Source organism: Pseudomonas sp. NFPP04, assembly GCF_900113815.1.
In the GTDB taxonomy this organism is placed as follows: domain Bacteria; phylum Pseudomonadota; class Gammaproteobacteria; order Pseudomonadales; family Pseudomonadaceae; genus Aquipseudomonas; species Aquipseudomonas extremorientalis.
In genome coordinates, this window is sequence record NZ_FOQS01000003.1 from 113,661 (window position 1) to 341,947 (window position 228,287).

The following is a 228,287-nucleotide window of genomic DNA, read 5'->3' on the forward strand; positions in this document are numbered from 1 at the left end:
TCTTGTCGATGAACGGGAAGCTGAGCTTCTGCAACTCCTGACTGATCTCCACCATCGGCGCCACATAACGCTTGAGTCGCAACACGTCGCGGCGCAGGCCGTGGATCTTCTGGATATCCCGCTCGCTCAGCGAACTGCACAACACGTTGCGCTCCAGCTCATCGATCTCGGCATGGATCGCTTCGCTCACCGGTTGGTAGTTTTCGGTGACGAAATCCAGCAGCGCATACAGTACGAAGTCTTCCCCATGCTCCAGCAACAGCGGCCGCGCCTCACAACGCTGGCGCACAAAGCCGTAGGACGCCGAGTGCCCATTGCGGGCTGTGATGATGTAGCCGTTGCCGGCAAAGATATGCGTCTCGATAAACTCCAGCTTGCCGTTCTCGCGCACCGGCGAGTAGGTGACGATAAACAGCGCATCGCCAAAGGTTTCCAGCTTGGGGCGGCTGTGTTTTTCCAGGGCGTCTTCGATGGCCAGTTCATGCAGGTTGAACTGGCGTTGCAGGTTGGCCAGCTCCCGGGCGTCGGGTTCTTCCAGGCCTATCCATACAAAGTGATCGGGTTTGGCGGCCCAGGCCGCGCCTTCATCGAGGGTGATATCCGTGACTTTCTTACCGGCGCTGTAGACGGCGGCCGCAACAACTCTACCCATGGTGCTGATCGCTTCTTATTGGGAGGACAAGTGTTGGGCAGCTTAGCCTGAATGGCGTTCCGTCGTTGCGTCGAGCTTTTTGTAGTGAGCGAGCTTGCTCGCGCTGGGGTGCGAAGCGCCTTCAAGCGGTGTTCAGGCTGCCCGCAACTCGCGGTCCATCTCGTCAATACAGGCTTGCATCTGCGCATGACACGCCTGCATCAACGCCGGGATGTCATCCGAAGTCATGCCAACGGTAGGAATTGGCGGCAGCGACCGTATGAGCACATCCCCACTGTTCCAGCGATTGAGCTGCATCTGCGTGACGTAATTGCTGACACACACCTGCACAATCGGCACACCCGCCGCAATCGCCATATGAAACGCACCTTTCTTGAACGGCAGCAATCCTTTGCCCAGGTTGCGCGTGCCTTCCGGGAACACCCAGATCGAGGTGTCTTCATGCTGCAACGTATGGGTGGTGGTGAGCATCGCACGGCGTGCCTTGTGCGCATTGCCCCGGTCAATCAACACATTGCCCGCCAGCCAGAACAACTGGCCGAACAGCGGCACCCACTTCAGGCTTTTCTTGGCGATGCACACCGTGCGGTGGGGCACCACGGTGCCGAACACAAACAGGTCATAGTTGGACTGGTGGTTGGCGATGATCACGCAGGTGCCGGGCTTGTTGCGCAGCGAGTCCACATCGGCCTTCACATTGAGCCGCAGGATCCACATGGCCGGCAGCGCATACAGGCGTGCGCACAGGCGACTGTTGTCCGGGTTGAACGGCCGGCACACACCAACCAGCACGCCGAGCACGCCGGCAAGCATAAAGTGCAGGCTCATCAACAACATACGCAACAGAAAAAGCATCGACACGGCCCACCGGGACAAAAGGTGGCGCAGTGTACGGTTGTGCACTGTATTCGGCAATTACCCCGGTAGAGGTAGGAGATAGCCGATGTTTAAGCGCATGTTTCAACATCTGTCGATACGGGCAAGCTAGAGCGGCTGAAGATGATTCGGACTAGGTTGTAAGAAAAAGCCCGACGCAAGGTCGGGCTTCGGTGTATCAGGCGTAGGGATTAACTCAGGATATGCCCCTGGTCTTGGATGATGGCGTCGTCCAAGGCTTCCAACAGTTCTTTACGGACTTTCAACTTGGTGTGCTTGTGGGCGTTCATGTTGAGCTTCTTCAACTGACGCGCCGCTTCCAGCGCCGCCGCGTGCAGCTCTTCCGGTGCCACCACCTTGTCGAGGAAGCCCGCTTGCAACGCGCCCTGCGGGTCAAACATCTCGGCATTGATCACCGAACGATGGAACGCCGACTTGCGCAGGCGATCCCGCGCCAACTCGATACCGGCGTGGTGCATGGTCATGCCAATCGCTACTTCGTTCAGGCCAATGCTGAACGGGCCTTCCACGCCAATCCGATAATCCGCCGACAGCAGCAGGAAGGCACCCTTGGCCACCGCATGCCCAGGGCACGCCACAATCACCGGGAACGGGTGCGACAACAGGCGACGCGCCAACGTCGAACCGGACGTCACCAGGCTGATCGCCTCTTTAGGGCCGGCGGTCATCACCTTCAAATCATAACCACCCGACAAAATCCCCGGCGTACCGGTGATCACCACCACCGCCCGGTCCTTCTCCGCCTGGTCCAGCGCTTCATTAAAGGCACTGACCACCGCCGGAGAAATGGCATTCACCTTGCCGTTGCTCAAGGTCAGGGTCGCGATACCGTCTTCGAGGTGGTAGGCAATCAACTCACTCATGACGCGGTTCCTTGTAGGACTTGTTATAGAAGAATGCAGCAGACGTTACCCACCACGCCCGCCCCGGTAAAGCGCTGTGACTGACTGGCCAGTCAGGGTTTTCCCCTGCACAGCGCATCGGAATGCCTGGGGCAGGGCACAATCGCCGCCCCAGACACCTACCGCCGATGCCTGAGAATGGCACAATCAACGCCCCTTGCCGGGCGGTGAGCGGCATAAACGGCTAAGCGCATGAATATTCTGAAAAAAACCTTTGCCATCAGAAAGGCTTTCGACTACATTAGCGCGCCTCGACAGACTGAACTGGTTTGACGAGATACGGTGAAGTGTCCGAGTGGCTTAAGGAGCACGCCTGGAAAGTGTGTATACAAGAAATTGTATCGAGAGTTCGAATCTCTCCTTCACCGCCAAATTCTTGAAGAAATCCCGCGAGTTAGACGCTCTGCGGGATTTTTTTGCTCTCGATTTCGCAGCCTACCCCCGTCTGTGCCCCGGTCGAGTGGTGCCTTTTGGGCATTGCCTATTCTCATACCCGAATTTCATCAAAGGTTGCTGAAAAGGGCTTGCTGCCTCACCTGGCATGATGCTGCGAACGAACCGTTGCGCTTTCGATCATGTCTGTGCGAATGGCTGACGGTTGCCCAACACTGTTGCGTGCATAGCTGCATAACGTGACCGGCAGCTCTGCTATTTCCAGGAAAATGCCATCCATGGCCAGGGTGTAGCGTTCATCGTCAATATCGCCACAGGTGGTCCTGCTCGCCGAATGCACGCTGTAGTAGTAATGCTGGCTAAAACCGCTGTGCTGGTTTTCCCAGGCGATGTGATAGCGGTGCTTGATCTGCGGTGCCGGTGCGGGGTTGGTCAGGAAGACCGAATGGGTGAATACATTACGCAGGAGTGCTTCGGTCAGCGGTTGCTCGGCCTTTTGCACGCCGAGTATGCACAGCACATGCGGCCCCAGCACGGGGCCGATGGACTGGTTGATGTACGCCTCGTCAGAGGCGGCGGCGACTTGGTAGCCGTGGTTGCGTGCGCAATCGTTGATGTCATTTACAGCCTTGAATCGGTAGAACGGTTCCTGGATCGAGAATCTCAGGTTCCAGGTTGGACGGGTTATTTGGCCGGCGGCATCACGTTGTAAATGCACATACGGCTTCAGGTTCCATGGTTCGTCCAGCGTGATTTCAACGGCCTTGAGCTGGCAGGTCGGGGTGTCATTACGGAACACACCGTCTACAAAGGCAGTAGTACAAGTGGTTGGCAGGATAGCTGTAGTTGAATTTGGCGGCTTCACACACCGAGTTGTTCTGACAGCTATTGAGAATGTCCTTCTGAATGGCGGACGCGACCTTGCTGATGATACTGGTGATTTCATTGGTATTCCGGTCCAGCATCGGACTGCCGGAGCTGCCTGGGCGCAGACCGTTGCAGCGGTTGCGCAAGGCGTTGGGGAACACTCCGGGTTGTTCGGCAAAACTGTTGATAGTCGACTCCACGCAGGCGCTCATGCGTAGTCCCTTTTTCAGGAACCCGGTCGGCGCACCCACATTGATCACTTCTCGATCCGACGTGTGACGTTGAGATGCCAGCCTGAGTGGCATGATCCCGCTGGCCACCAGCGCGGCCAGTGACGTATCCAGTTCGAGCACGGCTAAATCGGTGCCCGCCATGCTGCTCCAATGTGCTGTTTTGACGGCGTAGGTGACATGCCGCTCAGGTGTGTCATGAAAGTAATTGAAGGTGACATCGGCGGTGAACGCCCGGCGCAGGAGCGCCGTACCGTAGCTGAAGAACACGCAGTGCCCGCTGGTCAGCACATAAGCCGGGCCGGTGGCCTTGCCCCTGCGATCATGAGTGTCAAGCAGAACGGCATTGCAGGTCTGGCCTAAGGCGTTTTTCAGTGAACCGATGCCGGTCCATTGCGGGTAACGGTGGTGTTTATTCTCAAGTGCCATGGAGGGTGACTGTTCGGTAAGTCCTTCGGCCAGGTCTCTGGCGTGGCTGGGCCAGGCGATGCTGAGCAACAGGAGATACAGGAAAACGCAAGCGCTGTGAGTACGTGACATAAGGGGGCCCGACAAGGAAGTCATTGATTGGCTGAAACTACCCAATCAGGCCATGGCAAACGCCATACAGGACTATTGCGTGAGCCCTTGAGAGAAGGTGCTGATCCCAGTGATCATGGCGTCACCACCTTTTGACTGCATCGTCTCAGATATGCAGCCACGCCAGGCTGCCCAGCACCACCGCGACACCCGCCGCTGTATACGACAGGCGCTTCAACCATTCCCGCCTGGTCAGCAAGGTGATCGCCGCCAATGAAATCGCGATCTGAATCGCGGTCATCGCCTGGGCCCAGCGATGGTGCTCGTGCAGCGCCTGTTCCGACTTTTCATCCCATTGCTTTGACGTGGCCTCAAGCTTTTCGGCCTGTTTGCGCACGTCTTCCTTCTGGCTTCTGTAGCGCTCGATCTCTTCCTTGTAATGCACCGCGTCCACGCCGGGAATGTGGGTGGCCAGTTCTGCCAGGTTTTGCCGGCTGGATTTGGCCTGGTAGTAGTTCCACTGGTTGGCGGCTTCGGTCTTGAAGATGGCGGCGTTGTTCTTGTCCATTGCCGCTTCGCTTTCGGTGGAGCCGGCCTGGTAGCTGAGCATGGCGCCGAGGGTGGCCATGAGGGCGGTCATCACGGCGATGCGGCTGGCGAAGGTGTCACCACGGCCGTGGGCATGTTCGGTGGTGTGTTCGATGTGTTTTTCGTGGGGGCTGGGGACTTCGAAGGCTTCGGGCATGGGGGCGTCTGTGAAGGGACTGAGGGAGTCTGATTCTTCACCAGTGAAGCTGTCTCAATCCTGTACGTAACGCTGCAAACCTTCCACCAGGGCATCGAACATCACGCGGCAGCGCGGGCTGTTGCGCAGGTCTTCGTGCATGGTCACCCAGGTGTCCAGCTTGAGTGCAAAGCCTTCTGGCAGGACCCGGCGCAGGCAGGGATCGCGCTTGGCCAGTTGGACCTGGCAGCCGCCGATACCGGCACCGGCGCGGATCAGCGCCAATTGTGCCAGGTCGCTGTCGCTGCTGAGGGCGAAGGCGCTGCGCTCGAAGCCCGTGATGGCCAGGCTGCGGATAAATGCGTTTTCCTGGTCGAAACCGATCACTGAGTGGCCGGCCAGGTCCTGCATCAACAGGGGCGTGCCGTGTTGCTGCAGGTAATCGTCGCGGGCATGCAGGCCCACTTCGATCAAGCCGATGCGTCGCGCCAGCAGTTGCTCCTGGCTGGGGCGGACCATGCGCACGGCGATGTCGGCTTCCAGTTGCAACAGGTCGCTCAGGCGGTTGGTCAGCACCAGTTCGACCTTGAGGTGCGGGTATGCCTGGCGCACTTGCGTGAGGATCGGCGGCAGCACTTCTACGCCGATCACTTCACTGGCGGACACGCGCACCACGCCGCGCACTTCATCACCCTGGGCAGACGCTGCACGCTCAAGTGCCGCCGCTGTGCGCTCCATGGTTTCGGCGTGGGCGCGCAGGGTCCGGGCTACCGCCGTGGGCAACAAGCCGCTCGGTGAACGGGTAAACAGCACCACGCCCAGCGCCGTTTCCAGCGCGGCAATGTGCCGGCCGACCGTGGGCTGTGTAATGCCGAGTTGCCGCGCGGCTCCCGACAACGATCCTTCTCGGAAAACGCCGAGGAACGACCGGTAAAGCTCCCAACCAATATTCGTTGCCATGCATAAATGTATAGCGCCTGGGCGATCTTCGACAATTCCTCTATAGCGCCGGCACGCAGAAAATGTCCCCATCAACCCCTGTGGGAGAGTGTGATGAACAAAGTATTGGTGTTGGGTGCAACCGGTGGCATTGGTGGCGAAGTCGCACGGCAGCTGCTCGCGGCGGGTTGGCAGGTACGTGCGTTGACCCGTGATGTCGACAAGGCCCGTGGCCAGAACGCCGCATTTGACTGGCTTGAGGGTGATGCACTCAACCGCGATGACGTACTTGCTGCAGCCCGAGGCTGTGAAGTGATCGTGCACGCGGTCAACCCGCCGGGCTATCGGCACTGGGCCGAGCGGGTGCTGCCGATGATCGACAACACCATCGCGGCGGCCGTTGCGGAAGGCGCCACCATTGTGTTGCCCGGTACCGTCTACAACTTTGGGCCGGACGCGTTTCCCGTACTGCACGAAGACTCCCCTCAACACCCGCAAACCCGCAAGGGCGCGATCCGTGTGCAACTGGAGCAGCGTTTATACGAAGCTTCAGGCAACGGGGCGAGGGTGCTGATCGTGCGCGCCGGTGACTTTTTCGGCGCGCAGGCGGCCAACAGCTGGTTTTCCCAGGGCTTGGTCAAACCTGGCAACCTTGTGCGCAGCATCAATTATCCGGGGGCGCCAGGTGTTGCCCATCAATGGGCGTACCTGCCCGATGTGGCGCGTACGATGGTTGAACTGCTGGAGCGCCGTGAAACCCTGCAGGCGTTCGTGCGTTTTCATATGGCGGGGCAGGTGGACACGGATGGCACACAACTGAGCCGGGCGATCCAGCGCGTGGTGCTGCGTAGGACGGGGCAACAGCCTGTCGTCAGGATGTTCCCCTGGTGGCTGCTCAAAATAGCTTCGCCCTTTGTCGTCACCTTCCGTGAAATGCTGGAGATGCGTTACCTGTGGCAAACCCCTGTGCTGCTCGATAACACGCGGCTGGTTGCGGTATTGGGCGCTGAACCTTGCACGCCGCTGGATGAAGCGGTGGAGACGACCCTGGCCGGCATGGGTTGCCTGCCTCGAGCGGTGTGAAGTTTGGCTCGAAGTGGCCTGTGGCATCGCCCTCTACGGCACTGGCCCATGCGCGGATCCAGGTGGAAGCCTTGAGCAAGGGCTGCAATGGGTGGGCTGAGGGCGCGGATTTTCCAGAGTTACACTTTATAGCTCCAGTTGACTGGCGTTGATGCCGAAGGCCTTGGCAATTTTTTCCCGTGTTGCACGGCGAGGTTTGTTCACCGACTCTTGTTGGGCAAATGCGGATTGGGAAATGCCCAGGCGTTTGGCAACCTCTTCCTGGGTCAGGTTCAGGTGTTCGCGCCATGCACGGATAGGGGTTGCCCCATCCACCAGGCGGCTTACCACCGCATGGGGAATCAGATTTGGATCGTTCTGCCGGGCCAGATAATGTTCATAGGGAATCACCACAAAGGCTGGCTTGCCCTCCGTATTGTGGATGATCTGTACGGCAGTAGGTTCGCTCGTCACGCTTCTTGACCTCTTCAATGCTGACCACATGGATATCGCGATCCCAATCGAAAAGGACTCGGTAATTACCCACGCGCAAGCGATAACCATGGGGGTAATTGACCAATGCCTTGACGTTGGCTGCCTCGGGCATGCGCTCAAGCGCTGACACCGCATCGCGTACCTGTTGCTGATGATACGTATGCAACCGAAGCAGTTGCTTTACGGATTTTCTAGTCCAGTGGATGGAGTTCATTGGAAGATTAATAAGTCTTTTATAAGGTTATCAAGCGATATTTTCAGACGCCGGCCAGTGGCGGTTCGCGCTGCCCTCACAAACCGTAGACGGTCGCCGCACACACCGACCGGTATAACTGTTGCCAGTTATGAGGCACTGATATGAAGGGCCATCAACTCGGGAATCGAATCGATACAAAGTCATGGCGGTTGCCTGCATGGGACCCGCACCGCTATTGTGCTGAATCCTTTTAGTCTTTCCCTTAGGTTGTCGTGATGAATGCACCGCGTACCGCAGTCGGTCCGATCAAGGCCGTGATTTTCGATATGGACGGGTTGTTGCTGGACACGGAAGGCATCTACACAGAAGTCACGCAAATCATCGCCGAACGCTACGGTCGCATCTACGACTGGGGCATCAAGCAGCACATCATCGGGCGTGGTGCCCAGGACCTGGCGGACTACGTGGTGAAGGCGCTGGACCTGCCGATCACACCGGCTCAATTCCTGGAGATCCGCGAACCGCTGATGAGCGAGCGTTTCCCCAAGGCCTTGGGCATGCCCGGCGCCGAAGCCTTGGTGCGGCACTTGAAGGCGCACAATATCCCGATTGCCGTGGGCACCAGTTCGTCGCGCAATTCGTTTGGCCACAAGACCACCTTGCACCGCGAATGGTTTGGCCTGTTCGACACCATCGTCACCGCTGACGACCCGGAAGTCGGCGCCGCCAAACCCGCGCCAGACATCTTCCTCACCGCCGCCCGCCGCCTGGGCGTTGCGCCCGAGGATTGCCTGGTGTTCGAAGACTCACCCTTCGGCGTCACTGCTGCCAAAGCTGCCCATATGACCGCCATCGCCGTGCCGGATGAAGCCATGGCCGACAGCAAGTACCACCACGCCGACCAGATCATCCGCAAGCTCGCGGACTTTGACCTGGCGGCCTACGGCCTGCCACCTCGAGCCTGATTGATCGCGGTTGAAAATGTGGGAGGGGCGGTGCGACGATTCTACTTGCCCCCTCCCACATTTGATTGGCAGTGTTCAGGAAGCCCTAGGCGCTGAAGCCTCCATCGATGGTCAAGCTTGCACCGGTGATATAGCCCGCTTCCGGTCCTGCGAGGTAAGCCACAAAACTGGCAATCTCCTCCACATGCCCATACCGCCCCACCGCCATCAACCCAATCAGACTCTCGGCAAAGTCACTGTTGGCCGGGTTCATATCGGTATCCACCGGCCCAGGTTGCACGTTGTTGATGGTGATCCCCCGTGGCCCCAGATCCCGCGCCAGGCCCTTGGTCAAGCCCACCAGCGCTGCCTTGCTCATCGCATATGGGCCACCGCCACCAAACGGCATGCGTTCGGCATTGGTGCTGCCGATATTGATCACGCGGCCGCCTTCACCCATATGCCTGGCCGCTTCCTGGGTTGCGATAAACACGCTGCGTACGTTGATTGCCAGGGTCTGGTCAAAGTCTTCCAGCTTGAAATCCTCCAGCGGCGCGATGGCCAGCACGCCGGCGTTGTTCACCAGTATATCCAGACGCCCAAAGGCTTCGACGGTGGCGTTGACCGCATTGCGTATCGCATCGGCATCGGCGCTGTCGGCATGGATCGCCAGGGCTTTGCCGCCTTCGCTGATCACGCTGTTCTGCAGTTCTTCGGCCTTGGCGGCCGAGCTGACGTAGGTAAAGGCAACGGCTGCGCCCTGCGCGGCAAGACGTTTGACGATGGCGGCGCCGATGCCGCGAGAACCGCCTTGAATCAAGGCGACTTTGCCGCTGAGGTTTTGGGTGGTCATGTCGATCTCCAAGCTGTTCAAGGCGGGATGCCTTGTTGTTGGAACCGAGTATCGACCTCGCCAGCCCCTCCCGGTAGACCAGGATTGCTATAGTCTGTGTAAACCAAAAGTTTAGAGTGGTCGATATGGAAAGCTTTGGCAGTATCGAATGTTTCGTGCGCAGCGCCGAAGGTGGCAGCTTTGCCGAAGCGGCGCGGCACCTGAGCCTGACACCGGCGGCGGTGGGCAAAAGTGTCGCCAAGCTCGAAGCGCGTTTGGGCGTACGCCTGTTCCAGCGCAGCACCCGGCGCCTTACCCTCACCGAAGCCGGCAAGCTGTTTCTCGAAGAGGTCAGCGGCAGCCTTACCACCATCCAGAACGCCGTGGCCAACCTGGCCAGCGCTGAAGGGCGGCCGGTGGGCACGTTGAAAGTGAGCATGGGTACGGTGTTTGGCAATCGCTACGTGGTGCCGCTATTGGGCGCGTTCATGCGCCGCTTCCCGGACATCAGCCCGGACTGGCATTTCGATAACCGCCAGGTCGACCTGATCGGCCAGGGCTTCGATGCCGCCATCGGAGGGGGCTTCGAGCTGCCCCAGGGGGTGGTGGCGCGCAAGTTGACCCCGGCCCATCGCGTGCTGGTGGCGTCACCGGACTATCTGGCACAGCGTCCCCCGGTGCGGGTGCCCGAAGACCTGGCGCGTTGCCACGGGATTCTCATCCGTTCACCGCAGACCGGGCGCGTGCGCTCCTGGCAATTGACCAGTACCGAGCGTGAACACCGCCCGCTGGTGCTTAGACCGAGCATGACCATGAGCGATTCCGAAGCCGCCTGCTGCGCCAGCGCCCAAGGCCTGGGCGTCGCCTTGGTGAGCATGCCTATGGCCGTGCCATTCCTGGACAGCCGTGCGGTGGTGCGAGTGCTGCCCGACTGGTACGTCGACGACGGCAACATTTCCATCTACTACGCCGAACACAAACTGCTGCCCGGCAAGACCCGCGCGTTTGTGGATTTCATCATCGAGCAATTCGCCGAGCAGCAGTTGAACCAACGCTTCAGCGCGGCCAACCGATGACTTTTTTCGCCCTTGGCGTTGCGTAAGTCCTGATCTTCGACGTCGACAACCCCAGCCGCACCAGCGACTCGGCAATGGTCACCGCCGCTGTCACCCCATCCACCACCGGCACACCGGTGCGCTGGCGAATCTGCTCATCCAGCCCGGCCATGCCGCCACAGCCCAGGCAGATCACCTCGGCCTTGTCTTCGCTGATGGCCAGTTCCGCCTGGCGCACGATGGCCTCCATCGCTGCCAGCGGGTTTTCTTCCAACTCCAGCACCGCCATGCCACTGGCGCGCACCGAGGCGCAGCGCTGGTACAGGCCGGCCAGTTTCAGGCGGTCTTCGATCAGCGGCACCGTGCGGTCCAGGGTGGTCACTACCGAGTAGGCGTGACCCAGGAACATCGCCGTGCTGGCGGCGGCTTCGGTGATGTCCACCACCGGCACGTTGAGCAATTCCTGCAAGCCTTCACGACCATGCTCGCCGTACCCGGCCTGGATCACTGCATCAAACGGCTGGTCATAGGCCATCACCCGGTCCATCACCGCGATGGCCGCCAGATAGCTTTCAAAGTTGCCCTCCACCGATTCGGCGCCGAAGTACGGCGTGAGCCCGACAATCTCGGTGCCCGGCGCAGCCACGGCGCGCGCCTGCTGGGCGATGGTTTCAGTGATGGATTCGGTGGTGTTGACGTTGACCACGAGGATACGCATGGAAGGTCCTTGATTAATGACTGACGTTATCGACGGCAATGCTTTCGCCGCTGACATCGGCGTAGAACGGCTGGCGCTTGGCGATCAGCAAGTACAACAGCCCTGCAATACCGGCGCCAAACATCCAGGAAAACGGTGACACGTTGGCAAAACCCGGTAACAAGGCCAGGAGAATGGCGATCACCGCCGCAGGAATAAACGCTGCCACCGCACGCAAATTGACTCCACGGCTGTAGTAATAAACGCCGCGCGGGTCTTCGCTGTACAACTGCGGCACGTCCACCTGGCTTTTACGGATCAACCAGTAATCGACCATGATCACCCCATACAGTGGCCCCAGCAGCGCGCCCAGGCCGGACAGGAAGTACACGATCACCAGGGGGCTGTTGTAGAGGTTCCACGGCAGGATCAGCACCGCCACGGTGGCGCTGATCAACCCGGCGCGACGGAAGTTCAGGTACTTGGGCGCCAGGTTGCTCAGCACAAAGGCCGGCGCGACAAAGTTGGCCATGATGTTCACCGCCACGGTGACGATCAGGAACGCCAGACAGCCCAGCACCAGGAAGAAAGTACTCGGGATGGCCGCGATGATCTCGGTCGGGCTTTCGATGACTCGGCCATTTAGCTGGAATTGCCCGCCGCACAGCAGCACGGTGATCGCGGCAAACACCAGGATATTCACTGGCAGGCCCCAGAAGTTACCCACCTGAATGGTCTTGCGGCACGGCGAGGAGCGGGCGAAGTCGCAGAAATTGAGGATCAGCGTGCCGTAGATCGCCAGCCACAGCGCGCCGCCGGCAAAGATATTGCGCCACATCTCGCCGCCGCTCAGCGGCTCGCGGATCGACCAGGCGATAGTCCCGCCGGTCTGGAAATACATCCAACCGGCCAACGACGCCACGGTGAGCAAAATCACCGGTCCGGCGAAGCCTTCGTAGCGGCGTACCATTTCCATGCCGTAGGCCAGGATCACCAATTGCACCAGCCAGATTGCCACGAAACACACCCAGCCGAGGGACGACAGGCCCAGGATCGAATTGTGGTCGTATTCGGCAAAGCCGGGATGAATCGCCGTCAGCAACACGCGGAACACCACCGACGCCAGGTAGGTCTGGATGCCGAACCAGGCAATCGCAATCACCGCGCGGATCAACGCCGGAATCTGCGCGCCATGAATGCCGAAGCTGATACGGCTGATCACTGGAAACGGCACACCGGTTTTCTGGCCCATATAACCCGACAGGTTCATGAAGAAGTACACCAGCGCCGCACCGATGCCGAGAGACAACAGAATCTGCCAGCCGCCCAGGCCCAGCGCATACAAACCAATGGCGAACGAGTAGTTGGCGATGTTGTGCACGTCATTGGTCCACAGCGCAAAGATGCTATAGCGACCCCAGCGCCGGCCTTCAATCTTGGTGGGCGCCAGGTCCTTGTTGTGCAGGCGTGGGCTCAGCACCAGGGGGCCGGGCTCGATGGCTTCGGGCTTCAGGGAGGAGGGCAGATCCAGTGCGATGTTATTCGAGAGGCTTGTACGCATTCCGGCAGGCTCCAGCACATCGGCAGCCAGGCCGCAGATGGCAAAGTGTATGTATGTTTTGTATTTATTGTATACAAAGCGTGTTTCACCTTAAGCCACTTGCGTGCCAGTTTTTGATCTATGAAAACCTGGGGTAATTTCGTTTTTATAGGTTTATTGAATAACTAGCTGAATTCAAAGCGATATAAATTGACCGTTTGAACAGTTATTTATTTTTTGTTGGGAACCGGGCTATTTGTAAAGACAAAAGGCAGGAGGGGAGAGGTGTTACGTAATGGTGCGCAACAAGCTGGATTGCACACATAAATGGCACCGATGGTTACATATGTGTGTACACGTTCAGTGGCTAACATAACTCAAATGTGGGAGGGGGCTTGCCCCCGATTGCGGAGTGTCAGTCACTATTGACCTGGCTGACCCACCGCTATCGGGGGCAAGCCCCCTTCCACATTTTTTACAGCGCAACTTCAGGCCTTGCTGATGATATTCCCCGCATGCAACCCGCATTCCTTCTGCGTGGCTTCCTCCCACCACCAGCGACCTTCACGCTCATGCTGGTTCGGCAACACCGGGCGGGTGCAGGGCTCGCAGCCGATGCTGATAAAGCCGCGCTCATGCAGGCTGTTGTAAGGCAGCTCCAGCATGCGGATGTAACCCCAGACTTCCTCACTGGTCATCTGCGCCAGCGGGTTGAACTTGTACAGGGTGCGTTCCGGGGTAGAGAAGGCCGTGTCGATTTCCAGCGCCGCTACCTGGCTGCGGGTGCCGGGGCTCTGGTCGCGGCGCTGGCCGGTGGCCCAGGCAGTGACGCCGGCGAGTTTACGGCGCAGCGGTTCGATCTTGCGTACGCCGCAGCATTCGCCGTGGCCGTCCTTATAGAAGCTGAACAGGCCTTTCTCTTTGACGAAAGGTTCCAGCTTGCTCTGGTCCGGCGAGATCAGCTCGATATCGATCTTGTAGAACTCGCGCACCTGCTCGATGAACCGATAGGTCTCCGGGTGCAGGCGGCCGGTGTCGAGGCTGAACACCTTGACGTTCTTGTTCAGCTTCCAGGCCATGTCTACCAGCACCACGTCCTCGGCGCCGCTGAAGGAAATCCACAGGTCATCACCGAACTGGCTGAACGCCAGCTTGAGAATGTCCTGGGCGGATTTGTTGGCATAAGTCGCGGCGAGTTCAGCGACGTCGAAGGCTTGGTTCATCAGGACGGTTCCTACAGGTCAGTGGCGCTGAGCGCTCTATAGGGGAGCGATGGTATCAAAATCCGCCCTGCGTTGCGGCGGCGAGCATGAATCGCTAGAGTTCGGCAGTCCTTTTGCTCGCTCAACCAACAACATCTATAAGGGAGTGTCTTGTGGAAATTGCCTGTCTCGACCTGGAAGGGGTACTGGTTCCGGAAATCTGGATCGCCTTCGCCGAAAAAACCGGTATTGAATCCCTGCGCGCCACCACCCGGGACATTCCCGACTACGACGTTCTGATGAAGCAGCGCCTGCGCATCCTCGACGAGCACGGGCTCAAGCTCGCCGACATCCAGGCAGTGATCGCCACCCTCAAACCGCTGGATGGCGCCGTCGAGTTCGTCAACTGGCTGCGCGAGCGCTTCCAGGTGGTGATCCTGTCCGACACCTTCTACGAATTCTCCCAGCCGCTGATGCGTCAGCTGGGTTTCCCGATCCTGCTGTGCCACCGCCTGATTACCGACGAAACTGACCGTGTGGTGAGTTACCAACTGCGCCAGAAAGATCCGAAGCGCCAGTCGGTATTGGCCTTCAAGACCCTCTACTACCGCGTGATCGCCGCCGGCGACTCCTACAACGACACCACCATGCTGGGCGAAGCCGACCGTGGGATTCTGTTCCACGCGCCGGAAAACGTGATTCGCGAATTCCCGCAATTCCCGGCGGTGCATACCTTCGAGGATTTGAAGAAAGAATTCATCAAGGCCTCGAATCGGTCGTTGAGCCTGTAACCATGTGGTTGATCAAACACCTGCCAGCAAACGCTCATAAGGAATACTCAAGCCTTCATGCAGGCGCTTGATCATCGACAGGCTGAGTTTGCGCTTATGGTTCAACACTTCTGACACCCGCCCGCTGGTGCCGATAAAGGGCTCCAGGTCGCGGGCGGTCATGCCCAATTGTTCCATGCGGAATCTGATAGCCTCCACCGGATCTGAAGCAGGCATGGGATAATGCTCGGCCTCGTATTTCTCGATGAGAATGGCGAGGATTTCCAGCTCGTCACCCTCCGGCGAGCCGATCTCTGCTCCCCAGATCTGCTCTACGCGTGCGAGTGCAGCGGCGAGATCCTCATGGGAATGTATAGGTTTGATGTTCATCACACGGTCTCCGCGTTGATCTGATCGTACTGCATGTGAGTTCCCACGAAACGTATGAACCCAAGCTGTCGCTGATAGTCGATAGCCATGATCACTCGATACTTGTTGCCTCCCACGTTGAACACAACCCTGCCACTTTTAAGAATGCTCGCCGTTCTAAGCTCTGCCTTGAGCGCTTGCGGCGTTGGGTAAGTGGCTTTTTCCATATGGCGATACAGCTCGACCAGGGGTGTTTTGGCGTCGGAACAGGCTGGGTGGCTTTCCCAGAATATTCGTAGGGTCGAGAGAGCGATTATGCGCATCGCGTCGACCTCCCAATTTGGGAGAATATAGGCGCGGCGGGATGAGGATGCAACTGGGGAAACAATTTCTGACGGGTAAGCAGTCGGTTCATGTGATCCCTCACAGACGGCCAGTGGATGATCCGAGCCGGACGCTATCGCCCAGCCCGAATACCGTCCATAGACGTTCTGATTCAGGTTTTTTCCTTTCGTACGGCTCCGTCGACGAGAGCCAGGAGAAGCCTGGTTGTTACAGGCTTTCCAACGTGTGTAACAACACCCGCACCTTCGTCAGCGACTCCTGGTACTCCGCCTCCCATTCCGAGTCCGCGACAATCCCGCCGCCGCCCCAGCAACAAACCTGGCCATCCTTCACCAGCAAACTGCGAATGGCGATGGAACTGTCCATCTCGCCGCGCACATCCAGATACACCAGCGAGCCGCAGTACAACCCACGGCGAGTCGGCTCCAGCTCGTCGATGATCTGCATCGCGCGGATCTTCGGCGCGCCGGTGATGGAGCCGCCGGGGAAGCTGCCGGCGATCAGGTCGAGCGCGTCCTTGCCGTCGGCCAGCTCGCCGATGACGCTGCTTACCAGGTGGTGCACGTTGGGGTAGCTTTCCAGGCTGAACAGCTCCGGCACGCTGACCGAGCCGGTGCGGCAGGTGCGCCCCAGGTCGTTGCGCAGCAGGTCGACAATCATCAGGTTTTCGGCGCGGTCCTTGGTGCTGGCCAGCAGTTCGGCGGCGTTGGCGGCGTCTTCCTCAGGCGTCAGGCCGCGTGGGCGGGTGCCTTTGATGGGGCGGGTTTCGACCTGGCGTTTGCTGATGTGCACGAAACGCTCTGGCGACAAGCTCAGCACCGCGCCGTCGTCCGGCAGGCTCTGGAACCCGGAGAACGGCGTCGGGCAAGCTTCGCGCAGGGCGCAGTAAGCGACCCATGGATCGCCGATGCACGGGGCCCGGAAACGCTGGGCAAAGTTCACCTGGTAGCAGTCGCCGGCCTGGATGTAATCCTGGATGCGCACGATAGCCTGGCGGTAGGCCTCGGCGGTGAGGTCCGGCGCCATGGGACCGTTCAACTTGAAGATTGCCGCGCTGTCGGCTACCGGCTGGCCGAACAGAGTGATCAAGCGTTGCTGCTCGCTATCGGCCAGTGTCGGATGAAACACGAGCTGGCTGGTCTGCGACTGATGATCACTGATCAATGCCCAGGCATACAGCCCGAAGCGCGCATCCGGCAGGTGCAGGTCATCCGCGGCAAGGTGCGGCATGTGCTCCAGGTGTCGGCCAAAGTCATAGCTCAGGTAACCGATCAACCCACCGGCAAACGGCAGCTCATAACCAGCAGGCAGATCCGCCTCGCCCAACTGCGTAAGATTTGCACGCAAGCGTTGCAGGAAATCACTGCCGCTTTCGTCGTGCGATACCGTCAATGTCGTGTGTGGCCACGCGCTCAACAGGTCATACCGTCCGCGCTCGGCTGCCGGTCGGCCGCTGTCCAGCAGCACTGCGCCAGGCGCATGGCGAATCGCCGCGAAATACTCGGCGGGGTTGGCCCGGTAGGGCAGCGGGTGTACGGAGCAGGTCAACATGCGGGGTGGATCAGCCATTGGCGCGGGGGAGGGGATTGTAGTCCCCCGTAGGATTTGCTCCTAGGGGGGATGTCGGGGATAGACAGATTGAAGACCTGATCAGCCTTCGACGGGGGGAATATGCCCAAACATTTCCTGCACGAACTTCACCCGTTCTTCCGGGGTTTCCGTCACGCCAGCGGCGTTCAGCGCTTCCAACCGTGCTTCCACCGCATGGGTGCGCAGGGTCAGGCCGCAGTCATTGGCAATCTGGATATTCAGCCCAGGCCGCGCATTCAGTTCCAGGATCAACGGGCCTTTTTCCTGGTCCAGCACCATGTCCACGCCGATATAGCCCAGCCCGCACAGCTCATAGCAGCCGGCGGCGAGCTTCATGAAACCGTCCCAGTTGGGCAACTGCACGCCATCCACCGCATTGGTGGTGTCGGGGTGTTTGGTAATGATGTTGTTCAGCCAGGTGCCGCGCAGGGTCAGGCCGGTGGCGAGGTCCACGCCGACGCCAATTGCACCCTGGTGCAGGTTGGCCTTGCCGCCCGACTGGCGGGTCGGCAAGCGCAGCATCGCCATCACCGGGTAGCCCATCAGCACGATGATGCGAATGTCCGGCACGCCTTCATAGCTGATGCTCTTGAAGATCTGGTCGGGCACCACACGGTATTCGATCAACGCACGATCACGGTGGCCGCCCAGGGAATACAGGCCAGTGAGGATGCTGGAAATCTGATGCTCGATCTCTTCATGGCTGATGATCTTGCCCGACACCGTGCGATAGCGCCCTTCAAAGCGGTCGGCGACCACCAGGATGCCGTCCCCGCCGGCGCCCTGGGCCGGCTTGATCACGAAGTCGCTGCGCCCGCCGATGATCTCGTCGAGCTTGTCGATTTCTTTCTCGGTGCTGATCACCCCGTACATTTCCGGTACATGGATGCCGGCCGCCAGCGCGCGCTCCTTGGTGATGATCTTGTCATCCACGATCGGGTACAGGCTGCGCTTGTTGTACTTGAGCACGTAGTCGGCGTTACGCCGGTTGATGCCCATGATCCCGCGCGCTTCCAGGGCTTTCCAGGTCTTCCAGAAACCGAACATTACCGGTCAGCCTTCAAGAACGCCTTGAAACGCACCAGCTCGGTCAGGCGGTAACCGCGATAACGCCCCATGGCCAGCATGAACCCCACCAGGATCAGCAGGACCGCCGGGAAGGTGAACACGAAGTAGATCAGCTCCGGCACGCTCATGATCAGGTGCGCCAGGGACGCCGCGAACAGCGTACCAATCGCCACTTTCAGCGCATGGTTGGCGCCGCGTTCCTCCCAGGTGATGGACAGGCGTTCGATGGTCATGGTCAGGATCACCATCGGGAACAGCGCCACCGACAACCCGCGCTCCAGCCCCAGCTTATGGCTGAACAGGCTGATGGCCGCAATCAGCACCACGACGAAGGTCAGCACCACCGACAACCTTGGCAGCATCTGCAATTTCAGGTGTTCCAGGTACGACCTGAGGGACAGCCCCAGCGCCGTGATAATCGTAAACAGCACAATCCCGAAGCCCAGCTGCGTCTCGCGGAACGCCAGGGCGATCAGCACCGGGGTGAACGTGCCGAGTGTCTGCAGGCCGATCAGGTTGCGCAGGATAAGGATCACCAGCACGCCAATCGGGATCATCACCATGATCATGAAGGTCTGCTGGGTTTGCAGCGGCAGGCCGTACAGCGAGTATTCGAGGAAGTTGGCGTCGGTGTTCTCGTCGGTCAGCTTGGCCAGGCGAATCGCGTTCATCTCGCTGTTGTTCAGGCTGAAGGTCACCATGGCCTTCTTGCCGCCCTCGACGGTGATCAGGTTTTCATCACCGGTCCACCACAGCAGGCGGTCGGCGGGCAGGCCCTGTTCGCCGGTTTCCGGGTTGAAGTACAACCAGTCATTGCCGTTGAAGCTGCGCAACCACAGTTCCGGGGTTTGTGGCTGGTCGGCGACCAGGCGGATGGTGTGGACCTTTTCCACCGGCACGTGGGCGATGGACAGCAGCAGCTCGACGATCTTGGCCTTGTGTGGCGTCGAAGGGTCGCCCGCCAGCAGCAGTTTCACATTGTCGTCGTTGAGGTTATTGGTGCGCTTGATCGCTTCGGTGATAAACGTCTCGACGTCGGCCGAGTGCTGGCGGATCGGCGCCAGCAGGGCTTCGGCGGCAATCTTTTCCGGGCCTTCCACGGCGATGCTGTCGCGGAATGTGGGGCCTTTGACCTTGACCTTCTCGCCGCTGTAGCGCTTGGTGAGCACCAGGCGGTAGTACAGGGTCTGGTTACCCTTGGCGCGGCGCGCCGACCAGGTGACCTTGCGGTTGCCGTCGATGCGGTTGACGCTCACCCCGTAGTTATTCGAGATGAAGCTTTCGTTGAGGCTGACGAAGTCGCGGCTCAGGGGCGGCACGAACATCTGGATCTTCACCGGGTCTTTCGGGTTGGCGACGAACTCGACCTTGGCGTCGATGTTCCACAAGTCGTCGGTGGCGTCCTCGGTGACGGGGATCCCCAGCACGAAGATCTGATAAGCGGTGACCGAAATACCCAAAACCACCAGGATGGTGATCAGGATCTTCAGGTGCAGGGTCAGAGAGCGCATTCGGTTTACTCGGCGGTATGAGCGTCGGCGGCGCAGGCGGGTTTGCCTGCTGCGTATTTAAGACTGGGGTCGACCAGCGCATCAAAGCGTTTCAGCGCTTCGGAGCCGATCAGCAGCGGGTATTGGAATGCGCTGCGGTCAGTCAAGTTCACTTCGATGCTGCGTAAAGCAGTGCCCATGCAGATATCCAGGGCAATCACCGGACGGGCGGTGTAGTTCTTGTCCTCATCGGGGTCGTAGTCACCGGCGCGGCGCTTGATCTTGCTGACGCGGGCCAGGGGACGCTCGATGGGATGGGAATGGGCGGTGTCGATGGCCAGGTAGAAGCGCACCCAGGATTCGCCGTTGCGCTTGAAGCGCTTGATATCACGGGCACTGAGCGAGGCGGTCTTGGCACCGGTATCCAGTTTGGCGGCGACTTCCAGGTCGATACCGGCCAACTGGGCGTATTCGTTGAGGCCATACACGGTCTTCTCGGTGGCAGCGCCGAGGCTGGGTGCGGTCAACAGGCAAATCAATAGAAGGAAGGGTTTGAGTCTCATAGATCCCGAGGCGGCAGTGCGATGTTCAATTCAAGGCGACTGGCATTGCTGCGCAAACTCCCTCGTACGCCGTTTCATCCAATGATGTCAGGCAAAAGTGCCGGGCATTCTAACATGATGCTTTTTTGGCGCCAGCGCTGGCAGGCGGCCATGCCCTGATAGGGTGCAACCCTGGTTATTAGACGATTGTCGACAATGTGTATTTATTCTTTGACTATCCTGGGCTGATTGGCTAGTTTTTGCGGCATTGCTTTCAAAGGTGTCGACAATATGCTGGATCAGCTGGAATCCCCAGTGGTGGCGCAAGACGATTCCCAGACCATGTCCGAGAACGTCTTCCGGCGTATCCAGGCCGCCATCGTCAAGGGCGAGATCGCCCCGGGCAGCAAGATCTCCGAGCCGGAGCTGGCGCGCACCTACGGCATCAGCCGTGGCCCGCTGCGTGAGGCGATCCACCGCCTGGAAGGCCAGCGCCTGCTGGTGCGCGTGCCTCACGTTGGCGCGCGGGTGGTGTCGTTGAGCCACGACGAACTGATCGAGCTCTATGAAATCCGCGAATCCCTCGAAGGCATGGCTTGTCGCCTGGCCGCCGAGCGCATGACCGACGCGGAAATCGAAGAATTGCGCCAAGTGCTGCATACCCACGAGCGCGACGAAGCCTTCCAGGCCGGCCTGGGCTATTACCAGCAGGAGGGCGACTTCGACTTCCATTACCGGATCATCCAGGGCGCCGGCAACCGCACCCTGACCCAGATGCTCTGCGGCGAGCTGTACCAATTGGTGCGCATGTACCGCATCCAGTTTTCCGCCACCCCCAATCGTCCGCGCCAGGCCTTTGCCGAGCACCACCGCATTCTCGACGCGATTGCCGATCGCGACGGTGAACTGGCCGAACTGTTGATGCGCCGGCATATCGGCGCATCCAAACGCAATATTGCCCGTCACTTCCCGGACGGCACTCCCCCATCACGAGGTGAATGATGAGTTCCAATAACAAGACGACTCCCGGCCAGCGTTTCCGTGACGCGGTCGCCAGTGAACACCCGCTGCAGGTGGTAGGTGCGATCAACGCCAACCACGCACTGCTGGCCAAGCGCGCCGGGTTCAAGGCTATCTACCTGTCGGGTGGCGGGGTGGCGGCTGGCTCCCTCGGTGTGCCGGATCTGGGCATCACCGGCCTGGACGATGTGCTGACCGACGTACGCCGCATCACCGACGTGTGCGACCTGCCGCTGCTGGTGGACGTGGACACCGGCTTCGGCTCCTCGGCATTCAATGTGGCGCGCACCGTCAAGTCGATGATCAAGTTCGGCGCGGCCGCCATCCATATCGAAGATCAGGTGGGCGCCAAGCGTTGCGGTCATCGCCCGAACAAGGAAATCGTGTCCCAGCAGGAAATGGTCGACCGTATCAAGGCCGCCGTGGATGCGCGCACCGATGACAGCTTCGTGATCATGGCGCGTACCGATGCGCTGGCCGTCGAAGGCCTGGAATCCGCGCTGGAACGTGCCGCCGCCTGCATCGAGGCCGGCGCCGACATGGTGTTCCCGGAAGCCATCACCGAGCTGGAGATGTACAAACTGTTCGCCTCCCGCGTGAAAGCGCCGATCCTGGCCAACATCACCGAGTTCGGCGCCACGCCGCTGTACACCACCGAACAGTTGAAATCTGCCGATGTTTCCATCGTGCTGTACCCGCTTTCGGCCTTCCGCGCCATGAACAAGGCCGCCGAGAATGTCTATACCGCGATCCGTCGCGACGGTACCCAACAGAACGTGATCGACACCATGCAGACCCGCATGGAGCTTTACGATCGCATCGACTACCACACCTTCGAGCAGAAGCTCGATGCGCTGTTTGCCGCGAAAAAATAACCCGGCGCACTCCCAAATAAATTCAAGATTGGAGAACAGACATGGCTGAAGCAAAAGTATTGAGTGGTGCCGGCCTGCGTGGCCAGGTGGCTGGGCAGACCGCACTGTCCACCGTGGGCCAGGCGGGTGCCGGCCTGACCTATCGCGGCTACGACGTGCGCGAACTGGCCGCCGATGCGCAATTTGAAGAAGTCGCCTACCTGCTGCTGTACGGCGAGTTGCCGACCAAGACCGAGCTGGCCGCCTACAGCGCCAGGCTGGGCAAGCTGCGCGACCTGCCGCAAGCGCTGAAGGAAGTGCTGGAGCGTATCCCCGCCGACGCCCACCCGATGGACGTAATGCGCACCGGTTGCTCGTTCCTGGGCAATATCGAGCCGGAAAAAGACTTCAGCGTGCAGCGCGACGTCACCGACCGCCTGCTCGCTGCCTTCCCAGCGATCATGTGCTACTGGTACCGCTTCAGCCACGACGGCAAGCGCATCGACTGCGTGACCGACGAGCCGAGCATCGGCGGCCACTTCCTGCACCTGCTGCACGGCAAGAAGCCCAGCGAGTTGCACGTCAAGGTGATGAACGTGTCGCTGATCCTCTACGCGGAACACGAATTCAACGCCTCGACGTTCACCGCCCGGGTGTGTGCCTCGACCCTGTCCGACCTGTATTCCTGCGTCACCGCCGCCATCGGCTCGCTGCGCGGCCCGCTGCACGGCGGCGCCAACGAAGCGGCGATGGAAATGATCGAGCGTTTCTCGTCCGCTGAAGAGGCGGTCGAAGGCACCCTCGGCATGCTGGCGCGCAAGGACAAGATCATGGGCTTTGGCCACGCGATCTACAAAGACAGCGACCCGCGTAATGAAGTGATCAAGGGCTGGTCGAAAAAACTTGCGGACGAGGTGGGCGACAAGGTGCTGTTCCCGGTCTCCGAAGCCATCGACAAGACCATGTGGGAACAGAAGAAGCTGTTCCCCAACGCTGACTTCTACCATGCCTCGGCGTACCACTTCATGGGCATCCCGACCAAGCTGTTCACCCCGATCTTCGTGTGCTCGCGCCTGACGGGCTGGGCGGCGCACGTGTTCGAACAGCGCGCCAACAACCGCATCATCCGTCCAAGCGCCGAATACACCGGCGTCGAGCAGCGCAAGTTCGTGCCAATCGAACGTCGCTGAATGGGAATGCCGACGATCCCGAATTGTTAACCGGATCAAATGTGGGAGGGGGCTTGCCCCCGATTGCTGTCTGTCAGTTGATGCAGCGGGCACTGACCCACCGCTATCGGGGGCAAGCCCCCTCCCACATTGTGACCGCATTTCAATTCTGGATCGGTGCAGGTCCTCCCTTTGTTATCACCGTGACCGAGTCCTGACGATGAACACTGAATTCCGCAAACCGCTTCCCGGCAGCCGCCTGGATTTCTTCGACGCCCGTGCGGCCGTCGAGGCAATCACCCCTGGCGCCTACGCCACCTTGCCTTACACCTCCCGCGTCCTTGCGGAAAACCTGGTGCGCCGCTGCGACCCAGCCACCCTCAATGCTTCCTTGAGCCAACTGATCGAACGCAAGCGCGACCTCGACTTCCCATGGTTCCCGGCGCGTGTGGTGTGCCACGACATCCTCGGCCAGACCGCTCTGGTCGACCTCGCCGGCCTGCGTGACGCCATCGCCCTGCAAGGCGGTGACCCGGCCCAGGTCAACCCGGTAGTGCCGACGCAACTGATCGTCGACCACTCCCTGGCCGTCGAAGCCGGTGGTTTTGACCCGGACGCGTTCGAAAAAAACCGCGCCATCGAAGACCGTCGCAACGAAGACCGTTTCCATTTCATCGAGTGGACCAAGAAGGCCTTCAAGAACGTCGATGTAATCCCGCCCGGCAACGGCATCATGCACCAGATCAACCTGGAGAAAATGTCCCCGGTGATCCAGGTGCGCGACGGCGTGGCCTTCCCCGATACCTGCGTCGGCACCGACAGCCACACCCCGCACGTGGATGCCCTGGGCGTGATCGCCATCGGTGTCGGCGGCCTGGAAGCCGAGAGCGTGATGCTCGGTCGCGCCTCGTGGATGCGCCTGCCGGAAAGCGTCGGCGTCGAATTGACCGGCAAGCTGCAACCGGGCATCACCGCCACCGACATGGTGCTGGCGCTGACCGAGTTCCTGCGTAAACAGAAAGTGGTTGGCGCCTGGCTGGAGTTCTTCGGCGAAGGTGCTTCGGCACTCACGCTCGGCGACCGTGCAACCATCTCCAACATGGCCCCGGAATACGGCGCGACTGCGGCGATGTTCTACATCGATCAACAGACCACCGCCTACCTGAAGCTCACCGGCCGCGAAGACGAACAAGTCACGCTGGTGGAGCAGTACGCTCGCCACACCGGCCTGTGGGCCGATGACCTCAAGGGCGCGCAGTACGAGCGAGGGCTGACCTTCGATCTGTCCAGCGTCGTGCGCAACATGGCCGGCCCGAGCAACCCCCATGCTCGCGTTGCCACCAGCGATCTGGCGTCCAAGGGTATTTCCGGCCAGTGGGACGAAGTGCCAGGCCAAATGCCTGACGGCGCAGTGATCATCGCCGCCATCACCAGTTGCACCAACACCAGCAACCCGCGCAACGTGATCGCCGCCGGCCTGCTGGCGCGCAACGCCAACAAGCTTGGGCTGACCCGCAAGCCGTGGGTCAAATCGTCCCTGGCACCCGGCTCGAAAACCGTGGCGATGTACCTGGAAGAAGCCGGCCTGGGCCATGAGCTGGAAAAACTCGGCTTCGGTGTGGTGGCGTTTGCCTGCACCACCTGCAACGGCATGTCCGGCGCACTCGATCCGGTGATCCAGCAGGAAATCATCGACCGCGACCTGTACGCCACCGCCGTGCTCTCGGGCAACCGTAACTTCGACGGGCGTATTCACCCCTACGCCAAGCAAGCGTTTCTCGCGTCGCCGCCGCTGGTGGTCGCGTATGCGATTGCCGGCACCATCCGCTTCGACATCGAGAAAGACGTGCTTGGCCTCGACGCGAATGGCAAGGAAATCCGCCTGCAGGACATCTGGCCGAGCGACGAAGAGATCGACGCAGTGGTCAAGGCCTCGGTCAAGCCGGAGCAGTTCCGCCAGGTCTACATCCCGATGTTCGCCATCCACGAAGACACTGGCCCGAAAGTCGCGCCGCTGTACGAATGGCGTCCGCAAAGCACCTATATCCGCCGCCCACCTTACTGGGAAGGTGCGCTGGCCGGTGCCCGTCCGCTCAAGGGCATGCGCCCGCTGGCGGTGCTGCCGGACAACATCACCACCGACCACTTGTCGCCCTCCAACGCGATCATGCTCGACAGCGCCGCCGGCGAATACCTGGCGAAAATGGGCCTGCCGGAAGTCGACTTCAACTCCTACGCGACGCATCGGGGCGATCACTTGACTGCGCAGCGCGCCACCTTCGCCAACCCGAAACTGTTCAACGAAATGGTGGTGGAAAACGGCAAGGTCAAGCAGGGTTCCCTGGCGCGCATCGAGCCGGAAGGCCAGGTCACGCGGATGTGGGAGGCCATCGAAACGTACATGGAGCGCAAGCAACCGCTGATCATCATTGCCGGCGCGGACTACGGCCAGGGCTCGTCTCGCGACTGGGCGGCCAAGGGCGTGCGGCTGGCCGGTGTGGAGGCGATTGCCGCCGAAGGTTTCGAGCGCATCCACCGCACCAACCTGGTGGGCATGGGCGTGTTGCCGCTGGAGTTCCTGCCGGGCACCGACCGCCACACCCTGAAGATCGATGGCAGCGAGACCTATGATGTGGTCGGCGCGCGTACTCCGCGGGCGCAGTTGACCCTGGTGATCAACCGCAAGAATGGCGAACGTGTCGAGGTGCCGGTGACCTGCCGCCTCGACACCGCCGAAGAAGTGTCGATCTACGAGGCGGGCGGGGTGTTGCAACGCTTTGCCCAGGACTTCCTGGAATCGGCGGCGACGGCCTGAGGGGACACCATGGCACACGTAGCGCAAATCAAGATCCCCGCCACCTACATGCGTGGCGGCACCAGTAAGGGCGTGTTTTTCAGCCTCACAGACCTGCCCGAATCAGCGCAGGTACCGGGCGCCGCACGCGATGCCTTGCTATTGCGGGTGATCGGCAGCCCCGACCCCTACGACAAGCAAATCGACGGCATGGGCGGCGCCACCTCGAGCACCAGCAAGACGGTGATCCTGGCCAAGAGCACCCGCGCCGATCACGACGTGGATTACCTGTTCGGCCAGGTCTCCATCGACAAACCCTTTGTCGACTGGAGCGGCAACTGCGGCAACCTGTCGGCGGCGGTCGGTTCCTTTGCCATCAGCGCCGGCCTGGTCGATCCGACACACCTGCCCCACAACGGCGTGGCTGTGGTGCGTATCTGGCAAGCCAACATCGGCAAGACCATCATTGCCCACGTGCCGATTACTGGCGGCGCGGTGCAGGAAACCGGCGACTTCGAACTGGATGGCGTGACCTTTCCGGCCGCCGAAGTGCAGTTGGAATTCATGGACCCGGCGGCGGAAGAAGAGGGCGGCGGTGGTTCGATGTTCCCCACCGGCAACCTGGTGGACGACCTGGAAGTGCCTGGCGTCGGCACCTTCAAGGCGACGCTGATCAACGCCGGTATCCCGACCATCTTCATCAACGCCGAAGACCTCGGCTACACCGGCACTGAGCTGCAAGGCGCGATCAACAGCGACCCGAAAGCCCTGGCAATGTTCGAGACCGTGCGGGCTTATGGCGCGTTGCGCATGGGCCTGATCCAGCACCTGGACGAAGCCGCCCAACGCCAACACACGCCGAAGGTGGCGTTTGTGGCCAAGCCGGCCGACTACGTGGCGTCCAGTGGCAAGGCGATCAAGGCGGGTGATGTGGACCTGCTGGTGCGTGCGCTGTCCATGGGCAAATTGCACCACGCGATGATGGGCACGGCGGCGGTGGCGATCGGCACGGCGGCGGCGATTTCCGGCACCCTGGTCAACCTCGCGGCCGGTGGTGTGGAGCGCAATGCCGTGCGCTTCGGGCACCCGTCCGGCACCTTGCGCGTCGGCGCAGAGGCCACCCAGGTGAACGGCGAGTGGGTGGTGAAGAAAGCCATCATGAGCCGCAGCGCCCGGGTGCTGATGGAGGGCTTCGTACGCGTCCCCGGCGACGCTTTCTAACAACCCACACTGCCCCCAGTGTGGGAGGGGGCTTGCCCCCTCCCACATTGGATCTTCATACCCCCAAGCAGGCGGCCAGACCTGCGATGGAGCGATCAACCGTGATCCTGAGGACTAACCCAACCTTTTAGGAGTACTGCCATGAGCGCCAACGTCGACCAGAACAACCGTCCCGACTACGACCAGGTCCTGCAGGACATCGCCGATTATGTCCTCACTTACCGGATCGACTCTCAGGATGCATTGGACACCGCCCGCAACTGCCTGATGGACACCTTGGGTTGCGGCCTGCTGGCCCTGCGTTTCCCGGAGTGCACCAAGCACCTGGGGCCGATGGTCGAGGGCACGGTGGTGCCGTTTGGCGCTCGTGTACCAGGCACTTCGTTCCGGCTGGATCCGGTCAAGGCGGCGTGGGACATCGGCTGCATCGTACGTTGGCTCGACTACAACGACACCTGGCTCGCCGCCGAGTGGGGGCACCCCTCGGATAACCTCGGCGGCATCCTCGCTGTGGCCGACCACTTGTCGCAAAAGCGCATCGCCAACGGCGAGGCACCGCTGACCCTGCGCGCGGTGCTGGAAGCAATGATCATGGCCCACGAAATCCAGGGCGTGATTGCCCTGGAAAACTCGTTCAACCGCGTCGGTCTCGACCATGTGCTGTTGGTGAAAGTCGCTTCAACGGCGGTGACGGCCAAACTGATGGGGGCCAACCGTGAACAGCTGCTGGCGGCCCTGTCCCACGCGTTTGTCGATGGGCAGGCATTGCGCACGTATCGGCATGCACCGAATGCCGGTTCGCGCAAATCCTGGGCGGCGGGAGATGCCTCCAGCCGGGGCGTGCGTCTGGCGGATATCGCGATGCGCGGCGAGATGGGCATCCCTGGCGTGTTGAGCGCGCCGCAGTGGGGGTTCTATGACGTACTGTTCAGCCATACCAACAAGGACCTGGCGCTCAAGCCGCAGGACAAGCGTAGGTTCAGCCTGTCCCAGCCCTACGGCACCTATGTGATGGAGAACGTGCTGTTCAAGATCAGCTTTCCCGCCGAGTTCCATTCGCAAACGGCCTGCGAAGCGGCGGTGGCCTTGCATCCGTTGGTCAAGGATCGCTTGCATGAAATCGAGCGTATCGTGATCACCACCCATGAATCGGCGATTCGCATCATCTCCAAGGTCGGACAACTGGCCAACGCCGCTGACCGTGACCACTGCCTGCAATACATGACCGCCGTGCCACTGGCGTTCGGCAATCTGGTGGCCGAGCAGTACGAAGACGAATTCCACGCCGCCCATCCGATCATCGATGAACTGCGGGATAAAATGGTCATCGTCGAGGATCCGCGCTATAGCCGCGAATACCTGGAGGCCGACAAGCGCTCCATTGCCAACGCGGTGCAGGTGTTCTTCAAGGACGGTACGCATACCGAACAGGTGGCGGTGGAGTACCCGATCGGCCATCGCCGCCGCCGGGTGGAGGGCATTCCGTTATTGGAAGACAAGTTCAAGGCCAACCTGGCCACACGGTTTACCGCGCAGCGCAGTGCCGAGATTTTTGCGCTGTGCAAGGATCAGGCGCGGCTAGAGGCGACACCGGTAAACCGGTTTGTGGATCTGTTCGTGATCTAGCAGACACCACGTATTCACCTGTGCAAATCCAATGAATGTGGGAGGGGGCCTCCCACAGTTGACCGTGTTCATTCGAATCGCAGTATGACTCTGCGGTTGTGTTTGCTCTTCTTCTCGATCTTCTCGCAGAACACCCGGCCGATTTCTTCGGTGTTGAGCACATGGGTGCCGCCGCATGGTTGGATATCGATACCGGCGATTTCAATCACCCGCACCGCTCCCTGGACCACCGGTGGCGCCACCGCCTGGGTGCGGGTGATCTGCAGCAGGGTGGCGTACTCGGTGGCCGGCATCGACAGGGTTTTCACCGGGTGGGCCTGCTCGATCAGCGCGTTGAGGTCGCGGGTGATGCTGTCTTTGTCGAGGGTCATTTCCGGCAGGTCGAAGTCCAGGCGGCCTTTGTCTGCACTGATGCTGCATCCGGTGACCGGCGCGTCAATGATCGAGCACAACAGGTGCAGGCAGGTGTGCATCTTCATGTGCTGGTAGCGCCGGTCCCAGTCGAGGCCGGCGTCCACCTGCACCCCGGCGGTCAATTGTTCGGGGCAGTGTTCCACCTGGTGCCAGATGATCGAGCGCTGCACTGGGTCGCGCACTGTGCCGGTCACTTCGACCCGCGTACCGTCCGCCAGGGTGAGGTGCCCCGTGTCGCCTGGCTGCCCGCCCCCGGTGGGGTAGAACAACGTGTGTTCCAAGGCGACGCCGTGTTCGCTGATGGCAATCACTCGGGCGCTGAAGGCGTTCTGGTAGGGTGCGCTGTCGAACAGCGCCAGGGTTTCCATGGTGTGCACGGACATGTTCAACCTCCGACGATCAATGGGCTGGCTTGCAACAGGGAGCGCACCATCGCACTCAAGCCAGGCGGGGAAAGCAGGGTGATTTCAAATTCCGGGCCGCAGACCTTCAGGTTCAGCGGCAGGCGTGGCAGGTGGTTGCCCGATTCGATGCGATGCAGGCGAAATTGCAGGTGGTGACGTTCCTTCACCGTAGGCTCCAGCATCAGCCCGGGCAAGGGATGGAAGTCGGCGTCCAGCACCGTGACTTTGTGGCTGGTATTGATCTCGCCGACCACGTGCAGACGCTCATCCAGGGCGAAGGCGCCCAGGTATTTACTGTGGTCCGACTCGTCGTTTTTTTGCAGTTGGATCTGGTTTACCACCTTCACCTTGGTGCCGGCGGGCACGTCCTGGGTGATCACGCAGGACGGGCTGATAAACACGTTGTCGCCGATCAACACATAGCCGAGCACGCGGGCGCCGGAACCGACCTCGACGTTATTACCCAGACGTGGATGGCGCTTGCCGTCGGGGTTGTTGGCGATGCCGCGGGCGCCCAGGGTCACGCCGCAGAGGATGTAGCAGTCGTTGCCGATCTCACACGTTTCGCCGATCACGGTGCCGTAGCCGTGGTCCAGTACGAAGCGCCGACCGATACGCGCCGCCGGGTGGATCTCGGCGCCGGAAAGCACCTTGCCCTGGTTGCTCAGCTTGAGGGCGATACGGGAGAAGACGCCGTTGGTCTGGTCGGGGAAATGCCACACCAGGTGCGCCAGCCGGTAATACAGCACCGCCTTGAACGACGCGTAGGACTCCAGGATCAGCTCACCGCGCCCGCGTGATGCCGGGTCGCGGTAGGCGTAGGCGATCAAATCCTCGGCCACCGCCTGGGCGGCATTCTGTACCAGCGGCGCCAGATGCGGCTCCAGCTGTTTCATCTGTGCCGGCGTGAGGGTCTTGATGAGGTGAGTCAGCAACTCATCGTGCAACTGTTGCATGTCGATAAAGCCACCCATTGAGGCACCCCCTTAGTCTGATTGGTTGGAAGAGCGCTTATTCGAAACTGGGCAGGTAGCTGTCGGCATTGTCGTAGACCATGGTCAGCACCACCGTTTCGGGCGGCAGTTCCGGGGCGAGTTGGGCGACAGCCACCATGTTGGCGGCCGAGGACAAGCCCAGGCTGATGGCGTCGGTGCGCATGATGCGTTTCATCATGTCGATGCAGTCCTGGCGCGAGACCTTGAGCATGCCGTCGATCACGTCCAGGTTGAGGATGCTCGGGATCAGGCCGATCGACAGGCCCTGGATATGGTGCGGCGCATGCTGGTTTTTCAGCAGGTCGCATTCTTCCGGTTCCACCCCCATGACACGCAGCCCCGGCCAGGCGGCTTTGAGGGTTTCGCCGATGCCAGTGATATGCCCGCCCGTGCCGATCCCGCTGACAAAGTAGTCAGCACGACGCTCGCCGAACGCACGCAGGATTTCCGGCGCGGTGGTGTCGCGATGGGTCTGCGGGTTGGCGCCGTTGCGTTGCTGGTTGAGCATCACGTAGCTGGGGTTTTCCAGCTGCAGCTCCATGCACTTTTCGCCATGGGAGTTGTTGCCCAGGCGGCTGTCCGACAGCACCACCTTGGCCCCGTACAGGCGCAGCAGCTTCTGTTTTTCGGGGCTGTAGTTGTCGGGGATCACCAGCACGACCTTGTAGCCCAGCACATTGCCGGCCATGACCAGGCCGATACCGGTATTGCCGCCGCTGGGCTCGATGATGGTTTGCCCGGAGTCACGGATCAGCACGCCCCGGCGTTCGGCGTCGAGGATCATGCCCAGGGCGATGCGCGCCTTGTGGCTGCCGCCCGGGTTGAGGGATTCGAGCTTGGCATAGACCTCGATGCCGAGGTCTTCGGAGAACTGCGCCAGGCGCACGATCGGCGTTTGGCCGATGACCTCGAGAATGGAGTTGTGCAACATCATTCAGTCCTCGGCTCAATACAAGGGCATGTCAGGTTCGACGTCGCGAACCCAATGCTTCATGCCGCCCTGCAGGACTTTGGTATTGGCGAAACCCGCCGCCAGCAAGGTGCTGGCGGCTTGCTCGGCGCGGGTGCCGGCGTAGCAGATCAGGTAATGGGTGTTGTCCCGGCTGAGGCGGTCGAGCTGATTGTCCAGTTCGGCCAGGGGGATATGCACCACACCTGGCAATTTGCACACCTCCAGTTCGCTGGCATCGCGCACGTCCAGCAACACATCGACGCTGCGCGGGTGTTCGAGCAATTGCTTGAGTACACGGGGCTTTATGTAGCGCTCTTCGGCCAGGGACGGCTGGCTGGGCACAGCGTCCGCACAGACAGCCGGCGCCACGCTTTCGCTGTGGCGCAGTTCGGAGCAGCACGGGCAGTCGGCACGCCGCTTGAAGCGGATCTCGCTGAACTTCATTGCCAGCGCATCGAAGCGCATCAAGCGGCCGGACAGCGGTTCACCGATGCCGATCAACAGCTTGATGGCCTCGGTGGCCTGGATCATCCCGACTACACCGGGCAACACGCCGATCACGCCACCGGCGCTGCAATTGGGCGCCAGTTCGGCGGGCGGCGCGCTGGGGAACAGGCAGCGGTAGCAGGGGCCACCTTTATAGTTGAGTACGCTGATCTGCCCGTCGAAACGGTAGATGGCGCCGTATACCAAAGGCTTGCCCAATTGCACGCAGGCGTCGTTGACTAGGTAGCGGGTGTCGAAGTTGTCGGTGCCGTCGATCACCAGGTCATAGGCGCCCACCAGTTCCAGGGCGTTATCGGCGTTCAGGGCGGTGTCGTGGGCGTTGATCTGGATATGGCGGTTGAGGTCTTGCAGACGTTGCTTGGCGGACTCGACCTTGGGCATGCCGAGGGTGCTGTTGCCATGCACGATCTGGCGTTGCAGGTTGCTGCTTTCCACCACATCGAAGTCCACCAGCCCCAGGGTGCCGACGCCGGCTGCTGCCAGGTACAGGCTGATCGGTGAGCCAAGGCCACCGGTGCCGATGATCAGCACCTTGGCTTTCTTGAGGTTCAACTGGCCTTCGCGGCCGACGCCGGGCAGGGTGATATGGCGCACGTAGCGTTGCACTTCTTCATTGCTAAGGGCATCGACATCCATACCGCCCGACGTGGCGAGCAGTACTTCGATCCGGGCTTTTTCCGGAAGCGGATCGTCGGCGCCGACCAGTTCTTCTTCGGCGGTAAACAGAAAGTGCTCCTTGAGCTGGTTGTTCTTCTCGTGGAACAGGTGCGCACGCAACTGCGGGTGGCTGCTGCAGAGGTTTTCAATGACTTCGCGCAATGTCGTTCCGGCGCCCTCGAGGGTCGATTCCGGCAGCTTGGCCACGCGAACCAGAATGTCGGGGAAAGAGACAGCGTTCATGGACAACTCCGTGTGCAGGTCGTTGAAAGGTTGAAGGGCGAAATGCTTGCCATCCCAGGCAAACAGCTTGGAACCCAGGGACTGGCCCTGGCGAACGTCCACCACCAGGTAGCTGACGGGGTAGATCGGTTCGCCCATGAACAGCGCCTTGTCCTCGTCTTCGTCGCTGAAATAGGCGCCGACATCCGGGTGGGAGTGGTAGATCACCACCACTGGGTTGTTGCTGCGAAACGCTTTGCTCAGCAGCAGGGTGTCGGCCACCGAGAATGTGTAGCCGTTGGCGGCGTTGCGCGGGTACATCTCGGGGTTCTTGCTGTGCAACTCGTTCTGGATATTGCTGCCCAGGTACACGCTGCCGTCGGCGAAGACAAAACCACAGCACTCCTCGGGGTAGCTGCGGCTGGCGTGGGCGTAGATCTGTTCCAGGGCTTCGGGGCGGAGGACGTCCATGTTTCTCTCGCATGGTGGTAGGAGGGTCAATTTTTCTTGGCCAGGAGTTTTTCAACCGGCAGCTTGGTGATCGCAAAGCCGGCCAGCAGGATGGCCGAGTACAGCATCAGGTCGCGGGAAATCGACACGCCTTCGTACCAGGCGCCGATGATCACCGCGAACACCGGGAAGATGATGAACACGAACGACAGGATGATCGGGCTCAAGCGCTTGAGCAGCATGAAGTACACGATGAACCCACCCACCGAGGCCACCAGTCCCAGGTAGAACAGCGCACCCCATGACCGCAGGGTGATGGCTTCGAAGGTCGGCGCTTCAAACCACAGCCCGGCGACGAACAGCATCAGCCCGGCAATACCGATGGGCAGCGTGTTGTAGGTGATTACGCTGATGGCGCTGCCTTTCTGCTTGGTGATGACGTAGCACAAGGCATGCATGATCGCGGCGGTCAGAATCGCCAGCACCCCGAAGAACTCGGCGTGGTCCAGGTGCAGGCCCTGGCTCTTGATGATCATGTAGAGGCTGCCGAAGCCGATACCGATGCCGACCACCTGGGAAAAGTAGATGCGTTCGCGCAGGAACAGCGCGGAGAAAATCAGGATGAACACCGGCATGCAACTGAACAGCAGCGCGGTAAGGCCGGACGAAACATGCATCTCGCCGTAGTTGAGCAGGTAGTAGGGCACGCTGAAGTAGGACAGGGTCACGAACACGAAAAACCAGCGGCTCTCGCGGGGAAACAGGACCGGCTCGCGGCGGACCATGGCAAAGCACAGGAACAGCGGGAAGGCGATGAGGAAGCGCAGGCCGGCGGAGGTGAGCGGCGGCACGCTCTCCACGGCAATCTTGATGCCCAGCCAGGTGGTGCCCCAGCTCAGGCATACGATCAGGAACATCACACTGGTGATCAGCCCGGCCAGCCACTGTTTTTGGGTTTTGGTCTTGGCGGTGTTTTCGAGAACGGCGGACATTGGCATCGTTTATTGCTTCCCTGAGCCGGAATTGAACTCTATATTGAGCTTGTAATGAGTTGTAAAATTCGGCGATTGAACCCGTAAAAGCACACTATTAGGGCGAAAGATGGCTGTCAAAACAAATATTGACATGGTGTCAATTATGCGTGAGGGGTTGTCCAACGGTCAGGGCGTGAAGTACAAGCGCCTGTCCGATGTCATGGAACGGGGCATCCTTGAAGGCTTGATTGAGCCAGGAAGAAAACTGCCGCCCCACCGGGTGCTTTCCGACAATCTTGGCGTCACGATCGGCACCATCAGCCGCGCCTATGGCGAACTGGAACGCCTGGGACTGGTGGTGGCGCGGGTCGGTGACGGCACGTTCGTGCGCAAGCGTGGGATGGAGCGCCAGCGCGATGAAGGCTTTCGTAACTTCAGTGAAGAACCGCGCCAATACTTCGACATGAGCCGGAATATGCACATCCCGGGGCAGGAGACAGTGTTCCTGGCCCAGAGCTTTCAAACCCTGTCGACCAACGCCAAGTTCCTTCAGGACATCAGTGCCTACACACCGGATGCCGGCTTGCCGCGCTACCGTGAAGCGGGGGCACAATGGCTGGTGCAGCGCGATTTTCATCCGATCCCCGAGCAGGTCATCTGCGTCAACGGCGGCCAGCATGGCTTGCTCTGCTCGATGATGGCGCTGTTACGGGCCGGAGATACCGTTGTGACTGAGCAACTCACATACCCCGGCCTGATCACCGCCGCCCGCATGCTCGGTATTCGCTTGATCGGGCTGGAGATGGACGAAGAGGGTGTACTGCCGAGCGCGCTGGACGAAGTCTGTCGTAATCACCGGATTTCAGCGCTGTACTGCACGCCGACCATCCAGAACCCCACCACCGCCGTGCTCTCGGTGGCGCGTCGCGAAGCGTTGGTCAAAGTCTGTCGCGAACACAATCTGCTGATTCTTGAGGACGAAGCCCACGGCGTACTGGTGGAGGATCGGCCGCCGCCCCTCAGCCATTTCGCCCCTGAGCGTACGATTCTGATCAGCAGCCTGAGCAAGGCGGTGTCCGCCGGGCTGCGTGTGGGCTATGTGCATGCGCCGCCCGCGCTGGTCAGCCGTATTTCGGCGGCCCTGCGTTCCACCTGCTGGATGGCCACCCCCGTCACCCTCGAGCTGGCGACCCAGTGGATCGAGAACGGCACGGCGGAATACCTGCTGCGCCAGCAGATCAACGAGATCAGCCGCCGCAAGGCCCTGGTCCGCGACCTGCTGACGGGCCTGGAGTACCGAACTCACCTCAACAGCCCGCACTTCTGGATCGAAGTGCCGGAGCCGTGGCGGGCGTCGGAGATCGAGGCCGAGCTCAAGCAGAACAATTACCTGATCGCCACCGCCGAGGCGTTTGCCGTGGGGCAGACGGCGGTGCCGCAGTTTATCCGGGCGAGTATCTGCAATACGTCGGGGGATGATCAGTTATTGCGGGCGGGGTTTGATGCGCTGGCCACGGCGCTGGGGCAGGGCGGGGGACGCTTCCAGTTGTAGCAGGGTTTGTTGTGGCGAGCCCGCTCGCCACGGTGCAACAGCGTCTCAAGGCGTTATTTGAAGCGCCGCTCCACGCCTTTCTCCACCAGAATCTTCGCCGAAATCTCTTCCACCGAGAAATGCGTGGAATTGATGTGCGCAATATTCTCGCGACGGAACAGATTTTCTACCTCGCGCACTTCGAACTCACACTGGGCATAGCTCGAATAGCGACTGTTGGGCTTGCGCTCATTGCGGATCGCCGTCAGCCGGTCCGGGTCGATGGTCAGCCCGAACAGCTTGTGCGAATGCGCGCGCAGGGCCGCCGGTAGCGTCAGGTGCTCCATGTCGTCTTCAGTCAGCGGGTAGTTGGCCGCACGGATGCCGAATTGCATGGCCATGTACAGACAGGTGGGCGTTTTGCCGCAGCGCGACACGCCCACCAGGATCAGGTCAGCCTTGTCGTAGTAATGGGTACGGGCGCCGTCGTCGTTGTCGAGGGCGAAGTTCACCGCCTCGATACGCTCCATGTAGTTGGAGTTATGCCCAATGGAATGGGACTTTCCGACCGAATACGAGGAGTGTTCGCTCAACTCCTGCTCCAATGGCGCCAGGAAGGTCGAGAAAATATCGATCATGAAACCATTCGACGTTGCGAGAATCTCACGGATGTCTTGATTGACGATGGTGTCGAAAATGATCGGTCGAAAACCGTCTTTTTCAGCCGCCAGATTGATTTGTTGTACCATGGCCCGCGCTTTATCCACGCTGTCGATGTACGGCCGCGTGAATTTGGCGAAGGTAATGTTTTCGAACTGCGCGAGCAGGCTCTGGCCCAGTGTTTCGGCTGTGATGCCGGTACCGTCGGAGATAAAGAAAGCAGATCGTTTCATTTGAGCCCTGGGCCTTAAGCTGATGGCGAATCTTGGATATGATAGGCGCGATTTTGCCGTCCCGCGGTGGGCCGCATTCTCACTTATTTTCCAGGTCCAGGCCACAAGCGCTGGCGACAGCTCCTATTGAGCAGCCGGCGTCCTGAGCTTTTCCAACACAGAAAGTGGAGAGATCACCTTGGTAGAGTACGTAGTTTCCCTCGATAAGCTCGGCGTCCATGATGTAGAGCACGTAGGGGGCAAGAACGCATCCCTCGGCGAGATGATCAGTAATCTTGCAGGCGCTGGCGTGTCGGTGCCCGGTGGTTTCGCCACCACGGCCCAGGCTTACCGCGATTTCCTCGAACTGAGTGGCCTCAACGCTCAGATCCACGCCGCGCTGGACGCCCTGGATGTCGATGACGTCAACGCCCTGGCCAAGACCGGTGCCCAGATCCGCCAATGGATCATGGAAGCCGAGTTCCCCGAGAAGCTCAACGAAGAGATCCGTACCGCCTTCGCCACCCTGTCGGCCGGCAACCCGGACATGGCTGTCGCCGTGCGTTCCTCGGCTACCGCCGAAGACTTGCCGGACGCCTCCTTCGCCGGCCAGCAAGAGACCTTCCTGAACATCCGCGGCGTGGAAAACGTCATCCGCGCCGCCAAGGAAGTGTTCGCCTCGCTGTTCAACGATCGCGCCATTTCCTACCGTGTTCACCAGGGTTTCGACCACAAGCTGGTGGCCCTGTCTGCCGGTGTACAGCGCATGGTGCGTTCGGAAACCGGCACCGCCGGCGTGATGTTCACCCTCGATACCGAATCGGGCTTCCGTGACGTGGTGTTCATCACCGGCGCCTACGGCCTGGGTGAAACCGTCGTACAGGGCGCGGTCAACCCCGACGAATTCTACGTACACAAGGGCACCCTCGAAGCGGGTCGCCCGGCCATCCTGCGCCGTAACCTGGGCAGCAAGGCCATCAAGATGATCTACGGCGACGAGGCCAAGGCCGGTCGTTCCGTGAAAACCGTTGAAGTCGACAAGGCCGAACGTGCGCGTTTCTGCCTGACCGACGCTGAAGTCAGCGAGCTGGCCAAACAAGCGATGATCATCGAAAAGCACTACAAGTGCCCGATGGACATCGAGTGGGCCAAGGACGGTGACGACGGCAAGCTGTACATCGTGCAGGCCCGTCCGGAAACCGTGAAAAGCCGCACCTCGGCCAATGTCATGGAACGCTACCTGCTCAAAGAAACCGGCACCGTGCTGGTGGAAGGCCGTGCCATCGGCCAGCGCATCGGCGCCGGCAAGGTGCGGATCATCAAGGACGTGTCCGAAATGGACAAGGTCCAGCCGGGCGACGTACTGGTCTCCGACATGACCGACCCGGACTGGGAACCGGTAATGAAGCGCGCCAGCGCCATCGTCACCAACCGTGGCGGGCGCACCTGCCACGCAGCGATCATCGCCCGTGAGCTGGGGATTCCTGCGGTAGTCGGTTGCGGCAACGCCACCCAGCTGCTCAAAGACGGCCAGGGCGTGACCGTGTCCTGCGCCGAAGGCGATACCGGCTTCATCTTCGAAGGTGAACTGGGCTTCGACATCAAGCAGAACTCCATCGACGCCATGCCGGACCTGCCGTTCAAGATCATGATGAACGTCGGCAACCCGGACCGTGCCTTCGACTTCGCACAGTTGCCGAACGCCGGTGTGGGCCTGGCCCGCCTGGAGTTCATCATCAACCGTATGATCGGCGTGCACCCCAAGGCCCTGTTGAACTACGACGGCCTGCCGCTGGACATCAAGGAAAGCGTCGACAAGCGCATCGCCGGCTACAACGACCCGGTGGGCTTCTACGTCGAGAAGCTGGTGGAAGGCATCAGCACCCTGGCGGCGGCGTTCTACCCGAAAAAGGTCATCGTGCGCCTGTCGGACTTCAAGTCCAACGAATACGCCAACCTGATCGGCGGCAAGCTCTACGAACCGGAAGAAGAAAACCCGATGCTGGGCTTCCGTGGCGCCTCGCGTTATATCAGCGAAGCGTTCCGTGACTGCTTCGAGCTCGAATGCCGCGCCCTCAAGCGCGTGCGCAACGAAATGGGCCTGACCAACGTCGAGATCATGGTGCCGTTCGTGCGCACCTTGGGCGAAGCGAGCCAAGTGGTCGACCTGCTGGCAGAAAACGGCCTGTCCCGTGGCGAAAACGGCCTGCGCGTGATCATGATGTGCGAATTGCCGTCCAACGCCATCCTGGCCGAAGAGTTCCTCGAGTTCTTCGACGGTTTCTCCATCGGTTCCAACGACCTGACCCAGCTGACCCTGGGCCTGGACCGCGACTCCGGAATCATCGCCCATCTGTTCGACGAGCGAAATCCTGCGGTCAAGAAGCTGCTGGCCAACGCCATCCAGGCCTGTAACAAGGCCGGCAAGTACATCGGCATCTGCGGCCAAGGTCCTTCCGACCACCCTGACCTGGCCAAATGGCTGATGGAGCAGGGCATCGAAAGCGTCTCGTTGAACCCCGATTCCGTGTTGGAAACCTGGTTCTTCCTGGCGGAAGGCCAGGCGTCCGCCTAAGATCGTCATGTCAAAAGTGCCGGTCACCCGATGAGGGTGACCGGCATTCTTATCTGTGCAGGGCGGAACTCCTTCCGGACGCCGCCCTTTTTTGTGCAAGAGCATTATGCAAAGCAGCAGCAACCTGTTTCCCGTCGCCCTGATCAGCGCTGAGCGTCGTGGCGACCTGAGTGAAGACGTGTACCGCCTCAAGCCCGGTAACAGCCCCGACGGCACCGTCGAGCTGGCAGTTACCCGTTTGGGCCTGGCCGATGTCCCGGAAAACCGGGGCATTGCGGTTATTTTATTGCATGGCAGTTTTTCCAATCGCCGCTTCTGGTATTCGCCCAAAGGCATCGGCCTGGGCGCTTACCTGGCACGCCAGGGATTTGATGTGTGGATCCCGGAAATGCGTGGTCATGGTTTGTCCAAGCGCAATCATGACTACGCACGCAACCGCGTCGCTGACTATGCGCGCTACGACTTGCCGGCCATTGGCGCGTTCGTGCGCGAGCAAAGCGGGCAGGTTCCTCACTGGATCGGTCATTCCCTGGGTGGCACCAGTCTGGCGGCGGCGCTTGGCGGGCGGCACCTTGGCGCGCCAGCCGTGGCTTCGGTGGCGTTGTTTGGCTGCCAGGTCAGCCGCACCCACTGGCCGTTGAAGCTGCCACCGGTGGAATGGACGGGGCGCTTGCTCTTGAAACGCTTCGGCGAAGTCTCCGGCTCGCGCCTCAAGCGTGGCCCGGAGGACGAGCCGGCAGGCGTGATGATCGAAGCCATGCGCTGGAATGGCCTGTTTGGCCGCTTTGGCGAAGGCAAGAACGACTGGTGGAAAGGCCTGGCGGAGGTCGATGTGCCGTTGCTGTCGGTCAGTGCTGCCGGCGATCGTCAGGACCCCGACTGGGCCTGTCGCAAGCTGTTCGAGCAGGTCGGTTCCGAGCACCGTCAATACTTGTGCCTCGGCCGTCAGCAAGGGTTTACCGAGGATTTCGGGCACGTTGAAATGCTCGTCAGCAAAGCCGCACAGGCTGAAGTGTGGCCACTGGTGGCGCAATGGCTGAAGGACCCGCTCGCCCCATTGTTCGGCGTGCAGCCCGAGGTGTTGGCCACTGTTTGAGGGCAGGGCTCTGCCAAGGGCGTTTCACTCGTGTGTGGTTGCGGCTAAGATATGACGCGTTAAACGCTTCTGGTCATATTCAGTCGCGCAGTGGCTATTGCGTTGCGACGAAGTGGATGGGATGTTTCGCACCTGCTTGGGCTGGCGCTTCTTTCGAAAGACACCTCTTTGACGGAAAGGAATTGTTCAATGAACCATTATGTGACCCCCGACCTGTGCGACGCCTACCCGGAGCTGGTGCAGGTGCTCGAGCCGATGTTCAGCAACTTCGGCGGCCGAGACTCCTTCGGCGGTGAGATTGTCACCATCAAATGCTTCGAAGATAACTCCCTGGTCAAGGAACAAGCCGACCAGCCTGGTGCTGGCAAGGTGCTGGTGGTCGACGGTGGAGGATCCCTGCGCCGTGCGCTGCTGGGCGACATGATCGCCGAAAAAGCTGCGAAAAACGGCTGGGAAGGGCTGGTGATCTACGGCTGCATTCGTGATGTGGATGTCATCGCCCAGACCGACCTTGGCGTGCAGGCCCTGGCCAGTCACCCGATGAAGACCGACAAGCGTGGTATTGGCGATCTGAACGTGGTGGTCACCTTTGCAGGCGTGACGTTCCGCCCGGGTGAGTACATCTACGCCGACAATAACGGCGTGATTGTGTCGCCCAGCCCACTGAAAATGCCTGAATAAACTGCTGTAAGCGACGGGGTGAGGATGTTCGAGGAAGAAAACGCGCAATGGGGGCTTGTACATGCCCTGGTGCTGGACGGTAAAGGCGGTGCGCGTTCGATTGCCCGGACAGAGCTCGACAACTTGCAACTGCAGTCCCAGGAAAGCCTGTGGCTGCATTGGGATCGCAGTCATCCGCAGACCCAGACCTGGCTGCGCAAATCCAGTGGCTTGAGCGAGTTCGCCTGTGACCTCTTGCTGGAGGAGAACACCCGCCCGCGCCTGTTGCCGTTGCCGGACTCGCAATTGCTGCTGTTCTTGCGTGGGGTCAACCTCAACCCCGGTGCCGAACCGGAGGACATGGTTTCGGTGCGGGTTTTCGCCGCGGCCAACCGTGTGATTTCCCTGCGGTTGCGTCCGTTGCGCGCCACGGATGAGTTGCTGGTGCAGCTGGCGGATGGCAAGGGACCGAAGACGGCCTCTGAACTCATCCTTTATATGGCTCAGTACCTGACTAATAAAGTGCAGGATCTGGTCAGTGACCTGTCTGAAATCGTCGACGTAGAGGAAGAAAAACTCGATACCGACGAACGGTATACCCCGGAACATGGCAGCGTCCTGCAGATCCGTCGACGGGCAGCCGGGCTGAAGCGATTCCTCGCGCCGCAGCGGGATATTTTTGCCCAGCTCACGCGGATCAAACTGCCGTGGTTCTGTGACGACGATGCCGACTATTGGAACGAATTGAACAACAGCCTCACCCGTTATCTGGAAGAGCTTGAATTGACCCGAGAGCGCGTGGGGCTTGTGCTGGAGGCCGAAGACCGGCGTTTGAGCGTGCGCATGAACCGCACCATGTACCGCTTCGGGATCATCACCGGAATCTTCCTGCCGATGAGTTTTCTCACCGGCCTGCTGGGTATCAATGTGGGTGGGATTCCGTTCTCTGCCAGCCCCTATGGATTCATGATTGCGTGCCTGTTGATGGTCTCGGTGGCGCTTGGGCAATGGTGGCTTTTTCGACGATTGCGCTGGGTTTGACCTGAATATGACCTGAACGTAGGAAGGGTCCTATGTGACCCCAAGAAATTTACCCTCGTCTTTTAAATCACTTGCGAGAGGTCCTTATGCACGATCCGTTCGAACAGTCTTTGCGTGACATGCTCAATGCCTCGCCGTCCAACCGCGACGACGATGCCTGCCTGGGCCGCGTGCTGAAAACCGCCAACCGTCAGGTGGGCGCGGGTGATCTGTTCGGTCTGCTCGGGCGCTGGGTGCCGGCGTTGATGATGGCCCTGAACAACGGTTCGGCCCATGTCTCACCGGTTTCCCGTGATAAACCTCTTGCTCGCACTGCTGATAAGGCTGATTGAATATGGAACTTGATCTCTGGACCCAGAGCCTGGTCACCGCGATGACCGCATTGTGGACCAAGGTGGCGAATTTCATTCCCAACCTGTTTGGTGCCCTGGTGCTGGTGTTGCTGGGCTTTGTCGTGGCCAAGCTGCTCGACACCCTGCTGTCCAAACTGCTCGCGAAACTGGGCCTCGACCGCCTGATGGCAGGCACCGGTCTGACCAAACTGTTGGGGCGTGCCGGGCTGCAGGTACCGATCTCGACGTTGATCGGCAAGATCGTTTATTGGTTTGTTTTGCTGATTTTCCTGGTTTCTGCGGCTCAGTCCCTTGGACTTGAGCGAGTTTCAGCTACGCTCGACATGCTGGCGCTGTACTTGCCGAAGGTTTTCGGCGGCGCGCTGGTGCTGCTGGTAGGTGTTTTGCTGGCGCAACTGGCCAATGGGCTGGTGCGCGGCGCCGCCGAAGGCGTGGGTTTGGACTATGCTGCGGGCCTGGGGCGGATTGCCCAGGGCCTGGTGATTATCATCAGTATTTCGGTCGCGATCAGCCAGTTGGAGGTCAAGACTGACCTGCTCAACCACGTGATTGTGATCGTTTTGATTACCGTTGGTCTGGCCGTTGCGCTGGCCATGGGCTTGGGAAGCCGGGAAATTGCCGGTCAGATTCTTGCGGGAATCTATGTGCGTGAGTTGTACCAGGTGGGCCAACAGGTGCGTGTGGGCGAGGTTGAAGGGCAAATCGAGGAGATCGGCACGGTCAAGACGACGGTGCTGACCGATGACGGCGACCTGGTGTCGCTGTCCAACCGGATTCTCCTGGAGCAGCAGGTCAATAGCCGCTAACCCGGCAAACCCTGCTAATGTACGCCGCCGCGAGCCTGGGTGATCGGGCTGTGGCGGACATTGACCTGACTGTCGGCACGACTTGTTTTGAATAAAGCCCAAACGCTGTCCACGCGCTATGACCCCCGTGAGCTCTCTGATGAGGAGCTGGTCGCGCGTTCGCACACGGAGCTGTTTCACGTCACTCGCGCGTACGAAGAATTGATGCGCAGATATCAACGCACTTTGTTCAACGTTTGTTCAAGGTATTTGGGGAACGATAGAGATGCGGATGATGTCTGTCAGGAAGTGATGCTCAAGGTGTTGTACGGCCTGAAGAACTTCGAAGGCAAATCGAAGTTCAAGACATGGCTGTACAGCATCACGTACAACGAGTGCATCACGCAGTATCGGAAGGAACGGCGAAAGCGTCGCTTGATGGACGCCTTGAGTCTTGACCCCCTTGAGGAGGCGTCTGAAGAGAAGGCGCCGGCACCCGAGGAGAAGGGCGGACTTGATCGCTGGTTGGTGTATGTGAACCCGATTGACCGGGAAATTCTGGTGCTACGATTTGTCGCAGAGCTGGAGTTTCAGGAAATCGCTGACATCATGCACATGGGTTTGAGTGCTACAAAAATGCGTTACAAGCGTGCTCTTGATAAATTACGTGAGAAATTTGCGGGCGAGACTGAAACTTAGTGCGTGGCAAATATCTCTTACGTGTAGGCAAGTTCTGTTAGACTTGTCGCCGAGTTGTCCCCCGGTTTGTGGGACTGCTTTACAATCACCAGATGGGGATTTAACGGATGAAACTGAAAAACACCTTGGGCTTGGCCATTGGTTCTCTTATTGCCGCTACTTCTTTCGGCGTTCTGGCACAAGGCCAAGGCGCAGTTGAAGGCGAGCTGTTCTACAAGAAGCAGTACAACGATAGCGTCAAGCACATCGAAGACGGCTTCAATCCTGGCGCTCGCATCGGTTACTTCCTGACCGACGACCTGTCCTTGAACCTGTCCTACGACAAGACCAACCACACCCGTTCGAACGACGGTACTGGTAACCAGAAGATCAAAGGCGATACCGGCAGCCTGGTTGCCCAGTATCACTTCGGTCAAGCTGGCGTAGACAGCCTGCGTCCATACGTAGAAGGCGGTTTCGGTCACCAGAGCCGTACCAACGTTCAGGCTGACGGCCACAGCGGTCGCGACCAGACTACTTTCGCTACCGTTGGTACTGGCGTGAAGTACTACTTCACCAACAACCTGTACGCACGTGCCGGTGTTGAAGCTGACTACGGTCTGGACAACGGCAAGTGGGACTACTCCGCACTGGTCGGCCTGGGCGTAAACTTCGGCGGTAACGCTGGCGCAGTTGCTCCAGCTCCTACCCCAGCACCAGCTCCAGAGCCAACTCCAGAGCCAGAAGCTCCAGTTGCTCAGGTTGTTCGTGTTGAGCTGGACGTCAAGTTCGACTTCGACAAGTCGGTTGTTAAGCCTAACAGCTACGGCGACGTGAAAAACCTGGCCGACTTCATGGCTCAGTACCCAGCTACCAACGTAGAAGTTGCTGGTCACACTGACTCCGTAGGTCCAGACGCTTACAACCAGAAGCTGTCCCAGCGTCGTGCTGACGCTGTTAAGCAAGTCCTGGTTAAAGACGGCGTTGCTCCTAGCCGTATCACCGCAGTAGGTTACGGTGAGTCCCGCCCAGTTGCTGACAACGCAACTGAAGCTGGTCGTGCCATCAACCGTCGTGTAGAAGCGTCGGTAGAAGCTACAGCTCAGTAATTACTGAGTGGTAGAAAAAAGCCCGGCTCAGGCCGGGCTTTTTTTCGCCTGGAATTTGCTTCAGGCGCTGGCGGCTTGTGTAAGGCAAGCGACTTGCCCAGGGGCTGCCACATGGCCAATCACCAGGATGGCCGGGCTCTTCAAGGCAAATGCCTGCGCATCTGCATACATCCGTGACAACTCGCTGCGGCATTCCCGTTGTTGTGGTAGTGATGCGTTTTCGATCATCGCCACCGGCATATCCGCTGCCATCCCGCCGTCCAGCAATTGCTGGCGAATCTCCTCAAGCTTCGCCACGCCCATGTACACCACCAAGGTCGTGCCACCCTCTGCCAGGGCTCGCCAGTTCAAGCTGCTGTCGTCCTGGGTGTGTGCCGTCACCAGGGTCACGCCACGGCTCACCCCGCGCAGCGTCAGCGGAACCGCGCAATTTGTCGCGCCCGCCAGGCCCGCCGTGATCCCGTTGACCAACTCCACCTCGACGCCCCGTTCACGCAGCCACATGGCTTCCTCACCGCCACGCCCGAAAATGCACGGGTCGCCGCCCTTGAGCCGCACCACGCATTTGCCCTGGCGCGCATAGCGCAGCATCAGGCGATGGATAAAGTCCTGCGGTGTCGAGCGACAGCCACCGCGTTTACCCACGGTGATCACCCGTGCTTCAACGCAGTGTTCCAGTACCGCCGGGTTGACCAGGTCATCGATCAGCACCACATGCGCCTCACGCAGGGCGCGTACGGCCTTGAGGGTCAACAGTTCCGGGTCACCGGGACCCGCGCCCACCAACCAGACTCTTGCGTTCATGGATTTTTCCTCGTCCAGGGATGACGTCAGCGGTGAAAGAGTGAATACAACAGCACTAGATTGATCAACATCGACAGCAGTCCCAGAGTGCGCCAGACCTTCAAGGGTTCACGCTCCAGCAAGGGCTTGGGGCGAATGCTCAGTTCCTGCCGGTCCGCCTGTTCCAGCACACGCAACCATTCTTCGGCGGTTTCGTAACGATGCGCAGGTTGAGCCGCCACTGCCCGGTCCAGGCTGAGGGGTAGCCAATCCGGCAGATCGGGGCGGTAGCGGCTGGCGCTGAAGGGCTGGTTGAACCGGGGCCGTTGGAAGGCTTCGATTTCACCGTAGGGGTAGTGCCCGGTCAGCAGGTAATACAGGCTGACACCGGCACTGTATAAATCCTGTTGGGCCGTAGGCCGGTCGCCATTGAACGCCTCGGGCGCGATAAAGCTTGGTGTGCCGGGCAATGCATGGACGCGGTCTTCCGACAGGCCCGGGCAGTACGCCAGGCCGAAATCCAACACACGCAGTTCGCCGTCATCCCCCAGTAGCAGGTTTTCCGGCTTGATATCGCGGTGCAGGATCTGCCGCCGGTGCAACATGCCCACTGCCCGCAGCAAGCGCTCGGCGATCGACTGCCATTGCGCCAGGGGCAATGGGCCGTGCTGCTGGAACAGTTCGGCCAGGGTCTGGCCGGGGTATTCCCGCATCACGTAGTACAGATGCTGGCGTCCGCTGGCGGCATGGACTTCAGGAAACGCCCGGCCGGCGACGCGTCGTAGAAACCATTCTTCCGCGAGCAAGGCCTGGCCGGCATCGCTGTCATCATCGCGGCTCAGCGGCAGGGTTTTCAGCAGCCAGGGTTGCTGCTGGGCATCCCGCACCCGGTACAGTAACGACTGTCGGCTTTGCGCCAATACGCCTTGCACCTGCCAGCCTTCAAAGTGTTGCCCGGCTTTCAACGGCGGTGGCAGCGGCCATTGCTGCAATTGCACCAGGGCGTCGCCGAGGGTCGCCGCGCCGAGGGTGTCGATACGCACGAGCAGGGCGCTGGCATTGTCCTGGCTACCCGCCAGGTGCGCGGCGTTCACCAGGGTGTTGACCGCCAGATCCAGGTCGGTTTGCTCGCGCAGAATCGAACGGATGCTGTGATCACCCAGGGTTGCCCACACGCCATCACTGAGCAGCAGGAAACATTCGCCTTCGCGCAACTGGCCGTCGAGAAAATCCACTACCAGGTGTTGATCCAGGCCGAGGGCACGCTTGAGCACATGCTGCATGCCCGGCTGCTCCCATACGTGATCCTCACTGAGGCGCTGCAATTCGCCATCCAGCCAGCGATACGCCCGGCAATCGCCGACATGCGCGAGGGTGAAGCGCTGGCCGCGAAACACCAGGGCGCTCAGGGTGGTCAGCAACGGCTGGCCACCGCCATTGGCCTGCAGCCAGCGATTCTGGGCCGACAGCAAGCGTTCCAGGGCCTGGGCCACGCTCCAGGTCTGCGGCGTGGCGTAGTAATCCAGGGCCAGCGCCTGCAAGGTCGAGCGCGCGGCCAGGCCGCCGTCGGCGCACTGACTCACTCCATCGGCGATGGCGCACAAGTAGCCTTTGCTCGCCGCCAGTTCGGCCACGGGTGTCACCACCCGCAGTGCGTCCTGGTTTTGCGCCCGAGGGCCGATGGCACTGGCCTGAGCGATGCTCAGTTGCAGGCTCATCAGACCCGTGCAGCCGTCACGGCGGCCGAGCCCCAGGTGGTTCTCCAGCGACGTTTAACGCCATGCAGGCCGAACCAGGCCAATACGCCCAGGCTCGCGAACAGCCACAGCGCCATCTGATAGCTGCCGGTGCTTTGCTTGATCGCGCCCATGCCAGCTGCCAGGGCGAAACCGCCAATGCCGCCGGCCATGCCGATCAGGCCGGTCATCACGCCGATCTCACGGCGGAAACGCTGCGGCACCAGTTGGAACACCGCACCGTTACCGGCGCCCAGGCCAAGCATGGTGCAGACGAACAGGGCCAGCGCCGCATAAGAGCTTGGCAGGTTGAAACCCACCGCCGCGATGCAGATTGCTGCCACGCTGTACATGCCCAGCAACGTACGAATCCCGCCGAAGCGGTCCGCCAGCGCACCGCCCAGTGGGCGCATCAGGCTGCCGCCGAACACGCAGGCGGCGGTGTAGTACCCCGCGGTCACCGGGCTCAGGCCGTACTGGTCGTTGAAGTAACCGGGCAGGGCGCTCGCCAGGCCGATAAAGCCGCCGAAGGTCACGCTGTAGAAAAACATGAACCACCAGCTGTCACGGTCGCCCAGGGCCTTTAAGTAGTCGGCCATGGATTTGGCTTTTGGCCTTTCAGGGGCATTGCGCGCCAGCCAGGCAAACACGATCAGCGTCAGCACCAGCGGAATCAGAGCGAAGCCGAACACGTTGCTCCAGCCAAACGCGGCCGCCAACACAGGCGCCAGCAACGCGGCGAACACCGTGCCTGAGTTGCCCGCACCGGCGATGCCCATGGCCTTGCCCTGGTGTTCGGCCGGGTACCATTGGGAGGCCAGCGGCAACGCGACAGCAAAGGATGCACCGGCCATACCGAGGAACAGTCCCAGCAGCAGCGCTTGTTCGTAGCTATGGATGCCCAGTTTCCAGGCGCCGAACAGGGCACAGATCACAATCACCTGGCCGATCAGCCCGGCGGTCTTGGGCGACAGCTTGTCCGCCAGCATGCCCATCAGGAAGCGCAGCACCGCGCCCGCCAGGATCGGTGTCGCCACCACCAGGCCGCGTTGTTGGGTGGTCAGGTGCAGGTCGGCGGCAATCTGTACCGCCAGTGGGCCTAGCAGGTACCAGACCATGAAGCTCAGGTCGAAATACAGGAACGCGGCAAACAGGGTCGGGGTGTGCCCGGATTTCCAGAAGCTTGATTTCATCACGCACCTCAACGGTTGGGAGTCTTGTAAGAAGGCCAAAACGAAAAAACGCCGCCACCGGGTTCGCGAGGGCAAACCGGGTGTGCGACGTCTTTGTCGTGGAGGGGCAACCGCCGTTGGCTACCTGTGCGGAATACTTAGCAAGAGCTGAGCCAAATCAGCCGAGCAGCTCGCTCATGGCGATAATCTGCTCCGCCACCTGGATCAGTTTCTGCTGGCGGCTCATGGCCTGGCGACGCATCAGGGTGTAGGCCTCTTCCTCGTTGCAGGCCTTCATTTTCATCAGCATGCCCTTGGCCAGCTCGATGCGCTTGCGCTCGGCCAATTGCTGGTCGCGCGCCTGGAGCTGGGCGCGCAAGGCCTGGTCGCTTTCGAAGCGCGCCATGGCCACATCGAGGATCGGCTGCAGGCGCTGGGCCTGGATGCCTTCGACGATGTAGGCGCTGACGCCGGACTTGATCGCCTGGCGCATTACGTTCGGGTCATGTTCGTCGGTAAACATCACGATGGGCCGGGGTTGGTCTCGGCTGACCAATACCACCTGCTCCATCACATCACGGCCCGGTGACTCGGTATCGATCAGGATCACGTCCGGGCGCACCGTTTCGACGCGTGCGGGCAGGTCGATGGTCAGGCCGGACTCATCGATGACATCAAAACCGGCCTCGATCAGCGCCGACCTGAGGCGGCCGACCTTGCGCGGGGTGTCATTGATCAACAGGATTCGCAGCATGGAGATTCTCCTGTCAGCGCCAGGCCTGGCGGTTGGAATCATTGGCCAGGGCATGCAGGCGGAAGCTGCGGGCGTATTCGGTTGGGTTGGAACCGTCCCAGATCTTGCCGTCGATCAGCTGGCTGCTGCGCATGTCCTGGGCCTTTACCGGGATCCCCAGCGCACCTGCCGCCTGACGATACAGCGCCAGTTGCTGCACCTGGCGGGCAACGCCGAGGTAGTCGGGGTCCTCGCGCAACAGGCCCCAACGCCGGAACTGGGTCATGAACCACATGCCATCGGAGAGGTAAGGCAGGTTCACCTCGCCACCGGCGAAAAAACGCAGGGCGTGGGGATCCTGCCACTGGTTGCCCAGGCCATCGTCATAGGCGCCCAGCAGGCGCGGTTCGATGCAGTCGAGCGGGGCGTCGAGGTACTCGCGACCACTGAGCAATTGCGCGGTGGAACGGCGGTTTTCGGTGCTTTCTTCGATAAACCGGCTGGCCTCCAGGATCGCCATCACCAGCACGCGCGCAGTATTGGGGTACTGGTCGACGAACGTCCGGGTGCATCCGAGGACCTTTTCCGGGTGATCCGGCCAGATCGCCTGGCTTGTCGCCAAGGTAAACCCCTGGTTTTGCTTGACTGCGCTGGCGCACCAGGGCTCGCCGACGCAAAACCCGTCAATGCGTCCGGCTTGCAGGTGCGCAACCATTTGCGGTGGCGGGACCACCACACTGTCCACATCCTGCAAGGGGTGAATACCTTGGCTCGCCAGCCAGTAATACAGCCACATGGCGTGAGTACCTGTGGGAAAGGTCTGCGCGAAGGTCAGTTTTGTTCGGCTTTGGTGCACGTGGCGGTCGAGCGCCTCAGGAGTGATCACCCCTTGTCGCTGCAAGCCGTGGGACAGGTTGATGCTCTGGCCGTTCTGGTTGAGCCCCATCAGCACGGCCATGTCGGTGGGCGCGACTCCGCCGATGCCCAGGTGCACGGCATAGATCAGCCCGTACAGGCTGTGGGCGGCGTCCAGTTCGCCGCTGACCAGTTTGTCGCGCAGGTTGGCCCAGGACGATTGGCGCTTGAGGTTCAGGGTCAGGCCGTAGGGTTGAGCGAAGCCCTGGGTGGCCGCTACGACCACCGAGGCGCAGTCGCTCAGGGCCATGAAACCCAGGTCAAGGCTGCTCTTTTCAGGGGCATCACTGCCGTTGACCCAGGCCCGCGGGTCGTTCATCGGGCTGTTGCCGACCGAATCGTTCATCAACACCTACCTTTTCTTTCAAAAAAAAGCGTCGTTCCCTCAGATGGCGATGTAAGCCAATGCGGGTAACGACGCCTTTGTCCGTAGCGCGCTCCGCCGTTGGCGCGTGCTCTCATGCAGAGTTCGTAGCAAGGCACATGCCACGGGTGGTGAGGCCCGGCTGGCCGTCAGCTTTCCATCAAGATTGAAACCGGGCGGGCTTTCAGTATGGCCGCTCTCTTACTGCCAGACTGCCCAGGAACCCTCACGGTGCACGCCGAATCCCTTGTAACGATGCTCCGTCTCCGGTTTCACCGTTGGTTGTGGTTTGCCGGCCTGTGGTTGGGAAGTGCGCTGGCTTGGGCCGAGCTTCACCAGGTTCGGGATGAAAGCCTGTATACCGTGTTCACTGCGCTGTCGGAGCCGCTGGGGGTGCCCATCGTTGTCAGCCAGGCGGTGGCGCGCAAACGTCTGAGCACCGCACTGGATTTCGATGCGCCGCAACAGGCGTTGGAGGCGCTTGCGCAAGAGCAGGGGTTGATCTGGTACAGCGACGGGCAAGCGCTGCATATCTACGATGCTGACGAGGCAAAGAGCTCTGCGGTGACCTTGCGGCATATTACGGTCGACAAGTTGCGTGGCCTCATGCGCCGCTCGGGTATCGATGAGTCACGCCATCCCCTGCGTGAAAGTGGGGCACGCACATTTTATGTGTCCGGCCCACCTAACTACGTCGATCAGGTGATGCGCCTGGCCCAATTGATGGACCGGCAAAGAGCCGATTTGCGTGTGGGCGCGCAGGCCTTTGGTGTGGTTCAGGTGCTTAACACCGATGTGGCGGACCGTCAGTACGGCGCGCGCGACAACCCGGTTACCGTGCCGGGGATGGCGTCGATGATCGAGACCCTCCTGGCCAGCGAGCACAAGGGGTTGCTGTCCGACAAGAGTCTCGGTGTGATCGCCTACCCGGACAGCAACAGCCTGCTGATCAAGGGCAAGCCGGCCCAGGTGACCTTCATCCAGAAACTGGTGGCTGAACTCGACATACCCAAGCGATCGATCGAAGTGTCGTTATGGCTGGTGGATGTTGAGCGTGATGAGCTGGAAAAACTGGGCCTGGGCAGGGATGAAGACGCCCGGATGTCGACCACGCGAATCCTTGCGCCTCAGGATGACAACCGCGTGATGGCCAAGATCGGTGCATTGGAGCGTCGTCGACGGGCGAAGGTGGTGGCACTGCCCGTGATTCTCACTCAGGAGAACGTCCCGGCGGTGTTTCAGGATAGCCATACCTTTTATCTACCGCCCCCCGGAAACAACCGAACTGACTGGAAACCTGTGCGCTATGGCACTCAGGTCAGCGTACTGCCGCGTTTTTCAGAAGCTAACCAGATCGAAATGCGCCTTGAGATTGAGGAGGGGCGCCAGATAAGTGAGAAGGGGCGGCGTGAAAAAAATACCGCGGTGGGGCAGGTGGGGGTCAACAGTGTGGTGCGTGTGCCACAGGGCAGGCGTCTGTGGCTGGGCGCGTTTCAACGAGAGGCAGAACGGCGGGCGACTATTCGCCCGGATCAAGTGCGCCTGTTTGTGATTCAGGCCAGGGCCGTGGGCAGTGAGACGCTGGGGCCGGGTGGGGGGGCAGGGCCACCGCCTTTGACGGCAGCGCAATACGAGCGTGTTCAACGTGCGTTTGTACGGCCTGAGCGCGATGTCTCACCGTGAACAAGGTGTTAGCCCGATGCATCTGGAAATTCTTCTTCAGGAACAACTGATCAGCCGCCGGCGCCTGGCAAAGTTTGCGCCCGGGAAGGTGTTGCCTTTGATGCCAGAGATAATCCATTGCGTGGAGGTTCGGGTTAACGGGCAATTACTGGCCTTGGGTGAGTTGGTGCAGTTGGAAGACCGGTTGGGGGTTGAGTTGCACGAGGTTTACCACGCCTGGCTACCTGAAGTTGATGGGTAGCGAAACGTCTTACAGCGTGGTTCCAAAAAAACGCGCGATGTCTGCGCTTTTTCCTAACGTGAGCCTTGAGGCAGGTTTTTATAGTCGTGGCAGGGGCACTTGAACCCGTAATGCAAATGAGGACTTCAATGTCAGTAGTCGGATGCCGAGGTAATCATGGCTGTCATGGATGATGGAGGGACGACGACTTCCCTGGTTTTTGCGCGTTGGACCCTGCACGACGATGGTCGCCTGACCGGTGAGGACGCAGATGTTCAGTTGCCGCCCAAGGAAGGGCTGGTGTTGCGGTTGTTGCTGATGTCCGGTGGCGTGTTGATGACCAAGGATCGCTTGCTGGAGCTGGCCTGGCCGCAGGGGGAAGTTGCCGAAGAGTCGCTGACACGCTGCATTTATTCACTGCGCAAGTACCTTGGCACCGACAAGGGGTTTATCAAGACGATTTACGGTCGGGGGTACCGTTTCATTTGCCCGGTGACGATCGAGGGCCCCTCGTCTGGCCGTATGGACCATGTGTGCTCGGCATGCGGCCATACCCGCAATGGAGTGGCAGGCCGTGGCTAGGTTCTGGAGCAAGGGCTTGGTGTTGGGTGTGATGATGACCGGCAATCAGGCGCTGGCCTATTGCTGGGAGGAGGCGGCCAGCCGCTACAACATCGAGCCCGAATTGCTGCAGGCGATCGCTGCGGTGGAGTCGGGCTTTCGTGCGCACGCGATAAACGATACGAACCGTAATGGCACTCGGGACATCGGCCTGATGCAGATCAACAGCAGCCATTTGCCGCGCCTGCTCGAGCGAGGTATTACCGAGGAGCGGTTGCTCAATGAGCCTTGCCTGTCGGTGGAGGTAGGGGCTTCGATTCTCGCCGAGTTCATCCAGCGCTTTGGCTACAACTGGACGGCGGTAGGCTCCTACAACGCAGGCCCGGGTTCCGGGCCCGCGCGTGAGGCGTTGCGCATGCAATATGCCCAGAAAATCTGGGCGTATTACGAGCAGTTGGTAGCGCACCGCTACTGACGATTGAGGTTCGCGCCTCGCGCGCAACCCGTGACCCCGGCTATAATCGCCGCCACCTTTCGCCGCCATCCGAGTCTAGCCCGCCCATGTATACCCTGGCCCGCCAGCTGTTGTTCAAACTCTCCCCGGAAACCTCCCACGATCTGTCCCTGGACCTGATCGGTGCCGGTGGCCGCCTGGGGCTCAATGGCCTGGTATGCAAGGCACCGGCAAAAATGCCGGTCTCGGTGATGGGGCTCGACTTCCCCAACCCGGTCGGCCTGGCGGCTGGCCTGGATAAGAACGGTGCGGCCATCGATGGTTTTGCACAGCTGGGTTTCGGTTTCGTTGAAATCGGCACCGTGACGCCACGCCCACAGCCGGGTAACCCCAAGCCACGTATCTTCCGCCTGCCGGAAGCCGAGGCGATCATCAATCGCATGGGTTTCAACAACCTGGGCGTTGATCACCTGCTGTCGCGGGTTCAGGCGGCGAAGTACAAGGGCATCCTGGGCATCAATATCGGCAAGAACTTCGATACGCCGGTCGAGCGTGCGGTGGATGATTACCTGATCTGCCTGGACAAGGTCTACGCCCACGCCAGCTATGTCACGGTCAACGTCAGCTCGCCCAATACCCCGGGCCTGCGCAGCCTGCAGTTCGGCGACTCCCTCAAGCAACTGCTCGAAGCCTTGCGCCAGCGCCAGGAAGACCTGGCCGTGCGTCATGGCAAGCGCGTGCCGCTGGCGATCAAGATCGCGCCGGACATGAGCGACGAAGAAACCGTGCTGGTGGCCCAGGCCCTGGTGGACTCGGGGATGGACGCAGTCATCGCGACCAACACCACCCTCAGCCGCGTAGGCGTCGAAGGCCTGGCCCATGGCGACGAAGCGGGCGGCCTGTCGGGGGCGCCGGTGCGTGACAAGAGCACCCATATCGTCAAGGTGCTGGCTGCGGAGCTGGCCGGGCGCTTGCCGATCATCGCCGTCGGCGGTATTACCGAAGGCAAGCATGCGGCCGAGAAGATTGCCGCGGGTGCAAGCCTGGTGCAGTTGTATTCCGGCTTCATCTACAAAGGCCCGGCGCTGATTCGCCAGTCGGTAGATGCCATCGCGGCATTGCCAAAAGCCTGAAAACCATCCATTAAAAAGGGCTCCTGAAAAGGAGCCCCCTGGGCCGAAGCCCGCCGCCCGGATGGGGCGTGCATGGTAAGTCGTTATAAATCCAGAGGTGGTGTCGGAATTAATTGCCCTTGATTAGCCGACGGCGTGAAGTTCGTTGAGTCTGTGGATTCCCGCAGTGCCAGTCATACCGTCCCAGTTGTCGCCGCGTCCTTCTCGCCAGCCGTTGATCCAGGCTTGGCGTACCGACGGTAGAGTAAATGGGCAAAGCTCACGGGATTTGCCATGAACGCCGTATTGATATCCGCGTAAAAATGCTCTTTCCAACGGATCACGCTTAAGTCTTCTCATAGGGTGTTTCCCTCACTTGTTGACTGTCTTGATATCCTTCGGCCTCGTCCGAGACCGGGCAGAGTTTTTCTGCCGTTGGTGGGCTCGCTGCCGGCGTGGCGAGCCGATGTGTCGGCGTCGTTACGGCGCCAACCTGTGTTGAGTTCTAACCAATAGGTCACATGGATTCAATGATCGTTTTGTCATAAGCACGTAACGATAACGATGCTATAGCGATAAGCTGGGATGGTTTTTCGCCCCTTTTATTGGGCAAAGCCAGCTATGATGCACCCTGCATAGAGGATGGGTTTAATCCTTTAGTGAGAATGTCCGCCCGTTGCAGTCAGTTATTATTCGACGAAGGGTCGGAATATTTCTTTTTGTTACAGCCAATTGTTTCTCTGCCCCGTCATTACAGGCCCAAAGGCCCGGCAGCCGGGGTGGGACGGCACATTCGTGCCACGCGAGCACTCTTCAAGAAAAGTGCTTGATTGAAAACCGAACCGGCGATGCGTCGCCCGTTCATTTATTGCTGAAAAGCCTGGAATGCCCCATGTCGGACCGTTTTGAACTCTTCCTCACCTGCCCCAAGGGCCTCGAAGGCCTGCTGATCGAGGAAGCCGTCGGGCTTGGCCTTGAGGACGCCCGCGAGCACACCTCGGCCGTGCGCGGCATGGCCGACATGGAAACCGCCTACCGCCTGTGCCTCTGGTCGCGCCTGGCTAACCGCGTGCTGCTGGTGCTCAAGCGCTTCCCGATGAAGGACGCCGAAGACCTCTACCACGGCGTGCTGGACATCGAGTGGGCCGACCACATGGTGCCGGATGGCAGCCTGGCGGTTGAATTCAGCGGCCACGGTTCGGGCATCGACAACACCCACTTCGGTGCGCTGAAGGTCAAGGATGCGATTGTCGACAAGCTGCGCACCCCGACTGGCGAGCGCCCGTCCATCGACAAGATCAATCCGGACCTGCGCATCCACCTGCGCCTGGACCGTGGCGAAGCGATCCTGTCCCTCGACCTGTCCGGCCACAGCCTGCACCAGCGCGGTTATCGCTTGCAGCAGGGGGCGGCACCGTTGAAGGAAAACCTGGCGGCCGCGATCCTGATTCGTGCCGGCTGGCCGCGCATCGCCGCTGAAGGCGGCGCGCTGAGTGACCCGATGTGCGGCGTGGGCACCTTCCTGGTGGAAGGCGCCATGATCGCTGCCGACATGGCCCCCAACCTGAACCGCGAGCTGTGGGGTTTCACCACCTGGCTCGGTCATGTCCCGGCGCTGTGGAAGAAGCTGCACGCCGAAGCCGCTGAACGCGCCGCCATCGGCATGAACAAGCCGCCGCTGTGGATCCGTGGCTACGAAGCCGATCCGCGCTTGATCCAGCCTGCGCGCAACAATATCGAGCGGGCCGGCCTGAGCCACTGGATCAAGGTGTACCAGGGCGAAGTCGGCACCTTCGAACCGCGCCCGGACCAGAACCAGAAAGGCCTGGTCATCTGCAACCCGCCGTACGGCGAGCGCCTGGGTGACGAAGCCAGCCTGTTGTACCTCTACCAGAACCTCGGCGAGCGTCTGCGCCAGGCGTGCATGGGCTGGGAAGCCGCAGTGTTCACCGGCGCGCCGGACCTGGGCAAGCGCATGGGCATCCGTAGCCACAAGCAGTATTCGTTCTGGAACGGCGCGTTGCCGTGCAAGTTGCTGCTGATCAAGGTCAACCCGGACCAGTTCGTCACCGGCGAGCGTCGTACCCCGGAACAGCGCCAGGCCGAGCGTGAGCAAGCTGCCTACGATCAGGCCCCGGCCGAGCCGCAAGAGCGCCAGTACAACAAGAACGGCAACCCGATCAAACCTGCTCCGGCCCCGGTGGTCGAGCAGGCGCGCCTGAGCGAAGGCGGGCAGATGTTTGCCAACCGCCTGCAAAAGAACCTCAAGCTGCTGGGCAAGTGGGCCAAACGCGAAGGTGTGGATTGCTACCGCGTGTACGATGCCGACATGCCGGAATACTCCATGGCCATCGACCTGTATCACGATTGGGTGCATGTACAGGAATACGCGGCGCCCAAGTCCATTGACCCGGAAAAAGCCTCCGCGCGTATGTTCGATGCGCTGGCGGCCATTCCCCAGGCGCTGAACATCGACAAGAGCCGCGTGGTGGTCAAGCGCCGTGAGCGTCAGAGCGGTACCAAGCAGTACGAGCGCCAGAGCGCCCAGGGCAAGTTCACCGAAGTCAGCGAAGGCGGCGTAAAGCTGCTGGTCAACCTCACCGACTACCTGGACACCGGCCTGTTCCTCGACCACCGCCCGATGCGCCTGCGCATCCAGAAAGAGGCGGCCGGCAAGCGTTTCCTCAATCTGTATTGCTACACCGCCACCGCCAGTGTGCATGCGGCCAAGGGCGGCGCGCGCAGCACCACCAGCGTCGACCTGTCCAAGACTTACCTGGACTGGGCACGCCGCAACTTGTCCCTCAACGGCTTCTCCGACAAGAACCGTCTGGAGCAGGGTGACGTGATGGCCTGGCTGGAGGCCAGCCGCGATGAGTTCGACCTGATCTTCATTGACCCGCCGACCTTCTCCAACTCCAAGCGCATGGAAGGTATCTTCGATGTGCAGCGCGACCACGTGCAGTTGCTCGACCTGGCCATGGCGCGCCTGGCGCCGGGCGGCGTGCTGTACTTCTCGAACAACTTCCGCAAGTTCGCACTGGAGGACAACCTGAGCGAACGCTACGCGGTCGAGGAAATCAGCGACAAGACCATCGACCCGGATTTCGCACGCAATGCGAAGATCCACCGGGCGTGGAAAATCACCGCGCGCTGAACACTGCTGTCAATCAGGCCGCAAGCCTGGATTATTCCGGGTTTGCGGCTTTTTTACGCTGGTCAAATTCAAGGCCGGTGGCTATAACTTAAGGCCAAGCCAAAGTGACACCCCCCGCACGCTGGCGCTGTGAGTGTTGCCTATGCCGTTGCAAGCCGTACGCCCGAAAATCCTAGGCTTTATCAGTGAGCAGGCGTCGGCTTGGCTGGTGGCATTGGTGGTGTTGCTGGCAGGGTTTGCCTTGACGGCTGTTGTGGCCTGGGCGGCCGCCGACCTCTATCAGCAGCAGGTGCGCCAACGCTTTCAGTTGTTGGTCAACGAACGCTACACCCGCCTGCAGGAACGCTTCGACGACCAGGAACAACGCCTGAACAGCCTGCGGCGTTTCTTCGTCAACTCCGATGACGTGTCCCGCGAAGAGTTTGACGGTTTTGCCCAGCCCTTGTTGCTGCGCGCGCGCGCTTACTCCTGGGCGCCCCGGGTGTATCGCGAACAGCGCGGTCAGTTTGAGCAAGCCGTGTCCGCGCAGCGCGGCACACCTTTCATGATCTGTGAGTTGAATTCCACGGGTGAGTTGGCCCCTGCGCCGGAGCGCGATGAATACGTACCGGTACTGTACAGCCAGACCCAAAGCCTGTTGGGCGCACCCCTCGGCTTTGACCTGCTGGCCCAGCCCCTGCGGCGTTCGGTGCTTGAGCGTGCGCAAAACACCGGCAAGCTGGCGGTGTCCCAGCCCATGCAACTGGTGGGTGTGGAACCGGACTATGCCACCGGGGTTTTATTGGTCGCGCCGGTCAGTCATTTGCCCAGCTCCGACCAATCCCAGAATGAGCCCTACGGCTATGTCATGGCGGTGATCAGCATGCGCCAACTGGTGGCCGACGGTTTGCCCAAGCCGGACCGCGACAACCTGGTGATGCAGATCGTCGACACCTCCGACGTGCAAAAGCGCGTGCTTTTCGAGTCCGGCAATGCCGTGGCCAGCGGTGATCTGGTCGGGGCGCGCCGCCTCACGCTGGGTGACCATGTGTATGCCCTCACACTGCGTCCGAGCCAGGTGTTCGACCAGGCCAACCATTCCTCGTTGAGCACGATCCTGACCATGGGCGGCCTGCTCAGCCTGTTGCTCAGCGCGTTGCTCTATGTGCTGGTCAGCCAACGCCAGCGCGCGTTGAAACTGGTGGAGCAGCGCACGGCGCAGTTGCGCCTGCGCGAGCAGGAATTACGCGGCGCCCACGGCCAATTGCGCAGTGTGCTGAATGCCGCGACGCAGGTCGCGATCATTGCCACCGACCTGCGCGGTGTCATCAATACCTTCAATGCCGGTGCCGAGCAGATGCTGGGGTTCAAGGCCGAGCAGGTGGTGGGCACGCACACCCTGGAAAGCCTGCACCTGGCGTCGGAACTGGAAGCGCGTTCCGCCAGCCTCAGTGTAGCCTTGGGCAAACGCATCCCGGCAAGCCAGGCGATGCTGGTGGAAAGCCCCGACAACCTGCACCAAGCCCGCGAGTGGACCCTGGTTCGTGAGGATCGCAGCCAACTGACGGTAAACATGCTGGCCACCGTGTTGCTGGACGACCACGGTTTGTGGATCGGTCACCTGGCGATTTACCTGGACATTACCGAACAAAAGCGCGCCTACGAGGCATTGGCGGCCAGGGATCGGCTGCTCAAGAAACTCAGCGCCCATGTGCCCGGCGGCATCTTCCAGTTCACCCTGGAGCCTCAAGACAACTGGAAATTCATCTACGCCAGCGACGGCATGCGCGATATCTATGAAATCGAGCCCGGCGTGCTGCAGCAGGATGCGAAGAAGGTCTTCGAGCGCATCCACCCGCTGGATGCGGAGCGGGTACGCGCATCGATCCGCTTGTCGGCGTTGCAGTTGAGCCATTGGCGGGAGGAGTACCGGGTGCTCTTGCCGCAACGCGGACTGCGCTGGATTCGCGGCGAAGCGACGCCGGAAGAGTTACCCGGAGGAGGGACGCTGTGGCATGGCTACGTGTCGGATATTTCCGATCTGAAGCGGGTGGAGGAAGAGCTGCGTGCACTCTCCATCACCGACTCCCTGACCGGGATCCACAACCGCCGCTATTTCCAGGACCGCCTCAAGGCCGAGATGGTCAGGCTCAACCGCACCTCGGGGGCCTTGTCGGTGATCATGCTCGATATCGATCACTTCAAGCGCATCAACGACCAGCATGGGCATGCCGTCGGCGATGGGGTATTGCAGGAGTTGTGCAAACGCATCAGCCAGCGCCTGCGCCGCACCGATGTGTTCTGCCGCCTGGGTGGCGAGGAGTTCATGGTGCTGTGCCCGCACACCGATGGTGCTCAGGCCTACAGCCTGGCGATGGAATTGTGGGCGTCGTTGCGCAGCGTGCCGATGGAGCCGGTCGGTATTGTCACCGCGAGCTTCGGCGTGGCCAGTTGGCGGGTGGACGAAGGTATCGATGGGCTGCTGCTGCGCGCTGACTCGGCCGTGTACGTGGCCAAGCAGGCGGGCAGGGATCGGGTGGAAGCGCAGTCGGTTTGCTGACTGGCCCCGTCGTGGTGAGCGGGCTTCTGGGGTGAGCGGACAAGCCCGTTCACCCCAGTATGTTTCAGAGGGCCGGTGCTGCCGCAGCCACCTTCGGCTGGCGGTACAGGTCGAGCAACACCTGATCCAACACCGATGAAGCACCCCATGGCTTCGGGTCGTTGAGGATAGCCACCACGGCCCAGGTATTGCCGTTGTTGTCGCGGCTGAACCCGGCGATGGCGCGCACGGTGTTCAGGGTGCCGGTCTTGATATGGGCTTCGCCGCGCATGGCGGTGGTCTTCAGGCGTTTGCGCATGGTGCCGTCGGTGCCGGCAATCGGCATCGAACTGATGTACTCGGCAGCGTAGGGGCTTTTCCACGCGGCTTGCAGCATGGCCGCCATCTCGCGGGCGCTGACCCGTTCGGCGCGGGACAGGCCTGAGCCGTTCTCCATCACCAGGTGCGGCGCGGTGATGCCTTTCTTCGCCAGCCACTGGCGCACCACGCGTTGCGCAGCCTTGGCATCGTCGCCATCGGCGTCGTTGCGGAACTGCGCGCCCAGGCTCAGGAACAACTGCTGGGCCATGGTGTTGTTACTGTATTTGTTGATGTCGCGGATAATTTCCGCCAGGTCCGGCGAAAAGGCCCGGGCCAATACCTTGGCATCCTTGGGCACCGGTGCCTGGATGTCACGGCCCTGGATGGTGCCGCCCAGTTCCTTCCAGATCGCCCGGACGGCGCCGGCGGTGTAGGTGGCGTGGTCCAGCAGCGACAGGTAGGTCTGCGAACTGCAGCCATCGGCCAATTGGCCGCTGACCGTTACCGTCACGCTGCCGTCGGCGGCGGTGACCGGGTTATAGCGTACGTCGCCGGTGCACTGCTTGGCGTTGGACACCTTGACCTGGTTGTCGATACGGATGCTGGCAATCGGCGGCTCGACCGATACCAGCACCCGGCCCGAATCATTGCGGGTCACGAAGCGCAGGGCCTTGAGGTTGACCAGCAGCGCGTCCGGCTTGACCAGGAAGGGCTTGTTCTCGTCGTTGCCGTCGTCGTTGAATTCCGGCAACAGCGGCTGGTTGAAGAAGCTGCGGTCCAGCACTAGGTCACCAGTGACTTGCTGCACGCCGTTGGCGCGCAGGTCGCGCATCAGCAGCCAGAGTTTTTCCATGTTCAGCTTGGGGTCGCCGCCACCCTTGAGGTACAGGTTGCCGTGCAACACGCCACCGCTGAGGGTGCCGTCGGTGTAGAACTCGGTTTTCCATTGGTGGTTGGGGCCGAGCATTTCCAGCGCCGCATAGGTGGTGACCAGCTTCATGGTCGAGGCCGGGTTCACTGAGACATCGGCGTTGAAAACGGTCGGTGTACCGGGCCCGTTCAGGGGAATCATCACCAGGGACAGCGCGGTGTTTTGCAGCTTGGCTTTGGCGAGTGCCTGCTGAACATTCGGTGGCAGGGTATTGTTGACGGGGGCTGCGGAGGTGGAAAAGGCCAGCGGAAGGAGAAGACCGGCGAGCAAGACGGAACGCAAAGATTTGATCATAAGAAGTAAAACCCTACTGCTGAGGAGGGTGAAAAAGGCGAGGGGTAAATAAGAAAAATCCCTCAATAGTCATGAAAGTGTCGGCATTATGCCCCAAGGTTGATCCACTTGTAGCTGAACGATAGCTGGTATTGCGCGTTTTTTTTAGCGCCATTGTGCCGCCTGTCCCAGAGAGTCGGGCAATCGCCGCCTTAAACTGCTAAAGTGCCGCCCGTTATTACTTATGAGGATTGTTCCAATGGCGACTAACCGTTCCCAGCGTCTGCGCAAAAAACTGTGCGTTGATGAATTTCAAGAGCTGGGTTTCGAACTGAACCTGGACTTCAAAGAAGGCCTGAGTGAAGAAGCTATCGACGCTTTCCTCGAAGCATTCATCAAAGAAGCCATGGAAGCCAATGGTCTGGGCTACGTCGGCGGCGATGACTACGGTCTGGTTTGCCTGCAGAAGCGTGGCTCGGTCTCCGAAGAGCAACGTGCTGCCGTTGAAGCCTGGCTGAAAACCCGTTCCGAGCTGACCAAGGCTGAAGTCAGCCCGCTGCTGGACGTGTGGTATCCGGAAAAGCCGATCAACGCGGCTAAGTGATACTGAAAAAACGGCGACCCCAGGGTCGCCGTTTTTTTATGCCTTGCGCCAATTCAGAATCAGCAGCGTCAACACCCCCGCCACAATCCCCCAGAACGCCGACCCGATGGAAAACAGCGTCAGGCCAGACGCCGTGACCATGAAGGTGATCAGCGCCGCTTCACGTTCCTTCGGCTCATTCATGGCGATGCTCAGGCCATTGATGATCGAGCCAAACAGCGCCAGCGCCGCGATCGACAGCACCAGTTCCTTGGGCAAGGCTGCGAACAGCGCCGCCAAGGTCGCGCCGAATACCCCGGCAATCCCGTAGAACACCCCGCACCACACGGCTGCGGTATAGCGCTTGTTGCGGTCTTCATGGGCATGGGGCCCGGTGCAGATCGCTGCGCTGATGGCGGCCAGGTTGATGCCGTGGGAGCCGAACGGCGACAACACCAGCGATGCCAGCCCGGTGGCGGTGATCAGCGGCGAGGCCGGCACGTTGTAGCCGTCGGCCCGCAGCACGGCGATGCCGGGCATGTTCTGCGAGGTCATCGCCACCACGAACAACGGGATGCCGATGCTGATGGTCGCCGCCAGCGAAAAGTGCGGCGTGGTCCATACCGGCGTCGCCACTTCCAGGTGGAAACCGCTGAAGTCCAGCAGCCCCATCAACCCCGACAGCGCGGTGCCGATCAGCAGCGCGGCCAGCACCGCATAACGCGGCGACAGGCGCTTGATCACCAGGTAGGTGAAGAACATTCCCAGCACCAGCCCGGTGCGATGCTGCGCGGCGACGAAGATCTCGCTGCCGATCTTGAACAGGATGCCCGCCAGCAGGGCCGCCGCCAATGACGCCGGGATACGCTTGACCAGTTTTTCAAAGCTGCCGGTCAAGCCGCAGATCGTCACCAACACTGCGCAGGTGATGTACGCGCCGATGGCTTCACCGTAGCTCACACCGCCCAGGCTGGTGATCAGCAGCGCGGCACCTGGCGTCGACCAGGCAATGGTGATGGGGGTGCGATAGCGCAGGGACAGGCCGATGCTGCACACCGCCATGCCGATGGAGATCGCCCAGATCCATGAGGAAATCTGCGCCGTGGTCAAACCGGCGGCTTGCCCGGCCTGGAACATCAGGACCAGGGAGCTGGTGTAGCCGGTCATCATGGCGATGAAGCCGGCGACGACGGCCGAGGGTGAAGTGTCGGCCAGCGGGCGCAGAGGCGCTTGGGCGGCATCGGTCATGAACAGGTGTTCCTTTTACCAGGGAAGTTGCGGATTCAAGCCTAAACTCAAACGCAGCGACCCATTGCAATACAGCCGACGCCGCAAACAGCCGTACAGTGTGTTGGCGCATTGGGTTGTGTACAATGTGCCCTGTTTTTAGGTGATACTTGCCAGCGACACGCTGTTGCCGTATTACCGTTAATTCGCCGCCGTTCTCCAAACCCGAGTGCCCATGAACGAACAGTTGCAACCTCTCAAGAAACAACCGCGTGCCGGCAAGGCCGGTCGCAGCGGAACCCAGGACGATATCGTCTACGCGCATATCTTCGAGGCGATCCTCGAACAACGCCTGGCACCCGGTACCAAGTTGAGCGAAGAGGCACTGGGCGAAATCTTCGGCGTCAGCCGCACCATCATTCGCCGCGCGTTGTCGCGCCTGGCCCATGAAGGCGTGGTGCTGCTGCGGCCCAATCGCGGTGCGGTAGTGGCCAGCCCAAGCGTCGAGGAGGCACGCCAGGTGTTCCTCGCGCGGCGCCTGGTGGAGCGGGCGATCACTGAATTGGCGGTGCAACACGCGACAGCCGAGCAACTGGCCGAACTGCGCCAGATGGTCAATGACGAACGCGACAGCTTCTCCCGTGGCGATCGCGGTGCCGGTATCCGCCTCTCCGGCGAGTTCCACCTCAAGCTGGCCGAAGCGGCGAAGAACGCGCCGCTGATCAGCTTCCAGCGCAGCCTGGTGTCCCAGACTTCATTGATCATCGCCCAGTACGAAAGCGGCAACCGCTCGCACTGTTCCTACGATGAACACACCCAGCTGATCGACGCAATCGAGGCACGGGATGCGGCGTTGGCAGTGAACTTGATGATGCATCACATGGATCACATCGACAGCAAGCTCAACCTCGATGAAGAGAGCGCGTCGGATGATCTGCATGCGGTATTTTCGCATTTGTTGCAGACCAAGAAACCGGGGCGTTCGTCCATAAAGTTGTAAATACGACCAACAATGTGGGAGGGGGCTTGCCCCCGATAGCGGTGCATCAGTCAATTAATCCAGAGACTGACACTCTGCTATCGGGGGCAAGCCCCCTCCCACATTTGTTTTGGGGCGTTTATGGGATTAGCGCTGGTGCACCAATTGCCCCGCCGCATAAGTCTGCAACACCGTCCGATCATCCCCCAGTGTCATCAATACAAACAACGTCTCGGCAATGTTCTTCGCCTGCTTCAGGCGATAGCTCAGCAGTGGCGTGGCGTTGTAGTCCAGCACCAGGAAGTCCGCATCGGTGCCCGGTTGCAGCGTGCCGATCTTGTCTTCCAGCCGCAGCGCCCGCGCACCGCCCAGGGTCGCCAGGTACAGCGACTTGAACGGGCTCAAGCGCGCGCCCTGCAACTGCATGACTTTGTAGGCTTCGTTCAGGGTTTGCAGCAGCGAGAAACTGGTGCCGCCCCCCACATCGGTGCCCAGGCCCACATTCAGCTTGTGCTTCTCGGCCATCGGCAGGTTGAACAAACCGCTGCCGAGGAAGAAGTTCGAGGTCGGGCAAAATGCGACCGCTGAACCGGCCTCTGCCAGACGCGCGCACTCGTCATCACACAGGTGCACGCCATGGGCAAACACCGAGCGCTCGCCCAGCAACTTGTAGTGGTCGTAGACATCCAGATAGCCACTGCGCTCCGGGAACAGCTCCTTCACCCACTCGACTTCCTGCTTGTTCTCGCTGATGTGGGTCTGCATGTACAGGTCCGGGTATTCCCCCAGCAGTTGCCCGGCCAGTGCCAGTTGCTCCGGCGTACTGGTCGGGGCAAAGCGTGGCGTCACCGCATAGTGCAGGCGGCCCTTGCCGTGCCAGCGCTCGATCAGCGCCTTGCTTTCCTGGTAGCCGGATTCGGCGGTGTCGGTCAGGTATTCCGGCGCGTTGCGGTCCATCATCACCTTGCCGGCGATCATGCGCAGGTCGAGTTTTTCTGCCGCTTCAAAGAATGCATTCACCGATTGCGGATGCACACTGCCGAACACCAGCGCGGTGGTGGTGCCGTTGCGCAGCAGTTCCTTGATGAAGATATCCGCGACTTCCTCGGCGTGAGCCTTATCGGCGAACTGGCTTTCGCACGGGAAGGTGTAGGTGTTGAGCCAGTCGAGCAACTGCTCGCCATAGGCGCCGACCATGCCGGTCTGCGGCAGGTGGATGTGGGTGTCGATCAGGCCCGGGGTGATCAACGCGTCCTGGTAATGGGTGATGTCGATGTCGGCGGGCAAGGTCGGCAGTAAATCGCTGGCATGGCCGATGGCGCTGATTTGACCGTTTTCGATCACCAGCAGGCCGTCTTCGAAGTACGCGTAGGAGGCTTCGATGCCCACTTCAGCGGGGTCGGCGAGGCTGTGCAGCAGGGCGGCACGGTAGGCTTTGCGAGTCAAAGGCATGGTGATCTCATTTCAAATGGCTTGGCTGCGACGCGAGGCCGGCAGCAGTTTGGCAATGGGTTCGGCGCTGGCGGTGTGCTGGCCGAAATTGGCGTTATAGGTGGCGATGATTTCGCCGGCGATGGAGATGGCGATCTCCACCGGCAACTTGCCCTTCACCTCGGTGAGGCCCATGGGGCAGCGCATGCGTTGCAGTTGCGCGGCGTCGAAGCCGCGATCCCGCAGGCGATGTTCGAACTTGACGCGCTTGGTCTTCGAGCCGATCAGGCCGAAGTAGGCAAAGTCATTGCGCTTGAGCAGGGCGGCGGTGAGTTCCAGGTCCAGCGCGTGGTTGTGGGTCATGACGATGCAATAACTGCCCACCGGCAGATCGGCAATTTCGTCGACCGGCTCTTCGCTGACGATTTTACGCACGCCCTGGGGGATATGTGCCGGAAACTCCTGCTCACGGGAATCGATCCAGCGCACCCGACACGGCAGGCTGGCCAGCAACGGCACCAGCGCCCGGCCGACATGGCCGGCGCCAAACACCGCAATCTGCGCCTGCACCTGGCCCATGGGCTCGAACAGCAATACGGTCACGCCACCGCAGCACTGGCCCAGGCTCGCGCCGAGGCTGAAGCGTTCCAGATGGGTGTTCTGCTGGCCGCGCACGAGCATGTCCCGGGCGATCTGCATCGCCTTGAATTCCAGGTGCCCGCCACCGATGGTGTCGAAAGTCTGGGCGGCGCTGATGACCATCTTCGAACCGGCATTGCGCGGCGTGGAGCCGAGCTCTTCGATGATGGTCACCAGCACGCAGGGTTCACCTTGGTTTTGCAGGTCGGCGAGGGCGCTGATCCAGTTGTTCATGGTCACCTCTTGTGGTGTCTGTCAGGCCGCTATCGGGGGCAAGCCCCCTCCCACATTTGAAGGTATTCACAGATCAAAGTGTGGGGGGGCTTGCCCCCGATGGCAGCGCCTCGGTCTAAAGCGAAGCCATCTCGGTATCCGCCTCAACCACCTTCGCCGCAGTCAACTGCCGCATCTGCTCACACCCCCACAACACTCGCTCTGGCGTGGCCGGTGCATCGACCCTGGGCTGATGGCGATAGTCACCCAGGCTCGCCACGGCATCCTTGATCGCACACCACGAAGCAATCCCGAGCATAAAGGGCGGTTCGCCCACGGCCTTGGAATGGAACACCGTGTCTTCGGGGTTCTTGCGGTTTTCCACCAGCTTCACCCGCAGGTCCAGCGGCATGTCGGCCACGGCCGGGATCTTGTAGCTGGCCGGGCCATTGGTCATCAGCTTGCCCTTGTCGTTCCACACCAGCTCTTCCATGGTCAGCCAGCCCATGCCCTGGATGAAGCCGCCTTCGACCTGGCCGATGTCGATGGCCGGGTTCAGCGAGGCGCCCACGTCATGGAGGATGTCGGTGCGCAGCATCTTGTATTCGCCGGTCAGGGTGTCGACGATCACTTCGCAGCACGCGGCGCCGAACGCGTAGTAGTAGAACGGCCGACCCCGTGACTGGCTGCGGTCGTAGAAGATTTTCGGGGTCTTGTAGAAGCCTGTGCTCGACAGCGACACCTGGGCGAAATACGCCTGCTGGATCAACGCCTCAAACGTCAGGATCTGCTCGCGCACGCGCACATGGCCGTTGTGGAACTCCACGTCCGCTTCGCTCACGTCGTACTTGCGTGCGGCGAATTCCACCAGGCGCTGCTTGATGGTTTCGGCGGCGTTCTGTGCGGCCTTGCCATTCAGGTCGGCACCACTGGAGGCGGCGGTCGGTGAGGTGTTGGGCACCTTGTCGGTGTTGGTGGCGGTGATCTGTACGCGGTCGACGTCCACCTGGAACACCTCGGCCACCACCTGCGCGACCTTGGTGTTCAAGCCCTGGCCCATTTCGGTGCCGCCGTGGTTCAGGTGGATGCTGCCGTCGGTGTAGATATGGATCAGCGCACCGGCCTGGTTGAGGAAACTCGCGGTAAACGAGATACCGAATTTCACCGGGGTCAGCGCCAGGCCTTTTTTCAGGATCGGGCTGTGGGCGTTGTACAGGCGAATCGCTTCGCGGCGCTCGGCGTATTGGCTGCTGGCTTCCAGTTCGGCGGTCATCTCGTCGAGCATGTTGTGCTCGACGGTCTGGTAGTAGTGGGTGACGTTGCGCTCGGTCTTGCCGTAGTAATTGGCTTTGCGCACCGTCAGCGGGTCCAGCGCCAGGTGGCGGGCGATGGCGTCCATCACTTCCTCGATGGCCACCATGCCTTGCGGGCCGCCGAAGCCGCGATACGCGGTGTTGGACGCGGTATTGGTCTTGCAGCGGTGCCCGTTGACGGTGGCGTCGCCCAGGTAATACGCGTTGTCGGCGTGGAACATGGCGCGGTCGACAATCGAGTTGGACAGGTCCGGCGAACAGCCGCAGTTGCCCGCCAGTTCCAGGTTGATCCCGTGCAGGCGACCGCTGTCGTCGAAGCCGACGTCGTATTCGATATAGAAGGGGTGGCGCTTGCCGGTCATCAGCATGTCTTCGACGCGCGGCAGGCGCATCTTGGTCGGCTGGCCGGTCAGGCGTGCGACCACCGCGCACAGGCACGCCGGGCTTGCCGCCTGGGTTTCCTTGCCGCCGAAACCACCGCCCATGCGGCGCATGTCCACCACGATCTTGTTCATCGACACGTCCAGCACTTCGGCCACCAGTTTCTGCACTTCGGTGGGGTTCTGCGTGGAGCAGTAGACGATCATGCCGCCGTCTTCGGTGGGCATCACCGAAGAGATCTGGGTTTCCAGGTAAAAGTGTTCCTGGCCGCCAATGTGCAGGGTGCCCTGGATGCGGTTTTTCGCAGTGGCCAGTGCGCCGGTCGAATCGCCGCGCTGGTGGGTGTGACTGTCGAGTACGAAATGTTTTTTACGGAACGCCTCGACCACATCCAGCACCGGTTCAAGGTCTTCGTACTCGATTACCGCCGCCATGGCGGCCTTGCGTGCGGTTTCCAGGTCACGGGCAGCAACGGCCAGCACCACTTGGCCGACGAACTGCACCGTATCAATCGCCAGCAAGGGGTCGCCGGGCATCAATGGGCCGATGTCTTTAAGGCCCGGCACGTCCTCATGGGTGATGACAATGCGCACGCCGTCAATGGCGTAGCAGGGCGCCGTGTCAATGCTGATGATGCGGGCGTGGGCGCGGTCGGACATGCGCGCATACAGGTGCAACTGGTTGGGGAATTCCAGGCGGTCATCGATGTACTGCGCTTCGCCGGATACGTGCTTGGCGGCGCTGTCATGCTTGACGCTGCGGCCGACCCCGGAAGTAAGGTCCTGGGCAAACAGTTCGGCGAGTTCGGCCTGGGTTTTAACGACGGCGTGATGGTTAGACATAAGCGGTCACCCGAGTCTCGATGTGCGGTGTTTGCAGCTCAATGAAGTACTTGCGCAACAGGTTCTGTGCGCTGAGCAGGCGGTATTCCTTGCTGGCGCGGAAGTCCGACAGCGGGGTGAAGTCCTGGGCCAGGGCGGCGCAGGCTTTCTCCACGGTGGCGCTGTTCCAGGTGGCGCCGACCAATACGGCCTCGCAGCTTTTGGCGCGCTTGGGCGTGGCGGCCATGCCGCCGAACGCCACGCGAGCCTCGCGGATCACGCCGTTGTCGAGCTTGAGGTTGAACGCGGCGCAGACGGCGGAAATATCGTCGTCCAGGCGCTTGGAGACCTTGTAGGCGCGGAACAGCGTGTGGCCCTTGGGAACGATGATCTTCTCGATGAACTCGCTGTCCTGGCGGGCAGTGACGCGGTAATCGATGAAGTAGTCTTCGAGTGCCAGGGTGCGGCGTGTGTCGCCCTTGCACAGCACAATCTGCGCGCCGAGGGCGATCAGCAGCGGCGGCGAATCACCGATCGGCGACGCATTGCCGATATTGCCGCCGAGGGTGCCCTGGTTGCGGATCTGCAGGGAGGCGAAGCGGTGCAGCAGGTCGCCGAAGTCCGGGTATTCGTGGTGCAGCGCGGTGTAGCAGTCGGAGAGGGCGGTGGCAGCGCCGATTTCCAGACGGTCGTCGAAGTCGTCGATGCGCTTCATTTCTTCAATGTTGCCGACGTAGATCATCACCGGCAAGGTGCGATGAAACTGGGTCACTTCCAGCGCCAGGTCGGTGCCACCGGCCAGCAGGCGGGCCTGCGGGTAGGCGTCGTAGAGGTCGGCCAGGTCGGCGACGGTGAGCGGCACCAGGCAGCGTTTGTCGCCGCTGTTGAGTTCACCGGTCTGGGTCGGCGCAATGGCTTTGAGGCGGGCGATGGTCTGCGCCTCACGGCTGTCGAACTGATCCTGGGGCTTGTTGCAGCAGGCCTGTTCGGCTGCGGCGAGGATCGGGCGGTAGCCGGTGCAGCGGCACAGGTTGCCGGCCAGGGCTTCATGGGCTTTCTGGCTGTCGGGGGCATCACTGTTCTTTTGCAGGGCGAACAGCGACATCACGAAACCGGGGGTGCAAAAGCCGCATTGCGAACCGTGGCACTCGACCATCGCCTGTTGCACGCTGTGCAGTTGGCCCTGGTGCTTGAGGTCTTCGACGCTGATCAGTTGCTTGCCGTGCAGCGACGAGACAAAGGTCAGGCAGGAGTTGAGGCTGCGATAACGGATCCGCTCGGCGCCTTGATCGTCGGTGTGCAACTCGCCGACCACCACCGTGCACGCGCCGCAATCGCCGCTGGCGCAGCCTTCCTTGGTACCGGATTTGCCCAAATGCTCGCGTAAATAGTTGAGCACGGTCAGGTTGGGGTCCAGGGCGTGCTCGCTACGGAGTTCCTGGTTAAGTAAAAACTGGATCACGGAAGGCCTCGCAGACTCATTATTGTTGTTAACCGCTTTGCGCCGAATCTAGTCATCTCTGACTTTTCGGTCAACGATTTTCTGACCAGAAGGTCAAGAAATTGCGATCGCAACACTTTCAATTATGGTTCAGTCTTCTGGAACCGGCGTTTTTGGGGGCTTGTGGCTATTCATCGTTGCTTATTCCGTGCCAAATTCGCCACGGTGGGCGTAGCGCCATCAGCCAGCCAATGCGCTACACTGCCGCGCTTGTACCGATAGAAGATTTTGAAGGGAAAACATGACGTTCAAGGCGCCGGACAGTCTCGCCGAGCAAATTGCTCACCACCTCGCCGAACGCATCATTCGCGGCGATCTCAAGCCTGGGGAGCGGATCCAGGAACAGAAGGTCACGCTGGCGCTCAATGTCAGCCGTGGTTCCGTGCGCGAAGCCTTGCTGATCCTCGAACGCCGCCACCTGATCGCGATCCTGCCGCGCCGTGGCGCCCATGTCACCGAGTTGACGGCGCACAAGGTGCAGAGCCTGTGCACCTTGATGGGCGAGTTGTACATCCTGCTCGGCAATGCGGTCGCCCAGGGCTGGCAGGTGCAGGCCGACATGGCGCCGTTCCTGCAGATCCAGCAGCGCCTGGTGACCAGTTACGAGCGCGAGGACATCCGCGCTTTCGTTGAAGAAAGCTTCAACGTGATGCGCGCCGCGTACCCCTTCGCCAATAACCCGTACTTGCAGGAAACCGTCGAGAACCTGCAGCCGGCGATGAATCGCGCCTATTACCTGGCCCTGGATCAGCGCAAGGCCTCCATGAGCGAATACCTGGCGTTGTTCGAGCAACTGCTCGCCGCCGTACTCGCCCGTGACTTGCCGCAGATCCGCCAAGTGCTCTCGGCCTACGGCGAGCGCAGTTGCTCGCTGGTCATTGCTGCGTTGGCGGACGCCTAAACGTGCGGCTCAAGTGCATCAAACTGGCGGGGTTCAAATCCTTCGTCGACCCGACCACGGTGAACTTCCCCAGTAACATGGCGGCGGTGGTCGGGCCCAATGGTTGCGGCAAGTCGAACATTATCGACGCCGTCCGCTGGGTGATGGGCGAGAGCTCGGCCAAGAACCTGCGCGGCGAGTCGATGACCGACGTCATCTTCAACGGCTCCACCAGCCGCAAGCCGGTGAGCCAGGCCAGCATCGAACTGGTGTTCGACAACTCCGACGGCACCCTGATCGGCGAGTACGCAGCCTACGCGGAGATCTCCATTCGCCGCAAAGTGACCCGCGACAGCCAGAACAGCTACTTCCTCAACGGTACCAAGTGTCGCCGTCGCGACATCACCGATATTTTCCTCGGCACCGGCCTGGGCCCACGCAGCTACTCGATCATCGAGCAGGGCATGATCTCCAAGCTGATCGAAGCCAAGCCCGAAGACCTGCGTAACTTCATCGAAGAAGCGGCTGGCATCTCCAAGTACAAGGAGCGCCGCCGCGAGACCGAAAACCGTATCCGCCGCACCCACGAGAACCTCGCCCGCCTGACCGACCTGCGCGAAGAGCTGGAGCGCCAGTTGGAGCGCCTGCACCGCCAGGCCCAGGCCGCCGAGAAGTATCAGGAATACAAGGGCGAGGAGCGCCAGCTCAAGGCACAACTGTCGGCCCTGCGCTGGCAGGCGCTGAACGACCAGGTGGGCCAGCGCGAAGCGATCATCGGCACCCAGGAAATCAGCTTTGAAGCCCTGGTGGCCGAGCAGCGCAATGCCGACGCCAGTATCGAACGCCTGCGTGACGGTCACCATGACCTGTCCGAGCGCTTCAATCTGGTGCAGGGCCGCTTCTATTCGGTGGGTGGCGATATCGCCCGCGTCGAGCAGAGCATCCAGCACGGCCAGCAGCGCCTGCGCCAGTTGCAGGATGACCTCAAGGAAGCCGAGCGCGCGCGCCTGGAGACCGAATCCCACCTGGGCCACGACCGCACCTTGCTGCTGACCCTGGGCGAAGAGCTGGACATGCTCACCCCCGAGCAGGAAGTCACCAGCGCCGCCGCCGAAGAAGCCGCCGCCGCCCTGGAAGAAGCCGAAGCCACCATGCACGGCTGGCAGGAGCAGTGGGACACCTTCAACCTGAAGTCTGCCGAACCCCGGCGTCAGGCCGAAGTGCAGCAGTCACGCATCCAGCAACTGGAAACCAGCATGGAGCGCCTGGCCGAGCGCCAACGCCGCATGCAGGAAGAGCGCGCGTTGCTGTCCGCCGACCCGGAAGACGCGGCGATCATGGAACTGAGCGAGCAACTGGCCGAAAGCGAAATGACGCTGGAAGAGCTGGAAGCCAGCGAAGAACAACAAGTGGAGCGCCTGGAGCAATTGCGTCAGCAGTTGCAGCAGGCGACCCAGGCACAGCAACAGGCCCAGGGTGATTTGCAGCGACTCAATGGCCGGCTCGCCTCCCTTGAAGCGTTGCAGCAGGCTGCATTGGACCCGGGCACCGGCACCGCCGAGTGGCTGCGTGATCAACATCTGGCCGAACGCCCGCGCTTGGCCGAAGGTTTGAAGGTAGAAGCCGGTTGGGAACTGGCGGTGGAAACCGTCCTGGGTGCCGACCTGCAAGCGGTGTTGGTGGATGACTTTGGCGACTTCGACCTGGCCGGTTTTGCCCAGGGCGACCTGCGTTTGCTCAGCCCTGCCGCCGATGGCACGCGGGTGCCGGGCAGTTTGCTGGATAAAGTTGAAGCGGCGATTGATCTGTCGCCGTGGCTGGGCCAGGTCAAGCCGGTGGATTCCCTGGAGCAGGCCCTGGCCCAGCGCGGTCAGTTGGGCGCCGGCGAAAGCCTGATCAGCCGTGACGGCTATTGGGTCGGCCGCCACTTCCTGCGCGTGCGCCGCGCCAGTGAAGCGGAAAGCGGCGTGTTGGCCCGTGGCCAGGAAATCGTCAACCTGATCGCCGAGCGCGAAGAGCGCGAAGCCACCCTGGAAAGCCTGGAAACCGAACTGCAAACCCTGCGTGCCACCCAGCGCCAGCAGGAGACCGGCCGCGAGCACCTGCGCCGCCTGTTGCAGGACGAAGCGCGCCAGCAAGGCGAACTCAAGGCCCAGCTCTCCGCGAGCAAAGCCAAGGTCGAGCAACTGACCCTGCGCCGCACCCGTCTCGACGAAGAAGTCGCGGAAATGGGCGAGCAGCGCGCCCTGGAACACGAACAGATCGGCGAAGCGCGCCTGCAGTTGCAGGAAGCCCTCGACAGCATGGCCCTCGACACCGAGCAGCGCGAACTGTTGCTGGCCCAGCGCGACAGCCTGCGCGAACGCCTCGACCGTGTGCGCCAGGAGGCGCGCCAGCACAAGGACCACGCCCACCAGTTGGCCGTGCGCCTGGGGTCGCTCAAGGCCCAGCACGCGTCCACCGCCCAGGCCCTTGAGCGCCTGGAGATGCAGTCCGAACGCCTGACGGAAAAGCGCGAGCAACTGAGCCTTAACCTGGAGGAGGGCGAAGCCCCACTGGAAGAGCTGCGCCTGAAGCTCGAAGAGTTGCTTGACAAGCGCATGACCGTCGACGAAGAGCTCAAGACCGCGCAGATCGCCCTCGAAGACGCCGACCGCGAACTGCGCGACGCCGAAAAACGCCGGACCCAGGCCGAGCAGCAATCCCAACTGATCCGTGGCCAGCTCGAACAGCAGCGCATGGAGTGGCAAGCCCTGACCGTGCGCCGCAAGACCCTGCAAGACCAATTGCTGGAGGACGGCTACGACCTGCACGGCGTACTCAACACCCTGACCGCCCAGGCCAACGAGAAAGAAGCCGAAGAAGAGCTGGAGCGCATTGCCGCACGTATCCAGCGCCTGGGCGCGATCAACCTGGCGGCCATCGACGAGTACCAGCAGCAATCCGAACGTAAACGTTATCTGGATGCCCAGGACGCCGATCTGGTGGAAGCCCTGGACACCCTGGAAAACGTGATTCGCAAGATCGACAAGGAAACCCGTAACCGTTTCAAGGATACCTTTGATCAGATTAATGGCGGTTTACAGGCGTTATTCCCAAAAGTTTTCGGCGGTGGCAGCGCTTACTTGGAACTGACGGGCGAAGATCTACTCGATACTGGGGTGACGATCATGGCGCGGCCTCCGGGCAAGAAGAACAGCACCATCCATTTGTTGTCCGGCGGCGAGAAAGCCCTGACCGCATTGGCCCTGGTATTTGCCATCTTCAAGTTGAACCCGGCGCCGTTCTGCATGCTCGACGAAGTTGACGCGCCGCTCGATGACGCTAACGTTGGACGCTACGCGCGGTTGGTGAAAGAGATGTCCCAGACCGTGCAGTTCATCTATATCACCCACAACAAGATCGCCATGGAAATGGCGGATCAGTTGATGGGGGTCACGATGCACGAACCGGGCTGTTCGCGTTTGGTGGCGGTGGATGTCGAAGAAGCGATGGCAATGGTGGAGTCTTGACCCATGCCGGCAAAGAATTTTTGTAGCGTGCGGTAAGAGGCTTTACCGGCCTGGCGAAAGTGGCAAATGGACATATTTGTTCAAGGCATTTTGACAGACGGTGTAAAGTTATCTTTGGTCGTGCTAGTTTAATGTCAAATTTTCGTATGCGTGGGCAAAACGTCAGTCAGAACATAGAGTTGGCGCCACGTTTTAAAGCGGTTTGCACGTTGCTAAACCCCTTATTTTTCAGCATTTTTTATTAGAGGCACGGGATTACATGGAAATCGGTCTGCGCGAGTGGCTGATCGTCATCGGCATTATTGTCATTGCCGGTATTCTTTTTGATGGCTGGCGCCGGATGCGCGGTGGCAAGGGCAAGCTCAAATTCCGTCTGGACCGCAACCTGTCCAACTTGCCTGACGACGACGGCAGCGCCGAGCTGCTGGGGCCGCCACGTGTGCTGGACACCCATAAAGAACCGCAATTGGACGAGCACGACTTGCCGTCGATGAGCGCGCCGGTGCGTGAAGCCCGCGAGCCGTCGCCCAAGCGTGGCAAGCGCACCGCCCCGGTGGTCGCGGAACCGCGCCAGGCCGACCTGGACCTGGACGTCAATGACGGCCCGAGCTTCAGCAGCCGCGATGATGATTTCCCGGACGAGAACGCCGGCAAGAACGCTCCGCGCCAATCCGTGAACGACCAGCCGGCCGCCGAAGAAGTGCTGGTGATCAGCGTGATCTGCCGCGACGCTGCTGGCTTCAAAGGCCCGGCCCTGTTGCAGAACATCCTCGAAAGCGGCCTGCGGTTTGGCGAGATGGATATCTTCCACCGTCACGAAAGCATGGCCGGCAACGGCGAAGTGCTGTTCTCCATGGCCAATGCGGTCAAGCCGGGCACCTTCGACCTGGACGATATCGACCTGTTCAGCACCCCGGCCGTGAGCTTCTTCCTCGGCCTGCCAGGCCCGCGTCACCCGAAACAGGCGTTCGACGTGATGGTGGCCGCGGCCCGCAAGCTGTCCCAGGAACTCAATGGCGAACTCAAGGACGACCAGCGCAGCGTGCTGACCGCCCAGACCATCGAGCACTACCGTCAGCGCATCGTCGAGTTCGAGCGTCGCGCCCTGACACAGAAGCGCTGAGGTCCGATCTTAAGCGTTGCCTGTAGAATCCGTGCACTAACATATTGAGCAGCTTCGGCTGCTCTTTTGCTTTATGAGAGAACACCCATGACCGCCGCCCACACCCGCATCCTCGAACTGCGCGCTGAACTGGATCAGCACAACTACCGCTACCATGTCCTCGACGAGCCGAGCATTCCGGACGCCGAGTACGACCGCTTGTTCCACGAGCTCAAGGCCCTGGAGGCCGAGCACCCGGAACTGGTCACGCGGGATTCACCGACGCAGCGAGTCGGCAGTGCGGCGCTGTCGGCGTTCACCCAGGTCAAGCATGAGATCCCGATGCTCAGCCTGGGCAACGCGTTCGATGAAACCACCATGCTCGAGTTTGATCGCCGGGTCACCGAAGGCCTCGACCTGCCGGTGGGCGACCTGTTCGGCGGTGGCGCAGCGGTGGAATACAGCTGCGAACCGAAGCTGGACGGCCTGGCGGTCAGCCTGCTGTACCAGGATGGCGAGCTGGTTCGCGGCGCCACCCGGGGCGACGGCACCACCGGCGAGGACATCAGCGTCAACGTGCGCACCGTGCGCAATATCCCGCTGAAACTGCACGGCAGCGGCTGGCCGGCAACCCTGGAAGTGCGCGGCGAAGTGTTCATGTCCAAGGCCGGTTTCGAGCGACTCAACGCCGCGCAACTGGAAGTCGGCGGCAAGACCTTCGCCAACCCGCGCAACGCCGCCGCCGGCAGCCTGCGTCAGTTGGACTCGAAGATCACCGCCAGCCGCCCGCTGGAGTTCTGCTGCTACGGCGTGACCACCGACATCAGTGATACCCACATCGGCAACCTGCAACAGTTGAAGAAGTGGGGCATGCCCATCAGTCATGAGCTGAAGCTGGCCAAAGGCATTCAGGATTGCCTGGAGTACTACCGCGACATCGGTGAGCGGCGTAACAGCCTGCCCTATGAAATCGACGGCGTGGTGTTCAAGGTCAATAGCATCGCCTCCCAGCGTGAACTGGGCTTCCGCGCCCGCGAACCGCGCTGGGCCATCGCGCATAAATTCCCGGCCATGGAAGAGTTGACCGAACTGCTCGACGTGGAATTCCAGGTTGGCCGCACCGGCGCCGTGACGCCTGTGGCGCGCTTGAAGCCGGTCAAGGTTGCGGGCGTGACCGTGTCCAACGCCACCCTGCACAACATGGATGAAGTCGCGCGCCTGGGCCTGATGATCGGCGATACCGTGATCATTCGCCGCGCCGGGGATGTGATCCCGCAAGTGGTTTCGGTGGTCACCGAGCGTCGCCCGGAAAATGCCCGCGCCGTGCAGATTCCCGAAAGCTGCCCGGTGTGCGGCTCCCATGTGGAGCGCACGCAACTGGTCAAGCGCAGCAAGGGCAAGGAAACCGTCAGCGAAGGCGCGGTGTACCGCTGCGTCGGGCGCCTGGCCTGTGGCGCGCAGCTCAAGCAGGCGATCATTCATTTCGTCTCGCGCCGCGCCATGGACATCGATGGCCTGGGTGACAAGACCATCGAGCAACTGGTGGATGAAAAACTGATTGGCTCACCGGCCGACCTCTACAAGCTCAAGTACGAGCAGATCATCGACCTGGAAGGCTTTGCCGATATTTCCAGCAAGAAGCTGATCACTGCTATCGAAAACAGCAAGACCCCGACCCTGGCGCGGTTTATCTATGCCCTGGGCATTCCCGACGTGGGCGAGGAGACCGCCAAGGTGTTGGCGCGTTCGCTGGCATCCCTGGAGCGCGTACAGAAGGCCTTGCCGGCAGTGCTGACGTACCTGCCGGACGTGGGCCTGGAAGTGGCGCACGAGATCCACAGCTTCTTTGAAGACAGCCATAACCAGGACGTGATCGGTGCGCTGCTGTCGCCAGACGAATGCGGCCTGCAATTGCAGGACCAGGGCGACCTGAGTGCCGAATTCGCCGCCAGTACCACGCTGGGCGGCTTGCTCGACAAGTTGCATGTGCCAAGCGTCGGCCCCGGCGCCGCGCAGAAACTTGCGGACAAATTCGGCACCTTGGAAGGCGTGATCAAGGCCGACTGGCTGGATATGCGCCAGGCGCTGCCCGAAAAGCAGGCCAAGGCTGTGCGTGAGTTCTTCGATAACGCGGACAACGCCAACCATGCCCTGGCCATCGAGCAGCAGCTCAAGGACTTCGGCATGCACTGGCTGAGCGAGAAGAAGGTCGTCGAAGGCTTGCCCGAAGCGGGGCACACCTGGGTGCTCACCGGTTCCCTGGAGCTGATGAGCCGCGACGTGGCCAAGGAAAAACTCGAAAGCCTCGGCGCCAAGGTAGCGGGTTCCGTCTCGGCGAAAACCCACTGCGTGGTGGCGGGGCCGGGCGCCGGCTCCAAGCTGGCGAAGGCGAGCGAGTTGGGCCTGAAGGTACTGGATGAAGAAGCCTTCGTCGCCTTCCTGGCCAAGCACAACATCACGGTCTGATCCGGGCTTTGTGGCGAGCGGGTTCGCTGTGGCGAGCGGGCTTGCCCCGCGTCGGGCTGCGCAGCAGCCCCCTCCCAACCATCACCAAAGTGGAACGATCCTGAACAGAAAGTGATCTAGTCTCGGTCACCCAGGGAGAGATCGCCATGTTCCGCTACTTCGAGCAACTCAGTTCTCGCATCGCTGCCCCCTTCGTAGCCGGCACATCCCGCGACAGCAAGGTGTGGCAGTGCCGCTGCGGCCAATCTCTGTTCTTTCGCAACAGCCAGTGCCTGGCCTGCCAGGCGCTGCTGGGCTACCAACCCCAGCAAGCCCGGCTGGACTCCCTGCAGCCCGGCCCGGTCGAAGGCACCTGGCTGCAGGACGGCAACCTCGACGCCGGCGCCTTCCGTCGCTGCGCCAACCTCGACACCCCGGCCGCCTGCAACTGGCTGATCCCGGCCCACAGCACCGCGCCGCTGTGTGTGGCCTGTAGCCTGAACCGCACCATTCCTGACCTGTCGATCCCGGAAAACCATGAACGCTGGCGAAAAGTCGAAACCGCCAAGCGCCGGTTGGTCGCGCAATTGATCAGCCTGGGGTTGCAAGTGGTGCCCAAAAGCGTCGACGAAGACACCGGCCTGGCCTTCGATTTTGTCGGTATCGACCTGGAAGGCAACGCGCCCATGACCGGCCACGCGAACGGCCTGATCACCCTCGACATCAAGGAGGCCGACGACGCCCACCGTGAAAAGGTCCGCGTCCAGATGCGCGAACCCTACCGCACGCTGCTCGGTCACTTTCGCCATGAGGTCGGCCATTACTACTGGGATCGCCTGATCGCCAATACCCACTGGCTAGAACCGTTTCGCAACCTGTTCGGCGACGAACGTGCCAGTTATGCCGAAGCCCTCGACCAGCACTACCAGCACGGCCCACGTGCCGACTGGCAGCAAACCTGCGTCAGCGCCTACGCCACCATGCACCCCTGGGAAGACTGGGCAGAAACCTGGGCGCACTACCTGCATATGATGGACGCCGTCGACACCGCCCTCGGCTTTGGCATGAGCGCCCGCGAGATGGACCTGGACTACCAGCCATTTCCCCTCAGCACGCTCTATGATCCCGAACACCCTGGCGGCGCGGCATTCCTGTCATTCGTCAACGCCTGGATCGAACTGGCCGGCATGCTCAACGAACTGTCGCGCAGCATGGGCCAGCCGGATTTCTACCCCTTCGTGCTGCCACCGGCGGTGATCGCCAAGCTGCATTTCATTCACCTGGTGATCCAGGAAGAGGGCGGCCGAGCGGATGAGGTGGTACTGGCACAATGATGAGCACTGTGGGAGGGGACTTGCCCCCGATGGCGCTGGGTCAGTCACCTGTTTATTGGCTGATGTACCGTCATCGGGGGCAAGCCCCCTCCCACAGATGCTGTTGGCGGTGACAAGTACTTGAACCCCTTCATATTTTTAATCCGTCCCCAACGGTTGTAACTTCCGATGAGATCGGTACAATGGCCCCGCTTGCCGAGAGGCAGGCGTCGTTATGGTGACCCCATCGGTCCCCCCGCAACGATTACCCGTGAACCTGGTCAGAGCCGGAAGGCAGCAGCCACAGCGGGAACATTGTGTGCCGGGGTGTGGCTGGTGGGGTTGCCTCCATAACGCTCCTCCTTGCAGTACCTGTTCAAATTCAAATCAAAAATGCTTTCACGCCATCTGCCATCGGGCAGTCCATGGCGGCATACTCCAGTGCCTGGCATCCGGAGACAGCACACGTGGAAAAAGTCGACGACCTCACTCGCGAAAAACTGCGGGAATGGCAGATGCGCCGCCTGGAGATCAAGGACCGCATTCAATCCCACCCTGAGCAGACCCTGGAATTGTCGAGGGTGCTGGACCTCATGGACGACGAACATGCGGAAATTCTCAGCCAGGCGGAAATGATCCGCTCTGCGCAAGTGGCTGATGAGCCCGCGCAGCCACCGCTGGCGGGCGCTTGCACGCTGCAATTGAACGTGGCCGCGCAGAGTGCCGAAGACTTGCGTCGCTTGCTCGATATGGCTGTGTTCGAACTCCAGCAACAGATCAATGCGATGGCGGCTGTGGCTGACGCAGGCCCTCATTGCGGCGGTATGTCGGGCTCGCTGGGCGAGTATCGGTTTGAACTGGGCGGTCAGGGCAATGCCTGACTCCCTGGCGGCGAGGCACTATGCAACCTGAACACTTCGATTTATCCAGCCCGGTCTTCCTGCCTGTCACGGAGCAAACCTGCACGACCCTGCTCGGCTCGGACGGCGCCCAGGCCCTGGTCGGCCTGACGAATCCGGAGCTGGCCGCCGTACTGGTCATCCAGAACCTGGCCCAGGCCGCGGAAAAAGACCTGACCTGCGCAGGCGCCGAGCGCATTCTGACCAAGTTGCTCGACTGGTCGGTGGACACGCAGGCAGGGGGCGCCGCGACGCTGCTGTCCGAAGCCCAGCGACTGTTCGACCCGCGCAAGCTCTACTTCGGTTTCAACGCGCTGAAAAGTGTCAACCTGCGCCTGTTGTCGGCTGAAGAGGTCGCCGCGCGGGATTACCTGCTGCCTACGGGAAAATGGGATATCGGCTACAAGGTCCGCCACCTGCGCAGCAATGACCCCTTCAGCCAGCAGATGATCACACCCCGCCAGCGTGAGCGCTGGCTCAGCCCGGCCCAAGACAAACTGGTGCGTACCTTCCGCGCCAACCTCAACGAAGACCTGCACGTCCAAGGCTACGCCGGCATCGGCAAGAGCCACCTGCTCGGCGCCTTGATGGAGTGCCTGCGCCCCGCTCAGACCCTGGTGCTGGCCCGCACGGGGGCAAAACTGGCGACCCTGCGTGAGCGCATGGGGCTGGGGAAGGACAGCAAGGCGGGTTCGACCTTCGCTGCGTTCGCCAAGGCGCTGCTGCAGGGGCCACGCCCTACCGTGCAGGGCACGCCGGCCAGGTTGCCCGGCAAACATGAAGTGTCTGAGGCCCTGAATATCCACGGCTGGCGAGGGCACGAGGGCGTGGCGACGCTGGATATCTGTCTGAAGGTGCTCGAAAGCTATTGCCACTCCAGCCATCACAGCCTGTCGGCCAGGCACCTGCCGCATTTCAAGCACCCGTTGTCCAGCGTGGATACCCAGGCGTTGCTGGAGTATTCCATCCGGTTGTGGACGTACCTGGAGGCCAACCCACAGTGGGCCGGCCAGACTGCTTTCGCGGCGCTATGGCTGATCAAGCGTGCGAGTCTCGAAGGCTGTGTGGTGCCGCCTCGCTATACCCATGTGTTGATCGATGAAAGCCAGGACATCCCGCCTTCGTTGCTGCAGATCATCGAGCGTGGCCGCCAAGTCTTGATCACCCTCGGCGATGAATACCAATTGGCCAGCGGTGTGATGGTGCGAAGAAAGCGCGAAGTCCGACACACCGACATCAATTATTCGGTGCGCTCGGGTCGCAACGTCGAGCGCCTGGTCAACCCGTTGATCAGTGTGCACTCACAAAAGTGCAAGACCCCCTTCGAAGGCGCACGGGACGCGGACGTCGGCATCGAACATTACCCCCAGGGCTTCGTACCGCCGGAAGGCTGCGTGGTGTTGACCGCCTCCCATTGGGACACCATGAAATGGGCCATCCAGTTGCAGCAGGCCAACTGCCCGTTCGGGTTCTTCGACACTGCGGCGCAGCAGGATCTGCAGCGTTTCATGATCAGCGTCATTGCCTTGTTCAAGCCGGAGTTCTACAGCAACGAGCACAACGACAACGGCCCTCACGCCTATTTCAGTGACATGCATGACTGGCAGCAGGTGCGCGACGCCAGCCAGTTCGACGAGGCGTTTCTGTGGGTCGAGAGCGAGCTGGAAAAAGGCTTCAATGTCGCCGACATCACGCGCTTGAACCGGCTGGGCGGCGTGCCCGGCAAACGTTGCCTGCTGATGCTGGCGGCAGAGGCGGGCGGCATGGAGTTTGACCGGGTGCTGCTGACGCCCGAGTTGCTGACCAACGTGAAGTTCAAGGACGCCTACGCGTTCGACCAACGGCTGTGCGAGGTGTATATCGCCATTTCCCGCGCGCGGATGCAGCTTTACCTGCCTTACGACGTGGTCGAGTGGATTGATTTCCACACGTATCAGAAAACCCGGGAGTTCCACGGTTACTGATTGATTTAATTCGGCTGTTTCACAACTTTTGCAGGTCGCTCTGGACAACCCAAAACCACCTTGCTAGTTTCCGCCAGCTACTTGTTTCAGAGTGTGACAAGTACGCGAGGTTGATATTGAAGTGCCATCACTTCTTTAACTAACAAGGATGTCTGTGATGAAAAGCCTGCAAGGGTTGCCCCGTCTTATCAGTGCTTCGGTAGGCGCGCCCGGCAAAGCCCGCAACTTGCCCGCCGATGTGCAGTGCGTCCAGTATTTATTCAATCTGATCATTCCGAAAATGGGTTTCCCGCTGGCCGAAAACGGCAAGTGCGATGGCCAATTGGTGCAATGCATCAGCCAGTATCAATTCCGTCATCTCAAATATGCCCACCCTGATGGCGTGATCGACCCGACTGGTAAAACCTTCAACAGCCTGATCGAAGAAGCGGTGAAAGTGCCGGTGAAGGCGTTCCCGAGCATGCGTATCCCGAGCTTTCTGAATGTGTTCGGCAACAATCAGGGCGACGCAGTGCAGGCCACGGTCAATGTGTACCTGGACCGCATGCGCGCGATGATCGAGGCCGAGAAGCGCAACCGCCAATTGATGCTGCAGGCCACGTGCGACGGGGGCATGACCCTCAGCGAGACGGATTTCCAGAATGCCGCTACGCAGTTGGGTGGCGGTATTTCGGTGAACATCATCAAGGCCTTCGCCACGGTGGAATCCGGCGGCCGTTCGGGTTTCGGCCCGGCCAAGTTGCCGGTAATCGCGTTCGAAGGGCACCTGTTTCGCAAGTACACCAAGCACATCTACGACCAGGCGCATCCGCTGCTGTCCTACCCCTACAAGAAAAAAGCCGGGCCGCAGTGGCAGACCAATAACAAGGACCAGACCAAGGCCTGGGAAACCATGGCCACCGCGTTTGCGCTGGATCAGGAAGCCGCGTTGATGTCGGCGTCCTGGGGCATGTTTCAGATCATGGGCTTCAACTACGCGTCCTGCGGCTACAAGACGGTGTTTGAATTCTCTGCGGCATTGAAAGTGAATGCCGGTAACCAACTAAAGGCCTTCCTCGGTTTTTGCAGCAAGAGCCCGGCGTTGATGAAAGCCATGAAAGCCAAGGATTTTACCGGCATGGCGCGTAACTATAATGGCGAGGACTATGGCAACTATGACGTCCTTATGCAGAAAGCGTACGAGAAACTTGAAGGGAAAAAATAAGATGATCCGTTTTCTAGCGATGGGCCTGTTGTCGTTGTGTGCTGTAGCCCCTGCGTTTGCCGGTTCGCCCGCGTTGCATTCGGGCAAGTACGAAGGGCTGATGCTGGCGGTGACGCCTGAGCATCAGGTGGAAGGTTACTACTCGGAGGAGATGGGCGAAGGCGTGACCCGCAGTTGCGCGTTCTACCTGCAGGGCAAACCCGCGGCGTTGACCACCTGGGCCGACGCCACCTACCCCGGCAGCGTGGCACCCTCGTCCGATGGCGTGACCCTGACCGTGGCAGAAGGCCGCCAGCATCCGGGTTGCCTCAATGTGCTGATGCCGGAGATCGCCACCGGCCTGGACCTGAGCCAGACCGCCAACACGAAATGGATCGGCCTGGTGAAGGTGTCCGCCGACAAGGCTTACCTGCTGAAAAACCCAAGCGCCAAGGCCGCCAAGCGTCCGTACATCGTCAAGAATGACGTAGTGGGGGTCCTGGCCTTCAAGGATGGCTGGGCCCAGGTCGAGTTCATCAATGCCGATGATCGTTCGTTTACCGGGTGGATCAGCCAGGATCAGTACAGCCGTCTGGCGGCACCCAAAAGCTGATCAGCCGAAGGTTTCGCGCAACAACCCGGCAAACGCATCCCGTGCCAGGTGCCGCTGGGTGTCCTTGTGCCAGAACAGCAGGTTGTCCACCGCCTGCAGTTCCTCGAACCGGTACGACGCCAATTGGTTGGCCTGTTCATAGCGGGCCAGGATGCCCTCCGGCGCCAGTGCCACGCCAATTCCCGCACTGACACAACCGATGATCGTGCCCCAGCTGGCATAGCTGGCAATGGCCGGCTTGAACGCGTGGGGCTTGACCCAGTTCTCCAACGCCGCTCGATAAGGGCAGCCGGGCGGCCATACCAGCAGCGTGCGGCCGGCCAGGTCTTCGGCGCTGTGGATCGGTGCGCTGGAGGCGCTGGCGATCAACACCAGGCGTTCACTGTAGACCACGCTGTGTTCGAGCTTTGCGCGTTTGTTGCCCGCGGCCACCAGCGCCACGTCCAGGCGGTGGTGTTGCAGGTCATCGAGCAGTTCGCCCCAGGCGCCGGTCACCAGCTCCAGGCTGACATCCGGGTAGCGCCGATGGTATTCGGCCAGCAACGGCGGCAGGCGTCCGCTGGCGCTGGACTCCACAGCACCGATACGCAGGGTGCCACGGGGGATGGCATTGGCATCGACGGCGCGTTTGGATTCGTCCACCAGGGCCAGGATCCGTTCGCAATATTCCAGGAAGATCTCACCGGCCGCACTGATCGCCAGCCCGCGTCCGGCACGGATAAACAGCGGTGTGCCCAACTCGCTTTCCAGCTGCTTGATGCGCGTGGTGATGTTGGACGGCACACAATGCAATTGCACGGCGGCCTGGGCCACGCTGCCGGTTTGTGCCACGGCGCGCACCATTTTCAGTTGGGCCAGTTCCATTGCTCAGTTCCAGTGATTTCAGAAGTCAGAAACGGTTAATTGTCCTGCGCGTTGCTCGGGCGAAGACTGACGGCATTCCTTCCCCGTTTTCGGATACCGTCGATGAACACCCCGTCACCCCTGAAGCTTACGCTAGTCATCGCCAGCGTCATCCTCTGTTGGGCCTATTCGCCGATTGGCGTGCACACGGGCCTGCACAGCTACAGCCCTGGCCAGCTTGCGCTGCTGCGGTTTCTGATCGCCTCGCTGTTCATGGCCGGCGTGGCGCTGGTGCTCGGCATCGGTCGGCCACGCCTGCGGGATCTGCCGTGGCTGTTGGTGTTGAGTTTTTTCGGCGTGTTCCTGCACCACACCAGCCTCAATTATGGGCAGCAATTCGTGACGGCGGCGGCGTCCAGTGTGCTGGCACAATCGGCGCCGCTGTTCAGCGTGTTGATCGCGTTCTTCTGCTTGAAGGAGCGGGTCAGCCTCTGGCGCTGGAGCTGCGTGCTGCTGGGGTTGCTCGGCGTGCTGGTGGTGATCTGGGGCGATCACGGCGTGGGTGATATTGACCCGCGCGGCTTGCTGATTCTGCTGGCGGCAGTCTCATGGAGCCTGTACTTCGCCATCCAGAAACACTACGCCCATCGCTACAGCCCGCTGGCGATGGCGTGCTACATGGTCTGGGCCGGCACCTTGATGCTCTGCGTGAACCTGCCGGGCCTGCCGGCTGCGGTGGTACAGGCGCCGTTGCCCGAGAACCTCGCGGTGCTGGTGCTCGGGGTTTTCCCCAGCGCTCTGGCGTACCTGGCCTGGGGCTATGTGTTGAAACATGTCGAGGTCAGCCGCGCCTCGGTAGCGATGTACCTGATCCCCCCGGTGGCGATGACGATGGCGGCCACGCTGCTCGGTGAGCACATCGCCCTGCAAGTGGTGCTGGGCGGCGTGATCGTGCTGGCCAGCGTGGCCGCCATCAGCCTGGAGGAGCGCTGGCGGTCAGCCGCTCAGGCAAAACGCGCGCAGCCGGTGGCCATCGAGGTCCTGGGCGACGAAGGTGTAGCCGAAATCCAGGGTGGTCGGTGACTGGATGATGGTTGCGCCGCGCTCTACCCATTGATCATGCAGCGCGTCCACCGCGGCCTGGTCAGCCAGGGACAGGCCCACTTCGCCGCCACCCCCGGTGAGCCGGGCCGCCGGTTCCACGGTATGACGCGACCACAGCCCCAGCTTTACGCCATTGTCGAGAATGAACAGCGCGAAGGTCGGGTTGAGTTCCACGGGCGGCTTGTCCAGCAGGCGGCTATAGAAGTTGGCGCTGGTGGCCGGGCTGTCGACGTACAACAGGAAGTAATGGGCGAGGGTGTTCATGCAGGCTCCTTGGGAATGCGTGTTCGATTCGATGGAGCCAAGTCTATAAGGCGGCATTGTCAGTTTCTGTCAGGAGTCTCACCGGTGTAGAGCCGGATGATCTGCTCGATCTCGCCCGACTGCTGCATGCGCAGCAAGGTACGCAGGATCAGCTGCACCGGCACTTTCGGGTCGTTGCGCACGATGCAGCCCAGGCGCTGCTCATCAATCACCGCAACCTTGTGCAGCCGCTTGCCGACCGGCATGCGTTGGTTGAACCGCTCGAGTATCCATTCGTTGCTCACCGCAAACTTGAAGCGCCCGGCCACCAGTTTGTGCAGCACCTGCTCTTCGCTGCGCGCGTCGTCGCGGCTGAGCTGGCCTCTGGCGAACAGAGGGTCGAGGGACGCGTAGCGGTAGTTGAGCACAGTGCCGATGGCCTGCGGTGCGAGTGTGTCCAGCTGTATCGGCTTCGGGGGGATGTGGGTGCTCACCAACAGGTTGCGCTGCACCATCAGCGGCACGCTCCAGACGTAATCGCCGGACGCTTCGTCGACCCAGGCCTGGGTGACATAACAGCGCACATCGATATCGCCATGCTCCATGGCGCTTGAGATACGCGCCCGTGCCAACACATGGAATTCGGCCGGCCGTCCGACCTGGGTAGCCAGGCTCAACATCAGGTCATACAAAATGCCCTGGGTGGGCCGGTCGTTGTCCAGTTGCACCATGGGCATCGCCCAGCTGTCGGAAACCGAGAAACGCAACGGTGCGGGCGCTGCCAGGCAAGCCGTGGTGATCATCCATAAAGCGCCCAGGACTACGCGCATACACACTCCGGGTTCATGCCTTTTTGGGGCCAACCAGGCAAGCTTAGTCAGATTAGGCGAGCGTGCCGGATGCAATTTCCCCCTTGCTCCGCTAGCATTACCGGCTTCCGCTTCCCAGTTGCGACGGTTTTCGATGAGTTATCAGGTTCTTGCACGTAAATGGCGTCCGCGCTCGTTCCGCGAAATGGTCGGCCAGACCCATGTGCTCAAGGCTCTGATCAATGCCTTGGACAGCCAACGGCTGCACCACGCCTACCTGTTCACCGGTACCCGTGGGGTGGGCAAGACCACCATTGCGCGCATCATTGCCAAGTGCCTGAACTGTGAAACCGGTATCACTTCGACGCCCTGCGGCACCTGCTCGGTGTGCAAGGAAATCGACGAAGGGCGTTTCGTCGACCTGATCGAGATCGACGCCGCGAGCCGCACCAAGGTCGAAGACACCCGCGAGTTGCTCGACAACGTGCAGTACGCGCCCAGCCGTGGCCGCTTCAAGGTCTACCTGATCGACGAAGTGCACATGCTGTCCAGCCATTCCTTCAACGCCCTGTTGAAAACCCTGGAAGAGCCGCCGCCCTACGTCAAATTCATCCTGGCCACCACCGATCCGCAGAAACTTCCTGCAACCATTCTGTCGCGGTGCCTGCAGTTCTCCCTGAAAAACATGACCCCCGAGCGCGTGGTCGAGCATTTGACTCATGTGCTGGGCGTCGAGAACGTACCGTTCGAAGACGACGCGCTGTGGTTGCTCGGTCGCGCCGCCGATGGTTCGATGCGCGATGCCATGAGCCTCACCGACCAGGCCATCGCCTTTGGTGAAGGCAAGGTCATGGCCGCCGACGTGCGCGCCATGCTCGGCACCCTCGATCACGGCCAGGTCTTCGACGTGCTGCACGCGCTGATCGAAGGCGACGCCAAAGCGCTGCTCGAAGCCGTGCGCCACCTGTCGGAGCAAGGCCCGGACTGGAACGGCGTGCTCTCGGAAATTCTCAATGTGCTGCACCGTGTCGCCATCGCCCAGGCGCTGCCCGAAGGCGTCGACAACGGCCATGGCGACCGCGACCGCGTGCTGGCCCTGGCCCAGGCGCTGCCGGCTGAAGATGTGCAGTTCTACTACCAGATGGGCCTGATCGGTCGCCGCGACTTGCCCCTGGCGCCCGACCCGCGCGGCGGCTTTGAAATGGTGTTGCTGCGAATGCTGGCGTTCCGGCCCGCTGATTCGGCAGACGCGCCGAGACAGCCGCTAAAGCCAGTGGGGATCAGCCAGGCCACAGTTGATTCCGCCAAACCAGTGGCTGGCGCGGCGCAGGTCGCACCAGTGGTTGCTGCACCTGCACCGGTGCCTGAACCTGTGGCAGCTGCGCCAGTGGTCGAGCCGGCACCCATTGTCGAGCCCGAGCCGGTCGTCGACCTGCCCTGGAATGATCCGGTCGAAGCAGACGCCGAGGCCGAGCAAGCGCCCGCCGTGGAGCCCGTGCTGGAAACCAGCGGCGAGCAGCCCGAACTGACACCGATGCCCACGCCGACTCCGGATAGCGTGGTGCCGGATGCCCCCGAATGGGTGTCTGCCCCCGTCCCCGAGCCGACCGTGGCCCAGGTGGAAGCCGCCACGCCGGGTATCGACCTCGACGACGAACCGCCGCTGGACGAAGACTACATCGAGCCGGACATGGATTCGGCCTACAGCTACCTGGACGACCTGGCCAGCGAGCACACCGCCGAACCGGCCCCCGAGCCCGAAGCGGAACCCGCTGCGGCCCCCGCCACCGGCCTGGCCCTGCAATGGCTGGAGCTGTTCCCGAAACTGCCGATCTCCGGCATGACCGGCAGCATCGCCGCCAACTGCACATTGATCTCCATCGAAGGCGACCACTGGCTGTTGCATCTGGACCCGGCCCACAGCGCCCTGTTCAACGCGACCCAGCAGCGCCGTCTCAACGATGCGCTGAACCAGTACCATGGGCGCACGCTGACCATCGCCATAGAGCTGATCAAGCCCGAGCAGGAAACCCCGGCCCAGGCCGCGACTCGTCGGCGCATCAACCGCCAGCGTGAGGCCGAGGATTCGATCCATGCCGATCCGCTCATCCAGCAAATGATGCAACAGTTCGGTGCGGTCGTGCGTCACGATACTATTGAACCTGTCGAAGCCCCGGTGCCCCAAGCGTCATAAAACCGGGCTACTTATTGATCCACGTACTTTTGAGGTGATTCCCATGATGAAAGGTGGCATGGCCGGCCTGATGAAGCAGGCGCAGCAGATGCAGGAAAAGATGGCCAAGATGCAGGAAGAACTGGCCAACGCCGAAGTCACCGGTAAAGCCGGTGGCGATATGGTCAGCGTGGTGATGACTGGTCGTCACGACATCAAGCGCGTGAGCATCGACCCGAGCCTGCTCGAAGGCGTCAGCGATGATGACCGCGAAGTGCTGGAAGACTTGTTCGCCGCGGCCGTCAACGACGCTGTGCGCAAGATCGAAGCCAACAGCCAGGACAAAATGTCCGGCGTGACCGCGGGCATGCAACTGCCTCCGGGCATGAAGCTGCCGTTCTGATCGGCGTGCTTTAGCTAGACTCCAATGCCAGGCCTTGTGCCTGGCATTTTTGTTTGTGCCAATTGGATCGAACCCGGGCACGCCACGCATGGTCTGCACCCTATACCGATGGATTCGATAAAGGAGCCCCTTCATGCCTCAAGAACCGACCCTGAACCAGCGCATCGTCCTGGTCTCGCGCCCCCAGGGCGCACCCACCCCGGAAAATTTCCGCCTGGAACGGGTGAATCTGCCGGAGCTGGCAGACGGCCAGGTCCTGCTGAAAACCCTGTACCTGTCCCTCGACCCCTACATGCGCGGCCGCATGAGCGATGCACCGTCCTACGCGGCGCCGGTAGAAATCGACGAAGTGATGACCGGTGGCGCTGTCAGTCGTATCGAGCAGTCGCGTAATCCGAAATTCGAAGTGGGCGACCTGGTGGTGGGTGCTACCGGTTGGCAGAGTCACAGCATTTCCGATGGTCGCAACCTGATGCCGGTGCCCAAGGGCCTGGCCAGCCCGTCGATGGCACTGGGCGTGCTGGGTATGCCGGGCATGACGGCCTACATGGGCCTGATGGACATCGGTCAGCCCAAGGCCGGGGAAACCCTGGTGGTGGCGGCCGCGTCCGGCGCGGTGGGCTCGGTGGTCGGGCAGGTAGCCAAGCTCAAGGGCTTGCGTGTGGTCGGGATCGCGGGGGGCGCAGAAAAGTGCCGCTATGTAGTGGACGAGCTGGGCTTTGATGCCTGCGTCGATCACAAGAGCGCGACCTTTGCCGATGACCTGGCGCAGACGTGCTTCAAGGGCGTCGACATCTATTTTGAAAACGTCGGCGGCAAGGTGTTCGATGCGGTGGTGCCGTTGTTGAATCCGAAGGCTCGCATCCCGCTGTGCGGGCTGATCGCCGGCTACAACGCCCATGAAGCCCCCAGCGGGCCTGATCGTTTGCCGGCACTGCAACGTACCTTGTTGACCAAGCGTGTGCGCATCCAGGGCTTTATCGTGTTCGATGACTACGGTGACCGCCAGCCTGAATTCCTCAGCGCCATGGCGCCGTGGGTGCGCGACGGCAAGATCAAGTTCCGCGAGGATGTGGTCGACGGTCTGGAGCAGGCGCCCGAAGCCTTTATCGGTTTGCTGGAAGGGCGCAATTTCGGCAAGTTGGTGGTACGCGTCGCGCAGGATTGAGTATTTGACGCTAATCCGGGGCGCGGGTATAAACCGCGTCTCGTTGTTTTGTCGGACCCATGCCCATGAGCTTCAGCCCCCTGATTCGCCAACTGATCGACGCCTTGCGCACATTGCCGGGTGTCGGCCAGAAAACCGCCCAGCGTATGGCGCTGCAACTGCTGGAGCGTGATCGCAGCGGCGGCACCCGATTGGCCCAGGCCTTGAGCCAGGCCATGACCGGCGTGGGTCACTGTCGCCAGTGTCGCACCCTCACCGAAGAAGAACTCTGCCCGCAATGCGCCGACCCGCGCCGCGACGACACGCTGCTGTGCGTGGTGGAAGGGCCGATGGATGTATACGCGGTGGAGCAGACCGGCTATCGCGGGCGCTACTTCGTGCTCAAGGGCCACCTGTCGCCCCTGGACGGCCTTGGCCCGGAAGCCATCGGCATTCCGCAACTGGTGGCGCGCATCGAAGAGCAGGGCACCTTTACCGAAGTGATCCTGGCCACCAACCCGACGGTGGAAGGCGAGGCAACCGCGCATTACATTGCCCAACTGCTCACCAACAAAGGTCTGATCACCTCGCGCATTGCCCATGGCGTGCCGCTGGGTGGCGAGTTGGAATTGGTCGATGGCGGCACGCTGGCGCATTCATTCGCCGGCCGCAAACCTATCGCGCTCTGACTCCATGACTTGATAACCAAGCAAGCGCTTGGTAATTTCGCTCCACCTCACCGTGGAGCTTGCCGATGTCTGCCTATCAGGACTACTTCGACCCCAGCCACCAATTGGTCCGCGACAGCGTGCGTCGCTTTGTCGAGCGCGAGATGCTGCCGGGTATCGAGCAATGGGAGGAGGCCGAAAGCTTTCCCCGGGAGTTGTACCTCAAGGCCGGAGCGGCGGGCATCCTCGGTATCGGTTATCCCGAAGCTTTCGGCGGCAGCCACGACGGTGATCTGTTTGCCAAGGTCGCGGCCAGCGAGGAACTGATGCGCTGTGGCTCCGGTGGCGTGGTGGCAGGCTTGGGGTCGCTCGATATCGGTTTGCCGCCGGTGGTCAAATGGGCCAGGCCCGAGGTCCGCGAACGGGTGGTGCCCCAGGTGCTGGCCGGCGAAAAGATCATCGCCCTGGCAGTCACCGAACCGGGTGGCGGTTCTGATGTGGCCAGCCTGCAAACCCGGGCCATTCGTGACGGCGACCATTACCGCGTCAGCGGCAGCAAGACTTTCATTACCAGCGGCATCCGCGCCGATTTCTACACCGTCGCCGTCCGCACTGGCGGGCCGGGCTTTGCCGGGATCAGCCTGCTGCTGATCGAAAAAGACACTCCCGGTTTTACCGTCGGCCAGCCCCTGAAGAAAATGGGCTGGTGGGCGTCGGACACGGCTGAATTGTTCTTCGACGATTGTCGGGTGCCCGTAGGCAACCTGATCGGCGCCGAAAACATGGGCTTTGCCTGCATCATGGGCAACTTCCAGAGCGAGCGCCTGGCCCTGGCGCTCATGGCCAACATGACCGCGCAACTGGCCCTGGAGGAAAGCCTCAAATGGGCCGCCGAGCGCGAAGCCTTCGGCAAACCCATCGGCAAATTCCAGGTGATCAAGCATCGCCTGGCGGAAATGGCCACCGCCGTGGAGGTCTCTCGGGAGTTCACTTATCGGCAGGCAGCAAAGATGGCCGCCGGTATCAGCGTGATCAAGGAGATATCCATGGCCAAGAACCTTGCCACCGACACCGCCGACCGCGTCACCTACGACGCGGTGCAGATCCTCGGGGGCCAGGGTTATATGCGTGGCAGCCTGGTGGAGCGGTTGTATCGCGACAACCGTATCCTCTCCATCGGTGGCGGCACCCGTGAGGTAATGAATGAAATCATCAGCAAGCAGATGGGCTTCTGATCTTTAGTGCCTTTCAGTGCCTCATCGGGGGCAAGCCCCCTCCCACACTTGACCGGTTCACAGATCAAAATGTGGGAGGGGGCTTGCCCCCGATGGCGTCAGCCCAGGCAAGCGTTATTGTTCAGTCAGCGCAAACTGCGTCAGGCAGAATGTCGCAATCCCCATGTCCTCCAAACGTTGCGACCCCCCCAGCTCCGGCAAATCAATGATCGCCGCGGCCTCGAAGATCTTCGCGCCCATGCGGCGTACCAGGTTCGCCGCCGCGATCAGGGTGCCGCCGGTGGCGATCAGGTCATCGAACATCAACACCGAGTCGCCTTCGCACAGGCTGTCGGCGTGCACTTCGAGGAAGGCCTCGCCGTACTCGGTCTGGTAACCCTCGGCCAGCACGTCAGCGGGCAGCTTGCCCTGCTTGCGGAACAGGATCAGCGGCTTGTTCAGTTGGTAGGCGATGATCGAACCGATCAGGAAACCCCGCGCATCCATGGCGCCGATATGGGTGAAATCGGTCTCGACGTAGCGGTGGGCAAAGGTGTCGGCCACCAGGCGCAGGGCTCGGGGCGATTGGAACAGCGGCGTGATGTCACGAAAGATCACCCCGGGCTTGGGGAAGTCGATGACGGGACGGATCAGGGATTTGATGTCGAACGAATCGAAGGTCATCGTCGAAGAGTCCTGGGGCTGGAAACGGACTCGAAGTATACCTGCGGCCTCGCCGGTTGGCGCGGCCGCAAGTGTCTGCGTCAACCGTCTAACGAACCACCGGCCAGCGCGCACAACTGGATAGGGTCGAGGATATGCACTTCCTTGCCTTCGGCGGCGATCAGCTCGTTCTGCTGGAAACGGGTAAATACGCGGGACACGGTTTCCACCGCCAGGCCCAGGTAGTTGCCGATTTCGTTGCGCGACATGCTCAGGCGGAACTGGTTGGCCGAGAAACCCCGGGCACGGAACCGCGCCGACAGGTTGACCAGGAAAGTCGCGATGCGCTCGTCGGCGGTTTTCTTCGACAACAGCAGCATCATTTGCTGGTCGTCACGAATCTCGCGGCTCATTACGCGCATCAACTGGCGGCGCAGTTGCGGCAATTGCAGGGCCAGCTCGTCAAGGCGCTCGAAGGGGATTTCGCACACCGAGGTTGTCTCCAGCGCCTGGGCCGACACCGGGTGGATCTCGGTGTCCATGCCCGACAAGCCCACCAGTTCGCTGGGCAGGTGGAAACCGGTGAGCTGTTCTTCGCCGCTGTCGCTCAGGCTGAATGTCTTCAACGCACCCGAGCGTACTGCATAAACGGAATCGAACTTATCGCCCTGGCGAAACAGGAACTCGCCTTTTTTCAGCGGGCGACCACGTTTAACGATCTCGTCCAGCGCATCCATGTCTTCCAGATTCAACGAAAGTGGCAAGCAGAGGGGGGCCAGGCTGCAATCCTTGCAATGAGCCTGGCTGTGAGCGCGCAGTTTAACTGGCTCGGACATTTCTTAAATCCTTGTGGGAAAACACACATAAGACGTAAGGGTAACGCACTGTGGGCTGGTGAGGCCAGCGTGTACAAAAAACCAGCAACGGTATAAAGAGTTTTGTGTCGCCGCCGATACAAAGTCACGAACCCTTGAGCTTGGAGGCTCGATATCATGATTTCCATCGGTGCAACGAACGCTGCACGCACTCAGGTGCAGTCCTTTGCGGAGCCGAAAGACTTGGTGGCAGAGGCCAGGCTCGCCAAGGCTGCCAAAGCGCTCAAGGACGCTACTGAGGCGCCGCTACGGGAAAAAAAGGACGAGGAGGGGGTGAAGGTGACCTTTTCCGGAGCTGCCTTGAAAGCCCTGACGGAGGCCAAGAAACCCAGCAACGACATCGAAGACAGCGGTCTGCCGGATAACGTCCAGCAGGTTCTCAAGATGATTCGCAAGCTCAAGGAGCAGATCGCCGAGAAGCAGGCCGAACTGCAAGCCGTGATGGCGGACAAGAGCCTCAGCCCCGACGAGGCACGGATCAAGGTCAGCAATCTGCAAGGGGCGCTTGCCCAGTTGCAAGCGAGCCTGATGACCGCACAAACCTCCCTGGCCAAGGCCATGAAAGGCCTCAGCGGGGAAGACGCGTTGAAGGCCGGCTCCCTCGCTATGGCGTAGGGTGTTTCAGATCACCCGCGAAAACCGCTGCCTGTTCTGGTGCTCCAGGTAGGCATCGAACACCATGCACACCGAACGCACCAGCAGGCGCCCGGCTGGCAAAACGCGAATGCCTTGGGCGTCGAGTTCGATCAGGCCATCCTCGGCCATCGCCGTCAGTTGCGGCCAGATGTCGTCGAAATACCCGCGAAAATCCATGTTGAAGGCTTGCTCGATCGTCTCGAATGCCAGGCTGAAATTGCAGATCAACTGCTGAATCACCTCCCGCCGCAAGCGATCGTCCGTGGTACAGACCAGGCCGCGACTGGTGGCCAGTTGCGCGCCGGCCAGGGTGTTCTGGTAGGCGTTGAGGTCACTGCTGTTCTGGCAGTACAGGTCGCCGATCTGGCTGATCGCTGACACCCCGAGCCCGATCAAGTCGCAATGACCGTGGGTGGTATAGCCCTGGAAATTGCGCTGCAGGGTGCCTTCTTCCTGGGCGATGGCCAACTCGTCGTCGGGCAGGGCGAAGTGGTCCATGCCGATGTAACGGTAGCCGGCCTGGGTCAGTTGCTCGATGGTGGTTTGCAGCATCAGCAGCTTTGACGCCGGGGACGGCAGTTCATCGATGTTGATGCGCCGCTGGGGCATGAAACGTTCGGGCAGGTGAGCGTAGTTGAACACCGACAAGCGGTCGGGTTGCAGCCTGATCACCTCCTCCACGGTGCGCGCAAAATTGATCGGCGTTTGCTTGGGCAGGCCGTAGATCAGGTCGACATTGATCGAGCGAAATTGCAGGGTGCGTGCGGCATCGATCACCGCGCGGGTTTCTTCCAGGCTTTGCAGGCGGTTGACTGCCCGTTGTACCTCGGGGTCGAGGTCTTGCAGGCCGATGCTCACGCGGTTGAAACCCAGTTCGCGCAGCAGGCCCATGGTGGCCCAATCCGCTTCGCGTGGGTCGATCTCGATGCCGTAGTCGCCCGAATCGTCATCCAGCAAATTGAAGTGCTGGCGCAGGCAGCTCATCACCTGGCGCAATTCGTCGTGGCTGAGAAAGGTCGGGGTGCCGCCGCCGAAGTGCAGCTGTTCCACCGGCTGTCTGGGGTCGAGGTGGCACGCCACCAGCTGGATTTCCTGCTCCAGGCGTTGCAGGTAGGCCTGGGCGCGGCCACGGTCCTTGGTGATGACCTTGTTGCAGGCGCAGTAGTAGCAGATGTTCGCGCAGAACGGCACATGCACATACAACGACAGCGGCCGCACCGCCTTGCGGCTGTCGCGCAGGGCGTGGAGCAGGTCGAAGGTGCCGACCTGGCTGTCGAATTGTACGGCGGTAGGGTAGGACGTGTAGCGCGGTCCCGCCAGGTCGTAGCGGTGAATCAGATCGGTATCCCAACGAATGGCGTCGAGCATGCGGGCGTTCCCCCGGATAGGCTAGTGGGCCGAGTCTAGGGGCTGGCCGGGGAGGCCACCTTGATTTGCATCAACAGGGAGCGGCGCTATGCCACATGGCCTTTCAATGGCCCATTAGCCAGTGCTGATGCGGACCGGGCAACGTCCAAATGCCGAATAGAATTACCAGCAAGCCACCGGCCATCCTCACGCTGCGCTTGCGCAACAGTGCCGTCACCCGTTCCGCCGCCAGTCCAGTGGCCAACAGCACCGGCCAAGTCCCCAAGCCGAATGCCAGCATCAGTAACCCGCTGTCCAGCGCATTGCCCTGGCTCGCTGCCCATAGCAGCGTGCTGTAGACCAATCCGCACGGCAACCATCCCCACAACGCGCCCAGCAGCAATGCACGCGGTACGTTGGACACGGGCAGCAAACGGTTGGCGACCGGCTGTATATAGCGCCATAGGCCGCGTCCGAGGCTTTCGATACGGGTGAGACCGCTCCACCAGCCGGCCAGGTACAGGCCCATGCTGATCAACAGCAGGCCGGCGAGCACGCGCATGAACATCGCCGCCGGGCTGTTCGCCACCGCCCAGCCGGCGAGGCCGATCAACACGCCGGCCGCGGCATAGCTGAGGATGCGTCCCAGGTTGTAGGCCAGCAGCAGTTGAAACCGGCGGCCGCGTTGCTCCTTGGGGATCGCCAGGGTCAGCGCGCCCATCAACCCGCCGCACATGCCCAGGCAATGGCCTCCACCGAGCAGGCCGAGGATCAGTGCAGAGACCAGCAGCGGCGCCAGCTCAAGCATGAGGCGGGTCTTTTGGTGGTTGTTCGGAGTGGTTGGCCTCTTCGACGCCGGCCAGGTGGTTCGGGTCCTGGTCGTCGAACAGCACGCTATGGGCCGGGCCGTCGAGGTCGTCGTACTGGCCGCTGTCCACCGCCCAGAAGAAGATGTAGATGGCCACGCCCACTAACAGCAGCGCCGCCGGGATCATTACGTATAAAGCTGGCATCTGCACTCCATGTCCGCACGGCTCACACTGGCAGCGGGCGGGTTACTGAGGGGGCTCGGGCGGCCGGCGCGCTCGGCAGGCGAGTCAGGCGCAGGGCATTGAGCACCACGGTCAACGAACTGAGGGACATGCCGATCGCGGCCCAGATGGGAGTGATCCAGCCCAGGGCGGCAAACGGCAGCATAAGGCCATTGTACAACCCGGCCCACAGCAGGTTTTCAATGATTACCCGGCGAGTGCGCCGCGCCAGAGTAAAGGCTTGCACCAGGGCGTCCAGGCGGTTTGACAGCAACACCGCATCGGCGCTGGTCTTGGCCAGGTCGGTGGCCGTGCCCATCGCCACACTGATGTCCGCGGCGGCGAGTACCGGCACATCGTTGACACCGTCGCCAAGCATCAGCACTTTGCAGCCTTGCTTGTGCAGTTGCTGAAGGACCTGCAGTTTGTCATCCGGACGCAGGCCGCCGTGGGCCTCGTCGATACCCAGCTCGGCGGCGACGCTGGCGACCATCGGCGAACTGTCCCCGGACAGCAATAGCGTGCGCCAACCCCGCGCCTTGCACGCGGCCAGCAATGCAGGCGCATCACTGCGCAGGCGGTCGTCGAGCACGAACCAGGCCAGGGCGCCGTCGCGGTCGCCGAGCAATAGCCATTGGCCGCAAACCTCCGGCGCTGCCGGGATCGGGCAACCACTGAGTTCGCAGACAAAGCCCGGCTGGCCAATGCGCAATACGCGCTCGCCGACGCGACCTTCAAGGCCCAGTCCTGGCGAACTGACGACCTCATCGGCGGCCACTGGCGCACGCCCAAAGGCGCGGGCAATCGGGTGTTCGGAGCGGTTTTCCAGGGCGGCGGCGAGGCTCAGGCACAGGTCGGTACTCAAGGTGCCCAGCGGGCGTATGGCTCTCAACGCCAGGCGCCCTTCGGTGAGGGTGCCGGTCTTGTCGAAGATCACCGTGTCGATCTGGTTGAGCCCTTCCAGCACATGGCCGCGCGTCAACAGCAGCCCGAGTTTGTGCAAGGTGCCGGTGGCGGCGGTGAGGGCGGTAGGTGTCGCAAGGGACAACGCGCAGGGGCAGGTCGCCACCAGCATCGCCAGCACAATCCAGAACGCCCGCGACGCATCCAGCTCCCACCACAGCAAGCCGATCAGCGCGGCGGCGATCAGCGAGCACAACAGGAACCACTGTGCGGCGCGGTCGGCGATCTGCGCCAGGCGTGGTTTATCGGCCTGGGCGCGCTCCAGCAGGCGCACGATGGCGGACAGGCGCGTGTCATGGCCCAGGGCACGTACTTCGACGGTCAATGCCCCCTCGACATTCAGCGTGCCCGCCGTGACCGCATCGCCGCTTTGGCGCGGTTGCGGCAGGTACTCACCGGTGAGCAGGGATTCATCGATGCTCGATTGCCCGTCGAGGATCACGCCATCCGCCGGCAGCACGGCGCCGGGGTGCACCAGCACGCGGTCGCCCAGGGTCAGTTCGGGGAGCAGGATGCGCTCGCTCTGGCCGTCGGCCTTGAGTCGCAGGCACGAGGCGGGCAGCAGGTTCACCAGTTGCGCCGTCGCGGCGGCCGTGCGCTCCCTGGCGCGGCGCTCCAGGTAACGGCCGGCCAGCAGGAACAACGCAAACATGCCCACCGCATCGAAGTACAACTCGCCCACGCCGGTGATTGCCGTCCAGATGCCCGCCAGGTAAGCCCCGCCGATGGCCAGGGACACCGAGACATCCATGGTCAGGTGGCGCGTGCGCAAGTCGCGCAAGGCGCCCTTGAAAAACGGTGCGCAGCTGTAGAACACGATGGGTGTTGTAAGAAACATCGCCACCCAGCGCAGGATCACGTGCAGCTCCGGGCTCAGGTCGATATTGAATTCCGGCCAGGTAGCCATGGTTGCCATCATTGCCTGGAACCACAGCAAGCCGGCCACGCCCAATTGGCGCAGGGCCAGGCGATTTTCGCCGGCCAGCTGCTCGGCAGCGCGATCGGCCTGATAGGGGTGAGCGGCGTAGCCGATATGGCGCAGTTCACTGAGCAGTTGGCTCAATGGCAGTTGCCCATCAACCCAACGAACGTGCAGGCGGTGGTTGGACAGGTTCAACCGCGCCTCGGCCACGGCGGGCAGGCTGCGCAGGTGTTTCTCGATCAGCCAGCCGCAGGCGGCGCAGCTGATGCCCTCCATCAGCAGGGTGGTTTCGGCCAGCTCGCCCTCGTGGCGCACGAAGGGTTTCTGCACGTCGGCGCGGTCATACAGCGCCAATTCGTCCACTAGTTGCACCGGCAACGCCTCAGGGTTGGCCGAGGCTTCGCTGCGGTGCTGGTAATAACTTTCCAGGCCACCGGCCACGATGGCTTCGGCCACGGCCTGGCAGCCGGGGCAGCAGAGTTCGCGGCGCTCACCGAGGATGACCGTGGTGAAACGGCTACCGGAGGGGACGGGGAGGGCGCAGTGGTAGCAGGGGGTGGTCATGGCTTGGGAATCTATGGTGGCTGGTAGGGCCTCATCGGGGGCAAGCCCCCTCCCACGTTTGACTGATTTCACCAATAGATATGTGTAAACCCAATCCAGTGTGGGAGGGGGCTTGCCCCCGATGCGCGAAGCGCAGGCTTTTTACTTTTTCAGGTCTTCGGCACCCTGCAACGGTTCATCACCCAGCAGCAAGTCCTTGTCGTGGCTGACTTGTTCTTCCTCGAACATGCGCCAGGTCCGGTCGCCTTCCACGCCGAGCAACTCGACGAACCGCCGGCCTTCGACCTTGTCGGTGACCTGGCCGATGTAGCGGCCGGGCTCGCTGTCGCTGCGGGCCAGGTTGATCTTGCGGTCTTTCTCCGGCTGGGTCGGGGAAATCAGGTTCAATTCCAGGGTTTTCGGGTTGCTGTAGCCGGTGAGGTTGACCTCGACTTCACCGGTCAGCTCATCCAGGTGCACCTTGGCGCGCAGTTGCAAGGTCTGGGCCAGCAGCTCACGGTCCAGGGAGCGGTTGATGCCTTTGCCGGCCTCGTAGTAGTTGTCGTTGACCAGGTTGTCCGGGTTGTTGACCGCGATGGTCACCATGGACAGGGTCAAGGTCACCGAACAGGCCAGGATGCCGATGATGATCCACGGCCAGAGGTGCTTGTACCAAGGGCTTGCGGCGGTTGCTACGGACATTGTTCGGTTCCCTGTTAGCGGACTTGAGGGCCGATGAATCGGCTCTTGGCTTCAATATGGACGCTGGCGTCATCGGCATCGGTGAGGATGAATTTCACCTCGTTGGTGCTCGACGGCAATTGTTCCGGCGCACTCGACAGCTCCACCGGCATGCTGACGATATCGCCGGCCGCCACCTTGATCTCCCGGCGGCCTTGCAGCTTGAGGTCGGGCAGGCCGGCGGCATCGAGCACGTAGGTGTGGTCGCGTTGGTCCTTGTTCATGATCTTCAGGCTGTAGACGTTTTCGATGCGGCCTTCAGCGTTCTCGCGGTACAGCACGCGGTCCTTGCTCACGTCGAAACCCACCAGAGAGCGCATGAAGAACGCCGCCACCAGCAGGCTGATCATCGCCAGCAACACCAGGGCGTAGCCGATCAGGCGCGGGCGCAGCTTGTGGGTTTTCTGCCCGGACAGGTTGTGCTCGGTGGTGTAGCTGATCAGGCCGCGCGGGTACTCCATCTTGTCCATGATGTTGTCGCAGGCATCGATACAGGCGGCGCAGCCGATGCACTCTATCTGCAGGCCGTCGCGGATGTCGATACCGGTGGGGCACACCTGCACGCACATCGTGCAATCGATGCAATCGCCCAGGCCCTGGGCCTTGTAGTCGGTGCCTTTTTTACGCGGGCCGCGCAGTTCGCCGCGGCGTGGGTCGTAGGAAACGATCAGGGTGTCCTTGTCGAACATCACGCTCTGGAAGCGCGCGTACGGGCACATGTAGATGCACACCTGTTCGCGCAGCCAGCCGGCGTTGCCGTAGGTGGCAAGGGTGAAGAAACCCACCCAGAAATACGACCAGCCATCGGCCTGGCCGGTGAAAAAGTCGAACACCAGTTCGCGGATCGGCGAGAAGTAGCCGACAAAGGTCATGCCGGTGACAAAGCCGATCAACAGCCACAGGGTGTGCTTGCTGAATTTGCGCAGGAATTTGTTGGCGCCCATCGGTGCCTTGTCGAGCTTGATGCGCTGGTTGCGGTCGCCTTCGGTGACCTTCTCACACCACATGAAGATCCACGTCCACACGCTCTGCGGACAGGTGTAGCCGCACCACACGCGACCGGCGTACACCGTGATGAAGAACAGGCCAAACGCGGCAACGATGAGAATGCCCGAGAGCAGGATGAAGTCCTGGGGCCAGAAAGTTGCCCCGAAAATGAAGAACTTGCGCTCGGGCAGGTTCCACCACACGGCCTGGTGGCCACCCCAGTTCAGCCACACCGTGCCGAAGTACAGCAGGAACAGACCGGCCCCGCCGAGCATGCGCAAGTTGCGGAACAGGCCGGTGAAGGCGCGCGTGTAGATTTTCTCTCGCGAGGCGTAGAGGTCGACGGTTTTGGCGGGCGGGGTAACGTCATGTACCGGTATCTGGTTACTCATCATTGCATCCCACGGCGGTGGAGATTTGCCTTGGCCAGTACGTGCCAGCCGGGGTCAAATTAGGGGTGTTGCAGTGGTGTAATGATACGCCCCCGGTGGTGCTGAAAGGGGGCGACCTAAGTGATCTGGATCAATTGATCTGGCAAGTATGGCCGGTTTTGGCTGGCCCGGTTCTCTGAAACACTGCGGATCCAATGTAGGGGGGGCTTGCCCCCGATTGCAGTGTGTCAATCAGTGCATCTGTCACTGATCCACCGCTATCGGGGGCAAGCTCCCTCCCACATTGGTATTGCAGCGGCTTTTATTGCTCTTCAGCCTTCTTATCCCCATGGGACAAGCTGTACACATACGCCGCCAGCAAGTGCACCTTGTCATTGCCTTGCAGCTGTTCCTGCGCCGGCATCTGGCCCTGGCGGCCCCAACGGATGGTCTGTTGCAGTTGGGCGAAGCTCGAGCCGTAGATGAAGGCGCCCGGGTGGGTCAGGTCGGGCGCGCCCATGGCAGGAGTGCCTTTACCGGCCGGGCCATGGCAGGCCACGCAGTTGGCGGCGAAGAGTTTCTCGCCGTTGGCCACATCGGCTTTCACGCCTTCGGGCAGTTTGCGCCCGTCGAGGTTGGTGAGCACGAACGCAGCCACATCGCTGACGCCTTGCTCCTTGAGGATATCCAACCAGGCCGGCATCACCGCATGACGGCCCTTCATGATGGTTTCCTTGATGGTGGCAGGCTCGCCGCCCCAGCGCCAGTCGGCATCGGTCAGGTTGGGGAAGCCATAGGCGCCCTTGGCATCGGAACCGTGGCACACCGAGCAGTTGGAGGCGAACAGGCGACCCCCCATCTTTAACGCTTGCGGGTCCTTGGCCACTTCTTCAATCGGCATCGACGCGAATTTGGCGAAGATCGGCCCGAACTTGGCGTCCGACCTGGCCATTTCCTTTTCCCATTCGTGCACGCCGGTCCAGCCGGTCTGGCCATTGGCGAAGGGGGTTTGCTTGTCGGTGTCGAGGTAGTTGTAGCCCGGCAGCAGGCCCTTCCAGTTGCCCAGGCCGGGGTACAGCGCCAGGTAGCCGAGGGCGAAGACGATGGTGCCGACGAACAGCATGAACCACCACTTGGGCAGCGGGTTGTCGTATTCCTCGATGCCGTCGAACGAATGGCCGACGGTCTCGTCGGTTTGCTCGGCGCGCTGGCCCTTGCGGGTCGACAGCAGCAGCCAGGTCAGGGCGAAGATGGTACCCAGACTGAGGACTGTGACGTACAGACTCCAGAACGTAGTCATTCTTTGTTACTCCTAGAAGCTTGCTCGACGTGCTTGATGGCTTCGGGATCATCCGCAAAGGGCAGCAAGGTCGCGTCTTCAAACTCCGACTTGCGCTTGGGGCTGAACACCCACAACGCCAGGCCGATAAAGGCCACCATCACCACAACGGTGCCCAGGCCACGAATCATCCCGATATCCATAGATCACCGTTTGCTTTTGATGATGGTGCCCAGGCCCTGCAGGTAGGCCACCAGTGCGTCCATTTCGGTCTTGCCCTTCACGGCGGCCGCTGCACCGGCGATGTCTTCGTCGGTGTAGGGCACGCCCAGGGTGCGCAAGACCTCCATCTTCTTCGCGGTGTCCTTGCCGTCGAGCTTGTTTTCCACGAGGAACGGGTACGCCGGCATTTTCGACTCAGGCACCACATTGCGCGGGTTGTACAGGTGCGCACGCTGCCAGTCATCGGAGTAACGCCCGCCGACACGGGCCAGGTCCGGGCCGGTACGCTTGGAACCCCACAGGAACGGGTGGTCCCACACGCTTTCACCGGCGACCGAGTAGTGGCCGTAGCGTTCGGTTTCGGCACGGAACGGGCGGATCATCTGCGAGTGGCAGCCGACACAGCCGTTGGCGATGTAGACGTCGCGGCCTTCCAGTTCAAGGGCGGTGCGCGGCTTCATGCCTTCCACCGGCTTGTTGGTCACGTCCTGGAAAAACAGCGGAACGATCTGGGTCAGGCCGCCGATACTCACGGCGATGACCATGAAGAAGGCCAGCAGGCCGATATTCTTCTCGACTACTTCATGCTTCATCAGTGAGCTCCCACAACGGCGATCTTGGCGGCGGCTTCGGCTTCTGCCGGGTCGGCGGCACGCACGGTGCGCCAGACGTTGTAGGCCATCAGGAACATGCCGGAGGCAAAGAATGCACCGCCCAGGGCGCGCACGATGTAACCCGGATGGCTGGCTTGCAGCGCTTCGACGAAGGAGTAGGTGAGGGTGCCGTCATCGTTGATGGCTCGCCACATCAGGCCCTGGGTGATGCCGTTGACCCACATCGAGGCGATGTAGAGCACGGTGCCGATGGTGGCCAGCCAGAAGTGCGCGTTGATCAGGCCAACGCTGTGCATCTGCGGACGGCCGAACAGTTTGGGGATCATGTGGTACAGCGCGCCGATGGAGATCATCGCCACCCAACCGAGGGCGCCGGCGTGTACGTGGCCGATGGTCCAGTCGGTGTAGTGGGACAGCGAGTTGACGGTCTTGATCGCCATCATCGGCCCTTCGAAGGTCGACATGCCGTAGAACGCCAGCGACACCACCAGGAAGCGCAGGATCGGATCGGTGCGCAATTTATGCCAGGCGCCGGACAGGGTCATCATGCCGTTGATCATGCCGCCCCAGCTCGGGGCCAGCAGGATGATCGACATCGCCATGCCCAGGGACTGTGCCCAGTCCGGCAACGCGGTGTAGTGCAAGTGGTGCGGGCCGGCCCAGATGTACAGGGTGATCAGCGCCCAGAAATGCACGATGGACAGGCGGTACGAGTAAATGGGACGTTCGGCCTGTTTCGGCACGAAATAGTACATCATCCCCAGGAAACCGGTGGTGAGGAAGAAACCCACGGCGTTGTGGCCGTACCACCACTGGATCATCGCGTCCGTGGCCCCGGCGTAGGCCGAGTAGGACTTGAACAGGCTCACCGGCAACGAGGCGTGGTTGACGATGTGCAGCATCGCCGTCACCAGGATGAACGCGCCGTAGAACCAGTTGCCCACGTAGATGTGCTTGGTCTTGCGCTTGACGATGGTGCCGAAGAACACCACGGCGTAGGTCACCCACACGATGGCGAGCAAAATGGCGATGGGCCATTCCAGCTCGGCGTATTCCTTGGTGGTGGTGTAGCCCAGTGGCAGGGTGACGATGGCGCCAACGATGACTGCTTGCCAACCCCAGAAGGTGAAGGCCGCAAGGCTGTCGGAGATCAGTCGCGTCTGGCAGGTTCGCTGCACGACATAGTAGGAGGTGGCAAACAATGCACATCCGCCGAAGGCGAAGATCACCAGATTGGTGTGCAGCGGGCGCAGGCGGCCAAAGGTCGTCCATGGCAAACCGAAATTCAATTCCGGCCAGACCAGTTGCGAGGCGATGAACACCCCGAGCCCCATGCCAAGGATCCCCCAGACCACCGTCATGATGGCGAACTGGCGGACTACCTTATAGTTATAAGCAGTCGGACTGATTGCTGTGCTCATTCTAAGGTTCCACGGTTTAGGTTTTTTTATAGGTAAAATCGGCCGCAAGTATGTAGAAAGCGAGGGGTCATTGCAACGCAATGACTGACCTGTATCAATGCGTTCCACGCCAGATTCTGCGCCCTTTCCATGTTTGGTGTAAGGACAAAATCGGAAATCGAAAGCTGATCGAGTGGACAGGAAAATTCGAGGGTCGCAACGAATGTCGTTGCGTACGCCAGGATCGGTCCGCTGTGGGAACAAGCGTAGACCCGAAAGTGAGGAGGGGAAAGTTGTGCTTTGGAGGGGTGTGACACTTGGTCGCGTACAGCGCCAGGGTTGCCGCCCCAAAATGGGGCGGCGATCAGAGGTTATTGCGCCTGGCTTTCTGGCGTTGCGCCATCAGCGTTGTGGGACAGGCTGTAAACGTAGGCGGCCAGCAGGTGCACCTTGTCATTGCCTTGCAGCACTTCCTGCGCCGGCATCTGGCCCTGGCGGCCGTGGCGGATGGTCTGCTGCAACTGCGCGAGGCTGGTGCCGTAGATGTAGCCGGCCGGTTTGGTCAGGTCGGGCGCGCCCATGGCTTCCATGCCGTGGCCTTCCGGCCCGTGGCAGGCGACACAGGTGGTGTTGAAGGCTGCCTGGCCGGCAGCCACATCGGCGCTGCTGTCGGCGGGCAGGGGCAACTTGGCCAGGTCGTGGCGAACAAAGGCCGCAACGTTTTTCACACCCTCGTCGCCGAGCATGTCACCCCAGGCCGGCATCGCCGCGTGGCGACCGTTGAGGATGGTGGTCTTGATCGCCTCGGCCGAACCGCCCCAGCGCCAGATGTTGTCCGCCAGGTTCGGGAAGCCAAACGCGCCCTTGGCGTCCGAGCCGTGGCACACCGCGCAGTTGGAGGCGAACAGGCGACCGCCCATTTTCAGCGCTTGCGGGTCTTTGGCCACTTCTTCCACGGGCATGGCCGAGAATTTGGCGAAGATCGGCCCGAACTTGGCGTCGGCCTTGGCCATTTCCTTGTCCCATTCCTTGGCCTGGGTCCAGCCGTCTTCATAGCCCGGCAACACGCCTTTCCAGTTGCCCAGGCCCGGGTAGAGGATCAGGTAGCCGACCGCGAACACCAGGGTGCCGGCGAACAGCATGAACCACCACTGGGGCAGCGGGTTGTCGTATTCCTCGATACCGTCGAAGGCGTGGCCCATGGTCTGGTCGACGCTGCCCTTGGTCTCGCCCTTGCGGGTGCCGACCAGCAGCCAGGTCAAGCCGATCAGGCTGCCGAGGGTCAGTACGCAGATCCATGTACTCCAGAATAGGGTCATGGCCGGGTGCTCCTTATTGCAGGCTCTTCTTGAGCGTCGGATGGAGAGGGTTCATCGGCGAAGGGCAGCAGGCGCGCCTGCTCGAATTCCGCATTGCGCCGGTTGTTGAACACCCACAGCGACAGGCCGATAAAGGCGATGGCAACCACCAGCGTGCCGAGGCCGCGGATGGTGCCTGCATCGAATTCAAATCCCATGGCTCACCTCTTGCTCTTGATGGCGGTGCCGAGCACTTGCAGGTACGAGACCAGCGCGTCCATCTCGGTCTTGCCCTTGAGGCTGGCCACGGCGCCACTGATGTCGTCGTCGGTGTACGGCACGCCGAGGGTGCGCATCACTTTCAACTTGGTCTCGGTGTGGCTGCTGTCGACGGCGGCGGTGACCAGCCATGGATAGGCCGGCATTTTCGACTCGGGCACCACGTTGCGCGGGTTATACAGGTGCGCGCGGTGCCAGTCGTCCGAGTAGCGTGCGCCGACGCGCGCCAGGTCTGGACCGGTGCGCTTGGAGCCCCACAGGAACGGGTGGTCCCACACACTTTCACCGGCGACCGAGTAATGGCCGTAGCGTTCGGTTTCGGCGCGGAACGGGCGGATCATCTGCGAGTGGCACTGTACGCAGCCTTCGCGGATGTAGATGTCGCGGCCTTCCAGTTGCAGCGCGGTGTAGGGTTTCATGCCCTCCACCGGCTTGTTGGTCACGTCCTGGAAGAACAGCGGGACGATCTGGGTCAGGCCACCGATGCTCACGGCAAGCACCATGAGCAGCATCAGCAGGCCGACGTTCTTTTCAATCGTTTCGTGTTTCATCACAGACTCCTCAGGCCAACTGCGCAGTGGTGGCGGCTTCGACAGGCTGCGCCGAACGCACGGTGCGCCAGGTGTTGTAAGCCATCAGGAACATGCCGCTGAGGAAGATCGCACCGCCCACCAGCCGCACGATGAAGCCAGGGTGGCTGGCCACCAGGGTTTCGACGAAGGAGTAGGTCAAGGTGCCGTCTTCGTTGACCGCCCGCCACATCAAGCCCTGGGCGATACCATTGACCCACATCGAGGCGATGTAGAGCACGGTGCCGATGGTGGCCAGCCAGAAGTGCGCGTTGATCAGGCCGAGGCTGTACATCTGCTCGCGGCCGAAGACTTTCGGGATCATGTGGTACAACGCGCCGATGGAGATCATCGCCACCCAACCGAGGGCGCCGGCGTGTACGTGGCCGATGGTCCAGTCGGTGTAGTGGGAGAGGGCGTTGACGGTCTTGATTGCCATCATCGGGCCTTCGAACGTCGACATGCCGTAGAACGCCAGGGACACCACGAGGAAGCGCAGGATCGGGTCGCTGCGCAACTTATGCCAGGCGCCCGACAGGGTCATCATGCCGTTGATCATGCCGCCCCAGCTCGGTGCCAGCAGCACCAGGGACATCACCATGCCCAGGGACTGTGCCCAGTCCGGCAGCGCGGTGTAGTGCAAGTGGTGCGGGCCGGCCCAGATGTACAGGGTGATCAGCGCCCAGAAGTGCACGATGGACAAGCGATAGGAATACACCGGACGCTCGGCCTGCTTGGGCACGAAGTAATACATCATGCCGAGGAAACCGGCAGTGAGGAAAAAGCCTACCGCGTTATGCCCATACCACCACTGCACCATGGCATCCGTCGCACCGCCATAGAGGGAGTAGGACTTGGTCAGGCTGACCGGGATTTCCAGGTTGTTGACGATATGCAGGATGGCCACGGTGATGATGAACGCACCGAAGAACCAGTTGCCGACGTAGATGTGCTTGGTGTTGCGCTTGGCCACGGTGCCAAAGAACACGATGGCATAGGCCACCCAGACAATGGTGATCAGGATGTCGATCGGCCATTCCAGCTCGGCGTATTCCTTGGAGCTGGTGTAGCCCAGCGGCAGGGAGATCGCTGCCAGCAGGATGACCAACTGCCAGCCCCAGAAGCAGAACGCGGCGATTTTCGGCGCGAACAGCTGCGTCTGGCAGGTACGCTGCACCGAGTAGAAGGAGCTGGCGAACAACGCGCAGCCACCGAAGGCGAAGATCACCGCGTTGGTGTGCAGCGGGCGCAGGCGGCCGAAGCTGGTCCAGGGCAAGTCGAAGTTGAGTGCAGGCCACACCAATTGGGCCGCGAGAAAAACCCCGAGCCCCATGCCGACGATGCCCCACACCACCGTCATAATGGCGAATTGGCGGACCACCTTGTAGTTATAGGCGGTACTTAAAGTAGTGTTCATGGTTCCCCATCCACGGTTCAACCCAAGCAGATGCGGCACTTGGGCTGGAGTTATAGGCAGACTAAAAAGCGAGGCAAGCATGGGCAAAGAGCACAAGGCCAGTATTGACGGGGATCAATGGGCGCAGTGTGTGCGGGAACATGGGTGGTTGTGGGATGTCGCGGCGGGGGCGGCTGAGGCTGCACCCGTGACGCTGATCCTGGCCCACGGCGCCGGTGCACCGATGGACTCATCCTTTATGAACGATATGGCTGCACGCCTTGCCGGGCATGGCGTCAACGTGTTGCGCTTCGAGTTTCCCTACATGGCCCAGCGCCGGGTTGACGGCGGTAAACGCCCGCCCAACCCGGCCCCGAAGCTACTCGAATGCTGGCGTGAGGTGTATGCCGAGGTGCGACGTCATGTCGCTGGGAAACTGGCCATTGGCGGCAAGTCCATGGGCGGGCGCATGGCCAGTTTGCTGGCTGATGAATTGGGTGCCAATGGGCTGGTGTGCCTGGGCTATCCGTTCTATGCGGTGGGCAAGCCGGAAAAGCCACGCGTCGAACATCTGGTCGGGCTGAAGACGCCAACCTTGATCGTGCAGGGCGAGCGCGATGCACTGGGCAATCGGGCGGCGGTGGAAGGGTATGAGCTGTCGCCGAGCATCGAGGTGATGTGGCTGGTGGCGGGGGATCATGACTTGAAGCCGTTGAAGGCGTCGGGATTCAGTCATGAGCAGCATCTGGAAGCCGCGGCAGTGGGGGTGGCTGGGTTTTTGGCTGGCCTATAGGGCCTCATCGGGGCGGCGCGACGCTTCGACAAGCCCCTCCCACACTTGACCGTGTTCTCACATTCCAATTGTGAACACAGTCAAAGGTGGAGGGGGCTTGCCCCCGATAGCGACCTACCGGTTGAACCGCTCCACCAGCGAGTACTGAGTATTGGCGGTATGCGTCAGCTCTTCACTCAACTGCGCCGAGTTCAGCGCCTGCTCCGAGGTCTGGTCCGCCAACAGCGCAATGGTGCTGATGTTGCGGCTGATCTCTTCGGCCACCGAGCTTTGCTCTTCGGTGGCAGCCGCGATCTGGGTAGTCATATCGGTGATATGCGCCACCGCTTCACTGATGCCCACCAACGCCTGGTCCGCTTCCATCACCCGCGCTACACCTTCTTCGGCCTGGCGATGCCCGGCGTCCATGGTTTGCACGGCGGCAGCGGCGGTCTGCTGCAGCTTGGCGATCAATGCATGGATCTGCCCGGTTGACTCGGCGGTACGCTGGGCCAGTTGGCGGACTTCATCGGCCACCACCGCAAAACCACGGCCCATCTCCCCGGCACGCGCCGCTTCGATGGCGGCGTTGAGCGCCAGCAGGTTGGTCTGGTCGGCAATGCCCTTGATCACGTCGACCACACCGCCGATTTCATCGCTGTCCTTGGCCAACTGGGTCACAGTCACACCGGTCTCACCCACAGCCACGGACAGACGCTGGATCGCCTCGCGGGTTTCCCCGGCGATATCGCGGCCGCGACCGGTCAGGCGGTTGGCCTCTTGGGTCGCATCTGCCGTGCGCTGCACATGGCTGGCGACTTCCTGGGTAGTCGCCGCCATCTGGTTGACCGCCGTGGCCACCTGCTCGGTCTCGACGCGCTGGCGTTCCAGGCCGCTGGAGCTGTTATGGGCCAGGGTGTTGGACTGCGCGGCCTGGTCGTTGAGGTGCTCGGCAGTGTCCTGCAAACGCGTAAGGCAGGTCTTCAGACGCGCCTCCTGGCTGAGGATCGACATTTCCAGGCGCGCCTGGGCGCCACGGCTGTCGGTGTACATCTGCGCGATCAGCGGGTCGGAGGTAGTCTGCTCGGCCAGGCGCAGCAAACGCTTGAGGCCGCGCTGTTGCCAGCTCAGGCCGAGCAGGCCCAGCGGCACCGACAGCCCCGCCGCCAGGGCAAAGCCCCAGTGGGAGTTGAGCGAAGCGCCAATCATGAAACTCAACTGACTCACCAGGATAAACGGCAGCCAGTCCTGCAACACCGGCAACCACTTGTCCCGTTGAGGGATCGCCGACTTGCCCTGGTTGATGCGTTGGTAGAGCGCTTCGGCCCGGCGGATCTGCTCGGCGGTGGGCTTGATGCGCACCGATTCGTAGCCGACCACCTGGTTGCCTTCGAAAACCGGCGTCACATAGGCGTTAACCCAGTAGTGGTCACCGGTCTTGCAGCGATTCTTGACAATGCCCATCCATGGCAAGCCTTGTTTGAGCGTTGACCACATATGCGCGAACACCGCCGCCGGAACGTCCGGGTGACGCACCAGGTTGTGCGGGGCACGCACCAGTTCGTCGCGGGAGAACCCACTGATTTCGACGAAGGCGTCGTTGCAGTAGGTGATCACGCCTTTGGCATCTGTGGTGGAGATCAACCGTTGCTGAGCGGGGAAGGTACGTTCGCGCTGGGTAACGGGTTGGTTATTACGCATGATTGTTCAATCCGCAAGGCTTTCAGGGGGTATCGGCAAGAACGGCGGTTTATTTAACTTATTTTTGCAACAATCGACGGGATGCACGTTCCCCTGCAGGAGATCAACCGGCCAGCATCGGGTAGGTAAACAACCCGAAGTGAAGCAGATTCAAGCCAAAGTGCGTGGCCACCGCTGCGCCCAGGCCGCCAAACCGATAGGCCAGGCCGTAACCCACCCCGGCGATGCTCGCCAGCAATACCCAATGCCAGCCTGCGCCGATGTGCACCAGGCCGAACAGCAGCGAGGCCAGAAGCAGCGCCAGGTTCTCGCCGTAAGGGAGGTGTTTGAAACGTCGGCTCAAACCGCCCTGTACGTAACCCCGGAACAGGGCTTCCTCCACCAGCGTCACCAGCAGCAGGTTATTAAGTACCCAGAGCCAGGCCTGTTCCGGCCATTTCGGTGCCCAACTGATCACGCCCAGCAACGCCGCTCCACCGAGGGCGGCGATGGCGGTGAGGGTCAACGCCAGGGCGGCCACGCAGATCGACAAACGCAACGAACGCCGCGCCACAATCCACGGGCAGGCCAGCAACAGCCAGAAGCCGATCAGCGGTTTGTCCTGGTTCAAGTACATCGAGAAGGGCACGGCATCCTCGGTGAAACGCTGCGAGGCAATGCCGCGCCCGTTGTAGAAACCCGGCAACCAGTGCATCGCCAGGCTCAGGGCCAGCACCACAAACAGCCCGTGGCCCAGGTAGCGTGCCCACGGCGTGCGTTGCTGGCGTACGGCGTAGCCGGCAATCAGCAGCAGGGCGACGGACACGCCCGCCAGCGCGCCCAATTGCCCGTAGATCAAGGCCAGTAGATAGCCAATGGAAAGAAGCGCCAGGTACAGCCAGGGCAATGCGATCATGGGAAATCCTTGGGAAAAACTGGGCGGCATTATAGCGATCTGTCCTACGGGCCCCACATGAAACTCCTCCATTCAGAGTGATTGCAAAACCTATCACCGGCTGGTTATAGTCCGAGCCTCTTCATCCCTTCACACAAGATCAGTCCATGCCTGCTTCCCAGCGCACAGCGGTAGTCGATTCAGCGGTCAACGCTGCGGTCGTGCCGTGCGGGGACAAGCAGCCTGCGCAGATCAGTCACTACCCTCCACCTGTCAGCAGCACGTCGGTGTACGCAGTCGTATCACCGCCGGGTGTTGGTATTGCGGGCTGATCAGCTGATCGCTGTTCCCGTCTGCCCGCCTGAAAAAAACCTAATGCATTTCAGCGTCTGCTGAATCGGCTTTTTTTGCCTGATGACAGGTGGTAACCATGTCTGTTTTTTCGAAACAATCCGTGGCCGCGGCGGCCTCGACGAGCCTGTTTGTCCTGCTGTGGAGCAGTGGGGCGATCTTCTCCAAATGGGGCCTGGCCCACGCGTCACCCTTTGCGTTTCTGCTGATCCGTTTTGCCATTGCCCTCGGGGGCCTGGTGGTGCTGATACCGATCCTCAAGTTGAAACTGCCGCGCCCCGGCAAGCCACTGTTATACGCAGCGGCGACGGGGTTGGTGTTGTTGGGCGCCTACCAGATTTTCTATCTGTTGGCCCTGGACCTCAACGTCACCCCCGGCGTGATGGCAACCATCATGGGCGTACAGCCGATCCTCACCGTGGTGCTGATAGAGCGCCAGCGTTCTTTCAGCCGTGTGCTCGGCCTGGGCCTCGGTTTGGCGGGGCTGATCATGGTGGTGTATCAAGGCATCGGCCTCTCTGGCATGTCCTTGGCGGGCATGCTGTTCGGGTTGCTGGCCCTGGCCAGCATGACCTTCGGCTCGATCATGCAGAAACGCATCACCGACGAGCCCTTGGGCACGCTGCCAGTGCAGTACCTGGCGGGGTTGCTGCTGTGTTCGGTGTTTGTGCCGTTCCAGCCGTTCCATTTTGAACACAGCAGCAGCTTTTACCTGCCGGTGCTGTGGATGGGCTTGGTGGTGTCGTTGCTGGCCACGCTGTTGCTGTACCGCCTGATCGCCCGGGGCAACCTGGTGAATGTCACCAGTCTGTTCTATCTGGTGCCAGCGGTGACGGCGGTGATGGACTACCTGATCTTTGGCAATAGGCTTGGGATGTTGAGCCTGTTGGGGATGGGGTTGATCATCATCGGTTTGGTGTTTGTCTTCCGTAAGCGTTGACACTGTATTGTAGGAGCCCGGCAAGCCGGGCTCCTACAATTTTCGCGGCCGCAACACCAACCACAACGCCCCCGCAATCAACACCCCGCCATACAGATGCGCCATGGACAATGGTTCATCCAGCAACAACGCGCCCCACAACACCCCAAACGGCGGAATCATGAAGGTAACGGTCATCGACTTAACCGGCCCGATGGAGGTCAGCAACCGGAAGTAAAGAATGTAGGCAAACGCCGTACACACCAGCCCCAACCCCAGCAACGATCCCCACACCTGCCATCCACCCCAACTCGCCGGCGGTTGGCTGATGGCGCTGTAGGCAAAGAACGGCAACAGGAACAACGTCGCGCCGAGCATGCTGCCCAGGGCCGACAGGCGGCTGTCCAAGCCACCGCGCTGATCCAGCCAGCGCCTTGCCAGGAACCCGGCAAAGCCATAACAGGTGGTCGCCAGCAAACAGGCCAGCGCGCCCATCAATAATTCCAGGTCAAACGCCACCGGCCCGGCGCGGGTCAGCACTCCCACGCCAAACAGGCCCAGGCACACCCCGGCGACTTTTGACGGGGTCAGGCGTTCGCTGAAGAACAACCCGCCAATCAGCACACCCATCAACGGCGTGGTGGCGTTGAAGATCGCCGAGTAACCCGCCGGAAGCACCTGGGCGGCGACTGAATACATGGTCGCGGGAATGCCGGAGTTGATCACACCGAGCAGCAATACAGTCTTGAACTTACCCTGGAAATCCCAGCTCACCCGCATCATCGCCAAAATCACCAGCAACCCGGCGGCGGCGATCGACACGCGGAAAAACGCCGTCGGCAGCGTGCCGATCTCCGGCGCGATAATGCGCATGAACAGGAAGCTCGCGCCCCAGATGGCGGCGAGCCCCAGCAGGTACAAGGTGTCGACAGGTCTCACGGAACACTCCTACCTCAATAAGGCCGCGAGTGTTGCATGACATGTCTAATGATTACAGGACAAACCGCGTCACCAGCCCATTCAGGTCCACCGCCAGGCGTGACAGTTCCTGGCTGGCGGCCGAGGTCTGGGTGGCCCCGGCGGCGGTCTGGGTGGACAGGTCGCGGATGTTCACCAGGCTGCGGTCCACGTCACGTGCCACCAGCGCCTGCTGCTCGGCGGCGCTGGCGATCACCAGGTTGCGCTGGCTGATCTGCGAGATGGCCGCGGTGATTTTCTCCAGGGCGCTACCGGCGCTGTTGGCCCGTTGCAGCGTCTGGCCGGCGTGCTCGGCGCTGCTGTTCAGCGCTTCGACCGTATCCTGGGTGCCGCGCTGGATGCCGGTGATCATCTGCTCGATTTCTTCGGTGGAGTCCTGGGTGCGTTGCGCCAGGGAGCGCACTTCATCGGCTACCACTGCAAAACCACGCCCGGCCTCGCCTGCGCGGGCTGCTTCGATGGCGGCGTTGAGCGCCAGCAGGTTGGTTTGCCCGGCGATGCCGCGGATCACTTCCAGCACCTTGCTGATGTCCTGGGCTTGCACGGCCAGGCCTTCGGCCTTGTTCGAGGCGCCGAGCACCTCGTCGACCAGGTTCTGGATCGAGCTGATGGTTTCGCTGATCTGGTAGTGGCCGTGCTTGCTGTCCTCGTCGGAGGCCTGGGACGCCTCGGCGCTGGACACCGCATTGCCTGCCACTTCGTCCACGGCCGCGCTCATTTCGGTGACGGCGGTGGCCGCCTGTTCGATCTCATCGTTCTGCGCCTGCAGGCCACGGGTGCTTTGTTCCATCACCGAGCTCATCTCCTCGGCGGCGGAGGCCAGCTGTTGCGCCGATTCGCTGATGCCCCGGATGGTGCCTCGCAATTGCGCCTGCATGGTCGCCAGGGCGTTGAGCAATTGGGCCGGTTCGTCCTTGCCGCTGACGGCGATGGGCTGGCTCAGGTCGCCGTCGGCAATGGTGCGGGCCACGCTCAGCGCCTGGCCGAGCGGGGCGGTGATGCTGCGGGTCAGCAGCCAGGCGAGCAACAAGGTGGCGATCAAGGCGAATACGATGATCAGGCCGACGATCCACTGTGCACTGGAATAGGTCTGCGCGGCGGAATCCACGGCGGTTTCCACGCCGTTCTGGTTGAAGACGATCAGGTCCTCCAGGCTCTTGCTGAGGATCACGCCCTGGGGAGCGAGGCGGGTGTTGAGCAGGTCAATGGCGTCTTGCTGCTGATCCTTGTCCACCAGGGTGACGATCTGTTCGACGAGGGCCAGGTAAGCGTTCACGTTACCTTCGAGCTGTTTGAGCATCTGGCGTTCTTCGTCGCTGCTGAGCAGGCTTTTGTGATGCTCGAGCAGGGTTTGCAGTGCGCTGCGCTGGCGGGTGATCAGGGCTTTGCTGTTGTCACGGATCCGCGATTCGTCGGTGGTCGCCACACGCAAGGCTTCCAGGCGGATGCTGGCGACAAAGGCTGCGCTGTCGTGGATGTTCTCGATGCTCGGCATCCACGATTGCTCGATGACCAGCGCGCTTTGGCGCAGCTTGGCCATCTGGCCCAGGCCGAACATGCCCACGATCACCAGCAAGCTGGCCAAAACCCCAAAACTCAGACTGGCACGCAGACCGATCCTCATGTTCCTCAATGACATCTCAATGCTCCTTGGGCGATTAGAACCTGTTCCCGGATCGGTCTTCGGACCTTGTTAGGGTGGGAGAGGGCGCGCTATATATCAAAGTGCCATCAAGGTGGTAATCAGGGTTTCCCTTAGTTGGATTCAACGGTGTATTTGGAGCAGAGCCCCGGGGGGAGTACGCGGGATTCCGGCGCTAAGCGGCAAGGCCGCGTCGTTGTGGGCGTATGGGGGAAAACAATGTGCGACTTTTCAGTGCGTTTATTGACCAATTGGTCGAATTAAATAAATTGAAAATAAATGTACGAAATGAACGGAGTTGTACAAGGCTGCACAAAAAATGACTCTTCTCCTGTGTTCGTACACTGGCTAAGCTCAGGGCTTCCCGATGCCCGCTCGAGGTTTCCCGCATGTCGCAATCCGCCCTCGCCATTGCCCAGATGATCCTCGATGGCTTCGACGATTACCGCGAACACTTCCGCCAGATCACCGATGGCGCCCGCGAGCGTTTCGAAAAGGCCCAGTGGCAGCAGGGCCAGGCGGCGTCGGCGGCGCGCATCAACCTCTATGAGGAAAAGGTCTCCGAGGTGACCCAGCGGTTGCGTGAGCACTTCAATGACGCCGCGCTGCTCGACATCGATGTGTGGCCCGTGGTCAAAAGTGCCTACATCGGCCTGATCGACCTGCGCTTCGACGATGAACTCTCCGAGACCTGGTACAACTCGATCTTCTGCGGCCTGTTCAGCCACGACCTGATCAGCGACGGCTGCATGTTCATCCACACCACCCGGCCCAGCCTGCGCCGGGCACGGGCCGCGCAGACGCGCACCTACACGCCCGCCGGGCAAATCCCGCAAATGCTCGCGCAGATCTTTGCCGACTACCGCTTCAGCGAACCCTACGCCGACCTCGCAGCCGACCTTCATCGCCTCGAAACCCAACTGCGGGAAAACCTGCCGGACTGGGTGTGCAAGGACCCGGACCTCAAGGTCGAGCTGTTTTCCTCGGTGCTCTACCGTAATAAAGGCGCCTACCTCGTCGGGCGCATCTACACCCGCGACGAACAATGGCCGCTGGTGATCCCGCTGCTGCACCGTGAAGGGCAGGGCATCCAGATCGATGCGCTGATCACCGATGAAGCCGATGTGTCGATCATCTTCTCGTTCACCCGCTCCTACTTCATGGTCGATGTACCGGTGCCGGCGGAATTCATCGGCTTTCTCAAGCGCATCCTGCCGGGCAAGCACATCGCCGAGTTGTACACCTCCATCGGCTTCTACAAGCACGGCAAGTCGGAGTTCTACCGCGCCCTGATCAACCACCTGGCGACCACCGACGATCAGTTCATCATGGCCCCCGGCGTGCGCGGCATGGTCATGAGCGTGTTCACCCTGCCGGGCTTCAACACCGTGTTCAAGATCATCAAGGACCGTTTTTCACCGTCGAAAAACGTCAACCGCGCCACGGTGATCGAGAAGTACCGCCTGGTCAAAAGCGTCGATCGGGTCGGACGCATGGCTGACACCCAGGAGTTCGCCGATTTCCGTTTTCCCCTGAGCAAATTCGAACCCGAATGCCTCGTCGAATTGCTGGAAGTCGCCGCTGGTACCGTCGAAGTCGAAGGCGATACGGTGCTGATCCGTCACTGCTGGACCGAACGGCGCATGACCCCGCTCAACCTCTACCTCGACAACGCCAACCCCGCCCAGGTGCGCGAAGCTTTGGAAGACTACGGCCTGGCGATCAAACAGCTGGCGGCCGCCAATATCTTCCCTGGCGATATGCTGCTGAAGAACTTCGGCGTTACCCGCCACGGTCGCGTGGTGTTCTACGACTACGACGAAATCTGTTTTCTCACCGAAGCCAACTTCCGTCACATCCCCGCACCGCGCACCCCGGAAGATGAGATGGCCTCAGAACCCTGGTACTCCATCGGCCCGCTGGATGTGTTCCCCGAGGAGTTCCCGCCGTTCCTGTTTGCGGATGCTGGTCAGCGCAAGTTGTTCGATGAGCTGCATGGTGAGCTGTACAACGCCGATTATTGGAAAGGCCTGCAGGAGGCGATTCGCGCCGGTAAGGTGATTGATGTGTTTCCTTACCGGCGCAAGGAACGCGATCAATTTTCCTGAACTTGAATTACTGAGCGATCGTTATTCAGAAAATACCCAATTGGTTTTTGGTCGACCTGACGCCCATATTTTCCAAGTGATCCTGTGCGGGTCTCATATGCTCCTTTGTGGGTAGATAGTGGCCCGAGGTGCTGGATAAGTGAGTTTTCCCTGTGATGGTTTGCTTTAAGTAGCCGGCACTGACGATATTGTTCGACTGACCGGGACCGACGCCGATTTCGGCGATGGCGGGGTGGGAAACCATCTTTGGCGCAACATTTTTACTGATGTTGGCGATCGCCATTTGTCCGTCTCCCGTCACAACAAACTTGGTAACCGTATTCGGTGTCTTCGCCACGTTCAGATCTTCTGACTTTTTTACGTTTGTCACTGTGGCCGTGGCGTTTCGGGGGTTTGTAGCCGCTCCCGCCAGATGCAGCTCAGCGTTCAGGTCTCTTGCCTTAGTATTGGGTAGCTTCGGATAGTTCTTGGAGGTGTAGGAAGACCCAGAGGGGGCTGAGGTCCAGGAACTGTTTGCCGAGTAGGATGTAGGTGCAATGTCCTGGTATTTGTTGGCGTAACTATGAAGGTTTTGGGCGGATGCGTTGTAGTAACGGCTGGAGTCAATGGGCATATGAAATCCTCAGATGTTAAAGGTGAAATCAATCCGGTTTTTGCGGTGGCGTCACAGGCTGCTCATGAAACGCATTCCTCGTACTGCCTGACTGGTCGTGTGAAAGCTCGAGATTCGATTTGCCCTCAAATTAGTGGGCGGTGTCGAGTAGGTCCGGGAGGACGCGTTGTGCGATGGCTTCTCGGTGTACGCGGGCGGGAACTCATAGGGGGGGGGTGGTCCCTGCGGTGCCGAGCGCGGTTGGGCTCGCATGGCTTGATCGTAGCTGGGTAGATGAGATTGGCTGTTTGTCGATTCGATAGGCATAAAAGCTCCGGTTTCATAAGCGATGCAGTGACCTGCCAGAGATTTCTGGCGGGTTGATTTGATCCTGCGTACTTCACTTAAACCATCGGATTTTTACTGTGAAAGGGTCGGATGAGCGACTTGCTCGTGTATGAAATATGTTCATTTGGAGGCGCTACGCGGCCAGTCACTGACTGAGCGTCTCCAGAAATGCCGAAATCTGCGACAATCGCCCCTCGTTTTTCCGTCCGTAGCTATGCAGGCGTGCCCTGCCTCACTCAGAAGACCTTTGCCGCCCTGATGACCGACCAAGCGCCCACCATCGACCAACTGCTCAAAACCCTTGATCACGCCATGCTCGCCGACCGCCACCGTTTGCGTCGGCAGTTGCTTGAGTTGCGCAAAAAGCCCGACGAGGACAAGTTGGTGCAGTGGGTCGCGCGCATGCAGGCGTCCTGCGCACAGGTCACGGCGCGGCGCGCCAGCCTGCCGGTGATTCGTTATGACGACAGCCTGCCGATTGCGGCCAAGCGCGATGAAATCAAAGAAGCGCTGAACAAGCACCAGGTGCTGATCATTGCCGGCGAAACCGGCTCGGGCAAGACCACCCAGTTGCCGAAGATCTGCCTGGAAATCGGTCGCGGCCAGTTCGGTCTCATTGGTCATACCCAGCCCCGCCGGATCGCCGCACGCAGCGTGGCCAGCCGGGTCGCCGAAGAGTTGGCCACGCCATTGGGCGCGCTGGTCGGCTATCAGGTGCGCTTTGAAGACCAGAGCGATTCCAACACCCTGATCAAGCTGATGACCGACGGCATCCTGCTGGCAGAAACCCAGAACGACCGCTACCTGGAACGCTACGACACCATCATCGTCGACGAAGCCCACGAACGCAGCCTGAACATCGACTTCCTGCTGGGCTACCTGAAAACCCTGTTGCCACGTCGCCCGGACCTGAAAGTCATCATCACCTCGGCGACCATCGACCTGGAGCGTTTCTCCAAGCATTTCGACGATGCGCCGATTGTCGAGGTGTCGGGCCGCACCTTCCCGGTGGACACCTGGTATCGCCCGTTGACCCTGGAGCAGGACGAGGAGGGCAACCGCGTCGAGGACGACCTCACCGTCGACCAGGCGATCCTCGCCACCCTGGATGAAATAGCCGCCTATGAGCGCAGCGAGCGGCGCAGCCCGGGCGACGTGCTGGTGTTCCTGCCGGGCGAGCGCGAGATTCGTGACGCTGCCGACATGCTGCGCAAGGCCCAGCTCAAGCACACCGAGATCCTGCCGTTGTACGCGCGCCTGTCGCCAGCCGAGCAGCAGCGCATCTTCCAGTCCCATCCGGGCCGACGTGTGGTGTTGGCGACCAACGTCGCGGAAACCTCGCTGACTGTGCCGGGCATTCGTTATGTGATCGACAGTGGCACCGCGCGTATCAGCCGCTACAGCTACCGCGCCAAGGTGCAGCGCCTGCCGATCGAGGCGATTTCCCAGGCCAGCGCCAACCAGCGTAAAGGCCGTTGCGGCCGGGTCGAGCCGGGCATCTGCATTCGTTTGTACAGCGAAGAAGATTTTATCGGCCGCCCGGAATTTACCGACCCGGAAATTCTGCGCACCAACCTCGCCGCCGTGATCCTGCAGATGCTGCATTTGCGTCTCGGCGAAATCACCGACTTCCCGTTTATCGAACCGCCGGACGGCAAGGCGATCAGCGACGGTTTCAACCTGCTGCAAGAGCTGTCGGCGGTCGACCGCAACAGTCAGCTCACTCCGCTGGGCCGCCAGTTGGCGCGCCTGCCGGTGGACCCGCGCATGGGCCGCATGTTGCTGGAAGCCGCCAAGCTTGGCAGCTTGCAGGAAGTGCTGATCGTCGCCAGCGCCATGTCGATCCAGGACCCGCGTGAGCGCCCGCCGGAGCGTCAGCAGGCCGCCGACCAGGCCCACGCACAGTGGAAGGACCCGGATTCGGACTTCGCCGGCCTGGTCAATTTGTGGCGCGGTTTTGAAGAGCAGCGCCAGGAGCTCACTGCCAGCCCGCTGCGTAACTGGTGCCGCAAGAACTTCCTCAATTACCTGCGCCTGCGCGAGTGGCGTGATTCCCATCGCCAGTTGAGCCTGATCTGCCGCGACATGCAGTTGAGCGTCAATAAAGAGCCGGCGGATTTCCCGAAACTGCACAAGGCGGTGCTGTCCGGTTTGCTCAGCCAGATCGGCCAGAAAACCGAGGACGGCGATTACCTGGGCGCGCGTCAGCGGCGTTTCTGGATTCACCCCTCGTCGGGCATCGGCAAGAAGCGCCCGCAATGGCTGATGACCGCCGAACTGGTGGAAACCACCAAGCTGTATGCGCGCATGGTCGCCAAGATTGACGCCGACTGGATCGAACCGCTGGCCGGGCACCTGATCAAGAAAAACCACTTCGAGCCGCACTGGGAGAAAAAACGCGGCCAGGTCGTGGCCTTCGAGCAGATCACCCTGTTCGGGCTGATTGTGGTCGGGCGCCGTCCGGTGCATTACGGGCCGGTCGACCCGGTGGTGTCTCGCGAACTGTTTATCCGTGAAGGCCTGGTGCGTGGCGAGATCCAGTCGCGGGCCAAGTGCCTGGCGGCCAACCAGCAATTGCTGGAGCAGCTCGACGAGCTGGAGGCCAAGGCGCGCCGGCGCGACATTCTGGCCGACGAGGAAACGCTGTTCGCCTTCTACGATGCGCGCCTGCCGGCAGAGATCCACCAGACCGCGACCTTCGACAGTTGGTACAAGGTCAACAGCCAGAAAGACCCGCAACTGCTGATCATGCGCGAAGAAGACGTACTGGCCCGCGAGGCCAGCGAAGTCACCGCTGCGCATTACCCGGACACCCTGCATTTGGGTGACCTGGAACTGGCCTTGAGTTACCACTTCGAACCCAGCCACCCGCGTGACGGTGTGACCTTGCGCGTGCCGGCGCCGCTTTTGCCCGCCTTGCCGGCGGAGCGCCTGGAGTGGTTGGTGCCGGGGGTGATCGAAGCCAAGTGCATCGCCCTGGTGCGCAACTTGCCCAAGGCGCTGCGCAAGAACTTCGTGCCGGTGCCGGACTTCGTCAAGGCGGCCCTGCAACGCATCGAATTCGGCCAGGGCTCGTTGCCCCAGGCCCTTGGCCGCGAATTGTTGCGCATGACCGGGGTGCGGGTCAGCGATGAAGCCTGGGCCGAAGCCGCGCAGCAGGTGGAAAGCCACCTGAAGATGAACCTGGAAGTGGTCGACGGCCAGGGCAAGTTCCTCGGTGAAGGCCGGGATCTCGCCGAACTGACGGCGCGCTTTGCCGAGGCCAGCCAGGCCGCGCTGGCCGTACCGCAAACTGCAAAAAGCCAGCAGCCGGTGGAGGCCAAGGTGTTCACGGCGGTAGCCGAGAAGACGCAACAGAAGATCGCCGGGTTGTCGATGACGGTGTATCCGGCGCTGGTGGAGGAAAACGGCACGGTCAAGGAAGGGCGTTTCTCCACGGCGGCCGAGGCTGAGTTCCAGCATCGCCGTGCCTTGCAACGCCTGCTGATGCAACAACTGGCGGAACCGGCGAAATTCCTGCGCGGCAAACTGCCGGGCCTGACCGAACTGGGCCTGATGTACCGCGAATTGGGCCGGATCGATGCGCTGGTGGAAGACATCCTGCTGGCCAGCCTCGACACCTGCGTGCTCGAAGGCGAAGCCAGCCTGCCGCGGGATGGCGCAGGTTTGGCGGCCCTGGCCGAGCGCAAGCGCGGCAGTTGGACCGAACACGCCGAGCGCCTGGCGCGCCTGACCCTGGAGGTGCTGAAACTCTGGCATGGCCTGCAAAAACGCTTCAAAGGCAAGATCGACCTGACCCAGGCCGTGGCCTTGAACGACATCAAGCAGCAACTGAGCCACCTGGTGTACCCCGGTTTTGTACGGGAAACCCCGGCGCAGTGGTTCAAGGAATTGCCGCGTTACCTCAAGGCCATCGAGTTGCGCCTGGAAAAACTACCGAGCCAGGTGCAGAAGGATCGGGTGTGGAGCGGCGAGCTGGGCGGCCTGTGGACGCAGTACGAAAACCGCCTGAAAAAACATGCCCAGGAAGGCAAGCGCGATCCCCAGCTGGAGCTGTATCGCTGGTGGCTGGAGGAATATCGGGTGTCGTTGTTTGCCCAGCAACTGGGTACCAAAGTGCCGATTTCCGACAAGCGCCTGAGCAAGCAGTGGAGCCTGGTAGAAGCCTGATATTTGCACGGTTTCCAGGGCAATACAGGTCCAGTGTGGGAGGGGGCTTGCCCCCGATTGCGGTCTGTCATTAAAGGATGTGTTGACTGGCCCACCGCTATCGGGGCAAGCCCCCTCCCACAGATAGCGCCAAATTCCGAGGGTTGTGGCAAACTTCGCGGTTATAAATGCCGGGATCGTCGCGAAAGGCTGCGGCGCGATGGAATAAAGCGATGCCAGTTTGGTGTCCGCGGAGCGGAATCGGACTACTTACAGTTTGGTACGACGGTACCAATATCTTCTGCCTGACAGATTTAGAGGAACGACCGTGCATAACGTCGTCATCAGCGGCACTGGCCTGTATACCCCGGCCAACAGCATCTCCAACGAAGAGCTGGTGCAGTCTTTCAATGCTTACGTGCAACAGTTCAACAGCGACAACGCCGCCGCCATCGAGCGCGGTGACGTGCAGCCGCTGACCGAATCCAGCGCCGCCTTCATCGAAAAGGCCTCCGGCATCAAGAGCCGCTTCGTGATGGACAAGGACGGCATTCTCGATCCGCAGCGCATGGCCCCGCGCCTGCCCGAGCGCAGCAACGACGAATGGTCGGTGCTCTGCCAGATGGCCGTCGGCGCCGCTGAACAAGCTCTACAGCGCGCGGGCAAAACCGCTGCCGACATCGACGGCGTGATCGTCGCCTGTTCCAACCTGCAGCGTGCCTACCCGGCCATCGCCATCGAAGTCCAGGAAGCCTTGGGCATCGAAGGGTTTGGTTTTGACATGAACGTGGCCTGTTCCTCGGCCACCTTCGGCATCCAGAACGCCGCCAACAGCATCCAGCTGGGCCAGGCGCGGGCGATCCTGATGGTCAACCCGGAGGTCTGCACCGGCCACCTGAACTTCCGCGACCGCGACAGCCACTTCATCTTTGGCGATGCGGCCACCGCCGTGGTCCTGGAGCGCGCCGACCTGGCAACCTCCGAACACCAGTTCGACGTGGTGAGCACCAAGCTGCTGACCAAGTTCTCCAATAACATCCGCAACAACTTCGGCTTCCTCAACCGCACCGCGGAAGAGGGCATCGGCGCGCCGGACAAACTGTTCGTACAGGAAGGCCGCAAGGTGTTCCGCGACGTATGTCCGATGGTCGCCGAGCTGATCGGCGTGCACCTGGAAGAGAACCAGTTGAACGTGACCGACGTGAAGCGCTTCTGGTTGCACCAGGCCAACCTGAGCATGAACCACCTGATCGTCAAGAAACTGCTGGGCCGCGAAGCCACGGTGGAAGAAGCGCCGGTGATCCTCGATACCTACGCCAATACCAGTTCGGCGGGTTCGGTGATTGCGTTCCACAAGAATCAGGATGACCTGCCCAAGGGCTCCGTGGCGGTGCTCAGCTCGTTTGGCGCGGGCTATTCGATCGGCAGCGTGATCCTGCGCAAACGCTAAGACAGGCGAGGTCTTGAATGGCAGCAGCGGACGACGCGCACCTGCTTGAACGCCTGCTCAAGGGTGAGCAGCGGGCCTACAAGGAATTGGTCACCACCTACCAGAGCGCCATGCGGGCGGTGGCCTATGCCATCGTCGGCCAGCGTCACGCCGACGAAGTCGTGCAGGACGCCTGGCTGTCAGTGGTGCGCAACCTGGCCAGGTTCGAAGGCCGTTCCAGCCTCAAGACCTGGCTGCTGACCATTACCGCCAACGCTGCCAAGGGGCGCTACAAGCAGAACCGTCGCGAAGTGTTGCTCGACGATCTGCCTTCGCCCCATGGCACTATCGGTGACGATCGCTTCACCCCCGACGATGGTCACTGGGCCGTCGCCCCGTATGCCTGGCACCAGGACACCCCGGAAGCCTTGCTCACCGAGGATGAATTGCGCAAATGCCTGGAGCATACGATCCTGAGCCTTTCGGAGTTGCAGAGCAGTGTGCTGGTACTGCGTGAGCGCCAGGGCCTGGAGTTGGAAGAGATCTGTAATCTTCTGACGTTGTCGCTCTCCAATGTCCGTGTGCTGTTGCATCGGGCACGGCTTAAAGTCTTCGCCACGGTGGAGCATTTTGAGGAAACGGGCGAATGTTGACCTGTAAAGAACAAGTGGCACGTTCCAGTGACTATCTCGATGGGCAGTTGACCTTTCGCGAACGTCTGCTGGTGCGTCATCACTTGATGTTCTGCCCGAACTGCCGCCGGTTTATCCGCCAGATGCGCCTGATGCAGGCGACGCTGAGGATAATGCCGGACGAACCGGTAGACGGTGTGGAGGCCTTGGCGCAGCGTCTGGCTGACGAGCGGCTCAAGGATCATAAAGGCGGGGAATAAACAGGCTCGCGTGGGTGGAGCGAACGGATGATGGGGACCGATCCACCTACGCAAGACTGGTACAGCCACCTCGGGCCGTCCTGGCCCAAGGCTTTCAACACTTACTGTTAGAACTTGGCTTCTGCATCCAGCTGCAGGGTGTTGGTGTTGGCATCACGCTGGGTGCGGCTGGCATAGTCGGCCTTGGTCAGGAAGTACGTGGCACCGAGGGCGAAGTTCTTGTCGATGTCGTAGCTGACCTTCATCTTGTGACCGCGCGAACCGGTGGTGCCGTTGGCGAAGTCCGAGTCGGTGAAGGCACCCACCACGGCATTACGCTGAATGTCGCGGTAGTTGTAGTCCAGGTTGAAGCCGAACACTTTCGACTTGGCGCCGATCAGCCAGGCGGTGTCCTGGTCGGTCACGGCGTCGTTGTTTTTCACGTACTGGCCGTAGAACGCCAGCGGTACAGCCAGGCCGCCAATGTCGGCTTGGGCAAAGCCTTCATACAGGCGGAACTGGTTGTCGGCCGAGTTACCGTTGACCGCCAGTGCGCAAGGCGTGGTGGTGGTTGTGCAACGGCTGTCCTTGTCATTCTGGTAGGCGTAGACGCTGCCGCCCAGGGTCATTTTCAGGTTGTCGGTGACCGAGAAGCGTGTGCCCAATTGGCCAGAGGTCAGGCGCAGGTCGTGACGGAACTGCACGCCGTCGCCGTCGACGTTGTCCTTGAGGTTGTAGTTGCCGAGGCTGCCGAACAGTTCGGCGCTGCTGCCCAGTGGGTATTTGTAGGTCAGGGCCAGGCCTTCAGGGTTGATGTCGCTATCCCAGATGACGTCGCCCATGTTCACCCACGGTTGCAGCATCTTGCCGCCGATCACGTGCAGGTTCTTGATCTGGTCCGGGTGGTAGTCGATGTAGCCGAGGTCCAGCCAGATCGACTTCTTGTCGAAGTAGTTGTCCTGGTCCTGGTTGGTCGAGCGCGCATCGTCGCTGCTGCCGGTGGCAATACGGATACCGGTGTCGACCTGCGAGTTGATCTCGGTGTAGGCGCCCAGGCGGGCACGGATGCGCTGACGGTCCTTGTCACGGCCGCCGTTGTTGGATTCGCCCTGGATTTTCACGGTTTCCTGACGGAAACGTACGTCACCCTTGAACTGAGTCTTGGCGGCCCAGGCCAGCTTCTGGTCAAAGCTGCTCAGCTCATTGGTTTTCTTCGCGGTGGCCGCGATCTGTTCGTTGGTCTCTTGTTGAGCTTGCCGTGCGATCTGCTGTTCTTTCTGGTCTTTGGCCAATTCGCTTTGCAGTTCGGTGTACTGCGCTGCGGTGATCTGGCCGTTGGCCTTGAGCATGTCGAGCAATTTAGCGTCGACTGCAGCGCTGGCCGGAACGCTCAGGGCCAGTAACAGGCCGCCGCACAGGACCGCCGCAGTTTTAGTGGAAGCAAGACGCATATCAATCTCCGAAAGTGAGGAGGGATGGCAAACCATCCAGGACACAACCGACCGATGACGGACGGAAAATAGCCGCCGGGTAGAACCAGGCGCTCTAAAAACAGGCGTCAGTATCGCGACCGTTTATGACGGCGCAGTGGCGAAGTGATGTCATCTAGATGACAAATTATTTATGTTCGGAACTATTGGTTTAGAGCCTTGTCGTGCGAATCGGGGATGTGCCAGGGCTGGCAATCGGCGATACTCGCCAGGCTTTCACGCCCCGAACCAGTGAGGATGCCGATGCCGCTGCAACGCCTGGACAGCCTGTCCGAAATTGCCCCGCAAGCCTGGGATGCGCTGGTGCCGCAGGGGCAGCCGTTCGTGCGGCATGCGTTCCTGAGTGCCTTGGAAGACAGCGCCAGCCTGGGCCCGCAATCGGGCTGGCAGCCGGAGCATTTGCTGCACTGGGAGGGTGAGCGGCTGGTGGCGGCGTTGCCCAGCTATCGCAAATGGCATTCCTATGGCGAGTACGTGTTCGATCACGGCTGGGCTGATGCCTGCGAGCGCGCCGGTATCGACTATTACCCCAAGTTGCTCACGGCGGTACCCTTCAGCCCGGTCAGCGGTCCGCGCTTATTGGCCGCGAGTGCCGATGACGGTTTTGAGCTGCTCAAGAGCCTGCCGGGTTACCTCGAGATCGAGGAGCTTTCCAGCGCCCATATCAACTTCACGGATGACCTGGCCGATGCTGCACTGGCCCGGCAAGCGGGCTGGTTGCAACGCCTGGGCTGTCAGTATCACTGGCAGAACCGGGGCTACCGCGACTTCCAGGACTTCCTCGACGCCTTGAGCTCGCGCAAGCGCAAACAGATGCGCAAGGAGCGCGAGCAAGTGGCGGGGCAGGGGATCGATTTCGAGTGGCTGCAAGGCCATGAACTGAGCGAGGCGCAGTGGGATTTTGTCTACGCCTGCTACGCCAACACCTATGCCGTGCGCCGCCAATCTCCCTACCTGACCCGCGCTTTCTTCAGCCTGCTGGCCGAGCGCATGCCCGAAGCGATCCGCGTGGTACTGGCCAAGCAAGGCTCGCGCCCGGTAGCCATGGCCTTCAGCCTGCTCGGCGGCGACAGTTTCTACGGCCGCTACTGGGGTTGCCTGGCAGAGTTTGATCGCCTGCACTTCGAAACCTGCTTCTACCAAGGCATGGACTACGCCATCGCCCACGGCCTGCAACGCTTCGATGCGGGGGCGCAGGGCGAGCACAAGTTGATCCGTGGGTTCGAGCCGGTGATCACGCGGTCGTGGCACTACCTGCGCCATCCGGGACTGAAGAATGCCGTGGAGGATTTTCTCGAGCGTGAACGGGTGGGGATCGTGGCGTATGCACAGGAGGCAAGGGCAGCCCTGCCTTATCGGCAGGGCTGAACCCGTTTGCCTCAGCCCGGCGCCTCCTTGCCCAGCCATCGATAAGTGAACCCACCGATCACCGCACCCAGGATCGGCGCGAGCCAGAACATCCACAATTGCTGGATCGCCCACCCGCCGACGATCAGTGCCGGGCCGGTACTGCGGGCCGGGTTGACCGAGGTATTGGTCACGGGAATGGAGATCAAGTGGATCAGGGTCAGGGCCAGGCCGATGGCGCAGGGTGCCACGCCCTTGGGGACGCGGCGGTCGGTGGCGCCCAGAATGATCACCACAAACATGGCCGTCATCACCAGCTCACACACAAACCCCGCCGCCAGTGAATACCCGCCTGGCGAATGTTCGCCATAGCCGTTGGACGCCAGGCCCGATGCCAGTTCGAACCCCGGCTTGCCGCTGGCAATGAAGTACAGCAACGCAGCGGCGACCGTGCCACCGACCACCTGCGCGACGATGTACGCCGGTAACTCCCTGGCCGGAAACCTTGCGCCCACTACCAGCCCCACCGATACTGCCGGGTTGAGGTGACAACCGCTGATATGCCCGATGGCTACCGCCATGGTCAGCACCGTGAGCCCGAAGGCCAGGGACACGCCCAACAACCCGATCCCGACTGCGGGAAACGCCGCGGCCAGCACCGCACTCCCGCACCCGCCCAACACCAGCCAAAACGTACCCAACCCCTCTGTGACTGAACGCTTGAACAAAGACATGCAACCCGTCCTTGATAGATCGCTCTACCCAATCAGTAAATCAGTGATGCTCCCTGCAGATTTACTTCAGCGCCCGTCTGGGCACTGCACTGAGTACAGCACGGCTATGGCACAAATCCAGGGCTCTAATGTGGGAGGGGGCAAGCCCCCTCCCACAGGTTGGATTGGAAAGGGGTTGTAAGGGTCAGTCGATGCCGACGAAGCCGCCGGTCTGGTGCTGCCACAACCGTGCATACAACCCACCATGGGCCAGCAGTTCGGCATGGCTGCCGCTTTCGGCAATCTGGCCTTTCTCCAGCACCACCAGGCGGTCCATCCGCGCAATGGTCGACAAGCGGTGGGCAATCGCGATCACGGTCTTGCCCTGCATCAGGGTTTCCAGGCTTTCCTGGATCGCGGCTTCCACTTCCGAGTCCAGCGCTGAGGTGGCTTCGTCCATGATCAGGATCGGTGCGTCCTTGAGCAGTACGCGGGCGATGGCGATACGTTGACGCTGCCCGCCGGAGAGTTTCACGCCGCGCTCACCGACATGCGCATCCAGCCCGGTGCGGCCTTCGGAGTCCGACAGCAATGGGATGAACTCATCCGCGCGCGCCTTGTGCACGGCGGCCCAGAGTTCTTCGTCGGTGGCATCGGGCTTGCCGTACAGCAGGTTGTCGCGGATCGAGCGGTGCAGCAGCGACGTGTCCTGGGTGATCATGCCGATCTGTTCGCGCAAGCTTTCCTGCGCGACGTCGGCGATGTTCTGGCCGTCGATCAGGATACGCCCGCCTTGCAGGTCGTACAGGCGCAGCAGCAGGTTGACCAGGGTCGACTTGCCCGCACCGGACGGGCCGATCAGGCCGATCTTTTCACCGGCCTTGATCTCAAGGTCGAGGCCGCCAATGATCCCGCTCTTCTTGCCATAGTGGAAATCCACCTGCTCGAAACGCACTTCGCCATGAGGCACGCTCAGGCGCGGGGCATTGTCGCGGTCGATCACCGCCAGCGGCTGGGCGATGGTCTTCAGGCCATCCTGCACCTGGCCGATGTTTTCGAAAATGCCGTTGACCACCCACATGATCCAGCCGGACATGTTGACGATTCGGATCACCAGGCCGGTGGCCAGGGCGATCGCGCCAACCGAAATCAGCGACTGCGTCCACAGCCACAGCGCCAGGCCAGTGGTGGTCACGATCAGCAGGCCGTTCATGGTGGTGATCACGATGTCCATGCTGGTGACCACGCGGCTGGCCAGCTGGGTTTTTTCGGTCTGCTCGATGATCGCTTCCTTGGCATACTCCTGCTCATAGCGGGTATGGGCGAACAGCTTCAAGGTGGTAATGTTGGTGTAGCCATCGACGATGCGGCCCATCAATTTGGAGCGCGCCTCGGAGGAAATCACCGAGCGCTCCTTCACCCTTGGCACAAAGTAGCGCAGCGCCAGGCTGTAGCAGAGGATCCAGGTCACCAGCGGGATCATCAGGCGCCAGTCGGCCTCGGCAAACAGCACCAGGGAGCTGATGGCGTAGATCGCCACGTGCCAGATCGCATCCACCGCCGCCACGGCGGAGTCGCGCAGGGAGTTGCCGGTTTGCATGATGCGCTGGGCAATACGCCCGGCGAAGTCGTTCTGGAAGAAATTCAGGCTCTGCTTGAGCACGTAGCTGTGGTTCTGCCAGCGGATCAGGCTGGTCATGCCGGGGCTGATGGTCTGGTGCACCAGCAGGTCATGCAGGGCGCCGAAGATCGGGCGCAGCAACAGGGCGACCACGGCCATCCAGATCAGCTCGGTGCTGTGCACCTGAAAGAAGTCGGCGGGCGGCGTGCCCTGGGCGAGGTCGATGATGCGGCTCAGGTAGCTGAACAGCGCCACTTCGATCAGCGCGCCGATCAGGCCCACCACCAGCAAGGCGGCGAAATGCGGCCACACCTGGCGCAGGTAGTAGAGGTAGAAGGGCAGGACTTTATCAGGCGGGGCGGCGCTGGGGGCGTCGCGGAAGATGTCGATCAGTTGTTCAAAGCGACGATAGAGCATTAGGTATGACGCCCGCCGTGCGGGCTCTCCTTTCAAATGCGCACGCAGCCTTGTGGGCTGCGCGCGGAACTGCCTGCCAGGCTCAGTCGAGGCGCTTGGCCGACTTGATCACGACAGGATCGATTGGCACGTTCTGCATGCCTTGCTTAGTGGTGGTCTGGGAGTTGACGATGATGTCGACCACGTCCATGCCCTTGACCACTTTGGCGAACACGGCGTAACCGGCATCGCGGCCTGGGTCGAGGAACGCATTGTCGGCGACGTTGATGAAGAATTGGCTGGTGGCCGAGTTCGGGTCATTGGTGCGCGCCATCGACAAGGTGCCACGTACGTTATGCAGGCCGTTGCTGGCTTCGTTCTTGATTGGCGCGTCGGTCGGCTTCTGCGCCATCTGCGCGGTGAACCCGCCGCCCTGGACCATGAAACCCGGGATCACACGGTGGAAAATCGTGTTGGTGTAGAAGCCCTTGTCGACATAGGCCAGGAAGTTCTTGGTGCTGATTGGCGCCTTGACCGGGTCCAGTTCGATCTCGATATCGCCGTTGGTGGTGGTGATCAATACGTGGGGCGCCTTGGCGGGCTCGGCGGCCATCAGGTTGGCGGCGAACAGAACAGAACCGGCAAAGAAGGCGATTTTTTTCAGCATGGGTCAGTGATCCTGGGTAGTGGTTTCGACTGTCTTTAGAAATTCGAGCAAGGTTGCGTTAAAGACTTCGGGTTGATCCAAGGGCGTGGCATGGCGGGAATCTTCTATCACCACCAGTCGCGCATCGGGCAGCAGTTTTACATAGTTTTGTTTCTGCGCCACAGGGGTGTAGTCGTGGTCGGCGCTGATGACCAGCGTAGGACAGGTAATGCGCGAAAGATGTTCCTGCACCCCCCATCCCACAATCGCATCGAAGCTGGCGAGATAAGCACGTTTGTCGTTCTTTGCCCAGCGTTCGGCCATTTTGCGGCGCAGGTCGGCCTGGTGCGGTTTTGGGAAGAGCCGTTCGCCCAACGCCTTGCCGATTGTGGAGAGGCTCAGCAAGCGTGCCAGGCTCCAGCGCTTGGCCCACTGCCAGTAATCATCGGCACTGCGCACCTTGACCTCGGGGGCGCTGTTGACGATGCAGAGGCTCTTGATCCACGCCGGTTCGTCCACGGCCAGTTGGAAAGCGATCATGCCACCCATGGACAAGCCCACCACGTGGGCCGGTGGCAGGTCCAGGTGTTCGAACAAGGCGATCAGGTCGTAGGTGAAACCCGGGATGCTGTAGCGTTCGCGCGGTTTGTCCGAGCGGCCGTGGCCGCGCACGTCCACCACGATCAGGCGGTAATGCCGGGCCAGCACTGGAATCTGCAGTTCCCAGTCCTGGCTGCTGGAGCCCAGGCCGTGGATCAGCACCAGCGGCGTGCCGTGGCCATATTCCTCGTAGTGCAGGCTGCATCCTTCATGGTCGAACCAGGCCATGGGCGAACTCCGTTTCAGGCTTGCCGGGGGGCGGCGAAGGGCGCGTCCAGCGGTGCAGTGTCAAAGGTGCGCAGCAGTTCCACGAGGATCTGCGTGGCAGGCCCCAGGGGTTTGTCCTTGTTTGAATACAGGTAGAACGTGGGGTGGCGGCTACCGCCCTGTTCCAGCGGCAGTTGCTTGAGAACGCCTTCGGCGAGTTCGCGCTCGATCATGTGCCGGGGCAACCAGGCGAAGCCCAGGCCGCTGCCGACAAAGGCGGCGGCGGTGGCCAGGCTGCCGACGGTCCAGCGCTGTTCGGCGCCGAGCCAACCCACATCGCGCGGTTGCTGGCGGCCGGAGTCGCGGATCACCACCTGCATCTGGCTTTCCAGGTCCTGGAAGCTCAGTTCGCGGTTCATGCGGTGCAGCGTGTGCTCGGGATGGGCCACTGCGACAAACTCCACGTCGCTCATTTCCGTGCCCAGGTAGCCGGGGATACTGAACCCGCAGATCGCCAGGTCGGCGACGCCTTCCATCAGCAACTCTTCAACGCCAGACAACACCTCTTCCCGCAGGCGCACGCGGCAGCCACGGCTCTGGGGCATGAAGGCGGAAAGAGCGCGCACCAGGCGCGCATTCGGATAGGCCGCGTCCACCACCAGGCGCACTTCGGCTTCCCAGCCCTGCTCCATATGGTGGGCAAGGTCCTCCAGCTGGCTGGCGTTTTTCACCAGTTGCCGGGAGCGGCGCAACAGCACTTCACCAGCGTCGGTGAGTACCGCCTTGCGCCCGTCAATGCGCAACAGCGGTACGCCAAGCTGGTCCTGCATGCGGGCCACGGTGTAGCTCACCGAGGACTGCGAACGGTGCAGCGCTTCGGCCGCCTGGGCGAAGCCGCCATGGTCGACCACGGCTTGCAGCGTGCGCCATTGATCGAGGGTAACGCGGGGCGCTTTCAAGATGGGCTCCTCTTGTCCTAAGCTGGCTGTCCTTATTGGAGACTGCCGAATGAGAAAATTCTGTTGTGTGTTGCTGGCGCTGCTGCCGATGAGTGCGTTTGCCTACCCCATCGACGTGACCAAGAAGATCGACGGCGTGAGCATCGATTACACCGCCTCTGACGTGGACGGCGACATCAGTTCGATCCAACTCAATAACTACGGCACCCACGATGCCGTGTGCTCGGTAACCTTCACCAACGGCCCGGAATCGCCGCGTCGCCGCACGGTCACGGTGCCGGCGGGCAAAAGTACCAACACCACGGTCAAGTTCAACCGCGCCATTATCAAGATGCGTATCGCCCTGGCCTGCACGCCGAAATAAGCCGAGGGCGGAGCATGCTCCGCCTTTGAACAAATTTATAGATGGGTTATAGCAGTTTTTTGCGCTTTTTAATCGAATTGGCTCTGTTTAATCTTCACTCCATCGACTTACAGCAATTACAGATGGAGCCTACAACGCCATGTCCAACGTTCTGATCATCGAAAGCAGCGCTCGCCAGCAGGATTCGATTTCCCGCCAACTGACCCAGCAATTCATCAGCCAATGGCAGGCCGCTCACCCGACAGATCAGATCACCGTCCGTGACGTGGCGCTCAACCCGGTTCCACACCTGGATGCCAACCTGCTCGGCGGCTGGATGAAGCCGGCCGATCAGCGCAACGCCGACGAACAGGCGTCCCTGGATCGTTCCAACGCATTGACCGACGAATTGCTCGCCGCCGACGTCCTGGTGATGGCTGCGCCGATGTACAACTTCGCGATCCCCAGCACCCTCAAAGCCTGGCTGGACCACGTGTTGCGTGCGGGTGTGACCTTCAAGTACACCGCCACCGGCCCTCAGGGTCTGCTGACTGGCAAGCGCGCCATCGTGCTCACCGCTCGCGGCGGCATCCACACCGGCGCCAGCTCCGATCACCAGGAACCGTACCTGCGTCAGGTCATGGCCTTCATCGGGATTCATGACGTCACCTTCATTCATGCCGAAGGGGTGAACCTGAGCGGTGACTTCCAGGAAAAGGGCATCAACCACGCCAAGGCGCTGCTGGCCCAGGTGGCTTGATCCTTTAATCGTCACATAATCGCGCAGTGTTTATATCGCTCCACGCCAACCCTTCAAGTACGCGTAACGAACCTCCCTTTGCACTTTTGCTCCTGAGTGCTACCGCCCGACTGACGCTTTAGCGAGGTCGGGTTTTTTTTGCCCCGAGTTTCTTCAACCGTCGAAAACCGTTAATGTCCCGCCCATTCGAAACGAGGCGCGCATGGGCTACTTACTGGTTGTTACCCTGATTCAGGCATTTTCCTTCAGCTTGATCGGCGAATACCTCGCCGGTCACGTCGACAGCTACTTCGCCGTGCTGGTGCGTGTGCTGCTGGCCGGGCTGGTGTTCATCCCGCTGACCCGCTGGCGCTCGGTGGAACCGGCCTTCATGCGCGGCATGCTGGTGATCGGCGCGCTGCAGTTCGGCGTGACCTATGTGTGCCTGTACTTGAGCTTTCGTGTGCTCACCGTGCCGGAAGTGCTGCTGTTCACCATTCTCACGCCGTTGCACGTGACCCTCATCGAGGATGCCCTCAACCGTCGCTTCAACCCTTGGGCGCTGGTCGCTGCACTGGTGGCGGTAGCGGGCGCAGCGGTGATTCGCTTCGACCAGATCACCCCGCATTTCCTTGGCGGTTTCCTGCTGCTGCAATTGGCCAACTTCACCTACGCCGCCGGCCAGGTGATGTACAAGCACCTGGTGGCGCGCTACCCCAGTGACCTGCCGCACTACCGGCGCTTTGGTTACTTCTATGTGGGCGCGTTGTTGGTGGTGTTGCCGGCATTCCTGCTGTTCGGCAAGGCTGACTTCCTGCCGGAGGCGCCGCTGCAATGGGGCGTGCTGGTGTTCCTTGGCCTGGTCAGTACGGCGCTGGGCATGTACTGGTGGAACAAGGGCGCCTGCCTGGTGCAGGGTGGCACCCTGGCGGTGATGAATAACCTGCATGTGCCGGTGGGGTTGCTGCTGAATTTGCTGATCTGGAACCAGCATGAACCGCTGGGGCGGTTGGCGTTGGGTGGGGTGGTGATTCTGGGGGCGGTGTGGATCAGTCGGTTGGGCGCGAAGGCGCCCAACCGCTCCCTGGTTTAGCCAGCGCGACTTTCAGGGGCCGGCAAATGACTGGCCCCCAACACCGCCGGCAACACCCCGGCGCGCAAGTCATTTCCACTCGGCTGCTGATACAGACTCAAGCCAAATTCCGGCAACACCGCCAGCAGGTAATCAAAGATATCCCCCTGGATCCGCTCGTAATCGGCCCATGCCGTGGTGCGGGTGAAGCAGTAGATCTCCAGCGGCACGCCCTGGGCGGTGGTCTGCATCTGGCGCACCATGCAGGTCATGTTCGGCTGGATGTCCGGATGGCTTTTCAGGTAGGCCAGGGCATAGGCGCGGAAGGTGCCGAGGTTAGTCATGCGGCGGCGGTTGGCCGACAGTTGCGCGCTGTGGCCCTGGGCTTCGTTCCAGGCCTTGAGTTCGGCCTGTTTTCGCCCGATGTAGTCGGTGAGCAGGTGCACCTGGGTCATGCGCAGTTCTTCGTCGTCGCGCAGGAAGCGCACGCCGCTGGCGTCGATGAACAGGCTGCGCTTGATGCGGCGCCCGCCGGAGGCCTGCATGCCGCGCCAGTTCTTGAACGACTCGGACATCAGGCGCCAGGTGGGGATGGAGACGATGGTCTTGTCGAAGTTCTGCACCTTGACCGTGTGCAACGTGATGTCCACCACATCACCATCAGCGCCGACCTGGGGCATTTCGATCCAGTCGCCGACCCGCAGCATGTCGTTGCTGGTCAACTGCACGCTGGCGACGAACGACAGCAACGTGTCCTTGTACACCAACAGGATCACCGCCGACATCGCACCCAGCCCCGACAGCAACAACAGCGGCGAGCGGTCGATCAGGGTGGCGACGATGATGATCGCGCCAAACACGAACAGCACCATCTTCGCCAACTGCACATAGCCCTTGATCGAGCGGGTGCGCGCGTGTTCGGTGCGGGCGTAGATGTCCAGCAGGGCGTTGAGCAGGGCGCTGATGGCCAGCACCAGGAACAGGATGGTCAGCGCCAGGGCCACGTTGCCGATGAACAGGATGGCGGTCTTGCTCAGGTCCGGCACCAGGTACAGGCCGAACTGGATCACCAGTGACGGCGTCATCTGCGCCAGGCGATGGAAGACCTTGTTGTGCCGCAGGTCGTTGAGCCAGTGCAGGGACGGTTGCCGGCCAAGCAGTTTGACGGCGTGGAGGATGAGGTAGCGCGCCACTCGTCCGAGCACCAGGGCCACCACCAGCAACACCAGCAAGCCGAGGCTGGCGTGCAGCAGCGGGTGTTCATCGAGGGCGCCCCAGAGGTCCTGGGCGTTGAGCCAGAGCTGTTTGATATCCATGGGTGAAACCGATTCTTCTGTGGGACAAGACGGGGCGATTAGAGCATTTAAGTGCAACAAAGTTGACGCCATGGACAAATGTCCTGACAAAAAAGCGGCCGATTCACACCGTTCACGTAAAGAAACTCGGTTTGGGCGCCCGAAACCGGTAACCTATGCAGCTGATTTTTTGTATTTCTTCGAGGTAGCACCCGTGTTTTCCCAATTCGCCCTGCACGAACGCCTGCTCAAAGCCGTGGCCGAGCTTAAATTTGTCGAGCCTACGCCTGTGCAGGCAGCGGCCATCCCGCTCGCGCTCGAAGGGCGTGACCTGCGGGTGACAGCTCAAACCGGGAGTGGCAAGACTGCCGCTTTTGTCCTGCCTGTGCTGAACCGCCTGATCGGTCCGGCCAAAGTGCGCGTCAGCATCAAGACCCTGATCCTGCTGCCGACGCGCGAGCTGGCCCAGCAGACCTTGAAGGAAGTCGAGCGCTTCTCCCAGTTCACCTTCATCAAGTCCGGCATCATCACCGGCGGTGAAGACTTCAAGGTCCAGGCCGCCATGCTGCGCAAGGTGCCGGACATCCTGATCGGCACCCCGGGGCGCATGATCGAGCAGCTCAACGCCGGCAACCTCGACCTCAAGGAAGTCGAAGTGCTGGTGCTGGACGAAGCCGACCGCATGCTCGACATGGGCTTTGCCGACGATGTACAGCGCCTGGTGGGCGAGTGCGTCAACCGCCAGCAGACCATGCTGTTCTCCGCCACCACCGGCGGTTCCACCCTGCGCGAGATGGTCGCCAAGGTGCTGAACAATCCTGAGCACCTGCAGGTCAACAACGTCAGCGACCTGAACGCGACCACGCGCCAGCAGATCGTCACCGCCGATCACAACGTACATAAAGAGCAGATCCTCAATTGGCTGCTGGCCAACGAGACCTATCAGAAAGCCATTGTGTTCACCAACACCCGCGCCGCCGCCGACCGCATCTACGGCCGCCTGGTGGCCCAGGAATACAAGGCGTTCGTGCTGCACGGCGAGAAAGACCAGAAGGACCGCAAGCTGGCCATCGACCGCCTCAAGGCCGGCGGCGTGAAGATCCTGGTGGCCACCGACGTTGCCGCACGCGGCCTGGACGTGGACGGCCTGGACCTGGTGATCAACTTCGACATGCCCCGCAGCGGCGACGAATACGTGCACCGTATCGGCCGTACCGGGCGTGCCGGCAACGATGGCCTGGCCATCTCGCTGATCTGCCATGGCGACTGGAACCTGATGTCGAGCATCGAACGCTACCTCAAGCAGTCGTTCGAGCGCCGTACCATCAAGGAGGTCAAAGGCACCTACACAGGGCCGAAGAAGGTCAAGGCCTCGGGCAAGGCCGTTGGCGTGAAGAAGAAAAAGACCGACGCCAAGGGCGATAAGAAGAAAACCGGCGCCAAGTCGCCCACCAAGCGCAAGATCGCCAACCGGCCGAAGACCGACAACCTGTCGCTCGTCAGCAAGGACGGCATGGCACCGCTCAAGCGCCGCAAGCCGCAAGCCCCGGCTGCCGAATAAGGCGCGGGTGATGTGAAAAAACCGGACGATTGTCCGGTTTTTTTATGCCCTCAGTCTTTGGCTTTGGCGGCGGCTTCCTTGAGTTCCTTGAGCCGGGCGTCGATCAACTGGCATTTGTCGGGGAACTCCGCGCTTTGCGTATCCAGGTCCATCTTCTGCAGTTCGTCGTTGATCTCCTTGGCCTTGGTCGGATTCTGTTCGGTCAGCCTGGTCACTTCCTGAGCCAATTGCTCGCGCTTGCTCGTGGCTTCGTCGGGCGTACAGGCCCAGGCGGGCAGGGCGCTAAACAGCGCGGCCGCGACGGCCAGGTTCATCAGGGTTTTCATGGGTACACCTCCTTGGCGGATATGAGCTGTTGAGGCCGCGAACGTCTGGAAAGTTCAGAGAAATAACGTCCGTCTATTCGGCTGAACGGTGACCGACAGGGCGTGTCACACCTCTAGACAGGCTATTTTCCACCCGCCTGCAGGAGGAATCAGGATGACGACTTACAACTGGGATCTGATCGAACGTCTGCTGCATGAAGTGCAGAACGGCGAGGGCAGCTTCGCCCCACGCAAATACGCCGAGCAGGAAGCGGCCGAGAAGGCCACGGCGGGCGAGTCCACCGGTAACCTGGACGCGCTCAAGAAGACCGCGGCAGATTATGAAGCGCTGTTGTTCAAGCGCGGCTTCATCGAGTCGCGCCCTGAAGAGGAGGGCGGCAATGGTGAGAATTTCATCCTGACTCCGCTCGGCGCGCAGCTGTTGGCGCTGATCGACAGTTCGATCCCGGGCAATGATCACCCGCGCCAGGTGCTGGACGAACAGGCGGATGCGCTGGACCCAACGACCTTTGCCGAAGTGGCCTCCAAGGCGCAGATCGCCTGACCCGCTACGCTCCGGCACCGAGTACGGTGCCGGGCGAACCTGTCAGATCGGTAATCTGCCGCTAAGCTGGCTGACAGCCGGCCCTGCCTAATCTGCTGCCATTCAACCCATGGAATTGAATCGGCATGCACTCCACCACTACCCGACGAACTTTCGTCAAAGGCCTGGCCGCCGGCGGCTTGCTCAGCGGGCTAGGGCTCTGGCGCAGCCCGGTCTGGGCGCTCACCAGTCCCGGCCAGCCCACCGTGCTGGCGGGTACCGAATTCGATTTGTTCATCGACCAGATGCCAGTCAACCTCACCGGTCGCAACCGTACCGCGCTGACTATCAACGGCAGCCTGCCTGGCCCCTTGCTGCGCTGGCGCGAAGGCGAGACGGTCACCGTGCGCGTGAAGAACCGCCTGGCCGAGCCGACGTCGATCCACTGGCACGGCATTCTCCTGCCGTCGTCCATGGACGGTGTGCCGGGCTTGAGCTTCAAGGGCATCGAGCCGGGTGGGGTATTTGTCTACCAGTTCACGCTCAAGCAGCACGGCACCTACTGGTACCACAGCCACTCGGGGTTTCAGGAGCAGCAGGGTGTGTATGGCCCGTTGGTGATCGATCCCAGGGAGCCCGAGCCCTTCACTTACCAACGTGACTACGTGGTGATGCTGTCGGACTGGACCGATGAAGACCCGGTTGCGCTGATGAAAACCCTCAAGAAACAGTCCGACTACTACAACCTGCACAAACCCACCGTGAGCGATTTCGTGCGGGATGTGGGCAAGCAGGGCTGGTCGGCCACCGCCGCCGATCGCCTGATGTGGGCGCAGATGAAGATGAACCCCACCGACCTCGCCGACGTCAGCGGTGAGACCTACACCTACCTGCTCAATGGCCAGCCACCGGAACGCAATTGGACTGGCCTGTTCCGGGCGGGCGAGACCCTGCGCCTGCGCTTCATCAACGGCTCGGCGATGAGCTATTTCGATGTGCGCATCCCGGGGCTGAAAATGACGGTGATCGCCGCCGATGGCCAGCCGGTGCAGCCAGTGAGTGTCGATGAGTTCCGCATTGCTGTGGCGGAGACCTTTGATGTGCTGGTCGAACCTACCGCGGCCGCCTACACCCTGTTTGCGCAGTCGATGGACCGCAGTGGTTACGCCCGCGGCACGCTGGCCCTTCAAGCGGGAGCAATCGCGTCGGTGCCGGCGCTGGACCCGCGCCCCTGGATCACCATGGACGACATGGGCATGAGCGGCATGGACCACGGCGCCATGGCGGATATGCCGGACATGGCGAGCATGGATCACAGCGCCATGTCGATGCAGGCCCATCCGGCCAGCGAGCAAGGCAACCCGCTGGTGGACATGCAGGCCATGAACCCGGTGCCCAAGCTCGACGACCCCGGCATCGGCCTGCGCAACAACGGCCGGCGTGTCCTGACTTACGCCGATTTGCGCAGCACCTTTGAAGACCCTGACGGCCGCGACCCCAGCCGCACCCTTGAGCTGCACCTCACCGGGCACATGGAGAAGTTCGTCTGGTCGTTCAATGGCGTGAAGTTTTCCGACGCCGAACCCTTGCAACTGACCTATGGCGAGCGGGTCCGGCTGGTGCTGGTCAACGACACCATGATGAGCCATCCCATTCATCTGCATGGCTTGTGGAGTGATCTGGAGGATGAAAACGGCCAGTTCCAGGTGCGCAAGCACACCATCGACATGCCGCCGAGCTCGCGGCGCAGCTACCGGGTAACCGCCGATGCGCTGGGGCGCTGGGCCTATCACTGCCACCTGCTGTACCACATGGAAATGGGCATGTTCCGAGAGGTGCGCGTGCATGAATAAGGACGCAAGCATGAGCCATCGTGTTTTATTCGCCGTTATCGGGCTGGCGTTCGCCCCGTTGGTGCAGGCCGACGAGTTCCAGGGCATGAGCCCGGCGACACCGGCGCTCACCGAGAGCCGCACACCGATCCCGGCGCTGACCGATGCTGATCGTGCGGCGGTGTACAACGCCCCCGATGGGCACAGGGTTCATGACAGTGGCGTCAATTCGCTGCTGCTGATCAACCAGTTGGAATGGCAGGGCGGTGACGGTGCAGGCGCGCTGAACTGGGATATCAAAGGCTGGGTTGGCGGCGATATCGACCGTCTGTGGCTGCGCAGTGAAGGCGAGCGCAGTGCCGGCCGCACTGAAAGTGCCGAGGTCCAGGCTCTGTGGGGGCACGCCATCAGCCCGTGGTGGGACCTGGTGGGCGGCGTGCGCCATGACTTCAAACCGGGCGACGGCCAGACCTGGGCGGCGTTCGGCGCCCAGGGCATGGCGCTGTACAACTTCGAAGCCGAAGCCACGTTGTTTGTCGGTGAGGCGGGTCGTACCGCTGCTCGCCTGGAAGGCGACTACGACATCCTGCTGACCAACCGGCTGATCCTGCAGCCCACCGCTGAACTCAACTTCTATGGACGCAACGACCCGCCGCGCGGCGTCGGTTCGGGCCTGTCGGACAGTGAGCTGGGTTTGAGGTTGCGTTACGAAGTACGCCGTGAGTTCGCGCCCTACGTGGGCGTCAGCTGGAACCGCAGCTACGGCCAGACCGCGCAATACGCACGGGATGAAGGCGAAGACATCAGCCAATGGCGCTGGGTGGTCGGTGTGCGTCTGTGGTTCTGACGGTTTTACCCATCCTATAACTCACTCGCCGCCATGAGCGGCCTGGAGCCTTGCATGTCATTGTTGAAAACTACTGTGCTGTGCGCCGGACTGATCACCAGCCTGGCGGTATCAGCTCATCCAAAGCTGCTGTCGTCCACACCATCGGATGGGGCCAAGGGGGCGCCACCCGCCGTGATTGAACTGCGTTTCTCGGAAAACCTGCTGACGCAGTTTTCTGGCGCCAAACTGACCATGACCGATATGCCCGGCATGTCTCACTCGCCGATGCCGGTGAAAGCCAGCGTCGCCGCCAGTACCGATCCCAAGGTGATGCTGATCAAGCCGGCGTCCGCGCTGACGGCGGGTACTTATCGGGTGGATTGGCGCGCGGTGTCGTCCGATACGCATCCGATCCTGGGGAATGTGATGTTCAGCGTCCAGCCATGAGTGAGGCGGTCTCGATATTCCTGCGTTTTGCGCTTTATCTGGATTTGATGCTGGTGTTCGGCCTGGGGTTGTTTGGCCTCTATGGCGACCGCCGCCTATTGAATCTGCAGCCGCTGTTGCGGCTGGCGGCGTGCCTGGGCGTACTGCTGTCGGTGGCGTCGCTGCTGGTCATGACCCAGGCCATGAGCGGCGCTGAAGATTGGCAAACGCTGTGGCCGCACCTGCAGATGATGCTCTGGCAGACCGAGCTGGGCTGGACCTGGAGCTTGCGAATGGTGGCGCTGGTGCTGGTTGCGCTCAATACCCGACTGGCGCCGCTGTTCGGCGCGATTGCGCTGGTGACGCTGGCGTGGGCTGGACACGGCGTGATGCATGAGGGTACGCAGGGGTTGTGGCACGTCCTCAGCGACAGTGCGCACCTGCTGGCGGCGGCGGGTTGGGTCGGCGCGCTGGCTGCATTCGGGTTGGCGCTGAGGAGTACCTCGTTACCGGCGCTCCACAGGCTGGCCCACGCGCTGGCGGCGTTCGAGCGGATGGGCATGCTGTTCGTAGCGGTGCTGATCGGCACGGGCGTGGCGAATTATCTGTTTGTGGTCGGGCCGAACCTCGATGGCATCACCGGGGGCACCTACGCGCTCCTGTTGTGCGTCAAGTTGGGCGTGTTCGGTGTGATGCTGGGGCTGGCGGCGCTCAATCGCTCGCAATTCACGCCGTTGCTGCAACGCGCCCTGGCGGCGGGCGACACTACCGTGGCAGTCAAAGCACTGCGTCGCAGCATTGCGCTGGAGTCTGCCGCAGTGGTGTTGATCCTGGCGCTGGTGGCCTGGCTGGGGACGTTGGTGCCCGGTTAGGACTGCGCGCTCTTCAAGCATTTAAGTGCCTGGAAATCACTGCGGACCTTGTCGATTTTCTGCGTGAGTTTCTGCCGTTGTGGCAGCGTACTTTCGGCCATCACATCGACAATCAGGCTGCGCGCCGCCGCTTCCGTCCGGGCATAGGCCGCTCTGTACTCCGGGGTCCACAGGCTTTCGCGGTCAACCAGCAACTGCTGGATCTTCTGCGGGAAATCGGCACTGCGGCGTTGTTGCACGGCGTCGATAAATTGCGCCTGCCAGCGGGCGCGATTGCCGATCCATTCCCGGTTCTGCTCGCCCAGGGCGATGGACCACGCGGTTACGCGGTTCTGCTGGCTGGCGCTGAGCGGGCCGATCCAGGCGTCCAGGCGTTTATTCATGCGTTCGGCGCGCTCCTTGATCTGCTGTGCCAGGGGCGGCTTGAGGTATTCGTCCTGGCGTTTGCGCAGGTCCTTGGCCAGCGCGTCGTTCATGTCCTTGACCTGCTGATCATCCAGGCCCTGTAGCAGTTGGATGGCGGAGGGGGTGATCTCGTGGGCGATTTCGTTGATGGCCTGCTTGGCCTCGACGGTACGGGCCTGCAAGGCAGCGTCGGTGACCTGATTGTCATCGGCCATCCGCTGCAGGCGGTCCAGCCAATCCAGGTAACCCGGCAATTGCGTGGTGCAGTGCCAGGCCAGGTGCTGCTTGAGGGTGTCGTTGAACCAGCTCTTCTGCCCGGCGTTCATGTCCAGGTAGTCGTTGAGGGTCCAGGGGATGATCACGTCCAGGTTGCGGTAGGCCAGGCCCACGCGATTGCAGCCGGCGAGCACCAGGCTCAGGCTCAGTAATAGCATCAGTAGTTTGAGCCGACGCAGCATGGGCGGGTCCTTCGCAGAGTGGGTTATCACATGTGAACCCGCAGCGGTTGCAACAGTTCAGCCCATCAATAAAACGACCGCGCAGCCTTCAGCGTCAACAGGCCATCGCATTGCGAATTGTGTCCGGAGTAGGCCGAGCAATCCCCGCCGCTGAGGCTGGAGTCGCTGTAGATCAGATTCAAATCAACGCCCATCCACTCCCGGGAGAATTGCACCGACCAGTCGCTGAAGCTGCGAATGGAGCCGCCGTCCACCGAAACCGGAGTGCCCAACTGATGGGTGGTGTATTTCATACTGACGCCGATGCCAAATGGCTGCGTGCCACCGAGGTCGGCGAACAGGGTGCTGTCCTGGCGGTCCGGGTCGTTGCTGAAGGACGCCCCGAAGCGGTTGCCCAACAGGTTCAGGCCGCCGTAGAACTCCTGGCTGTCGAGGGGGCTGAGCTTGGGGTAGCTGTAGTGGATCAGGCCTACTTCGTAACCCAGGGTCTGGTCGAAGGGGTGTTTGAAACCCATGTAGGAATCGATTTCGAGGTTGCTGGACGAAGACAAGCCCATGTTGGGTGAAAACTGACCGAAGTACAGGCCACTGTCGTGGCTCAGGTCCAGCCCGCCATGGAACGAGTCGCTGCCGGGGGAGGTGGGCTTGACCAGGCCCTGGGCCATGCTTCGGCTGGGTGTGGTGCCCAATTTCAGGTCGAAATCGCCCAATTCACGCTGGAAGACCTGCGCTTCGGCGAGGGGGCTGGCAACCAGGGCAAAGACCAGGAAGATGCAGGATTTGAACATGCTTCACTCCATGAAAAGCGAGGAGCAGTGACGGATGAAATCGGGCAGATGCCCGTGCTAGACGTGTGCAAGCATACCGGCGAATGGCAGGCGGTGAGGCCCGTTCGTCGATTAGAGGTATAGCGGGGGGACTTGGGGCTCTAGTCCTAGCGCCTTGAAAGTCAAGACGCTTAGGGACCAGGGGGATTGCGCGGTATTACTTTTTACCCAGGCTGATCTGCTTGGACGGGCCGAAAGTCTGGCCGCTTACGCCTTTGGCAATTTGCTGGATTTCGCCGCCGGACTTGAGGAACGCCGCAATCTGGCTGTTGATCGACTCGCTGGTTTCAACGGCGGGAGCTGGCTTTGCTTTGCTGTTGGATGCTTTTACGCGCATGGCGGCCACTAACCTGTAGAAAATTAACTTGGCCAGGCATCGTACAGGAATGACTTGACAATTGCTTGGTAAATATCCCCCGGGAATAAGTGTCGGGTGTGGAAATAGCCAAAGTTTATCTTTGAGATAAGCCTCTAACTTACTGTTTTAACTCGAAACCACGGGGATGGAGGGCGTTCGGCAGCGCGGGAAAATTCAGTCCAGTGATCGGACGAGCGGGGCTGTGCCATTGGAAGGCCACGCCAGCCCGCGATTTTTCAGGCGCGCGCGCGTGGCGAGTGCAACTCGGGTAGAATGCCGCCCACGTAATGAGGGGTTTGGACATGGCTTTAGTCGGGCGCTACAACAGCTTGCAAGTGGTTAAACATACTAACTTCGGTTTGTACCTGGACGGTGCGCAAGATGGTGAAATCCTCTTGCCCAATCGGTATATCCCCAAAGATATTCCCAGTGAAGATGAAGACTGGCTCAACGTTTTCATTTATCTGGACAGCGATGACAAACTTATCGCCACGACTGAAAAACCCAAAGTTCAAGTCGGTGAATTCGCCAGTTTGAAAGTGGTGGAAGTCAACAGTATTGGCGTGTTCCTCGACTGGGGGTTGCCCAAGGATCTACTGCTGCCGTATTCGGAAGAAAAGCGCCAGTTGACGGCCGGTGAATACTGCGTGGTGCATGTCTATCTCGATAAGCACACCAAGCGCATCACCGCCACTGCACGCCTGGATCGCTACCTGGACAAGACACCGGCCAACTACCAGGTGGGCCAGGAAGTCGATCTGCTGGTGGCCGAAGCCACGGACATGGGTTTCAAGGCGATCATCAACAACAAGCACTGGGGCCTGATCCACAAGAACGAAGTGTTCAAGTTCCTGCGCCCGGGCAAGGAAGAAAAAGGCTTTATCAAAGAGATCCGTGCCGACGGTAACATCAGCCTGAGCCTGCAACCGGTTGGCCAGGAAGCGGCCTCCAGCCTGAACTCGAAGATCCTCGCCAAGTTGCGTGAAAACAACGGCACGTTGCCGGTCAGCGACAAGAGCGACCCGGCGGTGATCAGCAACTTGTTCGGCGTGAGCAAGGGCAACTTCAAGAAGGCCATCGGTGCGCTGTATAAGCAGGGCCAGATTGTGATTCATGCCGATCGCATTGAACTAAGCTGAGTGCGTTCTGCTCTTCTGTAGGCGCCCATTGGCGTCTACAGAGGCCGCCTCAATGAATAAGAAAACGCTGTTCGCCTACCTCGGCACGTTGCTCGCCTTCCTGATACTGGACGGCCTCTGGCTCGGCGTCATCATGGGCCCCACCTATAAGTCCCTGTTGGGTCCACTGATGCTGGATCAACCTCGGCTGTTGCCCGCAACGCTGTTCTATCTCCTTTATGTGCTCGGTTGCGTCGTGTTCGTGGTCTTGCCCAGCGCAAGCTGGCAACGCGCCGCCCGCCTGGGCGCCTTGCTCGGCCTGGTCGCCTACGGCACCTATGACCTGAGCAACTGGGCCACGCTGCAAGGTTGGTCCGCTCGATTGGCGATCATGGACATGGCCTGGGGGACGTTCCTGACCGCCGCATGCTGTACGGTGGGCTACCTGTGTGCACAACGAGTGCAACGCTGATTGTGTACAGGATATCTGTGCACCGTTGCTGAGCGTGGCGCCGCCCTATAGCCCGTTATCAGTCCCTTTGGAGCGCCGTGCCAAAGGGATTGCGTTCAATTGGCACGCATTCTGCTGACTATCTCGTATACAAACCATGCCGCCTCCCGTATGCACCCCGTGACGGAAGCGCAGGCCGGTATTTCGAGGAGCCCAGCGATGACCGAACAATTGCCCAAAGGCTACAGCCCACGCCTGTACAACCAGGACTTGGGCCCGCTGCCGCAAAAGTGGAACTGGTACAACATCTTCGCCTTCTGGATGAGCGACGTGCACAGCGTCGGCGGCTACGTGTTCGCCGCCAGCTTGTTCGCCCTGGGGCTGGCCAGTTGGCAGGTGTTGATCGCCTTGCTCGTGGGGATCTGCATTGTGCAGTTGATCGCCAACCTGGTGGCTAAGCCAAGCCAGCAGGCTGCGGTGCCTTATCCGGTGATCTGCCGGCTGGCGTTTGGTGTGTTTGGCGCGAATATTCCGGCGGTGATTCGCGGCCTGATCGCCGTGGCCTGGTACGGGATTCAGACGTACCTGGCCTCGAGTGCCTTGATCATCGTGGTGCTGCGCTTCTTCCCACAGATGGCGGTGTATGCAGAGCCGCATTTTGCAGGCCTGTCCTACCTTGGATGGTTTGGTTTCCTCAGCCTGTGGGTGTTGCAAGCAGCGGTGTTCTGGGCGGGCATGGAGTCGATCCGCCGTTTTATCGATTGGGCCGGGCCGGTGGTGTACGCGGTGATGTTTGCCCTGGCCGGCTGGATCGTGTGGAAGGCCGGTTGGTCGAACATCAGTTTTACCCTGGCGGAAAAATCCCTGTCGGGCTGGCAGGCGTTTGGCCAGGTCGTTGTGGCGACGGCGCTGGTGGTGTCGTATTTCTCCGGGCCAACATTGAACTTCGGTGACTTCAGCCGTTACTGCCGCAGCATGCAGGACGTACGACGCGGCAACTTCTGGGGGCTGCCGGTGAATTTCCTGGCGTTTTCCCTGGTGACCGTGGTGATTGTCTCGGGCACCTTGCCGGTGTTTGGTGAAATGCTGCATGACCCGATCGCCACCGTGTCGCGCATCGACAACAGCATGGCCGTATTGCTCGGGGCCTTTGCCTTCGTCACCGCGACCATCGGCATCAATATCGTCGCCAACTTCGTGTCCCCGGCGTTTGACTTCGCCAACGTCGCACCGAGCAAGATCAGCTGGCGCGCCGGCGGGATGATCGCTGCCGTGGCGTCGATCTTCATCACCCCGTGGAACCTGTTCAATAACCCGCTGATGATCCACTACACCCTGGACATCCTCGCGGCGTTTATCGGGCCGCTGTTCGGGATCCTGCTGGTGGATTTCTATTTGATCAAAAAACAGCAGATCGACGTGGATGCACTGTTCGATGACAGCCCCAGCGGGCGCTACTACTTCGACGGTGGCGTGAACTGGACGGCGATCAAGGCATTGGTGCCCGCGACGCTGGTGGGCGTCGCGATCACCTTCACCCCGGCCTTGCAGGGCATGGCCAACTTTGCCTGGTTTACCGGGTGCTTCCTGGGTGGGCTGTTTTTCCTGGTACTGGCGCGACGTGAACAGGTGCGTGTGCCTGCGCCGCTGGTTGTCGGCTGATCAACACCGAGCCCGCCACCAACAAGCCTGCCCCGGCGACCACCAGCGCCGGTTGCAGGCCACCGCTCAGGTGGCTGCTGACTGACGCCAGCAACGGCCCGCTCAATTGGCCGATGGCAAAGCTGGCGGTCAACAGCCCGGTGCTGCGCTGGTAGCCATGGGGCGCGACGTCCCGCAGCCGGGCCATCACCAACTGCATGCAGGCCAGGAACGGCCCGCCACACAGCAAGACCCCCAGTGCCAGGCCCCAGCCATTGCCCAGCAAGCAGGCAAACACCCCGGCCGCTTGCAGCCATAGCGTGGTCATCAGCCAGCGGCGCGTGGTGTTCGGGTCCTTGCGGCGCAGGGTCGCCACCACCACACCGATCGCGGCGGCCAGGCCGAAGCACGGCCAGAACAGGTCGGCCTGCCAGGCCCCCTTGAACTGCGCGTTGGCCATCTGCGACAGGAACGTCGCCGGGATGATGTAGCCCAGGCCGAACAGTACGTAGATCCAGCACAAATGCGCGATGCTGCCATTAGTGCCCGCGTCGGAGTGGCCGCTAAGGGGGGCGGCGGCAGACGGCTTGGGCAGGAAAGGCAGAATCGCCAGCAACATCACCAGCGCCACTGCGCCATACACCAGCCACAACGTTGCGGAGCTTTGCCCCAGCAGATTGGAGCCCACCGCCAGCAAGCCCGTCAGCAAAATCCCCAGTCCCGGACCGGCAAACACCAAGGCACCCAGGCGCGGACGTCCGGCGGCAATCGCCAGCGGCTGGCTCAGGCTGGTGATCATCACCAATGCCCAGGCACTGGCGACGCCGGTGCCAAAGCGCAGCAACAGGTGTGGCCAAAAGCCATGAGCCCAGTACGACGCCAGGGTCAGCAGCACGCACAGCCACAACCCGCCAAACAACCGGCCACGGACGTGGTGATGGCTGCGCGCGAAGATCGAATCCACCGCGCCGACGAAGTAGCCCAGGTAATTGGCGGCGGCGATCAGGCCCGCACCGGTCAAGTCGATCTGCCCCTCGCTGAGCAGGTGCGGCATTTGCGGGGTGAGGGCGAAGCGGCCAATCCCCATCGCCATCATCAAGGCGACAAAGCTGGCAGTTAAGCGAATCAAGGGAGACATGGTCAGATTTCCTGCGGCTAAGCGAATACCTTCAGGCTAAGGTGGATTGACTTTCTGTAAAATTGAATAATAGTGAGCAACTTGTTCAGTTTTGGAGAAACTCATGGAGTTCAGTCAATTGCGCATTTTCCAGGCCGTGGCGGAAGAGGGCTCCATTACCCGTGCGGCTGACCGCTTGCACCGGGTGCCGTCGAACCTGTCGACGCGCCTCAAGCAAATGGAGGAGCAGCTCGGTGTAGAGCTGTTCGTGCGTGAACGCCAGCGCTTGCAGCTTTCTCCTGCGGGCAAGGTTCTGCTGGACTACAGCACCCGTCTACTGGCCCTGCATGATGAAGCCCATGGCGCCGTGCAAGGTGGGCAACCGGCTGGCGATTTCGTATTGGGCAGCATGTACAGCACGGCCGCGGTGCATTTGCCGAAGCTGTTGGCGGGCTATCACAAGGCTTATCCGATGGTGAACCTTCAGGTGCAATCGGCGCCCAGCGGGGAGTTGCTCGAAGGGTTGATCACCGGTCGCCTGGATGCGGCCTTTGTGGACGGCCCCATCACCATCGCCTCTCTGGACGGCATCGCCCTGTGCGAAGAACGTCTGGTGCTGATTTGCGAAGCCGATCATCCCCCCGTGCGTGGGCCTCAGGATGTAGCGGGGCGCTCGGTGTTCACCTTCCGTCGCAGTTGCGCCTACCGCACCCGCCTGGAGACCTGGTTCTCCCATGAGCACGTGGCCATGGGCCGGGCGATTGAGATCGAGTCCTACCAAGGCATGCTCGCCTGTGTGATCGCCGGGTCGGGCGTGGCGCTAATGTCCGAATCGATGCTCGACAGCCTGCCTGGCAAGGACAGCGTGTCCGTTCATCCGCTGACAGGGCCTTTTGCCACTGCGACCACCTGGCTGATGTGGCGAAAGGGTATGCTCGGCGCTAACCTCAACGCATGGATCGACCTGCAGCAAGCCGGCAACGCTGCGGTGGTGCAAGACACCCGCGCCATCGCTTGAGCGATCCGTCAGGATTTTGATGAATTCAGTAATAGTTCGTTGTGTTTTCGTTCAAGCAATACGTAGGACTTAGGGCTACTATCACTGTAGGAAAGGGCGACAGAACTTGCGCCTACCCGCATTACCCTCAAAGGGGGCAACCATGAAAGAGAAAATTCAAAACTGGCTCCATGACCTGGGTGTTGCACTGGGCTTGATCGAGCCTCCGCTGCAGCCGGTGCCGATTCGCACAGATGACGAGCAGCGTCGTCCACGTCGGCGATAAAACGCGACCTGTAAATCGCCTCAGAATCCATGTGGGAGCGGGCTTGCTCGCGAAGGCGGTGTGTCAGTCAACATTTTATGTACTGACACACCGCCTTCGCGAGCAAGCCCGCTCCCACAGTCGTTTTGCACCAGGCCAAAGAAATGTGCGACAGCTAACGTCGCCCCGTTTTAGGGTGAGCATCCGCCTCTCTTCAAGCGTTTTGACTAATGGTCAGAATCGGACTACCTGTCAGTCGGAATCAGCTGGCTTATCTAATTCTAGAAATACCCATAGCTTGAAACTCAAGCGCCTATTCATAGCGCCCCAACGTTTTATTGAGTGCCTCTTTTCGAGGTGTCAGTCAGAGTTGTTGGAGACAAAGCTATGTTGCTCTCTTCGGTTCCTCCGGTCGCCGCGTCACTCATCACCACAACCGACTGTGTTTTACAGGCTGCGCCTGTGTCGAAAGGCTGGAGGGCCGACGCGCCCAGAAACGTCGTGTTTCTTTCGCCGGCATTGACCAGGCAGGCGCTGCTGATACAGATCGCGCTCCTGCGTCCAACAACCATCATTGTTGGAGACCAACCCATCGATGCAGATGTCCTGGAGCAATGGCGTACCTCCCACCCCTTTGGAAACCTCTGTTTGATCCGCAGAGGCACGAGTTTGGACAAGATACGACTGGACCTGTGTGAATCCCACGCCATTCAAGTACTCAACACCCCAGGGGTGAATGCGCCGCATGTGGCCGCCTATATCCTGCGTTGGCTGAGACTGGCGGATGGTTCCATCCCCCGTGACGTGCGTGTACTGGGATACGGCAATGTGGGGAAAGAACTGGTCAACCTGTTGCTTGATCGAGATCCCAATGTTCGGATCAGAGTGCTGGTCCGGCCAGGTCGAGCGTCGGATACTCTCGGCAATCCCGCCTCCGACAGTCGAGTGTCATTTGTCGTGGACTGGTTCGAGGCCTTGGAGGGCGCCGCCGCTGTCGCAGTATGCGTATCCCTCAATGACGAGTCCGTTCATCGCCTCGATCGGGCCCTCATTCAGTGCCTGCACCGCCAAGCCCGCCTGATCTGTGTCGCCAAGCCGGACGTCTTCAGCGACGGTGCGTTGTACGCCCTGGCCGAGGCTGAACATATCCAGCTGGTATTGGACTATGGGCCTGCGACACTGGATGAGTTCCGACAACGCACACAGAGACTCGGCTGTGAGGTCTCCACTTGGTACCGGCCTGCGACGCTCACTACCCAGGCGTCAACCACCGAGGCCTGCCACCGCGACCTTGACTATGCCGTTTCAATACAGCTGAGTTTGATGGCCTTGCGCGGTCTGGTGAGGCGTAAACTTGCACAGTCATTGACGCTCCCTTCTCTGCCCGCAGCGGCCAGTGCGCCGCGTGTTTCAATCATCGGCAGAGGCATTAATGGCCTGTTCCAGGCCGTGATGCTCCGGTTGGCGAATTATCAGGTCACGGTGTATGGGGGAAATCAGAAGAGCGATGGCGCCAGTCATAAGCCTGTAAACATGCGCCATATGTCGGCAACGGAGACGACTGCAAAGCCACTGCATAACGACTATCTACTTCCCGCCAATCAATATTTGGCTGTTGAGTGCAACCGTGCAGGTATCGAGCTGTTTGAAAAGTTTCTGGCTGACAACCCAACGCTGGCACCATTCGCGCGGGCTCGGGTAGTACGCGCTTATATGGACGACGCCAGCGGGGTAGAGACTGCGATACGCGAGCAACGCAATATAGAAAACAGACCTTGGCCGAGTGGCAAGCCAGGAGGTGAGCTCACAGAAATCAGTCAGCAGACGTTCTTGGAGACTTTTGGCGTTCCCGGGGTCGGTCGCGCTATTGAGGTGTCGGGCTACGATTTGGATTTTATCGATTTAAAGCATGAAATAGAGGTGCTGTTGCTGAACTCTGGAGTTCAGTTCATGCCCGGGCACCTGACTCCGATACAAATTGGTGAGCTAAGCAGAGAACACTTCGTTGTTACTGCTATGGGGGTCGAGGAGTCAGAGATAATCGCCATCACTGGTTGGTTTTTCAAGCTGCGCGCAGTGGGTCATGAAGGCGCCGGGATACGCGGGCTCAAACTGCAATACGATTTACCAATCGGGGTTATGAATTGCCGATTGGACGGAGACTGCATTCTTGTTTCCGGCGGGCAGGTTCCTCCTGATTCGGCGCCAGAACGCAAAGAGCAGATATTGGGGGCATGCTTGGCGGCTGTTTCTCGGCACTTTCCACAGTCCTACCGAAGGGCAATCGAACGTGGTGATTTACAAGTTATCGAATGTGCCAGGCCCGGCACCTCGGATGGGCTTTCGATAGTGCATTGGTCGGCCCACCACCACATCGCAGCCGGAGGAACCTACGCCGCCGGCACAACGCAAGGACTGTTATGGGCCTCCCTGGTCCAGGAGATCATCCAGGCAAACCAGAACCTGGCGGTTGAATGAAAAAAACGGGCGCGACATCCGACGTCGCGCCCGCTGAAGAAACCCCTCTAAAACCCGCTGTCTCTCAAACCGCGCTGGCCGCCACGCCCTCTGGCCGACGCGACAACACACTCACCACCACAAAGCTCACCAGCCCCACCGCCAGGCTGTAATAGATCGGCGTGTTCGCATCCAGCCCATCCTTGATCATGAATACCAGCGCGGTCACAAAGCCCAGCGTCATGGAAGTAATTGCCCCGGAGGTGGTGGCGCGCTTCCAGAAGATCGCGCCGATCAGCGGGATCAACATGCCGCCCACCAGCAGGTTATAGGCCAGGGTCAGGGCGCTGATCACATCGCTGACTACCAGTGCGATGCCCAGCACGGCAACACCTGTCAGCATCGTGAACAGGCGGTTGACGGCCAGGCTCGACTGTTTGCCGCCACGCAGGCGCGGCAGCAGGTCTTCGGTCAGTACGGTGGAGGCAGCGAGCAGGCCGGCGCTGGCGGTGGACATCATCGCCGCCAGTGCTGCGGCGATCACCAGGCCACGGATGCCATCTGGCAGCGAGGCTTTCACGATAGCGGCAAACGCATTGTTGACGTTGTCCAGGTCCGGGATCAGCACATGCGCGGCCATACCGATCAGCGCACAGGCCAGGCCGTAGAGGATGCAGTAGAAACCGGCGAAGGTGCCGGCGTACTGGGCGACCTTTTCATCACGGGCGGTGAACACCCGCTGCCAGATGTCCTGGCCGATCAGGATGCCGAAGAAGTAGATCATGAAGTAGGTGATGATCGTGTCCCAGCCGATGGCGGTGAAGCTGAAGCTCGACGCCGGCAGCTTCGCGACCAACTCATCCCAGCCGCCGACGCGGTACAGGCAGATCGGCAGCAGGATAAACATCAGGCCGACGGTCTTGATCACGAACTGCACGATGTCGGTCAGGGTCAGCGACCACATGCCGCCGATGGTCGAGTACACCACCACCACGCCACCGCCGAGCAGCACCGAGATCCAGAACGGCAAGCCGAACAACACCTGCAACACAGTGCCGATGGCCAGGATCGACGTCACGCCGATCATCAGTGCATAAGCCAGCATAATCACAGCGCTGGCCTGGCGGGCCATGGGGTTGTAGCGTTTTTCCAGGACCTGGGTCACGGTGAAGATCTTCAGCTTCAACAGCGGCTTGGCCAGGAACAGGTTCAGCGCAATGATGCCCATGCCCAGCGCGGCACACAGCCAGAAGCCGGAAATGCCATGCACATAACCCAGGCGCACGGTGCCGACGGTGGACGCACCGCCCAATACCGTGGCGGCCATGGTGCCCATGTACAGCGACGGGCCCAGGTTGCGCCCGGCCACCAGGTAGTCTTCGTGGGTCTTGGCGCGGCGCATGCCGTAGTAGCCGAGCACGAGCATGCCGGCGGCGTAGATGAGTACGACGAATAAATCCAAAGCCATGACGGCGGTTCTCCGATTATCTTTTTTATGGGCGATCAGGCGGCGGGTTGCAGCGCCGGTTTAACGCGCGCATCCGTGCGCTTGCTGCGAGGGTCGGCGGGCCCGTAGACGGCCGCCGGTTCCGGGAACACACGAAGCAAGGTCAGGTACACCACCGAGGCCAGTCCCAGCGTCACCGGCAGGCTGATATCGATGCCGTCGGCCAGGTTGCCCAGCGGCCCGACAAACTGCCCCGGCAGGTTGACGAAGCACAGACCCACCAGCGCACTCGGAATCCACGCCCCCAGCCCGCGCCAGTTCCAGCCATGGCTGAACCAGTAGCGACCGCCGGTTTCTCCACGGGTGAACACCTGCAAGTCATCCGGGCAGTAAAAGCCGCGACGCACGATCAGGCCGATGATCATCATCACCATCCACGGCGTGGTGCAGGTAATGATCAGCACGGCGAAGGTCGACACGCTCTGCACCAGGTTGGCGGCGAAACGTCCGATAAAGATGAAGGCAATCGACATCACCCCAATCAGCAAGGTGGCCTTGACCCGTGACAGCAGGCGCGGGAACACACTGGACATGTCCAACCCGGTGCCATACAGCGAGGTGGTGCCGGTGGACATGCCGCCGATCACCGCAATCAGGCACACCGGCAGGAAGAACCAGGTCGGTGCCACTGCAAGCAAACCGCCGACGTAGTTATTCGCCGCGATGTAGTCCGGTGCCTTGATCGCCACGATGGTCGCGGTGGCCAGGCCGAACAGGAACGGGATCAACGTCGCGATTTGTGCCAGGACCACCGCCAGCATGATGTGCATTTTCGGCGTTTCACGCGGGATGTAGCGCGACCAGTCGCCGAGGAACGCGCCGAAGGAAATCGGGTTGCTCATGGCGACCAGCGCGGCGCCGATGAAGGCGGCCCAGAAGCCGGTCTGCCCCAGCGCGACGGAGCCTGCGAAGTGGCTGTCGAAAGCCGGCGCGAAGGCGAAGATACCCAGCAGGAACAATAGGCTCGCCGCCCACACCGCAATGCGGTTGACCCACAGCATGAAGCGAAAGCCGTAGATGCACACCGTCAGCACCAGAATGGCGAACACCCCGTAGGCCAGCCCCAGGGTCAGGTCGGTTTCCGGTAGGCCGATCAGACGTTTCGCACCGCCCACCAGCGCATCACCCGAACTCCACACCGACAGTGAGAAGAAGGCAATCGCCGTCAGCAGCGACAGAAACGAGCCGACGATCCGCCCGTGCACACCAAAATGCGCACCGGAAGACACGGCGTTGTTGGTGCCATTGATCGGCCCGAACAGGCCCATGGGCGCCAGGATCAGCGCACCCACCAGCACGCCCAGCACAATCGCCCAGACGCCGGCCTGGAATGACAGGCCAAACAGCACGGGGAAGGAGCCCAGCACGGCGGTGGCAAAGGTATTGGCACCGCCGAAGATCAGTCGGAACAGATCCTTGGGGCCGGCGGTACGTTCGTGGTCCGGGATCTGCTCGACCCCGTTGGTTTCTATTTTTCGAATACTTTTATCGTTGTTTTTATTATTCATGATCAGCTCCGATCACATTGGCTAAGGGGGCGGCAGCCCTTCCGGCATAGCGGACAAATGTTCGTGACAGGCCAGCCACAGGCCTTGTTTTTGTTGTGCGCCAGATCCTTGCCGTGTGAAGACAATGGTCTCGCGTTCCTGGCTTTTGAATTGCTCCCCGTTCATGCGCAGCTCGGTGGCCACGTCATGGATAAATATCGCCACGTCGCCCTGCAGGCTGACCACGGCGTTGCTCGACGTGCACGACAGCACTTCGAACCCCTCGTCCCGACGCCAGCTGTCCCACAACGCCTGGTAGGCATCGCGGCTGAGCAGCGGCTGGGGGAGGGTGTAGAACACAAAGCTGGCATCGGCCGTGAACGCGCCGAAGTAGGCGGCGCGATCATTGCGGGCGAAGGCCGCCACCAGCTCGGCGGCGGCTTGCAGCACCTCGTGCGTGCTCATCAGCGGTGCGCCACGCCCGGCAATACGCAGAGCATTTCGTACAGCAGGTTGGCACCCAGCAACGAGGTGTTGCCGGTGGTGTCGTAGGGCGGCGAAACTTCTACCAGATCACAACCAATCAGGTCGAGACCTTGGCAGCCACGGATGATCTCGATGGCCTGGATGGTGGTCAGCCCGCCGATTTCCGGGGTGCCGGTGCCCGGAGCCCAGGCCGGGTCGATGCCGTCGATGTCGAAGCTCAGGTACACCGGGCCGCCGCCGACCTTTTCACGCACTTCGGCCATCAGCGGTGCGAGGGAGTGGTGCCAGCACTCTTCGGCCTGGACCACGCGGAAACCCTGTTTGCGGCTCCAGTTGAAGTCTTCGGCGGTGTAGCCCTGGGCGCGCAGGCCGATCTGCACCACACGGTCGCAGTCCAGCAAGCCTTCTTCCACGGCGCGGCGGAAGGTGGTGCCGTGGGCGATTTTCTCGCCGAACATATGGTCGTTCACATCGGCGTGGGCATCGATATGCACCAGCCCGACCTTGCCGTGTTTCTTGTGGATCGCCCGCAGGATCGGCAGGGTGATGGTGTGGTCGCCACCCAGGGTCATCGGGATCACGTCGTGTTCGAGGATCTCGTCGTAGGCTTCTTCGATGATGCGCACGGCGTCGAGCAGGTTGAAGGTGTTGATCGCCACGTCGCCGATGTCCGCCACCGACAGCGAGTCGAACGGTGCGGCGCCGGTGGCCATGTTGTACGGGCGGATCATCACCGATTCGGCACGGATTTCACGCGGCCCGAAGCGGGTGCCGGCGCGCAGCGAGGTGCCGATGTCCAGGGGCACGCCGATGAAGGCAGCGTCCAGGCCCTTGGCGGTTTGCAGGTGGGGAAGTCGCATCATGGTGGCGATGCCGGCAAAGCGCGGCATTTCGTTGCCGCCCAGTGGTTGGTGGAAAATCTTGTCCACGGGAGTGCCTCATCGTTGTTTTGTTTATTAGGGGTCGATTCTGCGAAATACAGGGAAACGAAAGAATCGGCAGGGGCAAATACTTAGTTCAGATTTTTCTAAACTAATGCCTGGGGTAAACTGCGTTTCAATGTGGGAGGGGGCAAGCCCCCTCCCACAGGATTTTGTGTGCCTCTGGAGCCGCCCATGGCCAACGCCTTGCCCGACCTGAAACTCCTGCGCATCTTCGTCAGCGTCGTGCGTCACCAGGGGTTCGCCAATGCCCAGCACGAACTCAACCTGTCCACCTCGGCCATCAGCACCTACATGAGCCAGCTGGAATCGGCATTGGGCCTGGTGCTGTGCCATCGCGGCCGCGGCGGGTTCAGCCTCACCAGCAAGGGCGAGCTGTTCCATCAGGAAACCCTGCGCCTGCTCGGTGAGCTGGAAGGCTTCGAGCAATATGCTGCCGCGTTGAAGGGCGAGTTGCGCGGCACCCTCAAGCTCGGCGTGCTCGATTCCACCGTCAGCGACAAGGCGCTGCCGTTCGCCGAGGTGATAGGCGCCTACAGCCTGGAGCACCCGGCGGTGCATTTGCACTTATCGGTGATGAGCCCCTACGAGCTGCAACTGGGCGTGCAGGACAACCGCCTGGACCTGGCCATCGGTGCCTTCTCCAACCGCATGAGCGGGCTGATCTACATGCCGCTGTACCGCGAACAGCACTGGCTGTATTGCAGCACCCGGCATCCTTTATTCAATGAACGACGTATCCCGGAACAAGTGATTACCCAGCAACGCATGGTCGGACGCGGCTACTGGAGCCAGGCCGAACTGGCGCGCCATGGCTTCAAGCACAGCGCGGCGACAGTGGAAAGTATGGAGGCGCAACTGATCCTGGTGTTGTCCGGTGCCTATATCGGGTACTTGCCCGAACACTATGCCCAGGCCTGGGCCGACAAGGGTGATTTACGTGTGTTGCTGCCGGCGACCTTCGGCTACCAGGCGCCGTTTTCGATGATCATGCGCCGTGGTCGCAGCCGTGAACCGCTGATCCAGACCTTTCGCGACCTCCTCAAAGCCCAGCTCAACCAGGCCTGAAAATCATGTCCAGATCCCAATGCTCCCGTTGTCTCAGGCCTGCCACCCACTGCCTGTGCCCGTTGATCCCCAGCCTGGAAAGCCGCACCCGCGTGTTGCTGTTGCAGCACCCGAGTGAGGTCAACCACGCGCTGAATACCGCAAGGCTGGCCGCGCTGGGCTTGAACAATGCGCAATTGGTGGTGGGGGAGGTGTTCGACGATCTGGCGACATTGTTGAACCCACCCGGTTATCAGGCGCGGCTGTTGTTTCCGTCGGACGATGCGCAACCCTTGCAACGCTATGCGCCGGACGAACAGCCGATGTTGCTGGTGGTTCCCGACGGCACCTGGCGCAAGGCGCGCAAATTGCTGTACCTCAACCCTTTGCTGGCGGCGTTGCCGCGAGTGACCTTGATGGGCGATGCCGTATCACGCTATCGATTGCGCAAGGCGCCCGGGCCCGGTGCATTGTCCACCGTCGAAGCGATTGCGCAGGCCCTGCAAGTATTGGAAGCCCCCGCCTCCTTCGAGCCATTGCTGCGCCCGTTCGACGCACTGATCGAGCGGCAGATTGCAGCGATGGGCGCAGCGGTCTTCGAGAAGAACCATGGCTGAATCAACGCGCTACATAGCTACCGGAGCCGTCGACAAGTAGTGGATAGGCTGATCATTTCAAGGAGTGTGAAATGATTGAGCCGTTAGCGACACAACAGCAGGAAGACCCGTTGGCCACGTTCATGACGCAGCAGCGAGCGAGGCTGCCCCTGGTCTCAGGCGACGAGTGGGCGACCCTGCAAACCGTGGACGCCTTGCAGGAGAAATTCGCCGCGTTCATGGCCGGGCTGGATGACGATGGCCAGCAAGAATATGTACGCCTGCAACGGGCCTTGATCGAGGCCCAGGCGCAGGTCGAACGAAACATTCGTCAATTCGTCACAAACTTTGAACACCAGAGTCTGGAGCGTTTGCGAACGGGCCTCAAAGACCTCACCGGCCATGTCGTTGATCCCAAGGCCCAGCACATCACCACCACCTATTCCTACGACCGCTTCAATGAGCCCAAGGTCGTCCGGCTTTCGCTGTGGGACGCCGCCTGCATGAACTATGACGGCCTGACGGGTTGGGATTACCCCGGCCATGACGGCGTGGCAACGTCCAGCGGGCTCAGTATCGACCTCAGCCCCGAGAGTTTCATCGCATTGGTGCGCGAACTCAATCTCGGTGGCCAACTCAGAACCCTGCTCGACGACAGCCTGGACAAGGCCGAGCCGTTGGGCCAGGCGATTGTGAGCCTGGGGCGGCTGGAGTTTGAGTTCGCCCTGATTGAAGCCCTGAGAGACTCGAACACCACCCGAATCGACCGGGAAAAATACCGGCATATCAAACAAGCACTGGATCAGGACGAGGAGTGGGGGCGCTGCGAGGAAATGCAGCTGTTCATCCCCGATGGCAAGGACAACATCGGTTGGGTGCCTCAATTCATCGGTAACACCGGGCAAATACTCAGCAGGCCGCCGGGGGACAGCCTGAACATCCCCCACCTGGTGTTTTCCGTTAACGGTTGCAAAGGCGCCTTCAGTTACTTTCCCCGTCGGCCGGGCGGGGGCGATCTGCGCCATTTCGACAACCACCGGGAAGCCTGCCAGGAGTTTTATGTGGCCTTCAGTGCTTTCTACCGGCAGGGCAGGGTGGCGTGGTTGTACGGGGTCATGTCACAGCCCGACAGCGAGCGCTTGACCAGACTCAGACGAGGCGCCACGCGCGAAACCGGACTCAGTCCTTTTGCCGAGGCATTACAGGATTTGTTTCTTAAGGTGTTCGAGTCTCGTCTGGAGGACCGGACCGGCTATACCCGCAAGGTCGTGACCAAAGCACCGCCGGTCAGTTTGGGTGATCTCCATCTGGCGCGCATTGGCGCCAACCTGAAGGGCCTGGCCAACGAAAAACCGGGATTTCTGACGACCCTTGCCGGTATCGCTCGCACCGTTATCAGTGAGGTGCTGGAGCTATTGCTGATGCCGGTACCCGGGCCGCTCAAGGGTTTGGCGCGTGTGCGGGCAGTCGCGTTGTTCGCGGCGCTCGGTGAGGGGGTGCTCAACGGTATTTCCAGCGTGCTCGAGGGGCATGCTGGCGAACTGGTCCTGGCTTTTTCCGACTTGGCCGACCTGTTGATCAGCGGGCGGCTGCATAGCCGCCTGGCGTTCAGTGTAAGGCGGCGCCATCAAGCCTTGTATCAACGCCTCTCGCAAATACCCGCCGCCAGCATCAAGGACAGTACGGGGCTGAGTAGCCCCCAGTTGCTTGAGCGCATGCTGCTGCCCTCCCAGGCGCCTGCGCATGAGCTGCAGGCCGTGCTGGAAACCAGCGGCACATCACGAGAGCAACTGGAGCGTGTCTGGGCAGGCGAGCGCCCATCAGCCTCTCTGGTGGAAGCGGCGCATCGGTTCAACGCCGATCGGATGATTGACTGGGTGGCCGGCTTGGTCGATTCCAACCGGCCAGTGCCCATGGGGGCGTTCGAAGTCCTGGGCCCTTTGCTGACCCAGCTGCCGGCGTGGCCGCTGGATACAGCGTTGAGAATCGTGAATGCGCAAGGCCAGGAGTTGCGACTCTACAGCAGGGATACGGCCCGGCCCACGACGGTCGTGATCACGGTCACCGCCCTGGAGAACCACCGGTTTGGCTATTCGACACCGCAGCGCATCACCGCGCACCTGTCCCACGCGGTGGTACAGCTTTTACCGTCGAGTTTTTCCGCCGGCGAACAGGCCGTTCGTCGGCAACTGGCAGCCCAGGCCCAGGCGTCGCGGTTCGATCTGTTCGAAGCCCTGACCCGGTTTGCCGATATCCATCGTTCGGCCGCTACACGCGCGTCGGTGTCCGTGCGCAAGTGGTTGCCCGACAGCGTTGGGCATGACTACCCGGTGCCCGAGGTGATCGAGGTGCTGCGCGCTTTGCATCCCGACGTCAGCCTGCCGAGATTGCTGGAGGTGCTGGATCAGCATCCGCTGTCGCCCGATCAGCAAGCCCGTCTGCTTGAGGTCCGACAACAACCCGAGGGACTGTACGATGGGCTCAAGGCCGCCGCGCAGATGGCGCGCGCCGAGGCACTCATTGACCGGATCTACCACCGCCGCCGGTTTGACCCGCAAACTCAGGCGTGGGTCCAGGCGTTCGCCCGCAGTGCCTTGGGCACTCTTGGCAAACGCCTGATTGTCGGCCCTCCAACCTATGTGCCCCTGGACCGTGACAGATATGCCGTGTTGGTCCTCGACCATGGCGAGGGAGAATTTTCGCCCTACGATCCGTGTAGACAGAGTGCCGGTGTGCAGCAGGGCGGCGCGGATGCGTTTTTCCGGGTAATGCTGAGCCAACTCTCCGATCATGATCGTGCCAGGTTCGGCGCCGATATGCCGGCAGCCATCACCGGGTTTCGTCATCAAGTGGCCCAGGCCATGCTGCGCAATCGTGCACCGCAAGGCACGTTTTACCCGGTGCTGCGCGAGATCACACAGTACGCGAGCGACGTCGACGCCACGCGTATGGCCTCCGAGCCTGATGCGATGGGTTTGTACCGTTTGGCGTCGGACCGCTATTTGTTCATCGACAGTCAATATTTCAAAGTGACCCAAGCGGATCAGACCCAACCCTGGCGTATCCGCCATCCTGCCCTGGACGACGCGTATGCGCCGGTATTGAGCCATAACGGCGCGGGCGCCTGGCGCCATGAATGGGAGAACCCGCTGACCTGGGACGGGCAACAACCTTTTTACCGCCTGGGGCCCAGGTTTCGCGCATTGGCCCCGGATGCCATCGACAAGGTTCAGCAGATCAGCGGCGTGACCCCGGACATACTGCGCAAGGTGCATGTGCGCAGCGAACCGCCGCCGGTGCTGCTGGTGGAGGCATTCGAGCGCTTGAATATCTTTGAACGGGTCAAGGACGGGCTGGAACAAGGTGCGGAGTTTATCGTCCAGGTGCTTGACGAAATAACCCCTGACGCGGCTGATGCGCTGGTCGGTCGGGCGGGTGTTGCGCGTGAAGATCAGGTCACGACCCTGGAGAGCAAGGTGCACATGGACAAACTGCAGATGCATGCGCAGTTTTTCGATGTGCTGCGCCGCAAGAACCAGCGGTCCGATGACCCTTCGGTACAGGTGATAGTGCGTCAGTTCCCTGGATTGACCGTGGGGATTGCGCAGGACTGGGTGCAACATGCTTCTGCGTCTGAGTTGGAGCGCCTCCGGGAGGGGCGCGTACCGCACACCTTGGCGCAAGAGGCGCGGTGGTGGTCCCGTTGGTTGCGGGTCTGTGGCGCCCTGGAAGGCGTGCACCTGTCGCCGTTGGCGAATGACGACAGTTCTCGGTTGATCCTCCATGAGCTGGCTGGTCTGAAGGGGTGGCCAGCATCGCTGCGGGTTGAACTCTGGGACGCCCGCCGCGTGATCGACAGCGTCGGTCCCGATGATGCTGACCTTCGGCGGGTCTTGAAACCGAGCGTCGGGCAGTACCTGGCCTACGTCCAACGGGCGGATGGCAGCTTGCAGGCAATGGGCGCGCGCGCGCCCTTCCTGGAGGCCTTGCTCAACGCACTGCCTCTGGCCGAGCGGCAGGCGTTGGGCTACACCCACCCCGGCGCGCTGGAGGAGTTGCGCGCAGAGATGGGCGCCCGCCTGGGGCAGGATTGGTCGGGAATCCAAGCGACACTCAACATGCGGCCAATGCCATCGAGGCTCGCGCCACCCCGCCTGATCAATGGTCGCAAAGGCTATCCACTCAGTGGTGGAACCGAATTCGGGCCGACAGAGCGTGAACAGATCTCACGTATGCGTGAGTTGTACCCTTCTAAAACGGACGCCGAGGTGTGGGCGATGCTAGCGGAGGCGGGTGACACGGTCGCTATGCGTGAAGAGATGATCACCAAGCAAGTCAAAGAGCGAGATCAGCTGTACAGGGATTTGCAAGCGTGGCGGGATCAGGCGTCGACAGCCCAGCCGGACAGCGCATCGGCCCGATCACGGGCGTTGGCGGTTGAGCGAATTCAGCGTTGCTGGGCCAAGGAAGCTGTCACGCCGGGAGTGGCCGAGAAGCTCAACCTGGACGATCTGGATTTGGCAAGCTTGCCGACCCTGCGCGCGCACTTTGGTCATGTGACTATGCTGAGTGTGAGAAACAACCGATTGACGGAGTTGCCGGAGCGCTTTCTTTTCAACTTTCCGGCGCTGCGTGTTCTTTATCTCAATGGTAACCAACTCACGCATCTTCCCAATCTGGACCTCCACGCACGCCTGGAAGTGCTCAATCTGTCGAACAACCACCTGCGGTTCAACTATGTGGACGAGGAACGACTGGCTGAGCTGACGGAACTCAGAAGCCTTGATTTGTCGGGAAACCCACTTGGGCAAGGACGACGCTTGAACGTGTATAGGTTGACGAACCTGCGGGAGCTGAACCTGCGCAATTGCGCGTTGAACCAATTGCCGCGCGGTGCCGTGAGTCTCTCCACGTTGGGCAGCTTTGACCTGCGTGACAATCAAATACAGGACCTGGCCGAGACGGACCTGTTCATTTATCCCGAAGTCCATCAGGGAATGAACTTGAGAGGTAATCCGCTTTCCGCCGAGGCGCGACAGTTGTTACGCCGAGTGGGCGAGCGTCGGGGACCTCCCGGTGTTGATTTCGGACTATGGGAGCCGACGGTTCCTTTTGATCGGCGTCCCGACCGCTGGTTGGCGCTGCTCCCTCCTGGAGAAGTACAAGCGCGCCAACTCGATTGGGCGTACTTGCAAAACCAGCCAATGGCGGATTATTTCTTTGAGTTGCTGGCAAGCATTGCCGAATACCCGCAGTTCCTTGACCCTCACCACCGTGTGATGAGGGAGATCATTTCTCACCGAGTCTGGGGGGTGATTGACGATGCGATGTCCCATGAGGGCATGGAGCGAATTGCTTACTTACCGTGTTATCGCACCCTTCGCGGAGGGATTGATGGTTGCCTGTTGTGCTTGCATCAACTTGAGTTGCAAATAGCTCCCTTACGGATACTCGATGCCGGCGTCCAAACGGCCGGGCCAAATCTGTTGCATTACTACCGTGCACTGCGTCGCCTTGAATACATAGATCAGTACCTTTCCAGGCACTTTGAGCCCCAGGGCATGGCATTCGCTTGCACGCGGGTCCTGAGTTATCGCATCGCCCTGGCATCGAGCCTGAATTTGCCGCAAGTACTCCCCCAGCGTTTTGAGGCGGCTGTGCCGGATGCCCGTTCAGTCAATACCGTGCGCACGGCGGTACTGAATAATGAGACGGGAACGAACTGGCCTGAGTTGTTACAGAAAGAGCCTTTCTGGGTGCATTTTATTCAACATAAATATGCCGCAGATCTCGAATTCAAGCTCCGCCGTTTCCAGAAACTATTGGAGGTTGCTGATCAACAACTGGCGAGCGGCTTGATCAGTGAAGGGCAGTACGTGAATCGTCTCAATGGCGTGCGGGACGCGAGGGCATCAGCCGAAAACAAGCGGATTCGGGACTTTACCCACCAGGAATGGACAGCGTTCGTGATCGGATGATTCTTCATGCTTATACCCTAACGCAATAAGCACCGCACTTTGCGTGATATGGCCCGCCAGGCTTTCCCGGTATGATGTGCGCCCCGCAGTCTGGATTGCGAATACGCCATGACCTTGCAGTACCCTACAATCGCCGATTGCGTCGGCAACACGCCCCTGGTCCGCTTGCAACGCATGGCGGGTGAAACCAACAATACCCTGCTGCTCAAGCTCGAAGGGAACAACCCGGCCGGTTCCGTGAAGGACCGGCCGGCGCTGTCGATGATCACCCGCGCCGAGTTGCGCGGGCAGATCAAGCCTGGCGACACCCTGATCGAAGCGACGTCGGGTAACACCGGGATTGCCCTGGCCATGGCCGCTGCGATCAAGGGCTACAAGATGATCCTGATCATGCCCGACAACGGCAGTGCCGAGCGCAAGGCGGCGATGACTGCCTATGGCGCGCAGTTGGTGCTGGTCACCCAGGAAGAAGGCATGGAGGGCGCGCGCGACCTCGCCGAGCGCATGGCCGCCGAAGGCCGTGGCCTGGTGCTTGACCAGTTCGCCAATGGCGACAACCCCGAGGCGCACTACACCAGCACCGGCCCGGAAATCTGGCGCCAGACCCAGGGCACCATCACCCATTTCGTCAGCTCCATGGGCACCACCGGCACCATCATGGGCAACTCGCGCTACCTCAAGGAGCAGAACCCGGCGATCCAGATCGTTGGCCTGCAACCGATGGAAGGCGCGGCCATCCCGGGTATCCGCCGCTGGCCCGAAGAGTATCTGCCGAAGATCTACAACGCCACGCGCGTGGACCGCATCATCGACATGGCCCAGCGCGAGGCCGAAGACACCACCCGCCGCCTGGCCCGTGAAGAAGGCATCTTCTGCGGCGTATCCTCCGGCGGCGCCGTGGCCGGTATGTTGCGCCTGTCCAAGGAGGTGGAAAACGCGGTGATCGTCGCGATCATCTGTGACCGAGGCGACCGCTACCTGTCGACCGGCATCTTCGACGAACCCAACTGATGGCCAGGCACGAGAGAGGCCTGCGCTTCCAACCGACGGGCGGCAGCCGGGCCCCGCAGATTCCGGTGGGCAAGAAACAACGCCTGACCATCGAGCGCCTGGCCAATGACGGCCGTGGCATCGTGTTCTTCGAAGGGCGCACCTGGTTTGTGAACGGCGCGCTGGCCGGCGAAGAAGTCGAAGCGCGGGTGCTGGGTGCCCACGGCAAAATCGTCGAGGCGCGCACCGAGCGCGTCTTCAAGGCCAGCGAGCTGCGCCGCCCGGCGCCGTGCGCGCACGTTGGCCGTTGCGGCGGTTGCAGCGTGCAGCATTTGCCCCATGCCGAACAGCTTGCCCTGAAACAGCGCATGCTCGCCGAGCAACTGTCCCGCGTGGCGGGCGTGGAACCGCAAGAGTGGGCCGCACCGTTGAGCGGGCCGGAATTCGGCTACCGTCGCCGCGCCCGCGTGGCCGTGCGTTGGGATGCCAAGGCGAAACACCTGGACGTCGGTTTTCGCGCCGTGGCCAGCCAGGACATCGTCGCCATCGATGACTGCCCGGTACTGGTACAGGCCTTGCAACCGATCATGCAGCGCCTGCCGAACATGCTGCGCCGCCTGAGCAAACCGCAGGCCCTGGGGCATGTGGAATTGTTCAGCGGTACGTCCATTGCGGTGTTGCTGCGGCATATGGCGCCGCTGTCCGAAGCGGACCTGCAGGTATTGAACGAATTCTGCGCTTTCCATGAGGCGCAGTTGTGGCTGCAGGGCGAGGGCCAGCCGGCGCCGGTTGACACCGATGCTGTGTTGGGCTTTCCACTGGAACAGTGGAATCTGGAACTGGCTTACCGGCCAGGCGACTTTGTGCAGGTCAACGCCGGCGTCAATGCCGCGATGGTTGCCCAGGCCCTGGAATGGCTGGCGCCACAACCCGACGAACGGGTGTTGGACCTGTTTTGTGGCCTGGGCAATTTTGCCTTGCCACTGGCGCGCCAGGTACGCGAAGTGGTGGCGGTGGAAGGTGTGCAGACCATGGTGGACCGGGCGGCCGTGAATGCCGTCAGCAACGATTTGCACAATGCGCAGTTTTTTCAAGCCGATTTGTCCCAGCCTTTGATTGACGCAGAATGGGCCAAACAGGGCTTTTCTGCGGTACTCTTGGACCCACCCCGTGACGGTGCCCTGGAGGTTGTGCGCAAGCTTGCGACCTTGGGCGCCAAGCGTCTGGTGTATGTGTCCTGCAACCCGGCCACGCTGGCGCGGGACACGGTTGAGTTGGTCAGGCAAGGCTACCGGCTAAAACGTGCCGGGATCCTCGACATGTTTCCGCAAACCGCGCATGTCGAGGCCATGGCGTTATTTGAAGCGGGCTAGGATGCCTGTTTAATCCGACTGGCCTGCGTTCTCCAGGGCCTTTGATCTGCCAGGGAGTCCGCAGTAAACGTCGGCGATGATTTTGGCGCATCGAAGGTGCGTCGTAGGGAAGGTAAGCAAGATGGTACAGGTGAGAGCACACCAGCCGATCAACACCGACGGCAGTATCAATCTCGAGGCATGGCTGGACCATGCCATCAGTGTCGATCCGGCACTGGACCGTGAAGCCTTGAAAGCAGCCTGCGAGTTCGCTCGTGAGTCTGAGCAGCAAGACAATGCGGCCAAGAACCTATGGGCCGAAGGCACTTCCAGCTTTCGCACCGGGTTGGAAATCGCTGAGATCCTCGCCGATCTCAAGCTGGACCAGGATTCGTTGATCGCCGCCGTGCTCTATCGCGGCGTGCGTGAAGGGCATATCCCGTTGCCCACCGTCAGCCAGCGTTTCGGCACCGTGGTGGCCAAGCTGATCGACGGCGTGCTGCGCATGGCGGCGATCAGTGCCAGCCTGAGCCCGCGCCAGTCCATGGTGCTGGGCACCCAGGGCCAGGTCGAGAACCTGCGCAAGATGCTGGTGGCGATGGTCGATGACGTGCGCGTCGCCCTGATCAAGCTGGCCGAGCGTACCTGCGCGATCCGTGCGGTGAAGACCGCCGACGACGAAAAACGCAACCGTGTTGCCCGCGAAGTCTTCGACATCTATGCGCCGTTGGCGCATCGCCTGGGCATCGGCCATATCAAGTGGGAGCTGGAGGACTTGTCCTTCCGCTACCTCGAACCCGATCAATACAAACAGATTGCCACGTTGCTGCATGAGCGGCGGCTGGACCGTGAGCGCTTCATTACCGATGTGATGAACCAGCTGCGCTCCGAGTTGCAGGCCACTGGCGTCGAAGCCGACATCAGCGGCCGCGCCAAACACATCTATTCCATCTGGCGCAAAATGCAGCGCAAGGGCCTGGCCTTCAGCCAGATCTACGACGTGCGTGCGGTGCGCGTGCTGGTGCCGGAAATGCGCGACTGCTATACCGCGCTGGGGATCGTCCACACCCTGTGGCGGCACATTCCCAAGGAGTTCGACGACTACATCGCCAACCCCAAGGAAAACGGCTATCGCTCGTTGCACACGGCGGTGATCGGCCCCGAGGGCAAGGTGCTGGAAGTGCAGATCCGCACCCACGCCATGCACGAAGAGGCGGAACTTGGGGTATGCGCGCACTGGCGCTACAAGGGCACCGACGTCAAGGCCGGGTCCAACCAGTACGAAGAGAAAATCTCCTGGCTGCGCCAGGTGTTGGAATGGCACGAAGAACTCGGCGACATCGGCGGCCTGGCCGAACAGCTGCGCGTGGATATCGAGCCGGACCGGGTCTACATCTTCACCCCCGACGGCCACGCCATCGACCTGCCCAAGGGTGCCACGCCGCTGGACTTCGCCTACCGCGTGCACACCGAGATCGGCCACAACTGCCGGGGCGCCAAGATCAACGGGCGCATTGTGCCGCTCAACTACAGCCTGCAGACCGGTGAACAGGTCGAGATCATCACCAGCAAGCACGGTACGCCGAGCCGCGACTGGCTGAACCCGAACCTGGGCTACATCACCACGTCGCGGGCGCGGGCGAAGATCGTCCACTGGTTCAAACTGCAGGCGCGCGACCAGAACGTCGCTGCCGGTAAAACCTTGCTCGAGCGCGAACTGGCACGGCTGGGCCTGCCTCAGGTGGACTTCGACAAGCTGGCCGAAAAGGCCAACATGAAGATCGCCGAAGACATGTTCGCCGCCCTCGGTGCCGGCGATCTGCGCCTGGCCCAACTGGTCAACCTGGCCCAGCAACTGGTCGAGCCGGAACGCGGCAGCGAACAGCTGGAACTGATCCCGCGCAAGGCCACCGGCTACAAGCCCGGCAAGCGTGGCGATATCCAGATCCAGGGCGTGGGCAACCTGATGACTCAAATCGCCGGCTGCTGCCAGCCGCTGCCGGGGGATGCCATCGTCGGCTATATCACCCAGGGCCGCGGTGTAAGTATTCACCGCCAGGATTGCGCCTCGGTGCTGCAACTGGGCGGGCGTGAGCCTGAGCGGATCATCCAGGTCAGCTGGGGGCCGGTGCCGGTGCTCACTTACCCGGTGGACATCGTCATCCGTGCCTACGACCGTTCCGGGTTGCTGCGTGACGTGTCGCAGGTGTTGCTCAATGAGCGGATCAACGTACTGGCGGTCAACACCCGCTCGAACAAAGAGGACAACACCGCGCAGATGTCCCTGACCATCGAGATTCCGGGACTGGACGCACTGGGACGGTTGCTGGGGAGGATTTCCCAGTTGCCGAATATCATCGAGACGCGGCGTAACCGTACCCCATGATGTATACGCTCGAAGACCTGCTGCACCTGATGAATCGCCTGCGGGACCCGCAGTACGGGTGCCCGTGGGACATCAGGCAAACCTACGCCACCATCGTCCCGCACACGTTGGAGGAGGCCTACGAAGTCGCCGACGCCATCGAGCGCGGCGACTTCGATCATCTGCAAGGTGAGTTGGGCGACCTGTTGTTCCAGGTGGTGTACTACAGCCAGTTGGCGCGGGAAGAAGGGCGCTTCGAATTTGCCGGGGTGATCGACAGCATCACGCGCAAGCTGATCCGTCGCCATCCCCATGTGTTCCCCACCGGCGACCTGTATGCGCCGCTGGATATCCCGCAGTTGAGCGAAGAACAGGTCAAGGAACGCTGGGAGCAGATCAAGGCCGAGGAGCGCGCGCAGAAGTCCGACGCGCCGGAGCAGCTTTCCCTGCTGGACGATGTACCCACCGCGTTGCCGTCCCTTTCCCGTGCCGCCAAATTGCAAAAGCGCGCCAGCCAGGTCGGGTTCGACTGGCCCTGCGCCTTGCCGGTGGTGGATAACGTGCGCGAAGAGCTGGATGAAGTGCTCGAAGCCATGGCCGATAACGACCCGGCGGCGATTGCCGATGAGGTCGGCGACCTGCTGTTTGCGGCGGTCAACCTGGCCCGTCACCTCAAGGTCGACCCGGAAACCGCGCTACGGGGCGCCAATGCCAAGTTCGAACGACGCTTCCGATTTATCGAACAGGCATTGCGCGATACCCGCCGTCCCATAGAAGATTGCACCCTCGAAGAGTTGGACGCCCTGTGGGGCGAAGCCAAACGTCAGGAAAAGAATGTGTCCAGCTGCGGTTGAGCAGTTGCCTAAGTGAGTAAGCACCATGAGCCTTTCCCTTCGCGACCAGTTGCTCAAAGCAGGTCTGGTCAATCAAAAGCAGGCCAAGCAGGTCGGCAAAGAGAAACAGAAACAGCAGCGCCTGGTCCATAAAGGCCAGATCGAGGCCGACGACACCCAGGCCCGTCTGGCGGCCGAGGCGCACGCCGAGAAGGTCAAGCGCGACCAGGAACTGAACCGCCAGCAGCAGGAAAAAGCCGAGGCCAAGGCCCGCACGGCCCAGGTCAAGCAACTGATCGAGACCTCGCGCCTGCCCAAGCTGACCACCGAGGACTACTACAACTTCGTGGACGACAAGAAGGTCAAGCGCCTGTCGGTCAACACGCTGATGCGCAACAAGCTGAGCAACGGCTCCCTGGCGATCGTGCACCACGGTGGCGGTTATGAGGTGATCCCGCGTGAAGCGGCGCTGAAGATCCAGGAGCGCGCACCGGAGCGTATCGTGCAGCTCAATATCCTTACCGAAAGCCAGGTGCCGGATGAAGATGATCCCTACGCCGCTTACCAGATCCCGGATGATCTGATGTGGTAAGTCTGTAAGCCTTGAGCGGGCTTGCCTGTGGTGAGCGGGCTTGCCCCGCGTTGGGCCGCGAAGCGGCCCCAAAACACAAACCCCGCTCAAAAGGCGGGGTTTGTGCTTTCAGCGCCGCGTGTTACCAGTCCACGGCATAACTCACGCTGAAGGTCCGACCTTCGGCATTCGGGTACGGTGCTCGCGCGTTGGCCTGGGCAAACATGTTCTGGTAATTGCGGTTGCTGAGGTTGTAGATCGCCCCCTCCAGGCGACCCACAGGCAAGCGTACCGAACCCAGCAGGTCGACCAGGGTGTAGCCCTGGATATCGCGGCCATTGTTATCCTTGAGCGCGGCGTCATAGTCGGCCAGGCGCATGGCTTGCAGGCGCAGGCTGAAGTCGTCGTGGTCATAGCCGACAAAGGCGGTGGTCTTGGCGGGGGAGATGCGCGTGGCCGGCAAGTCGATCCATTTGCCGTTTTGGCGGGTCTCGCCTTTGGCATACGCGTAAGTACCGCCGACCGACCACTGGTCAGTGACGTTGTACGTCAGGCTGGTTTCAATGCCGCGCACGCGTTCTTTCTGGTTGACCAGGCGCAGCACGCGATCATTGGCGTCATAGAACTGGGTGACATCCGAAGTGTTTTCATACGCCGTGACGTTGGCCAGCCATTTGTCCCAGTTGCCACGCCAGCCCAGCTCATAGCTGTCGACCTTGAGGGCTTGGGCATTGAGCTTCTGAATGTCGTACTGGCTGTTGACGTCCCGCAGGAAACGTTGGATGTCCGGCAGGGAAAAACCCTGGCTGTAGTTGACGAATACATCCTGGTTTTCGCTCAGGTGATACACCGCCCCGAGGTTATAGAGGGTGTCGTCATATTTGAGGGTGCCGCCCGGCAGGGTAGCGCGGTTACCGGTCTGAACGATTTCGCCATAGGCAATGCTGTCGTCGATCCGGCTCTCGATCCACTCGCGGCGCACACCGCCACGCAAGGTCCAGTCGTCGATGTCGTAGGACAGTTGGCCAAAAATCGCCTTGGTGGTAGTGGTGATGTCCGGCCCCATCTCGAACGTGGTGCCGGTCTTGGTGTAGGTCAGGCCATTGACTCGGTACTGGTCGCCGCGCTGGCGTGAGGTTTCGTGATCATAGTCAGCGCCCCAGACCAGATTGCCGGTCGCCGGGCCGATATCCGGCATTTGCGTGTCGATGGCTGCGCGCACGCCATAGACGTCCTGCACGCTGTTGTTGTCGGAAACCCCTGCGCGACCGCGGGACAGGTCGGGGAAAAACAGCGCGTCGGCCCGGCGCCAGTAGCTTTCGACCTGCAAGCCCTGTCCGAAGAACGCTTTGTCGGAGTAGTTGAGGTTGACCGCCTGGTTGTGTGTGAACGGTTGATCGTCCAGGTCCAGGCCTTTGACCGCAACGGCGGTGTTGGTGATGCGTGGGTTCTTGGTGTAACGGGTGTCCTGTTCGTCTTTGTAATCTTGCAGGGACAGGCTGATCTTCTTGTCGTCATCCAGCGTGTAGCCGAAGCGACCTTGCAGGTCGTAGGTCTGGGTATCCATGTTGCTGCCCTGGGACGTGTCCTGGGGAATGCGCTTGCCGTTGCCGTCGAACTGGTCGTTGCGCTGCACGCCGTTCGCCGATACGTACCAGTCCAGCGGGCCCTTGCGCCCAGTAGCGCTTTGGAACGCCTCGTAGGCAAAGCCCTTGTGACTGAAGTTATTGCCGCTGGTCATGCCGATCTTGCTGCTAAAGGCGAGGTCTTCACCTTGGTTACGCTTGGTGATGATATTGATGATGCCGCCTGAGGCGCCCGCGCCATAAACGCTGCTCGCTCCGGAGATCACTTCGATGCGCTCGATGCTTTCCGGCGCAACGCTGTTGAGCTGGCGGAAGTTGTCGCGTGTTGCGTTCTGGGACACGCCGTCGATCAGGATCAGCGTATTGCGTCCGCGCAGGGTCTGGCCGAAGTTGCTCATGCCACCGCTGGAAGGGGCAATGCCTGGCACCAATTGCCCGAGAATATCCGCAACCCGGCGCCCCGCGGCTGTTTGCTGGCGGATCTGGGTTTCGTCGATGACCTGTACGGAGCCTGGAATCGCGGCAATGCTGGTTTCACTGCGCGTGGCCGAGACGACGGTGGCCTGCAATTGCAGGTTGGTGGGCTCGGCCTCGGACTGATCGGCCCAGGCCGGTGCGCTTATCGATCCCATCAGTGGCAGCAGCGCTGCCCATTGCGACTTTCTCATGATCTTGCCTTTCAATTATTAGACGTATTGACAGAAAAAACAGGCATAGCGGGTGTTCGGGTGAACGAGCGGATGATGCGGATACCCAGGGCGGCCAAGGCGTACGTGAGTGCAACCAGCCAGAAGCTGTGTGCCAGGCCTACCATCCCCATGCCGATACCACCCAGCAAGGCACCGCCTAGCGCTCCCGCCTTGGCGGCGCTGTTGCCGATGCCCAGGGCAAACCCCTGTTGGGCGGGCGCAACGGTATTGGCAATCAACGTATAGGCGACCGGCAGCAAGGCGCCTTGCCACATGCCCCACAACAGCCGGCTGGCGATGAAGCCCAGCCATTCGCTGGCCAGCGCCGTGCACGCCAGGGTCAAGGCGCAGGCCCAGGTGACCCATTCGATGATGCGCAGCGTGTGTGCGGGTGGGTGTCGGTCAAACAGGCGACCCCAGAGTGGTGCGGACAGGGCCAGGGTCAGTGCGCTGGCGGCATAGCTGGCACCGATCAACCAGCCTGGCGCATGCAGGACGTCCGCGACGTATAGGGCGTAAAACGGCTGAGGCATCATTTTGGCAGCCTGGATCAGTACGATGATCCCCAACATTGCGCCGAGCCAGCCTTTGGGCAGGGCGGTGGGCGTGGTGGCATGAGTCTTTCGCAGGCGCTGGGTGTCGCTGGGCAAGAACAGGCTGACCAGCGCGCATACCAGGCAGACGGCGGTAGCGCTGTAGCACAGCAGGGCGAATCCGGAGATATCCATCAGCCAGCCACCCAACACCGGACCGGCCAGCGAACCCACGGCGGTGGCGGATTGCAGGCGAGCCATTATGTGTCCGCGCCCACTGTCGCCGCAGCACGCCAGCGCATAGGCTTGGGCGGCCGCGATAAAACCCGCCAGTGCACCTTGTGCCACGCGGATCGCGACCAGCAGCCAGGGATCGAAGGTCAGGGCGGCCAGCGCCTGACAGGCCGCCAGCGCCAGCAGCGCCCGAATGATCATCGGCTTGTGCCCGGTTCGGTCGCCCAGACGACCCCACAGGGGCGTCAGGATCATTGCTGCCATCATCGGTCCGGCGTATACCAGCGACGACAGCAGGCCGGTGTAATGGGCGCCGGCATCGCCAAGCAGCCTCTGGATCTGCAAAGGCCAGAAGGGGCCGCTCATTTCCATGGCACCCATCGACACCAGCTGGATGACCACCAACAACCGCAGTGCAGTGCTGTTAGCCGGCATGTGCGGCGCCGCTCAGCGGGTTCGGCAGGCGCCCGACGATATCGGCGTGACTGTCCAGCAGCCGCATCCGCATGAACGACTTGGCTGGCCACGGCTGCTCCAGCAGCGCTGCACGTTCGGTTTCCCAGCGTTGGGGAGCGACTTCGTTGCGCATGCGATCAAAGCACTGGCTGACTTGGGCCGCGAGTTCGTTCCACAGTTGTGCCTGGGGAATATCGAAGTAGCGGGCACTGAGCAGCACCAGCTCGCCCAGGTGGCACATGAATACCGTGTGCAGCAGCTTGTCACGGACAAAACCGGCATCGTCGTAAAGGGTCATCCCGGGATCATGCAGTTCGATGTCCAGGCCGTGGGCATGCAAGGTCTGGCGGTCGATGCGAATATCGCCAAAATCACGCAACAGCAGACGGCTCAACTGCCCGTCTGCGGCCATGACCATGAAGGCGTTCTGCTGATGGGCCTCGAACGCCACACCGTAACGCAGGTACATCCCCAGCAGGGCCGGCACAGTGATCGCTGCATAGTCTCGAAAGAACGCGAGCATGGCCGGTGCATTGTCCTGGCCTTTACTCAAACGTACCCATTGTCTCAGCAAAGGCTGCCCGTGTTGGTCGATGGCAAACAGGCTACCTACCGGAACGGCCATTTCCCCCGGTTGTAGCAGGCTCTGGGGGTTGTCGCGGTAGAGCACGGCCAGGTGGCGGGCGTGTTCGTCATTCACCGGTTGGGGGTTGAAATGCACGCCGATCCGCTCGGGGACGATGTTCAGGAGTTTCTGGATCGCGGGTTCGCGCGCCAGGATCGTTTGCAGCAAGTGACTGATCCGCGGCCCCATGCGCGCCGAGCGTGGCGATACCGTGCGCTGTACGCTGGTCAGGCGCAGTGAGACCGGGAGCTTGACCATGGGCGCGCCGCCCTGGCCATCAGGCAATACGGTCCGGAAGGACATGGTGGGGTGGGCGGTAAACGCGACGATGTCGGTCAGCACCAGCAGTCGGTCGCCGATTTCGTTGGCGAACAACCGGGGCAGTTCCTGTTGGGCTTGCCAAGGGTGCGCAGGCAGCGGCAAATACTCGCTGGCTTCCAGGCCCTGGGCCGTCAGCGCTGCGGTCAATTGCTGCGCAGCACGTGGAAAGTGGGCTTGCCACCATTGCCAGTAATCAGCGGTATCGGCCAGCGTTTCCACGTGGGCGTACTGGTGGTGTAGCGCGCACAGCAACACCGGGAAGCGCGCTTCGAACTCCGGTGAGAAGTCGATGACCTGGTGGGTGTCCAAACCCAGTTTGGTTTTGTAGTTGGGGTGCCAGGGGTGGCCCAGCGTGCCCCACTGCTCAAGCACGGAAGTCGGGTTGGTAACGCTTGGCTCATCCTTGAGATGACTCAGCAGGTTGTCCTGATGGGACGGGCCCATCGAGGCGTGCAGCCTCAGGCTCCATTGCTCGTGGAAGGCCAGGCAGAGCGTATCGTTGACAAAACTGTCGTCGATCTCGCTGTTCAGGCGGCTCAAGACCTGCGGGGCGGCAGGTGTTTCGAGGGTGTCGTTGAGCAGCGTCAGCAATTGCGATGGGAATTGGATCTTCCGTGCGGCCTGTCCAGTTTGCACAAGCGTCACCGCGCCACGCAGGTCCCAGCTGGCCATGCGCCCGGCACGCAGGTGGTCGAAACGCAGGCAGGCGTGATCGGACAGCGGCAGGTGGTGGCGGCCTTGCTCGTCCTGGGTGAGTGTATCGGGGGCCAGCAGGCCTTCACGGAACAGGGCCTGGATCAGGCGTTGAAAGCTGCGTTCGGCGGCGGGTGCGAGGGTGTCGATAAGGGCGTCGAGGGTGACGTTGTGAGTCTGGAACTGGGGCGTAACCAGTGCTTCACCCCAGCGTTTGAGCAATTGTTGGTCCGGCGTATTGCTGCATCCGTTCGTCATGATGAATTCCGTTTTCATGGGCGTGCTGAAAGGTGGTGGATATTATCGAGAATCATTTCCAATTGTCTATTTGCTGATACAATTTTACTGAATCGTTTATGCCCGCCGTGCAGTTTGCCAAAACGAAAAACCCCGCTCGATGGCGGGGTCGTCGGGGGTAGGCCCTACAGCTGCGTGGGGCTGGGGCCTACGAGATTTCAGGTGTTCAGGAGCTTTGTGTCTGGCGTCTCATCTCAAGGGCTTCGAGCTCGTTTTTATAATTATGAGCGTCGCTCTCGTTGTGAAACATGCCGACCAACAGGTCTTGCTGGTGTACATCCCAGATGTGAATCCCATGGCCCAGTGCTTCGTGGGACATATGTTCGTCGTCGCGTTCAGTTACTTTTACAGTCATCTGCTTGCTCCAATCTCTGGTGGATCTGCGGCAAGTCGTCGCAGGCCTTTGTTATATGTTTTGTTAGCTTGCTAAGTAAACCGACTTTTCGCGCAACAAATCATTGCAGCAAACGCAACAGTGCTGCAGGCCGCGTAAACAGCGACATTGCGTCGCAGGGTGCTGAGTTTTATGACGAAAGTTTCATGTTCAAGTCAGGCATTGAACCCTTTGTTGGCCCGGCTATCGCCATCGGGGGCAAGCCCCCTCCCACATTTTGATCGGTGAACACAACCGAGTGTGGGAGGGGGCTTGCCCCCGATAGCGGTAGAGGTTTGAACACCAAATCCATAGGCGAAAAAAAGCCCCGCATTCGCGAGGCTCGTTGTTCCAGCTACCGATCAGCTACCTTTGACAGCCTTGCCGTCAACAGTGCCGTCCTGCAGCATGATGTTGTATTCCTTGCCATCGGTTTCTACCTGGCGCAGGGCAACCAGAATGCCGCCCTGGTCCTTGGCAAACCACATCTGGGTAATGCGCTTGCTTTGCGTCGGGTCACGCACGCGCTCGACCTTGATCGCGTCGATGGAGCCGACCTTGGTCTGGACTTTTTCCGGGCCGATCACGCGGAAGTCGTAGGTGTCGACGTCGGTGCCTTCGACCACGTTGTAGCTCATGCTTTTCTTGCCGGCGGCCACATCGCGTTGCAAGGCCAACTGGTAGGTCGACTTGTCGAGCATGCCGCTTTGCAGGGGCACGTTGACCGGGTCTTTGTTTTCAAAGCCGGTGACTTTCTTGGCGGTCTGGTCGAAATCCAGATTGATTTTCTTCGCCTTGCCCAGGCCGCCGCGTTCGAAGGTGTAGCTCTTCGGTTGCAGGGTGTCCTTGTCAAACAGGATCACGCTGGTTTCGGTGAGGCTGGCGATCATCATGGAAGCCTTGAAATTCAAGGTCCAGGAGCCGTCGCCGTTCTTGGCCAGGCTGCGTTCGGCCGAACCACTCATGGGCAACTGTTTCCAGTCGGCGGTGTAGCTGACGGAGAAGGGGTGAAGGTCTGCTGCTTGCACGGCTGGCAAGGCGAACAGCGCAAAAGCGAAGAGCAAGGCGCGACGCATAAAATCTCCTAGGTTCGAATCAAGTGGCCGCTGGCCGCGAGTAACTGACCGTCCAATAATGCACCCTGGTCACCAAGAATCAACCGCCCCTCGGCAAACCAGCGAACGGCCAGCGGGTAAATCCTGTGTTCCTGGGCGTGAACCCGTTGCGCAAGCGTCTGCGCCGAGTCGTCAGACTCTACCGGAACCACTGCCTGTACGACCAGAGGCCCGCCATCGAGTTCCTCGGTGACAAAGTGCACGCTGCAGCCATGCTCGCTGTCGCCGGCCTCGAGCGCACGCTGGTGCGTGTGCATGCCTTTGTACTTGGGCAGCAGGGAAGGGTGGATATTCAACAGGCGCCCGGCGTAATGCCGCACGAAGTCAGCGCTGAGGATGCGCATGAAGCCGGCGAGTACTACGAGCTTGGGGTTGAAGGCGTCGATCAGTTCGATCAAGGCGCGGTCGAAGGCCTCGCGACCGTCGAACGCCTTGTGATCCAGCGAGCGGGTGTCGATACCCGCGTCCCTGGCGCGTTGCAGGCCGTAGGCGTCGCTGCGGTTGGAGATCACCGCAGCAATGCGCACCGGGTTGTCGCCGGCGCGCGTGCTGTCGATCAGGGCCTGCAAGTTACTGCCGGTGCCGGAGAGCAGCACCACGACATCACAGGTCTGAGACATTAATGAGCCTTGAGGTTCTTCAGCTCAACCTGAGCCGCGCCTTCGGCAGCGGTGGCGATCTGGCCGATGACCCAAGGCTGTTCGCCGGCTTCGCGCAGTACGTTCAGCGCGGTTTCAACGTGCTCCTGAGCCACGCAGATGACCATGCCGACGCCGCAGTTCAGCACGCGGTGCATCTCGGTTTCGTCGACGTTGCCTTTCTCTTGCAGCCAGTCGAATACTGCCGGACGCTGCCAGCTGGCCACGTCAACGATGGCCTGGGCGCCTTTTGGCAGCACGCGCGGGATGTTGTCCAGCAGGCCCCCGCCGGTGATGTGGGCCATGGCCTTGACGGCGCCGGTGTCCTTGATCAGCTTGAGCAACGGCTTGACGTAGATGCGGGTCGGGGCCATCAGCAGGTCCGTCAGCGGCTTGCCGTCGAGCTGGGTGTTCTCGATCTCGGCGCCGGACACTTCGATGATCTTGCGGATCAGCGAGTAACCGTTGGAGTGCGGGCCGGAGGATGGCAGGGCGAGCAGGGCGTCGCCGGCCGCAACCTTGGAGCCGTCGATGATCTCGGCTTTTTCCACGACGCCGACGCAGAAGCCGGCCAGGTCGTAGTCTTCACCTTCGTACATGCCTGGCATTTCAGCGGTTTCGCCGCCGACCAGGGAGCAACCCGACAGTTCGCAGCCGGCGCCGATGCCGGTGACCACTTGGGCCGCGGTGTCCACGTTCAGCTTGCCGGTGGCGTAGTAGTCGAGGAAGAACAACGGCTCGGCGCCGCACACTACCAGGTCATTGACGCACATGGCGACCAGGTCGATGCCGATGGTGTCGTGCTTGTTCAGGTTCAGCGCCAGGCGCAGCTTGGTGCCCACGCCGTCGGTGCCGGACACCAGTACAGGCTGCTTGTAGCCGGCCGGGATCTCGCAGAGGGCGCCAAAACCGCCCAGGCCGCCCATGACTTCAGGGCGCGCAGTGCGCTTGGCGACGCTCTTGATGCGTTCGACCAATGCTTCACCGGCGTCGATGTCTACACCGGCGTCCTTGTAGCTCAGGGAGGGTTGCTTGCTCATGATCCAGGCCTTTAGGGGGGATTTCTGGGTAACGACCGAGCGAGCGGGGGCTTTTATAAAGGCCACGCCGTTGACGGTCTGCGAAGGCGCGCGATTTTATCAGGCTTGAGGGGCAGCGGCCATCCTCGGGCCGACGGGCAGGGGCATATGGCGTTAAAAAAATGCTAATCGGGTCTGCTTTGGCGCGTATTAAGGTATAGCCTTTACTGCGCTAGCGTTGTGACAGTACGAAAACTTACCAAGACCCTGTGAATGTTTTATCGGTCGCCGTGGTCACAGCCTTGGCAAACCGAGTTCACGCGGTCTGTTCCAGCCGCTAAATTTGTCGTTCGGGAATCTTCCATGCGTCTGTGTAAATTCTTCTTTGTAGGCTGCTTGTCGTTGGTCAGCCTGGCGAGTCATGCCGAAACCCTCAATGGCCTTTACCAAGTACTCGAACCCGTCAGCAGTCAGTCGCCGCAAGAGCGTGACCAGGCGACCCAGCGCGCCGTGCAGACCCTGGTGATCCGCCTGACCGGCGACGCCAAGGCCGCCGAGGGGCCGGGTCTGGCGGCCGTTCGCAAGGATCCGCAACAAATCATCAGCCAGTACGGCTACGACGCCGGCCCGCCGGAAAGCCTGCAAGTGGATTTCGACCCGGTGAGCACCGATCGCGTGCTGCGCGAAGCGGGCCTGTCGATCTGGGGCAGCAATCGGCCGTCGATCCTTGGCTGGTGGCTGAACGACTCCACCGAAGGCAGCAGCCTGGTGGGTGATGGCCAGACCGTCGCCCAGGCGCTGCGCCGTGCCGCGCAACACCGTGGCCTGCCGTTGCGCCTGCCGCTGGGCGACCTGGATGAGCAGGTGGTCGCCACCGCACCGAACCTGGAAAGTGCTGACGCCACACCGTTGCGCGCCGCTTCCGAACGTTACGGCGCCGACGCTTTGCTGGCCGTGCATGCGCGCCAGGAAGGCAACCAATGGCAAGCCAAATGGCGCCTGTGGCTGGGCGACAAGAGCGAGCAGGGCACCGCGCAAGGGGCCGACATCGGCGCTGTAGCCGACGCGGTGATGCTGGCGATCAGCCAAAAGCTCGCGCCACGCTTTGCGGTCAAACCCGGCGTGAGCACCGAACAATTGCTGGAAGTGCAGGGCATGACCCTGGAGCGTTATGCCGCGCTGGGTCACCTGCTGGAGCCTTTCGGTGGTCAGCCGCAGTTAGTGGATGGCAATCGCATCGTGTACCGCGTCAATGGCAGTGCCGATCAGTTGCGTACCCAGTTGAGCCTGGCCAAGTTGCAGGAGATTCCTGCGGGTGAAGCACCGGTCCCCCAACCGGCGGCGGAGGGTGCGCAGCCGGCTGCTGCACCAGAACCTCAGGCGCAACTGCGTTTTCGCTGGTAGCAGTTTTCTTCTTTATATAGATGGAGTGGTTTATGGCGGATACGCGTCGTTGGGTGTGGCTTGGCGGGTTTGTCCTGCTGTGCGTTTTTGTGTTCCTGCTGCATTCGATCCTGACGCCATTCCTGGTCGCGTTGCTGCTGGCTTACCTGTTCGATCCGGTGGTGGATCGCCTGGAAAAAGCCGGGTTGTCGCGGACCTGGGGCGTGGTGGCGGTGTTCGCCCTGTTTACCTTGATCATCACGGCGTTGGTGCTGGTGCTGGTGCCGATGCTGGCCAAGCAGTTGTTCCGCTTGTATGAGCTGGCGCCGCAGATGCTCGATTGGCTGCAGCACACGGCGATGCCGTGGGCCCAGGCCAAGTTGGGGTTGGCGGATGGTTTCTGGAAGTTCGACAAGGTCAAGGCGGCCATCAGCGAACATATGGGCCAGACCACCGATATTGTCGGGGTCATCCTCAGCCAGGCGACGGCGTCCAGCCTGGCGTTGATCGGCTGGCTGACCAACCTGGTGCTGATCCCGGTGGTGGCGTTCTACCTGCTGCGCGACTGGGACATCATGATGGCCAAGATCCGCAGCCTGCTGCCGCGCAACCGTGAGGAGCGCATTGTTTCGCTGGCTGAGGAATGCCATGAGGTGCTCGGCGCCTTCGTGCGCGGGCAGTTGCTGGTGATGCTGGCCCTGGGGATCATCTACGCGGCCGGCTTGATGGCTATCGGCCTGGAGCTGGGTCTGTTGATCGGCCTGATCGCCGGCCTGGCCGCGATCGTGCCTTATATGGGGTTTGTGATTGGGATCGGCGCGGCGCTGGTCGCGGGCTTGTTCCAGTTTGGCGGGGACTTGTACCCGATGCTGGGGATCGTGGCCGTATTCATGGTCGGCCAGGCGTTGGAAGGCATGGTGCTCACGCCGTTGTTGGTCGGGGATCGGATTGGTCTGCATCCGGTGGCGGTGATCTTTGCGATCCTGGCGGGTGGTGAGCTGTTTGGCTTCACGGGCATCCTGCTGGCGTTGCCGGTGGCGGCGGTGATCATGGTGCTGGTGCGCCATGTGCACGATCTGTACAAGGATTCGGATGCTTATACGGGGGTTGAAGATCCCGACCTGTAACTCTATCTTCACAAACCCGGCCAAGGCCGGGTTTGTCTTTTCTGGGGGCGGTCCGTCAAACAATCTGCATAAATCCAACGAGTTAACGCAAACCTTTGATTTTGCTTGGGGTCTGTTGCATTGTGCGCCCGGCGTCACGGGTATAAACTTTGCAAACTTTACACAGAGGCCACTAACGGTTCGTTCGGAGCCGTTCAGTCAGCATGAAACCGATTCAGCTGCCCTTGGGTGTGCGTCTGCGTGACGACGCCACCTTCATCAACTACTACCCAGGCGCCAATGCCGCTGCACTCGGCTATGTCGAGCGGCTCTGCGAAGCCGACGCCGGGTGGACTGAAAGCCTGATCTATCTGTGGGGCAAGCACGGCGTAGGGCGTACCCACCTGTTGCAGGCTGCGTGCCTGCGGTTCGAGCAGATGGGCGAACCGGCGGTGTACCTGCCGCTGGCCGAGTTGATGGATCGCGGTATCGGCATCTTCGATCACCTTGAGCAATACGAACTGGTGTGTCTGGATGACTTGCAGGCGATCGCCGGCAAGGCGGATTGGGAAGAAGCGCTGTTTCACCTGTTCAATCGCTTGCGTGACAGCGGTCGGCGCCTGCTGATTGCCGCGTCGACTTCGCCACGCGAGTTGCCGATCAAGCTGGCCGACCTCAAGTCGCGCATGACCCTGGCGCTGATCTTCCAGATGCGCCCGCTGTCCGACGAAGACAAATTGCGTGCCCTGCAACTGCGGGCCTCCCGTCGCGGCCTGCACCTCACCGACGAAGTCGGGCACTTTATCCTTACTCGAGGCACCCGCAGCATGAGTGCGCTGTTCGATTTGCTCGAGCAGCTCGATCAGGCGTCCTTGCAGGCTCAAAGAAAATTGACGATCCCTTTTCTCAAGGAAACGTTGGGCTGGTAACTCATTGAATTTACGCGGTTCGCCATTTTACGGGCGCCAGAAAACCTGCGTTTCTGCCGGCTGGGCTTCGCATTCGAACCGATAAATGGAATTACGGCTTAGATGTCATAGTCCAATCGCGAAGTCACATAGAGCACGATTGAATTTGCAAATCGATGTGATAGAAGGCATAGTCTCGACTTCTTTACATATCAGCCACGGTCGTGCCCATGCTAAATCGCTTCGCACCCCTCGTGCCCCTCGCACTCGTTACCCTGTTGTTTGGTTGCGCCTCCCACCCTCAGCAGGTGGTCGATCAGCAGAAACCACAGGTTCAAAATCAGGCAAAATTCGTTGCTGCACAATCTGCCTCTGTTTATGAGGAAGAAGTCGCAACGGAAAAGGAACTGGCCGATTTCGCCGGCAACAAGCCTTATCAGCTTCCAGTCCTGGCCGACAGCATTCTCGAACGCGGCATGTCCCTGATCGGTACCCGTTACCGTTTCGGTGGTACCTCTGAAGCCGGTTTCGACTGCAGTGGTTTCATCGGCTATCTGTTTCGTGAAGAGGCCGGCATGAATCTGCCGCGCTCCACCCGCGAAATGATCAACGTGAATGCACCGTTGGTCGCACGCAACAACCTCAAGCCTGGCGATCTGCTTTTCTTCAGTACGGCAGGCCGTGGTCGTGTGAGCCACGCCGGTATCTACCTGGGCGATAACCAGTTTATCCACTCCAGCAGCCGTCGCAGTGGCGGTGTCCGGGTCGATAACCTGGGTGACAGCTACTGGAGCAAAACCTTCATCGAAGCCAAGCGCGCACTCGCCATGGCCCCGACGACGGTTACCGCTAGCAAGTAAACTTAAAGTGATACTTGAAGTTTGACGTGTAAGCGCTAGAATCCCTGGACATTGTTGTAATCCGTTCGCGCGAGCTTTGCTTGCGCGTTCTGGTTTTCAGCGTTCGGCAGCGAAAGCCGCATCCAGACCAGGATTGTTCTGCACATGTCGACCTCGGCCCGCCTGATTCTCATTGTTTGCGCCGCGCTCCTCAGCGCCTGCGCAAGCCGCACACCGCCGCCCGCTCCTGTAGCGGTGAAGCCCAAGCCGGTGTTCAACTATTCCACCCAGAATTTCTCGCCCGCAGCCGAAGACGTACTCTTCCGCGCGCTGGGCCTGGTCGGCACGCCTTACCGTTGGGGCGGCAACACGCCGGACTCCGGGTTTGATTGCAGCGGCCTGATCGGGTTTGTCTTCCGCGATGCCGCCGGGATTTCCCTGCCGCGTACCACCCGCGAGCTGATCGTAATGCGCGCGCAGGACGTCAGCGAGCAGAACCTGCAGACCGGCGACCTGCTGTTCTTCGCCACCGGTGGCGGTTCCCAGGTCAGCCACGCCGGGATCTACGTGGGTGAAGGGCGCTTTGTGCATGCGCCACAAACCGGCGGTACGGTGAAGCTGGACACATTGTCCAAAGCCTATTGGCAGAATGCCTATTTGAGCGCCAAGCGCGTGTTGCCGGGCAACCTGGCACGCAATCCTTAGCGCCAGACTCGAATCGAAATGTGGGAGGGGGCTTGCCCCCGATAGCGGTGTGTCAGCTAAAGATAACTGGGCTGATCCACCGCCATCGGGGCAAGCCCCCTCCCACAGTTGTTTTGTGTCGACTTCAAGTTGCTTTAATTGACGCTCCACCCCCAACCTACTACCCTTCGCCGCTTGTTCCAGGTGCTCTGTGACCCACGGGTCGACAGAGTGAAACAGGGAAGCCGGTGAGTGAGCGCACTTCTACACAGTGCCGCCGCGATTCCGGCGCTGCCCCCGCAACGGTAAATGAGTCAAGACGCTGCCTTTTGCCACTGTATCGCCTGCGATATGGGAAGGCGCAGCGTTGGCCTGCCTTCAGCCAGCACGCCACTCATGAGCCCGGAGACCGGCCTGCAACATCCAACAGCATCACGGTGGGCGATGCTTGGCTGTCTGCTTTTCTTTTTTCCTGCCCGCCGTTTTTGTCCAGCCCCAACGGAGAGCTGCCATGACCGATTCCCCCGACCGCGACGAACGCCACCTGGCGCGCATGCTGCGCAAAAAAGCCGTGATCGACGAGCGCATCGCCAACTCCCCCAACGAATGCGGTCTGCTGCTGGTGCTGACCGGTAACGGCAAAGGTAAAAGCAGCTCCGCGTTCGGCATGTTGGCCCGTGCCATGGGCCACGGCATGCAGTGCGGCGTGGTGCAGTTCATCAAGGGGCGCAACAGCACTGGAGAAGAATTGTTCTTCCGTCGCTTCCCCGAGCAAGTGCGCTTCCATGTAATGGGCGAAGGCTTCACCTGGGAAACCCAGGACCGCCAGCGCGACATCGCCGCCGCCGAGGCCGCCTGGGCAGTCTCCCGCGAATTGCTGCAGGACCCCTCCATCGGCCTGGTGGTGCTGGACGAACTGAACATCGCGCTCAAGCACGGCTACCTCGACCTGGACCAGGTCCTCAGCGACCTGCAAGCCCGTCCACCGATGCAACACGTGGTGGTCACCGGCCGCGGCGCCAAGCCCGAGTTGATCGAAATGGGCGACACCGTCACCGAAATGGGCATGCTCAAGCACGCGTTCCAGGCCGGTATCAAGGCACAGAAGGGCGTCGAACTTTGAATCAGCCCCGTCATTGCCCTGCCGTTTTGATCGCCGCTCCGGCGTCCGGCCAGGGCAAAACCACCGTCACCGCCGCGCTCGCCCGTTTGCACCGCAACCTGGGGCGCAAGGTGCGCGTGTTCAAATGCGGCCCGGACTTTCTCGACCCGATGATCCACGAACGCGCCAGCGGTGCGCCGGTGTATCAGTTGGATATGTGGATGGTGGGCGAGCAGGAAAGTCGTCGTTTGCTGTGGGAAGCGGCGGGGGAGGCAGACCTGATCCTGATCGAAGGCGTGATGGGCCTGTTCGACGGCACACCCTCCAGCGCCGACCTGGCGCGACACTTCGGCGTGCCGGTGCTGGGGGTGATCGACGGCACGGCCATGGCGCAGACCTTCGGCGCGTTGGCATTGGGCCTGGCGCGCTATCAGCCGGATCTGCCATTCGCCGGTGTATTGGCCAACCGTGTCGGCACCCTGCGTCATGCGCAACTGCTCGAAGGCAGCCTCACCGAGGGCCTGCGCTGGTATGGCGCATTGTCACGCGAGACCGGTATCGAACTGCCCAGTCGCCACCTCGGCCTGGTGCAAGCGAGCGAACTGAATGACCTCGATGTACGCCTGGACGCCGCCGCCCAAGCGTTGGGCAGCAGTTGCGAAGTCGCTTTGCCGCCGCCGGTGACGTTCGCTGCACCCCAAGTGATCGAGGCTGAGCCGTTGCTCAAGGGCGTGCGCATTGCCGTGGCCCGCGATGAGGCCTTCGCCTTTACCTACGGCGCGAGTCTCGACCTGCTGCGCGCAATGGGCGCTGAGCTGACGTTTTTCTCGCCGATTCACGATCGCCAATTGCCCGATGCCGACAGCCTCTACCTGCCCGGTGGTTACCCGGAATTGCACCACCAGGCGCTGTCGGAAAATATCCCGATGCTCGACGCCATTCGCGCTCACCACGCGGCCGGCAAACCCTTGCTTGCCGAATGCGGCGGCATGCTCTACCTGCTGGACTCGCTGACCGATGTCGACGGCATCCGCGCTGAACTGCTCGGCCTGTTGCAGGGCGACGCGGTGATGCAAAAGAAACTGGCGGCCCTGGCCCTGCAAAGCGTCGAATTGCCGGAAGGCACCGTGCGTGGCCATACCTATCACCATTCCCTGACCACCACTGAATGGCAACCGATTGCCCGTGGCCTGAGCCCCAATGGCGGGCGCGGTGCCGAGGCGGTGTATCGGCAGGGGCGGATGACGGCGTCCTACGTACACTTCTATTTCCCATCCAATCCCCAGGCGGTGGCCGCATTGTTCGCGCCCGATCCAGCACTATGAGCGACAACGCTTTTCCCCAGGCCGACCGCGACGCCGTCTACCGCGCCATCGCCGAACGCCGCGACATGCGCCACTTCAGCGGCGGCACTGTCGCCCCCGAGCTGCTCCACCGCTTGCTCCAGGCCGCACACCAGGCGCCCAGCGTCGGCCTGATGCAGCCCTGGCGCTTTATTCGCATCAGCGATCGCCAGTTGCGTGGGCAGATTCAACAGGTGGTGGAAGAAGAACGCGTACGCACCGCCGAAGCCCTGGGCGAGCGTTCCGATGAGTTCATGAAGCTCAAGGTCGAAGGCATTCACGACTGTGCCGAAGTGCTGGTAGCGGCGTTGATGGATGATCGCGAGCGGCACATCTTCGGGCGTCGCACCCTGCCGGAAATGGACATGGCGTCGTTGTCCTGTGCTATCCAGAATTTGTGGCTGGCGGCGCGGGTCGAAGGCCTGGGCATGGGCTGGGTCTCGTTGTTCGAACCCCAGGCGCTGGCCGATCTGCTGGGTTTGCCGCCCGGTGCCAAACCCCTGGCCGTGTTGTGCCTGGGGCCGGTGGCCGAGTTCTACCCGGCACCGATGTTGCAGCTCGAAGGCTGGAGCGAGCCTCGACCGTTGAGTGACATGTTGTATGAAAATGCGTGGGGAGTGAGTCAATGAGTGTGGCCTTGCTGTGTGTCGCTGCAGTCGCGCTGGATGCGCTGCTGGGCGAACCCAGGCGCTGGCATCCGCTGGTGGCGTTCGGCAATTTTGCCGGGCGCATCGAGCAACGTTTCAATACCGGTGGCCGTGGCTGGCGCAGCCATGGCGTGACCGCGTGGTTTATCGCCGTGGTGCCGCTGACGCTGCTGGCCACGGCCTTGTCGTGGGCGCCTTACATTGGCTGGGTACTGGAGATCCTGGCGTTGTACTGCGCCCTTGGCATGCGCAGCCTTGGCGAGCATGTGATCCCGGTGGCCCAGGCCCTGCGCAGTGATGACTTGGAGGCGGCGCGCAAACGCGTGAGCTACCTGGTCAGCCGTCAGACCAGCGAGCTGGACCGCACCGAAGTCGCCCGTGCCGCCACCGAATCGGTGCTGGAGAACGGCAGCGATGCGGTGTTCGCTGCGATTTTCTGGTTTGTGGTGGCCGGTGTGCCGGGCGTGGTGCTTTACCGCCTGAGCAACACCCTCGACGCCATGTGGGGTTATCGCAACGAGCGTTTCGAGCGCTTTGGTTGGGCGGCGGCAAAAATCGACGATGTGCTGAACTACATTCCCGCACGCCTGGTGGCGTTGACCTACGCGTTGCTGGGCAAGACCCGGCTGGCGCTCAAATGCTGGCGCACCCAGGGCCCGACCTGGGACAGCCCCAACGCCGGCCCGGTCATGGCCGCTGGTGCGGGCGCCCTGGGCGTGGAGCTGGGCGGTGCCGCGATCTATCACGGCGAAGTGCACCATCGTCCACAACTGGGCGAAGGCCCGGCGGCGGATGCCGATTCCATCGATCGGGGCTGGCAACTGGTGCAGCGCGGCGTATGGTTGTGGCTGCTGATCCTATGCGCGGGGGCGCAATTCTATGCTTGAGCATGGTGGCCGGCTGCGCAAGGCAGCGATTCAGTACGGGATAGCTGAAGCCGACTGGCTCGACCTGTCCAGCGGGCTCGCGCCCTGGCCCTGGCCGATCCCCGAGATTCCCCTGCGCGCTTGGGCTCGCCTGCCGGAAACCGACGACGGCCTGGAGCAGGCCGCCAGCGAATACTACGGCGCTGCGCATCTATTGCCGGTGCCGGGTTCCCAGGCGGCGATCCAGTTGTTGCCGCGACTGCGTCGTGCCGGCAAGGTCGGCGTGCTGTCGCCGTGCTATGCCGAACACGCCGAAGCCTGGCGCCGTGCCGGTTACGTGGTGCGCGAAGTGCAGGAACAGGAAGTCGACTTCTTTCTTGATGGCCTCGACGTGCTCGTGGTGGTCAACCCCAATAACCCCACCGGCCTGAGCCTGAGCCCGCAACGCCTGCTGGATTGGCACTCGCGGCTGGCCCAGCGCGGCGGCTGGCTGGTGGTGGATGAGGCCTTCATGGACGTCACCCCGCAAGTGAGCCTGGCCGGCCAGGCGCATCAGGTCGGTTTGATCGTGCTGCGTTCGTTCGGCAAGTTCTTCGGCCTGGCCGGCGTGCGGCTGGGCTTTGTGTTGGCCGAGCGCAAGTTGCTCAAGTTGCTCGCCGAGCAGGTCGGCCCCTGGGCGGTCAGCGGGCCGACGCGGGTGCTGGGCCAGGTGTGCCTGCGCGACACCGCCGGGCATGCGCGGCAACGCACGCGTTGCATCGAGGCGGGCCAGCGCTTGTTCGCGTTGCTGGAGCGCCACGGCTTTCCACCCCAGGGCGGCTGTGCCTTGTTCCAATGGCTAATCACGCCCCATGCCGAGCGTGTGCACGAATTCATGGCCCAGCGCGGCATTCTGCTGCGCCTGTTCGTCCACGACAGCAGCCTGCGTTTCGGCCTGCCCGACACTGAGGCCGACTGGCAGCGCCTCGACGACGCCCTGGCCGCCTATAAGGACGCAACATGAGTACGCTGATGGTGCAGGGCACCACCTCCGATGCCGGCAAAAGTACGTTAGTGACCGCGTTGTGCCGCTGGCTGGTGCGCCAGGGTGTGGCCGTGGCGCCGTTCAAGCCGCAGAACATGGCGCTCAACAGCGCCGTGACCGCCGAAGGTGGTGAAATCGGCCGCGCCCAGGCGGTGCAGGCCCAGGCCGCCAACCTGGCGCCTCATACCGACATGAACCCGGTGCTGCTCAAACCCAACAGCGACACCGGCTCCCAAGTGATCATCCACGGCCGTGCCGTGACCACCATGAACGCCGTGGCCTATCACGACTACAAAGCCATTGCGATGCAGGCGGTGCTGGCCTCCCACGCCCGGTTGAGCCAGGCCTATCCCGTGGTCATGGTGGAAGGCGCTGGCTCCCCGGCGGAAATCAACCTGCGCGCCAACGACATCGCCAACATGGGCTTCGCCGAGGCGGTGGATTGCCCGGTGTTGCTGATTGCCGATATCAATCGCGGCGGGGTATTCGCCCACCTGGTCGGCACCCTGGAGCTGCTGTCACCCACGGAACAGGCGCGGGTCAAAGGCTTCATCATCAACCGTTTTCGCGGTGACATCGCGCTGTTGCAACCCGGCCTGGACTGGCTGGAAACACGCACCGGCAAACCGGTGGTGGGCGTTCTGCCTTACGTGATGGACCTGCACCTGGAAGCCGAGGACGGCATCGACCAACGCCAGATCGACAAGGCGGCCCAGGTGCTCAAGGTGGTGGTCCCGGTGTTGCCGCGCATCAGCAACCATACGGATTTCGACCCGCTGCGCCTGCACCCCCAGGTGGATTTGCAATTCATCGGGCCAGGCCAGCCGATCCCGGCCGCCGACCTGATCATCCTGCCCGGCTCGAAAAGTGTGCGCAGCGACCTGGCCTATCTGCGTGCCAACGGTTGGGACGCCGCCGTGGCGCGTCACTTGCGTTATGGCGGCAAGGTGCTCGGCATTTGCGGCGGCTTGCAGATGCTCGGCGAGCAAGTGCACGACCCGTTGGGCCTGGAAGGGCCTGCCGGTTCCAGCGATGGCCTGGGGCTGCTGGCGTTCGGTACCACGCTGGAAGAAGAGAAGCAGTTGCGCAACGTGCGTGGGCGTTTGTTGTTGGAGAATGCCGAGGTCAGCGGTTATGAGATCCATGCGGGCGTGACCTGCGGTGATGCTTTGTCGAATGCCGCCGTGCTGCTGGAGGATGGCCGCAGCGATGGCGCACAAAGTGCCGATGGGCAGATCCTTGGCACCTACTTGCATGGCTTGTTCGAAAGCCCGGCCGCGTGCAGCGCCTTGTTGCGCTGGGCCGGTTTGCAGGACGTGCGGGAAGTGGATTACCACGCCCTGCGCGAGCGCGATATCGAGCGCCTGGCTGATCTGGTGGAAAACCATTTGGATACTGAGTTGTTACGCAAACTATGTGGGATTTGACAGTGAGCGAGTGTGCTGAGTATTCAACTGCTGCACTGCAACCCAAAGGTGGGAGGGGGCTTGCCCCCGATGGCGGTGCGTCAGTAGCCAATGGGCTGACTGGCGCCACGCCATCGGGAGCAAGCTCCCTCCCACAGGGAGCCGTGCCAGCTTCGAGGGCCCCACTGGCGAAACGAGGTGTTATGTCATGCTCCAGCTGATCCTCGGTGGTGCCCGGTCCGGCAAAAGCCGCCTCGCCGAAAAGCTTGCCAGCGACAGTGGCTTGCCCGTCACGTACATCGCCACCAGCCAACCGCTGGATGGCGAGATGAGCGCGCGTGTCGCGATGCATCGCCAGCGTCGCCCCGACCATTGGAGGCTGATCGAAGAACCCGTTGAACTGGCGCGGGTACTGCGCGACAACGCGGCAACCGAGCGCTGCCTGCTGGTGGATTGCCTGACCCTGTGGCTCACCAATCTGCTGATGCTTGAGGATTCGCATCGTCTGGCCGCCGAGCGCGATCAACTGTTGGAAACCCTGGTCGCGCTGCCGGGTGAAATCATTTTTGTCAGCAACGAGACCGGTCTGGGTGTCGTGCCGCTGGGCGAATTGACTCGCCGCTATGTGGATGAAGCCGGTTGGCTGCATCAAGCCTTGGCCGAGCGATGTCAGCGTGTTGTCCTGACCGTCGCCGGCCTGCCCCTGACTTTGAAAGGTACTGCGTTATGACTGACACCTGGTGGCTCAACCCGTGTAAGGCGATTGACACTCAAGCCTACGAACACGCCCTGGCACGCCAACAGCAACTGACCAAACCGGCCGGCTCCCTCGGCCAGTTGGAAGCGCTGGCGGTGCAATTGGCTGGCTTGCAGGGCCAGGTCAAACCGTCAGTGGACGCGCTGTGGATCGCCATCTTCGCCGGTGACCATGGCGTGGTCGCGGAAGGTGTGTCGGCGTTTCCCCAGGAGGTCACCGGGCAGATGCTGCACAACTTCGTCAGCGGTGGTGCGGCTATCAGCGTCTTGGCGCGGCAGCTGGAAGCACAGTTGGAGGTGGTCGACCTGGGCACGGTGACCCCGTCCCTGGACCTGCCCGGTGTGCGTCACCTGAACATCGGCGCGGGCACCGCCAATTTTGTCAACGGCCCGGCCATGACCGAGGCCCAGGGGCAACGTGCCCTGCAAGCCGGTCGCGACAGTGCGCGGCGTGCGTTGGCTAGCGGTGCACAGCTGTTTATCGGCGGCGAGATGGGCATCGGCAACACCACCGCCGCCAGTGCCCTGGCGTGTGCCTTGCTCGACTGCCAGGCCAGTGACCTGACGGGGCCGGGCACCGGCTTGAATGCCCAGGGCGTGAGCCACAAGGTGGCCGTGATCGAGCGCGCACTGGCGGTGCATGCCGCCCAACGCGGCGATGTCTTGCAGACCCTGTTCAATCTCGGCGGCTTCGAGATCGCCGCGCTGGTCGGTGCATACCTGGCGTGTGCCCAGGAAGGCATCGTGGTGTTGGTGGATGGGTTCATCTGCACCGTCGCGGCACTGGTCGCCACGCGCCTGAACCCGGCATGCCGCGAGTGGCTGGTGTTCGGCCATCGCGGCGCCGAGCCTGGCCATCGTCATGTGCTGCAACACCTCGACGCGCAGCCGTTGCTGGAACTGGGCCTGCGCCTGGGCGAAGGCAGTGGTGCGGCGCTGGCAGTGCCGTTGTTGCGCCTTGCCTGTGCATTGCACGGGCAGATGGCGACCTTCGCCGAAGCCGCCGTGGCGGACCGCCCGGCATGATCTTGCACCTCGACCTGCTGCGCCACGGCGAAACCGAGCTGGGTGGCGGCCTGCGCGGCAGCCTGGACGATGCACTCACCGCCAATGGCTGGGTGCAGATGCGCGAGGCCGTGGTGGCGCGGGGGCCGTGGGACCGCCTGATCAGTTCGCCGTTGCAACGCTGTGCGCGATTTGCCGAAGAATTGGGCGCCCGGCTCAAGCTGCCGGTGACGCTGGAGAAGGACCTGCAAGAGCTGCACTTCGGTGCGTGGGAAGGGCAGAGTGCGGCGACCTTGATGGAGACCGACGCCGGAGGGCTGGGGCTGTTCTGGGCCGACCCTTATAGCTTTACACCGCCGGACGGGGAGCCGGTCAGCGCCTTTTCCGAACGGGTTCTGGGTGCTGTCTCACGTTTGCATCAGGCATATGCCGGTGAACGGGTGTTGTTGATCAGTCACGGCGGTGTGATGCGCCTGTTACTGGCGCAGGCGCGTGGCTTGCCCCGGGAGCAGTTGTTGAACGTCGAGGTCGGTCATGGTGGGCTGTTCAGCCTGCAGGTTGCGGCTGACGGAACTCTGAAGGAAGGGGAGTAGACGTGCTGCCATTCTGGATCGCCCTGCAATTTCTCAGCAGCCTGCCGATTCGCCTGCCGGGCATGCCACAGCCTCAGGAACTGGGGCGTTCGCTGCTGTTTTATCCGGTGGTAGGCCTGTTGTTCGGCGTGCTGTTGTGGGCGCTGAACAGCGTATTGATGGGCGCGCCATTGCTGCTGCATGCCGCACTGTTACTGACTGCCTGGGTATTGCTCAGTGGCGGCTTGCACCTGGATGGCCTGGCGGACAGCGCCGATGCCTGGCTGGGCGGCTTCGGTGACCGCGAGCGCACGCTCACGATCATGAAGGACCCGCGCAGCGGGCCGATTGCCGTGGTGACGCTGGGGTTGGTGCTGTTGCTCAAATTCACCGCGTTGGTGGCCTTGATCGAGCAGCAGAACGGCGTGGCACTGATGCTGGCGCCGCTGATCGGCCGCGCCTCGATGCTGGCGCTGTTTCTCACCACGCGCTATGTGCGTGCAGGGGGACTGGGCCAGGCACTGTCGGATCATTTACCGAGGATTGTCGGTCAACAGGTACTGATCCTCAGTGGTCTTGCCTGCATCCTGATTGGCGGCTTCAGCGGCGGGGTTGCGGTATTGCTCGCGGCGGTCTGCTTTCTGGGGCTGCGCCAACTGATGGTCAATCGCCTGGGCGGCACCACCGGTGACACCGCTGGGGCCTTGCTGGAGCTGCTGGAAGTCGTGGTGTTGGTCGGCCTGGCGCTGTAACACTTTCTTGCATTTCCTTAATCGCGGGTATATACACGTTCCATGCTTGCCTCCCAATGTTTATGTACCAACCTGCGACGTGCCGCCCGTGGCGTCAGCAGGCATTACGACGGCGCTCTCGACGGCTTCGGGATCAACGTCGCCCAGTATTCTTTGCTGTGCAACCTGCAACGACTCGACCAGCCGAGCATTTCCAGCCTGGCGGAAGCCATGGGCCTGGATCGCAGCACCTTGGGCCGCAACCTGCGGGTGCTGGAAGGCGAGGGCCTGGTGCAACTGGTGGAAGGCGACGACCTGCGCAATCGCCTGGTGATGTTGACCCGGGAGGGTGAGGCGCGACTCGCTGCCGCATTACCCGCCTGGGAGGCGGCGCAGCAGAAATTGATCGATCAACTCGGCGCGGAAAAACGCGAAACCTTGTTGGCCTTGCTGGACGAACTCGCCTGAAAGGGAGTTTGTTCGAATACAAGCGGGTATATACCCGCGAGCGGAGAATAAGAAATGACCTCGATGTGGCGCACCAGTGGCTGGATTCTAGTGGGGAGTGCGCTGATCCTGGCGTTGTCGTTGGGCGTGCGCCACGGTTTCGGCCTGTTCCTGGCGCCGATGAGCAGCGAGTTTGGCTGGGGCCGCGAGACCTTCGCCTTCGCCATCGCCCTGCAGAACCTGATCTGGGGTCTGGCGCAGCCGTTCACCGGCGCCCTGGCCGACCGTTTTGGTGCCACCAAAGCGGTGTTTGTCGGCGGTGTTCTGTACGCCGTTGGCCTGGTGTTGATGGGCATGTCCGATTCGGCGTGGTCGTTGTCCCTCAGTGCGGGCTTGTTGATTGGTATCGGCCTGTCCGGCACCTCGTTCTCAGTGATTCTGGGTGTGGTCGGCCGCGCGGTGGCGCCGGAAAAACGCAGCATGGCGATGGGGATCGCCAGTGCTGCCGGTTCGTTCGGCCAGTTTGCGATGGTACCGGGCACGCTGGGTTTGATCAGTTGGCTGGGCTGGTCGGCGGCATTGCTCGCACTGGGCTTGATGGTGGCGCTGATCCTGCCGCTGGTCGCCATGCTCAAGGACCGGCCGCTACCGGCGCTGGCCGGCCAGCAGACCCTGCGTGAAGCCTTGAAGGAAGCCTGTTCCCATTCCGGCTTCTGGCTGCTGGCGTTCGGCTTTTTTGTCTGCGGTTTTCAGGTCGTGTTTATCGGCGTGCACCTGCCGGCTTACCTCGTAGACCAGCACTTGCCGGCCACGGTTGGCACCACGGTGCTGGCCCTGATTGGCCTGTTCAATATCTTCGGGACCTACACCGCCGGCTGGCTCGGCGGGCGCATGTCCAAACCGCGCTTGCTGACGGGCTTGTACCTGCTGCGTGCGGTGGTGATCGTGCTGTTTCTGTGGGCGCCGGTCACCGAGATTACGGCCTACCTGTTTGGCATGGCGATGGGCTTCCTGTGGCTATCCACGGTACCGTTGACCAACGGCACCGTGGCGACGCTGTTTGGTGTGCGAAACCTCTCCATGCTGGGTGGGATCGTGTTCCTGTTCCACCAGTTGGGTTCGTTCCTGGGTGGCTGGTTGGGCGGGGTGGTCTATGATCGAACCGGCAACTACGATTTGATCTGGCAGGTGGCGATTCTGTTGAGCCTGCTCGCCGCCGCCCTGAACTGGCCGGTGCGTGAGCGGCCGGTGGCGCGCTTGCAGGCGCAGATGGAGGCGGCATGAGTGTAGCGTTACGCGGTCTGATCCTCGTCGCGGGGCTGATCCTGGTGCTGCTGGCCTGGTGGGGCTGGCAGCATGGCGGGCTGGCGTTGATGCAACTGGGTATGGCGATCTGTTAAGTTCGTGGTCTGAATACTTTTAAGGACACACGACATGCAGATGCGTTGGCTCGCTGTACCCGTCCTGATGGCCATTGGCAGTGCCGCCCTGGCCGCCAGTTGCCCGCCGCTGCTGGAGGGCCAGTTGCCCAAGCTGCGCGCCAAGGAATCCATCGACCTGTGCCAGCGTTTTGCCGGCAAGCCGCTGGTTATCGTCAACACTGCCAGCTTCTGCGGGTTCGCCCCGCAGTTCAAAGGCCTTGAGGCGTTGTACCAACGCTACAAGGGCCAAGGGCTGGAAGTGATCGGCGTGCCGTCCGATGACTTCAAGCAGGAAGCCAAGACTGGCGAAGAGACTGCCAAGGTCTGCTACGTGAATTACGGCGTGACCTTCACCATGACCGAGCCACAGAAGGTCAAGGGACCGGATGCGGTGCATCTATTCAAGGTGTTGGCGCAGCAGACCGACGCGCCGCCGAAGTGGAATTTCTACAAGTACGTGGTGGATCGGCAGGGCAAGGTGATTGCCAATTTTTCCAGTTTGACCAAGCCGGACAATCCGGATCTGATCAAGGCGGTGGAACAGGCGATCGCCTCCAAACCTTGAGGGCCAGCCATTAAAAAGCCCCGCTTCCTTTGCAGGAGAGCGGGGCTTTTTCATGCGGTGTCAGATCAGAACTTGTACGTTACGCCCAGGCCAAAACCGTTGGCGCTGTTCTCGTACTTAGCATTGTAGGACTGGCCCAATGCGTTGGCGCGAGCGACCTTGACTGGTTCTTCCTTGAGGTAGGAGTAAGCCAGATCAACGGTCATATTCGGCATTACATCGTAACCAAGGCCGAGACTGAAGATAGTCCGGTCACCGGTTGGGATGCGCGGCGAACGGTCTTTGTTGTTGGTCGGCGACTGGTCGAAGGTCAGGCCGGTACGCAGCACCACTTGCTTGGTGACGCGATACGAGGTACCCAAGGCATATGCCCAAGTGTCGTGCCAGTTCTGGTCTTCTTTGATGGTACCGACAATTTGCGGAGCCAAAGCACCGCTACCGGCTGCGGCCGATACACCTTCGTTGTTGACGGTAATGTCTTTCAGTCGGCTCCAACGGGTCCAGGTAGCGCCTGCGTAGAGTTTCCACGCGTCGCTCATATCTTGAGTAACCGAGAAGTCCCAGGATTCAGGCGTGTCGATCTTCAGTGACGCGTCGTAGCGGCCATTGTTCAGCGCGAAAGCCGGAACGTTGGTGCCTTTGGTCACTTCAGTATGGCCTTCGAGCTTGTACTTCACTTTCGAGTGGTAGGTCAGGCCCACGCGAGTTGTATCAGTGGCTTGAACCAGCAGGCCGGCATTGAAGCCGACGGCGGTGTCATCTCCCTTGATCTTGATGTTGTTGGAGCCGGTACCATTGATTGGCAGGTTGATATCGGACTCGAGCGTACCAGCGATACGGTTGATGGTCGGCCCAAAACCAATGGAAACCCGATCGTTGAAGGCGTAGCTCACCGTAGGCTGGAAGGTGATGACCGTCACTTCGCTTTTGCTGCCAAAAGCTTTGCCTTGGAAGCCATTTTCGTAGTCTGTCACGAGGCCAAACGGAGCATAGACGCCGAAACCGACAGCCCATTGTTCATTGAGTTTATTGGTGTAGAAACCGAAAGGAACGGCAGTGAAAGGCACCATATCGCCTTTGTTCGTGCCTGAAGAGCGGCCGCTGACATCCTTGATGTTGCTTGAGGCATCAATCGCTGCAACACCGCCAGTGACTTGCTGGCCTTCAAGGCGAGCCATACCGGCAGGGTTACCATAAACGGTACTTGCATTTTCGGCAGAAGAAGAGCGGCCTGCGAAACCCGTTCCCATTCCCGCGACGTCTTGTTCGTTAAGGGCGAAGCCACTTGCGAACACGTGGGAAGAGGCCATTGCAACGGCGAGGCTAAGTGTGGTCTTGAGCATTACTTTTTTCATTATTAGAACTCCGTGGTGATCACCGCTGCGGAAAGTAACAATAAATTTAACATCGCGCTATAGGCTGTAATGCAGGAGATAGAGCGGTTTTGTAGGACAATCCGACCAAAATTCTGATTTTTTGGCGAATCTTGCAAATTGCCCGGTCAGCAAACCACCTGATTCATGGGTGAAACACAGGTTTGCCAGGCTTGAGTGAAATCGCGCAGCCTTCCTTGTGGATGAAAAATTTCTTTCCAGATACGTGCCATGCCCAGCACATCACCGGGCGGGGGCAGTGCAGGGGTGTGTTGTTCCACCAAAAGCCAGGCGATGGCCGTGGCATAACGCAGGTTGACCGTCAGCTCAAGTTGCGGTGCGCTGAGGAACGCGTGCTGGCTGGCGAGGCCGCGTACCAGGCTGGCGCGCTCGGGGTCCAGCGCCAGGTAGTCGTCCCACAACGCGCGGTGGCGCGGTTCGGTGATGCTGTACAGGCCGTGTCCACGCCGGTCGTGCAAGGCGGAACCGAGTTCCGACTGGCTGGCGGCAATGCCCAGCAGCAGTGACTCGGCCGTCGGGTTATGTCGGCCAAGGTACATCAACGTCGGCCTGATCACATAACGACACAATTCGCTGGCAGCGATACCCATACAAGCCTCAATCCGTGAAAGTGGTCGACGAGGCCTGAGAAGGTGGGGGCTTGGCAGCAGTGGATCGGATCTCAGGCTCGCCGGAAGCGGATCATGCCGCTTGAGTTGAAGTGTAGTGTCATATTTGCGATGTAAAGGACTGTTTTTAAAACATCTTCTTCATTTAGTTATAACGTTTATATCTATTTGAACTTAGTGCAAGAGCTCGGTGGGCAAATTCCGGGCAATAAAAAACCCTGCTTTTTAAACAGGGTTTTTGTGTTTCAGCGACTCGGGTCGATCAGGCAGTCAGTGCCTGACGGGTACGCTCGATCACGGCCTGCAGCGGTTCTGCGCTGGAGTATTGATCGGGGTACAGGCGTTCGCTGTGACGAGCGATGCCGTGTTCGTTGACCAGGGTGAAGCTGAAGCAGCCTTTGCGAGCGGCCATGATCAGGCAGTTCATTGGAGCAAAAGCGTTGGTGAGGGTGCGAATGGCATCCTGAGTGTGGATTTGAGCGTTCATAATTATTGGTGTTCCTACAAATGACACAGATAAGAACCGTGCCGTATTAAAACGTTCCAGTGACGTTGATCACCATTGATCGAACGAAGAACCCGACTGGAACAAAGCAGCCAGTTTGAAGCGCTATTAAGTTAGGCGCGCTTGGGCTGGCAGGTAGGTACTTAGGAGGGCAGGCGACACAACAGGGGCAAAGGTTCTGGGCCCAGGGTGAAGATCCTGATCAATTTGCAGGTTGGTTCGGTCAGAGTATGGAAACTTCGCGGCACCCTTTGCTTGTTCAAAGGCAGTGTCGTCGCAAGTGATACCTGGAAACCATCGAGGTGGTCGATCCCGTGTTGTACAAGGGAGTTGTTCGACCAGAATTGACTTTCAGCTTGGTACTAACGCCGCGGATAGTAACGGATTGAAACGGGTAAGGGAAGTGTGTTAGCCAAAAAACTTCAATCAGCCGCCCAGCAGGCCCCGATAAGCCAGTACCGTGGCTGCCGCTGCCAGCGAACAACCCAGCCCGTAAGCGGCAAGGGTCAAGCGCAGGGATTGGCCGGTCTCGACCACTTTCATCACGTCACCCATATCGTTGATCCTGCCTTCGCCGAGCTCAATGCACAAGCTCACGGCCGTGAACGCCGCCGACAGCAGAATGGCGATGGCGAACAGTGCCCCGTCCGGAGAGGGCAGCGCCGCATTGATTCCCAAGGAAATGGCACAGATGGCCAGGAGCAGCACCGCGAACAACAGAATTCCCTTCATCGACCCCTCCACCGTTGCGCTGTAGGTCGGGGAGTGTGGCGAGCCCGGCAAGATTTGAAAAGTCCCTGGTTGGCCTTGGCGGTAACATCTTTGCAGCAAGTTGCTTCAAAAAACGCCGGTGATATAACCGTCGGATGGGTAGTTGTGCACATTAGTTGCGGGGTGTGTAACCACGCTGTCAACTGCTCTGAGGGGCTGCCATTTGCCTGCAATGGAAATTTAAGTCAATGAAAAATATGGCTTTTTTTTATTGGTGAAAAAATCGTCAGTTTGACTGCGGCCCCCATTCCATGGGGCTTTGCGCGAGTTAAAGGGGGGTTGTCCACTGAGTTATCCACAGCTTCTGTGGATTGTCCCAAGCGCTTGCTCTAGAACGGGCGTGCAGAGTTTTTTCAGCTTTACCTGTACGAAAAAAAGAGTAGAGTGGCGCGCCTTCTGATCTGTCCCACAGTGCTTTATGAAGTTTCGCTCAGTATCACCTTCTGTTACCGATACCCCTCAAACTGTTACCGCCCCCAAGCGCTTCTCCTTGAAAGTTGCCTTGTGGCTGCTCGACAGCCCGCGCCTGGGTCATAACACCAACGTCAAACACTTCGCCGGGCGCTTGCTCAAGCAGCCCGCCCGTGAAGGCGTGGTCGCTGCCCAAAGTCGCCTGGGCCAACTGATGTGCCGTGAATGTGGGAATGCCCGCGACCGCCGCATCGGCCACGACCTGTTGCGCCTGGCGGCCCGTGCCGGCGACCGTCGCGCCCAGCGTGAACTGGGCCAGGTCGAAGACTGAGCTGTCCTCAGGCCCTGGGCTCCGCTAACCTTGCTTTTTTTCGGTGATGGCAGACATGTCTATGGTTTTTGACTGGACCAGTATCGCCCTGGGCCTCGCAGGCGCTGCCGTGCCTTTATTGGCGGTGTGCTGGCAGCTTCAGCGGCGTCTGACCGCACGCATGACCGGCTGGGAACTGCTCGAAGAGCGCCTGGCCACCGCACAACTGGCCCAGGAGGGCCTCGCCGCGCAGTTGGATGCCAGCCGCGACGAGATCAGCGATCTGAGCCAGGCCAACGCCGCCAAGCAGGCCGACCTGGCTGCCTTACGCCGCGAAGTCGAGCTGCTGCAGATCGACCGCGACAATGCCCGCGACGCCGCCCACGCCTGGAACCTCGACCGCAGCGCCAAGGAGACTGAGCTGCGCCGCCTCGACGCTCTTTCAGCTGCCTTGCGCGCCGAACTGCGCGAACAACAGGACAGCCATCAACAACGCCTAACCGACCTGCAAGGCTCGCGGGATGAGCTGCGCGCGCAGTTCGCCGAGCTGGCCGGCAAGATCTTCGATGAGCGCGAACAGCGCTTTGCCGAAACCAGCCAGGAGCGCCTGGGCCAATTGCTCGACCCGCTGAAGGAGCGCATTCAGTCTTTCGAAAAGCGCGTGGAAGAAAGCTATCAGAACGAGGCGCGCGAGCGTTTTTCCCTGGCTAAAGAGCTGGAGCGCCTACAGCAACTGAACCTGCGTCTGTCGGATGAAGCCACCAACCTGACTCGTGCGTTGAAGGGCCAGAAAACCCAAGGCAACTGGGGGGAGCTGATCCTCGAACGGGTATTGGAGCACGCGGGCCTGGAAAAAGGCCGTGAGTACCAGACCCAGGTCAGCCTCAAGGGCCCGGATGGCGAGCGCTTCCAGCCGGACGTGCTGATCATGTTGCCTGGTGACAAGCAGGTGGTGGTGGATTCCAAGGTCAGCCTCACCGCGTATCAACAATACGTGGCGGCGGATGATGAGGTCATCGGCCAGGCGGCCCTGAAACAGCACGTACTGTCGCTGCGTAATCACGTCAAGGGGCTGGCGAGCAAGGATTACAAGCGCCTGGAGGGCCTGCACAGCCTGGATTTCGTGTTGCTGTTCGTACCTATTGAAGCAGCGTTTTCCGCTGCGTTGCAGGCCGAGCCGAACCTGTTCCAGGAAGCCTTCGACCGCCATATCGTGATCGTCAGCCCGACCACGTTGCTGGCCACCCTGCGCGTGATCGACAGCCTGTGGAAGCAGGAACGCCAGAGCCAGAATGCCCGGGAGATCGCCGAGCGCGCCGGTTGGCTGTACGACAAGTTCGTGTTGTTTATCCAGGACCTGGATGAAGTGGGTAACCGTTTGCAGCAGTTGGATAAGGCTTACAGCGCCGCGCGTAACAAGCTGACAGATGGGCGCGGAAATCTGGTCAGCCGGACTGAGCAATTGAGATTGCTCGGTGCGCGGGCCAGCAAGAGTCTTCCTGCTGATTTGCTGGAACGGGCGATGACCGACTCAGATGGCGTGGCCCATCTGCCCGAGTAACGGTAGGCGTCGGCCTGCCGTCTCCTACAAAGGCAGATGCCGACTCAACAATGCCCGCAACGCTGCCGGTTTCACCGGCTTGGCCAGGTAATCCAACCCCGCCGCATGCACCTCGGCCACCATCTCCGGGCGGCCGTCGGCGCTGATCACCACGCCGGGAATCGGCTCCGCCAATTGCGCGCGCAGCCAACCCATCAGTTCAGTCCCGGTTTCGCCATGGTCCAGATGGTAGTCCACCAGCGCCAGTTGCGGACGCACGCCATCGGCCAGCAATGCCGCGCATTGCGCCTGGTCGGTGGCGGTCCAGACTTCACAGCCCCAGCGCGTCAGCAGGCTGCGCATGCCGATCAGGATGCTTTCTTCGTTATCCACGCACAGCACCTGCGCACCGCTCAGCGGCAGGCCGGTTTCCTGCGGCGTCCTGACCTGCGGGCTGGTCTGGTTGCGGGCCAGCGGCACGCGCACGCTGAATACGCTGCCCTTGCCGGGCCATGAACGCACACTCAGGCGGTGGCCCAGCACGCGGCACAGGCCGTCGGCGATCGCCAGGCCCAACCCGAGGCCTTTCTCGGCGCGGGTCTGGTGGCTGTCCAGGCGCTTGAATTCCTCGAAGATCACCTTTTGTTTATCCGGTGGGATTCCCGGGCCACGGTCCCACACTTCCAGGCACAGCGCGTCTTTACGTCGGCGTACGCCGAGTAGCACCGGGCCGTCGGCATAACGGAATGCGTTGGTAAGAAAGTTCTGCAGAATCCGGCGGAGCAACTTGATGTCGCTGTCCACGCGCAAACGACTGCCGCGCAGGCGGAAGCGCAGACCTTGCTCCTGGGCCAGCGCCTTGAACTCGGCGCCCAAGGTGTCGAACAGTTCGTTAAGCACAAAAGGCTGGCGCTGCGGATTGATCTTGCCGTTTTCCAGGCGCGAAATATCCAGCAGGTCGCTGATCAGGTCTTCGGCGGAACGCAGTGAGCTGTCCAGATGCTGCACCAATTGCCGGGCTTCGCTGGAGAGGCCGTCCTGCTGGTGGGAGAGGGCGGCGGAGAACAGGCGCGCGGCATTCAGGGGTTGCATCAGATCATGGCTGACCGCCGCCAGGAAACGCGTCTTCGACTGGCTGGCGGACTCGGCCACGCCCTTGGCGTCGGTGAGCGCCACGTTCAACTGCGACAGTTCGTGGGTGCGCTCGGTGACCCGTTGTTCCAGGCCTTCGTTGGCCTCTGTAAGGGCTTGCTCGGCTTCACGGAACGCAGTGATGTCGGTGAAACTCATCACGAAGCCACCGCCGGGCATCGGGTTGCCGATTAGCTCGATCACGCGACCATTGGGAAACAAGCGTTCAGACGTGTGCGCACGGCCCTGGCGCATCCAGTGCAGGCGGCGCGCCACATGCACTTCGGCCTCACCTGGCCCGCACAAGCCACGTTCGGCGTTGTAGCGGATGATGTCGGCAATCGGCCGGCCGACGCTGATCAGTCCGTCCGGGTAGTTGAACAGCTCCAGATAACGCCGGTTCCAGGCCACCAACTTGAGGGACTGGTCGACCACGCTGATACCCTGGGTGATGTTCTCGATAGCGCCTTGCAGCAAGGCGCGGTTGAACTGCAGCACTTCCGAGGCTTCGTCGGCGATGCGTACTACGTCCTCCAACTGCATTTCCCGCCCTTCAATGGCGGCTTTCACCACGGCACGGGTCGAGGAGGCACCGAGTACACCGGCCAGCAACCGCTCTGTGTGCGCGATCCAGTCGTTGTCGGCATTCTGGTTGGGGTTGAAGCCTTTGCCCTGACGATAGGCGAAGCGGATAAAACTCTGCTGGGCGCGTTCTTCACCCACAAAGCGCGCGGCCAGGCTGAGCAAATCACTGATCTGCACCGACAGCATCGAGCGGGCGCTGGCGCGTTGGCTGATTTCCTGGCCAATAAAACGCCCGGCTTGCCAGTGTTCGGAAACCCGCGTGCGCGACAGCATCGACACCCACACGAACAGCGTGAAGTTGCCCGCCAGCGAGAACACGGTGCCCAGGGTCAACGACGTCACGGACAGACCCAGTGGGTGGGAATGCATCCACGTCAGTCCTGGGAAAAGGCTGAGGGACCAGCCCAGGCTTTTCGCCGTTACCGGTAGGACCAAGGTGTAGAACCATAGGAAAGTGCCCGCTGCCAGCCCGGCAAACACGCCGCGTCGGTTGGCCTGTTTCCAATACAGCGCACCGAGCATCGCCGGTGCCAGTTGAGTCACGGCGGCAAAGGCGATCTGGCCGATGGTCGCCAGGCTCGCGGTGGACCCCAGCAGGCGGTAGCTGACGTAGGCCAGCAACAGGATGATGACGATGCTGACTCGGCGTACCGACAGCATCCAGTGGCGGAACACTTCGAACGGGCGCTCGGCACTGGAGCGGCGCAGCAGCCACGGCAGTAGCATGTCGTTGGAGACCATGGTCGACAGGGCGATGCTCGCCACAATCACCATGCCGGTGGCCGCCGAGGCGCCGCCGATAAAGGCCAGCACCGCCAGCGCCGGGTGGGCTTCGGCCATGGGCAGGCTGATCACGTAGGAGTCCGGCAGCACCGAGCCCGGCAGCATCATCTTGCCGCCCAGGGCGATCGGTACTACAAACAGAGCGGCCAGGATCAGGTAGGCGGGGAACACCCATTTGGCCAGACGCAGGTCCTGAGGGTCGATATTTTCCACCACCGTGACATGAAACTGCCGCGGCAGGCAGATGATCGCCATCATTGCCACGCCGGTCTGCACCACCATCGACGGCCAGTTGACGGTCTCTTTCCAGTATTCCTCCAGCCTTGGCGCCAACATGGCCTGGCTGAACAGGTCGCCGAAACCGTCGTACAGGCCGTAGGTCACAAACGCGCCGACCGCCAGAAAGGCGAACAGCTTGACCAGGGATTCAAACGCGATCGCCAGCACCATGCCCCGGTGGTGCTCCGTCGCGTCGAGGTTGCGCGTACCAAACACGATGGTGAACAGCGCCAGCACCAGCGACACAATCAACGCGGTGTCCTGGGCGCGGGTGCCGGTGGTGTCCGCGCCCGCGCCGATCAACAGGTTCACGCCCAGCACGATGCCTTTGAGTTGCAGGGCGATGTAAGGCAATACGCCGACCAGGCAGATGAGTGCGACCACCACCGCCAGCGATTGGGATTTGCCGTAGCGCGCGGCAATAAAGTCGGCAATGGAGGTGATGTTTTCCTGCTTGCTGATCAGAATCATCTTCTGCAGCACCCAGGGTGCCAGCACCAGCAGCAGCACCGGCCCCAGGTAAATCGGTAAAAACGCCCACAGCTGTTCGGCGGCCTGGCCTACGGCGCCAAAGAAGGTCCAACTGGTGCAATAAACTGCCAGCGACAGGCTGTACACCCAGGCACGCATGCGCGGCGGCAGTGGCGCACGGCGACGATCACCGTAGAAGGCGATGGCAAACATAATGGCCATATAGGCCAGGGCAACGGCGGCGATCAGCCCGCTGGACAGCGTCATGGTAACTCCGAGCATAGGAACGCCCGGGCATTCCAGGCCCGGTTGGACAGTCTCGCATGATGCCTGGGGTTAGTCAGTGTCGACCAAGGTCGTGTGGGATCGAATGTCGCAGGTCATTCAGCGCGGTGGCAGGGTTTTCTGGCGCAGGATGTAGATTGTCACCAGCACGGCGCTGGTCAGCATGAAGCCGCGCGCCCACGGTAGGGGCACTAAATAGCAGGACACGCCGATGCTCAGCCACATCAAGCCGATGGCGTAGACCTTGCCCTTGAGCGGGATGCCGTTGCCGTCCAGGTAATCACGGATCCACGGGCCAAGGCGCGGGTGTTGCACCAGCCAGTGGTAGAAACGCGGGGAGCTTCGGGCGAAGCAGGCAGCGGCGAGCAGCAGGAAGGGCGTGGTCGGCAATACCGGTAGGAAAATGCCGATGACCCCCAGCGCTACGCTCAGCCAACCAATGGCCAGCAGCAGGTAGCGCAGGAGCAGCGGACGGTTGCCCATGGGTGTCACGGGCAAACGACTCAGTGGTGGCGTGGCTTGAGGATCGCCGGTTTTTCGTCAGGGGCGTTGCACAGCAGGTACAGCGCGGTGAGGGCTTCCGGGATCTGCACGATCATGTCGTCCATCAGGTTGGCGTCGGCGGCGATGTCGGAGAACTCCGGCTGGTCGTCGAACAGACCCGAACCGACCATGATCGGCAGCAGCATTTCGCTGACTTCTTCCTCGGCGGTTTCGAACCAGGCGGCTTCGCGCAGGAACACGCCTTCCATGAAGCCGATACACCAGCCGCGCAGGTCGGAGTCATCCGGCTCTTCGCCCAGGTCCAGTTCGCACGGCAGCTCGAACTCTTCGTCCGAGGCCAGCTGGCGACCGATGTGGGCCTTGAGGGCCAGCAGGGTGGCTTCGATTTCTTCGCGTTGGGCGGCGTCGGTGTAGTGCGGCTCTTCGGCGAACAGCGCGTCGATCCATTCACGGTCAGGCACGACCTCGGAGCAGATCGACAAGGCGGTCAGGTAGCCGTGGGCGGCCACGTAGTCCAGCGCCTCGTCATGCAGCTCATCGGCGTCGAGGAAGGCTTGCAGGCGGGTTAGTTGCTCAGCGAAGGACATTGAAGAGTTACCTTGGGAATAAACGATGCTGAATTCTAGGCTTTCTTGAGCGCCCAGGCCAGCCGCACGGCATTTTAGATCGTGGCGGCTATTCGTCAGTGATGCCCTTTGCCGCAGATCGCTCGGGTATACTGCCGCGTTTTGTGATGCCCTTGCAGGCCAAGCGCCAGCCCGCGAAAACTTCGCTTACGGATTATTTCCCGTGAAAGCGTGTTTTTTCGGCCAGCCTGTACAGAGGGATTTCGGCACCATTTTGGAGTTTTACATGCTCGAGCAGGCTCAACGCGTCCTCAAGGACATCTTCGGCTACGACAGTTTTCGTGGCCGCCAGGGTGCGATCATTGAGCGCGTGGCTAGTGGCGGTGACGCACTGGTCCTGATGCCTACCGGTGGCGGCAAGTCTTTGTGCTTCCAGGTGCCGGCGCTGTTGCGCAATGGCTTGGCGGTGGTGGTATCGCCTTTGATTGCATTGATGGACGACCAGGTGGCAACCCTGGAAGAGCTGGGTGTCGCCGCCGCATCGTTGAATTCCACCCTCAGTGCCGAACAGCAGCGTGACCTGGCCGCTCGCATCAAGCGCGGTGAAGTGAAGATGCTCTATCTGGCGCCCGAGCGTCTGGTGCAGCCGCGCATGCTGGCGTTTTTGCAGAGCCTGGAAATCGCCCTGTTCGCCATCGATGAAGCCCACTGCGTATCGCAATGGGGTCATGACTTCCGCCGCGAGTATTTGCAGCTCGGCCAATTGGCGGAGCTGTTTCCCGATGTGCCGCGCATTGCGCTGACCGCGACCGCCGACAAGCGCACCCGGGAAGAAATCGTCGAGCGCCTGCATCTGCAGAACGCCGAACGCTTCCTCTCAAGCTTCGACCGACCGAATATTTTCTATCGCATCGTGCCCAAGGAGCAGCCGCGCAAGCAGTTGCTGGCGTTCCTCTCCGAGCGGCGCAGCGATGCGGGCATCGTCTATTGCCTGTCGCGCAAGAAGGTCGATGAAGTGGCTGCGTTTCTCTGCGAGCAGGGCTACCCGGCGCTGCCGTACCACGCCGGCCTGCCCAACGAAACGCGTTCGGCGCACCAGAAGCGCTTCCTCAACGAGGAAGGCCTGATCATGGTGGCTACCATCGCGTTCGGCATGGGCATCGACAAATCCAACGTGCGCTTCGTGGCGCACATGGATTTGCCCAAATCCCTCGAGGCGTACTACCAGGAAACCGGGCGTGCCGGCCGTGACGGTTTGCCGGCGGATGCGTGGATGGTCTACGGCCTGCAAGACGTGGTGATGCTCAAGCAGATGTTGCAGAACTCCGAAGGCGACGAGCGACACAAGCGCCTGGAGCAGCACAAGCTCGACGCGATGCTCTCGCTGTGTGAGGAAACCCGCTGCCGGCGCCAGACCCTGCTGGCATATTTCGATGAAGACATGCCTGAACCCTGCGGCCACTGCGATAACTGCGTCGATGGCGTGCAGACCTGGGATGCCACCGAGCCGGCACGCCAGGGTTTGTCCGCTATCTACCGCACCGGCCAGCGTTATGGCGTGGGCCACTTGGTGGATGTCTTGCTGGGCAAGGACAACGAGAAAGTCCGCAGCTTTGGTCACGAAAAGCTCTCGGTCTACGGTGTCGGCAAGGCCCGCGCCGAAGGCGAATGGCGTTCTCTGTTCCGGCAGATGGTCGCGCGTGGATTGGTAGACATCGACATCGAAGGATTCGGCGGCTTGCGTCTGAATGACAGTTGCCGGCCCTTGCTGAAAGGCGAGGTCAGCCTGGAATTACGCCGCGACCTCAAGCCGCAGACCACCGCGAGGACCAGCACCAGTCAGGCCAGCCAACTGGTGCGTGGCGAGGAGCGCGAGCAGTGGGAAGCCTTGCGCACCCTTCGGCGCAAACTGGCACAGGAACACAGCGTGCCGCCGTACGTCATTTTCCCCGACTCGACGCTGTTGGAAATGTTGCGCGAACAGCCCACCACCATGGCCGAGATGGCGCGCGTCAGCGGCGTGGGGGCGCGAAAGCTGGAGCGTTACGGCCAGGCGTTCCTCGAAGTGCTCGGCGGCCAGGCCGAAGCGCCGAAGGAGGTCGCCGATATCCGCCACGAACTGATCAGCCTGGCACGCGCCGGCATGACCCCGATCCAGATCGCCGGTCAGTTGCAATGTTCGGAAAAAAACGTCTACACCTTGCTTGCCGAATCCATCGGCAAGCAGCAGTTGTCGTTGGAGCAGGCCCTTGACTTGCCAGAGGATCTGCTCGGTGAGATCCAGGATGCGTTCCTCGACGGCGAGGGCGAATTGCCACCTGTTGCGGAGATTGCGCCGCTGTTTACCGGGCGTGTTCCAGAGGGGGTTTTGTACTGCGTGCGCGCGGCTTTGCAGTCTGAGTTCGAAATTTAGTGTGGCAATTACGACAATGTAACGAATCAGTACATAGCAACTCTTGCCTATGGGCAAAGCTCATGCTTAGCTGACTAATAATTAGCCACACTTTATTTTCAGTCTAAACAATGAGTTTTTTATGTCTTTAACCGATCAACATCGTTTTGGCATGCAGCTGGCGCAAATGTCCCGTGGGTGGCGCGCCGAGCTGGACCGCCGTCTGGCGGGGCTTGGTTTATCCCAGGCGCGCTGGCTGGTTCTGCTGCACTTGGCTCGTTTTGAAGAAGCACCCACACAGCGTGAGCTGGCGCAAAGCGTCGGCGTCGAAGGGCCTACACTGGCTCGCCTGCTGGACAGCCTTGAAGGCCAAGGCCTGGTGCAACGCCAGGCGGTGGTGGAAGACCGTCGTGCGAAGCGCATCGTGCTGTGTGATACGGCACGCCCCCTGATCGAACAAATCGAAACCATTGCCACCGCCCTGCGCCACGAGCTGTTTGTGGGGGTGGACGAAGCCGACCTGAGCGTGTGCATGCGCGTGCATGGGCACATCCTGGCGAATCTGGAAAAGTCCTGAAGAAACCACCGGGCGGGCTTGCTGTGGCCAGCGGTGCTGTGGTGGTGAGCAGATTTGTTGTGGTGAGCGGGCTTGTCCCGCGTTGGGCTGCGAAGCAGCCCCCCTAAAGTCACCGCGTTTTTTCAGCTAGAAATCAGTCGTCTGTTTTTGGGGCCGCTTCGCAGCCCAACGCGGGACAAGCCCGCTCGCCACAATAGCGCCGGTCTCCACACGGGTTCTGAGCAAGACGCTAAAACGTCTGCCCCAGGTTCAGATACACCGCCTTCTGGTTGTCATCGTTGAACCCATAGCTGAAATTCAGCGGCCCCAACGGCGTATCGAACCCCAGGAAAATACTCGCCGCGTTGATATAGCCGCTGTCGAATTCGTTGTCGTTGTTCCACGCCCGGCCGCGTTCAAGTGAAGCGCCCAGGTACAACGGGAAATCCAGTGGCAGGTACGAACGGGGCGTAAGCCTGCGGTAGTACACCGCCCGCATCAGGCTGACGTTCTGCCCCGAGATCGCATCCTGGCGGAAGCCCGATAGCTGTCGCGCCCCGCCCAGCAGGAAGCTGGAAATCACCACATCCGAATCATCCAGGGTGCGCCCGTAGCGTCCACCCAGCACCAGGGTGTCCGGACCGTGGCTCATGGCTTTGTCGAGCTTGAACTCCCACTGGCGGTAGCGCTGGTCCGAGCCCAGGCCGGGTTCGAACTCGCGGTAGGCCAGGCCGATGTCTTCGCCGGTGTGGGGGAAGTACACGTTGTCCAGGGAATCGAAGGAGTACTTCAGTTCATAGAAGCCTTCGCTGAAACTCACGCTGGGCAGGTCGCGGTCGCCGATGCGCACGTCCGCCTTGCCCCAGGCTTCGCCGACGCCGAAGCGGATCTCGCCGCTGTTGCCGATCTGGCGGCCGACGTTCAAGCCAAAACCGTAGCGTTCCAAGCGGTATTCGGAGATGGGGTCGTTGTCCAGGATCAGCTCGACGTTCTGCGCCTGGGCCCTGATGTACGGTGCGACAAAGTAGCGCGAGCCGGTGTCCATCGGCTGGTAGAACTCGCTGTACAGCTCCTGGCGATCCCCGATCTGCACCCGCGTGAGCCATTCCGCACCGAGCCGGTTGATGCCATTCATGCGGTAGCTGGCGCCGAGGTTGAAGGCGCTGTCGCCGCGCATGTCATCCGACAGGTTCAGGCCCAGGCGCAGGTAGTCGGTGCCGCTGCGCTTGCCCCGCGCGCTGATCACCAGCGTGTTGTCCTGGCCCTTCTTGACCACGCGGTATTGCACTTGCTCGAAATAATCCAGGCCGTACAGGGTGCCCATGTCCGTTTGCAGGCGTCCCAGGTTGAGCGGCTCGCCCAGGGGTTGGCGAATGTAGTAGCGGATCACGTCGTCGCTGACTTTCGAATCGTTCTCCACGCTGATCGCGGTGATCACCGGGGTGCGTTCGCCCGGCGTGCGCGCGGCCACCAATTGCGGGTCGACCGGCTCGGCGGGGCGCAGGTGGGCCAGGCGCATGTCAAGGGCACGGGTGGCGCGGTAGCCGGCGTCGATCATGTCCTTGGCGCGGCCGAAGTCGGTCACGCCATAGGCGGCGAGCGGCGGCTGGATCAGCACGTCCTTGGGGTGCAGGTCCTTGAGTTGTTCCTCGGAATTGCGCCGGGTCATCAAGGTGATGGACTGGTTGAGCACGTCCACCACCGTGGCCAGTTGCTTGCGTGAACGCAGCGGGGTGCCGATGTCCACGACTATGGCGATGTCTACGCCCATCTCTCGCGCCACATCCAGCGGGATATTGTCGGTCATGCCGCCATCCACCAGTAGCCGACCGTCCAGTTCCACCGGTGCGAACACCGCCGGGATCGACATGCTGGCGCGGATCACCTGGGGCAGGTGGCCCTTGCGGAACACCACCTTCTCGCCGGTGGTGATGTCGGTCGCCACCGCCCGGAAGGGGATGGGCAACTTGTCGAAGTTACGCGTGTTGCTGGTGTGGGCGAACATGCTTTCCAGCAGCAGCGCCAGGTTCTGGCCCTGGATCACACCCAGTGGCAGGCCCAGGCTGCCGTCGTCGCGAAAGCTGAGTTTCTGCTTGACCAGGAAGTCCCGGTCATCCTGTTTGCGCCGGAACGGCACGTCTTCCCGCGGCGGTGCGTCGGACAGGGCCTGTTGCCAGTCGATACTCAGCGCCAGCTTTTCCAGTTCATCGATCTTGTAGCCAGAGGCATACAGCCCACCGATCACCGCGCCCATGCTGGTGCCGGCAATCGCGTCGATCTGGATGCCTTGTTCTTCCAGCGCCTTGAGCACGCCGATATGGGCCAGGCCTCGGGCGGCGCCGCCGGACAGCACCAGGCCGATTTTCGGACGGGGCGGTTCAACGGCGTCGGCAAGCAGAGGGAGCAGGCACAGCAACAGGCAGGACAGCAGGCGGCGCATCAGGAATCTCGGGGCTGGGCGATAAAGGCCGGTATTATAGCCACTCGATCCGTCGAGCCCGTCATGCCAGGAGCCTTTCAAATTATGTCCACAAGCAAACCCGAGATCGTCATCACCTATTGCACCCAGTGCCAGTGGCTGCTGCGTGCCGCGTGGCTGGCTCAGGAACTGTTGAGTACGTTTGCCGATGACCTGGGCAAGGTCTCACTGGAGCCGGCCACCGGCGGCGCGTTTCGCATCACCTGTGATGGCGTACAGATCTGGGAGCGCAAGGCGGACGGGGGCTTTCCCGAAGCCAAGGTGCTCAAGCAGCGCGTACGCGACCGGATCGACCCGCAGCGTGACCTGGGGCACAACGACCGTACGCAGTGAACGTCACCGCCCTATCAAGGGCGGTGACCCTCTGGTGCGGCCCTATTTGGCGGCCATCTTTTGTTTGATGAAGCCAATCAGCCACGTCAGTATGAGGCCGCCTATACCACCCCCCACAATGTTGCTGCCAACTGCCGCCACATCCAGCGCTTCACCGCCCGAGGTGCCCGTGAATGCCGCGACGACCTGGCCCAACGCCAGTCCGCCGACACCCCCGATCAGTGTATTGAGCCCGGTCCCGAGGCTCTGTTTGGTCATGCCGGCGACGTTGCCGCCGACTGCCCCGCTGATGATCTGTACCAATAAGCTGATGAGCATTTCCATGGTAAAGCTCCCGCATCGCGTTGAGGTTGTGACCACTCGCTTGCAGCAACTTCAGAACACACCCAGGCTGTCATCGAGCTGTCGGATATCCGTTGAACGACTGCTGACTGTTGCGGATGTTTAAAGTATAGATCAGGCCGTTGCAGTGGGCTGTTTGGCCTGGCTGGCGCTGCCCATCAACCCCGACAGCACAATGGCGACGATGATCAGTGCGCCGCCCAGGAGCATGCGCAGCGTCGGCGTTTCGGCAAACAGCAACCAGGCGGCGGTGATGCCGTAGACCGGCTCCATGGCAAATACCACCGAAGCCGTGCGCGCCTTGATCACCGCCAGGCTGGCGACAAACAGGCTGTGGGCCAGGCCCGTGCAGAACACGCCGAGCAAACCGATCCATAGCCAGTCGATTGCCCGTACCTCGGTCAACCCCGGTGCCGCCACCGGCAACAGGCAAACCGCGACCACCACGTTCTGGCACAACGCCGCCTGCACTGCGGGGATGCGGCCGGAGCTGGCGCGGTTGTTCAGCGATAACAGTGAAAACAACAGCCCCGAGGCGATCCCCCAGAGCAAGCCGCCCGTGGCTTCGCTGGCGAGGTTGAAGTCTGGGGTGACCAGCACCAGCCCGACGCTGACCAGCGCCACCAGTACAATTTCGTTGGTGCGGATCCGCTCGCGGAAAATCAGCCCTTCGAGGATTACGGTAAACGCCGGGAACGCGGTGAAGCCCAAGGTTGCGACGGCCACACCGGCTACCTTGACGGCAATAAAGAAGGTCACCCAGTGCGCCGCCAGCAACACACCGCTCACCAGCAGCCGGCGCCAGTCGCGCAGCTCCAGTATCTTCCACGCCGTGTTGCTGGCGAACCGCGCAAACACCGCCAGGGCCACCACGGCAAACGCCGCGCGACCAAACACGATGATGGCTGGCGAAGCGGCCGCGAGTTTGCCGAATACGCCGGTAAGGCCAAACATCAATGCGCCGATATGCAGGGCGCCGAGGGCTGAGCGGGGAGTCATTGCGATCCTTGAGACAAGCGGGTGGCAAGTGCGCAGTCTAGTGGGTCGCCGGTGCGGATGTCTGTCGTGCGGCTCGCGTTTTTTATCGCAGGACTCTTCCTACGCGTTGCGTCGCAAAGCCCCCGGCGACGCGCCAAACTCACGCAGCATCGCGGCAGCAAAGGCGCTTTGCGAGGTGTAGCCGACGCGATCGGCGATGTCGCCGATGGGCAACGGCGTTTGGCGCAGCAGGTCCAAGGCCATGTGCAGGCGCCGACTGCGGATGTAGTCCATCGGCGTTTGTCCGCATTCGGCGATGAAGCGGGCATGCAAGCGTGCCACCGACAGGTCGGCGATGCGCGCCAGGTCCGCCACCTGCAGCGGGTGCGCAAGGTGGCGCTCGATGTGCGCATTGAACGCCGCGTACGGCAGACGCCGTGCCGAAAGGGGTTGGGCCTGGGGATGATTGAGACTGGCCAATAACAGCACGGCGCCTTGCTGGACGATCAGCGGGTCATCCACCGGGCTGTGCGCCAGCCATTGCACCAACTGGTTCTGCCGCGTATCCAGGGCCAGCCGCGCCGGTTGGTCGAGCAAGCGGCGGCTGGCGTCGGCATGTTCGCCCAGCGATTGCAGCAACCAATGCTCGGTGGGCACATCCAGCACCAGGCAGCGGCTGCCATCACGGCTGCCGCACGCATGGTGGGCGGAGAAGGGCAGCACCATCACGCTGCTTTCGCGGACCTGGCTGCCACGCCCATCGACTTCCAGGTCCAGGTGACCGGACAGGCCGAACACCAACTGCGCATGATCATGGCTGTGGGCGAGGGGCGCTTCGAGGTAATGGCGCAGGGTGAGGGCGGGTCCCATAGTGGTCTCCATGCTGGCAAGCCGGCAGTCTACAACGCTTTGCGGCCGGCAGGCGCTGTCATCAGACTGACGCACAGTTGTCATGGGCTATTAATCGCCAGGGCGCAAGCTCGCGAAAACACCGTCGAGGGATGCCCATGACCAGTGCCGAGTTCACCAAGCCCAGCCGCAAGCAACGGGTGCGTACCCTGTGGATTTCCGATGTGCACCTGGGCACGCGGGATTGCCAGGCTGAGCATCTGTCGCAGTTCCTCAAGGGCTATCACGCCGACAAGGTCTACCTGGTGGGCGATATCATCGACGGTTGGAAACTGCGTGGCGGCATGTATTGGCCCCAGGCTCACACCAACGTGATCCGTCGCCTGCTGACCATGGCCAAGCGCGGCACCGAGGTGATCTACGTCACCGGTAACCACGATGAATTCCTGCGCCGTTATTCCAAGCTGATCCTGGGCAATATCCAACTGGTAGACGAAGCCATTCATGTGACTGCCGACGGCCGCCATCTGTTGGTGATCCACGGCGACCAGTTCGACGTGATCACCCGCTATCACCGCTGGCTGGCATTCCTCGGCGATTCGGCCTACGAATTCACCCTCACGCTCAACCGCTGGCTGAACCATTGGCGGGCGCGCTATGGCTATGGCTATTGGTCGCTGTCGGCGTACCTCAAGCACAAGGTCAAGACGGCGGTGAATTTCATCAGTGATTTCGAAGAAGCCATCGCCCACGAAGTGACCAAGCGCGAGCTGCACGGGGTGGTCTGCGGGCATATTCATCATGCGGAGATCCGCAAGGTGGGCGAGGTGGACTACCTCAACTGCGGGGATTGGGTGGAGTCGTGCACGGCATTGATCGAGCACTGGGATGGGAGTATCGAGTTGTATCGGTTGGCGGATGCGCAGGCCAGGGAAGCGCAGCTCAAGGCCGAAATGGTCGCGGGCTGAAGTTGCACACAAGTCAGATGTGGGAGGGGCAAGCCCTCTCCCACATTCATTCCGGGTTTCGTCAGCGGGAAACGTCGGCGATGGCTTCGGCCAGCAGCGTCAACCGCGTCGCATCAATCCCGGCCACATTCGCCCGGCCAGAACTCACCATATACACGCTGTGTTTCTCCCGCAGTTGTGTAACCTGCCCGGCACTCAGGCCGGTATAGGAAAACATCCCACGCTGTGCGCCAATGTGCGCAAACCGCTCCGACAGACCATGGGGTGCCAACGCCTCCACCAGCCCGGAACGCAGGTGCGCGATCCGCGAGCGCATGGCCTCGACCTCGTCGCTCCACTGCTTTTTCAGCTCGGCATCACCCAGGATCGTCGCCACCACCGCCGCACCATGGTCTGGCGGCGTCGACCACAGGTTGCGCGCCGTGTTCGCCAGTTGGCTGCGCACATCCGTCAGCTTCTCGGCATCCGCTGCGCACACGATCAGCGCGCCGACACGGTCGCTGTACAAGCCGAAGTTTTTCGAGCAGGAGCTGGTGACCAGCACTTCCGGCAACTCGGCCGCGAACAGTCGCACCGCCCAGGCATCCTGCTCCAGGCCATCGCCAAAGCCCTGGTAGGCGAAGTCGATCAGCGGCAGCAGTTGGCGCTCGCGCACGATCTTCAGCACCTGGCGCCAGTCATCCTGGGACAGGTCAAAACCGGTCGGGTTGTGGCAGCAGGCGTGCAGCAGCACGACATCGCCCCGGGGCATGCTGGACAAAGTGGCGAGCATCGCCGTCACGTCCAGGCGATTGTCGGCACCCACGTAGGGGTAATGACTGACCTGGAGGCCGGCCTTGGCGAAGATGGTTTCGTGGATCGGCCAGGTCGGGTTGCTCAGCCACACGCCACGGCCCGGTAGGTTTTGCGCAATAAAGTCGGCGCTCAAACGCAGGGCACCGGTGCCGCCTGGGGTCTGGGTGGCGCCGGCACGACGGTCGCGCAGCAGCGGGGAGTCGGCGCCGAGCACCAGTTCGCTGATCAGCTTGCCAAATGCGGCATTGCCGTGGCCGCCGATGTAGGTCTTGGTGGTTTGCGTATCAACCAGGCGCTGTTCGGCCAGTTTCACCGAGTGCGGAATCGGCGTCAGGCCCTGGTCGTCCTTGTAGACGCCCACGCCCAGGTCGAACTTGTTCGGGTTGGCGTCCTGGGCGTACAGGTCCATCAGCCCGAGGATCGGGTCGCCGGGTACGCGGCCAATGGCATCGAAGTGCATTACTTGCGGCCCTCGGCGTCCTTGGCCACTTCGTCGGTGCGGGCGGCCATGATGAAGTCGTTGCGATGCAGGCCCTTGATGGAGTGGCTCCACCAGGTCACGGTGACTTTGCCCCACTCGGTGAGCAGGCCAGGGTGATGGCCTTCGGCTTCGGAGATTTCACCCATGGCGTTGGTGAAGGCCAGGGCGAACTTGAAGTTCTTGAACAGGAAAACCTTTTCCAGTTGCATCACGCCGTCGCGGACTTCGATGTTCCAGTCAGGGATCTGCTTGAGCAGTACCGGCAGTTCTTCATCGCTGACTTGCGGGGCATCGGCGCGGCAGGCTTCGCAATGGGCTTGGTTCAAGGTGGTCATGATGGTGTCCTGAATTCGAGTGTTTGAAGATCAGTAGCGTCACCCTAAAGCAACGCGCGGCCAGGGAACAGACTCACCTGGCCTGAAGATGTAAGGTTCAAGCCGCTTTGGGTTTCGGTGGAAACTTCGGCGCGTGCAGACCCAACTGCATACCGCGTTCGACCATGCCCATGATGTCTTCCTGCGCCACTTCGAACAGGCGCTTCAGATTGGGCAACACGAAATACAACGGTTGCAGGATGTCGATGCGGTACGGCGTGCGCATGGCTTCCAGCGGGTCGAACACCTGGTGTTCGGGCTCGGACGACAGGCTGTACACGGTCTCCTTGGGCGATGACAGAATGCCGCCGCCGTAGATGCGCCGACCTGCGGGCGTGTCCACCAGGCCGAATTCGATGGTCATCCAGTACAGGCGCGCCAGATACACCCGTTGCTCCTTGGTGGCCGCCAGGCCGAGCTTGCCGTAGGTGTGGGTGAATTCGGCGAACCAGGGGTTGGTCAGCAGCGGGCAGTGGCCGAAAATCTCGTGGAAAATATCCGGCTCTTGCAGGTAGTCCAGTTCTTCGCGGGTACGAATAAAGGTCGCCACTGGAAACTGTTTGCTGGCGAGCAATTCGAAGAAGGTCTGGAAGGGTATCAGCGCCGGCACACGGGCGACCTGCCAGCCGGTAGTCTCGGCCAGCACCTTGTTGATTTCACCCAGTTGCGGGATGCGATCGTGTGGCAGGCCGAGCTTGTCAATGCCGTCCAGGTATTCCTGGCAGGCGCGACCCTCGATCACCTTCAACTGGCGAGTGATCAGGGTGTTCCACACCGCGTGTTCTTCCGGCGGGTAGTGGATAAAACCTTGCGCGTCGGGCTCGCGGGCCACGTACTGCGTCTGCTTCATACGGCTCTCCTGCTAGGCATTCGTTCTTGTTATGTCCTGCGATGAGCCTATTGATAACCCGGACGAGGCCGGATTCCATCTGTTTAAAACGCCTTGGCGTAGGAAAACTTACCATTTTCCGTAAAGTATTCGTTACGCTTGTGGGGCTGGCCGTTGCATTGGGCTGGGAAAGTCACTCCGCCTGTCACATAATCTTGACGACTATCTGCGCCCAGCGACAAAAAGACGCGGCGCTTCCCCACTTTTCGGGCCTCTTCATGCGTATCAAAGTGCACTGCCAGAACCGCATTGGCATCCTGCGGGACATCCTCAATCTGCTGGTGGAATACGGCGTCAACGTCGCCAAGGGCGAGGTCGGTGGGGAGCATGGCAACGCCATTTACCTGTACTGCCCGAACCTGGTGAACATGCAGTTTCAGGCCCTGCGCCCGCAATTCGAGGCGATTGCCGGGGTGTTTGGCGTCAAAAGAGTCGGGCTGATGCCCAGCGAGCGCCGGCATATGGAACTCAATGCACTGCTGGGCGCCCTGGAGTTTCCGGTGTTGTCCATCGACATGGGCGGCTCCATCGTCGCCGCCAACCGCGCGGCGGCGCAGTTGCTCGGGGTGCGGGTGGATGAAGTGCCGGGCATTCCGTTGTCGCGCTATGCCGAGGACTTCGACTTGCCGGAGCTGGTGCGCGCGAGCAAGTCGCGGATCAACGGCCTGCGGGTCAAGGTCAAGGGCGACGTGTTCCTGGCGGACATCGCGCCGCTGCAATCCTCCGAGCATGACGACAGCGAGGCCATGGCCGGTGCTGTATTGACCCTGCACCGCGCCGACCGCGTCGGTGAGCGCATCTACAACGTGCGCAAGCAGGAACTGCGCGGCTTCGACAGCATCTTCCAGAGTTCCAAAGTCATGGCCGCGGTGGTGCGCGAAGCCCGGCGCATGGCGCCACTGGACGCGCCGCTATTAATAGAAGGCGAAACCGGCACCGGCAAGGAACTGCTGGCGCGGGCCTGTCACCTGGCCAGCCCGCGTGGGCAATCGCCGTTGATGGCGCTCAACTGCGCCGGCCTGCCTGAGTCGATGGCCGAAACCGAGTTGTTCGGCTACGGTCCTGGCGCGTTTGAGGGCGCGCGGGCCGAAGGCAAGCTCGGCCTGCTGGAGCTGACGGCGGGCGGTACGTTGTTTCTCGACGGTGTAGGGGAAATGAGCGCGCGCTTGCAGGTGAAACTGCTGCGCTTTTTGCAGGACGGTTGCTTCCGTCGCGTCGGCAGCGATGAAGAGGTGTACCTAGATGTGCGGGTGATCTGCGCCACCCAAGTGGATTTGTCCGAGCTGTGCGCCCGTGGCGAATTTCGCCAGGACCTTTATCACCGCCTCAATGTGCTGTCCCTGCATATCCCGCCGTTGCGCGAATGCCTGGACGGCCTGGCGCCGCTGGTCGAGCACTTTCTCGACCAGGCCAGCCGACAGATCGGTTGCCCGCTGCCCAGGTTGGCGCCCGCCGCAATGGAGCGCCTCAGTCATTACCACTGGCCAGGCAATGTGCGGCAGTTGGAAAACGTGCTGTTCCAGGCGGTGTCGTTGTGCGACGGCGGGACGGTCAAGGTCGAGCACATCCGGTTGCCGGACTATGGCGTGCGTCAGCCACTTGGCGATTTTTCGCTGGAGGGTGGCCTGGAAGAAATTGTCGGGCGGTTCGAGAAGGCGGTGCTGGAAGCCTTGTACGCCGAGCATCCCAGCAGTCGGCAGATGGGCAAGCGCCTGGGGGTGTCGCACACCACCATCGCCAATAAGCTGCGCGACTACGAAATCCTCAAGACCGATAAATAACCCAATGTGGGAGGCGGCAAGCCCCCTCCCACATTTGATCTTTGTCGTTTTCAAGGACGGGGCTTGCCGCAGGCGGCAGTAGTCCGCCGTTTTTTCGACTCGCGCTCAATGCGGAATTCACCCCACCTCACGGCAAACCCCCGCCCCGCCTGCACTTCTCGCTATTTTCAAAAGTTGGTTCGCAAATTGCTTAAGCCTCATCAGTACAGCGGTGGGCGGCAAGCGTCCGTCAGAAAGAGGAAGAAGCGTGGACAAGTACCTTTATGTGGCAATGACCGGCGCCAGCCAGAATGCTCTGGCGCAGAAGGCCCATGCCAACAACCTGGCGAACATTTCCACCAATGGTTTCCAACGTGACCTGGAGCAGGCGCGTTCGATGCCGGTGTTCGGTGACAGCTTTCCGGCGCGGGCGTTTGCCATGACCGAGCGTCCGGCCACCGACTTCACCCCTGGCGCCATGATCGAGACCGGCCGTGACCTGGACGTGGCCGTCAACGGTGACGGCTGGATGGCCGTGCAGACGCCTGATGGCAGCGAAGCCTACGTGCGCAGCGCCAGCATGAACGTCGATGCGTTGGGCGTGCTGCGCGCCGGCAACGGCATGCCGATCATGGGCAACGGTGGCCCGATTGCCGTGCCGCCCCAGCAGAAAATCGAAGTGGGTGCCGACGGCACCATCAGCATCCGCGCCATGGGCGAAGGCCCGCGGGTGATGGCCGAAGTGGACCGCATCAAGCTGGTCCAGCCGGACCTGAAGAACATGAATAAAGGCCTCGACGGCACCATCCACACCAAGGATGGCCAGCCGGCCCAGGCCGACGCGAACGTCAAGCTGACCTCGGGCTTCCTGCAGGCGAGCAACGTCAATGCCGTGGAAGAGATGACTGCGGTGCTGGCGCTTTCCAAGCAGTTCGAGCTGCACATCAAGATGATGAACAGCGCTAAAGAAGACGATCAGGCCATGACACGCGTCATGCAGATGAGCTGATCCAACACACTAATTTTGCGGCGCAGCGCCAACAAACAGGCGCACGAAGGAGAACAGCATGCTTCCGGCTCTATGGGTTGCCAAAACAGGTCTGTCCGCCCAGGACACCAACCTGACCACCATTTCCAACAACCTGGCCAACGTGTCGACCACGGGTTTCAAACGTGACCGTGCCGAGTTCCAGGACTTGCTCTATCAGATCAAGAAGCAGCCAGGCGCCCAGTCGACCCAGGACAGCGAACTGCCGTCCGGCCTGCAATTGGGTACCGGTGTGCAGATCGTCGGCACCCAGAAGAACTTCAGCGCCGGTAACCTGCAGCAGACCGGCCAGCCGCTGGACATGGCCATCAACGGCCGTGGTTTCTTCCAGATCCTGCAACCGGACGGCACTACTTCCTACACCCGTGACGGTACTTTCCATCTGGACTCCAACGGCCAGATCGTGACCGCCAACGGTTTCGCCCTGGAGCCGGCCGTGATCGTTCCAGCCGACGCCAAGACCTTCACCGTCGGTAACGACGGTACCGTGTCGATCACCGTGGCCGGCAACCCCGCGTCGCAAGTGATCGGCAACCTGCAGACCGCCGACTTCATCAACCCGGCGGGCCTGCAGGCAATGGGCAACAACCTGTTCCTGGAAACCGCCTCCAGCGGCGCGCCGCAAATCGGCACCCCTGGCTTGAACGGCTTCGGCACCACGCTGCAAAGCACCCTGGAAACCTCCAACGTGAGCACCGTTGAGGAGATGGTCAACATGATCACCACCCAACGCGCCTACGAGATGAACTCCAAGGTGATCTCCACCGCCGACCAGATGCTTTCGTTCGTAACGCAGAATCTGTAATCAAGTCTATGGGGCGCTCTTGACGGCGCCTGCAACACCGTGAGGTAAGGGTCATGAATCGCTATGTTTCTGTTCTGGCATTGAGTGGGATTGCCGTGCTTGCGGGCTGTGTCGCCCCGACGCCAAAACCCAATGACCCGTACTACGCGCCGGTGTTGCCACGCACGCCGTTGCCGGCGGCGGCCAACAATGGCTCGATCTACCAGGCCGGTTTCGAACAGAACCTGTACAGCGACCGCAAAGCGTTCCGGGTCGGTGACATCATCACCATTACCCTGAACGAGAAGACCCAGGCCAGCAAGAACGCCAACTCCCAGGTGGGCAAGACCAGCAAGACCGGTATCGGCCTGACCTCGTTGTTCGGTGCCGTGCCCAACACCAACAACCCGCTGGGCGATGGCGACCTGAGCCTGAGCGCCGGCTACAGCGGTGATCGTGCCACCAACGGCAAGAGTTCGGCGGGGCAGGGCAACAGCCTGACCGGTTCGATCACCGTTACCGTGGCCGATGTGCTGCCCAACGGCATCATCGCCGTGCGCGGTGAAAAGTGGATGACCCTCAACACCGGTGACGAGCTGGTGCGCATTGCCGGCATGGTCCGTGCCGATGACATCTCCACCGACAACACTGTGCCGTCCACACGGATTGCCGATGCACGCATTACCTACTCGGGTACGGGTTCGTTTGCTGATGCAAGCCAGCCGGGCTGGTTCGACCGTTTCTTCCTTAGCCCGCTGTTCCCTTTCTAGGTGGCCACTTTGAACTTCAAACAGCTGATGGCGGCCGCACTCCTGCTTTCCTTGAGCGCTGTCGCCCAGGCCGAGCGCCTGAAGGACATCGCCAGCATCTCCGGCGTGCGTTCCAACCAGTTGATCGGCTACGGCCTGGTGGTGGGGCTCAACGGTACGGGTGACCAGACCACCCAGACCCCGTTCACCCTGCAGACCTTCAACAACATGCTCTCGCAGTTCGGCATCAAGGTGCCGGCGGGGTCGGGCAACGTGCAGCTTAAAAACGTCGCGGCAGTGTCGATCAGCGCCGACCTGCCGGCGTTCTCCAAACCGGGCCAGGTGGTGGACATCACCGTGTCGTCCATTGGTAACTCGAAAAGCCTGCGCGGCGGCACATTGCTGATGACGCCGCTCAAGGGTATCGACGGCAACGTCTACGCCATCGCCCAGGGCAACCTGGTGGTAGGCGGGTTTGACGCCGAAGGTCGCGACGGTTCGAAGATCACCGTCAACGTGCCGTCGGCCGGGCGTATCCCGGGCGGCGCCACGGTTGAACGTACCGTGCCAAGTGGTTTCAACCAGGGCAACAGCCTGACCCTGAACCTCAACCGTTCCGACTTCACCACCGCCAAGCGCGTGGTCGACAAGATCAACGACATGCTCGGCCCGGGCGTGGCCCAGGCCATCGACGGCGGCTCGATCCGTGTGACGGCGCCGCTGGACCCGAGCCAGCGCGTCGACTACCTGTCGATCCTGGAAAACCTTGAAGTCGACCCTGGCCAGGCCGTGGCCAAAGTCATCATCAACTCGCGCACCGGCACCATCGTGATCGGCCAGAACGTCAAGGTCTCGCCAGCCGCCGTGACCCACGGCAGCCTGACCGTGACCATCACCGAAGACCCGATCGTCAGCCAGCCTGGGCCGTTGTCCAACGGCCAGACGGCGGTGGTGCCGCGTTCGCGGGTGAATGCCCAGCAAGAAGCCAAGCCGATGTTCAAGTTCGGCCCTGGCACCACCCTGGACGAGATTGTCCGCGCGGTGAACCAGGTGGGCGCAGCGCCCGGCGACTTGATGGCGATCCTCGAAGCATTGAAACAGGCCGGCGCCTTGCAAGCCGACCTGATCGTGATCTGAGGCCATGGTCATGGATATGCGCAAGAGCGGGATCAGCAGCACGGCGGATTCGGGGTCTTACTCCGACCTGAACCGGCTTAACCAGCTCAAGGTCGGTGCCGACAAGAACAGCGAAGGCAACATGCGCAAGGTCGCGCAGGAGTTCGAATCGCTGTTCTTGAGCGAGATGCTCAAGTCCATGCGTTCGGCTACCGAGGCGCTGGGTAAAGACAATCCGATGAACACGCCGGCCGCCAAGCAGTACCAGGAAATGTACGACCAGCAGCTGGCCGTCTCGATGTCCCGCGAAGGCGGTGGCATCGGCCTGGCCGACGTGCTGATGCGCCAGATGCAGAAAAACAAACCGGTGGAGGCCCAGGCCGCCACCTTGCAAGGTCCGGCGGCTGCCGAGCCTGCGAAGAAGGTCGACGTGCCGACGGAAATCGCGGCAGGCACCCAGGCCGAAGGGCCGCTGGGCCGCTCCAATGGCCAGCGTCCGTTGTGGGCGTACCGCGTGGCTGAACCGCAGGTCGGCGCTGCGGCGTCCCACAGCAATGACATGGAGCTGATGAACCAGCGTCGCATCGCCTTGCCGAGCAAGCTGACCGATCGCCTGCTGGCCGGCATCGTGCCCAACGCGCCCGTTGCTATCGATGCCAAAAGCGCGCCGCTGCGTAACAGCGTGGCCGACGACAACGTGATCAACAGCAGCGCGCGCACCTTCGCCGTGCCGAGCGGGCGCATGCAGGTGTACGGTCGCGCCGTGGCCCAGCCACCCTTGGCGCCGGCGAAGAAGGCCTTCAGTTCGCAGGATGAATTTGTCGCCACCATGTTGCCGATGGCCAAGGCCGCCGCGGCGCGCATCGGTGTCGATCCGAAGTACCTGGTGGCCCAGGCTGCCCTGGAAACCGGTTGGGGTAAATCGGTGATGCGCGCCGAAGACGGTAGCAGCAGCCACAACCTGTTCGGCATCAAGGCCGGCCAGAGTTGGCAGGGCGGCCAGGCACGTGCGATCACCAGCGAGTTCCGGGATGGGGCGATGGTCAAGGAAACGGCGCAGTTCCGTTCCTACGCCTCATACCAGGACAGCTTCCACGACCTGGTGACCTTGCTGCAAAGCAATGATCGCTATAAAGAAGTCATCAAATCGGCCGACAACCCGGAACAGTTTGTCCGCGAGTTGCAAAAAGCCGGTTACGCCACCGACCCGGCCTATGCCAGCAAGATTTCGCAGATCGCCAAAACGATGGACAGTTACCAGAATTACGCTGCCGCTGGCGCAACCACACATTTATAAGGTCTGAACCATGAGTTTGCTCAGTATCGGGATGTCAGGGCTCAATGCCTCTCAAGGATCGCTGTCGGTCTTGAGTAATAACATTGCCAACGCCAATACTCCGGGTTATTCGCGTCAGCAGACCACCCAGAACGCCAGTGCGGCCAACCAGTACGGTGGTGTGTACATCGGCAGCGGTACCACCCTGGCCGATGTGCGCCGGGTGTATAACGAGTTTCTCGACGCGGCGTACCAGAACAGCACCTCGCTCAACAGCGATGCCAAGGCTTACCTCGACCAGGTCAGCGCTGTCGACAAGACCCTGTCGGACAAGACCACCGGTATGTCGGCTGTGCTCAGTGAGTTCTTCTCGGCCGTGCAGACTGCCTCGGGCAACCCGAGCGATGTCTCGGCCCGCCAGGTGTTGATCACCAAGGCGCAGACGCTGAGCAATCGCTTCAACTCGATCTCTACACAGTTGGGCCAGCAGAAAGAAACCATCAACAGCCAGCTGTCGTCGATGAGCGACCAGGTCAACAAGCTGACGTCGTCCATTGCCTCGCTCAACAAGCAGATCGCCCAGGTGCAGGGTTCGTCGAACACGGCCCCGGCCAACCTGTTGGACGCGCGTGCCGAAGCCGTGCGTTCGCTGAACGAATTGGTCGGCGTGACCGCCACCGAGAAGAATGGCATCTTCAGCGTCAGCACCGGTTCCGGCCAGTCGCTGGTATTGGGTGACCAGTTCAACACCATCTCCGCCGTACCGAGCAAGAACGACACCAGCCAGTTCACCATCCAGCTCAACGTGGGCGGCGGTGAGTCGCTCGATCTGGGCAACGTGCTCAGCGGCGGTAGCATCGGCGGTCTGTTGCGTTATCGCAGCGATGTCCTGATGCCTGCCATCAATGACTTGGGGCGCATCGCCATCGCCACCGCAGATACCATCAACAACCAGTTGGGCCAGGGCCTGGACCTCAACGGCCAGTTCGGCAGCTCGCTGTTCAAGGACATCAACAGCGCCGCGGCCATTGCCCAGCGCAGCCAGGCTTCGGGTGGCAACAGCGCGGGTTCCGGCAACCTGAACGTGTCGATCAAGGACAGCAGCAAGCTGACCAATTTCGATTACAAGGTCACCTTCAACGACAGCGCCAACCCGAACAACGTCACCGTGGTGCGTTCCGATGGCAAGGCCATGGGGACCTTTGACGTCACCGCCACGCCACCGGCCGTGATCGATGGTTTCACGTTGGCGCTCGACGGCAAGGGGCCGATGGCTACCGGGGACAGCTTCAAGGTCAGCCCGACCGCCAATGGTGCCAAGGACATTGGCACCGTGATGACGGATCCGAACAAGATCGCTTTTGCCGCGCCACTATCCGGGCAGGCCAGTAAGACCAACGAAGGTACCGGCACGTTTACCCCGCCGACTCTGACGGTGCCTTTGGATATCCAGGGCGGCGCCGCCACTGCCCAGTTGCGCACGGGGATTGAACATTCGATGCCGGTGAAGATGGTATTCGGCAAGCCGGCAGCCGACGGCACCCAGCCGTATACACTCAATGATGCCCAGGGCAACCCGATCGGCACCGGCAGCATTGTTCCGGGGCAGGGCAACAAGGTCACTATCAACGTGCCGATGCGCGATGCCAACGGTGCCCTGGTGGTGCCGGCCAAGAGCTTCAGTTTCGACACCACGGTGGGCGGTTCGCCGGCCAACGGCGACAGCACGACGTTCTCGTTCAATGCCTCCGGCAAGTCCGATAACCGCAACGCCCTTGAGCTGCTCGGCCTGCAAACCAAGGCGACCATCGGCACGGCCGCCGATGGCACCGGCGGCACCAGCCTCGTAGGGGCCAATAGCA

Annotated in this window: 203 protein-coding genes, 1 tRNA gene, 1 other RNA gene, 1 pseudogene and 1 riboswitch (2 of these 207 cut by a window edge); of the genes and pseudogenes, 108 read left to right on the forward strand and 98 right to left on the reverse strand. The window is 61.3% G+C overall.

What is annotated here, in order from left to right:
* The 3 genes from BM017_RS07895 to BM017_RS07905 form a co-directional block, all read right to left on the reverse strand.
* On the reverse strand, positions 1-652 hold the 5' portion of the coding sequence (locus tag BM017_RS07895; protein WP_092242626.1) for a magnesium and cobalt transport protein CorA. Its footprint begins 320 nt before the window's first position; 652 of the gene's 972 nt are visible here — the first part of the coding sequence; its start codon is at positions 650-652; the stop codon falls past the left edge of the window.
* Between the two features lie 132 nt (positions 653-784).
* Positions 785-1,507, reverse strand: a complete 723-nt coding sequence (locus BM017_RS07900) for a lysophospholipid acyltransferase family protein (RefSeq protein WP_092242628.1) — start codon at positions 1,505-1,507, stop codon at positions 785-787.
* A 212-nt stretch (positions 1,508-1,719) separates the two neighbouring features.
* Positions 1,720-2,412: a crotonase/enoyl-CoA hydratase family protein gene (locus BM017_RS07905; protein ID WP_071491433.1), complete on the reverse strand. Its 693-nt coding sequence runs from the start codon at positions 2,410-2,412 to the stop codon at positions 1,720-1,722.
* Positions 2,413-2,732: 320 nt separating this feature from the next.
* Between BM017_RS07905 and BM017_RS07910 the strand changes: the two genes are divergently transcribed.
* Positions 2,733-2,822: transfer RNA gene (locus tag BM017_RS07910), tRNA-Ser, on the forward strand.
* 161 nt (positions 2,823-2,983) lie between these two features.
* On the opposite strand, the gene BM017_RS29285 is transcribed toward BM017_RS07910, so the two are convergent.
* The 4 genes from BM017_RS29285 to BM017_RS07925 form a co-directional block, all read right to left on the reverse strand.
* Positions 2,984-3,643: a hypothetical protein gene (locus tag BM017_RS29285; RefSeq protein ID WP_256575618.1), complete on the reverse strand. Its 660-nt coding sequence runs from the start codon at positions 3,641-3,643 to the stop codon at positions 2,984-2,986.
* On the reverse strand, positions 3,633-4,481 hold the full coding sequence (locus BM017_RS29290; RefSeq protein ID WP_256575619.1) for a trypsin-like serine peptidase: 849 nt from the start codon (positions 4,479-4,481) through the stop codon (positions 3,633-3,635). Before BM017_RS29290 ends, BM017_RS29285 begins: the two co-directional genes overlap by 11 nt.
* Positions 4,482-4,626: 145 nt before the next feature.
* Complete coding sequence (locus BM017_RS07920; protein ID WP_092242631.1) at positions 4,627-5,205, reverse strand: DUF4337 domain-containing protein; 579 nt, start codon at positions 5,203-5,205, stop codon at positions 4,627-4,629.
* Between the two features lie 54 nt (positions 5,206-5,259).
* Positions 5,260-6,144, reverse strand: coding sequence for a LysR family transcriptional regulator (locus tag BM017_RS07925; RefSeq protein ID WP_092242636.1), 885 nt, complete (start codon positions 6,142-6,144; stop codon positions 5,260-5,262).
* A gap of 93 nt (positions 6,145-6,237) precedes the next feature.
* Here BM017_RS07925 and BM017_RS07930 point away from each other — a divergent pair, with 93 nt between their 5' ends.
* Positions 6,238-7,206: an NAD(P)H-binding protein gene (locus BM017_RS07930; RefSeq protein WP_092242640.1), complete on the forward strand. Its 969-nt coding sequence runs from the start codon at positions 6,238-6,240 to the stop codon at positions 7,204-7,206.
* Positions 7,207-7,332: 126 nt separating this feature from the next.
* On the opposite strand, the gene BM017_RS07935 is transcribed toward BM017_RS07930, so the two are convergent.
* On the reverse strand, positions 7,333-7,689 hold the full coding sequence (locus tag BM017_RS07935; protein WP_071491428.1) for a helix-turn-helix domain-containing protein: 357 nt from the start codon (positions 7,687-7,689) through the stop codon (positions 7,333-7,335).
* Positions 7,643-7,894: pseudogene (locus BM017_RS07940) on the reverse strand (type II toxin-antitoxin system RelE/ParE family toxin); the annotation flags it as partial. The pseudogene BM017_RS07940 and the gene BM017_RS07935, both read right to left, overlap by 47 nt.
* A 257-nt stretch (positions 7,895-8,151) precedes the next feature.
* Here BM017_RS07940 and BM017_RS07945 point away from each other — a divergent pair.
* On the forward strand, positions 8,152-8,841 hold the full coding sequence (locus tag BM017_RS07945) for an HAD-IA family hydrolase (protein WP_092242643.1): 690 nt from the start codon (positions 8,152-8,154) through the stop codon (positions 8,839-8,841).
* A gap of 85 nt (positions 8,842-8,926) precedes the next feature.
* On the opposite strand, the gene BM017_RS07950 is transcribed toward BM017_RS07945, so the two are convergent.
* Positions 8,927-9,673, reverse strand: coding sequence for a 3-oxoacyl-ACP reductase family protein (locus BM017_RS07950; protein WP_092243314.1), 747 nt, complete (start codon positions 9,671-9,673; stop codon positions 8,927-8,929).
* A 125-nt stretch (positions 9,674-9,798) separates the two neighbouring features.
* Here BM017_RS07950 and BM017_RS07955 point away from each other — a divergent pair, with 125 nt between their 5' ends.
* Complete coding sequence (locus BM017_RS07955) at positions 9,799-10,728, forward strand: LysR family transcriptional regulator (RefSeq protein ID WP_092242646.1); 930 nt, start codon at positions 9,799-9,801, stop codon at positions 10,726-10,728.
* Here BM017_RS07955 and BM017_RS07960 read toward each other — a convergent pair.
* The 3 genes from BM017_RS07960 to BM017_RS07970 form a co-directional block, all read right to left on the reverse strand.
* A complete protein-coding gene (locus BM017_RS07960; RefSeq protein WP_071491425.1) occupies positions 10,709-11,425 on the reverse strand; it encodes an aspartate/glutamate racemase family protein in 717 nt (238 codons plus the stop codon). The two genes, BM017_RS07955 and BM017_RS07960, sit on opposite strands and share 20 nt — an antisense overlap.
* 13 nt (positions 11,426-11,438) lie before the next feature.
* Entirely contained in the window at positions 11,439-12,965 is a 1,527-nt protein-coding gene (locus tag BM017_RS07965; protein WP_092242649.1) for an NCS1 family nucleobase:cation symporter-1, read from the reverse strand.
* Between the two features lie 467 nt (positions 12,966-13,432).
* Entirely contained in the window at positions 13,433-14,167 is a 735-nt protein-coding gene (locus tag BM017_RS07970; protein ID WP_071493897.1) for a phosphoadenylyl-sulfate reductase, read from the reverse strand.
* Positions 14,168-14,319: 152 nt separating this feature from the next.
* Here BM017_RS07970 and thrH point away from each other — a divergent pair, with 152 nt between their 5' ends.
* Positions 14,320-14,937: a bifunctional phosphoserine phosphatase/homoserine phosphotransferase ThrH gene (gene thrH, locus BM017_RS07975; RefSeq protein ID WP_092242652.1), complete on the forward strand. Its 618-nt coding sequence runs from the start codon at positions 14,320-14,322 to the stop codon at positions 14,935-14,937.
* 12 nt (positions 14,938-14,949) lie between these two features.
* Here thrH and BM017_RS07980 read toward each other — a convergent pair whose 3' ends face one another.
* The 6 genes from BM017_RS07980 to BM017_RS08005 form a co-directional block, all read right to left on the reverse strand.
* Positions 14,950-15,306: a helix-turn-helix domain-containing protein gene (locus BM017_RS07980; RefSeq protein ID WP_092242655.1), complete on the reverse strand. Its 357-nt coding sequence runs from the start codon at positions 15,304-15,306 to the stop codon at positions 14,950-14,952.
* A complete protein-coding gene (locus BM017_RS07985) occupies positions 15,306-15,608 on the reverse strand; it encodes a type II toxin-antitoxin system HigB family toxin (protein ID WP_092242658.1) in 303 nt (100 codons plus the stop codon). The genes BM017_RS07980 and BM017_RS07985 overlap by 1 nt, the downstream gene beginning before the upstream one ends.
* Positions 15,609-15,837: 229 nt before the next feature.
* Positions 15,838-17,181, reverse strand: coding sequence for an aminodeoxychorismate synthase component I (pabB, locus tag BM017_RS07990; protein WP_092242662.1), 1,344 nt, complete (start codon positions 17,179-17,181; stop codon positions 15,838-15,840).
* 99 nt (positions 17,182-17,280) lie between these two features.
* Positions 17,281-18,267 carry an alpha-L-glutamate ligase-like protein gene (locus BM017_RS07995; protein ID WP_071491420.1) on the reverse strand — a complete coding sequence of 329 codons (987 nt, stop codon included), beginning with the start codon at positions 18,265-18,267 and terminating at the stop codon, positions 17,281-17,283.
* Positions 18,267-19,799, reverse strand: coding sequence for an osmotic stress tolerance membrane protein RloB (locus BM017_RS08000; RefSeq protein WP_092242672.1), 1,533 nt, complete (start codon positions 19,797-19,799; stop codon positions 18,267-18,269). The genes BM017_RS07995 and BM017_RS08000 overlap by 1 nt, the downstream gene beginning before the upstream one ends.
* A 5-nt stretch (positions 19,800-19,804) precedes the next feature.
* A complete protein-coding gene (locus BM017_RS08005) occupies positions 19,805-20,341 on the reverse strand; it encodes a retropepsin-like aspartic peptidase RloA (RefSeq protein WP_092242675.1) in 537 nt (178 codons plus the stop codon).
* A 270-nt stretch (positions 20,342-20,611) separates the two neighbouring features.
* Here BM017_RS08005 and BM017_RS08010 point away from each other — a divergent pair, with 270 nt between their 5' ends.
* The 6 genes from BM017_RS08010 to prpD all read left to right on the forward strand — a co-directional run bounded on the left by BM017_RS08010 (position 20,612) and on the right by prpD (position 29,004).
* Positions 20,612-21,322 (forward strand): GntR family transcriptional regulator, encoded by a 711-nt coding sequence (locus tag BM017_RS08010; protein WP_058427390.1) that lies wholly within the window; start codon positions 20,612-20,614, stop codon positions 21,320-21,322.
* The gene (prpB, locus tag BM017_RS08015) at positions 21,322-22,215 is read left to right on the forward strand and encodes a methylisocitrate lyase (protein ID WP_021491517.1); all 894 of its coding nucleotides are present in this window, start codon (positions 21,322-21,324) and stop codon (positions 22,213-22,215) included. The genes BM017_RS08010 and prpB overlap by 1 nt, the downstream gene beginning before the upstream one ends.
* A gap of 41 nt (positions 22,216-22,256) precedes the next feature.
* Positions 22,257-23,384 (forward strand): bifunctional 2-methylcitrate synthase/citrate synthase, encoded by a 1,128-nt coding sequence (gene prpC / locus BM017_RS08020; RefSeq protein ID WP_092242678.1) that lies wholly within the window; start codon positions 22,257-22,259, stop codon positions 23,382-23,384.
* Between the two features lie 199 nt (positions 23,385-23,583).
* Positions 23,584-26,178: a Fe/S-dependent 2-methylisocitrate dehydratase AcnD gene (acnD, locus tag BM017_RS08025; protein ID WP_092242683.1), complete on the forward strand. Its 2,595-nt coding sequence runs from the start codon at positions 23,584-23,586 to the stop codon at positions 26,176-26,178.
* A 9-nt stretch (positions 26,179-26,187) separates the two neighbouring features.
* Positions 26,188-27,378 carry a 2-methylaconitate cis-trans isomerase PrpF gene (gene prpF, locus BM017_RS08030; protein WP_092242686.1) on the forward strand — a complete coding sequence of 397 codons (1,191 nt, stop codon included), beginning with the start codon at positions 26,188-26,190 and terminating at the stop codon, positions 27,376-27,378.
* Between the two features lie 141 nt (positions 27,379-27,519).
* Positions 27,520-29,004 carry a 2-methylcitrate dehydratase gene (prpD, locus tag BM017_RS08035; RefSeq protein ID WP_092242688.1) on the forward strand — a complete coding sequence of 495 codons (1,485 nt, stop codon included), beginning with the start codon at positions 27,520-27,522 and terminating at the stop codon, positions 29,002-29,004.
* Between the two features lie 68 nt (positions 29,005-29,072).
* On the opposite strand, the gene BM017_RS08040 is transcribed toward prpD, so the two are convergent.
* The 5 genes from BM017_RS08040 to BM017_RS08060 are packed head-to-tail and all read right to left on the reverse strand — an operon-like array spanning position 29,073 to position 34,546.
* On the reverse strand, positions 29,073-29,801 hold the full coding sequence (locus BM017_RS08040) for an alanyl-tRNA editing protein (RefSeq protein WP_092242692.1): 729 nt from the start codon (positions 29,799-29,801) through the stop codon (positions 29,073-29,075).
* A 2-nt stretch (positions 29,802-29,803) separates the two neighbouring features.
* Positions 29,804-30,796: a serine O-acetyltransferase gene (locus BM017_RS08045; protein ID WP_092242695.1), complete on the reverse strand. Its 993-nt coding sequence runs from the start codon at positions 30,794-30,796 to the stop codon at positions 29,804-29,806.
* A gap of 37 nt (positions 30,797-30,833) precedes the next feature.
* A complete protein-coding gene (locus BM017_RS08050) occupies positions 30,834-31,748 on the reverse strand; it encodes a PLP-dependent cysteine synthase family protein (protein ID WP_071491545.1) in 915 nt (304 codons plus the stop codon).
* A 15-nt stretch (positions 31,749-31,763) separates the two neighbouring features.
* On the reverse strand, positions 31,764-33,626 hold the full coding sequence (gene moeB, locus BM017_RS08055) for a molybdopterin-synthase adenylyltransferase MoeB (protein WP_092242698.1): 1,863 nt from the start codon (positions 33,624-33,626) through the stop codon (positions 31,764-31,766).
* Between the two features lie 26 nt (positions 33,627-33,652).
* On the reverse strand, positions 33,653-34,546 hold the full coding sequence (locus BM017_RS08060) for a DMT family transporter (protein WP_162276406.1): 894 nt from the start codon (positions 34,544-34,546) through the stop codon (positions 33,653-33,655).
* 160 nt (positions 34,547-34,706) lie between these two features.
* Here BM017_RS08060 and BM017_RS08065 point away from each other — a divergent pair, with 160 nt between their 5' ends.
* Positions 34,707-36,131, forward strand: coding sequence for an aminotransferase-like domain-containing protein (locus BM017_RS08065; protein ID WP_071491410.1), 1,425 nt, complete (start codon positions 34,707-34,709; stop codon positions 36,129-36,131).
* A 53-nt stretch (positions 36,132-36,184) separates the two neighbouring features.
* Here the strand turns inward: BM017_RS08065 and BM017_RS08070 are convergent, their stop codons facing one another.
* On the reverse strand, positions 36,185-37,003 hold the full coding sequence (locus BM017_RS08070) for a posphoenolpyruvate synthetase regulatory kinase/phosphorylase PpsR (protein WP_003193298.1): 819 nt from the start codon (positions 37,001-37,003) through the stop codon (positions 36,185-36,187).
* 178 nt (positions 37,004-37,181) lie between these two features.
* On the opposite strand from BM017_RS08070, the gene ppsA reads away from it, so the two are divergent.
* The 8 genes from ppsA to BM017_RS08110 all read left to right on the forward strand — a co-directional run bounded on the left by ppsA (position 37,182) and on the right by BM017_RS08110 (position 45,279).
* On the forward strand, positions 37,182-39,557 hold the full coding sequence (gene ppsA, locus BM017_RS08075) for a phosphoenolpyruvate synthase (protein WP_025854225.1): 2,376 nt from the start codon (positions 37,182-37,184) through the stop codon (positions 39,555-39,557).
* A 106-nt stretch (positions 39,558-39,663) separates the two neighbouring features.
* A complete protein-coding gene (locus BM017_RS08080) occupies positions 39,664-40,653 on the forward strand; it encodes an alpha/beta fold hydrolase (protein ID WP_071491408.1) in 990 nt (329 codons plus the stop codon).
* Positions 40,654-40,842: 189 nt separating this feature from the next.
* On the forward strand, positions 40,843-41,334 hold the full coding sequence (gene rraA, locus BM017_RS08085) for a ribonuclease E activity regulator RraA (RefSeq protein WP_058427377.1): 492 nt from the start codon (positions 40,843-40,845) through the stop codon (positions 41,332-41,334).
* 24 nt (positions 41,335-41,358) lie between these two features.
* Positions 41,359-42,354, forward strand: coding sequence for a zinc transporter ZntB (locus BM017_RS08090; RefSeq protein WP_092242712.1), 996 nt, complete (start codon positions 41,359-41,361; stop codon positions 42,352-42,354).
* A gap of 86 nt (positions 42,355-42,440) precedes the next feature.
* Positions 42,441-42,686, forward strand: a complete 246-nt coding sequence (locus BM017_RS08095) for a CrfX protein (protein WP_092242715.1) — start codon at positions 42,441-42,443, stop codon at positions 42,684-42,686.
* 2 nt (positions 42,687-42,688) lie between these two features.
* On the forward strand, positions 42,689-43,513 hold the full coding sequence (locus tag BM017_RS08100) for a mechanosensitive ion channel family protein (RefSeq protein WP_071491406.1): 825 nt from the start codon (positions 42,689-42,691) through the stop codon (positions 43,511-43,513).
* Positions 43,514-43,600: 87 nt separating this feature from the next.
* Positions 43,601-44,191 (forward strand): RNA polymerase sigma factor SigX, encoded by a 591-nt coding sequence (sigX, locus tag BM017_RS08105; protein ID WP_010208495.1) that lies wholly within the window; start codon positions 43,601-43,603, stop codon positions 44,189-44,191.
* Between the two features lie 107 nt (positions 44,192-44,298).
* A complete protein-coding gene (locus tag BM017_RS08110; RefSeq protein ID WP_071491405.1) occupies positions 44,299-45,279 on the forward strand; it encodes an OmpA family protein in 981 nt (326 codons plus the stop codon).
* A gap of 60 nt (positions 45,280-45,339) precedes the next feature.
* Here BM017_RS08110 and cobA read toward each other — a convergent pair whose 3' ends face one another.
* The 5 genes from cobA to BM017_RS08135 form a co-directional block, all read right to left on the reverse strand.
* Positions 45,340-46,083 carry a uroporphyrinogen-III C-methyltransferase gene (gene cobA / locus BM017_RS08115; protein WP_092242721.1) on the reverse strand — a complete coding sequence of 248 codons (744 nt, stop codon included), beginning with the start codon at positions 46,081-46,083 and terminating at the stop codon, positions 45,340-45,342.
* A 26-nt stretch (positions 46,084-46,109) separates the two neighbouring features.
* On the reverse strand, positions 46,110-47,780 hold the full coding sequence (locus BM017_RS08120; RefSeq protein WP_092242723.1) for a bifunctional protein-serine/threonine kinase/phosphatase: 1,671 nt from the start codon (positions 47,778-47,780) through the stop codon (positions 46,110-46,112).
* On the reverse strand, positions 47,780-48,991 hold the full coding sequence (locus BM017_RS08125; protein ID WP_071491402.1) for a nitrate/nitrite transporter: 1,212 nt from the start codon (positions 48,989-48,991) through the stop codon (positions 47,780-47,782). Before BM017_RS08125 ends, BM017_RS08120 begins: the two co-directional genes overlap by 1 nt.
* A 157-nt stretch (positions 48,992-49,148) precedes the next feature.
* Entirely contained in the window at positions 49,149-49,724 is a 576-nt protein-coding gene (locus BM017_RS08130) for an ANTAR domain-containing response regulator (RefSeq protein ID WP_071491401.1), read from the reverse strand.
* A 13-nt stretch (positions 49,725-49,737) separates the two neighbouring features.
* The gene (locus BM017_RS08135) at positions 49,738-50,964 is read right to left on the reverse strand and encodes a CmpA/NrtA family ABC transporter substrate-binding protein (protein WP_092242727.1); all 1,227 of its coding nucleotides are present in this window, start codon (positions 50,962-50,964) and stop codon (positions 49,738-49,740) included.
* Positions 50,965-51,237: 273 nt separating this feature from the next.
* Between BM017_RS08135 and sctC the strand changes: the two genes are divergently transcribed.
* From sctC to BM017_RS08160, 5 genes are all read left to right on the forward strand, one after another.
* A complete protein-coding gene (sctC, locus tag BM017_RS08140; RefSeq protein WP_092242730.1) occupies positions 51,238-52,665 on the forward strand; it encodes a type III secretion system outer membrane ring subunit SctC in 1,428 nt (475 codons plus the stop codon).
* 16 nt (positions 52,666-52,681) lie between these two features.
* Complete coding sequence (locus BM017_RS08145) at positions 52,682-52,906, forward strand: FliM/FliN family flagellar motor switch protein (RefSeq protein ID WP_092242733.1); 225 nt, start codon at positions 52,682-52,684, stop codon at positions 52,904-52,906.
* 156 nt (positions 52,907-53,062) lie between these two features.
* Entirely contained in the window at positions 53,063-53,467 is a 405-nt protein-coding gene (locus BM017_RS08150; protein ID WP_092242736.1) for a winged helix-turn-helix domain-containing protein, read from the forward strand.
* Complete coding sequence (locus BM017_RS08155; RefSeq protein ID WP_092243316.1) at positions 53,460-53,921, forward strand: transglycosylase SLT domain-containing protein; 462 nt, start codon at positions 53,460-53,462, stop codon at positions 53,919-53,921. Before BM017_RS08150 ends, BM017_RS08155 begins: the two co-directional genes overlap by 8 nt.
* Positions 53,922-54,007: 86 nt before the next feature.
* A complete protein-coding gene (locus tag BM017_RS08160) occupies positions 54,008-55,033 on the forward strand; it encodes a quinone-dependent dihydroorotate dehydrogenase (RefSeq protein ID WP_071491396.1) in 1,026 nt (341 codons plus the stop codon).
* A gap of 123 nt (positions 55,034-55,156) precedes the next feature.
* On the opposite strand, the gene rmf is transcribed toward BM017_RS08160, so the two are convergent.
* A complete protein-coding gene (rmf, locus tag BM017_RS08165; protein WP_002553055.1) occupies positions 55,157-55,372 on the reverse strand; it encodes a ribosome modulation factor in 216 nt (71 codons plus the stop codon).
* A gap of 532 nt (positions 55,373-55,904) precedes the next feature.
* Here rmf and rlmKL point away from each other — a divergent pair.
* Together rlmKL and BM017_RS08175 are read left to right on the forward strand one after the other, a co-directional pair.
* A complete protein-coding gene (gene rlmKL, locus BM017_RS08170; protein ID WP_071491395.1) occupies positions 55,905-58,169 on the forward strand; it encodes a bifunctional 23S rRNA (guanine(2069)-N(7))-methyltransferase RlmK/23S rRNA (guanine(2445)-N(2))-methyltransferase RlmL in 2,265 nt (754 codons plus the stop codon).
* Between the two features lie 142 nt (positions 58,170-58,311).
* A complete protein-coding gene (locus BM017_RS08175; protein WP_092242739.1) occupies positions 58,312-60,708 on the forward strand; it encodes a sensor domain-containing diguanylate cyclase in 2,397 nt (798 codons plus the stop codon).
* A gap of 64 nt (positions 60,709-60,772) precedes the next feature.
* Here the strand turns inward: BM017_RS08175 and dacB are convergent, their stop codons facing one another.
* Positions 60,773-62,233 (reverse strand): D-alanyl-D-alanine carboxypeptidase/D-alanyl-D-alanine endopeptidase, encoded by a 1,461-nt coding sequence (dacB, locus tag BM017_RS08180; RefSeq protein ID WP_092242742.1) that lies wholly within the window; start codon positions 62,231-62,233, stop codon positions 60,773-60,775.
* A gap of 238 nt (positions 62,234-62,471) precedes the next feature.
* Here dacB and BM017_RS08185 point away from each other — a divergent pair, with 238 nt between their 5' ends.
* Positions 62,472-62,816, forward strand: coding sequence for a YggL family protein (locus BM017_RS08185; protein ID WP_010208515.1), 345 nt, complete (start codon positions 62,472-62,474; stop codon positions 62,814-62,816).
* Positions 62,817-62,852: 36 nt separating this feature from the next.
* Here the strand turns inward: BM017_RS08185 and BM017_RS08190 are convergent, their stop codons facing one another.
* Positions 62,853-64,043: a benzoate/H(+) symporter BenE family transporter gene (locus BM017_RS08190; protein ID WP_058427362.1), complete on the reverse strand. Its 1,191-nt coding sequence runs from the start codon at positions 64,041-64,043 to the stop codon at positions 62,853-62,855.
* Between the two features lie 214 nt (positions 64,044-64,257).
* Here BM017_RS08190 and BM017_RS08195 point away from each other — a divergent pair, with 214 nt between their 5' ends.
* Entirely contained in the window at positions 64,258-65,022 is a 765-nt protein-coding gene (locus BM017_RS08195) for a GntR family transcriptional regulator (protein WP_015885332.1), read from the forward strand.
* 126 nt (positions 65,023-65,148) lie between these two features.
* Here the strand turns inward: BM017_RS08195 and guaD are convergent, their stop codons facing one another.
* The 4 genes from guaD to xdhA form a co-directional block, all read right to left on the reverse strand.
* Positions 65,149-66,453 (reverse strand): guanine deaminase, encoded by a 1,305-nt coding sequence (gene guaD, locus BM017_RS08200; protein WP_092242747.1) that lies wholly within the window; start codon positions 66,451-66,453, stop codon positions 65,149-65,151.
* A 12-nt stretch (positions 66,454-66,465) separates the two neighbouring features.
* Positions 66,466-67,305 (reverse strand): xanthine dehydrogenase accessory protein XdhC, encoded by an 840-nt coding sequence (gene xdhC, locus BM017_RS08205; RefSeq protein ID WP_092242750.1) that lies wholly within the window; start codon positions 67,303-67,305, stop codon positions 66,466-66,468.
* A gap of 115 nt (positions 67,306-67,420) precedes the next feature.
* Positions 67,421-69,820, reverse strand: coding sequence for a xanthine dehydrogenase molybdopterin binding subunit (gene xdhB / locus BM017_RS08210; RefSeq protein ID WP_092242758.1), 2,400 nt, complete (start codon positions 69,818-69,820; stop codon positions 67,421-67,423).
* Positions 69,813-71,261, reverse strand: a complete 1,449-nt coding sequence (xdhA, locus tag BM017_RS08215; RefSeq protein WP_092242763.1) for a xanthine dehydrogenase small subunit — start codon at positions 71,259-71,261, stop codon at positions 69,813-69,815. Before xdhA ends, xdhB begins: the two co-directional genes overlap by 8 nt.
* A 280-nt stretch (positions 71,262-71,541) precedes the next feature.
* On the opposite strand from xdhA, the gene BM017_RS08220 reads away from it, so the two are divergent.
* From BM017_RS08220 to BM017_RS08265, 10 genes are all read left to right on the forward strand, one after another.
* A complete protein-coding gene (locus tag BM017_RS08220; RefSeq protein ID WP_058427357.1) occupies positions 71,542-72,201 on the forward strand; it encodes a GntR family transcriptional regulator in 660 nt (219 codons plus the stop codon).
* Between the two features lie 2 nt (positions 72,202-72,203).
* Positions 72,204-75,692: a chromosome segregation protein SMC gene (gene smc / locus BM017_RS08225; protein WP_092242768.1), complete on the forward strand. Its 3,489-nt coding sequence runs from the start codon at positions 72,204-72,206 to the stop codon at positions 75,690-75,692.
* A gap of 259 nt (positions 75,693-75,951) precedes the next feature.
* Entirely contained in the window at positions 75,952-76,815 is an 864-nt protein-coding gene (zipA, locus tag BM017_RS08230; RefSeq protein WP_071491386.1) for a cell division protein ZipA, read from the forward strand.
* Between the two features lie 87 nt (positions 76,816-76,902).
* Positions 76,903-79,260, forward strand: coding sequence for an NAD-dependent DNA ligase LigA (ligA, locus tag BM017_RS08235; protein WP_092242776.1), 2,358 nt, complete (start codon positions 76,903-76,905; stop codon positions 79,258-79,260).
* A 146-nt stretch (positions 79,261-79,406) separates the two neighbouring features.
* Positions 79,407-80,573, forward strand: a complete 1,167-nt coding sequence (locus BM017_RS08240) for a zinc-binding metallopeptidase family protein (RefSeq protein ID WP_092242782.1) — start codon at positions 79,407-79,409, stop codon at positions 80,571-80,573.
* 224 nt (positions 80,574-80,797) lie between these two features.
* Positions 80,798-80,894: signal recognition particle sRNA small type (gene ffs / locus BM017_RS08245), an RNA gene on the forward strand.
* 125 nt (positions 80,895-81,019) lie between these two features.
* Positions 81,020-81,433, forward strand: coding sequence for a hypothetical protein (locus BM017_RS08250; RefSeq protein ID WP_092242791.1), 414 nt, complete (start codon positions 81,020-81,022; stop codon positions 81,431-81,433).
* Between the two features lie 20 nt (positions 81,434-81,453).
* Entirely contained in the window at positions 81,454-83,415 is a 1,962-nt protein-coding gene (locus tag BM017_RS08255; RefSeq protein ID WP_092242794.1) for a hypothetical protein, read from the forward strand.
* A 157-nt stretch (positions 83,416-83,572) separates the two neighbouring features.
* Positions 83,573-84,619, forward strand: a complete 1,047-nt coding sequence (locus BM017_RS08260) for an N-acetylmuramidase family protein (RefSeq protein ID WP_058427350.1) — start codon at positions 83,573-83,575, stop codon at positions 84,617-84,619.
* Between the two features lies 1 nt (position 84,620).
* A complete protein-coding gene (locus tag BM017_RS08265) occupies positions 84,621-85,211 on the forward strand; it encodes a hypothetical protein (RefSeq protein ID WP_092242797.1) in 591 nt (196 codons plus the stop codon).
* Here the strand turns inward: BM017_RS08265 and BM017_RS08270 are convergent, their stop codons facing one another.
* Positions 85,212-86,075 carry a LysR family transcriptional regulator gene (locus BM017_RS08270; protein ID WP_071491380.1) on the reverse strand — a complete coding sequence of 288 codons (864 nt, stop codon included), beginning with the start codon at positions 86,073-86,075 and terminating at the stop codon, positions 85,212-85,214.
* Positions 86,076-86,177: 102 nt separating this feature from the next.
* Here BM017_RS08270 and BM017_RS08275 point away from each other — a divergent pair, with 102 nt between their 5' ends.
* Positions 86,178-87,137, forward strand: a complete 960-nt coding sequence (locus BM017_RS08275) for a DMT family transporter (RefSeq protein ID WP_092242800.1) — start codon at positions 86,178-86,180, stop codon at positions 87,135-87,137.
* Here BM017_RS08275 and BM017_RS08280 read toward each other — a convergent pair.
* The gene (locus BM017_RS08280; RefSeq protein ID WP_092242803.1) at positions 87,051-87,422 is read right to left on the reverse strand and encodes a VOC family protein; all 372 of its coding nucleotides are present in this window, start codon (positions 87,420-87,422) and stop codon (positions 87,051-87,053) included. The genes BM017_RS08275 and BM017_RS08280 overlap by 87 nt on opposite strands.
* A 59-nt stretch (positions 87,423-87,481) precedes the next feature.
* Positions 87,482-88,231, reverse strand: coding sequence for a substrate-binding periplasmic protein (locus BM017_RS08285; RefSeq protein ID WP_092242806.1), 750 nt, complete (start codon positions 88,229-88,231; stop codon positions 87,482-87,484).
* Positions 88,232-88,364: 133 nt separating this feature from the next.
* Between BM017_RS08285 and dnaX the strand changes: the two genes are divergently transcribed.
* From dnaX to BM017_RS08310, 5 genes are all read left to right on the forward strand, one after another.
* Positions 88,365-90,404, forward strand: coding sequence for a DNA polymerase III subunit gamma/tau (gene dnaX / locus BM017_RS08290; protein ID WP_092242809.1), 2,040 nt, complete (start codon positions 88,365-88,367; stop codon positions 90,402-90,404).
* Positions 90,405-90,447: 43 nt separating this feature from the next.
* Positions 90,448-90,786 (forward strand): YbaB/EbfC family nucleoid-associated protein, encoded by a 339-nt coding sequence (locus BM017_RS08295; RefSeq protein ID WP_017527493.1) that lies wholly within the window; start codon positions 90,448-90,450, stop codon positions 90,784-90,786.
* Positions 90,787-90,919: 133 nt separating this feature from the next.
* Positions 90,920-91,954, forward strand: coding sequence for an NADP-dependent oxidoreductase (locus BM017_RS08300; RefSeq protein ID WP_092242811.1), 1,035 nt, complete (start codon positions 90,920-90,922; stop codon positions 91,952-91,954).
* Positions 91,955-92,019: 65 nt separating this feature from the next.
* Positions 92,020-92,622, forward strand: a complete 603-nt coding sequence (gene recR, locus BM017_RS08305) for a recombination mediator RecR (protein ID WP_015885312.1) — start codon at positions 92,020-92,022, stop codon at positions 92,620-92,622.
* Between the two features lie 65 nt (positions 92,623-92,687).
* Complete coding sequence (locus tag BM017_RS08310) at positions 92,688-93,836, forward strand: acyl-CoA dehydrogenase family protein (RefSeq protein ID WP_092242814.1); 1,149 nt, start codon at positions 92,688-92,690, stop codon at positions 93,834-93,836.
* A 114-nt stretch (positions 93,837-93,950) separates the two neighbouring features.
* Here BM017_RS08310 and BM017_RS08315 read toward each other — a convergent pair whose 3' ends face one another.
* Together BM017_RS08315 and fnr are read right to left on the reverse strand one after the other, a co-directional pair.
* Entirely contained in the window at positions 93,951-94,499 is a 549-nt protein-coding gene (locus tag BM017_RS08315; protein ID WP_071491373.1) for an adenine phosphoribosyltransferase, read from the reverse strand.
* 80 nt (positions 94,500-94,579) lie between these two features.
* Positions 94,580-95,314 (reverse strand): fumarate/nitrate reduction transcriptional regulator Fnr, encoded by a 735-nt coding sequence (gene fnr, locus BM017_RS08320; RefSeq protein ID WP_071491372.1) that lies wholly within the window; start codon positions 95,312-95,314, stop codon positions 94,580-94,582.
* Between the two features lie 156 nt (positions 95,315-95,470).
* Here fnr and BM017_RS08325 point away from each other — a divergent pair, with 156 nt between their 5' ends.
* Complete coding sequence (locus BM017_RS08325) at positions 95,471-95,968, forward strand: hypothetical protein (RefSeq protein WP_092242817.1); 498 nt, start codon at positions 95,471-95,473, stop codon at positions 95,966-95,968.
* A 6-nt stretch (positions 95,969-95,974) separates the two neighbouring features.
* On the opposite strand, the gene hemN is transcribed toward BM017_RS08325, so the two are convergent.
* From hemN to ccoN (BM017_RS08395), 14 genes are all read right to left on the reverse strand, one after another.
* On the reverse strand, positions 95,975-97,357 hold the full coding sequence (gene hemN, locus BM017_RS08330) for an oxygen-independent coproporphyrinogen III oxidase (protein WP_092242824.1): 1,383 nt from the start codon (positions 97,355-97,357) through the stop codon (positions 95,975-95,977).
* A 103-nt stretch (positions 97,358-97,460) separates the two neighbouring features.
* A complete protein-coding gene (locus BM017_RS08335; protein WP_071491369.1) occupies positions 97,461-98,144 on the reverse strand; it encodes a sulfite exporter TauE/SafE family protein in 684 nt (227 codons plus the stop codon).
* A complete protein-coding gene (gene ccoS, locus BM017_RS08340; protein ID WP_092242829.1) occupies positions 98,137-98,349 on the reverse strand; it encodes a cbb3-type cytochrome oxidase assembly protein CcoS in 213 nt (70 codons plus the stop codon). The genes BM017_RS08335 and ccoS overlap by 8 nt, the downstream gene beginning before the upstream one ends.
* 22 nt (positions 98,350-98,371) lie before the next feature.
* Positions 98,372-100,816, reverse strand: a complete 2,445-nt coding sequence (locus tag BM017_RS08345; RefSeq protein ID WP_092242831.1) for a heavy metal translocating P-type ATPase — start codon at positions 100,814-100,816, stop codon at positions 98,372-98,374.
* 141 nt (positions 100,817-100,957) lie between these two features.
* Complete coding sequence (locus BM017_RS08350; protein ID WP_071491367.1) at positions 100,958-101,497, reverse strand: FixH family protein; 540 nt, start codon at positions 101,495-101,497, stop codon at positions 100,958-100,960.
* A 14-nt stretch (positions 101,498-101,511) separates the two neighbouring features.
* Entirely contained in the window at positions 101,512-102,915 is a 1,404-nt protein-coding gene (gene ccoG, locus BM017_RS08355) for a cytochrome c oxidase accessory protein CcoG (protein WP_071491543.1), read from the reverse strand.
* 301 nt (positions 102,916-103,216) lie between these two features.
* Complete coding sequence (gene ccoP / locus BM017_RS08360; protein WP_071491366.1) at positions 103,217-104,194, reverse strand: cytochrome-c oxidase, cbb3-type subunit III; 978 nt, start codon at positions 104,192-104,194, stop codon at positions 103,217-103,219.
* Positions 104,191-104,376 carry a CcoQ/FixQ family Cbb3-type cytochrome c oxidase assembly chaperone gene (locus BM017_RS08365; RefSeq protein WP_003175465.1) on the reverse strand — a complete coding sequence of 62 codons (186 nt, stop codon included), beginning with the start codon at positions 104,374-104,376 and terminating at the stop codon, positions 104,191-104,193. Before BM017_RS08365 ends, ccoP (BM017_RS08360) begins: the two co-directional genes overlap by 4 nt.
* Before the next feature lie 3 nt (positions 104,377-104,379).
* Positions 104,380-104,988, reverse strand: a complete 609-nt coding sequence (gene ccoO, locus BM017_RS08370) for a cytochrome-c oxidase, cbb3-type subunit II (protein WP_003193167.1) — start codon at positions 104,986-104,988, stop codon at positions 104,380-104,382.
* The gene (gene ccoN / locus BM017_RS08375) at positions 104,988-106,430 is read right to left on the reverse strand and encodes a cytochrome-c oxidase, cbb3-type subunit I (RefSeq protein ID WP_071491365.1); all 1,443 of its coding nucleotides are present in this window, start codon (positions 106,428-106,430) and stop codon (positions 104,988-104,990) included. The genes ccoO (BM017_RS08370) and ccoN (BM017_RS08375) overlap by 1 nt, the downstream gene beginning before the upstream one ends.
* 350 nt (positions 106,431-106,780) lie before the next feature.
* Complete coding sequence (ccoP, locus tag BM017_RS08380; RefSeq protein ID WP_058427331.1) at positions 106,781-107,728, reverse strand: cytochrome-c oxidase, cbb3-type subunit III; 948 nt, start codon at positions 107,726-107,728, stop codon at positions 106,781-106,783.
* Positions 107,725-107,925, reverse strand: coding sequence for a cbb3-type cytochrome oxidase subunit 3 (locus BM017_RS08385; RefSeq protein ID WP_010208563.1), 201 nt, complete (start codon positions 107,923-107,925; stop codon positions 107,725-107,727). The genes ccoP (BM017_RS08380) and BM017_RS08385 overlap by 4 nt, the downstream gene beginning before the upstream one ends.
* 3 nt (positions 107,926-107,928) lie before the next feature.
* On the reverse strand, positions 107,929-108,537 hold the full coding sequence (ccoO, locus tag BM017_RS08390; protein ID WP_017735321.1) for a cytochrome-c oxidase, cbb3-type subunit II: 609 nt from the start codon (positions 108,535-108,537) through the stop codon (positions 107,929-107,931).
* Between the two features lie 10 nt (positions 108,538-108,547).
* Complete coding sequence (gene ccoN, locus BM017_RS08395) at positions 108,548-109,972, reverse strand: cytochrome-c oxidase, cbb3-type subunit I (RefSeq protein WP_058427329.1); 1,425 nt, start codon at positions 109,970-109,972, stop codon at positions 108,548-108,550.
* A 79-nt stretch (positions 109,973-110,051) separates the two neighbouring features.
* Between ccoN (BM017_RS08395) and BM017_RS08400 the strand changes: the two genes are divergently transcribed.
* Positions 110,052-110,744, forward strand: a complete 693-nt coding sequence (locus BM017_RS08400; protein WP_092242834.1) for an alpha/beta family hydrolase — start codon at positions 110,052-110,054, stop codon at positions 110,742-110,744.
* A gap of 114 nt (positions 110,745-110,858) precedes the next feature.
* On the opposite strand, the gene BM017_RS08405 is transcribed toward BM017_RS08400, so the two are convergent.
* Together BM017_RS08405 and BM017_RS08410 are read right to left on the reverse strand one after the other, a co-directional pair.
* On the reverse strand, positions 110,859-112,424 hold the full coding sequence (locus tag BM017_RS08405) for a methyl-accepting chemotaxis protein (protein ID WP_058427327.1): 1,566 nt from the start codon (positions 112,422-112,424) through the stop codon (positions 110,859-110,861).
* 103 nt (positions 112,425-112,527) lie between these two features.
* On the reverse strand, positions 112,528-113,319 hold the full coding sequence (locus tag BM017_RS08410; RefSeq protein WP_092242837.1) for a CPBP family intramembrane glutamic endopeptidase: 792 nt from the start codon (positions 113,317-113,319) through the stop codon (positions 112,528-112,530).
* 409 nt (positions 113,320-113,728) lie between these two features.
* On the opposite strand from BM017_RS08410, the gene BM017_RS08415 reads away from it, so the two are divergent.
* Complete coding sequence (locus BM017_RS08415; protein WP_092242840.1) at positions 113,729-114,589, forward strand: DMT family transporter; 861 nt, start codon at positions 113,729-113,731, stop codon at positions 114,587-114,589.
* Positions 114,590-114,622: 33 nt separating this feature from the next.
* On the opposite strand, the gene BM017_RS08420 is transcribed toward BM017_RS08415, so the two are convergent.
* A complete protein-coding gene (locus tag BM017_RS08420) occupies positions 114,623-115,507 on the reverse strand; it encodes a DMT family transporter (protein ID WP_092242843.1) in 885 nt (294 codons plus the stop codon).
* Positions 115,508-115,559: 52 nt separating this feature from the next.
* On the reverse strand, positions 115,560-117,185 hold the full coding sequence (locus tag BM017_RS08425; RefSeq protein ID WP_092242846.1) for a methyl-accepting chemotaxis protein: 1,626 nt from the start codon (positions 117,183-117,185) through the stop codon (positions 115,560-115,562).
* Positions 117,186-117,577: 392 nt separating this feature from the next.
* Between BM017_RS08425 and aceK the strand changes: the two genes are divergently transcribed.
* Entirely contained in the window at positions 117,578-119,296 is a 1,719-nt protein-coding gene (aceK, locus tag BM017_RS08430) for a bifunctional isocitrate dehydrogenase kinase/phosphatase (RefSeq protein WP_092242849.1), read from the forward strand.
* 25 nt (positions 119,297-119,321) lie between these two features.
* On the opposite strand, the gene BM017_RS08435 is transcribed toward aceK, so the two are convergent.
* Positions 119,322-119,909: a hypothetical protein gene (locus BM017_RS08435; protein ID WP_092242852.1), complete on the reverse strand. Its 588-nt coding sequence runs from the start codon at positions 119,907-119,909 to the stop codon at positions 119,322-119,324.
* Positions 119,910-120,494: 585 nt separating this feature from the next.
* Between BM017_RS08435 and hrpA the strand changes: the two genes are divergently transcribed.
* The 4 genes from hrpA (at position 120,495) to BM017_RS08455 (ending at position 126,706) form a co-directional block, all read left to right on the forward strand.
* On the forward strand, positions 120,495-124,406 hold the full coding sequence (hrpA, locus tag BM017_RS08440; RefSeq protein WP_092242854.1) for an ATP-dependent RNA helicase HrpA: 3,912 nt from the start codon (positions 120,495-120,497) through the stop codon (positions 124,404-124,406).
* Positions 124,407-124,713: 307 nt separating this feature from the next.
* Positions 124,714-125,835 (forward strand): beta-ketoacyl-ACP synthase III, encoded by a 1,122-nt coding sequence (locus BM017_RS08445; protein WP_071491358.1) that lies wholly within the window; start codon positions 124,714-124,716, stop codon positions 125,833-125,835.
* A gap of 17 nt (positions 125,836-125,852) precedes the next feature.
* Complete coding sequence (locus tag BM017_RS08450) at positions 125,853-126,467, forward strand: RNA polymerase sigma factor (protein WP_092242857.1); 615 nt, start codon at positions 125,853-125,855, stop codon at positions 126,465-126,467.
* Positions 126,461-126,706, forward strand: a complete 246-nt coding sequence (locus tag BM017_RS08455) for an anti-sigma factor family protein (RefSeq protein ID WP_071491356.1) — start codon at positions 126,461-126,463, stop codon at positions 126,704-126,706. Before BM017_RS08450 ends, BM017_RS08455 begins: the two co-directional genes overlap by 7 nt.
* Positions 126,707-126,813: 107 nt before the next feature.
* Here the strand turns inward: BM017_RS08455 and BM017_RS08460 are convergent, their stop codons facing one another.
* Positions 126,814-128,136, reverse strand: coding sequence for a putative porin (locus BM017_RS08460; RefSeq protein ID WP_028617432.1), 1,323 nt, complete (start codon positions 128,134-128,136; stop codon positions 126,814-126,816).
* Positions 128,137-128,418: 282 nt separating this feature from the next.
* On the opposite strand from BM017_RS08460, the gene BM017_RS08465 reads away from it, so the two are divergent.
* Positions 128,419-129,543 (forward strand): GNAT family N-acetyltransferase, encoded by a 1,125-nt coding sequence (locus tag BM017_RS08465; protein WP_092242859.1) that lies wholly within the window; start codon positions 128,419-128,421, stop codon positions 129,541-129,543.
* A gap of 11 nt (positions 129,544-129,554) precedes the next feature.
* Here BM017_RS08465 and aqpZ read toward each other — a convergent pair whose 3' ends face one another.
* From aqpZ to BM017_RS08490, 5 genes are all read right to left on the reverse strand, one after another.
* Positions 129,555-130,256: an aquaporin Z gene (gene aqpZ, locus BM017_RS08470; protein ID WP_092242862.1), complete on the reverse strand. Its 702-nt coding sequence runs from the start codon at positions 130,254-130,256 to the stop codon at positions 129,555-129,557.
* A 184-nt stretch (positions 130,257-130,440) separates the two neighbouring features.
* Positions 130,441-132,273, reverse strand: coding sequence for an ABC transporter ATP-binding protein (locus BM017_RS08475; RefSeq protein WP_092242864.1), 1,833 nt, complete (start codon positions 132,271-132,273; stop codon positions 130,441-130,443).
* Between the two features lie 82 nt (positions 132,274-132,355).
* Entirely contained in the window at positions 132,356-132,919 is a 564-nt protein-coding gene (locus BM017_RS08480) for a peptidylprolyl isomerase (protein ID WP_071491351.1), read from the reverse strand.
* Between the two features lie 3 nt (positions 132,920-132,922).
* Positions 132,923-133,726 (reverse strand): alpha/beta fold hydrolase, encoded by an 804-nt coding sequence (locus tag BM017_RS08485; protein WP_092242866.1) that lies wholly within the window; start codon positions 133,724-133,726, stop codon positions 132,923-132,925.
* 14 nt (positions 133,727-133,740) lie between these two features.
* A complete protein-coding gene (locus tag BM017_RS08490) occupies positions 133,741-134,664 on the reverse strand; it encodes a PA3225 family LysR-type transcriptional regulator (RefSeq protein WP_071491349.1) in 924 nt (307 codons plus the stop codon).
* Between the two features lie 49 nt (positions 134,665-134,713).
* On the opposite strand from BM017_RS08490, the gene BM017_RS08495 reads away from it, so the two are divergent.
* The 3 genes from BM017_RS08495 (at position 134,714) to BM017_RS08505 (ending at position 136,839) form a co-directional block, all read left to right on the forward strand.
* The gene (locus BM017_RS08495; RefSeq protein WP_058425359.1) at positions 134,714-135,028 is read left to right on the forward strand and encodes a hypothetical protein; all 315 of its coding nucleotides are present in this window, start codon (positions 134,714-134,716) and stop codon (positions 135,026-135,028) included.
* A gap of 139 nt (positions 135,029-135,167) precedes the next feature.
* Entirely contained in the window at positions 135,168-135,767 is a 600-nt protein-coding gene (locus BM017_RS08500) for an FMN-dependent NADH-azoreductase (RefSeq protein WP_071491348.1), read from the forward strand.
* A gap of 202 nt (positions 135,768-135,969) precedes the next feature.
* Positions 135,970-136,839 (forward strand): carboxylate/amino acid/amine transporter, encoded by an 870-nt coding sequence (locus BM017_RS08505; RefSeq protein WP_092242869.1) that lies wholly within the window; start codon positions 135,970-135,972, stop codon positions 136,837-136,839.
* On the opposite strand, the gene BM017_RS08510 is transcribed toward BM017_RS08505, so the two are convergent.
* Entirely contained in the window at positions 136,836-138,134 is a 1,299-nt protein-coding gene (locus tag BM017_RS08510; protein ID WP_092242872.1) for a mechanosensitive ion channel family protein, read from the reverse strand. The genes BM017_RS08505 and BM017_RS08510 overlap by 4 nt on opposite strands.
* A gap of 193 nt (positions 138,135-138,327) precedes the next feature.
* On the opposite strand from BM017_RS08510, the gene BM017_RS08515 reads away from it, so the two are divergent.
* Positions 138,328-139,674: a DEAD/DEAH box helicase gene (locus tag BM017_RS08515; protein ID WP_071491541.1), complete on the forward strand. Its 1,347-nt coding sequence runs from the start codon at positions 138,328-138,330 to the stop codon at positions 139,672-139,674.
* A gap of 50 nt (positions 139,675-139,724) precedes the next feature.
* Here the strand turns inward: BM017_RS08515 and BM017_RS08520 are convergent, their stop codons facing one another.
* Positions 139,725-140,000 carry a hypothetical protein gene (locus BM017_RS08520; RefSeq protein WP_092242875.1) on the reverse strand — a complete coding sequence of 92 codons (276 nt, stop codon included), beginning with the start codon at positions 139,998-140,000 and terminating at the stop codon, positions 139,725-139,727.
* Positions 140,001-140,154: 154 nt separating this feature from the next.
* On the opposite strand from BM017_RS08520, the gene BM017_RS08525 reads away from it, so the two are divergent.
* The 5 genes from BM017_RS08525 to copD all read left to right on the forward strand — a co-directional run bounded on the left by BM017_RS08525 (position 140,155) and on the right by copD (position 144,482).
* Entirely contained in the window at positions 140,155-140,544 is a 390-nt protein-coding gene (locus BM017_RS08525) for a transcriptional regulator (protein WP_092242878.1), read from the forward strand.
* A 125-nt stretch (positions 140,545-140,669) separates the two neighbouring features.
* Positions 140,670-142,376: a copper resistance system multicopper oxidase gene (locus tag BM017_RS08530; RefSeq protein WP_092242881.1), complete on the forward strand. Its 1,707-nt coding sequence runs from the start codon at positions 140,670-140,672 to the stop codon at positions 142,374-142,376.
* Positions 142,377-142,386: 10 nt separating this feature from the next.
* Positions 142,387-143,202, forward strand: coding sequence for a copper resistance protein B (locus BM017_RS08535; protein ID WP_092242884.1), 816 nt, complete (start codon positions 142,387-142,389; stop codon positions 143,200-143,202).
* Between the two features lie 54 nt (positions 143,203-143,256).
* The gene (copC, locus tag BM017_RS08540; RefSeq protein WP_092242886.1) at positions 143,257-143,631 is read left to right on the forward strand and encodes a copper homeostasis periplasmic binding protein CopC; all 375 of its coding nucleotides are present in this window, start codon (positions 143,257-143,259) and stop codon (positions 143,629-143,631) included.
* Positions 143,628-144,482 carry a copper homeostasis membrane protein CopD gene (gene copD / locus BM017_RS08545; RefSeq protein WP_092242889.1) on the forward strand — a complete coding sequence of 285 codons (855 nt, stop codon included), beginning with the start codon at positions 143,628-143,630 and terminating at the stop codon, positions 144,480-144,482. The genes copC and copD overlap by 4 nt, the downstream gene beginning before the upstream one ends.
* On the opposite strand, the gene BM017_RS08550 is transcribed toward copD, so the two are convergent.
* The 3 genes from BM017_RS08550 to BM017_RS08560 all read right to left on the reverse strand — a co-directional run bounded on the left by BM017_RS08550 (position 144,479) and on the right by BM017_RS08560 (position 146,509).
* Positions 144,479-145,345, reverse strand: a complete 867-nt coding sequence (locus BM017_RS08550) for a DUF6279 family lipoprotein (protein WP_092242891.1) — start codon at positions 145,343-145,345, stop codon at positions 144,479-144,481. The genes copD and BM017_RS08550 overlap by 4 nt on opposite strands.
* Before the next feature lie 65 nt (positions 145,346-145,410).
* The gene (locus BM017_RS08555) at positions 145,411-146,133 is read right to left on the reverse strand and encodes a TorF family putative porin (protein ID WP_092242894.1); all 723 of its coding nucleotides are present in this window, start codon (positions 146,131-146,133) and stop codon (positions 145,411-145,413) included.
* Positions 146,134-146,329: 196 nt separating this feature from the next.
* Positions 146,330-146,509 carry a hypothetical protein gene (locus tag BM017_RS08560; RefSeq protein WP_003193095.1) on the reverse strand — a complete coding sequence of 60 codons (180 nt, stop codon included), beginning with the start codon at positions 146,507-146,509 and terminating at the stop codon, positions 146,330-146,332.
* A gap of 323 nt (positions 146,510-146,832) precedes the next feature.
* Here BM017_RS08560 and BM017_RS08565 point away from each other — a divergent pair, with 323 nt between their 5' ends.
* From BM017_RS08565 to BM017_RS08575, 3 genes are all read left to right on the forward strand, one after another.
* Complete coding sequence (locus BM017_RS08565; RefSeq protein ID WP_017134857.1) at positions 146,833-147,669, forward strand: CvfB family protein; 837 nt, start codon at positions 146,833-146,835, stop codon at positions 147,667-147,669.
* A gap of 52 nt (positions 147,670-147,721) precedes the next feature.
* A complete protein-coding gene (locus tag BM017_RS08570; RefSeq protein WP_092242896.1) occupies positions 147,722-148,120 on the forward strand; it encodes a DUF2177 family protein in 399 nt (132 codons plus the stop codon).
* A gap of 198 nt (positions 148,121-148,318) precedes the next feature.
* Positions 148,319-149,761 carry an NCS1 family nucleobase:cation symporter-1 gene (locus BM017_RS08575; protein ID WP_092242900.1) on the forward strand — a complete coding sequence of 481 codons (1,443 nt, stop codon included), beginning with the start codon at positions 148,319-148,321 and terminating at the stop codon, positions 149,759-149,761.
* On the opposite strand, the gene BM017_RS08580 is transcribed toward BM017_RS08575, so the two are convergent.
* The gene (locus BM017_RS08580; protein ID WP_092242902.1) at positions 149,673-150,878 is read right to left on the reverse strand and encodes an MFS transporter; all 1,206 of its coding nucleotides are present in this window, start codon (positions 150,876-150,878) and stop codon (positions 149,673-149,675) included. The genes BM017_RS08575 and BM017_RS08580 overlap by 89 nt on opposite strands.
* A 103-nt stretch (positions 150,879-150,981) precedes the next feature.
* Here BM017_RS08580 and BM017_RS08585 point away from each other — a divergent pair, with 103 nt between their 5' ends.
* The 3 genes from BM017_RS08585 (at position 150,982) to BM017_RS08590 (ending at position 154,597) form a co-directional block, all read left to right on the forward strand.
* Positions 150,982-151,875: a putrescine utilization regulator PtrR gene (locus BM017_RS08585; RefSeq protein ID WP_092242904.1), complete on the forward strand. Its 894-nt coding sequence runs from the start codon at positions 150,982-150,984 to the stop codon at positions 151,873-151,875.
* 142 nt (positions 151,876-152,017) lie between these two features.
* Positions 152,018-152,140 (forward strand): PA1414 family protein, encoded by a 123-nt coding sequence (locus BM017_RS29295; protein WP_003193089.1) that lies wholly within the window; start codon positions 152,018-152,020, stop codon positions 152,138-152,140.
* Positions 152,141-152,506: 366 nt separating this feature from the next.
* Entirely contained in the window at positions 152,507-154,597 is a 2,091-nt protein-coding gene (locus BM017_RS08590; RefSeq protein WP_092242907.1) for an FAD-dependent oxidoreductase, read from the forward strand.
* A gap of 64 nt (positions 154,598-154,661) precedes the next feature.
* Here the strand turns inward: BM017_RS08590 and BM017_RS08595 are convergent, their stop codons facing one another.
* Genes BM017_RS08595 through speB form a run of 4 tightly spaced genes read right to left on the reverse strand, consistent with a single transcriptional unit; the run spans position 154,662 to position 158,985 of the window.
* Positions 154,662-156,044, reverse strand: coding sequence for a sodium:solute symporter family protein (locus BM017_RS08595; protein ID WP_092242910.1), 1,383 nt, complete (start codon positions 156,042-156,044; stop codon positions 154,662-154,664).
* A gap of 35 nt (positions 156,045-156,079) precedes the next feature.
* A complete protein-coding gene (locus BM017_RS08600) occupies positions 156,080-157,591 on the reverse strand; it encodes a purine-cytosine permease family protein (RefSeq protein WP_092242912.1) in 1,512 nt (503 codons plus the stop codon).
* Between the two features lie 21 nt (positions 157,592-157,612).
* A complete protein-coding gene (locus BM017_RS08605) occupies positions 157,613-158,035 on the reverse strand; it encodes a YybH family protein (RefSeq protein ID WP_092242915.1) in 423 nt (140 codons plus the stop codon).
* Positions 158,035-158,985 (reverse strand): agmatinase, encoded by a 951-nt coding sequence (gene speB, locus BM017_RS08610; protein WP_033900672.1) that lies wholly within the window; start codon positions 158,983-158,985, stop codon positions 158,035-158,037. Before speB ends, BM017_RS08605 begins: the two co-directional genes overlap by 1 nt.
* A gap of 186 nt (positions 158,986-159,171) precedes the next feature.
* Here speB and BM017_RS08615 point away from each other — a divergent pair, with 186 nt between their 5' ends.
* The 8 genes from BM017_RS08615 to BM017_RS08650 all read left to right on the forward strand — a co-directional run bounded on the left by BM017_RS08615 (position 159,172) and on the right by BM017_RS08650 (position 172,750).
* Positions 159,172-160,065, forward strand: a complete 894-nt coding sequence (locus BM017_RS08615; RefSeq protein WP_017134867.1) for a LysR family transcriptional regulator — start codon at positions 159,172-159,174, stop codon at positions 160,063-160,065.
* Between the two features lie 5 nt (positions 160,066-160,070).
* The gene (locus BM017_RS08620; protein WP_092242918.1) at positions 160,071-160,661 is read left to right on the forward strand and encodes a tRNA-uridine aminocarboxypropyltransferase; all 591 of its coding nucleotides are present in this window, start codon (positions 160,071-160,073) and stop codon (positions 160,659-160,661) included.
* A gap of 71 nt (positions 160,662-160,732) precedes the next feature.
* Complete coding sequence (locus BM017_RS08625) at positions 160,733-166,618, forward strand: NEL-type E3 ubiquitin ligase domain-containing protein (RefSeq protein WP_092242920.1); 5,886 nt, start codon at positions 160,733-160,735, stop codon at positions 166,616-166,618.
* Positions 166,619-166,726: 108 nt separating this feature from the next.
* Positions 166,727-167,629 (forward strand): cysteine synthase CysM, encoded by a 903-nt coding sequence (gene cysM, locus BM017_RS08630; protein ID WP_092242923.1) that lies wholly within the window; start codon positions 166,727-166,729, stop codon positions 167,627-167,629.
* Complete coding sequence (gene rlmD, locus BM017_RS08635; protein ID WP_071491327.1) at positions 167,629-168,981, forward strand: 23S rRNA (uracil(1939)-C(5))-methyltransferase RlmD; 1,353 nt, start codon at positions 167,629-167,631, stop codon at positions 168,979-168,981. The genes cysM and rlmD overlap by 1 nt, the downstream gene beginning before the upstream one ends.
* Before the next feature lie 121 nt (positions 168,982-169,102).
* The gene (gene relA / locus BM017_RS08640) at positions 169,103-171,346 is read left to right on the forward strand and encodes a GTP diphosphokinase (RefSeq protein WP_092242926.1); all 2,244 of its coding nucleotides are present in this window, start codon (positions 169,103-169,105) and stop codon (positions 171,344-171,346) included.
* Positions 171,346-172,179 carry a nucleoside triphosphate pyrophosphohydrolase gene (gene mazG / locus BM017_RS08645; RefSeq protein WP_092242930.1) on the forward strand — a complete coding sequence of 278 codons (834 nt, stop codon included), beginning with the start codon at positions 171,346-171,348 and terminating at the stop codon, positions 172,177-172,179. The genes relA and mazG overlap by 1 nt, the downstream gene beginning before the upstream one ends.
* A 25-nt stretch (positions 172,180-172,204) precedes the next feature.
* A complete protein-coding gene (locus tag BM017_RS08650) occupies positions 172,205-172,750 on the forward strand; it encodes a DUF2058 domain-containing protein (RefSeq protein WP_028617375.1) in 546 nt (181 codons plus the stop codon).
* A 121-nt stretch (positions 172,751-172,871) separates the two neighbouring features.
* Here the strand turns inward: BM017_RS08650 and BM017_RS08655 are convergent, their stop codons facing one another.
* From BM017_RS08655 to purM, 7 genes are all read right to left on the reverse strand, one after another.
* Positions 172,872-174,983, reverse strand: a complete 2,112-nt coding sequence (locus BM017_RS08655) for a TonB-dependent receptor (protein WP_092242932.1) — start codon at positions 174,981-174,983, stop codon at positions 172,872-172,874.
* Between the two features lie 11 nt (positions 174,984-174,994).
* Positions 174,995-176,206 carry an MFS transporter gene (locus BM017_RS08660; protein WP_092242935.1) on the reverse strand — a complete coding sequence of 404 codons (1,212 nt, stop codon included), beginning with the start codon at positions 176,204-176,206 and terminating at the stop codon, positions 174,995-174,997.
* Positions 176,196-178,124: an IucA/IucC family protein gene (locus tag BM017_RS08665; RefSeq protein WP_092243319.1), complete on the reverse strand. Its 1,929-nt coding sequence runs from the start codon at positions 178,122-178,124 to the stop codon at positions 176,196-176,198. The genes BM017_RS08660 and BM017_RS08665 overlap by 11 nt, the downstream gene beginning before the upstream one ends.
* Positions 178,125-178,329: 205 nt before the next feature.
* Positions 178,330-178,518 carry a hypothetical protein gene (locus tag BM017_RS08670; protein ID WP_071491322.1) on the reverse strand — a complete coding sequence of 63 codons (189 nt, stop codon included), beginning with the start codon at positions 178,516-178,518 and terminating at the stop codon, positions 178,330-178,332.
* Positions 178,519-178,898: 380 nt separating this feature from the next.
* Entirely contained in the window at positions 178,899-179,612 is a 714-nt protein-coding gene (locus BM017_RS08675) for a DUF3108 domain-containing protein (RefSeq protein WP_058424959.1), read from the reverse strand.
* A gap of 8 nt (positions 179,613-179,620) precedes the next feature.
* Complete coding sequence (purN, locus tag BM017_RS08680; protein ID WP_092242938.1) at positions 179,621-180,271, reverse strand: phosphoribosylglycinamide formyltransferase; 651 nt, start codon at positions 180,269-180,271, stop codon at positions 179,621-179,623.
* Positions 180,271-181,329 carry a phosphoribosylformylglycinamidine cyclo-ligase gene (gene purM / locus BM017_RS08685; RefSeq protein ID WP_016976515.1) on the reverse strand — a complete coding sequence of 353 codons (1,059 nt, stop codon included), beginning with the start codon at positions 181,327-181,329 and terminating at the stop codon, positions 180,271-180,273. The genes purN and purM overlap by 1 nt, the downstream gene beginning before the upstream one ends.
* 342 nt (positions 181,330-181,671) lie before the next feature.
* Between purM and BM017_RS08690 the strand changes: the two genes are divergently transcribed.
* The 18 genes from BM017_RS08690 (at position 181,672) to BM017_RS08775 (ending at position 198,113) form a co-directional block, all read left to right on the forward strand.
* Complete coding sequence (locus tag BM017_RS08690) at positions 181,672-182,712, forward strand: DUF2066 domain-containing protein (RefSeq protein WP_092242940.1); 1,041 nt, start codon at positions 181,672-181,674, stop codon at positions 182,710-182,712.
* A gap of 32 nt (positions 182,713-182,744) precedes the next feature.
* A complete protein-coding gene (locus BM017_RS08695) occupies positions 182,745-183,818 on the forward strand; it encodes an AI-2E family transporter (protein ID WP_058424955.1) in 1,074 nt (357 codons plus the stop codon).
* Between the two features lie 203 nt (positions 183,819-184,021).
* Entirely contained in the window at positions 184,022-184,726 is a 705-nt protein-coding gene (gene hda, locus BM017_RS08700) for a DnaA regulatory inactivator Hda (protein WP_058424954.1), read from the forward strand.
* Between the two features lie 209 nt (positions 184,727-184,935).
* Positions 184,936-185,565, forward strand: coding sequence for a C40 family peptidase (locus BM017_RS08705; protein ID WP_092242943.1), 630 nt, complete (start codon positions 184,936-184,938; stop codon positions 185,563-185,565).
* A gap of 144 nt (positions 185,566-185,709) precedes the next feature.
* Complete coding sequence (locus BM017_RS08710; RefSeq protein WP_071491318.1) at positions 185,710-186,249, forward strand: C40 family peptidase; 540 nt, start codon at positions 185,710-185,712, stop codon at positions 186,247-186,249.
* A 164-nt stretch (positions 186,250-186,413) separates the two neighbouring features.
* Positions 186,414-186,661, forward strand: a riboswitch (cobalamin riboswitch).
* Between the two features lie 78 nt (positions 186,662-186,739).
* On the forward strand, positions 186,740-187,351 hold the full coding sequence (cobO, locus tag BM017_RS08715) for a cob(I)yrinic acid a,c-diamide adenosyltransferase (protein ID WP_010208674.1): 612 nt from the start codon (positions 186,740-186,742) through the stop codon (positions 187,349-187,351).
* Positions 187,348-188,655, forward strand: coding sequence for a cobyrinic acid a,c-diamide synthase CobB (locus tag BM017_RS08720; protein ID WP_092242946.1), 1,308 nt, complete (start codon positions 187,348-187,350; stop codon positions 188,653-188,655). Before cobO ends, BM017_RS08720 begins: the two co-directional genes overlap by 4 nt.
* Positions 188,652-189,302: a 5,6-dimethylbenzimidazole synthase gene (gene bluB / locus BM017_RS08725; protein ID WP_092242950.1), complete on the forward strand. Its 651-nt coding sequence runs from the start codon at positions 188,652-188,654 to the stop codon at positions 189,300-189,302. Before BM017_RS08720 ends, bluB begins: the two co-directional genes overlap by 4 nt.
* On the forward strand, positions 189,299-190,207 hold the full coding sequence (gene cbiB, locus BM017_RS08730; protein WP_092242953.1) for an adenosylcobinamide-phosphate synthase CbiB: 909 nt from the start codon (positions 189,299-189,301) through the stop codon (positions 190,205-190,207). The genes bluB and cbiB overlap by 4 nt, the downstream gene beginning before the upstream one ends.
* Entirely contained in the window at positions 190,200-191,189 is a 990-nt protein-coding gene (cobD, locus tag BM017_RS08735; protein WP_092242956.1) for a threonine-phosphate decarboxylase CobD, read from the forward strand. The genes cbiB and cobD overlap by 8 nt, the downstream gene beginning before the upstream one ends.
* Positions 191,186-192,637 (forward strand): cobyric acid synthase, encoded by a 1,452-nt coding sequence (locus BM017_RS08740; protein ID WP_092242959.1) that lies wholly within the window; start codon positions 191,186-191,188, stop codon positions 192,635-192,637. The genes cobD and BM017_RS08740 overlap by 4 nt, the downstream gene beginning before the upstream one ends.
* Before the next feature lie 187 nt (positions 192,638-192,824).
* Positions 192,825-193,346: a bifunctional adenosylcobinamide kinase/adenosylcobinamide-phosphate guanylyltransferase gene (gene cobU, locus BM017_RS08745; protein ID WP_092242963.1), complete on the forward strand. Its 522-nt coding sequence runs from the start codon at positions 192,825-192,827 to the stop codon at positions 193,344-193,346.
* Positions 193,343-194,398 carry a nicotinate-nucleotide--dimethylbenzimidazole phosphoribosyltransferase gene (cobT, locus tag BM017_RS08750; RefSeq protein ID WP_092242965.1) on the forward strand — a complete coding sequence of 352 codons (1,056 nt, stop codon included), beginning with the start codon at positions 193,343-193,345 and terminating at the stop codon, positions 194,396-194,398. The genes cobU and cobT overlap by 4 nt, the downstream gene beginning before the upstream one ends.
* Entirely contained in the window at positions 194,395-194,970 is a 576-nt protein-coding gene (gene cobC, locus BM017_RS08755) for an alpha-ribazole phosphatase family protein (RefSeq protein ID WP_092242967.1), read from the forward strand. Before cobT ends, cobC begins: the two co-directional genes overlap by 4 nt.
* 2 nt (positions 194,971-194,972) lie before the next feature.
* The gene (locus BM017_RS08760) at positions 194,973-195,701 is read left to right on the forward strand and encodes an adenosylcobinamide-GDP ribazoletransferase (protein ID WP_092242970.1); all 729 of its coding nucleotides are present in this window, start codon (positions 194,973-194,975) and stop codon (positions 195,699-195,701) included.
* 42 nt (positions 195,702-195,743) lie between these two features.
* The gene (locus BM017_RS08765; protein ID WP_058424943.1) at positions 195,744-196,148 is read left to right on the forward strand and encodes a MarR family winged helix-turn-helix transcriptional regulator; all 405 of its coding nucleotides are present in this window, start codon (positions 195,744-195,746) and stop codon (positions 196,146-196,148) included.
* Between the two features lie 63 nt (positions 196,149-196,211).
* Positions 196,212-197,411, forward strand: coding sequence for an MFS transporter (locus tag BM017_RS08770; protein ID WP_170856058.1), 1,200 nt, complete (start codon positions 196,212-196,214; stop codon positions 197,409-197,411).
* A 150-nt stretch (positions 197,412-197,561) separates the two neighbouring features.
* Complete coding sequence (locus BM017_RS08775; protein ID WP_092242976.1) at positions 197,562-198,113, forward strand: glutathione peroxidase; 552 nt, start codon at positions 197,562-197,564, stop codon at positions 198,111-198,113.
* 65 nt (positions 198,114-198,178) lie between these two features.
* On the opposite strand, the gene BM017_RS08780 is transcribed toward BM017_RS08775, so the two are convergent.
* The 4 genes from BM017_RS08780 to BM017_RS08800 form a co-directional block, all read right to left on the reverse strand.
* Complete coding sequence (locus BM017_RS08780; RefSeq protein ID WP_092242979.1) at positions 198,179-199,468, reverse strand: OmpP1/FadL family transporter; 1,290 nt, start codon at positions 199,466-199,468, stop codon at positions 198,179-198,181.
* 146 nt (positions 199,469-199,614) lie between these two features.
* The gene (locus tag BM017_RS08785) at positions 199,615-200,097 is read right to left on the reverse strand and encodes a hypothetical protein (RefSeq protein ID WP_092242982.1); all 483 of its coding nucleotides are present in this window, start codon (positions 200,095-200,097) and stop codon (positions 199,615-199,617) included.
* 280 nt (positions 200,098-200,377) lie between these two features.
* Positions 200,378-200,602 carry a hypothetical protein gene (locus BM017_RS08790; protein WP_005790139.1) on the reverse strand — a complete coding sequence of 75 codons (225 nt, stop codon included), beginning with the start codon at positions 200,600-200,602 and terminating at the stop codon, positions 200,378-200,380.
* A gap of 444 nt (positions 200,603-201,046) precedes the next feature.
* Complete coding sequence (locus BM017_RS08800) at positions 201,047-201,352, reverse strand: hypothetical protein (RefSeq protein WP_092242984.1); 306 nt, start codon at positions 201,350-201,352, stop codon at positions 201,047-201,049.
* Between the two features lie 457 nt (positions 201,353-201,809).
* Here BM017_RS08800 and BM017_RS08805 point away from each other — a divergent pair, with 457 nt between their 5' ends.
* Entirely contained in the window at positions 201,810-202,133 is a 324-nt protein-coding gene (locus BM017_RS08805) for an SEL1-like repeat protein (protein WP_025855837.1), read from the forward strand.
* 175 nt (positions 202,134-202,308) lie between these two features.
* The gene (gene rmuC / locus BM017_RS08810; RefSeq protein WP_170856059.1) at positions 202,309-203,673 is read left to right on the forward strand and encodes a DNA recombination protein RmuC; all 1,365 of its coding nucleotides are present in this window, start codon (positions 202,309-202,311) and stop codon (positions 203,671-203,673) included.
* Positions 203,674-203,697: 24 nt separating this feature from the next.
* Here rmuC and BM017_RS08815 read toward each other — a convergent pair whose 3' ends face one another.
* The 3 genes from BM017_RS08815 to BM017_RS08825 form a co-directional block, all read right to left on the reverse strand.
* Complete coding sequence (locus tag BM017_RS08815; RefSeq protein ID WP_092242987.1) at positions 203,698-207,168, reverse strand: hybrid sensor histidine kinase/response regulator; 3,471 nt, start codon at positions 207,166-207,168, stop codon at positions 203,698-203,700.
* A 117-nt stretch (positions 207,169-207,285) separates the two neighbouring features.
* A complete protein-coding gene (locus BM017_RS08820) occupies positions 207,286-207,669 on the reverse strand; it encodes a YbaN family protein (RefSeq protein WP_071491302.1) in 384 nt (127 codons plus the stop codon).
* 20 nt (positions 207,670-207,689) lie between these two features.
* Positions 207,690-208,277: a UPF0149 family protein gene (locus tag BM017_RS08825; protein ID WP_058424934.1), complete on the reverse strand. Its 588-nt coding sequence runs from the start codon at positions 208,275-208,277 to the stop codon at positions 207,690-207,692.
* 265 nt (positions 208,278-208,542) lie between these two features.
* Here BM017_RS08825 and recQ point away from each other — a divergent pair, with 265 nt between their 5' ends.
* Positions 208,543-210,669, forward strand: coding sequence for a DNA helicase RecQ (recQ, locus tag BM017_RS08830; protein WP_092242990.1), 2,127 nt, complete (start codon positions 208,543-208,545; stop codon positions 210,667-210,669).
* 121 nt (positions 210,670-210,790) lie between these two features.
* Positions 210,791-211,225: a MarR family transcriptional regulator gene (locus BM017_RS08835; RefSeq protein WP_058424932.1), complete on the forward strand. Its 435-nt coding sequence runs from the start codon at positions 210,791-210,793 to the stop codon at positions 211,223-211,225.
* 229 nt (positions 211,226-211,454) lie between these two features.
* Here the strand turns inward: BM017_RS08835 and BM017_RS08840 are convergent, their stop codons facing one another.
* Complete coding sequence (locus BM017_RS08840) at positions 211,455-213,644, reverse strand: patatin-like phospholipase family protein (RefSeq protein ID WP_092242993.1); 2,190 nt, start codon at positions 213,642-213,644, stop codon at positions 211,455-211,457.
* 84 nt (positions 213,645-213,728) lie between these two features.
* On the opposite strand from BM017_RS08840, the gene BM017_RS08845 reads away from it, so the two are divergent.
* Positions 213,729-214,016 (forward strand): Rdx family protein, encoded by a 288-nt coding sequence (locus tag BM017_RS08845; protein ID WP_058424930.1) that lies wholly within the window; start codon positions 213,729-213,731, stop codon positions 214,014-214,016.
* 42 nt (positions 214,017-214,058) lie between these two features.
* Here BM017_RS08845 and BM017_RS08850 read toward each other — a convergent pair whose 3' ends face one another.
* The 3 genes from BM017_RS08850 to BM017_RS08860 form a co-directional block, all read right to left on the reverse strand.
* Positions 214,059-214,340 (reverse strand): hypothetical protein, encoded by a 282-nt coding sequence (locus BM017_RS08850; RefSeq protein WP_092242996.1) that lies wholly within the window; start codon positions 214,338-214,340, stop codon positions 214,059-214,061.
* 132 nt (positions 214,341-214,472) lie between these two features.
* On the reverse strand, positions 214,473-215,357 hold the full coding sequence (locus BM017_RS08855; protein ID WP_092242999.1) for a DMT family transporter: 885 nt from the start codon (positions 215,355-215,357) through the stop codon (positions 214,473-214,475).
* A 99-nt stretch (positions 215,358-215,456) separates the two neighbouring features.
* Positions 215,457-216,206 carry a helix-turn-helix transcriptional regulator gene (locus BM017_RS08860; protein ID WP_071491297.1) on the reverse strand — a complete coding sequence of 250 codons (750 nt, stop codon included), beginning with the start codon at positions 216,204-216,206 and terminating at the stop codon, positions 215,457-215,459.
* A gap of 137 nt (positions 216,207-216,343) precedes the next feature.
* Here BM017_RS08860 and BM017_RS08865 point away from each other — a divergent pair, with 137 nt between their 5' ends.
* Positions 216,344-217,153 carry a UDP-2,3-diacylglucosamine diphosphatase gene (locus BM017_RS08865; protein WP_071491296.1) on the forward strand — a complete coding sequence of 270 codons (810 nt, stop codon included), beginning with the start codon at positions 216,344-216,346 and terminating at the stop codon, positions 217,151-217,153.
* A gap of 61 nt (positions 217,154-217,214) precedes the next feature.
* On the opposite strand, the gene BM017_RS08870 is transcribed toward BM017_RS08865, so the two are convergent.
* The 3 genes from BM017_RS08870 to phhA all read right to left on the reverse strand — a co-directional run bounded on the left by BM017_RS08870 (position 217,215) and on the right by phhA (position 219,653).
* Positions 217,215-218,408 (reverse strand): amino acid aminotransferase, encoded by a 1,194-nt coding sequence (locus tag BM017_RS08870; protein ID WP_092243003.1) that lies wholly within the window; start codon positions 218,406-218,408, stop codon positions 217,215-217,217.
* Positions 218,408-218,764, reverse strand: a complete 357-nt coding sequence (locus tag BM017_RS08875; protein WP_010208721.1) for a 4a-hydroxytetrahydrobiopterin dehydratase — start codon at positions 218,762-218,764, stop codon at positions 218,408-218,410. The genes BM017_RS08870 and BM017_RS08875 overlap by 1 nt, the downstream gene beginning before the upstream one ends.
* Positions 218,765-218,861: 97 nt before the next feature.
* Entirely contained in the window at positions 218,862-219,653 is a 792-nt protein-coding gene (gene phhA / locus BM017_RS08880) for a phenylalanine 4-monooxygenase (protein WP_092243009.1), read from the reverse strand.
* 257 nt (positions 219,654-219,910) lie between these two features.
* Between phhA and BM017_RS08885 the strand changes: the two genes are divergently transcribed.
* The 7 genes from BM017_RS08885 to flgK form a co-directional block, all read left to right on the forward strand.
* Positions 219,911-221,473 carry a sigma-54-dependent transcriptional regulator gene (locus tag BM017_RS08885; RefSeq protein ID WP_071491293.1) on the forward strand — a complete coding sequence of 521 codons (1,563 nt, stop codon included), beginning with the start codon at positions 219,911-219,913 and terminating at the stop codon, positions 221,471-221,473.
* A gap of 247 nt (positions 221,474-221,720) precedes the next feature.
* Positions 221,721-222,461: a flagellar basal body rod protein FlgF gene (locus BM017_RS08890; protein WP_058424922.1), complete on the forward strand. Its 741-nt coding sequence runs from the start codon at positions 221,721-221,723 to the stop codon at positions 222,459-222,461.
* A 58-nt stretch (positions 222,462-222,519) separates the two neighbouring features.
* Positions 222,520-223,305: a flagellar basal-body rod protein FlgG gene (gene flgG, locus BM017_RS08895; protein ID WP_025855853.1), complete on the forward strand. Its 786-nt coding sequence runs from the start codon at positions 222,520-222,522 to the stop codon at positions 223,303-223,305.
* A 53-nt stretch (positions 223,306-223,358) separates the two neighbouring features.
* On the forward strand, positions 223,359-224,054 hold the full coding sequence (gene flgH / locus BM017_RS08900) for a flagellar basal body L-ring protein FlgH (RefSeq protein WP_015885208.1): 696 nt from the start codon (positions 223,359-223,361) through the stop codon (positions 224,052-224,054).
* 27 nt (positions 224,055-224,081) lie between these two features.
* On the forward strand, positions 224,082-225,170 hold the full coding sequence (locus BM017_RS08905) for a flagellar basal body P-ring protein FlgI (protein WP_033901075.1): 1,089 nt from the start codon (positions 224,082-224,084) through the stop codon (positions 225,168-225,170).
* Between the two features lie 4 nt (positions 225,171-225,174).
* A complete protein-coding gene (gene flgJ, locus BM017_RS08910) occupies positions 225,175-226,446 on the forward strand; it encodes a flagellar assembly peptidoglycan hydrolase FlgJ (protein ID WP_092243012.1) in 1,272 nt (423 codons plus the stop codon).
* A 10-nt stretch (positions 226,447-226,456) separates the two neighbouring features.
* Positions 226,457-228,287: the 5' portion of a flagellar hook-associated protein FlgK gene (gene flgK / locus BM017_RS08915; RefSeq protein ID WP_092243015.1), read on the forward strand. It continues 224 nt past the right edge of the window; the window shows 1,831 of its 2,055 coding nt (coding positions 1-1,831); its start codon is at positions 226,457-226,459; the stop codon falls past the right edge of the window.

Excerpts from the sequence above, each read along its gene's own strand:
- BM017_RS08065 (WP_071491410.1), top strand. The coding sequence starts at position 34,707 with ATGGCTGTCAAAACAAATATTGACATGGTGTCAATTATGCGTGAGGGG.
- flgG (WP_025855853.1), top strand. The coding sequence starts at position 222,520 with ATGCTTCCGGCTCTATGGGTTGCCAAAACAGGTCTGTCCGCCCAGGAC.
- BM017_RS07980 (WP_092242655.1), bottom strand. The coding sequence starts at position 15,306 with ATGAACATCAAACCTATACATTCCCATGAGGATCTCGCCGCTGCACTC.
- BM017_RS08160 (WP_071491396.1), top strand. The coding sequence starts at position 54,008 with ATGTATACCCTGGCCCGCCAGCTGTTGTTCAAACTCTCCCCGGAAACC.
- BM017_RS08315 (WP_071491373.1), bottom strand. The coding sequence starts at position 94,499 with ATGACCTTCGATTCGTTCGACATCAAATCCCTGATCCGTCCCGTCATC.
- BM017_RS29290 (WP_256575619.1), bottom strand. The coding sequence starts at position 4,481 with ATGTCACGTACTCACAGCGCTTGCGTTTTCCTGTATCTCCTGTTGCTC.
- ccoO (WP_017735321.1), bottom strand. The coding sequence starts at position 108,537 with ATGAAACACGAAACGATTGAAAAGAACGTCGGCCTGCTGATGCTGCTC.
- BM017_RS08425 (WP_092242846.1), bottom strand. The coding sequence starts at position 117,185 with ATGTCATTGAGGAACATGAGGATCGGTCTGCGTGCCAGTCTGAGTTTT.
- BM017_RS08670 (WP_071491322.1), bottom strand. The coding sequence starts at position 178,518 with ATGACTGTAAAAGTAACTGAACGCGACGACGAACATATGTCCCACGAA.
- BM017_RS08520 (WP_092242875.1), bottom strand. The coding sequence starts at position 140,000 with ATGAAAACCCTGATGAACCTGGCCGTCGCGGCCGCGCTGTTTAGCGCC.
- BM017_RS08455 (WP_071491356.1), top strand. The coding sequence starts at position 126,461 with ATGTTGACCTGTAAAGAACAAGTGGCACGTTCCAGTGACTATCTCGAT.
- BM017_RS08590 (WP_092242907.1), top strand. The coding sequence starts at position 152,507 with ATGTTGCTCTCTTCGGTTCCTCCGGTCGCCGCGTCACTCATCACCACA.
- BM017_RS08045 (WP_092242695.1), bottom strand. The coding sequence starts at position 30,796 with ATGGGTGGCTTTATCGACATGCAACAGTTGCACGATGAGTTGCTGACT.
- rlmKL (WP_071491395.1), top strand. The coding sequence starts at position 55,905 with ATGTCGGACCGTTTTGAACTCTTCCTCACCTGCCCCAAGGGCCTCGAA.
- recR (WP_015885312.1), top strand. The coding sequence starts at position 92,020 with ATGAGCTTCAGCCCCCTGATTCGCCAACTGATCGACGCCTTGCGCACA.
- BM017_RS08845 (WP_058424930.1), top strand. The coding sequence starts at position 213,729 with ATGTCCACAAGCAAACCCGAGATCGTCATCACCTATTGCACCCAGTGC.
- xdhC (WP_092242750.1), bottom strand. The coding sequence starts at position 67,305 with ATGAACAACTGGATCAGCGCCCTCGCCGACCTGCAAAACCAAGGTGAA.
- BM017_RS07925 (WP_092242636.1), bottom strand. The coding sequence starts at position 6,144 with ATGGCAACGAATATTGGTTGGGAGCTTTACCGGTCGTTCCTCGGCGTT.
- BM017_RS08860 (WP_071491297.1), bottom strand. The coding sequence starts at position 216,206 with ATGGGACCCGCCCTCACCCTGCGCCATTACCTCGAAGCGCCCCTCGCC.
- BM017_RS08605 (WP_092242915.1), bottom strand. The coding sequence starts at position 158,035 with ATGAGCACGCACGAGGTGCTGCAAGCCGCCGCCGAGCTGGTGGCGGCC.
- BM017_RS08500 (WP_071491348.1), top strand. The coding sequence starts at position 135,168 with ATGTCCAACGTTCTGATCATCGAAAGCAGCGCTCGCCAGCAGGATTCG.
- BM017_RS08835 (WP_058424932.1), top strand. The coding sequence starts at position 210,791 with ATGTCTTTAACCGATCAACATCGTTTTGGCATGCAGCTGGCGCAAATG.
- cysM (WP_092242923.1), top strand. The coding sequence starts at position 166,727 with ATGACCTTGCAGTACCCTACAATCGCCGATTGCGTCGGCAACACGCCC.
- BM017_RS08555 (WP_092242894.1), bottom strand. The coding sequence starts at position 146,133 with ATGTTCAAATCCTGCATCTTCCTGGTCTTTGCCCTGGTTGCCAGCCCC.
- BM017_RS08260 (WP_058427350.1), top strand. The coding sequence starts at position 83,573 with ATGAAAAGCCTGCAAGGGTTGCCCCGTCTTATCAGTGCTTCGGTAGGC.
- BM017_RS08600 (WP_092242912.1), bottom strand. The coding sequence starts at position 157,591 with ATGAATAATAAAAACAACGATAAAAGTATTCGAAAAATAGAAACCAAC.
- BM017_RS07900 (WP_092242628.1), bottom strand. The coding sequence starts at position 1,507 with ATGCTTTTTCTGTTGCGTATGTTGTTGATGAGCCTGCACTTTATGCTT.
- BM017_RS08695 (WP_058424955.1), top strand. The coding sequence starts at position 182,745 with ATGGCGGATACGCGTCGTTGGGTGTGGCTTGGCGGGTTTGTCCTGCTG.
- BM017_RS08800 (WP_092242984.1), bottom strand. The coding sequence starts at position 201,352 with ATGAAGGGAATTCTGTTGTTCGCGGTGCTGCTCCTGGCCATCTGTGCC.
- xdhB (WP_092242758.1), bottom strand. The coding sequence starts at position 69,820 with ATGTCTAACCATCACGCCGTCGTTAAAACCCAGGCCGAACTCGCCGAA.
- phhA (WP_092243009.1), bottom strand. The coding sequence starts at position 219,653 with ATGAAGCAGACGCAGTACGTGGCCCGCGAGCCCGACGCGCAAGGTTTT.
- BM017_RS08615 (WP_017134867.1), top strand. The coding sequence starts at position 159,172 with ATGGCCAACGCCTTGCCCGACCTGAAACTCCTGCGCATCTTCGTCAGC.
- BM017_RS08175 (WP_092242739.1), top strand. The coding sequence starts at position 58,312 with ATGCCGTTGCAAGCCGTACGCCCGAAAATCCTAGGCTTTATCAGTGAG.
- BM017_RS08885 (WP_071491293.1), top strand. The coding sequence starts at position 219,911 with ATGCGTATCAAAGTGCACTGCCAGAACCGCATTGGCATCCTGCGGGAC.
- BM017_RS08005 (WP_092242675.1), bottom strand. The coding sequence starts at position 20,341 with ATGAGACTCAAACCCTTCCTTCTATTGATTTGCCTGTTGACCGCACCC.
- dacB (WP_092242742.1), bottom strand. The coding sequence starts at position 62,233 with ATGATCAAATCTTTGCGTTCCGTCTTGCTCGCCGGTCTTCTCCTTCCG.
- BM017_RS08575 (WP_092242900.1), top strand. The coding sequence starts at position 148,319 with ATGACCGAACAATTGCCCAAAGGCTACAGCCCACGCCTGTACAACCAG.
- BM017_RS08195 (WP_015885332.1), top strand. The coding sequence starts at position 64,258 with ATGAACGAACAGTTGCAACCTCTCAAGAAACAACCGCGTGCCGGCAAG.
- BM017_RS08775 (WP_092242976.1), top strand. The coding sequence starts at position 197,562 with ATGCAGATGCGTTGGCTCGCTGTACCCGTCCTGATGGCCATTGGCAGT.
- ccoO (WP_003193167.1), bottom strand. The coding sequence starts at position 104,988 with ATGAAGCATGAAGTAGTCGAGAAGAATATCGGCCTGCTGGCCTTCTTC.
- BM017_RS08220 (WP_058427357.1), top strand. The coding sequence starts at position 71,542 with ATGACGTTCAAGGCGCCGGACAGTCTCGCCGAGCAAATTGCTCACCAC.
- BM017_RS08660 (WP_092242935.1), bottom strand. The coding sequence starts at position 176,206 with ATGCCGGCTAACAGCACTGCACTGCGGTTGTTGGTGGTCATCCAGCTG.
- BM017_RS08625 (WP_092242920.1), top strand. The coding sequence starts at position 160,733 with ATGATTGAGCCGTTAGCGACACAACAGCAGGAAGACCCGTTGGCCACG.
- hrpA (WP_092242854.1), top strand. The coding sequence starts at position 120,495 with ATGACCGACCAAGCGCCCACCATCGACCAACTGCTCAAAACCCTTGAT.
- BM017_RS08300 (WP_092242811.1), top strand. The coding sequence starts at position 90,920 with ATGCCTCAAGAACCGACCCTGAACCAGCGCATCGTCCTGGTCTCGCGC.
- BM017_RS07930 (WP_092242640.1), top strand. The coding sequence starts at position 6,238 with ATGAACAAAGTATTGGTGTTGGGTGCAACCGGTGGCATTGGTGGCGAA.
- BM017_RS08790 (WP_005790139.1), bottom strand. The coding sequence starts at position 200,602 with ATGAACGCTCAAATCCACACTCAGGATGCCATTCGCACCCTCACCAAC.
- BM017_RS08310 (WP_092242814.1), top strand. The coding sequence starts at position 92,688 with ATGTCTGCCTATCAGGACTACTTCGACCCCAGCCACCAATTGGTCCGC.
- rraA (WP_058427377.1), top strand. The coding sequence starts at position 40,843 with ATGAACCATTATGTGACCCCCGACCTGTGCGACGCCTACCCGGAGCTG.
- BM017_RS07965 (WP_092242649.1), bottom strand. The coding sequence starts at position 12,965 with ATGCGTACAAGCCTCTCGAATAACATCGCACTGGATCTGCCCTCCTCC.
- BM017_RS08345 (WP_092242831.1), bottom strand. The coding sequence starts at position 100,816 with ATGACCACCCCCTGCTACCACTGCGCCCTCCCCGTCCCCTCCGGTAGC.
- BM017_RS07955 (WP_092242646.1), top strand. The coding sequence starts at position 9,799 with ATGGAAAGCTTTGGCAGTATCGAATGTTTCGTGCGCAGCGCCGAAGGT.
- cobC (WP_092242967.1), top strand. The coding sequence starts at position 194,395 with ATGATCTTGCACCTCGACCTGCTGCGCCACGGCGAAACCGAGCTGGGT.
- BM017_RS08580 (WP_092242902.1), bottom strand. The coding sequence starts at position 150,878 with ATGTCTCCCTTGATTCGCTTAACTGCCAGCTTTGTCGCCTTGATGATG.
- BM017_RS07970 (WP_071493897.1), bottom strand. The coding sequence starts at position 14,167 with ATGAACCAAGCCTTCGACGTCGCTGAACTCGCCGCGACTTATGCCAAC.
- BM017_RS08770 (WP_170856058.1), top strand. The coding sequence starts at position 196,212 with ATGTGGCGCACCAGTGGCTGGATTCTAGTGGGGAGTGCGCTGATCCTG.
- BM017_RS07995 (WP_071491420.1), bottom strand. The coding sequence starts at position 18,267 with ATGTTCGGTTTCTGGAAGACCTGGAAAGCCCTGGAAGCGCGCGGGATC.
- BM017_RS07945 (WP_092242643.1), top strand. The coding sequence starts at position 8,152 with ATGAATGCACCGCGTACCGCAGTCGGTCCGATCAAGGCCGTGATTTTC.
- BM017_RS08480 (WP_071491351.1), bottom strand. The coding sequence starts at position 132,919 with ATGCTGAAAAAAATCGCCTTCTTTGCCGGTTCTGTTCTGTTCGCCGCC.
- BM017_RS08135 (WP_092242727.1), bottom strand. The coding sequence starts at position 50,964 with ATGAACGATTCGGTCGGCAACAGCCCGATGAACGACCCGCGGGCCTGG.
- relA (WP_092242926.1), top strand. The coding sequence starts at position 169,103 with ATGGTACAGGTGAGAGCACACCAGCCGATCAACACCGACGGCAGTATC.
- BM017_RS08505 (WP_092242869.1), top strand. The coding sequence starts at position 135,970 with ATGGGCTACTTACTGGTTGTTACCCTGATTCAGGCATTTTCCTTCAGC.
- BM017_RS08350 (WP_071491367.1), bottom strand. The coding sequence starts at position 101,497 with ATGTCCGTAGCAACCGCCGCAAGCCCTTGGTACAAGCACCTCTGGCCG.
- copC (WP_092242886.1), top strand. The coding sequence starts at position 143,257 with ATGTCATTGTTGAAAACTACTGTGCTGTGCGCCGGACTGATCACCAGC.
- BM017_RS08550 (WP_092242891.1), bottom strand. The coding sequence starts at position 145,345 with ATGCTGCGTCGGCTCAAACTACTGATGCTATTACTGAGCCTGAGCCTG.
- cbiB (WP_092242953.1), top strand. The coding sequence starts at position 189,299 with ATGAGTGTGGCCTTGCTGTGTGTCGCTGCAGTCGCGCTGGATGCGCTG.
- cobD (WP_092242956.1), top strand. The coding sequence starts at position 190,200 with ATGCTTGAGCATGGTGGCCGGCTGCGCAAGGCAGCGATTCAGTACGGG.
- BM017_RS08400 (WP_092242834.1), top strand. The coding sequence starts at position 110,052 with ATGGGCAAAGAGCACAAGGCCAGTATTGACGGGGATCAATGGGCGCAG.
- BM017_RS08130 (WP_071491401.1), bottom strand. The coding sequence starts at position 49,724 with ATGCTGCGAATCCTGTTGATCAATGACACCCCGCGCAAGGTCGGCCGC.
- BM017_RS08435 (WP_092242852.1), bottom strand. The coding sequence starts at position 119,909 with ATGCCCATTGACTCCAGCCGTTACTACAACGCATCCGCCCAAAACCTT.
- BM017_RS08825 (WP_058424934.1), bottom strand. The coding sequence starts at position 208,277 with ATGTCCTTCGCTGAGCAACTAACCCGCCTGCAAGCCTTCCTCGACGCC.
- mazG (WP_092242930.1), top strand. The coding sequence starts at position 171,346 with ATGTATACGCTCGAAGACCTGCTGCACCTGATGAATCGCCTGCGGGAC.
- BM017_RS08265 (WP_092242797.1), top strand. The coding sequence starts at position 84,621 with ATGATCCGTTTTCTAGCGATGGGCCTGTTGTCGTTGTGTGCTGTAGCC.
- BM017_RS08010 (WP_058427390.1), top strand. The coding sequence starts at position 20,612 with ATGCTGGATCAGCTGGAATCCCCAGTGGTGGCGCAAGACGATTCCCAG.
- dnaX (WP_092242809.1), top strand. The coding sequence starts at position 88,365 with ATGAGTTATCAGGTTCTTGCACGTAAATGGCGTCCGCGCTCGTTCCGC.
- BM017_RS08485 (WP_092242866.1), bottom strand. The coding sequence starts at position 133,726 with ATGGCCTGGTTCGACCATGAAGGATGCAGCCTGCACTACGAGGAATAT.
- flgJ (WP_092243012.1), top strand. The coding sequence starts at position 225,175 with ATGGTCATGGATATGCGCAAGAGCGGGATCAGCAGCACGGCGGATTCG.
- recQ (WP_092242990.1), top strand. The coding sequence starts at position 208,543 with ATGCTCGAGCAGGCTCAACGCGTCCTCAAGGACATCTTCGGCTACGAC.
- BM017_RS08255 (WP_092242794.1), top strand. The coding sequence starts at position 81,454 with ATGCAACCTGAACACTTCGATTTATCCAGCCCGGTCTTCCTGCCTGTC.
- BM017_RS08585 (WP_092242904.1), top strand. The coding sequence starts at position 150,982 with ATGGAGTTCAGTCAATTGCGCATTTTCCAGGCCGTGGCGGAAGAGGGC.
- BM017_RS08535 (WP_092242884.1), top strand. The coding sequence starts at position 142,387 with ATGAGCCATCGTGTTTTATTCGCCGTTATCGGGCTGGCGTTCGCCCCG.
- BM017_RS08905 (WP_033901075.1), top strand. The coding sequence starts at position 224,082 with ATGGCGGCCGCACTCCTGCTTTCCTTGAGCGCTGTCGCCCAGGCCGAG.
- BM017_RS08385 (WP_010208563.1), bottom strand. The coding sequence starts at position 107,925 with ATGGGATTTGAATTCGATGCAGGCACCATCCGCGGCCTCGGCACGCTG.
- prpC (WP_092242678.1), top strand. The coding sequence starts at position 22,257 with ATGGCTGAAGCAAAAGTATTGAGTGGTGCCGGCCTGCGTGGCCAGGTG.
- BM017_RS08460 (WP_028617432.1), bottom strand. The coding sequence starts at position 128,136 with ATGCGTCTTGCTTCCACTAAAACTGCGGCGGTCCTGTGCGGCGGCCTG.
- cobO (WP_010208674.1), top strand. The coding sequence starts at position 186,740 with ATGACCGATTCCCCCGACCGCGACGAACGCCACCTGGCGCGCATGCTG.
- BM017_RS08100 (WP_071491406.1), top strand. The coding sequence starts at position 42,689 with ATGGAACTTGATCTCTGGACCCAGAGCCTGGTCACCGCGATGACCGCA.
- BM017_RS08780 (WP_092242979.1), bottom strand. The coding sequence starts at position 199,468 with ATGAAAAAAGTAATGCTCAAGACCACACTTAGCCTCGCCGTTGCAATG.
- BM017_RS08120 (WP_092242723.1), bottom strand. The coding sequence starts at position 47,780 with ATGAGCCTGCAACTGAGCATCGCTCAGGCCAGTGCCATCGGCCCTCGG.
- prpF (WP_092242686.1), top strand. The coding sequence starts at position 26,188 with ATGGCACACGTAGCGCAAATCAAGATCCCCGCCACCTACATGCGTGGC.
- BM017_RS08335 (WP_071491369.1), bottom strand. The coding sequence starts at position 98,144 with ATGCTTGAGCTGGCGCCGCTGCTGGTCTCTGCACTGATCCTCGGCCTG.
- rmf (WP_002553055.1), bottom strand. The coding sequence starts at position 55,372 with ATGAGAAGACTTAAGCGTGATCCGTTGGAAAGAGCATTTTTACGCGGA.
- BM017_RS07950 (WP_092243314.1), bottom strand. The coding sequence starts at position 9,673 with ATGACCACCCAAAACCTCAGCGGCAAAGTCGCCTTGATTCAAGGCGGT.
- BM017_RS07935 (WP_071491428.1), bottom strand. The coding sequence starts at position 7,689 with ATGTGGTCAGCATTGAAGAGGTCAAGAAGCGTGACGAGCGAACCTACT.
- BM017_RS08000 (WP_092242672.1), bottom strand. The coding sequence starts at position 19,799 with ATGCGCTCTCTGACCCTGCACCTGAAGATCCTGATCACCATCCTGGTG.
- BM017_RS08785 (WP_092242982.1), bottom strand. The coding sequence starts at position 200,097 with ATGGGTATCGCTGCCAGCGAATTGTGTCGTTATGTGATCAGGCCGACG.
- BM017_RS08495 (WP_058425359.1), top strand. The coding sequence starts at position 134,714 with ATGAGAAAATTCTGTTGTGTGTTGCTGGCGCTGCTGCCGATGAGTGCG.
- BM017_RS08465 (WP_092242859.1), top strand. The coding sequence starts at position 128,419 with ATGCCGCTGCAACGCCTGGACAGCCTGTCCGAAATTGCCCCGCAAGCC.
- BM017_RS08185 (WP_010208515.1), top strand. The coding sequence starts at position 62,472 with ATGGCGACTAACCGTTCCCAGCGTCTGCGCAAAAAACTGTGCGTTGAT.
- BM017_RS08870 (WP_092243003.1), bottom strand. The coding sequence starts at position 218,408 with ATGCACTTCGATGCCATTGGCCGCGTACCCGGCGACCCGATCCTCGGG.
- pabB (WP_092242662.1), bottom strand. The coding sequence starts at position 17,181 with ATGTTGACCTGCTCCGTACACCCGCTGCCCTACCGGGCCAACCCCGCC.
- BM017_RS08410 (WP_092242837.1), bottom strand. The coding sequence starts at position 113,319 with ATGATCGCATTGCCCTGGCTGTACCTGGCGCTTCTTTCCATTGGCTAT.
- BM017_RS08740 (WP_092242959.1), top strand. The coding sequence starts at position 191,186 with ATGAGTACGCTGATGGTGCAGGGCACCACCTCCGATGCCGGCAAAAGT.
- rlmD (WP_071491327.1), top strand. The coding sequence starts at position 167,629 with ATGGCCAGGCACGAGAGAGGCCTGCGCTTCCAACCGACGGGCGGCAGC.
- zipA (WP_071491386.1), top strand. The coding sequence starts at position 75,952 with ATGGAAATCGGTCTGCGCGAGTGGCTGATCGTCATCGGCATTATTGTC.
- BM017_RS08705 (WP_092242943.1), top strand. The coding sequence starts at position 184,936 with ATGCTAAATCGCTTCGCACCCCTCGTGCCCCTCGCACTCGTTACCCTG.
- BM017_RS08080 (WP_071491408.1), top strand. The coding sequence starts at position 39,664 with ATGCAAAGCAGCAGCAACCTGTTTCCCGTCGCCCTGATCAGCGCTGAG.
- BM017_RS08855 (WP_092242999.1), bottom strand. The coding sequence starts at position 215,357 with ATGACTCCCCGCTCAGCCCTCGGCGCCCTGCATATCGGCGCATTGATG.
- sctC (WP_092242730.1), top strand. The coding sequence starts at position 51,238 with ATGCTCCGTCTCCGGTTTCACCGTTGGTTGTGGTTTGCCGGCCTGTGG.
- ccoS (WP_092242829.1), bottom strand. The coding sequence starts at position 98,349 with ATGCCAGCTTTATACGTAATGATCCCGGCGGCGCTGCTGTTAGTGGGC.
- BM017_RS08285 (WP_092242806.1), bottom strand. The coding sequence starts at position 88,231 with ATGCGCGTAGTCCTGGGCGCTTTATGGATGATCACCACGGCTTGCCTG.
- BM017_RS08820 (WP_071491302.1), bottom strand. The coding sequence starts at position 207,669 with ATGGGCAACCGTCCGCTGCTCCTGCGCTACCTGCTGCTGGCCATTGGT.
- BM017_RS08145 (WP_092242733.1), top strand. The coding sequence starts at position 52,682 with ATGCATCTGGAAATTCTTCTTCAGGAACAACTGATCAGCCGCCGGCGC.
- BM017_RS08690 (WP_092242940.1), top strand. The coding sequence starts at position 181,672 with ATGCGTCTGTGTAAATTCTTCTTTGTAGGCTGCTTGTCGTTGGTCAGC.
- BM017_RS08560 (WP_003193095.1), bottom strand. The coding sequence starts at position 146,509 with ATGCGCGTAAAAGCATCCAACAGCAAAGCAAAGCCAGCTCCCGCCGTT.
- ccoG (WP_071491543.1), bottom strand. The coding sequence starts at position 102,915 with ATGAGTAACCAGATACCGGTACATGACGTTACCCCGCCCGCCAAAACC.
- aqpZ (WP_092242862.1), bottom strand. The coding sequence starts at position 130,256 with ATGTCTTTGTTCAAGCGTTCAGTCACAGAGGGGTTGGGTACGTTTTGG.
- BM017_RS08850 (WP_092242996.1), bottom strand. The coding sequence starts at position 214,340 with ATGGAAATGCTCATCAGCTTATTGGTACAGATCATCAGCGGGGCAGTC.
- BM017_RS08620 (WP_092242918.1), top strand. The coding sequence starts at position 160,071 with ATGTCCAGATCCCAATGCTCCCGTTGTCTCAGGCCTGCCACCCACTGC.
- flgH (WP_015885208.1), top strand. The coding sequence starts at position 223,359 with ATGAATCGCTATGTTTCTGTTCTGGCATTGAGTGGGATTGCCGTGCTT.
- ccoN (WP_058427329.1), bottom strand. The coding sequence starts at position 109,972 with ATGAACACTACTTTAAGTACCGCCTATAACTACAAGGTGGTCCGCCAA.
- BM017_RS08475 (WP_092242864.1), bottom strand. The coding sequence starts at position 132,273 with ATGCTCTATCGTCGCTTTGAACAACTGATCGACATCTTCCGCGACGCC.
- ligA (WP_092242776.1), top strand. The coding sequence starts at position 76,903 with ATGACCGCCGCCCACACCCGCATCCTCGAACTGCGCGCTGAACTGGAT.
- BM017_RS08875 (WP_010208721.1), bottom strand. The coding sequence starts at position 218,764 with ATGACCACCTTGAACCAAGCCCATTGCGAAGCCTGCCGCGCCGATGCC.
- BM017_RS08525 (WP_092242878.1), top strand. The coding sequence starts at position 140,155 with ATGACGACTTACAACTGGGATCTGATCGAACGTCTGCTGCATGAAGTG.
- BM017_RS07985 (WP_092242658.1), bottom strand. The coding sequence starts at position 15,608 with ATGCGCATAATCGCTCTCTCGACCCTACGAATATTCTGGGAAAGCCAC.
- cobT (WP_092242965.1), top strand. The coding sequence starts at position 193,343 with ATGACTGACACCTGGTGGCTCAACCCGTGTAAGGCGATTGACACTCAA.
- acnD (WP_092242683.1), top strand. The coding sequence starts at position 23,584 with ATGAACACTGAATTCCGCAAACCGCTTCCCGGCAGCCGCCTGGATTTC.
- prpD (WP_092242688.1), top strand. The coding sequence starts at position 27,520 with ATGAGCGCCAACGTCGACCAGAACAACCGTCCCGACTACGACCAGGTC.
- BM017_RS08805 (WP_025855837.1), top strand. The coding sequence starts at position 201,810 with ATGAAGTTTCGCTCAGTATCACCTTCTGTTACCGATACCCCTCAAACT.
- bluB (WP_092242950.1), top strand. The coding sequence starts at position 188,652 with ATGAGCGACAACGCTTTTCCCCAGGCCGACCGCGACGCCGTCTACCGC.
- cobA (WP_092242721.1), bottom strand. The coding sequence starts at position 46,083 with ATGAACGCAAGAGTCTGGTTGGTGGGCGCGGGTCCCGGTGACCCGGAA.
- BM017_RS08365 (WP_003175465.1), bottom strand. The coding sequence starts at position 104,376 with ATGGATATCGGGATGATTCGTGGCCTGGGCACCGTTGTGGTGATGGTG.
- BM017_RS08765 (WP_058424943.1), top strand. The coding sequence starts at position 195,744 with ATGCTTGCCTCCCAATGTTTATGTACCAACCTGCGACGTGCCGCCCGT.
- cobU (WP_092242963.1), top strand. The coding sequence starts at position 192,825 with ATGCTCCAGCTGATCCTCGGTGGTGCCCGGTCCGGCAAAAGCCGCCTC.
- fnr (WP_071491372.1), bottom strand. The coding sequence starts at position 95,314 with ATGTCCGAGCCAGTTAAACTGCGCGCTCACAGCCAGGCTCATTGCAAG.
- BM017_RS07920 (WP_092242631.1), bottom strand. The coding sequence starts at position 5,205 with ATGCCCGAAGCCTTCGAAGTCCCCAGCCCCCACGAAAAACACATCGAA.
- BM017_RS08510 (WP_092242872.1), bottom strand. The coding sequence starts at position 138,134 with ATGGATATCAAACAGCTCTGGCTCAACGCCCAGGACCTCTGGGGCGCC.
- BM017_RS08405 (WP_058427327.1), bottom strand. The coding sequence starts at position 112,424 with ATGCGTAATAACCAACCCGTTACCCAGCGCGAACGTACCTTCCCCGCT.
- guaD (WP_092242747.1), bottom strand. The coding sequence starts at position 66,453 with ATGCCTTTGACTCGCAAAGCCTACCGTGCCGCCCTGCTGCACAGCCTC.
- BM017_RS08070 (WP_003193298.1), bottom strand. The coding sequence starts at position 37,003 with ATGAAACGATCTGCTTTCTTTATCTCCGACGGTACCGGCATCACAGCC.
- purN (WP_092242938.1), bottom strand. The coding sequence starts at position 180,271 with ATGTCTCAGACCTGTGATGTCGTGGTGCTGCTCTCCGGCACCGGCAGT.
- BM017_RS07905 (WP_071491433.1), bottom strand. The coding sequence starts at position 2,412 with ATGAGTGAGTTGATTGCCTACCACCTCGAAGACGGTATCGCGACCCTG.
- BM017_RS08280 (WP_092242803.1), bottom strand. The coding sequence starts at position 87,422 with ATGAACACCCTCGCCCATTACTTCCTGTTGTACGTCGACAGCCCGGCC.
- ccoN (WP_071491365.1), bottom strand. The coding sequence starts at position 106,430 with ATGAGCACAGCAATCAGTCCGACTGCTTATAACTATAAGGTAGTCCGC.
- BM017_RS08415 (WP_092242840.1), top strand. The coding sequence starts at position 113,729 with ATGTCTGTTTTTTCGAAACAATCCGTGGCCGCGGCGGCCTCGACGAGC.
- BM017_RS08050 (WP_071491545.1), bottom strand. The coding sequence starts at position 31,748 with ATGTTGCACAACTCCATTCTCGAGGTCATCGGCCAAACGCCGATCGTG.
- hda (WP_058424954.1), top strand. The coding sequence starts at position 184,022 with ATGAAACCGATTCAGCTGCCCTTGGGTGTGCGTCTGCGTGACGACGCC.
- aceK (WP_092242849.1), top strand. The coding sequence starts at position 117,578 with ATGTCGCAATCCGCCCTCGCCATTGCCCAGATGATCCTCGATGGCTTC.
- BM017_RS08240 (WP_092242782.1), top strand. The coding sequence starts at position 79,407 with ATGTTCCGCTACTTCGAGCAACTCAGTTCTCGCATCGCTGCCCCCTTC.
- BM017_RS08530 (WP_092242881.1), top strand. The coding sequence starts at position 140,670 with ATGCACTCCACCACTACCCGACGAACTTTCGTCAAAGGCCTGGCCGCC.
- BM017_RS07960 (WP_071491425.1), bottom strand. The coding sequence starts at position 11,425 with ATGCGTATCCTCGTGGTCAACGTCAACACCACCGAATCCATCACTGAA.
- BM017_RS08270 (WP_071491380.1), bottom strand. The coding sequence starts at position 86,075 with ATGGAACTGGCCCAACTGAAAATGGTGCGCGCCGTGGCACAAACCGGC.
- BM017_RS08150 (WP_092242736.1), top strand. The coding sequence starts at position 53,063 with ATGGCTGTCATGGATGATGGAGGGACGACGACTTCCCTGGTTTTTGCG.
- purM (WP_016976515.1), bottom strand. The coding sequence starts at position 181,329 with ATGAGCAAGCAACCCTCCCTGAGCTACAAGGACGCCGGTGTAGACATC.
- prpB (WP_021491517.1), top strand. The coding sequence starts at position 21,322 with ATGAGTTCCAATAACAAGACGACTCCCGGCCAGCGTTTCCGTGACGCG.
- BM017_RS08565 (WP_017134857.1), top strand. The coding sequence starts at position 146,833 with ATGGCTTTAGTCGGGCGCTACAACAGCTTGCAAGTGGTTAAACATACT.
- hemN (WP_092242824.1), bottom strand. The coding sequence starts at position 97,357 with ATGCTCGACGCCATTCGTTGGGATACCGATCTGATTCACCGCTACGAC.
- BM017_RS08865 (WP_071491296.1), top strand. The coding sequence starts at position 216,344 with ATGACCAGTGCCGAGTTCACCAAGCCCAGCCGCAAGCAACGGGTGCGT.
- BM017_RS08090 (WP_092242712.1), top strand. The coding sequence starts at position 41,359 with ATGTTCGAGGAAGAAAACGCGCAATGGGGGCTTGTACATGCCCTGGTG.
- BM017_RS08125 (WP_071491402.1), bottom strand. The coding sequence starts at position 48,991 with ATGAAATCAAGCTTCTGGAAATCCGGGCACACCCCGACCCTGTTTGCC.
- BM017_RS08275 (WP_092242800.1), top strand. The coding sequence starts at position 86,178 with ATGAACACCCCGTCACCCCTGAAGCTTACGCTAGTCATCGCCAGCGTC.
- moeB (WP_092242698.1), bottom strand. The coding sequence starts at position 33,626 with ATGGACGTCCTCCGCCCCGAAGCCCTGGAACAGATCTACGCCCACGCC.
- ccoP (WP_058427331.1), bottom strand. The coding sequence starts at position 107,728 with ATGACCCTATTCTGGAGTACATGGATCTGCGTACTGACCCTCGGCAGC.
- BM017_RS08655 (WP_092242932.1), bottom strand. The coding sequence starts at position 174,983 with ATGAGAAAGTCGCAATGGGCAGCGCTGCTGCCACTGATGGGATCGATA.
- BM017_RS08840 (WP_092242993.1), bottom strand. The coding sequence starts at position 213,644 with ATGCGCCGCCTGCTGTCCTGCCTGTTGCTGTGCCTGCTCCCTCTGCTT.
- BM017_RS08665 (WP_092243319.1), bottom strand. The coding sequence starts at position 178,124 with ATGACGAACGGATGCAGCAATACGCCGGACCAACAATTGCTCAAACGC.
- BM017_RS08675 (WP_058424959.1), bottom strand. The coding sequence starts at position 179,612 with ATGCGTCGCGCCTTGCTCTTCGCTTTTGCGCTGTTCGCCTTGCCAGCC.
- ccoP (WP_071491366.1), bottom strand. The coding sequence starts at position 104,194 with ATGACTACGTTCTGGAGTCTGTACGTCACAGTCCTCAGTCTGGGTACC.
- BM017_RS08570 (WP_092242896.1), top strand. The coding sequence starts at position 147,722 with ATGAATAAGAAAACGCTGTTCGCCTACCTCGGCACGTTGCTCGCCTTC.
- BM017_RS08710 (WP_071491318.1), top strand. The coding sequence starts at position 185,710 with ATGTCGACCTCGGCCCGCCTGATTCTCATTGTTTGCGCCGCGCTCCTC.
- BM017_RS08325 (WP_092242817.1), top strand. The coding sequence starts at position 95,471 with ATGATTTCCATCGGTGCAACGAACGCTGCACGCACTCAGGTGCAGTCC.
- BM017_RS08095 (WP_092242715.1), top strand. The coding sequence starts at position 42,441 with ATGCACGATCCGTTCGAACAGTCTTTGCGTGACATGCTCAATGCCTCG.
- BM017_RS08190 (WP_058427362.1), bottom strand. The coding sequence starts at position 64,043 with ATGACCGATGCCGCCCAAGCGCCTCTGCGCCCGCTGGCCGACACTTCA.
- BM017_RS29295 (WP_003193089.1), top strand. The coding sequence starts at position 152,018 with ATGAAAGAGAAAATTCAAAACTGGCTCCATGACCTGGGTGTTGCACTG.
- BM017_RS08815 (WP_092242987.1), bottom strand. The coding sequence starts at position 207,168 with ATGACGCTGTCCAGCGGGCTGATCGCCGCCGTTGCCCTGGCCTATATG.
- BM017_RS08450 (WP_092242857.1), top strand. The coding sequence starts at position 125,853 with ATGGCAGCAGCGGACGACGCGCACCTGCTTGAACGCCTGCTCAAGGGT.
- copD (WP_092242889.1), top strand. The coding sequence starts at position 143,628 with ATGAGTGAGGCGGTCTCGATATTCCTGCGTTTTGCGCTTTATCTGGAT.
- BM017_RS08040 (WP_092242692.1), bottom strand. The coding sequence starts at position 29,801 with ATGTCCGTGCACACCATGGAAACCCTGGCGCTGTTCGACAGCGCACCC.
- BM017_RS08650 (WP_028617375.1), top strand. The coding sequence starts at position 172,205 with ATGAGCCTTTCCCTTCGCGACCAGTTGCTCAAAGCAGGTCTGGTCAAT.
- BM017_RS08595 (WP_092242910.1), bottom strand. The coding sequence starts at position 156,044 with ATGGCTTTGGATTTATTCGTCGTACTCATCTACGCCGCCGGCATGCTC.
- BM017_RS08295 (WP_017527493.1), top strand. The coding sequence starts at position 90,448 with ATGATGAAAGGTGGCATGGCCGGCCTGATGAAGCAGGCGCAGCAGATG.
- BM017_RS08110 (WP_071491405.1), top strand. The coding sequence starts at position 44,299 with ATGAAACTGAAAAACACCTTGGGCTTGGCCATTGGTTCTCTTATTGCC.